Here is a 223,914-nt window from a genome sequence, read left to right on the forward strand (position 1 = left end):
ATGAGTCCCACCAGTTGTTTTGAGATCGCCAGTCCCAGGCCGGTGCCGCCGTGTTTGCGCGTGGTGGAACCGTCGGCTTGTGAGAAGGAATCGAAGATGCGCGCGCGTGCTTCGGCGGAGATGCCGATGCCGGTGTCGTGGACTTCAAACCGCAGTCCCACCGATTGCGCGTCTTCCTGCACCACATGCACTTTGACGGTGATCTGGCCGCTGTCGGTAAATTTGATGGCGTTGCCAAGCAGGTTGAACAGCACCTGGCGCAGACGGTTGGGGTCGCCGCAGATCGCCAGCGGGATGTGGTGGGCGACGTCCAGCTCCAGCCGCAGTCCCTTGGCCTGCGCCTGTGGCGAAAACACATTCTCGATGTCGTCCAGTAGGTCGCGGAAATTGAAATGGATGTATTCCACCGTGAGCTTGCCCGCTTCGATTTTGGAAAAGTCGAGAATGTCGTTGATGATGACCAGCAGATGCTCGCCCGAGCGCTTGACCATGCTGGTGTAGTGGCGCTGCTGTTCCGACAGGCGGGTTGCCAGCAGCAGGTCGGTCATGCCAAGGACGCCGTTCATGGGGGTACGGATTTCGTGGCTCATGGTGGCCAGGAAGGCGCTTTTGGCCTGGCTCGCGGCCTCGGCGGCGTTCTTGGCTTTTTCCAGTTGTTCGGTGCGGACGCTGACCTGGCGCTCCAGCTGGTCGCGATACTGGGCCAGCGCGGCATCGCGGCCTTCGACTTGGGCCAGCATGTCGTTGAAGCTGTCGATCAATGCGCCGAGCTCGTCATTGCGCTGATGGGCGATGCGTGGCGTGGCTGTGCCTTGGCTGACTTGCCGGGCGGCGGCGATGAGCTGGTTGATAGGCTCGCTGAGGCTGTCCTTGAAGCGTGCCCCGTTCAGCCGGGCTAGCATGAAGGACAAGGCGGCGGCAAATGCGGCGACGCCGAGGGTTTTCAGAATCTCCGGCCACATATGGCTTTGCGTGGCCTCCAGCAGCAGGATGCCGTCGCCGTCGCGCAGTGCATGGTAAAGGCGCGTGGTGGCAGCCCAGGGTGGACCGTTGTGTTCGACACGGATGCGGAGGTCATCGATGGCCGCTGGCGCGTCCGGCGCGGCTTGGTCCGGCGACAGCTGTGGCGAACGGTAACGGCTGCGCAGTGTGCCATCGTTGTCGTAGATAACTGCTTGCAGGATGGTGTCATCGGCAGCAAGGACGTTAAGCACAGGCTGGCGCTCGCTGACGAGCATGGCGGCCAGTGTGGTGAGCCGCTGAGCATCTTTCTCGCGATGGCTGACGACAGAGGCTGCCGCAAACAGCACAAATACCAGCAGCAGCGCGCTGCCGGTCGACACCACCGAGATGCGCGTCAGCTTTTGATGCGGACCGGAGCGTTCAATGTTGAACATCGCAAGGCCTCATTCATAAATGCCAATAAGAAAAATATATGCTTCAGGCAAGCTCGACTTTGATCCGGGTTAAGGCGGGCACGTTTGCGCAAGCTCAAACAACCCATGCGTGACAGTTGCAAGCTGTGGGAATGGAACGCAAAAAAATCTTGTTTGTGGCGGAAGCGGTCACACTGGCGCATGTGGGGCGTCCGCTCGCGCTGGCGCAGACGCTGGACCGGCAGCGCTACGAGGTGCACTTTGCCTGCGCGCCGGGTTATGAGATGTTCCTGGCGGGCAGCGACCTCAGCACATGGGTGCTGCACAGCATTTCCGGCGAACGTTTTCTGGCGGCGCTCGCAGCCGGCAAGCCCGTCTACGACAGGGCCACGCTGGCGCAGTACGTCCTGGATGATGTGGCGCTGCTGGAGGCGGTGCGGCCGGATGTGGTGGTGGGCGACTTCCGTTTGTCGCTGTCGGTCAGCGCGCGTGTGGCGCGGGTGCCGTACGTGGCGCTGATCAACGCTTACTGGAGCCCGTACGTCAAACAGCACTACCATGTGCCGGCGCTGCCGATGACGCGCGTGTTGCCGATTGCACTCGCGGAGCGTCTGTTTCGTGGCGTGAGGCCGCTGGCGTTCGCCTTGCATAGCCGTCCGCTCAACCAGGTACGGCGCGCGTATCGCCTGCCATCGCTGGGCTATGACTTGCGGCGCATCTACACTGATGCGGACCACGTGCTGTACCCGGATTTGCCCGAGATGTTTCCACCGCTCGACATGCCAACGACGCACAGTTATCTAGGGCCGGTGATCTGGTCGCCGCCGGTGGCCTTGCCGGCATGGTGGGATACCTTGCCGGCTGGCCGGCGCATCGTTTATGTCACGCTGGGTAGCTCGGGGCAGGCGGCGTTGCTGCCGACCTTGCTGGAGGCCCTGGCGCCGCTGCCGGTCACGGTGCTGGTGGCAACTGCGGGCCATGCGGTGCCGGCGAACGTGCCGTCCAATGCGCGTCTGGCGCCGTACCTGCCGGGCATGCTGGCCGCGCAGCGTGCCAGTCTGGTGATCTGCAATGGCGGCAGTCCGACCAGCCAGCAGGCGCTGGTGGCGGGCGTGCCGGTGCTGGGGATCGCCGGGAATCTGGACCAGTACCTCAACATGCAGGGTGTGCTGCGCATGGGCGCCGGCATCCTGTTGCGTTCGGACCGGGTGCGGGAAAAGCAGCTGCGCGCGGCAACGCTGCAATTGCTGGAACACGCCGGTCCGCGTGCGGCGGCGGCCGGCGTATCCTTGCAGTGCCTGCGCTACGACGCGGGTGTGCGTCTGGCGCAGCTGCTGGCGGCGATTTAAAGCTGGGCGCGCAATTCCAGCGCAATCACGCGCGGCTTGCTGACGTAGACGTACGGTGAACCCACGGCCGAGCCCAGCGTACTGACCGACACATACTGTTTGTTGGTCAGGTTGCTGACCACCAGGCCCACACCCCAGCGGCCGGACGCCGCCGTCCAGCCCACGCGCGCGTCCACGCGTTCACGCGCCTTGCCCGCGCCGACCACGCTGTCCGGCAGGCAGTTACCGGTCGCGCTGGTATCGGCATTGCAGCGCTTCTTGCCCTGATAGCCGTACATCAGGTTGACGTCGGCTTTGCCGTCGGCGACCGGCCACTTGGCGGCCACGCCAGCCGAGGCGCTCAGGTACGGCGCGCCTGCCGGCTGCCCATCCAGGCTGACGCCGGTTGGGGCGACATAATGATCGTAGGTCTGGTCCAGATATTCCAGCGAGCCGTTCAGGCGCCAGATGCGGTTCAGCTTCCATTGGCCTTCCAGATCCACGCCGGTGGCCTTCTGGTCGCTGTTGACGATCTGGTAGACCGGAATGCCGCTGGTGGCGCTGGCCGGCACCAGCGTCAGGCTTTGCAGGTTGGTGTATTTGTAGCGGAACACCGAGGCGCCGTAGCTTAGGCCCAGCGAATTCACGCTGCCTTTCAGGCCGGCCTCCAGATTGGTCACGAGCTCCTTGTCGTACTGGCCGTTGACGCCCACTGCGTCAAAGCCGCCGGACTGGTAGCCCTTGCTCCACGATACATACGCCATGTGGTCCGGCGTCAGGTGATGGTCGAGCACGACACGCGGGCTGAAGTTGTTCCAGCTCTTGTCCGCGCTGAACGGCGCCTTGGCCGAACCTGGATTGGTGAACTGGATATTGCTCGTCGTGACCGCCTTGAGCGTGGCCGCCTGGGTTGCGGTCAACAGCCTGGCGGCGACCAGCGACGGGAAGAAATTGGCCTGGTTGAGCGCGGCCAGCGTGGTGTCCAGTCCGCTTGCGGTACGCGACGGGTTGTACCAGCTGAACGATTTCTGGTCATGCGTGTAGCGGCCGCCCAGCGTCAGGTTGCTGCTGTCGCTGACGTGCCAGATGGCGTCGCCATACACGGCGTAGGCGCGGTACTCGCCCTTGTCGTGCATGTACTCGGACCAGGACTGGCCCAGCAGGTTGACGCCTTGCAGCGCGCCGTTGCCGGTGGCCTTGCCCAAGCCCTGTGCCAACGCCGTCAGCGTGGCATATGGCGACAGGCCGGCCGAGTGATTGATGATGGTGTCCAGCGAGGTGGTGGTGGCCGACACGCTCTGCACCGACGCCGCGCGTTCGCGGTAGGCGCTGACGCCGCTGACCCAGTTGATCTTGCCGGTCTCGCCGCTGAGCTTGAACTCCTGCTGCCAGGTCGCGTTGGATTCAACGATGCCGGTGGACAGCGCCGTGGCCGCGTTGGCGCCCGCATCGTTGTCCTGCCAGTTCTGGGCGTTGTAGTGGCGGTAGGCCGTGGTGCTGGTCAGCGTGGCAAACGACAGCGGGGTTTCGATGCGCAGCGTCACGCCGTCGAAGGTGCGGCCCTGCATGTCCGGTTCGGCGTCATTGTTGAGCTGGGTATTCAGCGGATTGGTCCACGTGGCCGGCCCGCCGTAATTGATCTTGTTGTTGGTGAGCGAGAACACGGGCGGGCCGGAGGCGCGCATCACCTCATGTTCCCAGCTCAGCGTGGCGGCGCTGTCGTCGCCTTGCCAGCGCACGGCCGCGCGCACGCCGCGGTCGCCATCATCGCCCATGCGCTTGCCGTTGTAGGCGTTGCGTGCCCAGCCGTCATCCTGCTGGGTAACGGCGGAAATCCGCAGCGACAGGCTGTCGGTAAGCGGCGTGTTGTACAGGGCTTCCGCGTGGCGCGTGCCATGGCTGCCGATGCGCACCAGGCCGTTGGCTTCGACGCGGTTGACAGGGTCATTGGTGACGATGGAAATGGCGCCCGCCGCAGCGTTGCGGCCAAACAGCGTGCCTTGCGGCCCCTTCAGCACCTCGATGCGCTTGACGTCGTTGAAGTTGAGCAGCGAGCCACCGTTCTTGCCGGTGTAGACGCCATCGGTGTAAATGCCCACGGGCGAATCGGTGCCGATGCCGAAGTCTTGCGTGCCCACACCGCGCAGGTAGACCGATGGCCGCACGGACTGCGAGGTATCGATCGACAGGCCCGGCACAAAGGCATCCACATCGCCGAGGTTGGCAACGCCGATGTCCTTGAGCGCGGCGCCCGACATGGTCTGGACGGCGATCGGGACGTTTTGAATTTGCTGGCTGCGGCTCTGGGCCGTCACCACGACCACTTGTTCCGTCTCTTGTGCAAAGCTGGTGGTCGCGGCCATGCTTGCCAGCGCCACACTGACCGCGCTGGCGCACAAGCGCTGCGGCAGCCGTTGTTGAATCAAACTCACTTTCATCTCCCGTTGAACGTACAATTTTTGACTTCAAAACGCCGGCTGATCGCCTGCTGAAAATGATTCTAAGGTTTGCTTTCTTCTAAAAATAGGAGCAATATCGCCATAATCATGACCAATATCGCCAACCCCATCCCGCATTTCGAGGCACAAGTGCTGTGTTTGCCTGAGGCTATCATGGGAACGGTGTTCAACGCGGCCGACGTGCTGAGGCTGGCTGCAACCGTGCTGAAGTTGCGAAATCCCCACGCTGTCAGCCCCCTGAGCTGGAAAATCGTGACGCCGGCCGGCAGTCCGGCCTTGTTCGATACTTCGGTCGCAGGCGTGTTTGCTTCGACCTCGGAGGTGACGGCGCCGCCGCATCGCCGCTTGCTGATTATTCCAGCGCTGTACGTGTCCAATGCGCTGGAATTGCCGTTGCTGGCCACACGCTATCCGGCCGTGATGACGATGCTGAAGGCGCATGTGGAGCAGGGTGGGATTATCGCAGCCTGTTCGACCGGCCTGATTTTTCCTGCGCTGGCCGGCATGTTGGACGGCTTGACGCTTGATGCACACTGGGCCTTCAAGGCGTTCTTCCGCCGCCGCTTCCCCGCCTGTGATTTCTCCAGCCCGGATGCCATGAGTTTTTATCCGCAGCTGTACACTTGCGTGGCGCCGTCGCAGCAGACCGATTTCCTGATCGAGATATTGACGCGCATGGTAGATGCCGAAGCAGCACAAGGCTGTGCGCGGCTGCTGCAGCTGCAATCGGAACGCCAGGAGCAAGGCAACCAGCTGTCGGAGCGTGACTGGCTGTCGATGACCTCGGACAGTCCCGTGTACCGTGCCAAGCAGTGGCTGGAAGCGAATATCGAACAGCCCTATGATTTGTCGGCACTGGCAGCGGTGGCATCATCCAGCGAGCGCACCTTGCTGCGCCACTTCCAGAGCGTGCTCGGCATGACGCCGCTCGACTATCTGCAGGACCTGCGCGTGCAGCGTGCCAAGGTGATGCTGGAGATTAGTCTGAACAGCCTGCAAACCATCGCCAATGCCTGCGGTTACACCAACGCCAGCACCTTCAGCAAACTGTTCCGCCGGGCGATGGGCATGAGTCCGGGCGAGTATCGCAAGCATCACACCTTCCGTACCAAGCGCGCGCACTGGCGTGTGACGCGTGGATAAAAAAAGCGGATCAGGTGGCTACGCCTGATCCGCTGTCAAGGACCGCTGCAACAGGTCAGGACTGCACCTTGCGGCGCGTGCCCAGCGCGAGTCCCGCAAAGCCGAGGCCAATCAATGCCAGCGTGGCTGGCTCAGGTATCGTCGCAAAGCTTTGCGACGAATCCACTTTCAGGAACGGTACCGTGGTGGGTGTGGAGCCGTCCCACATCATGGTCGGGGTGAAGAACGACGGCACATTGGTGGTGCCGGTGAACTTGTCGATAAAGATGGAGCCGGTGACGGCGTTCAGGTAATTGGTGTCCACATAGTCGATCATGAAGCGCGAATCGAAGGAGCCGGTGCCGACGTTGCCCGAGGCGCTAAAGCTGGCGTCGTTGAACACCAGGTGGCCGGACATAATCAGCACGCCGTCGCCATCACCGCCGCCACCACCGCAACCGGCCGAGGTGACGCCTTCGCCATAGCAGCGCACGGTGTTGCCGTTATTGCCGGGAACGGCCTTGCTGCCGTCAGTGATGTTATCGAGGTAGATGGCAACGTTCTGCACACCGGCATGCGCGGCATCCACATCCATCGCAGCAGACTGCGTAGCGGGCAGGCCGAAGTGTGCGGTGGTGGCGGTCTGTGAATTGACCAGTTCCTGAAAGCGTACCACCTTGCTGATTTCAAACGTGGTGTTCAGACCGGCCGGCGTGACGATGGCGGGAATGTTGCTGTTCGACATAGTACCCACCACCATTTGCGAGCGCAGTTCGGTCAGGTAGGGCGCAGTGGCGCCAGGGCCGACGATGCGGCCGGGAACAAAGCCAGTGGACAGACCGGTGTCGGTGACATTGGTCCACAGGTCGGCGTAGGTGCTGTAGGCGCCAGTACCGGTAGGGTCCAGGCCCAGCGTGGGGCCGGCGCTGGCCGTCAGCGGCGTCGCCAGCGCGGTGGCCAGCATGGCGATGGCCAGCGCAATTGGAGAGGTTTTCATGAATGCTCCTGAAGGTGAGGCCAAGGGAATCGAGGCCGTGAGGAGCTAAGAGCAAAAGCCTTGCCAGCAAAGGCGTGCTTTTGAAATCAATGACTTAGGATTTGCTGGACGAGGCAGTGTAAAAAATTCCGTCACTGCGCAGCTTTGAGCCGGCGTGCCGGCACACCGCCCCAGACTTCGCCCGCGGCAATCTGGGTGTCCTTGGTGACCACCGCGCCGGTCGAGACGATGGCGTTGTCGCCGATCTGCACGCCCGCCATCACCACCGCCTTGGCGCCGATCGTGACGGTGTTGCCGATGTGGACCGCCTTGAGTTCCAGCCGCGCGCCTTCAATCACGTGCGCGAAGATCACGGCATCGTGGCCGATGATGGTGTTGCTGCCGATGTAGGTGAGCGGCGGGTCGAGCAGCACGCCCGCGCTGTAGGTGTTGGCGCCCAGCCTGGCGCCCAGTGCGAGATAGATCAGCCGCTGGAGTGGCACCGGAATGAAGTAGGTGCGTATCAGCGAATTGAACAGCAGCAGATAGAACAGGATGTTGACGTTGGCGACCAGCTCATCGCGTGAATTCTCCGCCACCTCGCCTTCGCGCAGCGGCAGCGCCAGCAGGAACAGGCGGTACACCAGGAACGCGGACAGGTAGATCAGCAGCACGGCCAGCAGCAGCAGCGCCACACCGCGAAAATCGCTGGGTGGCAGTTGGCGGGCGAGCAGCGCGGTACCGCCGATTCCCAGCAGCAGTATCAACATCAGCAGGCTGATGAAGACGGCGATCTGGCCCGGTTTGATGGCGCGCATTACCGTTCTCCCGGCACCACCAGCAGATCGCGCAAGGGGCGGCGCAAGGAACGCGATATGGCCGGCTCGCCCGCACCGATGCGGCCCATGAAGACCGCCGTCGCCCAATCCTGCTGGCCCACCAGCGCTTCGCCGTGGCGCGACAGCTCGGCTGCGCGCGTCAGCATGCCAGGGGTCTCGGAAAATTTGCGGCGCTCGCGCACATAGCGCGAGAAGATGAGCGGCGTCAGCTCCGGCTGCAGTTGCAGTCCTTGCGCGGTGGCGGTCAGCCAGAAGCGCTGCATGGCGCGGCCGGCGGCAAGATAGTCATCGATGCGCTGCGGCGGCTGGTCGGCCACCAGCACGAAATGCGCGGCGCAAGCGAGGCTGGGGATCAGGTCCATCTGCACGCGCGGCGCCAGCGTACCGGCCAGCCACGTATTGAAGAACTGCACGCGCTTCCAGTCCTGCATCACCCAGCGCATCAGCCTGGTGGTCATGGCATCCGCGCCGAGCGCCTGATCGGGGATGCGGTCTTCGCTGTAGCGGGCATTCCACTCGATGATGGACTTGTGCACCTGATGCGCTTCCGGCATGGTCAGGCGCAGCTTGGCGTTGTTGAACATGAGGCGCGCAGCGGCCAGGCGCTGGGCGCCTTCCAGCCAGTGCACCCGATAGCCTTGCGGCAGGGCGATCGCCAGGGCGGATTTTTCCGCTGCCGTCAGCGCGCGGCGGCTCAGCGCGCGCCGCTGCACGCTGCGTTGCAGGATGGCGCCGGCCAGCGGATCGGCCTCCAGGCCCGGCGCCAGCGTGAAATCGACACTCAGCGTCGGCTGCGTATCGGGCGTGTCAGCGTGGCGCGTACTGCGCATTTCCAGCCCAAACGTGCTGGCGGCGATGGCCATGGTTTCCAGCAGCGCACCGATCGACATTTGGCTGGGGTGGCCATCCAGATCGTAGACACAATGGTCGCGCGTGTCGTGGCCATGGATGACCAGCTGGCGCGGGCCGAGTATCTCAAAGCGCCACGGCTGCGTGTTGTCGCCGCTGGGCGCCCAGCGCGCCAGCTCGAGGATGCGTTCCAGCGTTGCGTCCAGCTGCGGTACCGTCGTGCTCATGTCTGCTCTCCGGGCCGGCGGCGTCTGGCCAGCATCATCGCCAGCCGTTGCAGCGGATGGCGGTTGCCGCCGGGGCGCCAGGTACGCACCAGCTTGTTGCGGTAGGCGTCGAACTGGTAGCCGCGCGGGGCCGCCAGCACCTCGCCCCGCTGTAATAAAATTTTCAGGGCCTCGGTGGCAGCGGCGCCGGCGCACAGCTCGCAGCCCATGATGGTGGACGGGCCACGCTGCTCCTTGAGGTTGATGCTTGACGGATCGACCAGGTAGCCGCCATGCAGGCCGGCCGGCGCCAGCCCGACCAGGAAGCGCAGCGCTTTTTCGAGATCCGGCTTGTCGCCCCAATCAAAGTATTCTTCAAACGTCATATGTCCCGGCAGGAAGTTGAGTACCGCAGTGCCCATGCCCAATGGCGCGGCAGTGATGGCGGGAATATTCAGCCGTGCGCAGGCGGCGAAGGTGGTCTGCCGCGCGCCAAAGGCAAAGAAGTCGAGGCCATCCACGTATAAGTCTACACCCTCAAAGAAGCTGGCCAGATTGTCCTCGTTGACGCCGTTGGGAAAACGCACCAGCTGCAGCCCGGGGTTGATGTCCAGCGCCATGGCCGCCAGCACATTCACCTTGGGTTGGCCCAGCGTCGAGACGTTGGCGCCAACCTGGCGGTTGAAGTTGGCAAGGTCGAAGGTATCGAAGTCGGCAATGTGGAAGGCGCCGATGCCCAGCCGCGCCAGCGTCAGCAAATGGACACCGCCAACCCCGCCCATGCCGGCAATCGCGATGCGCTTGCCGCGCAAGATGGCCTGCTCATCCGGCGTGACCCAGCCGATGTTGCGCGCAAAAGCCTGTTGGTAAATATAAGGTGCCATCTGCGTTAGATGGCGTCGCCCGCCGAGAAGTTCCGCCGTCGACGAAAAAAAACCGGCTCACTGGGAGCCGGTCTGTCTCAGCAACAACCGCCGCGCTTGCCTGCGCCGCCGTAGCGCGCCTCCTGACGTTCGCGGAAAAATTCCTCGTACGTCATGTAGGGCTCGCCGGGATGGGTGGTTTCCCGGTGCGTCACATACGCATCGTAGTCCGGCAAGCCCATCATCAGGCGCATGCTCTGCCCGAGATAGCGGCCGGCCTTGGCGATCTCGCCCAGCATCACTGCACCTTGGCGGTGGTCAGTACCATCGGGCTTTCGTTGGCGGTCGGCTTGCTGGCGGCACGTGCGGCCTGCACGGTGCGGGCGCCAAAGATCAGCACGCTCAGCACAACGATCACGAAGAAGCCAGCCAGCGAGGCATCCAGATAATCGTTGAAGATCACCTGCTGCATCTGGGCGATGGACTTGGCGGGGGCCAGGATCTTGCCCTCATCCAGCGCGGCCTGGTACTTGGCGGCGTGGGCCAGGAAACCGACTTTCGGGTTGGCGTCGAAAATCTTCTGCCAGCCTGCCGTCAGCGTGCACAGCAGCAGCCACACGGTCGGCACGATGGTGACCCAGGCGTACTGGCCACGCTTCATCTTGAACAGCACGCAGGTGCCGAGGATCAGCGCGATCGCCGCCAGCATCTGGTTGGCGATACCGAACAGCGGCCACAGCGTATTGATGCCGCCCAGCGGATCGACCACGCCCTGGTACAGGAAGTAGCCCCAGGCCGCCACGCACAGGCCGGTCGCGATCAGGTTGGCCACCGTGTTTTCAGTCTTCTTCATGGTCGGGATAAACGCGCCCAGCAAATCCTGCAGCATGAAGCGGCCGGCGCGGGTACCCGCATCCACCGCGGTCAGGATGAACAGTGCCTCAAACAGAATCGCAAAGTGGTACCAGAACGCCATCATCTCACGGCCGCCCAGCACGCCGGACAGGATGTGCGCCATGCCCACCGCCAGCGTCGGCGCGCCACCCGCGCGCGAGATGATGCTGTGCTCGCCAACATCCTTGGCGGTCTGCGTCAGCATTTCCGGCGTAATGAAGAAGCCCATCTGCGACACCGCGTGCGCGGCAGATTCCGCCGTCGTGCCCAGCAGCGCCGCTGGCGAGTTCATCGCGAAGTACACGCCAGGATCGATGGTCGAGGCCGCCACCAGCGCCATGATCGCCACAAACGACTCCATCAGCATCGCGCCATAGCCGATGAAGCGCGCATGGGTTTCGTTCTCGATCATCTTCGGCGTAGTGCCCGACGAGATCAGCGCGTGGAAGCCGGACACGGCGCCGCAAGCGATGGTGATAAACAGGAACGGGAACAGCGAACCAGCCCAGACCGGACCGGTGCCGTCAATGAACTTGGTCAGCGCCGGCATTTGCAGATGCGGCGCCACAATCAGGATGCCCAGCGCCAGGCCGACAATGGTGCCGATTTTGAGGAAGGTCGACAGATAATCGCGCGGCGCCAGCAGCAGCCACACCGGCAGCACCGACGCGACAAAGCCGTAGCCAATCAGCATCCAGGTCAGTTCGGTGCCGGTGAAGGTAAACATCGGCGCCAGCGCAGGATTTTCCTGCACCCACTGGCCGCCGAAGATCGCGCCCATCAGCAGCACAAAGCCGATGATCGACACCTCGCCAATGCGGCCGACGCGGATGAAGCGCGAATACACGCCCATGAACAGCGCGATCGGAATAGTGGCCATCACCGTAAAGCTGCCCCAAGGCGAGCCGGTCAGCGCCTTCACCACGATCAGCGCCAGCACCGCGAGGATGATGACCATAATCATGAAGGTTCCCAGCAGCGCGATATTGCCCGGAATCGCGCCCAGTTCCGACTTGATCAGATCGCCCAGCGAGCGGCCATCACGGCGCATCGAAATGAACAGCACGATGAAATCCTGCACCGCGCCGGCAAACACCACGCCGGCCAGTATCCACAGCATGCCCGGCAGATAGCCCATCTGCGCGGCCAGCACCGGACCGACCAGCGGGCCGGCGCCGGCGATGGCGGCAAAGTGGTGGCCGAACAGCACATACTTATTGGTCGGCACGTGATCGAGGCCATCGTTGAGCTTGTTGGCAGGCGTCATGCGGCGCCCATCCAGGCCCAGCACTTTATCGGCAATGTACAGGCTGTAATAGCGGTAAGCGATCAGATACACGCAGACCGCAGCAATCACGATCCAGATTGCGCTGATCGATTCACCGCGGTGCAGCGCCACGACGCCCAGCGCCGAGGCGCCCAGCACCGCCAGCACCGCCCAGCCCAGCTTGCTGACCAGGGTATTCGGTAGAGTACTCATACATCCTCCAAGGTTGTCTTTAACTCCGGGGTCAGGTCCGTCATTTCTACACAACCTCTGCCGTAGTCTTCGCTACGGTTGGGGTCGTGTAGAAATGACGGACCTGACCCCGGATTTACTTATGAGGAGTATTCACCAAGCTGATAACGGGGGCAAGCGCAGCATTACGCAAGCCTGGTGCGTACAACTACGTAGGACTGGCGCGGCGCACAGGCGTAGAATCCGGGGCTACGGGAATGGAGGGGGCGGCGTCATGAAGTTGCGGCAAAAGGTGATTTTTCTGGCCATTACGCCGCTGATACTGGCGCTGTGCGCGATCGCGCTGGCGGTCCGGCATCAGTCGGTGCTGCTGGCCCAGCAGCAGCGCGAGACGATTCAGCAGGCTTATCTCAGCAGCAAGGAGGCGGAGCTCAAGCATTATGTCGCGCTGGCGTCGCATTCGATTGCCCATCTGTACGACTCGGGCCGCAATGATGAGGCGACGCGCCAGGAAGCCATGCGTATCCTAGGTTCGCTGAGCTATGGCGACGATGGTTATTTCTTCCTGTATGACATGCAGGGCAATACGCTGATGCATCCGCGCCAGCCGGAGCTGGTCGGCCAGAATCTGTTCGGCCTGCGCGATGAGCACGGCCAGCCGACCATCCAGAATCTGCTGCAGCGCGCCAGGGCGGGCGGCGGGCTGGAACGCTATATGTGGGTCAAGCCGTCGACGCAGAAGCCGGTCGCCAAGCTGGGCTATGTGATCGCCATGCCGAAGTGGGGCTGGATGATGGGCACTGGCATTTATCTGGACGATGTCGACCAGGCCCTGGCCAAGGTGGATGTCCAGCAGTCGCGCAATATTCACAGTACCATGTTGTGGATCGCCGGGATTGCGATTGCCGCTGCGGTGGCAGTGGCCAGCTCGGGCCTGGCGCTCAATATCAGCGAGCTGCGCGTGGCCGACGCCAAGCTCAAGGTGCTGGCCCAGCGCGTGGTGGAGTCGCAGGAGGAGGAGCGGGCGCGGCTGTCGCGCGATCTGCATGATGGCATCAGTCAGTGGCTGGTGTCGATCAAGCTGCAGATCGAGGCCGGCATCATCCGCCTGACCAGCGGCCTGTCGTCGGGCAAGCCGGAACAGCAGCAGGCGGCGCAGGCGGTGTTTGAACATGCTGCCGACCAGCTCAGCAATGTGATGGCCGAGGTGCGCCGCATTTCGCATAACCTGCGTCCGGCCATCCTGGATGACCTAGGACTGGCGGCAGCCTTGCACCATCTGGCCAAGGAGTACACCCTGAGTAGCGGAACCCCGGTAAACTTCGAGGCATCGGGCCGCACGGATGAATTGCCGGACGTGGCCAATACCGTGCTGTTCCGCCTGGCGCAGGAGGCGCTCACGAATATCGAGCGCCATGCGGGCGCCAGCAGCATCGGCATCACGCTGAGCGGCGAGGCAGAGGGCGTCACGCTGCGCATCCGCGATGACGGCCGTGGTTTTGATGCCGAGGGCATCGCGCTGCATCCCCAGCGCGGCATCGGTTTGCGCAATATGATGGAGCGTATGGATGCGATCGGCGGCCGTTTCGAGATTCTGTCCTCGACCGGCGGCACCATCGTGACGGCCTACGCCGCTAACAACAGTTAAAACGATATGACGAATACGATCAAAATTCTGCTGGTGGATGACCACCCCCTGGTGCGCGATGGCCTGCGCGCGCGGCTGGAGGCCATGCCGCAATTTGAAGTGGTGGCCGAGGCCGGCGGCGCAGCGGAGGCGCTGGAGCAGGCCGCCCGCCATCCCGTCGACCTGGTGCTGATGGACATTAATATGCGCGGCACCAACGGCATCGAGGCGACCGCGCTGTTCAGGCAGGCATTCCCGCGCATTGCGGTGCTGATCCTGTCGATGCACGACAAGGTGGAATACGTGTCGCAAGCGATCCAGGCCGGCGCGCGCGGCTATGTGCTCAAGGATGCGCCTGGCAAGGATATCGTGGTGGCCATCGAGACGGTGATGTCCGGCGGCATCTATTACAGCGCCGCGCTGGCCCGCCAGCTGGCGCAGCCGCAGACCCAGGACAACCAGCTGACCACGCGCGAGCATGAGGTGCTGCGCCATATTGCCAATGGCGAGTCCAACAAGCAGATCGCCCGTGCGCTGGACCTGAGCGTGCGGACCGTGGAAACCCACCGTCTCAACATCAAGCGCAAGCTGGGCATTGAAGGGCAGGCTGAGCTGATCCGCTTCGCCGTGCAAAACGCCCAATGAAACCGCTACCAAGGTGACAAGTGTGGCAGAAATCCCGACGGCCGCTTCTAATACTGTTAAGCAAGTTCTAACAGACCGTGTTTGTACGGCAATATCTGCTATATTCCTGCTCCGACTGCAGATTATTGCAATAGTGCAAAATAACCGTTCCGCGCCCTGAAAATTGGTCTTATACTGGTAGCATTGCTAATTACACTATTATTTGTATGGTATTTGATTGCCTTAAGTCAATGGTTGGTCTAAGATGGCGCGGATAACCTCGATGAGATATTGATGTCTGCGCCTGAAATCAGCCCGTTTCCACTGGTGGAATTACATGCAGTATCCAACGCTCACAATGAGTGGGTGGCACTGGCATTTGCGCTATCGCCCGATGCCGGCGATGCCTTCCAGGCGACGTTGACCCTGTTGAAAACGCCCGACGTGTTTGCCGCGTTGGCGCCGATGGATTGCATCCTTCCCGTCCCGAATCCGCAGTTGCTGGAGCTGTCCCATCTGGAGACGCTGCCGAGCAACCGCGTCATCCTGCGCGTGCCGGCTGCCGCCTGCGCCGACGTCGCCGTGCAGCGCAAACTGTCCAGCTATGCCGATGCCGGCTACCGCATCATGATCGACGGCGTGACCGAGGGATCGACCGCCACCATGTGCGGCGCCCGCTCGCTCATGACGGACGCCTCGATGAGCCTGCCGCCAGTGCTGGCATTGGTGGCGCAGCCGGGCCCGCATCTGGCCATGGGCATGCGCAGCGAAGAACGCATCGCCGAATGCGCCAAGGCCGGCTTCAGCTGGTTTGCCGGCGACTTCGCCAACCATCCCGCTCAGGACGGCAACGCCGGCGACGGCACCTCGCGCAAACGCCTGCTGGCGCTGCTGGGCTTGCTGGCACGCGATGCCGATTCGCGCGAGCTGGAAGTGCTGCTCAAGCAGGATCCTGCGCTGGCCTACCATTTACTCAAACTCGTGAACTCGGCCGCCTTTGCGCTGAGCTCGCCGATCCACAGCTTCGGCCAGGCCATCAATGTCCTGGGCCGCCGCCAGCTGCAACGCTGGCTGCAACTGCTGCTGTACGCGCGTCAGCAGGATGACGGCCTGGCCAATCCGCTGCTGCCGCTGGCGGCCGTGCGCGCCTCCATGATGGAAGGTCTGGCCAAGGCGCTGGACTGGGACCGCGACCAGCAGGACATGGCCTTCGTGGCCGGCGTGTTCTCGTTGCTGGACGTGCTGCTGGCCATGCCGATGACCGAAATCGTCGCCGCGCTGAGCCTGGATCTGGACGTGGTGATGGCGCTGCTGGACCGCGCCGGTCCGCTGGGCGATCTGCTCAAGCTGGTCGAGCAACACGATAGCGCCAGCCTGGAACAGGCCGGCATCTCCCACGAAGCCTATTGGGAAGCGCAGCTGCAGGCTTACCACTGGGCGATTCAGGTGAGCAGGAATATTTAAGCCATGCTCGCGCAACCCGTCACCGACTTCCTGACCAGCAGCGCGGCTTTGTGCGACGCGGTGCTGCGTTTGCGCGGCCATGCGCTGACGGAGGAGTTGGGGCGCATCGTCCGTGCCGTGCTCAACAGCCCGCTCGGCGAATACATCCCGGCCGACTCCGCCTCGATGCTGCTGACGCCGCCGATGGACGCGGCAGTTGCAGCCAACGATGACGCGGTGCCCAGCCTGAGCCAGGACGTCTGCTTTGACGACCATTATTTCGGCCGCTTCGTGGTGTCCGGCGGCGCCCATTACAGCGAGCTGGACCGTCAGCACCTGGCCAGCCTGGCCAGTCTGCTGGGCAGCGTGCTGCAAGTGCATTCGGTGGCGCAGCGCACCACCCACGCCTATGTGCAGGTGGAAGCCAAGCTGCAGCACCAGTCGCAAATCCTCGACCACATCCATGAGTCGGTGCTGACCATGGACATGAGCGGTTTCATCATCAGCTGGAACAAGGGCGCCGAGCGCCTGTTTGGCTACACCGCAGTGGAAGCGGTGGGGCGCAACATCCTGTTCCTTTACGATGAGGAAGACATCGGCTTCCACGACGCCTTCCTGGAGCAGGGCGGCCGGCTCATGGAAGTGCGGCGCAAAAAGAAAAATGGTGAAGTGTTCTGGGCCAGTCTGTCGCTGTCGCCGCTGTGCGACATCAATGACCGCTCGATCGGCCTGATCGCCTACCTGACCGACATCACCGAACGCAAGATGGCCGAGGAACGCATCCACCATCTGGCCTACTACGACGCGCTGACCAGCCTGCCGAACCGCACGCTGCTGACCAAGCTCGTTGACCAGGCCCTGATGGTGGCGCAGCGTAACAAGGCGCACGGCTGCGTGCTGTTCATCGACCTCAACCGCTTCAAGCTCATCAACGACACGCTGGGCCGCAAGATCGGCGACCAGCTGCTGGTGGAAGTGGCGCGGCGCTTCCGCACCGTGCTGCGCGACCAGGACCTGGTGGCGCGGCTGGGCGGCGACGAATTCGCCGTCGGCCTGTTCGATATCGGCCAGCACTTCGAAGCCAGCATGGTGGCGCAAAAACTGCTCGCCACCTTGAATGCACCGATCCTGATAGACGGCCACGACCTGCGCGTCGGCGGCAGCATCGGCATCAGCGTCTATCCGCAGGATGGGCACGATGCGGAAACCCTGCTGCGTCTGGCCGACATCGCCATGTACCGCGCCAAGCAAGAGGGCGGGGCGGATGGCGACCATGTCGCCTTCTACAGCCAGGACATGAACCAGGGCATGCAGGAACGCATGCGCATCGAAACCGGCCTGCGCAATGCGCTGGGCAACGGCGAACTGCTGCTGCACTACCAGCCCAAATACTCCATCCCGGACGGCAAGATCATCGGCGCCGAAGCGCTGGTGCGCTGGCGCCATCCCGTGCGCGGACTGGTGCCGCCGTCGGAATTCATCCCGCTGGCCGAGGCGACCGGGCTCGTGGTGCAAGTCGGCGAATGGGTGCTAGAGACCGCCTGCGCGCAGGCACAGGCATGGAAAGACGCCGGCCTGCCGCCGATCCGTCTGGCCGTGAACGTCTCGGCCCGCGAATTCACCGCCACCTTGCCGGGACGCGTGAGCGATACCTTGAAACGCTACGGCCTGGAGCCATCGTGGCTGGAACTGGAAATCACCGAAAGCACGCTGATGCACAACATCGACCGCGTGATCGGCATTATGGACCGGATCACCGCCCTGGGCGTGACCTTGTCGCTGGATGACTTCGGCACTGGCTACTCATCGCTGTCCTACCTCAAGCGCTTCCCGATCGATACGCTGAAGATCGACCGCTCGTTCACCATCGGCATTCCGGGCGACCCGAACGATTGCGCCATTGCCAACACCATCATCTCGATCGCCCAGCAGCTCAAGCACAAAGTGATAGCGGAAGGCGTGGAGACTGTAGAACAGCTGGCGTTCCTGAAAAATTCCGGCTGTGACGAGGTGCAGGGCTACCTGTTCTCGCAGCCGCTGGAGGCCGAAGCGTTTGAACGGGCACTGAGGGAGAATTGGCGCCCAGGAAGATCTTCCCGGGCAGCGTAAGAAATCTGTATAATGTTGCACACTTAGGAAGCGTGGCCGAGTGGTTGAAGGCAACAGTCTTGAAAACTGTCGACGGTTTACGCCGTTCGTGAGTTCGAATCTCACCGCTTCCGCCAAGAAATAAATAAACCGCCGAAAGGCGGTTTTTTATTTTGTGGCGGAAGCGCGCAAGGCCCCTGCGGGCCTTGCGCGTGAGATTCGAAGGGCATGGCCCTACAGGGCCATCCCGCTCCGAATCGCCCATCTGCTGGCGCAAGGCGCCAGTCCCGCGCGCCGAGGGCGCGCGTTCCACACCTAATTCTCCATCTAAGCTCAGCCCTTGTAGCAATGAAGTATCGGCTTTTTTGATATCAATTCCGTGTGTGTATTAATCTGTTAGCTCAAAGATAAAGGCAGGGATTTTTTCTAATCCGAGACTTAAGGCACAGATTGCTCGATGATGGCCATCAAATCTAAACATTTGGTAAGGTAAATCAAATTGCTCGACATTTGCTAAAAGAATTGGCTTACGTACACCATCTTTCTTAATACTCTTCGCCAGTTCTTGAAATTTTCTAGCTTTTGCTAATGCAATAGTTGCATTTTGACCATGGCTGCGAATTTGTATTTCTTGAACGTAGGCGCTTTTTTCTAAATCATTTTCCTTAGTGCGGAGAACTTGCAAGTAAATATCGGTTTCATCACTATTTTTTCGCAGCGCAGATTCAACAGAAATGGATTTTGCTCGAACGCTAATAATTTTTGGCACAGGAAGTTCTTTGGGGTATCTTTTTGTTGTTGAGACCCAATTTTTTCTAAATGCTAGATGCGTACCGGGCCAAACGAGATGACTCAAGGCGTGTACTTGCGTGAGGGGAGAAAGACTTTCCAATTCAGTGAACTTCGATTGGCCGATATTCATTTTAATTTTCTTATTTAATAAATTATTAATTTTTATTGAGTTGTAAGCTTTTAAAAATGAAGTAATACGGAATGGGAAAATATTGGCGTGCTAAATGCTGTTATTTTCTATGAAATTTAAAATTTAATTAAGAAAAAATTGCATTTTGTATAAACGGCGTTGTATCAGAACATCATAATTTTGCTAAAAAATCTATATTTCAAGACGAAATTATGGCAATCGAACAACCACCAGACGTGCCTACTTTATGTGGGAGAACTATTGATGCACCTACCGATAGAGGCTTGAAAACTGTCGACGGTTTACGCCGTTCATGAGTTCGAATCTTATCGCTTCCGCTAGCTAAGTCACGATATCGCCATTTGGTGTGAGTACACCTGACAACTAGGCGCGTCGCGTCTGCGAAATGAGACGACAGCACTCAGTTGGCTGGCGGAATGCAATCAGTCACAGCGGAACTGGCGCACTAACTCGACTCGGTGGTTCTCGATGGGCATTGGCGCTTGAGTGGCAAGCATGGCCTGCATGCCGCGTGTCGATTCGCCTTGGGTTCGGGCATCCCGGTTTACTCGGTCGGCACGTCGACGTTCGCTAATGCGACAGAACCTGTCCGCCGCCCTGAGCCCGCGAAACGTACCTACGACACAGTTCAAACGCAACTGAGGTCGTCTCATAAGTCCCAGCGCCTGGCCAGGATTGTTACCGAAATAAGTGAAGTCAATGCATGTCATGTCATCAACATTTCATCATTGTTACGTAAGTTGTCGCCTGCATGACTTCAGTTTTCATGTTTCCCTGACAATCGACTTGGATCAATCAAATGCATATTTTCAAATTCGCGCTCGCCCTCACGCAGGTGCAGGCATGAGCCGTCGTGACTTCCTTCGCAAAATGGGCAAGTCGGCCGGCGCCAGTGCCGTGCTTGCGACCTTTCCACCGTCCATCCAAAAGGCGCTGGCCCTCCCGGCCAACCAGCGCACTCGCAGCCTGCAGGATGTTGAGCATATCGTTGTGCTGACGCAGGAGAACCGCAGTTTCGACCATTACTTTGGCACCCTGGAAGGGGTGAGGGGATTCGGTGATCCCTTTCCGATTCCGGTGATGGACCGGCAAAATCTCTTCAATCGCAAATCGGTCTTCGTGCAGCGCTCTGTCGGCGGGGCGCCGGTGCCTGGCCGGCCCAACTGGCCGCAGGGCAGCGCCATCGCGCCGTTCCGGCTCAACACGGTGCAGGACTTTCCAGTCATGCGCGTGGCCGGGACGCCGCATGCCTGGCTCGACGCCCAGCTGGCGTGGGACCAGGGTCGGATGAATGACTGGTGCACGGTCAAGCAGAACCGCGCGATGGGCTATTACGCTGATGCCGACATTCCCTTCCAGTTCGCGCTCGCGCGTGCCTTTACCATCTGCGACCACTATCACTGCGCAACCCAGACCGGTACCAACACCAACCGGCTGTTTCTGTTCAGCGGCCACAACGATCCGCTGGCCGCTGCCGGCGGCCCATCGACTGATAACAGCCGCGACGACTTCAACCCGGACATGTCCACCGACTACTTGTGGACCACCTATCCGGAGCGGCTTGAAGCGGCAGGTGTCAGCTGGCAGGTTTACCAGAACATGGCGGACAACTTCACCGATAACTCGCTGGCGGGATTCCGCTCTTTCCGCAACGCGTGGTATCGCCGGCCGGGCTATTCGCAATCCCTGCGCGATCGCGGCACCACGACGCGTGACCTCGATCTGCTCAAGGCCGACGTGCTGGCCAACCGCCTGCCGCAGGTCAGCTGGGTCGTCGCGACCGCCGAAGGCTCCGAACACCCGGGTCCCTCCAGTCCGGCGTCGGGCGCCGACTACATCGCGCGCGTGCTGGACGCCCTGACCGCCAATCCTGATAGCTGGAGCAAGACGGTCCTGATCATCAACTTCGATGAGAATGACGGCTTCTTCGACCACATGCCACCGCCAGCGGTGCCTGCGTACACGAGTTACAGCAGCAATCCGGCGCAGTCGCAGCTGGCCGGTGCGTCGACCGTCGATACGACCGGCGAGTACCATCACGTACTCAACGGCGCCGATGCCCGTACACACCATCGCCCCTACGGGCTCGGGCCGCGCGTTCCGATGTATGTGATCTCGCCGTGGACCAAGGGCGGCTGGGTGAATTCGCAGGTGTTCGACCACACATCGGTGGTGCGTTTCATCGAGGCGCGTTTCGGCGTGCGCGAGCCGCTGATCAGCCCATGGCGCCGTGCGGTGAGCGGCAACCTGCTGTCCTGTTTCGACTTCGCCAACCCGAACGACAACGGCTTCACGCAACTGCTGCCGGAAACCGCTGCGCGGCGTTCGATGGCGATGAGTCTGCCAAACACCAAGATCCCCGCAACGCCGACCACGCTGACGGCGCCGGTTCAGGCTGCCGGTGTGCGTCCGGCGCGCGCTCTGCCCTACGAACTCCAGGTGCAGGCACAGGTGCCGGTCGGCGGCGGCCTGGTGGAGCTCAGCTTCGACAACCTGGGCGAAGCCGGCGCGGTGTTTCATGTGTACGACCGCCTGGCGTTGGAACAGGTCCCGCGCCGCTATACGGTCGAACCTGGCAAACAGCTCAAAGGCCGCTGGAACACTGTATCTGCCTACGATCTCTGGGTACTGGGACCGAACGGCTTTCACCGCCACATCGTCGGCGACGTGCGTGGCGACGGCAACGCTGCATGGCCGGAAATCAGCCTGCGCGCCGAACGCAGCGCCGGCGAGCTGCTGATTGACCTGGTCAACAACGGCGCCCAGCCGTGCACCTTCGAACTCACCGCCAACAAGTATTACGCGAACAAGCCGTTGCAAGTGCGCGTCGTCGCCCGCTCGAGAAGCACCGTCCGGCTTCCCTTGGTATCGAGTTCCAACTGGTACGACTACAGCCTGCGTGTGGTTGGTATGCCGGGCTGGTTGCGCCGCTTCGCCGGCCATCTGGAAAACGGTTTGCCGTCCATCAGTGACCCGGCGATGAACGGGGCAGCGCAACTTGACCAGTACCGCGTCATTTGACTTTTATAAGGAGCTTTTCATGAAGTACAGATTTTTTGTTGCCGCGGCCTTGTTCGCCCTGGCGTGCAGTGCCAAGGCTGACGTCATTTACGGTCAGAACCTCGTTGTCAACGGTGATGCCGAAGCCGGTGTGAGCGGCTGGACCGCCTACCCGGGTTACAGCATGGTGCAGTCGGTGGACTATGGCAGCAACTGGGTGCTGCCCACCCAGCCTGGTCCGGTCAATCGCGGCACGAAGATGTTCGCCGGCCTCGGGCAGTATGCTGTGGGCTATCAGACCCTGGACTTCGGCGTGGCGACGGCCAAGAGCAGTTCCTATTACCTGAGCGGATGGCTCGGCGGCTGGGCCAGCCAGGGTGATAACGCACTGTTCTTTGTGCAGTTTCTCGATGCGGAAAACAATGCGATAGGCAGCGCCGCGATCGGTCCTGTCACCCCGCAGGATCGCGGCAACCAGACAGGCCTGTACTACCGCGAGTCCGTGGGAATCATGCCTGCTGGTACCAGCAAGCTGTCGTTCTGGCTGTCGATGGAGCGTCTCGCTTCGAACGACAACGATGGCTACGCAGATAACCTGTCCTTCATCGCGCGGGAGATTACCAGCCCGGTACCGGAACCGGGCATGGCGTCGATGTTCTTACTGGGCTTGGGCACGTTGGTCGGGGTGCTCCGCCGCAACACGCGCGCGCAGATGTCGTAACTGGGGCCAGACGACATCAATCAGCAGCGCGAACGCCGTTGCTGTTGAGGTGTACGGCATGGCGGAACGCACCTCCTGTCCACCATGCGGCACGGAGGCACTGGTAATTCCGGAGGAATGCAAGCTTTTGCAAGCTTTCCTCCGGCCTTGCATTCTGTACAATGCGGGCGCGACGGTGGGTGTCGCGGTTTCCGGAGTGTTGTAATGGCTGTACCGATGCTGTTCCGCGGCTATGCCGCGCTGTTGTTGCTGGTGGGCGTACTGCTCGCGCCATGTCGTGCGGTGGCCGATGCGGATATGAGTCTGCCGTTGCAAGGTGCCAATGCGGCGTGGCTGCGTGACCCGTCCGGTCAGCTCGTGGTGGCGGATGTCGTGGCGCGTGCCGCTGCATTCCAGGCGATGCAGGATGGCAGCCTGAGCAAAGGCTACACGCGCGATGTCTACTGGCTGCGGCTGATACTGCCTGCCGACCTGGAAGGCAGGCACTGGCTGGAAGTGCCACCCGCCGTGCTGGACGATGTCCGTGTTTATTTGCCACGTCATGGCGGCGGCTGGGAGGAGCGGCGCAGCGGCGACCGTTTGCCGTTCAGCAGCCACGAAGCGCCTTACCGTAGCGCGGCATTTCATCTCGACGCCGCCCACGCCGGCCAGATCCTCTATCTACGCATTCAAACCACCAGCATGATGGCGGCTGTGCCGCGCCTGTGGCATGACCACGCGCTGCGCGCCGAGGCGGATGCGGAGTTGCTGGGCTTTGGCCTGTATCTGGGCCTGATGATTACGGTGGCGCTGTTCAATCTGGTCGGCTGGTTCATGATGCGGCGCCCGTTATATGGCGTGTTCTCGCTGTTCGTCATCTGCGATGTGCTGCGCTGGATGGCGCTGGATGGCACCGCCAATCAGTTTTTCTTTCCGCATCATCCGGCGATTGTGGCGACCTTGGTCACGCCTTTGCTGGGGGCCTTGGGCATCACCGGTGCGCTCTGCCAGATTAGCCTGTTGCAGCTGGACCGCCAGCAACCCTTCCTGCTGCGCTACTACTACGTCGTCATCGTGCTGGGCGTGCTGATTATGCTGACGCCGCTGATTGGCAATGTCGGCCTGCTGTCGACCGTGTTTTTCTACATGCTGCTGTTTGCACCGCTGTTGATGCTGCGCGCCTATCTGCGTTTGTGGCGCAGTGGCAGTCTGGCGAGCCGTCTGGTAGCGGTGGCGATGCCGGTGCATTTCCTGCTGATGTTGCCCAGTAATCTGAGCGTGCTGGCGCTGCTGCCTTACGATCCGGCGACGATGCGTCTGGCGCATTTCACGGACGTGCCGCTGGTGCTGCTACTGCACGCCAGTATCATGCTGCGGGGACGCGAGGCCAAGCGTGAGCGCAACGCCGCCCTGGCCGCCAGCCAGCGTGAACGTGAGGCGCGTGAAGAGCAGGGCCAGTTCCTGGCGATGATTACGCATGAAGTCCGCACGCCGATCGCGGTGATCGACGCTGCCGCCTACAGCCTGCGTCTGCTCGATCAGGCGGGCGCCGATGCCAGCCCGCGCACCGCGCGTTACGCCAATATCGACCTGGCTGTGCGCCGCATGAAGACGCTGATGGAGCTGGCCGAAACCCATGGCCGTCTGGCACCGGGCGAGACAGCAGTGGAAGCCGCTCCGCTGGATCTGGCACAGCTCACGCGCGAGACGCTGGCGGCACTGGAGCCAGCTGCGTCAGCCAGGGTGGCCTTGAGCGTGGCGCCGGACGACACGCTGCCGCCTTTGCGCGGCGATGCCCGGCTGCTGTACTTCGCGTTGCTCAATCTGCTCGATAACAGCCTCAAGTACGCCAGGCCGGACAGCCGCATAGACGTCGCCATCGCGCCACGCACACGCGGCGTGGTCTGGCAGATCCGCGACTTCGGCTGCGGTGTGCCGCCTGCAATGGCTGAAGCGATTTTCGAGAAATATCACCGGCTGGATGAAACCGCCGACCAGCCCGGACTGGGACTGGGCTTGCCGCTAGCGCGCCAGATCACTGAACGCCATGGCGGCCATCTGCGGCTGGATCAGGGCTGGCGTGCGGGCGCCAGTTTTGAGCTGTGGCTGCCGGAGGCGGCATGAGCGGCGCGCCTATCGCACTGGTCGAAGACAACGCCAGCCTGCGCGCCGAACTGGCGTTTTACCTGGAGCATGCCGGCTACCACGTGACCGGCTTGCGCGACGGTGTCGAGCTCGACGTTCATCTGGCCAGGCAGCCTTGCCGCCTGGTGGTGCTGGACCTCGGCCTGCCCGGCGAAGATGGCTTGGCCATCAGCACGCGCTTGCGCCGCAGCCATCCGCATCTGGGGCTGGTGATGCTGACTGCACGCGGGATGGCGCGTGACCGGCTGGCCGGCTTGCAGACCGGCGCGGACTACTACCTCGTCAAGCCTGCACCACCGGAGGAACTGCTGGCCATCATCGGCAACCTGCTGTTGCGCCTGGCGCCAGCGCAGCCCGTGCAGGCGCCAAGCGCCAGTTGGCAACTGCGTCTGCGCAGCCGTACCCTGGCCGCGCCGGACGGGGTGCAAGTCGATCTGACGCATATGGAAAGTGTCCTGCTGCAGACTTTGCAGGCCAGTGCACCAGCGCCTGCCAGCCGGCGTCAGCTGGTCGAGGCGCTGGGTGGCAATTATCTGCAATTCGAGGAGCGGCGTCTGGAGGTGGCCATCAGCCGCCTGCGCAGCAAATTGGCCCAGGTCTGGCCGGACACGGAAGCGCTGCGTGCCGCACGTGGCATCGGCTATCTGCTGACCTTGCCCTGCGAGCGCAGCGAGGACTGATATCAAACTTTAACATTCGTTTCTAATTTGAAAGCATTTGCAAGCTTAAGCGTGCATCAATTTCCTATCCTTGCGTCTTCGCCGGTTCGGCGCTCATTCAATTTGCAAGGAGTGGTTCATGGGTACTTATACGCAGCAGCTGCAGCAGCTTTACATCGCCTATTTCAAACGTCCGGCGGATGTGGCCGGACTGGCAATGTGGGAGCAGGTGGCAACGACCAAGGGCATGGATGCCGTGCACGCTGCGTTCACTCACTCGCAGGAATACCGTGATTTGTACGCCAGCCTGAACAACGAACAGGCCGTGAACACGCTGTACCAGAATCTGTTTGGCCGTGATGGCGAACCGGAAGGCCTGGCGTTCTGGCGCCAGCAGCTGGACAGCGGCAAACTGACGCTGGAGACGCTGGCGTCCGCGATGATCGCCACCACTGCCGCCGACGATGTGGCAGCGCTGGCGCACAAAACCGCGGCCGCAACGGCTTTCACCGCTGCCCTCAACAACACCGCCAAGGCCGACGGTTACACCGGTGCTGCTGCCAATGACATTGCACGCGCTTGGCTGGCCACGGTCACTGGCAGCAATGATTCTGCCACCACAGCGACAGCCGCCATGGCGTCGGCCGTGAGCCGCGCGGTGGATGCCGGCCATGGCATCGTCCATGGCAAGCTGGTGGATGGCTATATCTCCGGCGCCACCATCTTTGCCGACGCCAATGGCAACGGCCGGTGGGATCTCGGTGAAGCCAGGGCTGCCACCGACGCGCATGGCAACTTCACACTGCACAATCCGAAAGGTACGCTGATTGCTACGGGCGGCACCGACCTGGGCACCAAGCTGCCGTTCACTGGCATTCTGACGGCACCGGAAGGCGCCACGGTGGTCAACCCGCTGACCACGTTGCAGCAAGCGCTGATCCGCCAGGGGCAGAGTGTCGATCACGCGCAAGCCACGATTGCCAAAGCGTTTGGACTGAGCGTGGCAACCCTGGACTTTGACCAGCGCGATCCGCTGGCCGCAGCCTTCAATGCAGACGCCAGCGTCGCCGATCAGCGCCTGGCCGTGCAGATGCAGGCGGCTGCCGCCAAAATCCAGAATCTGCTGGTCGCCACCAGCCAGACGCTGACCGGCGCCGTCGCTGGCCTGTCGGCAAGCGCTGCTGCTGCGGCGGCAAGCAAGGCGCTGGCCGAGGTGATCGGCCATGACGCGGATGGCGTCGTCAGTCTGGCTGACACGGCCGTGCTGAGCGCAGTGCTGACCGGCGCCGCCGCCCAGGCCGGCGCCAGTCCGCAGCAAACGGCGGCTGTCGCTGCGCTGGCTTCGGGCTTTAGCAGCATCATGGCGGGCACGGCGCAGCATATCGACCGCATCGTGGCCGACAATGCGAGTGGCAGCATGGGCGCCGATCTGGCGCAGGCGCGCATCCTGCAGGTGGAGACCGCTGCCCAGGGCAAGGTGGCTGGCGCCATTCATGATGCGGCTGTCAGCGGCAACATCACGCAAGCGGTGTCGCAACTGACGGGTGAGCAGTTGAATATCGTCGTCATCAGCACCAAGATTGGCGACGTCGTACCCGCCAACGGTAGTGATGGCAGCGCCATCGACATCGTCAATGGCCGTCCCGAGCCGGAACCAGTCACGGTACCGGTCGACAGACAGGCGCCGACCAATCTGAAAGTGAACGACCTGGTGGATTACAGCAGCAGCTACCTGGGCGCGAAGTACGGCGCAATGGTGGTGGCGGGGCACAATCTGGTGCAGACAAGCGGGCAGGGCTTTGGCACGCTGCTGGGCGCGCTGGACACGGACGACAATAGCATCGGCATTGATGTCAGCGGCGCTTTTGCGAACGGTCTCAAACTCGGCGCGACCACCTACAATGCCTTGAGCCAGGTGTTCGTCGGCGTCAATGGCTATCTGACTTTTGGCCAGGGTAGCAGGGTGTATGCGGCCAGCGGCATTGCCGGTTACAAAACGAGCCCGATGATTGCGGCCCAGTTCGACGACATCTTTGCTGGTCCTGGAAGGCCTATCGGCCAGAGCGCAGGCGGCAATTCCACTGGCAGCAATCACATCTACTACGACGTCGACACCGTCAATCATATTGTCACGGTGACCTGGGATGACGTGGCGGCGCTCAGGCCGTCTTATACCAATATCGCAGGCAACGATTACACGCATGGCAATGCCTTCCAAATCCGTCTGCACTGGTTACAGAACAGCGATTTCCTCATCGAATTACGCTATGAGAATATGTCCTGGATCGGCGGTAACCGGGGCTTGCCAACGGCCGGCTGGACTGCCGGGGATGGCGTCAACTATGGCGAGATTCAGGGTTCTGGTACCGAAGCCATGCTGAATCTGGCCAAGCAATCCAACGTCGGCCAGAACGGAGTCTACGTGTGGGAAGTCAAGAACGGCGTGGTGAGCCAGCACCTCATGGATGTGAATGATGCGGCGGGCAAGACCGTGTTCAGCCTGAATGCGACCGATACGACTGCCGGTGAGGTACTGAGCTACGCATTGGATCAAGGCGCGGACAGCCGTTTCACCATCGTCAACGGCAACCAGATCGCAGTTGCCGCGAATGCCCATTTCGACCTTACGCATGAATCCACGGTGACGCTGCCGGTGGTCGTGACGGACAAGGCTGGCAACGCGCTGCACCAGAACATGGTGATCACACTGTTTGCTACGCCGGACACCACGGCGCCAACGCTGTCCGCGTCCAGTCCGTCCAGTGGCGAAGCCAGCATGGCAGTGGATGGCAATATCGTGCTGACCTTCAGCGAGGCGGTGCAGGCCGGTACGGGAAGCATCACGCTGGTGCCGGATGGGAATGGCAGCAGTATTGCGATTGCGGTTGACAGCAGCCAGGTGGTGTTCAATGGTCATACCGTCACCATCAATCCGACGGCCGACCTGCAGGCTGGCGTCACCTACCACGTTGAAATTGGCCATGGCGTGATCGAGGATCTGGCGCACAATGCCTACGCTGGTCTGTCAGGCAGCACGGCGTTGAGCTTTACCACTGCCACCGATACCATCGCGCCGACGCTGGCATCCGCCAATCCGCTGGATGACGCCACGGGCGTCGCGGTGGATAGCAACCTCGTGCTGACGTTCAGCGAAGCGGTGCACGCTGGCGCAGGTTCTATCAAGCTGGTGCAGGATGGCGGCGCTGCCATCGACATCGCGGCAGCCAGCGGCCAGGTGGTCTTCAGCGGCAACACCGTCACCATCAATCCAGCGGCGGATCTCGTCGCGGGCGCGAACTACCATGTCGAGGTCGGTGGCGACGCGATTCTGGATGCGGCCAATAACGCGTTTGCTGGCATCGCCAATGCCACCACGCTGAACTTCAGCACTGCGGCAGCAGTCGACACCACCCCGCCGTCCATGATGGCCGCAATATCGTCGATCGACAGGACCAATGCCGTACCGACCGCCAATGTGAAGGTGTACTTCGATGAGGATGTGAAGGCCGGCAGCGGCAATATCGAGTTCTACTACGACACCGGCTCAGGCCTGCATCTGGAGGCCACGGTGGCTGTCAACAGCAGCGCAGTCAGCTTCGACGGCCACACCATGAAGATCGACCTCGCCAATGAGCTGCACTGGACGCCAGGGCAGAACTATCAGGTGGTGGCCCACATGGCGTCCGGTGTCGTGATTGACCTCGTCGGCAACGCCTATGCGGGCTTCCAGGATCAGACTACGCTGCACTTTTCCCTTAGCTGACTTTCTATTGCATGAACCAGCCATGACTGACCACGATTGACTGGCCGGTCAGTGCATTGGATGGGAAGGCCGCCAGGAATAGCGCGGTTTGGGCGACATCGTCGACGGTGGTGAATTCGCCGTCGACGGTTTCTTTCAGCATCACTTTCTTGATGACGTCATCTTCGCTGATGCCCAGTTCCTTGGCCTGCTCGGGAATCTGCTTTTCCACCAGCGGCGTGCGGACGAAGCCGGGGCAGATGACGTTGGCGCGCACGCCGTGGGCGGCGCCTTCCTTGGCCACGGTTTTGCACAGGCCAACCAGGCCGTGCTTGGCGGTGACGTACGGCGCTTTCAGCACCGAGGCTTCTTTCGAGTGCACCGAGCCCATGTAGATCACACTGCCGCCGCGCTTCTGCGCATACATGCGCTTGAGGCAGGCGCGCGTGGTCAGGAAGGCGCCGTCGAGGTGGATCGCCAGCATTTTCTTCCAGTCGGCAAACGCGAAAGTATCAACCGGTGCGACGATCTGGATGCCGGCATTGGACACCAGAATGTCGATGCCGCCCAGCTTGTCTGCAGCAGCGGCGATGCCGGTATCGACCTGTTCTTCATTGGTGACGTCCATCGCCACGGCAATCGCGCGCTGGCCCGAGGGATCGAGCTCGGTGGCGACGGCCTGCGCCGATTCCAGGTTGAGGTCGGCAATGACGACTTTGGCGCCGTTCTGGAAATACACGGTGGCGATCTGTTTGCCGATGCCGCTGGCGGCGCCGGTGACGACAGCTACTTTGTCTTGAAGGTTCATCTTGTTCTCTTTAAGTAGGTTGAGCCGGCTTCGTCAGGAAGTCGAAGACGGCCGGGTTGTTATCGATACATGGGAGTTTGAGAATTTCTTCATGCGCGAGCGTGGTGTCGGCGTCGGTATAGCCGGCCTGCCAGTGCTCGGTCATGGTCCTGCGCGAGAATTCCACATCCTTGTACTGGCCCTCGTACGTCGCCGAGCGATACACCAGTTCGACGATGTTGTAGAGCGCGGGATCAGCCGCTGCCGCCAGTAGCTGGGCCTGCGGCGAGGCTGCAATCTCGGCAGGAATCAGGGCCAGCAGTTCGCTCAGCGTGGCGCGTAATTTCTTCACCTTGCGCAGGGAGTCGGTGGCGTTGCGCGTGCGGCTCGAATACTGGATTTCTTTCATGCGCGTGGCCACGCTGGCCAGGTCGCTCGGCAACTCGCCGTGCGCGCTCCACAAGTCCACTTGCCACACCAGCGTGTCGAGGCCCGAGCCGTTGGACAGCACCCAGTCCAGCGGCGTGTTCGACACCATGCCGCCATCCCAGTATTTTTCACCATCGATTTCCACCGCATCGAAGCCCGGTGGCAAAGCGCCACTGGCCATGATGTGCTCGGGCCGGATCTGGTCTTTGATGTTGTCGAAATAGGCGAAATTGCCGGTGCGGACGTTGACGGCGCCCACGCTGAGCCGCGTTTCCTTGGCGTTGATACGGTCGAAGTCCACCAGCCGCTCCAGCGTGGCGCGCAGTGGCGTCGTGTCGTAATAGCTGGTGGCGCCGCCGCCATTCCACAGCAGATAGGGCGGCGGCATGCGCGGTGCGAAGAAGCCATTCACACCCTGCATGAAGGCGCGCGCTGCCGCAAGCTGGTTGACACAGGAATGAACGCTGTCGACCAGCGGCACGCCGGTCCAGTAGGGATCGGAGACTCCGCTGTAATTGCCGCTGACCAGTTCCCAGAATTCCCGCAGCCGGGCCACGCGGTTTTCCCTGGCGTTGCCGGCGATGATGGCGCTGTTGATGGCGCCAATCGAGATGCCGGCAATCCAGGTCGGTTCGATGCCGCCTTCCAGCAGGCGCTCGTAGACGCCGGCCTGATAGGCGCCCAGCGCGCCGCCGCCCTGCAGCACCAGCGCGACCGCGCCGAACTCGGAGGCGCTTTTGCTGGCTGGCGTGATACGGGCGTCGTGGGACGCCGTGGGGTCGCGTTTATTCACGTTCCGGTACCGGCACGTTGTAGCCGTTCAGCGTGGTCGAGACCAGTGCGTACAGGCCGACCAGGTAGATCAGTTCGTTGGTGCCATGCTGGCCGAAGGTCTTGACCGCCAGCCGGTACAGCGGTTCCGGCAGCGTGCCGCCGCGGCTCAGCGCATAGGCAAAGTCGAAGGCGACGTTTTCGTCTTTGGACAAATCAGTGGGTTTCAGGTCGGCGACCAGCGCGGCCAGGCGTTCTTCGGACATGCCTTCTTTTTCCGCGACCGCGACGTGGGCGTATAGCTCATACGCCGCGTTGTAGCGGGCGCCAACCACCAGAATCGCGATCTGTCGTACGTTGTCGGGCAGGGTGGCGTTGGCGGTCATGGCCAGCGTCAGGTCCCAGATGGCTTTGCCGATGCCGGGCTCGTGCAGCCATGGGTTCCATGGCCCCATCAGCGCGCCATCTTCGCGTTCGACCTTGAAGGCGTTGAAGTTGCTGGCGATGCCTTTGCGCATGCTGTCGTAAAGGCCTTTTTGTTCAGCGGTGAGTTCGTTCGGAGGGATGAGTGGAAGTCGCAATGTAGCCTCGCATGGTTGGGTTAAGGGCGAGGAAACAGGTGGGGTGCTGAGACCTTGTATGTTGCCTCAGCCTTATTCTGGCAGTTTGGCGCTAGATCCGGCGTCCGATTGCGCTGGGAAAACCAGCGGAGACGTTTTGAGCTTGCGCAACCCTTCGTTCGTCGAAGCATGAGCTTGTTTTTGTTTAAGATACGATCAGTTTCCCACGGGTAAATTAAGGACATGCAACCATTTTTAGGGAGACTAGACATGTCCTATGTTTATCAAAAGGCCGCCGAATTAAAGGGTAGGCCCGTTGTGGGGAGTCGGCAATGCGTCGCGCTCGTACAAAAATATGCCGGCGCCCCTACAGCATCCAATTGGCGTCAAGGGGAGGTGGTTTTCGGCAATGCCATGCTCAAAGCTGGCACGGCAATCGCGACGTTTGTGAAGGGCCGTTATCCAAACCAAAATCACGGCAACCACGCGACGTTGTATGTCAGTCAGGCGATTGGTGGTATTTACATCGCTGATCAATGGAAAGCTAAAGGCAAAACGATGATCTTGGTACGACTGATTCGTTCTTTAGGCAAGGACAAGAAGGGCAACTATGTCCATGCCAGTGACAACGCGGATGCATTTTTTGTCATTGAGTGAGAGAGATCATGAATCCATCGAAACAGAAAACCAAGCGGGAGACAAAACAAGTGAAAGCAAGGTGGCAGCCTGTTTGGTTCGTGGTTTTGGCGGGGAGCAGTGCTGCTGCATCGGCGCTGGAATGTCCTCCATTCATTCCCGCAAGCTCCGTGCAAGTTAGTGATGTACCGAAAGGCTGGCATGCCTTTATTGGCTCTCCGCTTTATCTACACGAAGCTGCGCCCATGAGTGGGCCTCCAGAACAGATGGGAGAGCTGTCCGACTTCAAGCAAACCAACGCAAAAGATACCTGGACGAATACGTACAAATTGGATGGTAAATTCGCTGAGGGAAAATGGCTGGCTTGCAGGTATGGGGAGTCGGGGCAGGTAACGTTGAGCAAACGACTGGAGGATAATATCCAGCACTGCGTGTTCACTTATCGAAAAGGTGAACACGTTGGTCAAACCGGGATAACTATTATCTGTAGATAGCACTGATTGAGCCGGCTTCCCGACAACAGTAGTGTTAGTTTATCGGTTCGCTATGGCCAGGAATGCTTTGGCGTTCAGCGAGGCGCCGCCGATCAGGACACCATCGATATCTGGCATGACCAGCAGCGGCGCGGCGTTGTCGGGTTTGACGCTGCCGCCGTAGAGGATGCTGCATGGCGCGTTCAGCTGGCGGCGGATTGTTGCGTGGGCTTGCTGCGCCGTTTCGGCTGATGCGCTGCGGCCCGTGCCGATGGCCCAGACAGGTTCGTAGGCCATGACGATTTGTGCCAGTTGGCTGGAAGAGAGCGCCGTGGTCAGTGCCAGAACTTGCTGCGACAATACTGCTTCGGTTTGTCCGCGCTCGCGTTCGTGCAGTGTTTCTCCCACGCAGACGACGGGTATCAGGCCGGCCTCGAGTGCGCGCAGGGTTTTGCGGGCGACGACAGCGTCGTTCTCGTGGTGATACGTGCGCCATTCCGAGTGGCCGATCAGCACATAATGACAGCCGAACTCGCGCAGCATGGATGCTGATACTTCGCCCGTGTAAGCACCAGCCTCATGCGCGGAGAGATCTTGTGCCCCCAGCCGGATGGTACTGCCGGACAGGATGTGCGCGCACATGGCCAGATAAGGGGAGGGCGCGCAGACAACGACTTCGCAGCCCGGCGCCACTTCAGCAGCGACGATCTCGGCCAGCAGCGCTTTGATGCTGGCGCGGTTTCCGTTCATTTTCCAGTTTCCGATGATGAGCTTGTTGGTCAATGCAGTCTCCTATACAGTCGCCCAGGCTGACGAGCGTGACACGGCATCGTGCCAGCGTGTGAGCGCCCAGGTACGGCGGTCGTTGCAGATGGCGGGTTCAAAGCAGCGTTCTACCTGCCAGTGGTGCTTCAATGCCGCGATATCGCTCCACAGGCCCACACCGAGGCCGGCCAACTGTGCCGCGCCGAGTGCGGTAGTCTCGATGTTGAGCGGACGTAGCACCGGAATACCCAAGGCATCGGCCATCAATTGCAGCAGCAGGTCGCTCTGGGCGCCGCCGCCGTCCACACGCAGTTCGCGCAGCGGCACGCCGGAGTCGGCTTCGATGGCGCGCAGCACATCGACGGTCTGGTACGCAATGCCATCCAGCGCCGCGCGGGCGATATGCTGCCGCGTCGAGCCGCGATGCAGCCCCAGTATGGTTCCCCGCGCGTACGGATCCCAGTGCGGTGCGCCCAGGCCGGAGAACGCCGGCACCAGCACCACGCCATCCGCATCGGCCACGGTGCCGGCCAGTTGTTCGATCTGGCTCACCTCATTGACGATGCCCAGCCCGTCGCGCAGCCATTGCAGCGTGGCGCCTGCCATGAAGACGCTGCCTTCAATCAGATGTGTCGTGCGGCCGCCCAGGCGCCAGCCGACCGTACTCAGCAACTGGTTGGCGGAGGCCACCGGCGCCTCGCCTACATTCATCAGCAGGAAGCTGCCGGTACCGATGGTGTTCTTGGCGCTGCCTGGTTGAAAACAGGCCTGGCCGAATGTGGCGGCCTGCTGGTCGCCCGCAATGCCGGTAATGGGAATTGCATGGCCCAGCAGATCGGCCGACGCGGTGGCGATATGGCCGCTGCTGTCAACGATGGCGGGCAGTACGGCAGCCGGGATGTCAAACAGCGCAAGCAGTTCATCATCCCAGCGTCCCGTATGAATATTGAACAGCATCGTGCGCGATGCGTTGCTGGCATCGGTCACGTGCGCGCCGCTGAGTTTGTAGACCAGCCAGCTATCGACCGTGCCAAACGCCAGCTCCCCGCGCGTGGCGCGTTGCCGCGCGCCCGGTAACTGGTCCAGCATCCATTTCAGTTTGGAGGCCGAGAAGTAGGCGTCCAGCACTAGGCCGGTTTTTTCACCGATCATGGCGCCGTAGCCATCGCGGCGCAGGTTGTCGCAACAGGCGGCGGTGCGGCGGTCCTGCCAGACAATGGCGTTCATCAGCGGCTGCCCGGTGGCGCGGTCCCACAGGATGGTGGTTTCGCGCTGGTTGGCCAGGCCGATGGCGCGCACGGCAGACGCAGGCACGCCGCACTGCTGCAATACCTCGCGTGCTGCGGTCAGCTGGGAATGCCACAACTCAGCAGGATTGTGTTCCACCCAGCCGGGCTGGGGGAATATCTGGCGGATGGCGTGCTGGGCGCTGCCAGCCACCTTGCCGTCCGCATCAAACAGCACGGCGCGCGAGCTGGTGGTGCCTTGATCAAGCGCGAGGATGTAATCAGGCATGCCGTCCTCCCGCCGCAGAAACTGGCGTCTGCCGCAGATGGCGCTGCATCCATGCATCGATCAAGCGTGCTGCGCTGGCTGGCGCCTGCAAGCCAAGCTTGCTGCGGCGCCACAGCACATCGTGCGCGCTGCGTGCCCATTCGTTGTCCATCAGGTAGTGCAGCTCGCCTTCGTGCAGGCCTGGCGCCAGGGCCACGCCGAGATCGGCCAGACTGTGGCAGCCCGTCAGCAGCTTGTGCACGCGGGTGCCGTAGGCGCGTGCGTAGCGCTGCGTCAGCGGGGCAGGCAGCCAAGGATATTGTCGTTGCAGGCGCTGGATGAAATCGCCAAACTGCAACACCGAGGCGTTGGCTGGCGCGGCGCCCAGTATGCCGCCGCCCGGCAGACAGGCGGCGCTGGTCCATGCCACACCGGGCACGTCGATGAGTTGGGCGATACGGTCCAGCGCTTCTTCGGCCAGCTTGCGATAGGTGGTGACTTTGCCGCCAAATACGGACAGCAACGGCGCTGCCGCAGTATCGGTGTGGAGTTCGTAGTCGCGGGTAACCGCCTGGGCATTGCCAGCACCGTCGTCCAGCAGTGGACGGATGCCGGCGTAACTCCACACCACATCTGCCGGACTGATTTGCTTGCGGAAGTAGCGGTTGCTGATGTTGCACAGATAGGTCGTCTCTTCCGCGCTGATGGACACGCGGCGCGGGTCTTCCGTGAACTCCACATCGGTGGTGCCGATCAGCGTGTAGTGCTGTTCAAACGGCAGCGCAAAAACAATGCGGCCGTCGTCGTTCTGGAACAGATAGGCCTCGTCGTGCTGGAACAGGCGCGGCACGACGATATGGCTGCCTTTCACCATGCGCAGCTGGCGCTGGCTGGGGACTTGCGCCTGCTTCAACAGGTCCAGCGCCCAGGCGCCTGAGGCATTCACCACGCAACGCGCTTCCACCATGGTGGCCCTGCCGTCTTCGCTGCGCAGCGTCGCATGCCACAGGTTGTCGCTGGCGTACATCGAGACGCAGCGCGTGCGTGGCAGGATGATGGCGCCACGTTCGTGGGCGTCCAGCGCGTTCAGGACCACCAGGCGGGCGTCATCGACTGCGGCATCTGAGTACACGAAGCCGCTGTCGATGCCGTTGGCGAGCGGCAGGCCGGCTGCATGGGTGCGCAGATTGATATGGGATGAGCCGGGCAGCAGTTCGCGCCGCGCCAGATGGTCGTACAGGAACAGTCCGCAGCGCAGCATCCACGCCGGCCGCAAGCCTGGCAACTGCGGCAACACGAAACGCAGTGGCCGGATCAGATGCGGCGCCGAGCGCATCAGCACCTCACGCTCGCGCAGCGCCTTGCGCACCAGGCCCAGCTCGCCGTATTGCAGGTAGCGCAGGCCGCCGTGTATCAGCTTGGAGGAGGCGGACGAGGTATGCGCCGCCAGGTCATCCTGCTCGCACAGCACCACCGACAAGCCACGTCCGGCGGCATCGCGGGCGATGCCTGCGCCATTGATGCCGCCGCCGACCACCAGCAGGTCGCAGCGCAGCGCGGAAACGTGACCCATCATGCGGCCGCCGCATGCGCCAGCGAATCGCTGAGCATGGCGCCGAACTCCAGGCTGCCGACGGCGGTCTGGCCGCCATCGATCGGCAGCACCGCGCCGTTGATGTAGTCGGCCGCGCCGCTGGCCAGGAACAGCGCAAAAGCGGCGACCTCGTCGCGGCTGGCGGCGCGGCCCGACGGGATGCCGCGCAGCAGCCGGTCCCAGCTGTGCTGGCCGTCCGGGGCCAGGCGGCGCATGCCTTCGGTATCACCAACGGGGCCCGGGGCGATGCCGAGGCAGCGTATGCCTACCGCGCCCCATTCAATTGCCAGTGTGCGGATCAGCATGTCAACACCAGCCTTGGCCGCGCACACGTGGCTTTGCGTGGCCATCGGCAGGCGCGACTGGCTGGCAGAAATCGCCAGCAGCATGCCGCCGGGCTTGGTCAGAAATTCGTAGGCGGCATGGGCGGTGTTGAAGGTGCCAACCAGATCAATGTCGATCACGGTGCGGAAGCCGCGCGATGACATGTCGATGGCGTTGGCAACAAAATTGCCCGCTGCACCGGCCACGACGATGTCGAGCCGGCCGAATTCCTGGTGCGCGCGGAACATGGCGGCGTAGATCTGGTCATGGTCACGCACGTCGGCAGACAGTCCGATGGCGCGGCCACCGGCTGCGCGTATGGCTTCGGCCGCACGTTCCGCCTTGTCCTGATTGCGGCCGACGATGGCCACGGCCGCACCAGCAGCTGCATAGGTTTCCGCGATGCGCTGGTTGATGCCGCTGCCACCGCCTGTAATCAGGGCCACTTTGCCGTTCAACAGGCCATCGACGAATATCTGGGTCATTGCAATTCCTTTGCTTAGGGATGTACGGCACCGCCAGCGGCGCTGGTGGCGCCGCTGTCCGGTACTGTGCGGGAGAAGAAGAGGGCTAGAGCGAGGCTGTCACCCGGTCGCACCATGCGACCAGATTCGTAATGACTTCGGCGCGGTTGGTTTCGTTCAGCACCTCATGGCGGGCGCCGCCGTAGACGTGGGTTGACAGGTCTTGCACGCCCGCCTCGCGCAGGCGGCGCACCAATGGATCGAACCAGGCCAGCATGCCGTTCACCGGATCATGGTCGCCGGTGAACAGCAGCAACGGCAAGTCCTTGCGCATGCGCGCCAGTTGCTGCGGATCGGCCGTGCTGTTGCCAACGTCGAAGATGGAGAACAACGATGGCAAGGTCAGCGCAAAGCCGCACAGCGGGTCGGCCACATAGGCGGCCGGCACCTGCGGATCGCGGCTCAGCCAGTCTACCGGCGTTTGCGCGTCGGGCACGGTGGCGTTGGCGCTGTCCACGGTCCAGCCGGAAACACGCGGATCGAGCAGTTCCAGCGCGGTGGTGCCGGACAGCGCGCAACCATCCAGCAGCGCGCCGTGCTCCAGCAGATAGATCTGCGCCGCCATCGAGCCCATGCTGTGCGCCAGCATCAGCACGGGCACGCCGAAATGGCTGGCGCGCGCATGGCGGGTAACGACGGCCATGTCGTCCACCAGTCCCTGGAAACCGCGCGGGCCGAAATCACCGAGCGAGCCGTCATCCAGCGCGGCCTGGCCGTGGCCACGGTGTTCGCTGGCCATCACGCGGTAGCCGGCTGCCACCAGCGCGGCGGCCACATGCTCGTAGCGCGCCGAGTGCTCCGCCATGCCGTGGACAATCTGCACCACGCCTTTGACGCCGGGGCCGGTCCAGGAAATGACGTGGATCGGCTGACCGTCATTGGCGCCCAGCGTGTAGCGTTCCATTTTGATGCTCATGCGGCTCTCCATTAGTAACGGAAGGTGACATCGACACCATAGCGGCGTGGATACGGCACGGTGGTGAACCTGGTCTGCGAGGTCGCATCCAGCACGATGCCGGTCGGATTGCGGTTGTCACTGAGGTTTTTACCATAAACGGCGACCTCGACCTTTTTCGACGGCGACAGCAGGGCGATGCGCGCCGACACATCCCTGGTGGCGCCAACGCGCGATTTCGGATCGTTATTGGCCAGGAAGTACTGGTCGCCGTTGAAGCTGGCGTCGCCATGCAGCGTCAGCAGGTAGGCGTTGATGGGCATGCTGTAGTCGGCGCCGATATTGCTGGTGTAGCGCGGCGCTTCAATCATGCGGTTGCCCGACAGGTCGACGCCGTTCAATACCAGCGAGCGGTACTTGCCATTCAGCAGGCCCAGGCTGGCGCTCAGGCGCAATTCCTTGTTGACCTGCAGGAAGCTCTCCACCTCCATGCCGGTAATGCGCGACTGGCCGGCGTTGACCAGTTGCTGGTTGCCGATGCCGACCACGTTGAGGAACTGCTGGTTGCGGAAGTCGTAGCGGAAGGCCGACACGTTCAAGGTCAGCTTGTTATCCCACAGTTGCGATTTGACGCCGCCTTCGTAGGAATTCAGGTATTCCGGCCGGGCGACATTCAGGTCGGCGGCGTTGGTCAGCGCGCCGCCATTGAAGGCGCTGCTGCGGTAGCCGCGCGCATAGTGGGCATACAGCATGAGGCTGCGGTTCAGCTTGGCGTCCACGCCGAGGCGGCCGGTAGGCTTGCGGTCGTCGTAGCTGAGTTCCGGCTGCACCGGGATCACGGGCGTGACGCGGAAGTCCAGCAGGCGGCCTTCATCGCGCGTGTAGCGTACGCCGCCATAGATGCTCCAGACCTTGTCGATATCGTAGGTGCCGTCGATGTACACGGCAGTCGAGCGGCGCTCCTGCAGATATTGCTGGTTCAGGATGGGGAGCACGGGCGGGCCGCCAAAGATGGTGTAGGTGGTACCGATATCGACATTGTCGCGCTGATGATACAGGCCGGCGATGAACTGGAACGGGCCGTCAAACGCGGTAGTGAAGCGCAGGTCCTGGCTGAATTCATGCGTGCGTGTGCGGAAGTCGATATGCAGCAGCGGGTCCATGGTGCCGTCAGCATCGACCAGGTTCTGGAAGCGGCCGTTGAGGAAGGAAGTGATCGAAGTAATGCTGCCCAGGTCGGTGCTCTTGTTCAAGGTCAGGTAGCCGCCGCTGCCGCGCACCGCAATTTCGCCGGAGCGGTCGAATGCCACCTCGTTGTCGCCCAGGCGCTGGCCGTTAAACGGATTGATGCGCGGGTCTTTGCCATTGGCGTTCAGGCCATTGGCCGCCAGGCCGGTGTTGACCACGCCGATCGCATTGGGATTGTTGTTGACGTCGAACAGGCGCAGCGTGCCGGTCAGGCCGTCGCCGTCCTTGTAGCCCAGCGTCAGACGCGCCGCCTTGCGGTCGACGTTGGACAGGTCATGGCCGTTGGGATTGACGTTGTGGATGTAGCCATCCGAATGGGCTGCCGTGAAGGCGAGGCGGGCGGTCAACCGGTCTTCGATGAGCGGCACTTCAACCACGCCCTTGGTTTCCTTGTAGCCGTAATTGCCCGCGCCGACGGTGATTTCCGCTTCCTCCTTGAAGCGCGGCCGCTTGGAGATGAAGTTGACCGCACCTGCCGTGGTGTTCTTGCCGAACAGCGTGCCTTGCGGGCCGCGCAGCACTTCCACGCGTTCGATATCAAAGATCTGCGCGCCGCCCAGGTATTGGGCGCCGACATAGACCTCGTCAAAGAAAGCGCCGGTTGGCGAAATGGCGTTCAGGTTGAATTCCGAGGATGAGATGCCGCGCAGCGAAAACTTGGGCTGCGATTCATCGCCCAGGTTGGACACGCGCAGGTTGGGCACCAGGCGGGCTATCTCGGTACCGGTGTCGATCTTGGCGTTGGCCAGCGATTGCGCATTCATCACGCTGACCGATACCGGCACGTCCTGCAGGCGCTGCTCGCGCTTTTGCGCGGTGACGACTACGGTGTTGGCGTCTTCCACTGGTTGCGGCGTGGCGTCCGGTACAGCTTGCTGGGCTTGCGCCGACATCGCCAAACCTAAGGCCGCGACGGTGCCCAACATTTCTTTGGTGCTGATCATGCTTGTCTCCTTGTTGTTATTACTGTCGTTGTGGTGAAGCTTTATAGTTGTTGGTTGCGCAGGTGCTGGCGGAACTGCTCGCGCACGCGGTGCTTGAGAATTTTTCCGGTGGGGCCGAGTGGCAGGGTGTCGACAAACACCACGTCGTCAGGTATCCACCATTTCGCGACCTTGCCGTCGTAGAGTGCGAGCAGGTCGGCGGGCTGGACATCGGCGCCGGATTTACGCACCACCACCAGCAGCGGACGCTCGTCCCATTTGTCGTGCGCTACGCCGACGCAGGCGGCCAGTTGCACCTGCGGATGCGCCATGGCGATGTTTTCCAGGTCGATGGAACCGATCCATTCGCCGCCGGACTTGATCAGGTCCTTGCTACGGTCGGTGATCTGGATATAGCCATCGCTGCTGATGTTGGCGACGTCGCCGGTGGCAAACCAGCCGTCAGTCACGGCGCTGCCGGGCGGGTGGCCGTAGTAGGCGTCCACCACCCATTGGCCGCGTACTTGCAAATGGCCGCAGGTGGCGCCGTCCCATGGCAGCTCGGTATTGTCGTCGTCAGCGATGCGTGCGTCCATGCCATACAGCACATGGCCCTGTTTCTGCAGCAGCGCGCGCATGGCCTCCGGCGGCAGTGACGTGTGCTGCGCCTGCGGCGTGCAGACCGTGGCCAGCGGAGACAGCTCGGTCATGCCGAAGGCGTGGATCACTTGCAGGCCATAGTGGTCGCGCAGGCTGTCCATCAAAGCCGGCGGGCAGGCCGAGCCGCCGATGACGACGCGGCGGAAGGTGGAGAAACGCAGATGGTGTTCACGTACGAAATTCAGCAGGCCCAGCCAGATGGTCGGTACGCCGGCGGAGAAGGTCACGCCTTCCTGCTCGCACATGGCGTGCAGGGCGGCGCCGCCCAGCGACGGTCCTGGCAGCACCAGCTTGGCGCCCACCAGCGCGGCCGAATACGGCAAGCCCCAGGCGTTGACGTGGAACATCGGCACTACCGGCAGGATGCAGTCGCTGGCGGACAGGTTGAAGGCATCCGGCGCCACTTGGGCGTAGGCGTGCAACACGGTGGAGCGGTGCGAGTACAGCACGCCTTTGGGATTGCCCGTGGTACCGGAGGTGTAGCACAGGCCGGACGCGGCATCTTCATCGAACACCGGCCAGCTCCAGCCATCGGCATCGGGCGCCAGCAGCGCCTCGTAGCTGATCAGGTTGGGGATGCCGTCGATGCCGTGCAAGGCATCGTCATCGCCCAGCAGCACGTAGTGTCTGATGGCCGGGCAGTGCGCCGCGATCTCGCGCACCTGCGGCGCAAACGAACGTTCAAAGAACAGGTACTGGCTGGCCGCGTCATTCAGGATGTAGGCCAGCTGCTCGGCGTACAGGCGTGGATTGAGCGTATGGATCACGGCGCCCATGCCGGAAATGCCGTAGTACAGCTCCAGGTGGCGATAGCCATTCCACGCCAGCGTGGTGATGCGGTCGCCCATGCGGACATTGCGCTGCTCCAGCGCCCGCGCCAGCCGTTGCGTGCGCGTGTGGCAGTCGCGGTAGGTGTAGCGGTGCAGGCTGCCGTCGTCGCCGTACGAGACGATGTCACGGTCGCCGAAGTAGCGGTCGGCGTGGCGCAGCAGGGAGGAGATCAGCAAAGGCCGGCGCATCATCTGGCCCGGCAATGGACTGCGGTTTGTTTCAGGCATGCGTGTCTCCCGGCACGCGCGTCTGCAAGAATGTCCGATTCTTCCGCACCGCGCGGCGCGTTTTCGATTAGTATTTATTTAGGTACAGACTTGTTGCCCGTCCGTTGAGCATGACTGTAGAGGCGTAAGTGCGGGCCGTCTTGCTCTTGAGAGCCAAGTTTTTGACCGACAAAGACAACCTTGCAAAAGCAGGGGAAAAGACGAATTGGGAGACGAAGTGTATGGAACAACCCACCACGGCCGGGTCCTGGCTGCTTGGTATCTGGGACATGCTGCTGACGATAGGCCTCGATCCGCAGCCGATTTTTGCACGGGCCGGCCTGGAAGATGAGAGCTTGCGCAGTCCGCATCACCGCATTGCCAGCGATGCGCTGAGCCATCTGTGGAATGTGATTACCGAAGTCTCCGGCGATGAGGCGGTGTCGTTGGCGGCGTCGGAAAATCCGCGTCCCGCCACGTTGGATCTGCTGACCTATACGATGATCACCGCGCCGACCATGGAAGTGGCGCTGCAACGTTTTATCCGCTACATCCGCATCATCAGCGATGCGGCGATTTTCTCGCTGGAGCCGGATGCACAAGGCGCGCAATGGCTGCGCCTGACCATCAATGGCGGCGAGCTGCCCGTGCCGCGCCAGCGCAGCGAGTTTGTGATGATCACGATTCTTAACATCTGCCGCTGGATCGCGAGCAAGCACATCAATCCCTTGGCCATCGAGCTGGCGCATGTGGAGCCGGGCAGCACGCAAATGCATGCGCGCGTGTTTGGCGGGCCGGTGCGCTTTGGCGTCGCGCGCAATGGCCTGTTGCTGGCGGCCGAGGATTTGAATGCGCCTTTGCCGGCATCGAACGCAGTGCTGTCGGAGATGCATGAGCGCTTTGCGGTGGAGTTCCTCGACAAGATGGACCAGGCGCGCTTTGCACCGCGCGTGCGCGAGGTCATCGTGCGCTGCCTGCCGGATGGGTCGCCGCCGCGCAGCGTGGCAGCGGCGGCGCTGTGCATCAGCGAGCGCACCTTGCAGCGCCGGCTGGAAGACGAGGGCACGTCGTACAACGATCTGCTCGACGAAACGCGACGCGACCTGGCGCGCGAGTATCTGGCGAAAGAACAGATGGCGCTGGGGCAGGTGGCGTTTCTGGTGGGCTTTGCCGATCAAAGCACTTTCTGCCGCGCGTGCCAACGCTGGTTCGGCAGCTCGCCCAAGCAATTCCGCAAGCAAAATATCCGGAATCAGGAGCGTTAAGTTTTTGACATATAATTTAATTCCCTGATCCGCCATTGCTGAATCCATGGATGCCGCCATCGATACCCCGGAAGTCCTGAAAGACTGGTTCCACCGCAGTGGCGTGCATGATCCCTTGCGCACTTGCATCGGTCCGCTGCCGAATTCCAAAGCTTCCATCGTGCGCTGGACCAGCGATCATCCGGACGCGATGATCCAGACCGTCAGCCCGCACCTGAACGATTACCGTATTGCGATCATGATGGAGCCGGTGGATGCCCGTATCTGGCAGCAGGGCCGGCCGGTGTGGGGTGGCGTGATTGCGGCGGAGCGTTTCCGCATCTGCCCACCGAGTTCCGCCAGCCAGTGGAGCCGCCTGAGCAGCTGCGATATCGTCAACCTGTTCGTGCCGGCCTCGCTGGTGGACAGCCTCAGCGACCTGCGCCAGACCGGCGTGCCGCTGGCACTGGGCGCCAATCAATTTACTTCTGATCGCTATGTGATGGAAACCGTCAGGCGCATGCTGAATGCGGACGTCATGGCGGGGCCGCTGCAATCCCAGTATTGCGATGGCCTGATGGTGGCGCTGCTCAGCTATCTGCTGGAGCACTACAGCCGTCCGCAGGACGCCGCGCAAGCCAGCACGCTGGGCGGCGCCCGCTTGCGGCGCGTACTCAGCTACATGGAGCAGCATTTGTCAGAGGACGTCACCAACCAGCAACTGGCCGGACTGTGCGCCATGAGCCCGGCGCACTTCTCGCGCGAGTTCCATGCAGCGCTGGGCTTGCCGCCGCACCGCTACCTGATGAAGATGCGGCTGGAGAAGGCGCGCGCCATGCTGGCTGCCGGTGGCCACGCCATGGCGGATATCGCCGACACCTGCGGTTTCCATGACGCCAGCCATTTGTCGCGCACCTTTACGCGCCACTTCGGTTCGCCGCCAGCGCGTTTCCGCCAGCAGCGTGGCGTCTAGCATACAGCTAGCCAGTTGGCGTAACGAAGCCAGCAGTTTTGTACAAAAACAGCATTTCCATCCGTGACCTGACTTCTCAGACAAAACACACTCCAGACAGTTACTTTCATTTCATAAAACTGTCATAAAAACGGAGACTGCATGTTTGAGATTCGTCCCATCGTCCGCGCCGTTGCGCTGCTGTGCGCTGGCGCCGCGCCGCTGTATGCGCAAGCCCAGGAACACAGCGAGCCGCCGCCCCGCGTAGAAATTACCGGTTCCCGCATCAAGCGTGTCGATGCGGAGACGGCCTCCGCAGTGCAGGTCATTACCGCCGAAGACATCGCCCGTTCCGGCGCCACCACCGTCACCGATGTGCTGCGCAATCTGCCCGCCGGGAATACCGGCGGCTATGTGACGGAAGGTACGCCGTCGCAGGCATTCGGCTCGGCTGGCGTGTCGCTGCGCGGGCTGGGCGCGGGTTCGACGCTGACGCTGATTAATGGCCGCCGCGTGGCGCCGTTCGGCTTTGGTTCAGCCTCGTTTGTCGATACCAACGCGATTCCGGTCAACGCGATTGAACGTGTGGAGGTGCTGCTGGATGGCGCCTCGGCGATCTATGGCGCGGATGCGATTGGCGGTGTCATCAACATTATCCTGCGCAAGAATTATGAGGGCTTGTCGGCCACAGTGAGCGGCGGTACGTCGGCCTACCACGACGGCAATATGGGCAACGCCAGTATCACCTATGGCCAGGGCAAGCTGGAACAGGATGGCTACAACTGGCTGCTCAGCCTGTCGCACAGCGATATCAGCCCGGTGCTGGTCAACGCGCGCGAGCGCACCAGGGATGGCGACTTCCGCCGCGTTGGCCTGGCCGACCGCCGCTCGACGTTCTCCAGCAACGCCTACACGGCGTCCGGCACCACGGGCGGCACTTTCCTTGGCATCGTCGGCAACTGCGCACCGCTCAACGATCCCGCCAGCCCGACACTGAATGGCCGCTGCATCGCCGACAGTACCAATTCCGTCACGCTGCAGTCGAAGGCGCAGCGCGATAACGTCTACAGTGCGCTGACCTACGCGCTGTCCGGCGGCTGGGAGCTGTTTGGCGATGCCTCGCTGAGCCGCAGCCGTCAGGCATCGACCATGTACAGCTATGCCACCAATTCCTACGGCGCCTACACCAACGATCTGGTGGACAAGTACGGCCTGTACGGCAATGCGCCCGGCACCACCATCAGCTACCTGCTGCTGCCCGCCAGCCATCCGCAGAACCGCTGGGGCAAGACGGTGGCCGTGCGCTACCTGTTCAACGATATTCCAACCACCATCGCCAGCGAAAGCCGCAATATGCGCTACACCTTTGGTGCGCGCGGCACGCTGGGCAAGTGGGACGTGGAAGCAGCGGGCATGTTCTCGCGCTCGCTGACGGACACGCGTTATCGCGGCTATCTGCAGGACAGCGTGCTGATGAACGATGTGCTGGATGCCGATGGCCTGGTGCGCAACAGCTTCACGCTGAGCAATCCAGGCGCCAATGATCCGGCCTTGATGGCGCGGCTGTACCCGCAACTGAATAACCGCGCGGATACCAGCACCAGCAGCATCGACCTGCATGGCAACCGCGAGCTGTTCACGCTGCCGGGCGGTCCGCTGGCGATCTCGCTGGGCGCGGAATTCCGCCGCGAGAAGTTTGACGCGGTGCCGGATACGCTGTTCACGGACGGCTCGATCCAGCTGATCGGCATGACGGGCTCGAATGGCTCGCGCAGTGTCTCGGCCGCCTATGGCGAACTGAATGCGCCGGTGCTGAAAACGGTGGAGCTGAGCCTGGCCGCGCGGAGCGACCATTACAGTGATTTCGGCTCTGCCTTTACGCCGAAGGCGGGAGTGAAGTGGAGTCCGCTGCCGCAGCTGGCGTTCCGTGGCACGTATGCGGAAGGCTTCCGCGCACCGTCGTTGCCGGAGCTGCATGCGGGGAATACCAACGGCTATATCAAGGTGCTCGATCCCAAGCTGTGCCCGGTCTACGATGCGGCCAATGCCAACTGCGATATCTATGTCGCTTACACCACCGGCGCCAATCCGGACATCAAGGCCGAGAAATCGAAGAGCTTCACGGTGGGCGTTGTGGTGGAGCCGATCCCGCGCTGGTCGCTGTCTGTCGATGTGTACAACATCAAGCGCCGCAACGAGCTGTCCACCATCAACGCCAGCTACCTGCTGGAGAACGAATCGAAATTTACCGACCGCATCGTACGCAATCCGGTCAGCGGCAAGCTCGATCACATCAGCCTGATTACGGCCAACCTGTCGGAAACGCAGACGCGCGGGGTGGACGTGGATGCGCGCGGCGTGACGCCGCTGGGCAACTGGGGCCGGCTGACCATGACCGCCAGCTACAACCGGATGAACAGTTACAAGAGCTCGAATACGCCGGATGATCCGCTGGCGGAATACGCGGGCTACTACGAGCTGCCCAAGAACCGCGCCCGCTTCGGCCTGGCCTGGGACCGTGGTCCGTGGGACGCCAGCGTCAACTGGAACTATGTGGGCGGCTACCTGCTGAAGACCTCGCCGGATTCGGTGTGCTCGTTCCAGGCGGCGACGCCGTGGTACTGCGATGTGCACTCGTCGCTGACGGCCGACGCGTATGTGAGTTACAAGGGCTTCCGCAACCTGGAGCTGTCGCTGTCGGTGCGCAACCTCGCCAACAAGGAAGCGCCGTTTGACGCGAGCAAGATCGCTTATCTGCAGGGCTACTCGCCGACTTACCATAGCCAGCTCGGCCGCTACTTCCAACTGTCCGCTACCTATAAATTCAAATGACCATGCTGCAACGTATTTTGATTTGCCTGGGCGCCGCCGCGCTGTCTGCCTGTAGCACGGTGGCGCCGATCGATCACAACAACGACGCACTGCGGCTGGAGTGCCACTGGGACTTGCAGTACCCGGCCGTTGCGCCAGCCGATGCCAGCGTGGAGGTGCTCCGCGCGGTGGCGGCACGGCGTCTGGCGGCGCTGCAGCTGAATGCTGTGTGGACGCTGGAGCAGGAGGGCGTCAGCGGCGAGGCATTCACGGACAGCCCGGAAGACCGGGCACGTCTGCAGCGTTTGCTGAGTGTGGTGTTGCCAGGGCTGGAGCGCTATCCATCGGCGTTCTTTGCAAATGTGCGCTTGAAAAATATCGTGCTGGTCAAGGAACTGGCGGTCGGTGGGCAGCGCCGTCTGGCCATGCCGATGGCGGAGTCGGACGGCGTGGCGTATGCCGACAACAATGCCGGCACCTTGTGTTCGGCCGGGATGGAGATGCGGGTGCATCACGAGTTCTATCACTTCATCGATCATCGCGAGTTTGATGACTACTATCATCTGGACCCGTCGTGGCTGGCGCTGAATCCGGACGGCCTGCAATACGGCAAGGGCGGCGCCACTTTCTATGGCAAGAACCTGCAGGATCTGGGCCACGTGAGGGATGGGCTGGTAAGCGCGTATTCCAGCTATGGCCAGGAGGAGGACAAGGCCGAAACCTTCGGCTGGATGATGACGCCGGACTACGCCGCGCGGCTGGATCTGTATGTGATGACGGACCCGCATCTGGCCGCCAAAGTGAAGTATATGCGCGAGCAACTGCGCAAATACAGCCAGCCCAACTGAGTTTTAAAATTGTGCTATCATGAATTCATTAGGACTCCTATTCTATGGTGAATCATGAACTGCATCGCGCTGTATCACGTTGGGTTTGAGGATCTGGGGGAATTTGCCGGGCCGTTGCAGGCAGCCGGCTACAGCATCACGTACCAGCATGCGGGAACGCCGCTGTCGGAAGTGCAGTGGCGCGATACAGAGCTGATTGTGGTGCTGGGCGGGCCGATCGGCGTCAACGATACGGCGCTGTATCCCTGGCTGGCCGATGAGATTGCAGGCATACGGTTGCGCTTGCAGTTGCAGCGGCCGCTGCTGGGCATTTGTCTGGGCGCGCAGCTGATGGCGGTTGCGCTGGGTGGCGAGGTGCGTGGCCGCGAAGCGGGCAAGGAAATCGGCTGGTCGCCGGTGGAGGTCGCAGCGGATGCCGGACCGCTTGCGCATCTGCGCGGGGTGCCGGTGCTGCACTGGCATGGCGATAATATCCATGTGCCTGCGGAGGTGGCGGTGACGGCCTCGACGCCGGGGACGCCATGCCAGGCGTTTCAGGTGGGCCGCCATGCGCTGGGCATCCAGTTCCATGTCGAGTTTGAGCCGGCGGCGCTGGAGCATTGGCTGACCGGACATGCGGTGGAGTTGTCGCACGCGGGTGTGGACCTGGCGCAGTTGCGGGCGGATACCCAGCGCTACGGCGCCGGACTCACGCAAGCGGGGCCGGCGCTGATGCGGGAATGGCTGGCTGGACTGGAGCGCTGAGATGAGCGTGCTGGCATCGTTGTTTGTCGGCCGCGCACGTCCGCTGGCAAGGGCTGGGCATCCGGATGTGCCCAGCGGGATCGTCAAGCTGCCGCAGTCCGGCGCGCTGCGCCTGACAGTCCACGGACTGGAGGGCGATGAGCAGGGCGACCGGGTGTTCCACGGCGGACCGGAAAAGGCCGTGCATCACTATGCGGCGGAGCATTACGCTTTCTGGCGCGGGCAGTATCCGCACAGTCCGGTGCAGATGCTGCCCGGCGCGTTTGGAGAAAATTTTTCTACCTTGGGCATGACCGAGTCCACGGTCTGCATTGGCGATGTGTACGCCGTTGGCGCGGCCTTGCTGCAAGTCTCGCAAGGACGCCAGCCGTGCTGGAAGCTGAACCGCCTGCTGCAACGCGAAGATGCCGCCAGCAATATGCAACGCTCGGGGGCGACAGGCTGGTACTACCGCGTGCTGCGCGAAGGCCTGGTGGCGCCGGGCGACCAGCTGTTGCTGGTGGAACGGCCCAATCCGGCCTGGCCGATGCAGCGCCTGATTCAGGCGTTGTTCCCCGAGAGCGCTGTGACGCCGTCGCTGGTGGCGGAATGGCGGCAGGCGGCGGAGCTCAAACAGCTCACCGTCAACTGGCAAAACACCTTCACCCGCCGCGTCCAGCAACTGCAACTGGAAGATTGGTCACGCCGGCTGACTGAATGAAGGCCGTTAAACCACAGCGGCGCTGAATGGCTCCGGCCGCCGCGCAAGCAGGTGAGACAGCCGTTGCAGTCCCGCCTGCAAGCGTCCGCGGTCCCGGATGCTCCCCAGGGAGATGCGAATGGCGTTCACGGATACGCTGCCGGTGGCGAATGCCTCCGCCGGCGTGACGGCGATGCCCTCGCTGTCGGCTGCACGTGCAAGCTGCGAGGGCGTCCAGTACGCCGGCAACTCGAGCCATACATGCAGGCCGTCTCCGGCGCCGCTGTAACGCCCCGCCAGAATATCGCGCGCCATCCGGTGGCGCAGGCGCGCCTCGTTGCGTACGCCCGCTATCAAGCCGTCAGCGGAACCGTCGAGTATCCACTGGGTGGCCAGGGCGGCCGTCAGCGGCGTGGCCATCAGCGCAAATGATCTAAGCGCGGCCAGGAAACGTGCGCGTTCGTGCGGGTCGCGGATCAGCACGAAGGCGACCCGCAAGCCGGGCGTCAGGCATTTCGACAGGGTGGAGATGTAGTACACCTGTTCCGGCGCCAGCGTGGCAATCGGTGGTGGCGGGGCATCGGCAAGCAGCCAGTAGGGGTCGTCTTCGACGATGCGGACATGGCAGCGCGTGGCGATGCTGGCGAGTTCCTTGCGCCGACGCTCCGGCATGGTGATGGCGGTCGGGTTCTGCAACGTCGGATTGAGGAAGACCAGCCCAGGCTTGTGCTGGCGGCACGCGTCCTCCAGCTTTTCCGGCACCATGCCGTGCAGGTCCGCTTCCACGGCAATGATCTGCCGGCCGAATTGGGCTGCGGCGGCACGCAAGCCGGGATAACTCATGGGCTCTGCCAGGATCACCTCGCCAGGCTCCGTCAGCGTAAGCATCAGTGCGGCAATCGCCGCTTGCGCACCGGGGCAGACCACAATCTGCCGGGAGTCCAGCGGTCCAAACATCGGTGCGAGCCATTGGGCGCCCGCCTTGCGGTCGGAGTCGCTGCCCCCGGCCAGGTGGTAAGTCATGAGCAAGGCATTATCTGCCCTCATCAGGACTTGAGATAAACCTTGTTTCAGCATGTCGTCGAAGTCCACACCGTCCGGCGGTGGCGGGGTATTCATGCTGAGGTCCAGGATCGAGGTCAATTCGACTTTTGGCGCCGCGACATACGTGCCCCGTGCGCCGCGGCCTTCCAGCAGATTGCGGCGTCTGGCTTCGTCGTAGGCGCGCGTGATGGTCGTCAGGTCGACGTCCAGCTGGGCTGCCAGCTGGCGCTGCGGGGGCAGGCGGTCACCCGGTTTCAGCGATCCATCGGTTACCGCCGCCTGCAGCGCATCCGCAATCTGCAAGAAACGTGGCCCGCCGTGCGCGGCCAAGCGTGGCGACCAGCGTGGCCAATGTTCATCTTGTATGGTTTTTGACTGGGACATTTTGTCTCAATGTATGGAAATTGCTTTTGGGTAGTATGCCTCAGAGCGTGCGGCAATACCATCCTTGCATGGCGGTGCCGCTCACGATAGATCGTGTCAAGTAATAGCCTGGAATACTCAAAATGATGGATTGGATACCTGTAGTCTTCGTGACGTTCAAGTTTCTCGTGCTTGGCACGGGCATGTTCTTTGCCATTAAATGGCATTACGACCAAGGCAAAAAGCAGAAGCTGGAGGAGCGGCGCGCGGTGCTGCGCGCGGGCGGCAAGGTGGCCGCACTCTTCATGTTGTCGCTGCTGGGCGTGGGGCTGCTGACCTTCGTCCTGATCCGCATGCTCGGGATGGACTTGTCCATGCCTTGATGGCCAGTAATGCGCGGAGGTTGTGCCGGTTTAATTCTCCCCTTGCTGATGGGTTGTAAATACATTACGATCCTTTCCGAGAAGGCTTAGGACGGGCTTCCTTCTACCCTCCGATTCAGTTCGTCCGTTTCCCTTCTCCCCGAATTTCATGACGTTCACTGCCTCCCACACGATCTTGTTGCGCAGGCAGGGCTTGCTGTTTGTTGAGGCAGGTACTGCGGCGCTCCCCAGCAATTTCATTGAAGCGTTCGAGATCAATCTCGCGAAGCTGGGGTACGCGGTGTCCACGCGTCTGCGTCAACGCCTGCAGACCATTTCCACCGAAGCGCTCACCCTGCTGCAAGCGCAAGTCTGGAGCGTTCTCGCGGAAAACCTGGGCGGCCACCGCACTCACGTGCCGCTGTACCGCAAGTTTCCGGACGATGTGCCAGCCGATACGTCTGGCTTGTGGCGACGGCGCGTGCTGTCCCATTTCATGCAGGCGGAAGGCCAGCCGTGCCTGCATTGCGGGCAGACGGGGACCACGCATGTGCTGAATCCCTGCATGCACGTGGTATGCGACCAGTGTTTTGACGGTAGCAATTACTCGGCATGCCCCATCTGCGAACGGCAGGTTGATCGCCAGTCCGCATTCTTCCAGCGTGAACCGGCGAAGGGCATGTCTACGGAAAACGTCAGACTCAAATTGCTGGACCTGGGCGTGTCCGCCGCGCAGGCTGCGCGTGCGCTATTCGGCAGTTTTTGCGAACGCACGCAGGCCATGTCGCCGGTGGATGTGGCGGACCTTTCAGCCATCGTCACCGAATACGGCGCTGAGGTTCTGCCGTGGTTGCCCACCACCATTCCGGTGCGTGAGAATATTGCGCATGTTTTCGGCACGCTGCTGCGTCAATGCGGTCCTGCCGTGGCCATGCCGGCCGCAGCGCCGTATATGAACACCGCGACGGATGTCTTGCGTTTGGTTGCCAGCTATTCCGGCGCAGATCCTGGCCTGCTGCCGCAAACCGTGGTGCGTGAATTCACCCTCGCGGAGGCGAGAAAGAAGAAGCCATATCGGCAGCTGTTTGCGCATAGCTACTACGATAGATACACGTCGCTCAAGCTGCCGGTGGAAATCAACCGTTTCAAGATGGCGAAGCTTGGTCGTCCGCTCAGGCGTGCCTTGATGGCGTTCATGGAAAGCCTGCCGGCGGAGTCCATGACGGAGGACATGCTGCGTCATCGTTCGTACTGGATCTGGCTCGGTGAATTCCTGCATCCGGCCGAATACCGGCTGCGCTTTCCCAAGGTGGCGCTGGCCTTCGAGATCGTGCGGGGCAAGGCGCCGGATGGCAGTCCCGCACCGGCCTGGCTGACGTATTACGGCAAGCTGGAAGCGGCAATCAATCTCAGTGACGCCGGCAGCATGACGGCTTTGCTGTTGCAGCGGCCGGGTGAACTGGCGCGGCGGTTTGACCATGCGCTGCGGATTGCCGGTGACGACCAGGCTGCAGTCGAAGGACTGCTGGCAGGCCTGGAACGCTGCGCGCCCCAGTTTTCCACGCCGGTATTGCTGACGCTGCACGCCTTGTTGCCAACGCGCGGCACGCAGGCCAGGTCGCGCGTGTACTGGCCCAAAGGATCTGTCGTCAACGGCGTGTTCGCACGGGACACGCGGGCAGTCCTGGCGCCGGCCGCGATTGCGCGCAGCGTGGCGATCGTCGAGCGGGAATTGCTCGCGCGCCTGGCCGGCAAGCCAGGTGTGGGCGATTTCATCATCGATACCAGGCTGAAAACCATCATGGTTCCGTTCAATGAACGCACTGCCTCGCCGGCAGCAATCCAGCTGCCGCGTGGATCGACCATCGGCATCGCGCCCGACAAGACCATACGGCTGTTCCTGCACTGGTGCGAACCGGAGCGGGCGCACTGCAATACCGACCTGGACCTGTCCGTCGGCTTCTATGACGCGCAATGGCAGCATGTCGGCACCTGCTCCTATTACCAGCGCGAGCTGCAGGGCGAGTTTGGACGGATCGCAGTCAGCGCCGGTGACTTAACCAGTGCTCCTTATCCCGATGGCGCTTCGGAATTCATCGACCTGGATTGCGTGGTGGCCGAAAAACATGGCATCCGCTATGCCGTCGCGGTGGTGAACAATTATTCCGGCCAGGCTTTCGAAGAGCTGGAACACGCTTTTGTCGGCTTGATGCTGCGCGGCGATACTGGTGGTGACCATTTCGACCCGCGCACGGTTGAAATGAAATTCAATCTGCAGGGCGGTGACGGCATCTTCATGCCGATGGTGCTGGATCTGGAAAAGAAATCGCTGCATTGGCTGGATGTCTACTCGCGCGGGAACCTGGAATTCAACAACGTGGCCAGTTCCAATACTGCGATTACCAGTATCTGCCCAACCATGATTGACTACTTTGCCAGCGGTGTCCGGGCGAATATGTTTGACCTCGCACTGCTGCACGCTGCTGCCAGAGCGCAGCGCGTTCTGCTGCGCGGGGAGCACAATATCGTTATCGAACGCATTGCTGGCGAGTCTGCCAGTCAGTTCCTGCAACGCTTGCGTGGCGGCGAAGGCGCAGAGGTGGCAGCTTTCGATCTGCGCCATGACCAGCAAACCATGGCTGCGCTGCTGGATGGGGATATGGTGCTGCCACAAGCAACCCTGGCTTACATCCTGAAGCCCGGCGCCATGGCTGGCGCCCTGTCCGCGAGCGATTACCTCGCTTGAGGCTGCCGACGACATGGTCAACAGTGTTTAACCTGAAGTCATAATCCTCTTACCATAGGCCTACCTAACAGGCGGAGGTGCGGGGATATGAACGATCTGAGCGATATCAGTTTTTCTCGTCGTAACTTGTTGATTGCGGGCGCGTTGTCGGCGACATCAACGGCGATTCCATTAACGGCAGAGGCGCAGAGCGCCGCACCACCACCGCCACCGGCGCCCTCGCCACCGTCGATCGCCAAATTCACCTTCCAGGTCAATGGCCAGCAGCACACGCTGGAGGTGGACACTCGCACCACGCTACTTGATGCCCTGCGTGAACATCTGCATCTCACCGGCACTAAAAAAGGCTGCGATCATGGCCAGTGCGGCGCCTGCACCGTGATCGTCGATGGCCGCCGCATCAACTCCTGCCTGACGCTGGCCGTGATGCAGGACGGCGCCAAGATCACCACTATCGAAGGGCTGGGCACGCCGGACAAGCTGCATCCGATGCAGGCCGCCTTCGTGAAGCATGATGGCTACCAGTGCGGCTACTGTACCCCGGGGCAGATTTGCTCCGCGGTCGCCGTGCTGGATGAAATCAAACAAGGTATCCCGAGCCATGTCACGGCCGATCTGAACACCCGGCCGCTGCTCAACGAATCCGAGCTGCGCGAGCGCATGAGCGGCAACATCTGCCGATGTGGCGCCTACTCCAATATCATCGACGCCATCACCGAGGTGTCGGGGAGGACGGCATGAGAGCGTTCACTTACCAGCGCGCGCAGTCGCCAGCGGAAGCTGCCGCGATTGCCGCCCGCACACCCGGCGCCAAGTTCATCGCCGGCGGCACCAATCTGCTGGACCTGATGAAGCTGGAAATCGAAACGCCCCAGCACCTGATCGACGTGAACGGCCTTGCCCTCGACAAGATCGAGCCCACGCCAGGCGGTGGCCTGCGCATCGGTGCGCTGGTGCGCAATACCGATCTGGCATCCGATCAGCGTGTGCGCCGCGATTACGCCGTGCTGTCACGCGCCTTGCTGGCGGGCGCATCGGCGCAATTGCGCAACCGCGCGACCACGGCCGGCAATCTGTTGCAACGCACGCGCTGTCCCTACTTCTACGACACCAACCAGCCGTGCAACAAACGCCAGCCAGGCAGCGGCTGCGCAGCGATTGGCGGATACAGCCGCAACCACGCCATTCTCGGCGCCAGCGAAGCGTGTATCGCCACCCATCCTAGCGACATGGCGGTTGCCATGCAGCTGCTGGAGGCTACCGTCGAGACGGTCAAGCCGGACGGCGCCACGCGTGTCATTCCCATCGCCGACTTCCATCGTCTGCCCGGCGCCACGCCGCACGTGGAAAACGCCTTGCTGCCGGGCGAGCTGATTACCAGCGTCACCTTGCCCAAGCCGCTGGGCGGCACGCATGTGTACCGCAAGGTGCGCGACCGCGCCTCGTACGCGTTTGCGCTGGTGTCGGTGGCGGCGGTGCTCCTGCCGGACGGCAACGGCCGCGTCGCGCTCGGCGGTGTGGCGCACAAGCCATGGCGCGTGCCGGATGCCGACGCCAGCATGCCGCGCGGCCCGCAAGCGGTGGCTGAGCGCTTGCTGTCCGGCGCCAGGCCCAGCGCGGAAAGCGCGTTCAAACTGCCATTGGTACAGCGTACGCTGGCCTCTGTATTTGCCGATACCAGGAAAGGGTGATGACATGAAATTTGATACGCCTGCCACCACCAATCCCATCGATCAGCTGAAGGTCATCGGCCGCGCCACCGACCGTATCGATGGTCCGTATAAAACCACTGGTACTGCCACTTACGCCTACGAGCACCACCGCGAAGCGCCCAACGCCGCCTATGGCTATGTGCTTGGTGCGGCCATCGCCAAGGGCCGTATCAGCGCCATGGATGTCAGCGTGGCGCAGCGCGCGCCTGGCGTGCTGGCCATCGTGACGGCCGAGAATGCGGGCAAGCTGGGCAAGGGTAATTTCAATACGGCCAAGCTGCTGGGCGGGCCGGAGATCCAGCACTACCATCAGGCGATTGCGCTGGTGGTTGCCCAGACGTTCGAACAGGCGCGCGCTGCTGCGGCGCTGATACGCGTCGAGTACAGCAAGCAGCAGGGCAGCTATGATCTGGCCAAGGCCAGGGACAGCGCCAAGATGCCGAACGATAAAGATGCCAAGGACAAGCAGGTCGGCAACTTCGAATCCGCGTTTCCGGCGGCGCCGGTACGGCTGGACGCCACTTACACCACGCCCGATCAATCGCATTGCATGATGGAGCCGCATGCCTCCATCGCTGCGTGGAACGGCGACAAGCTCACGGTCTGGACGGCCAACCAGATGATTAACTGGAGCAAGGGCGACATGGCCAAGACGCTCGGTATCCCGAAAGAGAATGTGCGCCTGGTTTCGCCCTATATCGGCGGCGGCTTTGGCGGCAAGCTGTTCTTGCGGTCCGAGATCTTGCTGGCGGCGCTGGGCGCCCGCATGGCCAGTCGCCCGGTCAAGGTCGCCTTGCAGCGGCCGCTGATGATTAACAACACCACGCACCGCCCGGCAACCATCCAGCGCATCCGCATAGGCTGCAGCCGCGAAGGCAAGATCACCGCCATTGGTCACGAAAGCTGGTCCGGCGATCTGCCGGACGGCAAACCGGAAACCGCCGTGCAGCAAACCCAGCTGCTGTATGCCGGTCCCAACCGCATGACCAAGATGCGCCTGGCTGTGCTGGACCTCCCGGAGGGCAACGCCATGCGCGCGCCCGGTGAGGCGCCGGGTTTGATGGCGCTGGAAATCGCCATCGATGAAATGGCGGAAAAGCTCAAGATGGATCCAATCACCTTCCGCATCATCAATGACACCACGGTCGATCCCGCCAAGCGTGAGCGCAAGTTCTCGACGCGCCGCTTTGTCGATTGCCTGCGCACGGGTGCGCAGCGTTTTGGCTGGGACAAACGCAATCCCACGCCAGGCAAGACGCGCGATGGCCGCTGGCTGGTGGGCATCGGTGTGGCGTCCGCGTTCCGCAACAATATGGTGCAGAAGTCGGGCGCCCGTGTGCGGCTGGATGGCAAGGGTATCGTAACGGTGGAAACCGACATGACCGACATCGGCACCGGCAGTTACACCATCATCGCGCAGACTGCGGCGGAGATGATGGGCGTGCCGCTGAACCAGGTGGTGGTCAAGCTCGGCGATTCGGATTTTCCGGTATCCGCCGGCTCCGGCGGGCAGTGGGGCGGTAATAGCTCGACCGCCGGCGTGTACGCGGCATGCGTCAAGCTGCGCGAGCTGGCGGCGCAGAAGCTGGGGCTGGATCCGACCGAGGCCGAGTTTGCCAATGGCGCGGTGCGCGCCCACGGCCGCAGCTTCGCGCTGACGCAGGCCGCCGCCGACGGCGAACTGGTGGGCGAGGATACGATGGAGTACGGCGACCTCGACAAGAAATTCCAGCAATCGACGTTTGGCGCGCATTTTGTCGAAGTTGCGGTCGATGCGTACACGGGCGAGCCGCGCATACGGCGCATGCTGGCGGTGTGCGCTGCGGGCCGCATCCTCAATCCCAAAGCGGCGCGCAGCCAGGTGATCGGCGCGATGACCATGGGCGCGGGCGCGGCTTTGATGGAAGGGCTGGTGATCGACCAGCGGGGCGGCTTCTTCGTCAACCACGACCTGGCCTCGTACGAGGTGCCGGTACATGCCGACATCCCGCACCAGGAAGTGATCTTCCTGGATGAAACCGACCCCATCTCTTCACCCATGAAAGCCAAGGGTGTGGGCGAGCTGGGTATCTGCGGCGTGGGCGCGGCGGTGGCCAACGCCATTTACAACGCCACCGGCGTGCGGGTGCGCGAGTATCCCATCACGCTGGACAAACTCATCGCCAAAATGCCGGCCGTCTGAGTTAGTGCTATGCTGGGTGCCTACGCTTAGTGAGGAGGACATCATGCCTGCTACTCATGACACCTACACCCGCCGCCAGGGGTTGAAAAAGACTTACGATGTGGAATATACCGCGTTGCACTATCGGATATCCCTCGGCAACAAAGTGCTGAAGGATATCCATCTGGACTTGCACTCGTCGCCGGTGCTGGATACGGAAGTCACGTGGCGCCACGCGATTGCCGATATCGAAAACCTGCGCGGCATGACCGAGCAGTAGCTTAACGCCGGGGCTGCGCCGCAAACCACGGTTGCAGGCGGCGGATGGCTTCGGCGATTTCCGCCGTGGAGACGGCAAAGCTGAAGCGGATAAAGTGGCGGCCATCAACCGGGTCGAAATCGATGCCGGGCGCGCTGGCGATGCCGGTGTCTTCCAGCAGGCGCTGGCAGAAGGCCAGGCTGTCGTCGGTCAGGTGGGCGATGCTGGCATAGATGTAGAACGCGCCATCCGGCGGCGCCACCGTGGTCAGGCCCAGGCCGGGCAGGGCGGCCAGCAGCAGGCGGCGGTTTTCGCGGTAGACATCGATGTGGCCTTCCAGCTCATCCAGCGCATCGAAGGCGGCCAGGCCCGCGTGCTGGCTCAGCGATGGGGCAGTCAGGAACAGATTGCCGCAATACGCCTGCGCGCGTTCGACGTGATCGGGCGGCGCCAACAGCCAGCCCAGCCGCCATCCCGCCATGCTGAAATACTTGGAGAAGCTGCTCACCACCAGCGCCTGCGGTGCGTAGGCCAGGATGGTCTGGGCTGGCTCGACATAGCTCAGACCGTGATAGATCTCGTCCGAGATGATGCGGATGCCGCGCGCGCGGCACACCGCCACGATGGCCTGTAGTTCGTCGGCCTGGATCAGCGTGCCGGTCGGATTGGCCGGGCTGGCGATGATGACGCCCTGTGGCGCCGGCTCGACGGCAGCCAGCGCGGCAGCGGTCAGCTGGAAGCGGACTTCCGCGCCGCAGGCAATCTCGACCGGTTCCATATGCAGCGCCTTGAGCGTATTGCGATACGCCACGTAGCCCGGCCGCGCCATGGCGATGCGGTCGCCCGGCGCAAACATCGAACTCAGCGCCAGTACCAGCGCCGGCGAAGCGCCGCAGGTCAGCACGAACTGGTCGGCCGACACCGTCACGCCGTAGCGCTCGTCATAGAACTGCGCCAGCCGTTGCTTGAGCGGCGCGCTTTCCCAATAGCCCATGCTTTCAGCGTCCAGCACCGCGTGCGCCCTGGCGATGGCGGCCTTGGGCGCGCCGGTGGACGGCTGGCCAAACTCCATGTGAATGATCGAACGGCCCTGGGCTTTCAGGGCGTGCGCCTGTTTGCTGATGGCGATGGTGTGGAAGGGTTCAAGTTGGGCATTCATGGGTTCGATTATACTGTTGCCTGTAACATAAAAAAAGCAAAGGTTGGCTGGGTATGACGATACGATGGAAGCGATGGGCAATAGGCGCGGCAAGCGCGGTTGGTGTGTATGCGGTGACAGGCTTCTGGCTGGTTCCGGGCATCATCCAGAGCCAGTTTCCGAAGTATGCCGAGACCGAACTGGAGCGTAAGGCCAGCATTGGGCAGCTGCATTTCAACCCGTTCACGCTGCGACTGGAAGCACAGGATATCCGCCTGACCGAAGCGGACGGCGCACCGTTGTTTGCGGTGGGCGGGCTGACGGTGGAGATGCAGTGGCGTTCGCTGTTCCGCCGTGCCTGGAGCTTTGCCGAGATCCGCGTCACGGCGCCCGCCGTGCAACTGGCGATCGCCAAGGATGGCACGTTCAATATCGCGGCATTCCTGGCCACGCTCGACAAGCACAAGAAGGACGACAAGGACACGGGCATGCCGCGCCTCATCATCAGCCATTTCGCGCTGGAGGACGGCAAGGTGGCGATGCACGACAAACATGCGGGTTACGAGGATACGTTCACGCCGATTTCGTTCGCGCTGAATAACCTGAGCACGCTGCCGGATGAAAATGGCGATTACACGCTGAGCGCGGATGCGGGCCTGGGCGGCAAGCTGCGCTGGAAAGGCGTGGCTGCCGTGAATCCGGTCAGTGGCAGCGGCGCGCTGACGCTGGAAAATGTGGTGCTGCCCGGCCTGGCCGCCTACCTCAAGTCGTTCTCGCGCATTGTGGTGGTGGATGGCAAGCTGTCGGCCCGTTTGCCCTACAAGTTTGCCTACCAGGATGGCAAGCTGGATGCCCACCTGGAAGGCGCTGGCCTGACGCTGAATCAGCTCGCGCTCAAGCGTGGCGACGCGGCGGCATCCTTCGTTCAGCTGAAACAGCTGGCGGTGACGGAGGTTGGCGTGGATCTGCTCAAGCGGTCAGTGCAGATCGGCGGTTTGCAGCTGAACGGCGGCGCGCTGGCGGTGCGCCGCGATGCCCGTGGAGATATTGATGTGGCAGGGTTGATGCTGCCCGCGCCGGTGACCAAACCGGCGCCCGCGCCCGTCAAGCCAGCCGGGCAGGAGAAGGAGAGCAATTGGAAGCTGCACTTCAAGCAGATCGGCCTGGATGCGGTGGCGTTGAGCTATATCGATGAAACCGTGTCGCCTGCGCTGAAAGTCAGCAGCGACAACGCCAGACTCAAACTGGGCCTGCTGCTGGATGGCGGCAAGCTGAACATCGATGATGCGGCGTTCTCGATGGAGAACGTGGCCATGAACGCGGGCACCGTGGCGCCGCTCAAGCTGTCGCGCATCGGCTTTGAGGAGGCCGCGCTCGATCTGGCCGCGCATAAGGCCAGCGTGGGCCGTTTATATGCGGACGGCGGCCAGCTCGACTTGTCGCGTGATGCGAAAGGCCAGTTCCTGCTCATGGGCGCGTTGCCGAAAGCGGGTAGTGCGGCGCCGGCCTCGGCTGCTGCACCAGCCGAGGCCGGGCCGGCGTGGACTGCCAACGTCAAGTCGGTCGAGCTGAACAAGTTTGGCGCGCGCTATGACGACGCCAGCACCGGCATCAAAGTGAATCTGCAGGACTTCAACATGAAGCTGCGCGATGCCGGTACAGAGCTGAAAAAACCACTGGCATTTGAAGGCGGTGTGGCCTTGCGCGAGGGCGGGCAACTGACGGCCAAAGGCAAGGTCGTGCCGGCCACCGGTGCGGTGGACACGGACCTGAAACTGAGCAAGCTGGCCCTGGCGCCGGTGCAGCCCTTGCTGGGCAAATACGTCAAACTGAAGATTGCCGACGGCGCCATCAATGCGGCAGGCCGTTTGCGTACCGGCGCTGGCGGCAGCAAGGCTGATCCCGCCTTGCGTTATGACGGTTCGTTTGAGGTGGCCGAGCTGTCGCTGAATGAACAGGACAATGACCGCTTCGCCCACTGGAAGTCGGTACGCGCCGAGAAGGTGGCCCTGAGCCTGAAACCGGACTTGCTGGACGTGGCCGAGTTGCGCGTCGTCGAGCCGAATGCGATTCTGATGATTGAGAACGACCGCAGTTTCAACGCGCAGCGTTTGCTGGTGCAGCAGCCTGCCGCGCCTGCGGCAACAGCGGCACCGGCGCCGGCCGCTGAACCGTTCCCGGTGCGCATGCGCCGCGTGCGCTTCCAGAACGCCAAGCTGGACTTCACTGACCTGAGTCTGCGGCCGCAATTCGGCGCCAGGATTTACGAATTGAATGGCGTGATTACCGGGCTGTCGTCCAAACGCGATGCACGTGCGCAGATCGAGCTGGACGGCCGCGTGGACGACTACGGCCTGGCGCGTGTGCGTGGTCAGCTGAATCCGTTTGTGCCGGCGGATAACACGGACATGAACGTGGTGTTCAAGAACGTGGACATGGTGTCGGCCTCGCCGTACAGCATGAAGTTCGCGGGCTACAAGATCGCTGAGGGCAAGATTTCGCTGGACTTGCAGTACAAGGTCCGCAATGGCCAGCTGGAAGGCAACAACCAGGTGGTGCTGGACAAGCTGACGCTGGGCGAGCGCATCGACAGTCCGGATGCGTTGAAGCTGCCACTGGAGCTGGCGCTGGCCATCCTCAAGGACAGCAATGGCCGGATCGACCTCGGCATACCGGTGTCGGGCAATATGAATGACCCGAGCTTCAGCTACGGCGCCGTGGTGTGGAAGGCATTGGGCAATATCATGACCAAGGTGGTGACGGCGCCGTTCCGCGCGCTGGGCAATCTGTTTGGCGTGAGCGGCGACAAGCTGGAAGCGGTGGAGTTCGATGCCGGTAGCGCAGTCGTGCTGCCGCCGGAGCGCGAGAAGTTGCAGCAGGTCGCCAGGATTCTGGTGCAGAAGCCGGAGTTGAAGCTGTCCGTGCCTGGCCTGTACAACGAAGACAATGACGGCGCGGCTTTGCGCGCGCAGGCATTGCGCCGCGTCGTGCTGGCCAAGGCGGACATCAAGCTGGCCGCAGATGAACAGCCCGGTCCGCTGGACATCGGCCAGCGCAAGGTGCGTAGCGCGCTGCGCGATTTGTATGCCGAACGGTTCGGTGCGCCCGAACTCGACAAGCAGAAGAAGGCGGCGGAAAGCGCGGCAGGCACGGGCGACGAGGCGGCGAAGAAGCTGCCGGTCCTGCAACGCCTGGGCAAGCTGGTGCAAGGCGAACCGCAGGTGGCGGATGCCACGGCTTTTTATGACGGCCTGCAGGCGCGCCTGGAAAAAAATCAGGCGCTGCCCAAGGATGCCTTGCCGCAGCTGGGCGCCATGCGCGCGGCGGCGGTCATCGCCGTATTGAAGCAGTCCGGCGTAAACCCGGCAACTGCGAGCGCTAGTGCACCGGTCACAACCGAGAGCCGCGCCGGGCAGCCGATTGCAGTGAAACTGGAGCTGTCGGCGAAATGACACAAGAAGAAAAAGTACTGCCGGCCGCCAGTCCCTGGCTGGCCGGCATGGCGCTGCTGTGCAGCCAGCTGTCCCTGAATATCGGCGCGGCGGTGGCCAAGCATCTGTTCCCGCGCATCGGCGTCGAAGGCGTGACCGCTTACCGTGTCGGCATTGCGGCGGCGCTGATGCTGCTGGTGTTCCGTCCGTGGCGTACGCCGCTGACGCGCAAGCAGGCGCTGAATCTGGCCATCTACGGCTCGGTGATCGGTTTGATGAACTTGCTGATTTACCGCGCGTTCGCGCATATTCCGCTCGGGATTGCGGTGGCAATTGAAGTGGCCGGGCCGTTGACGGTGGCCGTGCTGTCGTCGCACCGGCCGCGCGATTTTGTCGCGGTGTGCCTGGCGGTGGCGGGGCTGTATTACCTGCTGCCGATCCATGGGCATGTGGATCAGCTCGACCCGGTGGGCGTGGCGTATGCGGCCGGCGCTGCCGTGTGCTGGGCCTTGTACATCGTGTTTGGCAAGCGTGTGTCGTTGATGCCGGGTGGTCAGACGGTGGCGTGGGCGATGCTGGCGGCGTCGCTGTTTATCGTGCCGATTGGCGTATGGCATGCGGGCGAGGTCTTGCTGACGCCGTCATATCTGCTGATCGGCCTGGCGATTGCGGTGATGTCCAGCGCCTTGCCGTACACGCTGGAGATGTTCTCGATGCGTACGCTGTCCTCGCGCACCTTCAGCATGTTCAGCAGTGCGGCGCCGGCGCTGAGTGCGCTGGCGGGGATGGCGGTGCTGGGCGAGCATCTGAGCCTGGCGCAATGGCTGGCGATCAGCGCCATCGTTGCCGCCTCCGCGCTGACCTCGTTGCGGTAAATTACCGGGCGCTCCGCGTTTGAATAGCTTGTTGCTTTTGCAATCGGTTCGTGGCAGCATACTTGCTTCTTTGAGGAGATGCCATGCAAGTCGCTCGTGCCCAACAGCCTATCGCCGCCGCCGCAGTCACGCTGGTGCTGTGGATATTCGGTGTGGCTTCCTTCCTGCCGCCGCTGTTTCAAAAATACACCAGCCAGTCGGTGCTGCTGATCATCGCCGCCGGCATCGGCATTTTTGTTTGCCTGGTGCTGCACCTGATTTTTATCGGCATCGCTGCCCAGCGCCTGGGCCGTTCGCCGGTGTTGTGGGTGCTGGTTTCGCTGCTGTTCCTGCCGCTCGCTTCCATCATCGGCCTGATTCTGTTCGAGTGGTTCAGCGAAGAGCAAAAGCAGGCCGCCGCTTAAAGCCCTTGCCAGACATGAACGGGATCGTCTAGTATCGATCCCGATGCTCTCTGCATCGACGTCGCTCGGACGGTTCCGGGCGCTTACGTGGACAATTCATGACTGACACCCAAAATCCGCGCAGCTTTGCGCGCATCGATCGCTTACCCCCTTACGTTTTCAATGTCACCGCCGAGCTGAAGCTAGCGGCACGCCGCCGTGGCGAGGACATCATCGATATGTCGATGGGCAATCCGGACGGCGCCACGCCACCGCACATCGTCAGCAAGCTGGTGGACACGGTACAACGGCCGGACACCCACGGCTACTCGGCTTCCAAAGGCATTCCGCGCCTGCGCCGCGCCATCTCCAAATGGTACAAGAGCCGTTACGATGTCGAGTTCGATCCGGATTCGGAAGCCATCGTCACCATCGGCTCCAAGGAAGGCCTGGCGCACCTGATGCTGGCGACGCTGGACCAGGGCGATACCGTGCTGGTGCCCAATCCTAGCTATCCCATCCACATCTGGGGCGCGGTGATTGCTGGCGCGAATATCCGCTCGGTGCGTATGACGCCCGGCGTGGACTTCTTCGACGAGCTGGAGCGCGCGGTTCGTGAGAGCTATCCGAAGCCGAAGATGATGATACTGGGCTTCCCATCGAACCCGACTGCGCAGTGCGTGGAGCTGGAGTTCTTTGAGCGCGTGGTGGCGCTGGCAAAGCAGCACAATATCCTGGTGGTACACGACCTGGCCTATGCCGACATCGTGTTCGATGGCTGGAAAGCGCCGTCCATCATGCAGGTGCCGGGCGCACGCGAGGTGGCGGTGGAGTTCTTTACGCTGTCCAAGAGCTACAACATGGCGGGCTGGCGCGTAGGCTTCATGGTCGGCAACAAGGAGCTGGTGGCGGCGCTGGCGCGCATCAAGAGCTACCATGACTACGGCAGTTTCACGCCGGTGCAGGTGGCGGCGATTGCGGCGCTGGAAGGCGACCAGCAATGCGTGAGCGAGATCTGCGCGCAATACCAGAGCCGCCGCGATGTGCTGCACAAAGGTCTGTGCGAAGCCGGCTGGCTGGTGGACAAGCCGAAAGCGTCAATGTACATCTGGGCGCGCATCCCCGAGGCCTATCGTCATCTGGGCTCGCTGGAATTTGCCAAGCTGCTGCTGGCCGAGGCCAAGGTCTGTGTTTCGCCAGGGATCGGCTTTGGCGAGTACGGCGATGAGTATGTGCGGTTTGCGTTGATTGAGAACGAAGCGCGCATCCGCCAGGGACTGCGTGGTATTAAAGCCATGCTGCGCAAGACCAGCGCATAGATTTCCGCCAAAGTTTAAGCCGCATCAAACTATCCGTTTGATGCGGCAGCTAATGTAGTTCCCTGGACCCTCAGCGGAGCTGCCATCATGCCCCATCTTCCCATCGGTACCAGCGCGCGGCGCCTGGTCGAATCTGTCCAAAAACTTGAACGTACCTTGTCCGGCGCAGGGCTGCCGCATTTCGTCTCGCGCATGCCCGTGTGGTGGCTATGCTGGCAGTATTGCCGCATGCTGGACCAGAAGATCGCGCGCATGAAGCGGATTGCGCACAAGTTTGAACGCTGGGGACCGGCCATCCGCCGCATCTCGCCGACGGCGCAGGAGAAAATGGAAATGCTGGATCTGGACCACAGCATGCGCGCGGATATTGAATTCACCAAAACCACCATGCTGGAACTGCGCGACTACTGTGAAGACATCGGCCGCATGTTCGCGCAACTGGGTTATGAGTCGGCAGGACTCAAGCGGCGCCAGACGGCGTTCATCGAAGTGCTGGAGACTTCCTGCGCGTTGGCAAGCTATATGCAGGAAGCCCTGACCAGGCATGACGAGACCGTGCTGGCGCTGCTGCGCGCCGAGGCGGATGCCACCTCGGCAGCGGCCGCCCGTGCTTAGAAACCTTCCAGTACGATCTTGCCTTTGGCGCGGTTGCTCTCGATCAGGGCGTGGGCGCGCTTGAGGTTTTCCGCATTGATTTTGCCGTAGCGTTCCGCCAGCGTGGTTTTCACCGCGCCGGTTTCCACCAGCTTGGCCACATCGTTGAGCAGCTTGTGCTGTTCCTGCATGTCGGCGGTCTGGAACATCGAGCGCGTGTACATGAATTCCCAGTGCAGCGACACGCTCTTGCGCTTCAAGGTGCGTACGTCCAGCGCGGCCGGGTCGTCGATGAGCGCGATCTTGCCTTGCGGCGCGACCAGTTCGCTGATGGCGGCCCAGTGGTGGTCGGTCTGGTTCAGGCTGGCGACGTAAGTCACGGGCGGCAGGCCGAGGCGGGTGATTTCTTCGTTCAGCGGCTTGCTGTGGTCGATGACGTGATGTGCGCCCAGCTGCTTGATCCACTCGCCGGTTTCCGGACGCGAAGCGGTGCCGATGATGGTCAGGCCGGTCAGCTGGCGGGCCAGTTGCACCAGGATGGAACCGACGCCGCCCGCCGCGCCGATCACCAGCAGCGATTTGCCCTGCGTGGCGCCCGCGTCGCGGCTGACTTCCAGGCGGTCAAACAGCAGTTCCCATGCGGTGATGGTGGTCAGCGGCAGCGCGGCGGCCTGGGCGAAATCGATATTCTTCGGCTTGTGGCCGACGATGCGTTCGTCCACCAGATGCAGTTCGCTGTTGGTGCCGGCGCGTGTCAGGTCGCCGGCGTACCAGACTTCATCACCGGGCTGGAACAGGGTGACGTCCGGGCCGACAGCCTTGACCACGCCTGCGGCATCCCAGCCGATGACCTTGGCCTGGCCTTCGGTGGGAGCGACATTGCGGCGGATCTTGGTATCCACCGGATTGACGGAAATGGCGCGCACTTCCACCAGCAGATCACGGCCGCTGGCTTGCGGGGCTGGCAGTTCGATATCGATCAGCGATTCGGCGTGCTCGATTGGCAGGGACTGGCGGTAGGCGATGGCTTTCATGAATTTTTTCTCCGAAAATGTTTGATGGGCGTATCATGATTTATTTCTGAACGCCGAAAAAGAGGCGTTTTCCAGAAACACTTTCAAAGGAATCATGAAAATTGCTGCGCCTCGATGATTTAACCGTGTTTGTCCGCACCGCCGACCGTGGCAGCTTGTCGGCTGCGGCACGCGAGCTGGAGATTTCACCGGCGTTGGCCAGCGCTGCCGTGAAGCGGCTGGAAGGTGAGTTGAAGCTGCGGTTGTTTGCCCGCACCACACGGTCACTGCGGTTGACGGAGGAGGGCGAGCATTACCTGCGTCACGCGCGGGAAGCCTTGCGCCTGCTCAAAGAGGGGCACGATACCTTGATGCAGGGGCAGGAAACCCTGGGCGGCACGCTCAAGATCTCCATGCCGTCCGACCTCGGCCGCAACATGGTGGTGGGCTGGCTGGATGAATTCCAGGCGCAATATCCCAAAATCAGCTTCCAGCTCAGTATTGGCGACCGCGTCTCGGATATGTACCGGCAACCGGTGGACATCGCCATCCGCTACGGTGCGCAGGAAGACTCCAGCCTGATCGCCTTGCCGCTGGCGCCGGAAAACCGCCGCGTGCTGGTGGCGTCGCCGGAATACATCAAACAGCATGGCAAGCTGAACTCGCTCGATGACCTGGCGCGCCACAACTGCCTGCGCTTTGTGCTGGATGATGTCATCCACGACCGCTGGAGCTTCTACCGCGATGCGCAGTCCGGGCCGGAAGTCGTCCACGTCAACGGCAACCGCAGCGTGGACGATGCGGACGTGGTGCGGCGCTGGGCCGTGGCGGGACTGGGCATTGCCTACAAGTCGCGGCTGGATCTGAGTGCAGACATTCGCGCCGGCCGCTTGCAGATTCTGCTACCGGATGTGCTGGGCGAGCGTACTGCGCTGCATATGATTTTCATGCACCGCTCGCAGATCACGCCCACCGTGCTGCAGCTGCGCGACTTCCTGCGCGCGCAGTGTGAGAAAGCTTAAGGCCACCTGAAACCGGCGTCGCGTTTGGTTGCATTGCGTCAAAATGCGCTTAACATAGCGCCAACAATAATGATCGGGAGAGAGCAATGACCGAAACCCAGCGCGACATCCTCAGCGCCGGCTTTTCGCTGACGCTGATAGTGTTGGCCGCCTTCGTGATGCAGCGATTCTTCCTGCCGCTGATCTGGGCTGGAATTTTATGCGTGGCCACCTGGCCGCTCTATCAGCGCATCCGCATGCGCTTCGGCCGGCATCACATCATCGCGGCTGCCGTGCTGACGCTGCTCATGGCGGCGGTGTTTATCGTGCCCGTGCTTCTGGGCGTGACACAGGCGGCAAGGCAAGCGCCCGTGCTGGCCAACTACATCGTCAATGCCAATACGGATGGCATTGCCGTGCCGGAGTTTGTCCAGCACCTGCCTGTGATAGGTGATGCCATCACCAACTGGTGGCAGGCGACCTTGAGCCAGCCGCATGGTCTGGCGCATCTGTTCTCCGACCGCGAAATCAACGGCTTCCACTCGGCCAGTGACCTGATCAAAGTGGTGGGCGTGGGCGTGATGCACCGCCTGGTGGATTTTGGCCTGGCGTTTCTGTGCCTGTTCTTCTTCTATAAGGACGGCGAAGTTCTCAATCGCCAGATCAATGCGCTGGGCAGCCACTGGTTCAGCGAACTGCGCTGGCAGCACTATTCGGCAAAAATCCCGACTGCGATCCGCGCCACTGTCAATGGCCTGGTGCTGGTGGGCTTGGCGGAAGGCATATTGATCGGCATTGGTTATGCGTTCGCCGGCCTGTCATCGCCCGCACTGTGGGCGGCGGCAACCGGTGTTCTGGCGATTATTCCTTTTGGCGCACCACTGGCGTTCGTCAGCGCGGCCGGTGTGCTGGCCTTCAACGGCGCCATTCCGGCGGCGATTGCTGTAGCCGCGTGGGGCGGTGTCGTGCTCTTCGTTGCCGATCACTTTGTACGGCCAGGTATTATCGGCAACGCCACGCGTTTGCCCTTCCTGGCCGTACTGTTCGGTATTTTAGGCGGGGTAGAAACCCTGGGCCTGGTAGGACTGTTTATCGGTCCAGTCGTGATGGTGCTGTTTGTAACGCTGTGGCACGAGGCGAATCCAGCGACTGCGACGGATGTCGGTTCGCCAGTTGCCAAACCCAGGTGAGGAGCGCAAGCGAGGTCGCGGCATCCGCCGGCCGGTCTTGTGCATGGGCTGGGCAACTGGCTCCGGCAACCATTAATGTGCTTTCGACTTCGACAGGATCAGCAGCCAGCGGCGGAACAGCAGCACTTCCAGATGGCCAGCCTGTACACCGGTATCGCATTCCATGATCGGGTTCACAGCGTAAAAACGCTTGCGGAAGTCGCGGCACACCATCATTTCGCGTTTGCCCATGCGAACCATGAAAGAGGTAGGCAGGTATTCCAGGCCGAAGCGGGAGCCAAAGCTGCTGTTCAGAGTGCTCATGACGTTTCCTTTTGGGTTGGTGTGTTTAACGAGGAGTTCAGAATAGCATAACTACTGTATGAATAAACAGGTACTGTGCAAATAAACAGTAAATTCGCTATTTCGTGGTTTTTACGCCAACTTCATCGGCAGTCAAGCAGGGAGGACCAAATTTTTAGTAAATTGCTCAATTTCGTGGAGGCAAGACTGTCTCCTGGCGGTGAGTTCGGTTTGCATTTGACCGTGGGCATGGCATTGCTGCTAGTGTCCGGCTATGTGTTTCACGAACTGGCAGAGGCCGTGATGGGGCAGCAAGCCATCACCCTCCTGGATGTGCAGGTGGCGCACTGGTTCAATGCCCATGCCACCGAGCCCTATACCAGCCTGATGCTGGGCGTGTCGGCCATGCATTCGGTGGTGGGCATGGTAGTGCTGTTCTGCCTGCTGGCGCTGTATTTATGGCGGGCGCAGGCACGCTACTGGCTGCTGGCGCTGGTCGTCAGCGTGCCGGGTGGGATGGTGCTGAATGTGATGCTGAAACATCTGTTCCAGCGCACGCGGCCGGTGTTTGACGAGCCGCTGGTGACGCTGGCAACGTACAGCTTCCCCAGTGGACACACCACGGCCGCGACGTGTTTTTATGGTTTGCTGGTGAGCTATCTGGTGATTGCCCGGCCGGCGTGGAGTGTGCGCTTGGGAACGGTGGCGCTATGCCTGACAATGGTATTGTTGGTGGCATTCAGCCGGGTCTATCTGGGCGCGCATTATGTCAGCGATGTGCTGGCGGCCATGGCTGAGAGCGTGGCCTGGCTGGCGGTGTGCATCACCGCGATCTCCACGCTGCGCCGTCGCCGTGAGGCTAAAACTATATAAATCATATGAACAAATTCGTCGTCATCGTGAATGCAAGTGCAGGCTTGGGATATTGCGGCGGCTGGGCTGAAGCGCTGCTGGAGAAATTCCGCAGCCATGGCGCCGAAGCCGACATCACGCTGGCCAAGAGCGGTGAAGAGATGATCGAACGCGCCCAGCGCGCCGTGGCTGATGGCGCACCGACCGTGGTGGCGGGCGGCGGCGACGGCACCATCAACGCCGTGGCGTCGGTGCTGGCCGGCACCGAGACCTGGCTTGGCGTGCTGCCGCTGGGGACGCTGAATCACTTTGCCAAAGACCTCAAGCTGCCGCTGGACCTGGATGAGGCCGTCGCCTACATCGTGCGCAACAAGGCGCGCAAGGTCGATGTGGGCGAGGTCAATGGCCGCATCTTTCTCAACAACTCCAGCCTGGGCATTTATCCCGACATCGTGCGCGACCGTGAACAGCAGCAGCGCCATCTGGGACGCGGCAAGTGGCCGGCGTTTGGCCGCGCGATGTTTGCCGCACTGCGGCGCTTTCCCTTTCTGAGTGTCCGTCTGAAGATCAATGGCGAAGAGCATCTGCGCCGCACGCCGTTTGTCTTCATCGGCAATAACGAATACCTGCAAGGCCTGACCATGGGCGCACGTGAGCGTCTGGATACGGGCAAGCTGTGCCTGTACGTGGCGCAGAAGCCAACCCGGCTGGGCTTGCTGCGCTATGCGGTGCACGCTTTGTTTGGCAAGCTGCAGGCAGCGCGCGATTTTGATGTGCTGTCGGCGTCGTCGCTGGAAATCGAAACGCGCCATCATCATCTGCGCGTGGCCACCGATGGCGAGGTAACGCTGATGAAGCCGCCACTGTGCTATCGTTCAAGAGCCTCGGCGCTGCATGTGATTGCGCCGGCCGCCTAGGAGGAGAGCATGCGCACCATCGTCCATTTATCCGATCTGCATTTCGGCCGCGTCGATCAGGACCTGCTGCGGCCGCTGCAGGAGCTGGTGACCCGGCTGGCGCCGGATGTGGTGGTGGTGTCCGGCGACCTGACCCAGCGCGCCAAGACCGAGGAGTTCAAGGCCGCGCGCGCCTGGCTCGATACCTTGCCCGGGCCGCAGATCGTGGTACCTGGCAATCACGACATCCCGCTGTACAACGTCGCCAGCCGCTTCCTGACACCGCTGCGCAAATACACGCGCTACGTCACACTGGACCTGGCGCCGGAATATGTGGATGACGAAATTGCCGTGCTCGGCATCAACACGGCGCGCTCGCTGACCTTTAAAGATGGCCGCATCAACCACGAGCAAATTGCGCAGATGAAGCAGCGTATGAGCGCGGTGGGACCGGACCATACGCGCATCATCGTCACCCACCATCCGTTTGATTTGCCGGACACCTTCGACAAGGACGACCTGGTCGACCGCGCGCCCATGGCGATGCAGGCGTTTTCGGAATGCGGCGTCGATGTGCTGCTGGCCGGCCATCTGCATTCTAGCCATGCGGGCAATAGCGCGCAGCGCTACAAGATCAGCGGCTATGCGGCGCTGGTGGTGCAGGCCGGTACCGCCACCTCCACGCGCGGGCGCGGCGAATCCAACTCCTTCAACGTGCTGCGGGTGGCGCCGGATGATGTGCAGGTCGAGCGCTACAGCTGGATCGAAGGCACGGCCAGTTTCGAGCCAGTCCACACCGAATGCTTCCGCCGCAGCGGCGACACCTGGTCGCTCGACGCCGAAGCTTAAAGCCAGTAGTTCATGAAGCGGGCCGCCCATTCTTTCATGCGGTGGGCCCAGGGGCGGTGGCGCCAGGCTTCCAGTGTGATGAGGTTGGAGTCGCGCATGTCTTCCTGGAAGGCGCGCTCCATTTCGGTGCCAAAGGCGTCGCCCATGACAATGACGTTGAGCTCGCTGTTGTGCAGGAAGCTGCGGGTGTCGATATTGGTCGAGCCGACCGTGGACCATTGGCCGTCGATCACGGCGGTCTTGGCATGCAGTACCGCGAGCTTGAGCTGGTAGATCTTGACGCCTGCTTCCAGCAAATCATCATAAAATGCATGGCCGGCATAGAACACCAGGCCGCTATCGGAAACGCCCGGCAGCACGATCTTGACGTCGACGCCGCGCCGGGCGGCCGCGATCAGGGCGTCCACGGTTTGCCGGTCCGGCACAAAATAGGCGGAGGTGATGTGGATGGATTTCCGGGACTCCTGGATCGCCAGCGCATACGCCTTGTAGATTTCAAACTGGCCGCCCGGATCGCTGCCCAGTACCCGCACCACCTTGTCGCCCGCGATGACGGGTTTGGGGAAGTAGTCGGCTTCCGGCAGGTCGTCCTTGTCCTGCGAGGCCCACTGGCGCACGAACAGCCACTGGAACGCCTGCACGGCCGGGCCTTCCACCTTGATGTGGGTGTCGCGCCAACCAACCTGTGATTTGTCGGTGGGCTTGGAGGCCGAGCGGAACAGCGAACTCTTGGCATAGGTGGCGCTGATGTTGATGCCGCCTGTGAAGGCGACCTTGCCGTCGACGATCAGCACCTTGCGGTGGTCGCGGTTGTTGAGCTTCCAGCTGTCGCCGCTGACCTTGGCCGGGTTGACTGGATTAAATTCGATGAGCCGGATGCCGGCATTGCGCATGCGCTTGAAGAATTCGGCCGGCACGCCGATGGTGCCGACGCTGTCATACAGGATGTTGACGGTCACGCCTTGCTGCTGCTTTTCAATGAGCGCATCGGCAAATTTCAGGCCCAGTTCGTCCTGGTCGAAGATATAGGTTTCCAGGTTGATATTGTTGCGCGCGGTGGTGATGGCCTTGAGCATTTCCGCCATGGTCTGCGGACCGTCAAACAGCAAGGTAGTCTTGTTGCCGGCGATGAGCGGGACGCCGGTGGCCGCTTCTTCCAATGCGGCCTGTTCCTGCAGGTTCAGCGTGCCCTTGGTCCAGCGCTTGGCCAGTAGCGCCTTGGCGCGCGCGTCGCTCAGTTCGCCATTGGGGCCTTTGACGGTGGGTGTGGGCGCGGGTTCGAGCTTGTCGCCGAGTTGCGTCACATTGGGCAGCGATGCGCATGCGCCCAGCAAGCCCCAGCTCATCAGGAGCACTGGTAGCCAGAAATGCATGCGCAGGGTTTTCATCTGTGAGCCTTTTCAGTGGTGGTTGATTCGTCAGGCAGCAGCGCTGGTTCTTCTGCCTTGGAGCCGAAGAAGAATGACATCGGGCTGGTGCGGAACCGGCGGCCCAGTGCTTTGGTCAGCTGCCAGCCGTGCTTGAAGCGCACCTGGCGCGAGCGCAGCGCAACCCACAGCGCCAGGCCAAAGCTGACCAGCAGATTGACTGTCCCGATGGAAAGGAAACCTGCCACCGAGGTCACAACCAGTTCCCAGCTGACATTGTGATCGAGTCCAACAATTGCTGTCGCAAAGTTGGCCGACGAGAAGGTCACGTGCCGGATATCAAGCGGCATGCCCAGCACGAAGCCGATGAACGGCATCACGCCGAGCAGGATGCCGAAGAAGAAATTCCCCATCAGCCCGCCCAGGTTGTTTTCCATGTAGACGCCCAGCCGGTCCAGGCGTTCCTGACCCAGCAGCCAGCGCAGGCCGCGCAGCTGCGAGATGCGCTGCGCCCAGCGCGTGTACAGCGCCTTGTTGTCGTAGTAGCCCGAGATCAGGCCCGCCACGAACAGGCAGACGCCGGCAATCGCCGCGTAAATCAGCGTTGGCGCGTGGATGGGATCGATGTCGTGCAGCAGGTGCATGGCCTTATCGGGCGACACCAGGTGGTGGCCGGTCATGTAGGGCCAGGCCATGGCGATCAGCCAGGCGGTGGGAATTGCCACCGCCAGGTTGCCCAGCACAGCCATGTTCTGGGTGCGGATCACCTTGGCGCATAGCTCGGCCATGCTGTCGATGTCGATATTGCGGCCGTCCTTGCTGTGCAGGCCGGCGGCGATGCGCGACGCGGTCATGGCCGGCTGCTTGGTCGCCACCGTGAAGTGCAGCAGGTGGATGAACATGAAGCCCAGCGAGTAGTTCATGCTGAACAGGAAGGCTTCCACCAGCGGCGCCGCGCGCAGGTAGGACATGAGGATCTTGAACAGCGCCATGAAGCCGATCACCAGGCCGGCGCCGGCAGAGGACACGAACATGCTGCGCAGTTCCTTGCGGCTGTCGGCCACGTAGTGTTCGCCCGTGTGGCTGGCGTTCTCGGTGACGTTGCGCGCCAGCAGGTCGACATTGTCGCGCAGCAGGTCGCTGACCATGTATTTGTTGTTGTGCGCCTCAGTCAGTTCCAGCGCCAGCGCGACGGCGGCGTCGCGGCGGGCGTGCTGGTCTTCGGCGTGGACGTCGACCAGGAACAGCAGCTTGCGCATGCGCGCCAGGCTTTGCGTCAGCGACACCAGCAGATAGGTGAGGGCGATGCTGGTGCCTTGGTTCAGCGCTTTCTTGCGGATCTTGGCGATGACGGCGTCGCACTGGTCCAGCATCACCAGCAGGTGGCGGACGTCTTCGATATCGACTTCTTCACCGGCCAGCTTGCGCTGGTAGGCGTCGAGATAGGCGTTGACCTCGAAGTTCTGCACCATGAAGGGCGATTCGTAGGTTTCCATCTCGGTGTGGAAATTGGTCAGGCGCGGCTCCAGGCCGATTGCGCACACGCGGTAGGACAGCGTGCGGATCGCGTCCAGCAGCCCCGGCAGCATGATGTTGCCGACGCGCGGCGCGCACGAGCGCTGCTCGGCGTAGCAGATGACGTCGAACAGGGCGATCCAGTCGTCGGCCGGCACGGCGCCCATCCACAGGTAGTCGGTGCGCTTGTAGACGATCTGGTCCAGCGCCTCGCTCAGGTAGTCGTTGCCGAGCGCGGGCGGCAGGATGCGGTAGGCGATGCGCGTGCGCAGTTCGGAGAAGAAGCCGTCATTCGACAGCACGCCGATTTCGGTGTACAGGCTGGCGTGGCGGCGGGCCGCGATGATGTTGCGCGCATAGTTGCGCAGGGCTAGCGCGTGCGCCGGGCTGCCTTTCAACAGCTGGGTCAGGGTACGGACGTTGGCGGTGGCACGGGCGCCATCGCTGGCGCGCTTGGGGCGCAGGGTGTCAAACAGCGCGACCATCAGGCCGATATCGCTGCTCTCTGCGTTGATTTGTTCAAGGATTTCTAGCATGGGCCGAGTATACCCGCCCCACCTGGCGCTGTATGTACGTTGGCGTACATATGTTTCCATTGCGAAAGATGCATGCTGCGTGATTGCCCGCACAGAGAGCGCGGCCGGGGCGGCCTACACTGGCTTCAACACGCAACCTGTTACCTTACGCATCCGGCTCATCATGAAATCCGCTCTCATCTCAATGGCTTTGATTGCACCGCTGACCGCAGCGGCCCAAGCACCGTCAGCGGTGGAAGTATACGGTGTGCTGGATGCCGGTGTGGTGGCCGAACGCGGTTGCCAGGGCGACTGCACCCGCACGCGGCTCGACAGCGGTGTGTCGACTGGCTCACGGCTGGGCGTGCGCGGGCGCGAAGACCTTGGCAACGGCACGGCGGCCGTCTACACGCTGGAAGCCGGCCTGCTCGGCGACACCGGCCGGTCGGACCAGAACGGCCGCCTGTTCGGCCGCCAGGCCTTCGTCGGGCTCGACAGCCCGCTCGGGCTGGTGACGCTGGGCCGCCAGTACAACCTGGTGTACGAAGCGCTCACCGATGTGGCCGATCCCTTCCATGGCGGCATGGCGGGCAGCGCGGCCAACCTGGTTGGCTATACCACCAAGCGCTATGACAACACCATCAAATACAAATCGCCGCGCTCGCGTAGCGGCCTGCTGGGTTCGGTGATTTACAGCTTTGGCGAATCGCCCTACAACAACAAGGTCAACCGCGCGTATGGCGCCACGCTGGGCTATGAAAAAGGCCCGGTGAATCTCACGCTCACCCATCAGCGCAAGGAAAACCTGCTGGATGCGACTGGCACCACGCCGCCGGTCGACCAGTCGGCCAGCAATTCGCTGGTGGCCGCCAATGTCGATTTCGGCCGCTTCGTGGGCTATGCGGCATATGGCCACAGCAAGGGCGATGGCAGCATGCAGTGGGACGAGTCCAACCCATATGGCGCGGTCGCGCAGCGCGACTTCTCGACCAACAGCCGTGACGTGCTGGTGGGTGTGGCGGTGCCGATGGGCGCAACCACTTTCCTGGCGTCCTACATCCACAAGGATGACCGTGGCCTGGCGGACCGCGACGCCAACCAGCTTGCGGTCGGCGCCAGCTATGCGTTCTCCAAGCGCACCAATGTGTATGCGTCGTTCGCCAAAATCCAGAACCGCAACGGCGCCGGCTACACGGTGGGCAATGCCACCAGCCGCGGCAGCGGTGACCGCGCCATCAACGTCGGCCTCAAGCATTCCTTCTAAACATGCTAAATTGCTGGTTTTGACACCAGGATTGAGCATGTACCTCACTTACTTCAACGGCAACTGGGCCGAAGGCAATGCGCCGCTGTTTGGCGCCATGGACCACAGCGTCTGGCTCGGTTCGTCCGTGTTTGACGGCGCCCGTTCCATCCGTGGCCACATGGCCGACCTGCGTTTGCACCTGCAGCGCGTGATTACCTCGGCCGACCGACTGGGCTTGTCGTGCCCGCTGACGGTCGACCAGATGGAACAGCTGGTGCGCGAAGGCGTGGCCAAGTTTCCGGCGGATGCCGAGCTGTACATCCGTCCGCTCGTATTTGGTACCGATGGCCTGCTGATTCCCGTGCCCGAGAAAAGCGCGTTCGCGCTGACCCTGTTTGATGCGCCGGTGCCGCCATTTACCGGCTTCTCGGCCTGCCTGTCGCAGCTGCGCCGTCCTGACGCCAATATGGCGCCGACCGATGCCAAGGCATCATCGCTGTATGCCAATACCTCCAAGGCATTGCGTGAAGCGCGCGACCGCGGCTTTGACAATGCCGTGGTGTGCGACAGCGCCGGCAACGTGGCGGAGTTTGCGTCGGCCAACCTGTTCTTTGTCACGCCAGCTGGCAAGGTGGTGACGCCGGTGGCCAATGGCACTTTCCTGTCCGGCATTACGCGTGCGCGCGTGATCGACCTGCTGGCCAAGGAAGGTGTCGTGGTGGAAGAGCGCAGCGTGCGCCCGGAAGAACTGGAAACCGCCGTTGAAATCTTCAACACCGGCAATTACGGCAAGGTTACGCCCTGCGTGCGCTACGAAGCGCGCACCTTGCCGGTAGGACCGGTCGCAACGCTGGCGCGCGACCGCTACTTCGCGTTCTCCGACACCCAGTAATTACTGCGGCCTGGCCGGGCAGGCGGCGCTGAGCCAACGCCCGGTCGACTCCACCGTCGCTTGCTGCGGACCGGTGCCGCTGTTGTTGGTGACGTTCATGGTCATGGTGTAGGCGCTGTCGCCCTGGAAGCGCAGCTGGCCATTGCCGCTGGACGCGGGATCGGTACAGGTGAACGCGATGTTCAAGCCGCCGGGCACCTGATCCTGCTGCGACGTGCACTTGCCTTTCTGATTCAGCGGTATCTCCTTGCGCGACGCCATTTCTGGCGTAACGCAGGCGGTCATGGTGATGCCGCCATTGGCGCCCGCCTTGGGCATGGAGACGCCGTTTTTGGCCATCATTGCCTCCATCTGCGCGCGCTGTTCCGGCGGCAGGGCGGCCAGCTGCGACAGGGCCGCGCTCATGGCCTGGTCGGTCTGGGCATTGCCGGTCTTGACCTTGCTATTGGTTTCCCATAGGCCCGGCTTGATGGTTTGTGCGGAAGCGGAAACTGCGGCCAGCATCGCCAGCGAGATCAATAGACGTTTCATGGTGTCTCCTTCCAAAAACAATGAGCATAAATGAAAACGGCGCCGATGGCGCCGTTTCAACCGATAGCGGAGAAGGCTACACGCCGCGTCCGCTAATCAGGCGCAGCAGAACCATGATGATGGCCACTACCAGCAGGATGTGAATGAAGCCGCCGATAGTGTACGAAGTCACCAGGCCCAGCAGCCACAGAATAAGCAGAACTACAGCGATGGTATATAGCATGATTCTCTCCTCGGGTTGTGTTGAATTCATTATCAGCAAAACCGGGCGCCGATTCTGTACGCTGCCGTACCTAGCGCCTTAGTCCATCGAACGCAGCTGGCCGTTCACCACGCGCACGGCGTCGCCCGAGCGCCAGTTTGGCTGCGCCGATTGATGGAAGGTGCGCTTGGTGCCATTGTCCATGCGGACCACGATATTCCAGCTATACGAGGTTTTCATATTGCCTTCGATCTGGTTGCCCGCCACCGCGCCGCCGACCGCGCCGGCCACCGTCGCCAGCTGACGGCCGTGGCCGCTGCCAACCTGGTTGCCTAGCAGGCCGCCCAGCACCGCGCCACCAACCGCGCCGACGCCGCTGCCTTGCGGACGGTGTTCTACCGAGCGTACCGATTCCACCGTGCCGCAGCTGGTGCATGGCGCCTGACGCGCTTCCTGTTCCTGCACCTGGCCCGGGCCTTGCTGTACGGCCGCTGCCGTAGCCGGCGCCGCACTGTTATAGGCCATCTGCTGCGATGCTGCAGGCGCGGGCGGCATGCCGCTCACAGCGGCGGGGACCGAGGCGTTCGAGGTGGGCAGCCAGCCCAGTATCGCGGCGCTGCCGACGCCGCAGAACAGCACCACCGCGACAGCGGCGATGACCATGACAGGATGCGTGCCTGGTTTGTTGTTTGGGGTGTCCATGAGGTGTCCTTTTTATTGGTTGAGATGGTGCATTGCGCCGCATATTTTCCTTCAGGACATGTATTTCTTCCGTGCGTCACCGTACATACAGAGCAATTCATTGCCCTTACTCTTGGTCACATGCACACCTCGATCTCACCATTCACCGACGACGACCGCGCCCAGCCCCGGCTGGCGAACAACCGCCTGCTGGCCTGCCTGCCGGACGATGAACAGCTGCAGCTCGCCGAGAAATGCGAGACGGTGCGGGTGGAAAATGGCCAGGTGCTGTGCGAGCCGGGGCAGGCGGTGCGCTACGTCTACTTCCCGATCGACTGCCTGCTGTCGCTGCTGGCGGTGGCGGAAGGGCGCATGACGCTCGAGGTCGGCGCTGTCGGGCGCGAAGGCATGATCGGCGCGTCCTCCGTGCTGGGGCACGAACTGGCGCAGATCCGCGCCGTGGTGCAACGCTCCGGGCGTGCGTATCGCATGGTGGTGGAAGACTTCGTCACCGAATTCCACCGGCTCGATTCCCTGCAGCGGCTGCTGCATCGCTACACCGACACCTTGCTGGCGCAGGCGCAGCAGATCGCCGTGTGCAGCCGCTTCCACGTACTGGAAGCGCGGCTGGCGCGTTCGCTGCTGATTACGCGTGACCGTCTGCAATCGGAAAAATTCCACCTGACGCACGAATTCCTCGCCCATGCGCTGGGCGTACGGCGCGTCGGCGTCACCAAGGCAGCCAGCGCGCTGCAGCAGCAAAAACTCATCAGCTACAGCCGCGGCAACATCGAAATCCTCGACTCCGCCGGCCTGGAATCCGTCTCCTGCCACTGCTACACCATGTTCAAAGACAAATAAGGGTCAGGTCCGTCATTTCTACACGAACCCGGCAGTAGCCGCGCCTACTGCCGGGTTCGTGTAGAAATGACGGACCTGACCCCGGAATGAAAAACGGACCCGCAGGTCCGTTGTTCGTTGAGGCGGTGGGGATTAACGTGGTGGCTTTTGTACCTGGTTGCCGATCACGCCGCCGACGGCTGCGCCGCCGACGGTGCCGACTGCGCTACCGCCGGTCAGGACCGAGCCGGCGACGGCGCCAACGCCAGCGCCTACTGCGGTGTTGCGGTCCTGATTCGACATGCCTGCGCAGGCGCTCAGGCCCAGGGTGGCCGCCAGCACGGCGGCAGTTGCTGCAATACGCTTGATGTTGTTCATGATGTTCTCCTCTGGCAGGTGGGGCGCGGTATTGCGCTCACCGATGGGGTCAGATTACGCAAGCAGGGCGCGCGCTTCTGTTCGGCACATCACATAGCCGGGATTTACTTGCCCGGCGCGGGCGCGACTGGTTTGGCGGCAACTTGTGCCATCAGGGCCTGGCAGCCGGCCGTCTCGCCTGGGCCGGTGCTGACCAGCGGTACGATGGCGGCCACCGGCGCCACCACGGCCAGCGCCAGCGCGCCGCCCGCGCGCAGGGCCAGTGTGCCTTTGTCGACGCTGACCTCGGGCGCCTTGAAGGTGCCGCGCACGTAGATCGGCGCGCGCAGCGAGATCACGCGCACGCTCTTGGCGTCGGGCTTGAGTGTGAGGTCGAGCTTTTCGTTGTCCAGGTTGACGGTGCCGCCGATGTCGATTTTGGCTTCGGAGGTGTCCACCACGAACAGCCGCGATTTCATCACGCCGTGGGTCACGGCGAAGTCGGTCACCATGCAGTTGAGCTTGACCTGTTTGTCGCCGGCCAGGCGCGTCAGCACCACGCTGCCAAGGTTGAGGCCCATTTCTTCGAGCAGCAGCTTGCTCACGCTGCCCTGGTTGATGACGCCCTTGAGCTCGCCATTGGATGAGCCCAGCAGCCCGGCCACCGAGTTGCCGGTGGCGGACAGCGAGACGTCGGCATTGACTTCGCCCACCGTGGCCTGCATGCCTTCGATGCCGGGGAACAGCTGTTTGAGTTGCAGGTGCTGGGCGCCGGCCTTGAGTTCGGCACGGATCGCCTGTGGATTGATCTTGCCGCTGCCGTCCAGCATGACGATGGAGTTGAAGCGGCCGCCGGCGATGTCGAAGTTCAACGGTTTCAGCGACAGCACGCCGTCCTTGAGGTGGATCTGCGTTTCCAGCTGATGGATCGGCAGGTTTTTGTCGCGGGTGATTTGCGCGGCCTTGTAGTTGACGTCGGCATCGATCGCGGTCCAGCGCTCGGTGCGGAAGGTTTCTACCGGCAGTACCTTGTTGCCAGGCTGGACCGTATCGGCGCCGCGCGCCTCCTTGCTGGCGTTGGAGTCGGCGCCGATCAGCGGCCCCAGGTCAGACACTTGCAGCAGCCGCGATTGCACGGCGCCGCTCAGCAGCGGCCGCGGCGCCCCGGTTTTGAAGTCGAGCTTGCCGCCGATGTCGCTCTGGCCGACCTTGCCCGTGAACTGGTCGTACACCCAATGGCTGGCGTTGGCGCCGAGGTTGCCGCTGAGGTGACCTTCGGTGACGAATGGCGGCGTCTCGGGCAGCAGCACGCCGGTCAGGCCATACAGGCGCGCCATGCTGGGGCCGGACAGCTTGAGGCGCATGTCGAGCGCGGCCAGCGCAGCAGGCTTGGTCAGCGTGCCTTCAACGCTGATGCGGGTGCCGCCCACCTCCAGGTTGGCCGCCAGCGGGTAGGGCGTGGTCTGTTCTTGCAGCGACAGCACGGCGCCGGCCTTGCCGCTGCCGCTCACGTCCTGCTGGTTCCACTTGCCGTGCAACTGCCAGGCGACGCCGTAGCGGGCGTCGTTGATGGTGTCGACCTGGGCGCTGGCGTCAACATGGGTCATGGCGTCGATGTAGCGTATCGCGCCTTTCGAGAACACCACGCGCTGCACGTCCAGCGACCAGGCGGAACGCTTGTCTTCGCGCTGGAAGGTCCAGTTGTTGTGGCCGTCGGCGTCGCGCTGCAGCAGCAGGTTGGGATGGTCGAAGCGCAGCACCGGGATCTGGATGCGCTGGCGCAGCAGGGGCAGGGGCTCGATGGCAAATGCGAACTGGCCGACGCTGGCCATCTCGGCCGGCGCCTGCATGCCGCGCGGATTGCCGACGTGGACGTCGCTGGCCAGCAGGTGCGGCAGCGGCAGGTAGTCGCGCCAGGTGCGGTCCTGGCCGTTGTTGCCCTGCTGCTGCCAGGTCAGGGATACCGCGCCGCGGATCTCGAATGGCCGGTCGATGGCGGCGCTGATTTTTTCGTTGAGCCAGGGCCGTGCGCGGTTCCAGTCGTAACTGGCCAGCACGGCGGCGGCAATCACGGGCACCGCCAGCACAACGCTGCTGACAGCCAGGGCAATACGGGTTCGGCTGGACACGGGGGACATGGGGGACATGGACATGGGAGACAAGCTGAATTTTTATAGTTGCCTCATTTTACACACTCGGCGTTTTTGTGCGGCACCGTACTGATGCCAAAGCGGCATGCGCTTATAACATCAACTGTACCGTTCATTTTTTTGAGGAGAACAATAATGCTGAAGCTGAATACTCAATGGCAAATGATGTGCGGCATCGCCCTGGTAGCCGGCCTGACCGCCTGCGCCAGCGATAAAACGCCCGCCACCGCTGACGTCGCGGTGTCGCGCGAAGCCGTTGCCGCTGCCACCAGTGCCGGTGCTGCCGATTTGGCGCCAGCGGAAATGCAGTCCGCCCGCGACAAGCTGATGCGCGCCAATCAGGCGCTGGCGGCCAAGGATTACAAGACTGCGCAAGACCTGGCAACGCAAGCGTCGGCTGACGCCCAGCTGGCCCAGAGCAAAGCCAATTCGGCCAAGGCCACCACGGCTGCCGATGAGCTGCAAAAAAATATCCGTCTGCTGCGTGAAGAAGTGGCCCGCGCCAACGCCACCAGCCAACAATAAATCATCCCGGAGCCCATCATGAAAAAAATCACTCTGCTGCCTGTTGCCTTTGCCATGTCCGTGATGTTTGCTGCTTGCAGCAGCACGCCGACCACCACCTCGCAGCTGGAACAGGCGCGCAGCGACTTCTCGGCAGCGCAGGGCAATCCATCGGTGGCATCGAATGCGCCGCTGGAATTCAAGGCCGCCTCGGATGCGCTGGACCGCGCCAATGCGGCAGCCGCGAAGAAGGACAGCCTGGATGAGATCGACAAGCTGGCCTACATCGCCAAGCAGAAGATCGCTACCGCACAGGAAGCCGCCAAGGCCAAGCAGGCGGAAAGCGATGTGGCCAATGCCGCCCGTCAGCGCGATGAAATCCGTCTGGAAGCCCGCACCGCGGAAGCCAACCAGGCCCGCGCCAGCGCCGACCGCGCCCGTACCCAGGCTGAGCAGGCCAAGGCCGATGCCGACGCCGCCCGCATGCAAGCCGATGCGGCTGCCAATTCGGCGCGCGACGAGCAATCCAAGAACGCCGCGCTGCAACAGCAGCTGGCCGACCTGCAAGCCAAGCAGACTGACCGCGGCATTGTGATCACCCTCAACGACGTGCTGTTCAATGTCGACCGCGCTGAACTGAGCGCCGAAGGCATGCGCACCGCGCAGAAAGTCGCTGACGTGCTGATGCAGGAACCACAAAGCGTGGTGCTGGTCGAAGGCTTTACCGACAGCACCGGCACCTCGTCGCACAATCTGGAACTGTCGCAGCGCCGTGCCGAATCGGTGCGTGCCGCGCTGTCCGGCCTGGGTGTCCCACCCGGCAAGATCGCTACCCGTGGCTACGGCGAAGCCTATCCCGTCGCCAGCAATGCTGATGCTGGCAGCCGCCAGCTGAATCGTCGTGTGGAAATCGTGCTGTCGCAAAACGGCGCACCGATTGCCAACCGCCGCTAATTTCTTACACTAGGAAGGACTATCATGGCTGAATCCAATCCCACCCATCCGGCAGGCATCGACATCGAAGCCATCCGCGCCGCCGCCCGCAATCTCGAGGACGGCGCTGTCACCGCAGGCTATCGCGGCGACCGCGAGGCAGTGATCGCGATGCTCAACGGCGCACTCGCAACCGAACTGGTCTGCATCATGCGCTACAAACGCCACTATTACACGGTGAAGGGGCGTGAGAATGCCGGCATCAAGGCCGAGTTCCTGGAGCATGCGAACCAGGAGCAGGAGCACGCCGACTGGCTGGCGGAACGCATCGTCCAGCTCAACGGTGAACCTGATTTCAACCCGGCAACATTGCTCGCACGCAGCCATGCCGAGTATGATGCGTCAGAAGACGTACAATCGATGGTCCGCGCCAACCTGATTGCCGAGCGCGTGGCGATTGAATCGTACCGGCAGATGATTCAGCAAATCGGCGATTCCGACCCGACCACACGCCTGTTATTGATCAAGATCATGGCGGTCGAAGAAGAACACGCTGACGATATGCGTGATTTGCTTGACGAACACGGATAAAGACACTGCAGCTTCATTTGCTGTACAGTTTTCACATCAACAACCACAACAGGAGCTTCATCATGCTGGAACAAAACATCAGTACCGTGAATAACGACGTGAAAACTCTGGTTAAAGATGCCCAGGCATTGTTCACCGCCGCTACCGCGCTGACTGGCGAAAAGGCCGAAGAACTGCGCGGCCGCGGCATGCGCGCACTGGACACCGCACTGGCCAAGGCGCATGAGGCGCAGGTCAGCGCAGTGGCTGCCACCAAGGAAGCCGCCAAGCAGGCCGACGAATACGTCAAGGAAAATCCATGGCGTTCGATTGCCGTGGCAGCTGGCGTCGGCCTGCTGATCGGCGTCATCATCGGCCGTAAGTAAGCCATCGTGTCGCAAGACGAAGGAAATCGTCCGCCGGGTTTGATCGCGTCGCTGGGTCTGGTGACCCGCAACGCGATCGGCCTGCTGCTCAACCGGCTGGAGCTGGCCGCGCTGGAGTTGGCGGAGGTGCGCAATCACCTCCTCAAGCTGGTGCTGGTCTTTGCGCTGGCGGTGGTGGCGGGCTGCTTTGCGCTGGCCTATGCCACCGTCACCATTGCCTATCTGGCCTGGCAGTCGCTGGGCTGGACCATCTTGCCGATCATCACCGGCGTGTTCCTGCTGATCGCCATTGGCCTGATCGTGTACGCGCGCACCATGATCGCGAGCGGCAAGCTGTCGTTGCCGGCCACCATGGCAGAACTCAAATCCGACCGCGATATGCTGGTCTAAGGAGAGGCGATGAGCCATCAAGAAGAGGCCGCCGTGGCGGCGGAAAAACAAAGACTGATACGCGAAGGCGAGCTGTATCGCATCAAGGTGGTGCACGCCAAGGCGCTGGTGACCCAGGCGCTGCAGCCGGACGCGTTGATGCATGGCGCCGTCGAGCATGCGGTCGGCATGGCCCAGGCGCGCCTGGGCGGGCTGCTGCAACCGGGTGGTTTGAGCGGCTTGAATTTCCGCTCGCTCAAGTCGTTGATGCCGTATGCGCTGACGGTCGGTTCGTTCATTGCGCGCAAGCGTTTGATCAAGCCGGCGCTGGCGTTAGCGGTGGTGGCCGGGGCCGGGGTGGCCTGGCTGCTGCGGCACAAGCGTACGCAGGAATGAAACAAGGGCCGCAGATGCGGCCCTTGTTTTTTATTGCTTGTTTTCTGCCAGGATCTGCGGCACCTTGGCCATGTCATCCTTGTAGGTTTGCTGGGCGTCCTTGAGGCAGCTGCTGCGTTCGCTGGCAGCGCCTTTCTGGCACGCCTGCCTGGCTTCGGCCAGGGCGGCGCCGATTTCCTTGCGCAGCGTGTGTTCCTGTGCGGCCTTGGTGGTGTCGGCCTGCTTCCAGCGCATGGGTTCGCCTTTGGCGATTTCCTGGTGCTGCAACTGGACGTTTTGCGGTGGCGTGGTGTCCTGTGCGTGCGCGGCCCAGACCGCGCACGCCATCATCACGCCGGTGATGATGTGTCGAGCCATGATGTTCTCCTGAGTTTATAGCCTGCCGGTCAGCAGCATAATCAGCAGTATAACGACGATCAGGCCGGTGATGCCGCTGGGCGCATAGCCCCAGTCGCGGCTGTGCGGCCAGGTCGGCAGTGCGCCGATCAAGGCCAGGACCAGAATAATCAGAATGATGGTACCCATAAAATTCTCCTTGTTTTAAGCAGTGGACTGGTCCCGGCAATGGGGTCAGTAGCGGTACAGGCGGCCGTCGATCAGACGCACGCGGTTACCCACGCGCAGATCGTAGACGCTGTCCTGGTTGATGATGCGGGTGTCGCCATTGTCCATGCGGACGTTGATCTGGTATTCCTGCTTGCCGGCATTGCGGTTGTTCTCGACATTGTTGCCGACCACGGCGCCACCGACGGCGCCGGCCACGGTCGCGGCGGTACGGCCGCCGCCGGAGCCGACCTGGTTACCCAGCAGACCGCCGATCAGGCCGCCGGTGACGGCGCCCACGCCGGAGCCGCCCGAACGGGCCTGGACCACGGTGATGGCGTCAATCGTGCCGTAGGTGGAAGAGTCGTTGCTGATGTAGCCGATCTGTTGCGGCTGCTGGTTGTTGCTGGCGCAGCCGCTCAGTACGGCAGCGCCGGCCAAGATGGCGGCGGCAAACGTGGTTGAGCGTTTCATATTGTCCTCCTGGAAAAGTGTGAGTCCAGCATAGACAGCACAACAGGGCGGGTCTGTGCGCTTACGCACCCTGTTGAGTCGTGCGGGTTTTTTGTACGGTAGCGTACAGAGGTCCGGCAGGAAGGCGCGTAAAACGTCTACATCGGTAGCAGAGACGTGGCAACGTCCCGCTGGCTGACAAACTCAAATGTTCTTAATTACTCCAAGGAGAATCGCCATGAAAATCGCACATAAAATCGCTACTGCCCTGTTCACTGTATCGCTGCTGGGTGCCATGACCGGCTGCGCATCGACCTCCACCAAAGAAGGCACCGGCGAGTATGTCGACGATTCCGTCATCACCACCAAAGTCAAAGCCAGCATCTTCAACGAGCCTAGCCTGAAATCGACTGAAATCAATGTCGAAACCTTCAAAGGCACTGTGCAGCTGAGCGGCTTCGTGGCCCAGCCAGGCGACATCGCCAAGGCTGCTGAAATCGCCCGTGGCGTCAAAGGCGTGACTGCAGTGAAGAACGACATCCACGTCAAGTAATTCCACCCCGGCCAGCGCGCCCCTCGCGCTGGCCTCTCTCTATTCATCATGAACCAGCCTGCCGACCTCCCATCCACAACTACCTCGGCGGTTGGCGCCGAAGGTGTTTCCCCCCGTCTTCCCTTGCACGTCAACGCGCGCGGCCTTGCACTGGGCGTGATTGCCACGGTGGTGTTTATCTATGCACTGCAGTGGTCGCGTGATTTTCTGGTGCCGGTGCTGCTGGGCATCCTGATTACCTTTATGTTCAGTCCGCTGGTGTGCTGGCTCGAACGCATCCGGATTCCGCGCCTGATCGGTACCACGCTGATTATTGCGGTCATCGTGGGCAGCTCGGTGCTGGTGGTGGACAAGGTGCAGGGCGAGTTCCAGTCCATCATGGATGAGCTGCCGACTGCCGGGCATAAGTTGTCACGCCTGTTGTCTGACCGCCTGCATAGCGGCGGCCCCAGCGCACTGCAGCGCATCCAGGATGTGGCCACCGAACTGCAGCAGGCTACTGCGGGCGCACAGGAACGCCGCGCCGCGCGCCGCGCCACCGCCACTGCCGCTGCACCGGACAGCATTCCGGTGATGAACTGGATCTGGGCCGGCTCGATGGGCGTGATGGGCTTCCTGAGCCAGGCCACCATGGTGATTTTCCTGGTGTTTTTTCTGCTGCTGTCCGGCGACACTTTCAAGCGCAAGCTCGTCAAGCTGACCGGACCGTCGCTGACCAAGAAAAAGATCACCGTGCACATCCTGGAAGACATCAACAGCTCGATCCAGAAATACATGCTGATGCTGCTGGTGACCAACTCTGCGCTGGCCTTGCTGATGTGGATTGCCTTGCGCTGGATCGGCCTGGAAAATGCGGGCGCCTGGGCCATCGTGGCCGGCTTGCTGCACCTGATGCCTTATTTCGGCCCGCTGCTCATCATGCTGGCCACCGGCGTGGTCGCCTTCCTGCAGTTCGAGTCGCTGCAAATGAGTTTGCTGGTGATGGGCGCTTCGCTGGCGATCGCCACGCTGATCGGCACCGTGGTCGCCACCTGGATGACGGGCCGCTTTGCACGCATGAACGCGGCAGCGGTGTTTGTCAGCCTGCTGTTCTGGGGCTGGCTGTGGGGTGTGTGGGGCTTGCTGCTCGGCGTGCCCATCATTGTGATCGTCAAGGTGGTCGCCGAGCGCATCGAAGGCATGGAAGTGGTGGCGGAACTACTGGGGGAGTGAGCGGTTGCGCAAGCTCCCCAGTTGCAGCGCATACTGCCGCGCAAACTCGGCGCCGAGGAAGAAGATCTGCGCCGAGTAATACACCCACAGCAGCAAGGCAATCAGTGAACCGGCCGCGCCATAACTGCTGGCCACGCCGCTATTGCCGATGTACGCACCAATCGCATATTTCCCCAGCGTGAACAAGGCCGCCGTGCCGATGGCGCCGATGGTCACGTCGTGCCACGATAGCTTCACGCGCGGCAGCATCTTGAAGATCACGCCAAACAGCGCGGCGATCACCAGGAAGCTGATGGCCATATTCACCCCGGTCAGCGCCACTCCGGCTTCCGCCCAGTAATTGCCCCAGAATTTTTCCAGCAGGGTCAGCGCTGCGCTGACCACCAGCGACACCATGAGCAGGAACGCCAGCACCAGCACCATGCCAAACGACAGCAGGCGCGTGCGGATGGTGTCCCACAGCGTGCCTTTGGTGAGCGGCGGGACTTGCCAGATGGCGTCCAGGCTAGCCTTGAGTTCGGCAAACACGGTGGTGGCGCCAAACAGCAGCAGGGCGCTGGCGATCAGCGTGGCCATGCGGCCTTCCTCCTTGTTCTTTGCTCCCGCCAGCACGGCCTGGATGGCTTCCGCGCCCTGGCTGCCGACCAGCCCGCGTAGTTGCGCGAACAGCTCGCCCTGCGCCGCCTGCGGCCCGTAGAACCAGCCGGCGATCGCCAGCACCAGTACCAGGATCGGCGCCAGCGAGAACAGCGTATAAAACGCCAGCGCCGCGCCCATGCTGCCGCCGCGGTGTTCAAACCATTCCGAGATGGTGCACTTCAGCACCGAGAGGATATTTTTTGTCTGCATAAATGAAAAAAGCCCCGCAACCAAAGTTGCGGGGCTGAGGTGACGAGATTACGGGACGCGGCGTTCGATGGTGATTTGTTCCACTTCAACGCGGCGGTTAGGTTCCAGGCAGGCGATCAGGTCAGCACGTTTCTTGTTGTTGCACTGGACCACAGGATTGGCCTTGCCTTTGCCTTCTGCCACCAGACGGTTGGCAGCGATGCCTTTGCTGACCAGATAGTCCTTGACCGAATTGGCGCGGCGCTCGGACAGTTTCTGGTTGTACTTGTCGCTGCCCAGACGGTCGGTGTAGCCGGTGATGACGACGTTGTCGACGCTTGGATTGGCGTTGAGGGCGGCGGCAATTTCATCCAGTTTCGGGGTGTCGGCGGTCAGCTTGGCGCTGTCAAATTCAAACATCTTGGTGGCCGACATGGTCACTTTTTCAAAACGTGCCGGCGCTGGTGGTGGCGGTGGCAGCGGTGCTGGTGGCGGTGGTGGCGGTTCCGCCACGACTGGCGCTGGCGGTGGTGCCGGTGGTGCCGGGCGCGGTGGCGCGTCAAACGCGATGTTCAAACCTACCGTCAGGTAATAGTTGTTGCTCTTGCTGTTGGGGAAGTTGTCGCCACGAATGAAACCGTGGACGTCACGCAAGTCGGCCTGGAAGGTCACGCGGTCGCTCATGTCGGCCTGGAAGCCCAGGCCGGCGCTCAGGTAAGGCGAGGTTTTTTTGCGTTCGCCAAACGCGTTCAGGTTGGCCTTGTCGCGTTCCGCACCCACGCCGACCAGGATGAATGGACGGAACGATTTGCGCGAGAACAGGTACAGGCCGTCAACGCCCAGCGTGTCTTGCTGGTAGCGCTGGCCATTTTCACGGGAGCGGGCATAGGTGTAGCCCATCTGCACATCCCAGTTTTCATTGACGGCTTTACCGAATTTCAGGCCGGCGCCGTAGCCGCGCTTGTCCACGCCAAAGTCCGAATCAGGCTTGATGCCGTTCACGCTAGGCTGGATGTACCAGGAAGGATTGATGACCGCGTCCTGGGCCATGACGGAGAACGACGCACACAGGGCGGCTGCGGCGAGGGCGATTTTTTTTGATTTGTTCACAGGGTAGCTCCCGATCTTGTTTAAGAAGTTTCATTGCCAGCAATGTTGTTGCATCGCTGTTGGACCGAAGATTAGGCAGTTTGTTGCAGTGCTTCCGTACGCTACCGCACCTAAATTTGTGCTGTATCAAATCCGACACATCTGCTGAAACTTAAGCTGCGCACGATTGTCCTAACTTAAATGAACTAACGACCAATAATGTTCGTTGCCGCACAGACTACAACTGCACAAACGGGCATTCTTGCAACAAACGCCACACCCAAATGTTCAAAGGAGCGCTCTCATGCACGCAGTCAGCAAACAACAAACCATGGTCCAGAACGAGATGAAAGCCTCGCCGGAAATGCAATCCACCACGGCGCGCCTGACTGCCTTGATGGACCGCTCGACGCCGGCGCCCCTGGACCGCAAGCCAGCCCTGTCGATGGCGTCGATCGAGCGCGTGCGTTCGACTTCGGCCACGCTGCGCCGCATTGAAAACATGCAAAAGCTGATCGGCGAACTGTCCAACCACGAAATGCTGGCCGACGAAATCGCCTGGTTCCTGAAATTCTCGCCGTCCGGCGCCCGCAAATACATCCGCGACCTGCGCGAAGCCGGCGTGATCGAGCTGGCCCGCTATGTCGAAGGCACCGCCACCTACCTGGGCAAAGCCGTGTACCAGCTTACCCCGGACCCGGAGCGCATCGCCGCCTTCCTGGCTGCCATCGCCCAGCCGAAGCGCGAAGGCGCGCCACCACGCAAGGAGCGTCCAGGCCTGCGCGAGCAAGCCATGGCTGGCAATGGCCGCCACTTCCACATTCTGGCCGACGACACCCACTACGCGATCCGCGTCAACCGTGGTCCTGTGATGCGCGATCCACTGGTGGCCGCGCTGTTTGGCAGCGCACCGTCCCAGCAAAAAGCCGAATAAGTTCCCGCCGCAGGGGTATCATCGAACAGCCGGCGCAGTGCAGACTGCGCCGGCTGTTTTGCATGTATTGAAATGTAAACAAGCAACCCCAACTAGCCGTCAAGACAACCTACGGACCCTGCGGCATATGGAAGCTTTGATCTGGATCGGCCTGACGGCGCTGGCGATCGCGCTGCCCTTTATCTATCCACGCTGGCGCTTGCAGCGCGTGCTGGCCCAGCCCTTGCCGCCCGAGGCGGAAGCGGTTTTGCAGCGCAATATCCCCGTGTATCGCCGCATGAGCCCGGACTTGCAGCAGCAGTTGCGGCGCATGGTGGTGCAGTTCCTGCACCAAAAGAAGTTCATCGGTTGCGAAGGGCTGGACGTCACCGATGAAATGGCGGTCACGATTGCTGGCCAGGCTTGCCTGCTGCTGCTGAACCGCCCCAGCAAGGTGTATCCGGCCTTGCACACCATCCTCGTGTATCCGAGCGAATTCGTGGCGCAGCGCGCCGAAGTGGGGCCGGGCGGCGTGATTACGCCGGGCCACCAGAGCATGCTGGGCGAATCGTGGGACGATGGCCGCGTGGTGCTGTCCTGGGATAATGTGCGGCGCGGCGCCGCCGACTGGACCGACGGCCACAACGTGGTGTTGCACGAGTTTGCGCACCAGCTCGATAGTGAATCCGGCCGCGCCAACGGGGCGCCGTATCTGGGCAACCCGGCCAGCTACCGCGAATGGTCGGAAGTGCTGTCGCGCGATTATCAGAATCTGCGCTTGCATGCGATGTACCGCCAGCATACGGTGATGGACCATTATGGCGCCACCAATCCGGCGGAGTTCTTCGCAGTGGCGACCGAAACCTTCTATGAAAAGCCTTACCAGATGGCCGAACATCACCCCGAGCTGTTCAAGGAATTCCTGAAATACTACCGGGTCGATCCGCGCGAGTGGATGTCGCCGCCGCCGCCCCCGCCGCCGGTGGAGCCGTCTTCCTACGCCGTGGCCGGCTGGTAGCTACAGGATGATGGAGCCGTCGTCGCTGCGCTTCACGCGCAGCAGGCCCGGCTCTTCGTCTTCCAGCCGCTGCGCTTCGGTTTCCTGCGGCGTGGGCGCCTTGCCCGCTTCGGCCAGCAGGCGCTGACGTTCTTCCAGTCCTTGCAGGATATTCTGCTCCAGCTCGGCCTGCTGCCACGGCTTGGGAATGAAGCGGAACACATGGGCGTCGTTGATGGCCGCCATCGCCGTCCTGAAATCGGTGGAGGCGCTGAGCATGATACGGACCGTGGTGGGCGCCACGTCCTTGAGCGCCTGCAGGAATTCGCCGCCGCTCATTTCCGGCATCATGAAGTCGGACACCACCAGATCGAACTCGCACACGCAGATGCGGTTCAGCGCCTCGAACGGATTCGTGAAGGTTTCAATCTGCGCGCCGGCCAGCGCCTTGCTTTGCCGTAGCGCGCGTTGCAGCGCGCTCAGCATATTCGGTTCATCGTCCACCAGCAGTATGCGGCTCATGATTGTTCCTCCGTATGGCGGACCGGCAGCAGCACGCGAAAGCAGCTGCCGCGTCCCAGTTCGGTATCGACTTCGATGCGGCCGCCGTGTTTTTGCACGATGCCGTAGGCCAGCGACAGCCCCAGCCCCGTGCCCTTGCCGACCGCCTTGGTGGTGAAGAAGGGATCGAAGATGCGTGACAGCGCGTCGGGCGCGATGCCGTGGCCGGTGTCTTCCACTTCCAGCCTGACGGTCTGGCCGTCGGCCATGCCGGTGCGCAGCGTGATGGTGCCGCGCTCCGGTCCCATGGCCTGGGCCGCGTTGATGACCAGGTTCAGCACCACCTGGTTGATTTGCAGCGGCAGGCATTCGATCTCGGGAATATCGCCGTAGGCCTTGACCACGTCGGCGCGGTATTTGACCTCGTTGGCGACGATGTTGAGCGTGGAGTCGATGCCCAGGTGCAGATTGGCGCGGCTCCATTCCTGGCTGGCGTCGGCGCGTGAAAAATCCTTGAGGTCTTCCACGATGTGGCGCACCCGCACGATGCCTTCGCGCGACTCGCGCATCAGCGCCGGGATGTCCTGGCGCAGGAAGTCGAGGTCGATGCGCTCGCGCATGGCGCGCAGGCGAGCCGTCACGGCGGGCTGGGCGATGCTGGTTTCCGCTTCCTGGTAGGCGCCCAGCATCTCGAACAGCTGCTCCAGATAGTTTTGCAAGGTGCCGACATTGGAGAAGATGTAGCCGATCGGGTTGTTGATTTCATGCGCCACGCCCGCCGCCAGCTGGCCGATGGAGGCCATCTTTTCCGCCTGCACCAGCTGCTGCTGCGCGGTGGACAGCAGATCGTTGAGTTCGGTGAGCTGGCGGATATCGTCTTCCAGCTTGTCGTTGGCGTGCGCCAGCTGGGCGGTGCGTTTCTCGACGATGTGCTCGAGGCCGTCCTTGGCCTTGCGCAGCGCATTTTCGGCCACGCGGCGTTCGGTGACGTCGCGCAGGGTTTCGATGGCGCCTACCACATTGCCCTCCGCATCGCGCAGCGGCGCGGCGGTGAAGTGCAGCCAGTGGCCGCTGGCGCCGATGTTGGGGAAGAAGTCTTCCGACTCGTAGGCGCCGGGAATCAAGGTGGAGCGCTTGCTGTGGCCGGGGTAATGGTGGTCGATATTGTCATCGCCATCGATAATCAGGTCCGACAGCAGCGGCCGTTCCTTGGCGTAGAAGGGCTGCCACTGGTTGCGCGTGCCGACCATGCAGGCGCGCGTCCAGCCCAGCAGCTGTTCGCAAGCCTTGTTCCAGTGCGTGATGACATGGTGGCGGTTGATGGCAAACGTGGCGACCGGGTGGCCGTCGAAGAATTCGGAGAGGGCGACTTCTGCCTGTGAAGGAAGTTTCATCGTCGTGCGTCCTTAACTTTAACTGACCAGGATCTGACACAGGTCGCTGACCAGCAGCGGACACTGTTGCGTAAGCTGCTGGCGCTGGGCGTCATCGAACGCCAGCGTGCTCCAGGCCTGTTCGCGCTGCGCCGGGCTGGCGTCGGACGGCTCGGCCAGGCGATGGGCCAGCCCGACCGCCTGCGCCAGCCCGGTGGCGTCGGCGCGGTGCTGATGGCTGATGGCGTCCTGTATCGCCTGCGGGAATCGCCAGTGGGCGGCCAGCGCGCTGCCGGTGTGCGCGTGATCGACGCCAAACACTGCCAGTTCGGCATCCGCCACACTGGCATCGGCATGTGCCTGGCGCCATGCTGGCACTGCCGCGTACTCCTGCGGGAAGCGCGTGGCCAGCACCAGCGTGCCCAGGTTGTGCAGCAGCCCCGCAGTGAAGGCCGTGTCCGGGCTCTGGCGCAGATGGCGGGCCAGCGCGCGCGCCCATACGGCCGTGGCAATCGCCTGGCGCCAGAACAGGTCGAAATCGAGTGCGCTGCCGGCGGCCGGCGGCACGGCGCTGATGACGCCGCAAGCCATGACCAATGTCCGCACGCTGTGCAGCCCCAGCACCGACATCGCCTGCTGGATGCTGTTGACCTTGGACGGCATGCCGTAAAACGAGGAATTGGCCAGCCTGAGCGTCTTGGCGGTGAGCGCCTGGTCGAGCGCGATGCGGCCCGACAGGTAGTGCAGATCGACGTCCTCCTGCGCCATGCTGCTCAGCAACTCGGCCACAACGGCCGGCAGCGACGGCAGGTCGTGGATGCGGCGTATCACCTCGTCCAGGGCGATGTGGCTCATGGTGCGTTCTCGCAGTGGCTCAGCGTGATGAGGCTGCCGCGCGAGGCGGAGTGCTGTCCCATCGGGTAGGCCTGCACGGCGTAATGCAGGCCGTCGATATGGGCCAGATGGCCGGGAGGCGGGAGGGCGCCGCCTGGGAACAGCGCCGGCAGCACCGCGCTGGCCGCATTGCCGAGCAGGGCGCCGCTGCGCTGAAACAGGCGGCCGGCGGCGCCGTTGACGAACGCGATCATGCCGCCGTCGTCCATGCCGATCACGGGCAGCGGCAACTGCTGCAGGATATCGTGCGCGATGTTGAGGCTGATCTCATCGCGGTCGATCTGGCGCTGCATCTGGTGCAGCAACTGTTCCATGCGGCGGTTGGCGCTGGCCAGTTCGTGGTTGGCGTTGCGCACCTCCATGGTCAGGCGCAGATTGTCGTCGGCGATTTCCTTGAGGCGGAAGGCGTCGCGCAGGTGCGCGCGCAGGTGGTCATCGTTCCATGGCTTGGTGAGAAATTTGTAGATCGCGCCCTCGTTGACGGCATCGGTGACCGATTGCAGCTCGGTGTAGCCGGACAGCATGATGCGGATGGTATCGGGCCGCAGGATGCGCGCCTGGCGCAGGAAGTCGGCGCCGCTCAGGCCCGGCATGCGCTGGTCGGAAATGATGACATCGACCGGCTGCCGGGCCAGCAGCTCCAGGCCCTGTTCGCCGCAGCCGGCGCTCAGGATCTCGTAGCCGTCCGGGCGCAGCAGGCGCCGCAGCGCAGACAGGATGTTGGCCTCGTCATCGACCAGCAGCAGGCAGCGCCGCCTGGCCTGCACGCGCAGCAGATGCGGCGGCAGGCGGCGGTCTTCGCGCAACAGCGCGCCCACCTCGGCCGGCGTCAGCGGCGGCGCGTAAAACGGCCCCTGTATCAGGTCGCACAGATTGTTGCGCAGGAAGGCGCACTGGGCTTCGGTGTGCACGCCGTCGGCGGCCACGCGGATGCCGAGATAGTGGGCCATGGCGATCAGCGCCTGGCACATGGCGGCCGCGCCTTCATCGTCCGCCACGTGCGTCACGCAGGCGGCGTCGAGCTTGATGTAATCGAAGGGATAGCGTTTCAGATTGCGCAGGCAGGCCGGGCCTGAGCCGAACTGGTCCAGCGTGAGGCAGGCGCCCAGCTGTTTGAAGAACGCCAGTGCGCTGTCGCTGGCGGTGGGATTCTTGGTCAGCGTGGCTTCGCTGAGTTCCAGCGTCAGCGCCGCCGGCTGGATCGCGTACTGGTCCAGCAGCGCCGCCACGGCGGGACCGAAGTGAGGGTCATGCAGCTGCGCCGGCGCGACGTTGATGGCCACCTGGAGATCGCCGCCATCGAGCACGCCGCCTTGCCAGTGCTGCCGGTCCTGGCACGACCGCCGCAGCGCGGGCAGGCTGTCCGCACCGGTGTGCAGTGCCTCCAGGCTGGCGACGGCGCCGTTGCGCAGATCGACCAGCGGCTGGTACAGCGGCGGCGTTGGGTCGTCGAACTCCATCAGGCGTTCCTATCGAAATGGAAGCTGGCTGCTCGAAAATACTATCAATCGATTATACGGCGAAATAGTGCGCAAGCGAACGGACGCCTGTGGCCATGCGGGCGACACTGCCTCCAACGCTGAATCAGGAGAATGTTATGAGCACGATTATTGCGGGCCATTTCCAGTTGCAGGATGAAATTGCCGATGCGCGCCTGGCGCTGCTGGACGCCGGTTTTGCCGCAACGCGCATCAGTTCCTTTTACGTTAATCCGCCGGGTCAGCACGATGTGTACGCGCTGGGCGGCGACCATGACAAATCGCCAGGCGCCAAGGAAAGCGACGAAGGCGTGCTCAAGGGCGGCGCCACTGGCGCGGTTGCAGGCGCAGTCGCCGGTGCGGCCACCATTCCCCTCACGGGGCCGGTGGGACCGGTAGTGGGGGCCCTGGTCGGCGCCCACGTGGGTTCGCTGTACAGCCTGCACAAGATGAAGGAAGCGGGCGAACCGGACAAGGACGGCAGCAACCAGCTGGCGCCGCGCAAGTCCGGCATGATGATCGCCGTGGCGGTGGACGATGCCGCGCATGAGCAGCGCGCGCTGGAAGTGCTGCGCCGCTTAGGCGCACGCGATATCGAGCGCGCCGAGGGCGCAATCAGCGGCGGCGACTGGCGCGACTTCAATCCCAATTCACTGCCCGAACTGGTCTGAGCCTGGCAACAATGTCGGCTTGCTATCGCCGCCAGCAAGCCCGCTGTTGCTGATTGTTGCTTACTGTTGCTTATGCGAGACGATGCCTGCGCACGGGGCGATTTTCGGTATGATAGCCGCTAGATACCCAACCGAAGAGCGGGAGGCGGCAATGACTCAGGCATGGCTAGTGCTCACTCGTGCGGACGGACGCGATGTGACCGCGCCGTCCGAAGCCCAGATGGCGTCGGCACTGGCTGACGTCTACAACGGCAAGACCGCCCATCCCGATGGCGGCCCCGGCAGCGCCGTACTGCGCTTTGGTTACGACGACGGTCTCATGTACGAAATGGAAGTCTCGAGCGGCGGCGCGGTGCGCTTTGCCGAATGGTCCGACCGCGACTGCGAGATTGCGCTGGCATCGCCGCGCACCATGCACGCACTGGCGCAAGCCGATGCGCTGCAACTGTGGCGCCTGATGGCGCAGCGCCAGGTCGCCAAGATCCGCAACCACCCCTGGCTCAGCGACGACTGAGGCTTAGCGGCGCGGCTGCTCCAGCCGCGTCTGGCACGCAATGCACAGGCGCGCTTCCGGCCGTGCGTTGAGCCGCGAGTAGCCGATCACCTCGCCGCAGCGCTCACACAAGCCGTAGTGCTGGTCGCCGAATTTGTTCAGCGCGTGACGCACGATGTCCAGCTGCTGCGAGGTCAGCGTGGCTGCCTCGTGCACTGCCGCGTGCAGCGCGCGCTGGCTGGCGTTGTCGGCGGGCGAGGCTTCCACCACATGCGGCAGCGGCAGGCGCAAGTCGGTGCTGCGATCGATGTCATCCGCCAGCTGACTGAGTAGCGCACTGCGGGCACGTTCGAGCCGCGCCTGCAGGGCTTGCCATTGTTGCTCGTCCAGTCCATTCATGCCGCGCGCTCCTTACGGCATTGGACCGGCGCCGGCGCGATTTGTTCTACAGCGTTGCGAGGTGCTGCTTGAGTTTTTCAACCGGCGCCAGGATATGATCCGGCTTGCCGGTGGCGATGGCGGCGCCCAGTGACAGCAGATCGGCGCTCAGATCGAGCAGATCCTTGAGCTTGTCGATGCGTGCAATGGTGGCCTGGGCGCGCTGCGTGACGTCGCGTAACTGCAGCTGGCCGGCGTCGAGGCCGGCGGCGGCCAGGTGGGCGGCGTCGAGGTAGAGACTGTCGGCCTGGGTGCGCAGCGCAATCTCATTGGCAAACAGCGCTTGCGCCTCCTCGCGCGGCGCACCGGCGCGGATCGCGCGCATCAGCTGCAGGTGCAAGGCATTGGCGCTGGCGGACAGCGAGTCGGCCAGCGCTTCGATATCGTGGGCCTGGGGCATGGCGTCTCCGGATCAGGGTTGCTGGGGAATTTGCGCGACCAGTGCGCGGTGCTGCTGCTCGATCATGTCCAGATTCTTGCGGGCCAGCGTGTAGCGCAGGCCGACGAGACGGTATTCCGTTTGTTTCTCCTGCTGGCGCGAGCGGGCCAGCGCCAGTAGCAGACGGTCGCGCTGTGGATCGAGATAGGGGATTTCGGTTTCCAGCATGCCAAGCACGGTGCGGGCCTCGTTCTCGCTGGTCTTGTCGTACAGGCGCAGTAGTGTCCGCATGGCGTCCAGTATCTCCTGCACTGGCTGCTGGCCCTCGCGCATCACATCGTTGACGGCACGTTCCTGCAGCGGGCGGGTGATGGCGCGGCTCAGTAGACGCGCCAGGCCGGCGTAGGCATTCACGTGGCGGTCCTCCAGTCCCGAATCAGGCCAGGCCTTGATGCCGGTGCCGAGGTTCTTGATGCCATCTTCCAGGTCATACTGGCCGTCACCGGCCAGCTTGCCCATTGTCTGCATATAGATTTGCAGGCCGTCGTGCAGCTTGACGAAATCATCGCAGGCCTGCTGGCGGCGCGCATCCAGCGAGCGCTCGCTAGCGTCGGCGGCGGGCGCGAGGAAAGGCTGCTCGCGCTGGTAGGTGCTGCGGTAACGCTCCGTGAGTTCGTGGTAGGCGTTCAGCTTGGGCGACTCCGCCGCAAAGGCACGGACATCGGCCATGCGCGGCGTGCTGCTGGCGCAGCCGCTGAGGACGGCCAGCAAGCCGAGGATGTACAACAGGCGGGACAGTTTCATGGGCACTCCACAGTGGGTGGGACGATTGTTGCCGGTGGTGAATATCTCCGTGTTGCGCCAACGCAGATCAAGTGGTCAGCGTCTGTCGCCAGGCGAGGCCGGCGCTGGTATCGCCGGCGGGAATGTACTCGCAGCCGAGCCAGCCATCGTAGCCGAGCTGGTCGATGAAGGCGAACAGGTGGCGGTAATTGATTTCGCCGGTGCCGGGTTCGTGGCGGCCCGGCGTATCGGCAATCTGCATGTGCTTGATGAGCTTGAGATTGGCCTGGATGGTATTGGACAGCTCGCCCTCCATGCGCTGCATGTGGTAGATGTCGTACTGCAGGAACAGGTTGGGGCAGGCGGCCTCGGCGATGATATCCAGCGCCTGGCTGCTGCGGTTGAGGAAATAGCCGGGCATATCGTAATGGTTGATCGGCTCGATCAACAGATCGACGCCAGCCGCGTGCGCGTGCTGTGCGGCGTAGCGCAGGTTATCGAGGTAGGTGGCGCGTGCAAGCGCCGGCGTCAGGCCCGGCGGCAGCTTGCCGGCCATGCAGTGCAGCTGCGTGACGCCAAGCGCCTGTGCGTATGCGAGCGCCTGGGCGACGCCGCGGCGAAACTCCTCGACGCGCGCCGGCTGACAGGCCATGCCGCGATCGCCGCCATGCCAATCGCCCGCCGGCAGATTGAACAGCACCAGCTTCAGCTGATGGCGCTGCAAGTGCTCGGCGATCTGTGCAGCGGGATAAGCGTAAGGGAAAAGAAACTCGACCGCATCAAAGCCGGCCGCGCGGGCGAGGGCGAAGCGGTCGAGGAACGGCGCGTCGGCAAACAGCATCGACAGATTGGCGGCGAATTTAGGCATGGCGCAAAGAGCAGTGACTGAAGCGCTATCCTAATCCAAATCCGGGGTCAGGTCCGCCAATTGAACACGGCCTGGTCTGTAGCAAGCCGCTACAGACCAGGCCGTGTAGAAATGACGGACCTGACCCCGGAGTGTTAGCGGCCGCGGCCGCCGGAGCGGTGCTGGGCGGCGCTGCGGGGGCCGTTGCTGTTGCCGCTTGGACGTGGACCGCCGCCGTTGCCGCGTGGTGCGCTGCCGTTGTTGTTGCCGCTGGCGGCGCGTGGCTTGTTGGCGTTGCCGCTATTGGTGTTGGTGCTGGCGTGGCCTGGCTTGCGCGCGGCGGCGCCGTTGCGGTTGCCGCCATTGCGGTGACCCGGACCGCCGCTGCGCAGCTGGATCGGCTGCGGACGTGCGCTTGGATCCGGTTCGAAACCTGGGATCACGTCGCGCGGCAGGGTCTGCTTGATGAGCTTTTCGATGTCTTTCAGCATGTCGTGCTCGTCCACGCACACCAGCGATACGGCTTCGCCGGTCGCGCCGGCACGGCCGGTGCGGCCAATCCGGTGCACATAGTCTTCCGGCACGTTCGGCAGGTCGTAGTTGACCACGTGCGGCAGCTGGTCGATGTCGATGCCGCGCGCGGCGATGTCGGTGGCGACCAGCACTTGCAGGCTGCCATCCTTGAATTCGCTGAGCGCGCGGGTGCGGGCCGACTGGCTCTTGTTGCCGTGGATCGCCATGCCGCCGATGCCGTCTTTTTCCAGCTGTTCGACCAGTTTGTTGGCGCCGTGCTTGGTGCGGGTGAAGACCAGCACCTGGGTCCATTTGTTGGTCTTGATCAGGTGGGCCAGCAGCGGATGCTTCTTGTCGCGGTCGACCGGGTGGATTTTCTGGGCAATGATTTCCACCGTCGAATTACGGCGTGCCACTTCGATCGTGGCCGGCTTGTCCAGCAGGCCGTCGGCCAGCGCCTTGATTTCGTCCGAGAAGGTGGCCGAGAACAGCAGGTTCTGGCGCTTCGGCGGCAGCTTGGCCAGCACTTTGCGGATGTCGCGGATGAAGCCCATGTCGAGCATGCGGTCGGCTTCGTCGAGCACCAGGATTTCAATTTTGGTCAGGTCGACCGTGCCTTGTTCCATGTGGTCGAGCAGGCGGCCCGGCGTGGCGACCAGGATGTCGACGCCGTGCTTGAGTTGCTTGATCTGCGGGTTGATGCCGACGCCGCCAAAGATCACGGCGGAGTTGAGCTGAGTGTATTTGCCGTACACGCGCACGCTTTCCTCGACCTGAGCCGCCAGTTCGCGGGTCGGGGTCAGGATCAGTGCACGGATCGCGCGTGGCGATTTGTTGCTGGTCAGTTTGACGCCGACGGCGTCAGTCGATAAACGATGCAGCAGCGGCAGGGTGAAGCCGGCCGTTTTGCCGGTACCGGTTTGCGCGCCTGCCAGCAGGTCGCCGCCATTCAGGACGGCCGGGATGGCCTGCTGCTGAATTGGCGTGGGCGAGGTGTAGCCGGTCTCGCTAACAGCGCGGATCAGGGCGTCGGACAAACCGAGTGAGGAAAAAGACATATTAACTTTATGTAAAAATCAGGGGGTGTTCTGTGATTGCGATGAGGGATCGCTGCTTTCAGTATAGCATCTAGTTTCAACTGGGAAATACTTCGCCAGTAAAAAAGGGAGCGATCGCTCCCTTTATTTTGTAACAGCGGGGGCTTGGGCAGCTTATGCGTAGGGCGTCAGCAAACCGATCATTTGTCCGAAGACTTTGGGGCTGGCGGCAATGATGTCGCCTTTGTACAGATAGTCCGATTCGCCGTTGAATTCGGCGATGATGCCGCCGGCTTCGCTGACCATCAGGGCGCCTGCGGCGATGTCCCATGGCTTCAGGCCTTTTTCGTAGAAGCCGTCCAGGCGGCCGCAGGCGACGTAGGCCAGGTCCAGCGCGGCGCTGCCGGCGCGGCGGATGCCCTGGCTGCGCTCGGCCATGACGCCGTACATTTCCAGGTATTCCTTGAGCGCTTGCGGGTTGCCGGTCTGGTAGCCGGTGCCAAGCAGGGCGTTGGCGATGCGGTCCAGCTTGCCGACGCGGATACGTTTTTCGTTGAGGTAGGCGCCGGCGCCCTTGGTGGCGGTGAACAGGTCGTTGTGGACCGGGTCGTAGATGACGCCCTGAGTGATCACGCCACGCTGCGACAGCGCGATCGAGATGCAGTACTGCGGGAAGCCGTGCATGAAGTTGGTGGTGCCATCGATCGGGTCGATGATCCAGGTGTATTCTGCCTCGTCGTGGGCATTCGCGGAAGCGCCGGATTCTTCACCCAGGAACGCGTGGTCCGGGTAGGCTTTCGACAGCACTTCGATGATGGCTTGTTCGGCGGCCTGGTCAACGTCGGTGACGAAGTCCTTGTGGTTCTTTTCGGTCACGATCACGCGATCGAGGTCGAACGAGGCGCGGTTGATGACGGCGGCAGCGCGGCGGGCGGCCTTCACGGCCGTATTGATCATTGGATGCATGGGCTTTTCCGTAAAAAAATGCTAACGCCCACCGGGGGAATTCCAGCCCGGCGGCACGACAGGAGACAAAATGACAAAGAGCGGGGCGGTGACGACAGGGTAGAATTCGGTCTGAATGCCTGTTCCGAAACCGCGCGAATCCTCTATTTTAAATGAACCTGCCCGAAATCAACACGAATCTTTTTAAACATCTGCGATTTATTCTGGTCGAAACCAGCCGCGCAGGCAATATCGGGGCGGTGGCGCGGGCCATGAAAACCATGGGTTACAGCGAGCTGGTGCTGGTCAATCCGCGCTTTGACGATGCCGTGCACGACCCCGAAGCGGTGGCGTTTGCCAGTGGCGCCCAGGATATCCTGGCCAATACGCGCGTGGTCGGCAGCATGGCGGAGGCGCTCGACGGCGTCAACTACGCGGCCGCCGTGTCGGCGCGCCTGCGCGAGTTTTCGCCGCCGGTGCTGTCGCCGCGCCAGTTTGCCGGCCAGCTGGTGGCGCAGCCGGACCTGCGCGCGGCGCTGATTTTTGGCAATGAGCGCTTTGGCCTGCCCAATGAGCTGGTGGAACAGTGTAATGTTTTAATCAATATTCCCGCCAATCCCGCATATTCCTCGCTGAATTTGTCGCAGGCGGCGCAGGTGCTGGCCTACGAGTGCCGCATGGCGGTGCTGGACGGCAGCGGCGTGGTGCATACGCCGCGCCTGCCGGTGGGCGACGCCAGCGAGGTCGGCTTCCAGGGCGAAGCGGCCAGCCTGGCGCAGATCGAGGGCATGTATGCCCATCTGGAGCAGGGCCTGGTCGCGATTGGTTTCCTGGACGCCGACAATCCGCGCAAGCTGATGCCGCGCCTGAAGCGCCTGTTTGCGCGCACGCAGCTGGAAACAGAAGAGGTCAACATCCTGCGCGGCATCGCCCGCAGGATGGCTGGGGCTGGGGCTGGCCGCAAGGAGGAACCATGAACTGGGACCATCCGCAGCCGTTCATTCTGACGCTGGCGCCGGCCGCCGGCGATATCGATGGGCTCGACCATACCAACAATGCGGTCTACGTGCAGTGGTGCGAGAAGGCCGGCTGGGCGCACTCGGAAGCGTTGGGCCTGGATCTGGCGGACTACCGCCGGCTGGACCGCGCCATGGCGATCCGCCGCGCCGAATATGATTACATCCTGCCGACCACGGCCGGTGAAGCGCTGCTGCTGGGCACCTGGCTGTACGCCACCGATGGCAAGCTCAACATGGAGCGCCGTTTCCAGCTGTTGCGCGCCAGCGATGGCGTGACGGTGATGCGCGGCCGCTGGGAGCTGATCTGCATAGACATCAGCAGTGGCCGCGCGCGCCGCATGCCGCCGGAATTCTGCGCACACTATTTGCCGGCGGTGGTGGCCTGACTAGACGCCACCCTCTATTTTTGCCTGGAGGCAGTGTTGCGCTTTCGCTTACACTAGCCCAAACCATAAAAATGGACGGAGACAATGCAGACATCCCGCAGATCTTTTCTGAAGATCGGCGTGGCCGGCGCGTTTACACTCGCTGCCGGCGGCGCCCTCTATCGCCTGGCCCATCCGCCGGGTAGCCCCAACCGCTTCGCGCTCGAAGGTCCGGCGCAAACCGTGCTCAACGCCGTGATTCCCGTCATGCTGGGGCCAGTGCTGCCGGCTGAACCAGCCGCGCGCGCGGCGGCGCTGACCGCGGCCAGCCAGCGCGTGCGTGACGCCGTGCTGGGCTTGCCGCTGGCGACGCAAAAGGAAGTGCAGGATCTGTTCGGCCTGCTGGCGCTGGGGCCGGCGCGTCGTCTGCTGGCTGGCGTGGCGGGCGGCTGGGAGCAGGCCGATGCGCGCCAGGTCACGGCTTTCCTGCAGAGCTGGCGCACGCACAGTCTGCAGACGCTGCAGGTGGCGTACCACGCGCTGCATGACCTGATTATCGGCGCCTGGTATGCCGATCCGTCCACCTGGGACAGCATCGGCTATCCGGGACCGCTCAAGGAGTTGCTGGCATGAGTGTGATACCGGATCCGATTCAGGCCGGCCTGGCGGCGGGCTGGAAAGTTACCGACGGCGCCCAGTTGCAGGCCGACCAGACGCTGGAGGCGGACGTGGTCATCGTCGGCAGCGGCGCGGGCGGCGGCGTGACGGCGGAAATCCTGGCGCTGTCGGGCCTCAAGGTGCTGATCGTGGAGGAGGGCGCGCTCAAGTCGTCCAAAGACTTCAAAATGCGCGAGGCCGAGGCCTATCCGGCGCTGTACCAGGAGTCCGCCGCGCGCAAGACCAAGGACAAAGGCATCAACATCCTGCAGGGCCGCACCGTGGGCGGCACCACCACGGTCAACTGGACCAGCAGTTTCCGCACGCCGGACATCACGCTGCGCTATTGGAATAAACAGTTTGGCTTGAAAGACTACACGCCGGAAGCGCTGGCGCCGTGGTTTGGCATGATGGAGCAGCGTCTCAACATCGTTGACTGGCAGGCGCCCCCCAACGAAAACAATGATTTGCTGCGGCGCGGCGCCAGCAAGCTCAACATCCCGACCGGCCTGATACGCCGCAACGTCAATGGCTGCTGGAACCTCGGTTACTGTGGCATGGGCTGTCCGACCAACGCCAAGCAGTCGATGCTGGTGACGACGATACCGTCAGCCTTGCAGCATGGCGCCAGCCTGCTCACGCGCGTGCGCGCTGACAAACTCGTGATCAAGGGCGACCACGTCACGGCGCTGGAATGCGTGGCCCTGACTGCCGATGGCCTGTCAGTCAATGGCCGCCGGGTGACCTTGCGGGCCAAGCATTTTGTGCTGTCCGGCGGCGCCATCAACACGCCGGCCTTGCTGCTGCGCTCGATGGCGCCGGATCCGCACGGCCTGCTGGGCAAGCGCACCTTCCTGCACCCGACGATTATCTCGGCCGGCATTTTCGCGCAGCGCGTGGATGGCTATGCGGGCGCGCCGCAGACCGTGTATTCGGACCACTTCCTGCACACCGAACCCATCGACGGTCCGATCGGCTACAAGCTGGAGGCGCCGCCGCTGCATCCGCTGCTGCTGTCGAGCACCATGTCCGGCTTTGGCGCCGAACATGCGGCCGTGATGCAGCAGTTCCCGCATGTGCACGCCTTGCTGGCGCTGCTGCGCGACGGCTTCCATCCGGATGCGCCTGGCGGCAGCGTGGGGCTGCAGGGCGATGGCGCACCGCTGCTGGACTACCCGATCAGCGACTTCCTGTGGGACGGTGCGCGGCGCGCCATGCTGACCATGGCCGAGATCCAGTTTGCCGCGGGCGCCAAAACGGTCACGCCCACGCATGAGCAGGCGCTGGCCTACAGCAGTTGGGCGCAGGCCCAGGCCGGCATCAAGGTATTGCCCATGAAGCTGCTGCAAACGCGCGTGGTGTCGGCGCACGTGATGGGCGGTTGCGGCATGTCGGACGATGAACGGCTGGGCGTCACCAGCGCGCATGGCCGCTACCACGGCCTGGCCAATGTGTCGGTGCATGACGGTTCGCTGTTCCCGACCTCGATCGGCGCCAATCCGCAGCTGTCGATTTTCGGCATCACGGCGCGGCTGGCCAGCGGCCTGGCGCAGGAGCTGACCGGGCAACCGGCAGCGCGCCCGGTGCGCAGCTGAAACACGGTATCATGCAGTCATGATTAAACGACTGCTGATACTGCTGCTGGTGCTGCAAGCCGTCTTCATGGGCTTGCTGGCGACCGGACTCTATTCCTGGTGGCGGCCCGCCTGGCGGGCCGAGTTGAGCACGTCCGCAACGGCCGCGTTCTACCTCGCCTGCGGCGTGCTGGCGGTGCTGCTGGTGCGCCTGGCGATTTCGGCCAACAATTTTTATCTGAGCTGGCGCGCGGGCAGCGTCACGCCGCCCGACCACACGCTGAACCTGTTCAGTGCGGCCAGCCTGTTCTGGCACGAATTCAGTTCGTCGATGCTGACGTCTTCGTACTACATGCTGCGGCCCATCGGCCTGCAGCTGCAGCCGGATGCACGCGGCTTGCCGGTGCTGCTGATCCACGGCTATGCCTGCAACAGCGGCTACTGGCTACCGATGAGCAAGCTGCTGGCGCAGGCGCGCATCAGCCACTACGGCATCGACCTCGAGCCGCCGGGCGCCTCCATCGATGACTACGCGCCGCAGGTGCAGGCTGCCGTTGCGCGGCTCTGCGCCGAGACTGGCAGCGCGCAAGTCATCATCCTCGGCCACAGCATGGGTGGGCTGGTGGCGCGGGCCTATCTGCGGCGCTACGGCGATGCGCAGATTGCGCGCGTGATCACGCTGGGCACGCCGCATCACGGCACGGCGCTGGCCCATTTCGGACCGGGCAGCAATGCCGAACAGATGCGCCGCGACAGCGCCTGGCTGGATGCACTGGCTGCATCTGAGGCAAATACGCAACGCATGTTGATTAGTTCCATCTACTCTGTCCATGACAACATCATCGCGCCGCAAGACTCCAGCGACCTGCCCGGCGCGCGCAATCTGGTGTTCGGCGCCATAGGCCACGTTGCGCTGGGACGCCACCCCGACATCATGCAGTGTGCCCTGACTGAAATACAAAGCGCGGCACACGCGTGATTTTGTGTGATGATCTTCGTGCCGCCTTGCTGTATGGTGAGTCTATAGGCGCAGCAAAAAGGCGAGGCGATGGCGATAGACTTCGGCACCCTGATCCTGAACGAAACTCCTGACGCGGTCGTGCTGACCAGGCCCGATGGCGTGGTGGTCTGCTGGACCAATGGCGCACGCGCCGTGTTCGGGTATAGCGAAGAAGAAGCGGTGGGCCAGCGCCTGGACGAGCTCATCGTGCCGCCGGCGCTGCGCCACGACGGCGCCGACGTGATGCGCCAGACCATCGACTACGGTGTCGCAAGCTATGAATCCATGCGCCGCGCCAAGGATGGTTCGCTGGTCTACATCGACAGTTCCTGCAAGCTGCTGCGCGGCCACGAGGGCCAGCCCGAATACATCTTATGGAGCAAAAAAGACGTCACCAGCCTCAAGGTGCTGCGCGACGCCAAGCTGGTGGAGGCGCGCTACAACGGCATCCTCGACTCGCTGCCCGATGCAATCATCATGGCCAACGCGGCCGGCCGCGTGGTGCTGGCCAATCGTCAGGCCGAGCAGCTGTTCGCGTATCCGCATGGCGCCTTGCGCGGCATGGTGCTGGAACGGCTGATGCCCGAGCGCTTCCGCCAGGCGCACATCGACTACCGCAGCATCTACACGGCACAGCCCGAGGTGCGTACCATGGGCCGCGGGCGCGAGCTGTACGGCCTGCGCAGCGATGGCCTGGAATTCCCCGTCGAGATCAGCCTGAGCCCGGTTGAAACGGAAGAGGGCATGCTGGTGATGGGCGCGATCCGCGACATCAGCGAACGCAAGCGCTTTGAACTGACGCTGCAGGAAAAGAATGTCGAACTTGCAAAAGCCGTGGCGGCCAAGGACAGCTTCCTGGCCGGCATGTCGCACGAATTACGCACGCCGTTGAACGCGATCATCGGTTTTACAGGTACTATGCTCATGAAGTTGCCTGGACCCATCAACGATGAGCAAAGCAAACAGCTGCGCATGGTGCAAAGCAGTGCCCGTCACCTGCTGTCGCTGATTAACGATCTGCTGGATTTAACGCGCATCGAATCGGGCAAAGTCGAATTGGAAGTGGAACCCTTGCCGTGCCGGCAGTTGATCGATGAAGTGCTGACCTCGTTCAAACCACAGGCACGCAGCAAGGGGCTGGCGTTGGAATTCGAGTCCTCGCCGGAAGACCTGACGGTGTCCAGTGACCGCCGCGCCGTGCAACAGATACTGATGAACCTGGTACATAACGCGATCAAGTTCACCAATAACGGCACGGTGCTGGTGCGGCTGGCGAAATCGGTGGTGGGCGCACGGCGCTGCGCCACCATCAGCGTCAGCGATACCGGCATCGGCATCGGTACGGAGCAGCGCGATACGCTGTTCCAGGCGTTCTCGCAACTGGATGCGAGCGCACTGCGCCAGTTCGAAGGCACGGGCCTGGGCTTGCATCTGAGCCGCAAGCTGGCCTCCTTGCTGCACGGTGAGATTTTGTTTGATAGCGAGTACGGCGTGGGCAGCGTGTTCACGCTGGCTTTGCCATTGGAAGAATAAGGAAGGGGGATAGCACGTGTCAGCACGTATCCTGATCATAGAAGACAACGCCACCAATATGGAGTTGATGGTGTATTTGCTGCGCGCCTTTGGCTACCAGCCGCTGTCGGCCAGTGATGGCGAGGCGGGCGTGGCAGCCGCGCAGCGCGAGCTGCCGGACCTGATCATCTGCGATGTGCACCTGCCCAAGCTGGACGGCTACGGCGTGGTGACGGCGCTCAAGGCCGATCCCGCCGTGCGCCACATTCCGGCGCTGGCGGTGACGGCGCTGGCGATGGTGGGCGACCGTGAAAAGCTGCTGGAGGCGGGCTTTGATGGCTACATCGGCAAGCCGATCGAACCGGACACCTTTGTCGCCCAGATCGAGTCTTTTTTACAAGGGGCGGTGTCGACCCCGGCTAAAAACGATACCGCCACGATCCTGATCGTGGACGATCACGTGCTCAACCGTGAATTCCTGATGACGCTGCTGAGTTACGGCGGCCATCGCCTGCTGGAGGCCGCGAACGGCGCCGAAGGCTTGAAAATGGTGCTGGCCGAAAAGCCGGACCTGGTGATTTCGGACATCCTGATGCCGAATATGGATGGCTACGAATTCGTCACGCGCCTGCATGAAAATGCCGACACGGCCGATGTGCCCGTCATCTTCTACACCGCCACCTACCGCGAGCGCGAAGCCATGGCGGTGGCGCAGTCCTGCGGCGTGCGCTGGGTGCTGCCCAAGCCGTCCGATCCGGAAGTGATACTGCAAACCGTGCAGGAAGCGCTGGGGCTGGCCGAGACCTTGCCCACGGCCGATTCGCTGCCGGCGTTTGCGCCGGAGCCGCCGCAAGAGGGCCGCTTCCATGATATCGACCACCAGGTGGCCGAGTATCTGGACGAGCTGGAATCCAGCAGCCAGCTCATCACGCGGATTGCCAGCGATACCGAGGAGGCCTCGCCGGAAAACCTGTCGCACATGACGCAGCGCCTGTCGCAGTCGCTGTCCAGCCTGCAAGCGGTGAGCCTGCGGCTGACCGCGCTGATCGAACTGGGCATCGAGCTTGGCGCCGAGCGCGATCCGGGTGCGCTGGTGGAAATCGGCTGCCGCGTGGCGCAGAACATCTGCGTGTCCAAGTATGCGTGCATCGGCGTGCTGGAGCCCGGCGCGACCGAACTCAGCTACTTTGCCAGCTGCGGCGCCGGCATGCCGGTGCGGCAGATCGCCCAGACCCCGCGCGCCGGTGTGCTGCGCGGCCTGCTGGACCAGCGCCTGCCGTGCCGCATTAACGACCTCAACGGCGACCCCGCCACCATCGGCCTGCCGCCCACCCATCCACCCGTGCACTCCTTCCTGGGCGTGCCGATCACCTCGCGCGAGCGTACCCACGGCTGGCTGTACCTGGTTGACAAGCTGGGCGCCGACGGCTTTTCGGAAGTGGACGAGCGCGTGGCCGGCACCGTCGCGGCGCAGGTGGCGGTGGCGTTTGAAAACCTGCTGCTGTACGAGGAAATCAAGCGCCACCACGCGCAGCTGACGCTGGACATGAACGCGCGCATCCGCCTTGATGAAGACCTGCGCCGTTTCCGCCTGGCGATGGATGCGACGGCCGATGCGATTTTCCTGGTGGACCGCGCCGGCATGTGCTTTGTCGACGTCAACGCCACCGCCTGCCGCATGCTGGGCTTTGAGCGCGAGGACTTCCTCCAGGTCGGGCCGAACCGCTCGCTCGAGGGCGACCTGCACAAGCTGGAAGAACTGTACGACAAGCTGCTGGCGGGCGACCAGAGCGGCGGCGCCATGACCGAGCTGCAGCTGCACTGCAAAGACGGTTCCACGCTGGCCGTGGAGGTGCAGCGCCGTACCCTGCGTTCCGGCGCCAGCTGGATTCTGGTAGCGGTAGCGCGCGACATCACCGAGCGCAAGGAGGCCGAGCAGCGCCTGCTCAAGCTGGCCCACTTCGACACGCTGACCGGTCTGCCGAACCGCAGCCAGTTCTACGATTCGCTGGTGCACTCGCTGCGCCAGGCGGAAGAGCACAAATGGTCGCTGGCGGTGCTGTTCCTGGATGTGGACCGCTTCAAGAACGTCAACGACACGCTGGGCCACACCATCGGCGACGAGCTGCTGCGCCAGTTCTCCAGCCGGCTGGTGGACTGCCTGCGCGTGCGTGACACCATCGGCCGCTTTGGCGGCGACGAGTTTGCCGCCATCCTGATGCTGCCGGAAGGCGCGCAAAATGCGATTGCGGTGGTTGACAAGATCCGCGAAGCGCTGCGTCGTCCGTTTGACTTGAAAGGCCATGAAGCCACCGCCACCGCCAGTATCGGCATTGCGGTCTACCCGGACGATGGCGCCGATCCTGACACGCTGATCCAGTACGCCGACACCGCCATGTACCGCGCCAAGGAAGCCGGGCGCGACGCATTCCGCTTCTTCACCGCCGAAATGAACGCGCAGTCGCTGGCGCGGCTGGACCTGGAAAACGCGCTGCGCCGCGCGATTGAGAATGAGGAATTCGTGCTGCACTTCCAGCCCAAGGTGCACATCGACAGCGGCCGCATCAGCGGCGCCGAGGTGCTGATCCGCTGGCAGCGGCCCGGCCACGGCATGGTGTCGCCGGCGCTGTTCATTCCGATTCTGGAAGAGACTGGCCTGATCGTCCGGGTCGGCACCTGGGTGATCCATGAAGCCTGCCGCAAGATCGCGCACTGGCACAAGACCAATGTGGGCTCGGTGCACTTGTCGGTCAACGTGTCCGGCATCCAGTTCTTTGTGGGCGGCCTGGAAGAGGAAGTGCTCAAGGCCATCCGCGAACACGATATCGCGCCCGAGCTGCTGGAGCTCGAGCTCACGGAAAGCTCGCTGATGTCCAACGCTGAAGAAACCATCAATGTGCTGAGCAACCTGAAAGCGCTGGGCATCCAGATTTCCATTGATGACTTTGGTACGGGCTATTCTTCGCTGGCCTACCTCAAGCGCTTCCCGATCGACAAGCTGAAAATCGACATCGCCTTCGTGCGCGAGGTGACCAGCAATCCCGACGACGCCGCGATTGTGCTGGCCATCATCAACATGGCGCACAGCCTGAAGCTGAACGTGATTGCCGAAGGGGTGGAGCGCGACGCCCAGCTGTCCTACCTGCGGCGCCATGGCTGCGACGAGATGCAGGGCTATTATTTCAGCCGTCCGCTGCCGGAAGACGAGTTTGAAGCCATGCTGCGCGAAGGGCGCCGCATGCAGGCGCCGATGGACGAGGAAATGGCCGAGCAGCAGACCCTGCTGATCGTGGATGACGATGCCTTCATGCTTGATGTGCTGACCGATTTTCTGTCGCAGGACGGCTACCGCATCCTGACCGCGCAGACGGCCGCCGAGGGCTTCGACATCCTGGCGCGGCACCGGGTGCAGGTGATCCTGTGCGACCAATGCATGCCGCTCATGAGCGGCACCGAGTTCATGGAGCGGGTTAAGAACCTGTGCCCGGACACCTTCCGCATCATGCTGTCGGCCTATGCCGACCTGACGCCGATCATGGCCGCGATCAACCACGGCGCCATCGACCGCTTCTACACCAAGCCGTGGAAGGGCGCGGTGCTGCGCGAAAATATCCGCGAAGGTTTCCGCCTGCAGGCGCTGGCGCGCGGCATGCAACCGCAGCAGCCGCAGTCCAGCGATGAGGTTGTGAAGCAATCCGCATAAGAATCTGCGAAAGTATTCGTTCACGCCGCCTGGCGTTGCCGTTACGCTCACGCCAAAGGAGAATGGCATGAGCAACGAAGATCAGGAATGGGCCGATTTGCTGTCGCCGCGGCGGCGCGGCCTGCTGCGCAGCGGTGGCGGACTGGTGGCGGCGTTTGCCGCCTCGGGTGTGGCGGCGGCCACCACGGCGGGCAAGAGTCCGTGGGGCTACGAGACGTACAAGGAAGCGACCATTCAGCCGCACAGCGTGCGTCCCGGCGAGCAGACTTTGCCGAGCAAGCCGCGCGCGTACACCGATATCAAGAGCTACCACGCGCACATCTATTTTGACGAGGACAGCTTCCACAAGGCGGCGCTGCTGCACAAGTGGGCCGCCGAGCGTTTTGAGGTCGAGCTGGGCAACTGGAACCTGGAGCCGCGCGGGCCGCATGTGACGCCGTCGTTCTACTTTGGTTTCAGCAATGCGCAACTGCAGGTGATCGTGCCATGGTTGCAACTGAACAGCCTGGGCCTGACCATTTTGACCCATCCCAACACCGATGACCCGCGCGCCGACCATCTGTATTACACGCTGTGGGTCAACCGCTCGCAGCCGGTAAATGCCTACGGCATGAAGAAACCGGGGCCAGACGAGCCGCCCGTGGAGCAGATTTATCCGAACACCCGGCCCTCGGTCAGACTGGAAACTTGGCGTTATTGCATTAGTAACCATTCTCTAGATTTGCTGACTAGAATAAAATACCGTCAAACAGCAATCACAGGATGGAAATGGCTAAGAAGTTGAAGAAGCACGACGATCAGCAGCTGGACGCAGTCCGCATGTCGTCGCAAGAGATCTGGCAAGCCGGCCTGGCTGCCTTTGCCAAGGCGCAGGAAGACGAGGGCAAGTTCTTCTCGATGCAGCTGTTTGAGGAACGTGTGCTGCGCGCGTTGAGCTCGATCGGGGTGCCGAACCGCCAGGAGATCGATGCGCTGAACCAGCGTATCGATGAACTGACCCGGCAGGTCGCGGCGCTGTCGGGCAAGCCGGCGCCAGCCGCTACCAAAAAGGCAACGCCGGCCGAGGTCAAACCGGCCAAGCCCGCGCTCAAGAAGCCGGCCGCCAAGAAAACTGCGGCGAAAAAGCCGGCAGCCAAGAAGGCCAAATAGGCTAAAAGGCGGCATCTGGGTGCTATATGCGCCTAAAAGCGTGCACGGGTGTTCCTCTGTGGTGTGCATCGGTGTTATGCTTGCACGAGAATAAACAGAGGTCCCCTTGCTATGCTACAAAAAGCACCCCGTCGTACCCGCGAACGCATTCTTGAGCTGTCGCTGCGCTTGTTTAATGAATTCGGCGAACCCAATATCACCACCACCGTGATCGCCGAAGAGATGAATATCTCGCCGGGGAATCTGTACTACCATTTCCGTAACAAGGACGACATCGTCAACTCGATCTTCGTCCAGTTTGAAGCCGAGATCGAGCGCATCCTGACCGTGCCCAACGGCCGCCGCTCCAACATCGAAGACGTGTGGCTGTACCTGCACCTGATGTTTGAACTGATCTGGCGCTACCGTTTCTTCTACCGCGACCTCAATGATCTGCTGTCGCGCAACCGCAAGCTGGAGCTGCACTTCAAGCAGATCCTGGCGCACAAGATCAAGGTCGCCAAGCAGCTGTGCGAGGACCTGCGCAGCGAGAAGTCGCTGGAAGCTTCCGATACCGCCATCGACGCCATGGCCACCAATATGGTGGTGGTGGCGACGTACTGGCTGTCGTACGAATATGTGCGCAATCCGCGCAAGTACAGCGAGCAGCAGTCGATGGCCGATGCGCTGGCGCGCGGCTGCTACCAGGTGCTGTCGCAGATCGGACCGTATCTGCGCAACGAAACCAGCCTGCTGTTCCAGAAACTGTCCGAAGAATATCTCAAGAAATTGAAGTAACCCAGACGGAGGCTTCATGGCGTGGACCCCTTTCCCGTATCCCGATCCAGCTTTCCGCTACACGCCGGAAAGCCTGCAGCAGGCATGGCCGCTGCTGCATGGCGGGGATCGCGAAACCTTCCCCACACAGCCGGCGCTGGTGCAGGCGTGGATCGCCTTCCATGCCGGCGAGTTCGAACGCGCCGCGCGGCTTGGCCTGGATGTGGGCGTGAACGGTTATGCGGTGGCGCACAAGGCCATCTGCATGTACACCAATTATCTGGAGCCCAACGACAAGAAGCGGCTGGCCACGTTTGAATGCGTGGCCGAGCGCTGTGAACGGCAGCAGCTGGAGCAGCCCGGCAATCCGGCCGGCTACTACTGGCATGCGTATGCGCTGGGCCAGTATTCGCAGGGCATCTCGGTGGTGAAGGCGCTGGCGCAGGGCCTCGGCGCCAAGGTCAAGCGCAGCCTCGACATGGTCATCAAGCTGGCGCCGCAGCGCGCCGATGCCCATATCGCCATGGGCGTGTACCATGCTGAAATTCTCGACAAGGTCGGCGCCGTGCTGGCCGGCCTGACTTATGGCGTCAAGAAGGAAGAAGCCTATCGCCAGTTTGAACAGGCGCTCAAGCTGAATCCCGATTCGGCCATCGTCCGCATCCAGTACGCGCGTGCCTTGCTGATGCTGGACGGTAAAAAGAAAGTGGCGCAAGCCATGGATTTATACCAGCAGGCCGCCTGCTGTAACGTACGCGACGCCACCGAGCGGCTGGACCAGGAAGCGGCGCAAAAAGAACTGGAAGAGGAAAAACTGAGTGGCTAAGGCAATTTGTGTGTACTGCGGCGCTAACGCCGGTGTGTCGCCGCGCTATGCGGAAGCCGCGCGGGAACTGGGCCGTGCGCTGGTGGCGCGCAATCTGTCGCTGGTCTACGGCGGCGGGAAGGTGGGCCTGATGGGCATCATCGCCGACGAAGTACTGCGCGCCGGCGGCGAGGTGACCGGCGTGATTCCGACCGCGCTGGTCGAACGCGAAGTGGGCCATACCGGCCTGACGCGCCAGTTCATCGTCAAGGACATGCACGAACGCAAAGCCATGATGGCGCAACTGGCGGACGGCTTCATCGCCATGCCGGGCGGCATGGGCACGCTGGAAGAACTGTTTGAAATGCTGACCTGGTCGCAGCTGGGCATCCACGCCAAGCCGATCGGCCTGCTCAATGTCGATGGTTTCTACGACAGCCTGGCCGGCTTCATCCAGCACGCCAGTGCACAAGGCTTTGTGCGGCCCCAGCACGCAGCGCTGATGATGGTGGAAAGCGACGCCGAAGCGCTGCTGCAACGCATCGTCTGAGGCCTAGTTCGGGCTCCACAATTTGCGGCCTTCGGTGTCCAGTTGCGTGAGGTAGAGCCGCAGGTCGAATTCGTACTGGTGGTAATTGGGCTCCATATAGGTGCACAGCTTGTAGAACGCCTTGTCGTGCTGCTTTTCCTTGATGTGCGCAAGCTCGTGCACGGCAATCATGCGCAGGAATTCCAGCGGCACTTCCTTGAAGACCGTGGCGACCCGGATCTCATGCTTGGCCTTGAGCTTGCCGCCCTGTACTCGCGAGATTGACGTGTGCAGTCCCAGTGCATGGTTGATGACGTGGATCTTGCTGTCGTACTCAACCTTGTTGATGGGATCGGCGTTGCGCAAAAATTCAGATTTCAAATCCTGCACGTACTGGTACAGCGCACGGTCGGTGCGCAGCTCGTGCGGCTTGCTATAGCGCTTGAGCAGGACCTCGCCCAGCTTGTTCTGGGCGATGAGCTGCGACACTTGCTGCTGCGTTTGTTCGGAATAGGCGCTGAGGTACTTCAGGGAAGACATGGTGGACGGCGAGAAGAATGCGAGGCGAGAATGTACCACATCCCGCCCCGGCAAGCGCGTTGCCGCCGCACTTAATCTGTGACGGCCATCTCGCGGAAGGCGCTGCCGTCGGCGTAAATAATGCCGCAGCTCGCCTCGCCGAAGCACACGCTGATTGCCTCGCTGTCAATGTGGCGCGGCGCGCAGTCGCCGCCGTTGTGGCAGACCGGCTGGTAGTTGCCGGGTTTGATCAGTGACAGTTGCGGTGGGTTTGGCGCGATGGCGCGGAAGGTCTTGACGATGCGCGCTGTTGCGCCGCTGGCTGGTTCGGCTGCGACGGCGACGCCGTAGGTGTGTTGCTGCGGGTTTTGCACCAGCATGGCCGTGCCCCGCTGGCCGTGCTCCAGAAAGCTGCCGGACAGCGTAGGCAGCGGCAATGGCTGCCAGCCTTCCGGCAGGGGCGTGGCGTGACAGGGCAAGGCCAGCAGGCCGATGATGGTAAAGCCGAGCAGCTTGAAAGTCAGGTGGCGCATAGTGTCCTCGCTAGGGTAGGGGTCGATGAACTCCAGCCATACTAGGCGTTTTGCATCGACTTGCCTATTCACACACCGTTACGATTTGGTAACGCGCGTGAGGATCACTGACACACACCCTCCAGGCGCCCTTGCCGTGGCACAGCGGCATAGCGCCAAACATTGATCACGAAGCACACCACGGCCAGCGCAATCACGACCGATGAGATACCCAGCAGTGGCGTCACCGCCGGGTGGCCGGTGATGAACAGGGCCAGCGCCACCATCTGCAGCGGCAGTGCCACGGTATAGCCCCAGAATTGCACCCGTGCCACCTTGGTGGCGGCGGCGTGCGGATACACGGTATAAAACACGCCAAACAAGGCCAGGCTGACCCAGCCCAGCAGATTGATGTGAGCATGGACTGGACGCAGCGTAAAGTCTTCGCTGGCGGCCATGACGATGCCCATGATGACCCCCAGCAGCAGATAGAGGGCGGCGATACGGAAATAGGATTTGTTCATGGTTAAGCCTGTTGCTGGGTTGCGGCGAATGCGCGGAAGTTGGCGGGCGTGGCAAAGCTGCGGTATTGCGTCTGCATGTCTTCGGTGAGGATCTCGATCATGGTGGTGTTCTCGACCCAGAATTCGATCACGTCAAAGAAGTTGTCGCCGCGCGTGCAGCGCAGCGTACGCCAGCCTTCGCGGGCGCCGATAGCCAGTACCTGTTCGGTGGTCAAAGGCGTGCCCACGGCCATATGAAAGGCGCTGTAATGGCTGCTGTCCTGCGCATCGCCGGGCATAAAGCTGTCGCTGCCGGCGCCCGGCGTAATCACCCGGTCGCAAGGATAGGTTTCGATAATGGTGCCGCGTTCGTCGCCGGCAACCGCCATCCAGGAATCCGGGAAGGACGGGAAGGGGGCGGCAAAACCGCCCCAGATTTCCGCGAGAACGCGGGCGACATGCGCAGGATGCCTGCTGGGCATTGATGCGTGGAAAATCATAACGACCTCTTGTTGTATCGCAGGAAAACGTCCTGCACGTTGGACGCAGCGTCCTTAATCCTGCGGGGCGCGCAGCGTGCGGCGCGCATGGTCCAGCAAGCCGGCGATGGCGGCGCTGGCGGCTTTGCCGGCCTCGGCGCCATCCATATTCCAATAATCCTTGAAGGTGGCCCAGGTGGTTGCCGAGTACAGCAGTTGAATCGCGGCGCACAGGCGGTCGCGGTCGGGATCGGGCACGTCGCCTACTTCATTGGCGACCAGTTGGCGAAACGCCTGCTGGCGCGCGGCAGCGGTGTGCATACGGGCGCTGCGCCCTTGCGGCGAGGCCAGCATGCCGCGGATCAGCGGCTCGCGCTGGTCGAAGCGAACGAAGTCGGCGCTGAGCCGGCTTTCCAGTTCGTGAAAATTTTGCGGATAGCTGTCACGCTGGATGGCTTGCGGCGCCCAGTCCCAGAAGGCTTCCAGCAGCACTTCTTTGTTTGGGTAATAGCGGTAGACGGTGCTTTCACCGATATCAGCCTCGCGGGCGATTTCGGTAAAGCTGAGTTGGGCCAGGCCATCGTTTTCCAGACGGCGCGCCACGGCAGCCATGATGGCTTCGCGGGTCTTGGTTTTATTGCGGTCCCGAAGCGGGACGGCAGATGTCGTTGAAATATTCATGACAGCGATACTCTCATTTGAGAGTGTCGCTGTCAAGTGGAGGTTATACATTCATTTTTTAATTGCACTTTCAAAACTGGCCTGCGTGGTTTCCTCGTCGCGCTGGCCGAATGCATAGTTTGCTTCCAGCCACATGACGTTGATGATGGCGGCGGCGAGGGCAAAGCCCACGCCCAGTATCCAGGCGAAATACCACATGGTTGATGCTCCTTAGTAAGCGGTGTGTTCGTTGTCGCGGATGTGCTGTTCAGTCACCTTGCCGCTGACCACGCGGTAGACCCAGCCGGTATAGGCGACCACGATGGGCAGCATGATGACCACCACCCAGAACATCACGGCCAGGCTCTTGTGGCTGGCGACGGCGTCCCATGCGGTCAGGCTGCTGCCGGGCGCCAGCGAGGATGGCATCACGAACGGGAACATGGCGGCGCCAGCGGTGAGGATGACCGCCGCGACCGTCAGTCCGCTGGACAGGAAAGCCAATAGCGGCTGGCGGCGTGCGCTGAACAGCATCACCAGCAGGCTGCCGGCGAAGACGGTGGCGGGGAAGGCCAGCGTCAGCGGCCAGCGCTCATAATTGTCCAGCCAGGCGCCGCTGGCGCGCTGCACGGTTTTGGCGATGGGCATGAAGCTGCTGCTGGCGTCCGGCATGGCGACAATGCGGTAGCCATCGATGCCGCTGGCGACCCAGATGCCCGCTGCGGCAAACAGCAGTGCGGTGATGAGGGCGGCGCCAAACGCCACCTTGCGTGCGCGGTGGGCAATCACGTCTTCCGTCTTTTGGTGCAGATAGGTGGCGCCGTGCATGGCCAGCATGCTGACGCTGAGCGCTCCCGCCAGCAGCGCAAACGGATTCAGCAGATCCAGGAAGCTGCCGGTGTATTCCAGCCGCATGCTGTCGTCATAGCGGAAGGGCACGCCTTGCAGCAGGTTGCCGAAGGCGATGCCGAAGATCAGCGGTGGCACAAAGCCGCCGATGAACAGGCACCAGTCCCAGGTGCTGCGCCAGCGCGGATCGGCAATCTTGCTGCGGTAGTCGAAGCCTACCGGCCGGAAGAACAGCGCAAACAGACACAGCATCAAGGCCAGGTAAAAACCGGAGAACGCTGCGGCATACACCAGCGGCCACGCCGCAAACAGGCAGCCGCCCGCCGCGATAAACCAGGTCTGGTTGCCTTCCCACGTGGGGCCGATGGTGTTGATGATGACGCGGCGCTCGGTGTCGTTCTTGCCGAGGAAGGGCAGTGCCATGCCGATGCCAAAGTCGAAGCCGTCCGTGAGCGCAAAGCCGATCAGCAGCACGCCGACAAAGCCCCACCAGATGATTTTGTATGTTTCGTAGTCGAATAACATGATGCTTCCTTATTCCCAATGGTACTTACCGGTGTGCAGACTGCTGGGACCTTGCTTGGCGTACTTGATCATCAAGCCCAGTTCGACGATCAGCAGCAGCGTGTAAAAGCCGAGGAAGCCCGCCAGGCTGAAATACAAGCTGCCCGGGCTGACGCTGGAGGCCGACAGATGCGTCGGCAGCACGCCGGCGATGGTCCACGGCTGACGGCCGTATTCGGCCACCACCCAACCCAGTTCCGCCGCCACCCACGGCAGCGGAATGGCGCACACCGCCAGCCGGAGCAGCCAGCGCTGGCGCGCCAGGCGCTTGCGCACCAGGAACCAGAACGCGGCGCTGAAAATGAACAGGAACAGCATGCCCAGCCCAACCATGATGCGGAACGACCAGAACACGGGCGCGACTTTGGGCACCGTGTCGTTGGCGGCTTTGCGGATCTGTTCTTCGGTGGCATCCACCACGTTGGGGGTGTACTTCTTCAGCAGCAGGCCGTAGCCCAGGTCTTGTTCCACCGCCTTGAACGCCGCGCGCGCCTCCGGCGATTTGTCGCCCGACTTCAGGCGTGTCAAGGCGGCATAGGCGGTCATGCCGTTGCGGATGCGTTCCTCGTTGCTCTGCTTGAGTTCCTTGATGCCGGTGACTTCCTTGTCGGTGGAGCGCGTGGCGATCAGCCCCAGCATGTAGGGAATCTTGACGGCGTAGTCGGTGGTCTGGGTTTCCTCGTTGGGCAGGCCAAACACGGTGATGCCTGCTGGCGCTGGCTGGGTTTCCCATTCCGCTTCGATGGCGGCCAGCTTGGTCTTGTTGACTTCGCCCGTGGTATAGCCCGATTCGTCGCCCAGCACGATCACGGACAGCGTGGACGCCAGGCCAAACGCCGCCGCCACCGCAAACGAGCGCAGCGCAAATTGCACGTCGCGCGCCTTGAGCAGGTAAAAGGAGGAGATGCCTAGCACGAACATGGACGCCGTCACATAGCCGGCCGCCACGGTGTGGACGAACTTCACCTGCGCGACCGGGTTGAAGATCACATCGGTAATGCTGGTGAGCTCCATGCGCATGGTTTCAAAGTTGAATTCCGCGCCGACCGGATGGTTCATCCAGCCATTGGCAATCAGGATCCACAGTGCGGACAGGCTGGAACCCAGCGCGACCAAAAAGGTCACCATCAGGTGCTGCACTTTGGACAGCCGTTGCCAGCCAAAGAAGAACAGGCCGACAAAGGTGGATTCGAGGAAGAAGGCCATCATGCCTTCAATCGCCAGCGGCGTGCCGAAGATGTCGCCGACGTAGTGCGAGTAGTAGGCCCAGTTGGTGCCGAACTGGAATTCCAGCGTGATGCCGGTGGTAACGCCCATGGCAAAGTTAATGCCGAACAGCTTGCCCCAGAAGCGGGTCATGTCTTTGTAAATCTCTTTGCCGGTCATCACGTAGACAGATTCCATGATAACCAGTATCCATGAGAGGCCCAGTGTCAGCGGCACAAACAGGAAGTGGTACAGCGCGGTCGCGGCAAACTGCAGGCGCGACAAATTCACGACTTCGTCGAGCGGACTCATTTTTTACTTTCGGGTGGGGGATGGGGAGCAAGCAGATGCTGTTCGACGGTGGCGGTCGGCATCCGCATGTGTTTGGTTTGCGGCGCGGAAAAGAACGCCTTCCACAAGCCAAACAGGATCAGGGCTTTCACAATCAGCGCCAGGGTGATGGCCAGTGCCAGCGAGGAGCCATGAAGCTGGCGCAATTTCATCATTTGTCCTTGTCGGTCGCGGTGTCCTCAACGTTACGCCCGAACCGGAATGTGTCGCGCACGGTTTCGCCGACGTCGATGAGTTTTTTCACGGTGGAGCCCATCTTCATCAGCGAGGCCAGGGTCTCCGGCGACAGGCGCTGCACATCGTCAAACCAGGAGCTGGACAGCTCGATCAGGTTGTACATTTCGCGCATGCGTTCCTGGGCAATCACGTCGGTTTCGTTGGAGGGCGTTTCCAGCAGCGCATCGCGCAGCATGGACAGGGTCGGTTCCACTTCGCGGCGGCGGCGCTCTTCCAGCAGTGCCTTGAAGATGTCCCAGATGTCCTTGGGTGGCTCGAAGTATTCGCGGCGGTCGTTGGGCTTGTGCAGCAGCTTGACCAGGCGCCACGATTGCAGCTCCTTGAGGCCCATGGACACGTTGGAGCGCGAGAAGGACAGCGACTCGGCAATTTCGTCGGCGTTGAGCGGCTTGGCGCTCACATACAGCAGCGCGTAAATCTGGCCAACCGTGCGGTTGATGCCCCAGCGGCTGCCCATTTCGCCGAAGTGCAGGATGAAGCGCTGGGCCAGCGGTGTGAGCGGGGCGACGTTGACGGGAGTGACGGGACTCATGATTTCCTTAATTTTCTGAATTTTCAAGAATTTCTGAAATTATAGAAGATTTCTCAAAATTATGCCTAGTCACTTTGGAGAATACGAAGATTGCCCCAGCGCTATATAATCGGGTTTATTGCGAGTTCACTATCAGAGGAGTGCTACATGTTGAAAGCAAGTTTGGCGATTGTGCTGGCGGCCTGGGGTGTGTCGGCGGCGGCAGCGGACATCACTGTATCGGCGGCGGCCAGCCTGACCAATGCGTTTAAAGAAATCGGCGTGGCCTTCGAGAAGGAGCATGCGGGCGACAAGGTGCAGTTCAACTTTGCCGCGTCCGATCCGCTGGTACAGCAGATCGCCAAGGGCGCGCCGGTGGACGTGTTTGCCTCCGCCGACCAGGATGCGATGGACAAGGCCGATACGCTGAAGCTGCTGGCGCCGGGCACGCGCAAAAACTTCGCCAGCAACAGCCTGGTGCTGATCGCGCCGCAGGGCGGCAAGGTGCCGGTCAAGAGCCTGGCCGATGTGGCGCAGGCCGGCGTGTCGCGCGTCACCATCGGCAATCCGGCCAGCGTGCCGGTCGGCCGCTACACCAAGGCCGCGCTGGAAAACGCCAAGCTGTGGGCCGTGGTGGAACCGAAGCTGATCCTGGGCACCTCGGTGCGCCAGTGCCTGGACTATGTGGCGCGCGGTGAAGTGGATGCCGGCTTTGTCTACGCCACCGATGCGGCCATCGTCAAAGACAAGGTCACAGTGGTGGCCACGGTGCCAACCGAAACGCCGGTGACCTATCCGATTGCCGTGATTGCTGCCGGTCCGCAAGCAGCGGCGGGCCGCAAGTTTGCTGACTACGTGCAGTCGCCGGCTGGCCAGGCGATTCTGGCCAAGTACGGTTTCGGCCGCCCGTAAGGCATGGAGTCTGTCGAGCCAGCCTGGGTAGCATTACGGCTGTCGCTGAAGGTGGCCTGCTGGGCCACCGTGATTGATCTGGTGTTGGGCGTGGCGCTGGGCTATCTGCTGGCGCGCAAGCGTTTTCCGGGCCGCGAACTGCTGGACGCGGTGCTGACCTTGCCGATGGTGATGCCGCCCACCGTGCTGGGCTACTATATGCTGGTCATCATCGGCCGCAATGGCGTGGTAGGCGCGTGGTTGCAGCAGCACTTCGGCATCAACCTGATTTTTACCTGGCAGGCGGCAGTGATTGCCGCCGCCGTGGTGGCGTTCCCGCTCGTGCTCAAGGGCGCGCGCGCGGCGTTTGAAAGCATCGATACGCAATTCGAGCAGGCTGCGCGCGTGCTGGGCGTATCGTCGTTTGGCGTGTTCCTGCGCGTGACCTTGCCGCTGGCCTGGCGCGGCGTGCTGGGCGGCACCTTGCTGGCGTTTGCCCGTTCGATGGGCGAGTTCGGCGCCACGCTGATGGTGGCGGGCAGCATTCCCGGCAAGACGCAGACGCTGTCGATTGCCGTGTACGAAGCCGTGCAGGCGGGGCAGGACGACCATGCCAACCTGCTGGTGGTCATCACCTCTGTGGTGTGTGTGGCGGTGCTCATCACGGCAAACAAACTGACGCCTAACCGTAATCCCCAAGCATGAGTACGCAATTTAAAGTCGATATCCACAAAACCTTGCGCTCGGCGGACCGCGAGTTCAAGCTGCATGCGCGCTTTGAATCGGGCAGCCAGCGCGTGGTGGTGTACGGCTCATCGGGCGCGGGCAAGAGCCAGATGATGAAGGCCGTGGCCGGACTGATAACGCCGGACAGCGGCCGCATCGAGCTGGCCGGACGCTGCCTGTTCGATAGCGCCATGGGCGTCAACGTGCCGGTGCAGCAGCGCAAGGTGGCGTATCTGTTCCAGGACTATGCGCTGTTCCCGCATTTGAACGTGCGCCAGAATATTGGCTTTGGCTTGCAGCGCGGCTGGCGCAATCCGCTGTCGCGCGCCGACAGCGAGGCGATACGCTACTGGATCGATGCGTTTGAACTGGGGCATGTGGCGCACCAGTATCCGCATGAGCTGTCGGGCGGTCAGCGGCAGCGCGTGGCCCTGGCGCGCGCGCTGGCGCCGCAGCCGGATGCGCTGCTGCTGGACGAACCATTTGCCGCGCTCGATCCCGGCCTGCGCGAGCGCATGCGCGAGGAACTCGGCGCCTTGCAGCGCCGGCTGGCCATCCCGATGCTGATGATTACCCATGATCCCGAGGATGTGCGCGCTTTCGGCGAACATGTGCTGCGCATGGAAAATGGTAGCATCTTCCATGTGGAGGAGAGTGCGGCATGACGATGGAATTACGAGGCAATGTGTGGCTGACCATAGACGGGCAGAAGCTGGGCGGGCAAGACCGCGTGGCGCTGCTGGCGGCGGTGGCGGCCGAAGGTTCGATCACGGCGGCGGCCAAGGCGGTTGGCATGAGCTACAAGGGCGCATGGGACGCGATCGAGGCGATGAACAATCTGGCCGGCGAGCCGCTGGTCGAACGCGCGGCGGGCGGCAAGGGCGGTGGCGGCACACGGCTGACGCAGCGGGGTAGTCAACTGGTCGAAAATTTCCGTAAAATTGATGAGGAACACCAGCGCTTCGTGGCACACCTGAGTGCCCAGTCGCACGCGCTGGCGGACGATTTCTTACTCATACAAAGGATGAAAATGAAGACCAGCGCACGTAATCAGTTCAGCGGCAAGGTAGTGGCATTGAAGCATGGCGCAGTCAATGACGAGGTGGTGCTGGAGATTGTCGGTGGCCAGAAGCTCGTCGCGACCATCACCCGTGACAGCAGCGAAGGGCTGGGGCTGGATGTGGGCGTCGAGGCGTTTGCACTGATCAAGGCCTCGTCGGTGATCGTGGCAACTGAACTGGGTGACGTGAAGCTGTCGGCGCGCAACCGGCTGACGGGCAAGGTCAGCCGCGTGCTGCCGGGCGCGGTGAATACCGAGGTGACCATTGAACTGCCGGGGGGCGGCACCATTGCCGCCATTGTCACCAAGGACAGTGGCGAGTCGCTGGGCCTGGAAGTGGGCACGGAAGCCAGCGCCATCTTCAAGGCCTCCAGCGTGATTATCGGGACACCAGCTTAAGCCTAACGCGGGCGGCACAACCTTGCATGGTTTACCTGAATTTCCATCCCGATCCAGTCCTTGAGCTGCCAGTCCGGGTGCTGTGCCGCCAATAATGGCGTTGCTTCCTGCTGCAAGTCGCCGAGCGTCTTGCCGGCGGCGCAGCCGGACGCCACAGCCTCGCGCGCCTGCTCGATGTGCTGGGCGGCAGCATCCAGATCGGCACGGCTGCCGATGCGTCCATGACCGGGAATCACGATCTGCGGCTGCGTGGCGGCGACCTGGCGCAGGATGTCGCGCCAGTTGAGCGGATCGACGTCGGTATCTCCCAGCTCGGGGAACCACGGCATGATGGGAAACGACCCGGTTTCCAGCAGGTCACCCATGATGACCACACCCTGATCCGGTAGCGAAACCACTTGGTCGCCCAGGGTGTGCGCGGGCTTGTAGTAGTTGAGCTTGACCACGCGCCCGCCCAGGTCGATCGATGCGGCATCTTCGTAGACCACATCGGGAGCCACAAGCCGCACATCGCGCATGGCGTTCGCCACCCCCAGCCTGGTGGCAAACAACGACTGGTAGCCAGGCCCTTTCTGCAGCATCTCGTCGCGCTGGGCACGGTTGTAGATGATGGTCGCCTGTCCTTTGAACACCTGGGCGCCAAAGCCATGTTCGGGATGGAAATGGGTCACGGTCAGATACAGTTTGCGCCGGCCCGCGAGTTTCTTTGCGGCCTTCAGCACCCGCTGCGCGCTTTCCGTGCCGAGGCCGGTGTCAACCACCAGCACCGCATCCCTGCCCACGATGATGGTGATGTTGGGCACCAGCATAATGTGCTGGCGGTCTTCGATGACATAAACGCCTTCGCTGACCCTGGTCATGTTTTCCAGCCGGATGGTTTTCTCGGCAGAGAGATCCTTTGCGGCGCCCTGCGCGCCGGCCATCAGGCAGATGCTGAGTGCGGTGGCGATGAGCTTTTTCATAGCCCACCTTTGCGGCGCGCGTAGGCATAGCGATGCGCCAGCCATTTGGTGCCGCTGCCATCGGCAAGGATGAAATACTGGTCTTTGGTTTCCGTGTCGGGGCCGGTCTGTTCGATGATCTCTTCCATGCGCAGCAACTGGCCACTGACCGTGGCACCGGCGCCTGGGAAGGCAAACGGCTCGAACTGGATGCGAATGCGGCGGACGTCGTCGTGCTCGTAGCTCCAGGCCGGCATCAGGCCTGCGGCGACACGCGTGTCCATCGACAGATACTCCCAGCGTCCCGTGACGCGGTTGTAGCCGAGGTAGTCCATTCGATACAGGGCCGCATCGCTGCGCTGTGCGGAGGCATACAACATCTCCTGCAGATACAGGCCGACCATTTGCCGGTGCGCGACCTGGCCATGGATCACCGCTGGCTCCGCGCCCGGACGCGCCCAGACGGTTTCGCTGACATCCCACCATCCTGCACGCGCAGCCAGCGCCGCAGCGTCGGCGCCCGGCAGGTTCATGCTGTCCACCGTGACGGTGGTGTTTGCCACGCCCTGGGCATGCAGCAGTGCGCAGGGATTCAAGGCAAACATGCCCGCCAGGCACAGTCCCGTGATGCCGATTTTCGCCATACCATTTCCTTATCTGATGTGCCCGAAGGCGAGTTCAGTGATAGTATTTTGTTTCGAATCGGGCATAAATTCCGATGTGGGCACGTGTATCACAACTGGGAGTGTGGAATGGATCGTCTGGCCAGCATGGCGGCCTTTGTCAAAACAGTGGAAGTGGGTTCGTTTGCGGCCGCCGCAAGTGCGCTGGCGATGTCGCCGCAAATGATTGCCAGGCACATCAGCTGGCTGGAAAGTCGGCTGGGCGCACGCCTGATTAACCGCACCACGCGCCGCCAGAGCCTGACCGAAATGGGCAAGGCCTATTACGAGCGCTGCAAGGTGGTGCTGGCCGATGCCGACTGGGCCGATTCGCTGGCCGACCAGGCGTATGAAGCGCCGCGTGGCCGTTTGCGTGTCAATGCACCTGTCAGTTTCGGCACGCATACGCTGATGCCGGTGGTGGCGCGCTATCTGAAGCGCTACCCGGAAGTGGAGATGGAGCTGGTGCTGAACGACCGCTATGTCGATCCGGTGGAGGAAGAGTTTGAGGCGGTGTTCAGGATCGGCACGCTCAAGGATTCCAGTTTCATGGCGCGCGCGCTCAAGCCGTTCAATCTGGTCGCCTGCGCTTCTCCCGGTTATCTGAAGGAACGCGGCGTGCCGAAGACGCCGACGGAACTGGAACAGCATGAATGCCTGGCCTATGCGTCCGCAACAGGACCGGCCACCAGCGACTGGCGTTTCATGCGTGACGAGGAAAATTTTACGATCAACGTCAAGACGCGATTGCGGCTGAACGATGCCAAGGCGCTGCTGAACGCGGCGTTGCATGACCTGGGCATCGTGTTTGTCGCTGAAGATCTGGCGCGCGAGAGCCTGAATTCGGGGCGGCTGGTGAAAGTGCTGGCGGAATATGAAACCCCGTCACGCCCCATCCACCTGATTTACCACCCCGACCGCCGTCAGACGCCGAAACTGAAGAGCTTTATCAGCGCCGTAGTCAGCGAGCTTGCGTTGTGATGCCGCGCGGCGCGCAATGCCGTCTTACATCGGGTCAGAGGAGTAGGTGAGCGCGGCGATGTACCAGCCGTCGCTGTCCTTGACCAGTTGCCAGGTTTCGCTGCCACGATTGGTTGGCTTACCGTCGATCATGAAGACAAAGTCGAAGTAGACCGAAGCGATCGTGCCATCGCTGCTGATCTGCTGCCGGGTATGCGTGGGATTGAAACTGGCTTTGGAGGTGGACACCAGTTTGGCAAAGCTGGCATAGCTGCCCACCCTGATCTTGGGCGCGTCCGCCGACTTTTCCCTGGCCGCCGCATAGGCCTGGTCGGATAGCACGTTCAGCCAGATGCTGGTGGGCAGGAACAGGGCGGCCAGCCGGTCGCCATCGTGACTGAGGACGGCTTCATGGTAGGCATCCATGACATGCTGGACGTCGAGCCGGTCACTGCGGGTATCGGCGTACGCCAGGTTCGCCAGGCTGGCGGCAAGCACAAATGCAAGGGAGCGCAGTTTCATCGGGATAGTTCGCTTTCTGTTAGTGGACATAGCGCTTGCTGAGCCAGCGGCGCACCGGGATGTCATAGAAGGTCAGGCAGAGATAGGCGGTTGTGACGCAGGCCAGGAACGTGGCGATGGTCATGGGCAGCGCGTCTGCCAGCGGAATCTTGCGCTGGTTGACCCAGGCAATATAGGTGTACACGAACGGGTAGTGGATGATGTAGATGGGATAGGAGATCGCGCCGAGAAAGCCGCAGATCCTGGCGCCCATGCGCGTGTTCACGCTGCCGCTGGCGCCGATGTAGACCACCAGTGGAAACACCAGCACAATGCACAGCGCGTCATACAGGCCGTTCTTCCACAGATCGGCGGGACCGCCCATACGCGGCCAGGCGAGCGCAGCGATGATGATGACACTGCTCAGCAGGAATGCGTGCCGGATGCGGCCGACAGTCACGATGCGCGACAGCAGCAGGCCGGCAAAGAAGGGATACAGCAAGCGGGTCAGGCCAATCCGCATCTGCACCGGTTCCAGCGACCAGCCGCCGATGACGTCACCATTCGGGCCGGTGAGGCAATAGTGCACCAGCACGCAGCCGGTCACGAGCACGAAGCACGCCAGCACGGTTTTCGAGAATTTGCGCACGAATAGCGCGTAGAGGATGTTGGCAACGTATTCGTAGAACAGCGACCAGGATGGGCCATTCAGCGGATGCATTTCGCTCCAGCCACGGATGTCGAGCGCCGCGCCCACCGGGATCAGCGTCATGCCGATCACCATGACCGTCAGCATCAGCCACGGTGGTGTGGCCTGGATATTGGGGAAGGCCGCACTGGCCTGGACGTAAAACAGCGCAGCGCCAATCAGCATTGCCACCACGATCATCGGGTGCAGGCGGATCAGGCGGCGCTTGAAAAACTCCATGGTGGACATGGTGCGCCAGCGGTCATCATAGGCATAGCCGATCACGAAACCGGACAGCACGAAAAAGAAATCGACCGCAAGGTAGCCATGGTTGATGATCTGCTCGAAGCGGCTGGCCGCATGGGCTTCGAACAGGTGAAAGGCGACCACCATGAGCGCTGCCACGCCCCGTAGTCCGTCCAGGATGGCGTAATGCTGCTTGGTGTCAGTAAAGCCGACCGGCGCTGCGTTGTTTGTCACTGAGTCTCCTTTGGTTATTTTAAGTGTGGTGCTACCGTGCCTTGATGATGTCCGCCAGCCGGTCCGGCATGCCGGGGATGGCCTCCAGGGCCGGATAGCGCTCACCACCATCATGGATAACGCTGATTGGCGTGCCATCCTGCAAGGATAATTGAATCGCGCCGTGCGCGCTGCGGATCGCTTGTTGCAGCACGGCGGTACTGTACGGCTGTCCTTGTACTGTGGCGATCACGGCGCCTGGCACCAGGCCGGCCTGGCTGGCGGCGCTGTCGAACAGCACATCGGTGATCTCGCCGCGCCGGTTGACATTGAGCCCGAGCGAATACTCAAAGCCGTTTTTGCCATTGAAGGCCGACCATGCACTCGGCTGGTCGCGGTACACCAGGCGATAGCCCGCGCCCTGTATCCCGCTCAGGGTGGGATTGGGCTGCAAGGATTGCACGCGCTCCCGCAGGAAGCTGGCCCAGTCCAGCGGCACCACCTGATTCAGGGCGGCGATCACGTCGTCCATCTGGTAGGGACGGGCGATGGGGCCGGTGTCGGCGCCGCCACCGTAAAACAGCGCAACGAAGTCGTCGAGCGATTTTTTCCCCGCGCTGGCGTTACGCAGCGCCACATCGACATCGAGCCAGACCATGGCGCCTTCACGGTAGAAATCGAAGCCGTTGCGGCGCCAGTTGTCATAGGCCTGATCCTGATTGGCCCAGAGCGCCATGGCCATGCGGCCGTTGTCTTCCAGGTCGCGCCATGTGCGGCCCTGGCGATGCTCTATCGCTGCGGCGTTATCGGCGAGCACGCCGCGGAACTGTTCCAGGTCCCACATGCCGGCGCGCGCGGCAAGTACGGTGCCCAGGTAGTCGCTCAGGCCTTCGACGATCCACAGCTCGCTGCCATCCGGCGGCGACTGGAAATTCGGTGCGCTGAGGCCGGCGGGGCGGCGGTATTTGCCGTTCCAGCTATGCACCAGGTCATGGGGAATGAAGTTGGCATAGCGCGTCAGCATGGTGTCGTCGGTCAGAAACTTGGCGGGACGGCGGTTGTCCAGCGACTGGTGGTGATCGACGGCGCGGCCGGAAATATGGTCGGACAGTGTGACCAGGAAGCTGAAGGTATCGTAGTGGCGGTAGCCAAACAGCTTGCCGCTCTGGCGCACCAGCCTGGATAGCTGTTCGATGCGGGCGGCGGGGATATCGAGGTCCGCCGGCGTGTCGGCCACCATGTCCAGATAGTGTGCGGGCGTGACATCGGGCGCCAAGCGGATTTCGCGGAAATAGCGGCCGGCGATGAGCGGCGAATCCACCAGGCGCTCAAGCGAGGTGGTGCGGAATGTGATGCTGCCGTCTGCCTCCTGGCGTGCGTTTTCCAATGCGCTGGCGTGGCGCCATTGCGGGGGCAGGGTGACGGCAGGCTGCACCTGAATGTCGCTGACCTTGGCGCCAGCGTCAGCATAGGGGTAGAGCACCACCGCGTTCCAGCTCAAGACGGCGACCTTGTCGCTGGTCGATCCGCCGCCTTCGGCTGGCGGATCGCTGGCGATGAAGTCGCTGCGGATCTCGATGCTGTGCACGTCCGCCGGGACGTCCAGATGATAGAGGAACACGTCGTACGCATCGCGTCTCCAGCGGATGGGACGGCCGTTGCCGGTGATGAACAGGCCGGTATGCTGCTGCACCGGCCCCAGGTCGTGCTCGGCGGGTAGCCATTTCGGATACGCCAGGCGCAGCGGCCCTGGCTCGACCGGGATGGTTTCGACCGCATGGATCAGCTTGCGTGGTGCGTCCCGCAAATCGACCTGCAATGTGATCGGCGCTGCGCTGGCACAGGATGCCAGCAGCGCCAGTGCAATCAGCCATCCTGCTCGCATGTGCCTGCTCCCTTGAAAGTGGGCAAGCATAGCGATAGTCAAGGTGATTGAGTAACGAAACTTTTTAATACCCGGCATTAGGGCTGCTAATGTCGGGACATTACCTCAAACGATGGAGGAGTGAAATCCGTAGTTTCCGTCTGGTACACGGATGGGCAAGTGGGGTAAGGTTGCGTATTGGCTCAGTTGAGTTGCCCAGTCACCCCTATCGATACAGTGTGCCGCATGAAACGAAATCTGGACCTTGGCCTGTTGCGTACCTTGATCTGCATAAGCGAAACAGGCTCGATGAGCGGCGCGGCGCAGCGGCTATACGTGACGCAGGGCGCGGTCAGCCACCAGGTCAAGCGCCTGGAGCAATTGCTGGACCAGCGTTTGCTGGAACGCGGCAACGATGGCGTCCGGCTGTCCGATGCCGGGCTGCGGCTGGTGAGCGAGGGCCGCGAGTTGCTGCGCATGCATGATGAACTGCTGGCTTCCTTCACGGTCGCCAGCGTGACGGGGCGAGTGCGGCTCGGTGTGCCGTATGACCTGCTGGCGCGGCAGCTGCCGCCGATGCTGCAGGCGTTTATCGCCCGCTATCCGCAAGTGGAAGTGGTGGTAACGGCGGGTACGTCGCCGGGCTTGCGCAGGCAATACGAGGCCGGCGAGCTGGACCTGGTGATCCTGGAGGAGATGCATGGCAGCTCCAGTGGCCGCGTCCTCAGGCTTGATAATCCGGTGTGGGTTGGCAAAATCGAAGGGGCGGCATGGACGCGCCAGCCGCTGCCCGTTTCACTGGCGGCGCCCGACTGTGTCTTCCGGCCCCTGATCCAGTCAGTGCTGGGCGCGGCGGGGCGCGACTGGTACACGGTGGTGGATTATCCCAGCATCGAGGCGACCATCTTCACCGTGCTGAGCGACGATGCGGTGAGCGTGCTGCTGGCATCGACAGTGCCTTCGGCTTTGCAGGTTCTGGATGACAGCTCGGGCTTGCCCAGGCTGCCGCAGTTCGCCATCACCTTGCAGGGGTTTGATGCCGGGGATTCCCCTGCCGCTGCTGCGCTGGCGGATGCCATCGTTGAAGGCTATGTGCAGCTCAATGCTGCGATGTCTTAGCCGTCGGTTGACCGGGTAAGTGCTTCCCAGGCGCTGATGTCCTGTTCCATCTGCGCGAGCTTGCTGCGTACCAGTCCGAGCGCATCGCTGCCGAGCAGCAGGTGCGCAGGTGGTGCGGCCGATTCCACTAGCGTCAGGATTGCCTGCGCGGCTTTGGCCGGATCGCCGGGCTGCTTGCCGCTGCGGGCTGCGCGCGCGGTGCGGATCGGATCGAACAGGGCGTCGTAGTCGGCGATGCTGCGTTCGGCGCGCACCATGGAGCGTCCGGCCCAGTCGGTCCGGAAGGAGCCTGGCGCGACTGCGGTGACGTGCACGCCGAACTGGTGCAGCTCTTTGCCCAGCGCTTCCGAAATTCCTTCCAGCGCGAACTTGCTGCCCGCGTAGTAGGCAATGCCGGGCATGGTGATGAAGCCGCCCATCGACGTGATGTTGATGATGTGGCCGCGCCAGCGTTGACGGAACAGTGGTACAAACGCTTTCATCACCGCCACCGCGCCGAACACGTTGACGTCGAACTGGTGACGCATGTCGTCCAGCGAGGATTCTTCCAGGATGCCTTCGTGGCCGTAGCCGGCATTATTGACCAGCACATCAACCGGACCTGCCGCCGCTTCCGCCTGCGCGACCACGTCCGGGATGGCGTCGAAATCGGTCACATCCAGCACATGGGCATGGGCGCGTTCGGCATGCAGGCCGATAAAGGCCGCGCGCGCCTGCGCGTTGCGCACGGTGCCAATCACGGTGTGGCCTGCTGCCAGCGCCGCCTCCGCCAGCGCGCGGCCAAAGCCGCTGCTGACGCCGGTAATGAAAAATGTCTTGGGCATGGTAAGTCCTTTCTTGAGGACGTCCATGGTAGCGATGCGGTGGCCATCCGGCCATACCGGAAACTATTGATCGCTTGCCTGATACTCTACAATGAGGTCAGGCGGCAAAGCGGGCCGGGGTGGTGCCCAGGATGCGGCGGAACAGGGCGATAAAACTGCTGACGCTGTCGTAACCCAGGCTGAGCGCGACCGTGGTCACGGATGCGCCGCCGTTCAACAATTCCATGCCTTTTTGCAGACGCGCGACCTGGCGCCATTCCACCACCGACATGCCTGTTTCGCTGCGGAAGTGACGGGTCAGGCTGCGGCGCGACCAGCCCAGCTGATCGGCCCAGGCGTCGAGGTCGGTCTCATCGGCCGGGTCTTCGGCGATGGCGGCGGCCATGGCCAGCAGGCGAGGGTGGCGCGGCATGGTCAGGTGCAGCGGGTCGGCCTGGGCCACGCGCATTTCATCGAGGAAGACATTCATCATGCGCAGGCCTGCGGCATCGGACGGCATGCCACTGGGCCACAAGCACATGCGCTCCAGCAGCGACACCGCCAGCGGCGACATGCGCAGCGCCAGCGACTCCTCCGGGAAGCCAGCACAGAGCGAGGGCGTCAGATGGATGGTGTAGCCTGCCAGGCCCGGTTTCAGGCTGCTGCCATGGGCGCTGGCCGAATGCGGCATGTACGGCGGTATCCAGCCCAGCCGTCCTGGCGGCAGGACCTGGCGGTTGGCGCCGGCCTCGACCAGGATCACACCCTGCATGGGAATGTACATCTGGCCTTCCGGATGGTGATGGGTGAATTTGCCCTTGCCGGGACCGCCATCGGTGTGCTGGGCGGCGACGTAGATGGGCATGTCGTCAGTCAGGCGTTTGTCGCCGTAGTAGTTGCTCATGTGCTGGCCCGATTGCGTTATCAGTTGTCCTTTTTCAGTTAGCTGCGTTTCCATTCTACAGGCAATCTATGGCTTTCATTGATCGCAAGGAAAAAACCATGACTGCAATCGACACCGAGGGGGTACTGGAGCTGATGCGCGACGTTGGCGCCGGCCTGTGCGAGACCTTCTGGCAGAGTGAGCCCGTGGTGGAGGTGGATGAGATGTGGGCCGCGTTCCACCGCGTTGATGGCGCCGCCAGCGATCTGCTGCGCCAGGGGCTGGCCGCGCGCTATCCGGGCATTGCCTGGGCTGACGGTGAACTCAGCGAAGCCCATGCCAAGAGCGGCGAGTACTGGATCTGCGACGCCATCGATGGCGCGCTGCAGTTCCTGCGTACGATTCCCAACTGGTGCATGTCGCTGACGCTGATGCGTGAAGGCGTGGCGGTGTTCACCGCCATCTACGACGCCATGCATGACGAGATGTTTCACGCGCTGTGGGGCCATGGCGCCTTCTACAACGGCAAAGCCATCCGCGTCAGCAAGCGCCAGGACCATTACATGGGCATCGTCGCCAGTAGCCAGCCGCCCTTTGCCACGCGCCATGGTAGCGCGACGCAGAAGGCGGGCGAATCGCTGAGCGCCATGCTGCGCGACGTGGCGGCAGCGCGCAATCTGGGACCGACCTCGCTGCAACTGGCTTACGTCGCCTGCGGCCGGCTGGATGCGTTCTGGCAGTACGGTGAAGATGGCTACAATTGTATCGGCGGCTCGTTGCTGATCCGCGAGGCGGGTGGCGTGACCACCCAGGCCGATGGCCAGCCGTATCATCTGACCTCGGCCAGCATCGCCGCGGCGCCGCCCGGCGTGCATGCTTCCATGCTGCAGCGCTTGCAAGGCGTGGCGGCGGCATAGGGCGCCTATGGCGGGTTGCCGCCTTTGGCTGATTGTTCGGAACTGGCGGCGTTTTCCCGTGCCGCATTGGCACGGGCGGCGGACTGGCGGCTCTCGCCACCTTTGCGGCCGATGGCGGCCATGTGTTCGCGGTCGCGGCTGACCGCCTCGCCCCCTTTTTGCCCTGCGCGGCGCGCTTCTTCCGAATCGAATTCGTGCGCCGTGCCTTTCTGGTGGGCGGCTTGTCCGCCTTTGCTGGCGATGGCGCGCTGTGTGGCTTCATCCATGGCGGCAAAGCCGCGCTTGGACGTGCCCTTGGGTTTGTCGTTTGCTGTGTTGACCATATAAACCTCCGTTAAGATAAACAGGAACAGCCGGTGCGCTGTTCTGTATGTTTAGAGGTATGGATGGGACGGAAGTTCCATGCGCAGCATGGAAGAAGGCCATTGCGGCAGCTGGCGGTACAGCTCGAGATTGAGCTTGTTCATCGCCCACATGGCTTCCAGCGCGCGGACGCCGACGTCGGTATAGAAGTCGAGTACGACGTCGATGTGGGATTTGAGCAGTGGCGGGAAGAGTGGAAACATGATGAGCCCTCGGCTGGTTGGCGATGTCTGTGAGACCGCCGAGGGCGATAAAAAGTTCCGCGCTAGACCGGTGCGACCTGCAGTACCAGCTTGCCGAAGTTCTTCCCTTCAAACAGCATGTTGAGCGCTTGCGGGAATTGTTCCAGGCCTTGCACCACATCTTCCTTGCTTTTGACTTTACCTTCCTTCATCCACTGGCCCAGCTGGGCCACGCCCAGGTGGTAGCGGTCGGCGTAGTCGAAGACGACGATGCCTTCCATGCGCGCGCGGTTGACCAGCAGCGACAGGTAGTTGGACGGGCCTTTCACCGGCGTGGTGTTGTTGTACTGCGAGATGGCGCCGCAGATGACGATGCGCGCCTTCAGGTTGATGCGGGTGAGCACCAGGTCGAGGATCTCGCCGCCGACGTTGTCGAAGTAGACGTCCACGCCTTGCGGGCAGTGCTGCTTGAGGCCGTCCTTGACCGAGTCGTTCTTGTAGTCGATGCAGGCGTCAAAGCCCAGCTGGTTGACGACGAAATCGCATTTGTCCTTGCCGCCGGCGATGCCGACCACGCGGCAGCCCAGCTGCTTGGCGACCTGGCCCACGGTCTGGCCGACGGCGCCGGCCGCGCCGGACACCACCACGGTCTCGCCAGCCTTGGGCTGGCCCGATTCGAGCAGGCCGAAGTAGGCCGTCATGCCGGGCATGCCCAGCGTGTTCAGATAGGTGGTCAGTGGCGCCAGCTTGGGATCGATTTTGTAGAAGGCGCCGCTCTTGTCATCGGCTGCGCCGGTCCAGTAGCGCTGCACGCCGGTGCCGCCGGACACGTGGTCGCCCACGGCAAACTTGGCCGACTGCGATTCCACCACGACGCCGACGCCGCCAGCGCGCATCACTTCGCCGATGGCGACCGGGCGGATATAGGATTTGCCTTCGTTCATCCAGCCGCGCATGGCCGGATCAAGCGACAGGTACAGCACTTTGATGCGGACTTCGCCATCGGCCAGTTCGTGCAGCGGCTCGTCCACCTGTTGCCAGTCGCTGTCCTTGACCATGCCGACCGGACGGGCGGCCAGGCGGAATTGCAGATTTGTCTCCATGGATTTTCTCCTTATGTGGGGTTCGAATGACTATATCTCAAATTGCACGATCGTGCTATTTTTGTCTGAAAAGGCAAGGCGTGCGACAATAGATCTCTTTTGTCCAACTTCCTTACGGCAGTCATGAGCAATCCCGAATACATTTTGACACTCTCTTGCCTGGATCAGCGCGGAATCGTTCATCGCGTGTCGGGTTTCCTGGCGGAGCACGGCTGCAACATCATCGACTCGGCGCAGTTTGGCGACAGCGAGTCCAGGCTGTTCTTCATGCGCGTGCATTTTGCGCGCGAAGACCACAACGTCAACGATGATCTGCTGCGTGCCGACTTCAGCCTGCTGGCGGCCGAGATGAAGCTGGACTGGGAGATGCGCGACGCGCACTACAAGCCGCGCGTGATGCTGATGGTGTCGAAGATCGGCCACTGCCTGAACGACCTGCTGTTCCGCTACAAGAGTGGCCTGCTGCCGGTGGAAATTCCGGCGATTGTGTCCAACCACATGGACTTCTACCAGCTGGCCGCCAGCTACAACATTCCGTTCCACCACCTGCCGCTGGCGACCGGTGCGCCGCAGGAAGCCAAGCTGGCGCAGGAAGCCAGGATCATCGAACTGATGGACACCCACAAGATCGACCTGGTGGTGCTGGCGCGCTACATGCAGATTCTGTCGCCTGGCTTGTGCACGGCGCTGAAGGGCAAAGCGATCAATATTCACCACTCCTTCCTGCCCAGCTTCAAGGGCGCCAAGCCGTACGCACAGGCGCACCACCGCGGCGTCAAGCTGATTGGCGCCACTGCCCACTTTGTCACCGGCGACCTGGACGAAGGTCCGATCATCGAACAGGACGTGGAGCGCGTTGACCATTCGATGGATGCCGATACCTTGTCCGCCATCGGCCGCGACGTCGAGTGCGTGGTGCTGGCGCGCGCCGTGAAGTGGTTCGTTGAACACCGCATTTTGCAAAACGGCGATAAAACCGTCGTATTTAAGTAAGAGAAATTTTAGATGGCCCTCAAAGCAACAATTTATAAAGCAGAACTGTCGATTGCGGACATGGACCGCAATTACTACGAAACCCACCAGCTGACGATGGCCCGCCATCCGTCCGAAACCGACGAGCGCATGATGGTGCGCCTAGTCGCGTTTGCGATTCACGCCAATGACGCACTGACCTTTACCAAGGGCCTGTTCGATGTCGAGGAGCCGGATCTGTGGCACAAGGACCTGACCGGCGCTATCGAGCTGTCGATTGAAGTCGGCCAGCCCGACGAGAAGGTGATTCTGAAAGCCTGCGGCCGCTCGGAGCATGTCTACGTCTACAGCTATTCGGCCACCAGCCATATCTGGTGGAAGGGCCTGGCCAACAAGGTGGAGCGTTGCAAGAACCTGACCGTGGTCGATCTGCCTGCCGACGCTACCGAACAGCTGGGCAAGATGGCGCAACGCACCATGCAGCTGCAGTGCACGATCCAGGACGGCCAGATCTGGCTGACCGATGGCACCACCACGGTGGAAATCGCGCGCGAAGTTCTGAAGTCCGAACGCTGATCTATAATGGCAGGATGAAAAATCTCCTGCTCTCCCTGATGCTGGCGACGGCCAGCGCTGCTGCTTGCGCCCAGGTGGATGTCAGTGGTGCGTGGATACGCGCCACGGTGCCCTCAGCCAAATCGAGCGGCTTGTTCATGCAGATCAAGTCAACGCGCGAGGCGCAGCTGGTGGAAGTGCGCTCGCCGGTTGCTGGCACGGTCGAAATCCATCAGATGCAGATGGATGGGCAGACCATGCGCATGCATGCCGTGCCGTTTGTCGCGCTGCCTGCCGGGCAGACCGTCAATATGGTTTCTGGCGGCTATCACGTGATGCTGATGGATCTGAAGCGCCAGTTGAAAGAGGGCGAGACGGTGCCGGTCACGCTGCTCATCCGCAAGCAGAGCAAGGGCACGGAAACGATGTCGCTCGATGTCATGGTCAAACCGCTGAACTATAGCGGACACTAAGGAGGCTGCGATGAACAAGATCTTGCTGGCGCTGCTGGGCTTTACTGCCGTTGCAGCCCACGCTCACGTCACGCTGGGCGAGACTAGCGGCTATGCCGGCACGTATCAGAAGCTGTCATTCCGCGTTGGCCATGGTTGCGATGGCAAGGCCACGACCGGCCTGACGGTCACGCTGCCCGAAGGCGCCACCCACGCCAAGCCCATGCCCAAGGCCGGCTGGAAAATCGATATCGTCAGCAGCGGTGCGCTCAACGAAATCACGTGGAAGGGCGGTTCGCTGCCGGACGCGTATTTCGATGAGTTTGTATTGCAGGCCAAGTTGCCTGCGGAGCCCGGCAAGCTGTACTTCCGCATCGTGCAGCAGTGCGGCAAAGTCAGCGTAGCGTGGGATGAAATCGCTGGCGAAGGCATGAGCAAAGGCGTGAAAGCGCCTGCGCCGGTGCTGGAAGTCCTGCCTGCATCGGTGGGTACGCAGGTTCATGTGCACTAAGCACGCGCACTGACTTCACGACGCCCCGCCTTTCATGACCCGCTGGATCTGCTCCAGCGCCTTCTCCCTTTTGATTGCGTGCAGATTGAGGCGCGCCAAACCAGGCTCGCAGCCTGGCGTACTCGTCAATGAGGGCGAAGGCTAGGATATTTTTCATGAGCCAGCGTAGCGACAAGCTGTACAAGCAACTGTTCGCACATCCCGAAATCGTGCGCGATCTGCTGTCCGGTTTTCTGACGGCTGATTGGGCACAGGCATTGAACATCCATGCATTCGAACGCGTCAACGCCAGCTATATCAGTGACGGCGGCAAGGCACGTCACGACGACATGGTGTGGCGTGTGCGGATAGGCGGGGATTGGGTGTATGTTTATATCCTGCTGGAGTTCCAGACGCGCCCGGACAAGTGGATGGCGTTGCGAATGCAGGTCTACATAGGCTTGCTGTATCAGGACCTGGTAGCCCAGCACAAGCTGAGCAAGCATGGAAAATTACCGCCAGTGTTGCCCATTGTGCTGTATCACGGCCGGCAACCATGGAACGCCGCCACCGAATTGACCGAGTTGATGCTGCCACCCCCGCAGGGGCTGGAGAGTTACCAGGCGCGCCAACACTATCTGCTGATTGATCAGCACCATGGCGTGCACGGCAATATCGTTGGATTGCTATTTCGTTTGCTCCAAGCCCGTAGCCAACTTGAGCTGGATGCTGCAGTACTGGCATTGACGCAATGGTTGCGGCAACCTGATCTGCACCAGGTCACCGTCACTCTGAGACGATGGCTACAGTTCACCTTGCAAGACGATTTTGATGACACTAAGATGGATCAGGAGGAGGGCGAAACAATGCGATCCGGAAGAAATTTCAAATTGGCCGATGTGTTTACCGACGAGTTCTTTGACAGGCTCTTTCAGCCGCTCGAAGAAGCCAAGCAGGAAGGCGTGCAACAAGGTGAGCGGCAGGCCTTGCAGGGTGTGCTCAGTGACTTGATTGAGGCAGGCGATACACCGGCTGACGCAGCGAACAGAATTGCGGAGGCGGATAGCGATCAGCTTCGCCTCTGGATCAAGTCCCTCGCACGTGGCACCAGCCCCCGGCAATTGTTTGCCGAGGGCTGATCCTGCTTAAACGCCCAGCAGCGAGACCGACTTGGTATTCAGGTAGGCTTCCAGCGCTTCCGGACCACCTTCCGAACCGTAGCCCGAATCCTTGATGCCGCCGAATGGCATTTCGGCACTTGGCGTCGCTGGCTGGTTCAGCCACAGCATACCCACTTCCACGTTGTGCATGAGCTGATGCGCATTTTTGATCGAACGCGTGAACGCATAGCCCGCCAGACCGAACGGCAAACGGTTTGCTTCCGCGATCGCCTCATCCAGCACATCAAAGCCGCGGATTGCCGCGACCGGGCCAAACGGCTCATCATTGAACACGCTCGCATTCAGTGGCACGTCAGCCAGAATGGTTGGCGCGAAGAAGTTGCCGTCGGTGCCGATGCGCTCGCCACCAGTTGCCACCTTGGCGCCTTTGGCGCGCGCATCTTCCACAAACTGGCTCATTGCCGCCACGCGGCGTGGATTGGCCAATGGCCCCAGCGTCGTGCCTTCCACCAGGCCGTTGCCCAGTTGCAGACGCTCTGCATGCGCCACCATCGCGCGCGTGAATTCTTCCTTGATGCTGTTGTGCACCAGGAAGCGGGTCGGCGAGATGCATACCTGGCCGGCATTGCGGAACTTGGCGCCGCCAGTCGCTTCCACCGCCAGCGCCACGTCGGCATCTTCCGCCACGATCACGGGCGCATGGCCGCCCAGCTCCATGGTCACGCGCTTCATGTGCAAGCCTGCCAGCGCCGCCAGCTGCTTGCCGACCGGCGTCGAACCGGTAAACGTCACTTTGCGGATCACGGGATGCGGGATCAGGTAATTGGAAATTTCAGCCGGATCGCCGAACACCAGGCCAACCACACCGGCCGGCACGCCAGCATCCACGAAGCACTGGAACAGAGCTGCCGGCGAAGCCGGGGTTTCTTCCGGCGCCTTGCACAGGAAGGAGCAACCGGTGGTCAGCGCCGCCGCCAGCTTGCGCACCACCTGATTGATCGGGAAGTTCCACGGCGTGAACGCGGCCACCGGACCAACCGGTTCTTTGAGTACCAGCTGCTGCGCTGCCGGATTACGCGATGGCACGATACGGCCATACACGCGCATGCCTTCGGCTGCAAACCAGTCGATGATGTCGGCGCCAGCCAAGGCTTCAGCTTTTGCCTGGGCCAGCGGTTTGCCCTGTTCCTGGGTCAGCAGCACGGCGATGTCGCCGGCGCGTTCGCGCAGCAGGCTGGCGGCGCGGCGCAGGATGGCGGTGCGGTCGAACGCCGGCACCTTGCGCCAGGCTTCAAAACCGCGCTGTGCTGCAGCCAGCGCGCGGTCCAGGTCAGCCGTGCTCGCATGCGCCACCGTACCGATGGCCTTGCCCGTGGCTGGATTCAGTACCGGAATGGTTTTGCCGCCGGTGGCGTCGCTCCATTCATTGCCGATCAGGAGGCGGACGTCTGGGTAGGAAATAGTAGTCATTGTGGATTCTCCAGTCATATCAATCGTGGTGCGGCGGCCCACAGGTCGCACGAGCAAACCGCTACTTTGCCAGAAAATGACCAACCCTGTGCGGGAGCTACAAATTCCTCATTGGTAATGATAAACTTGAAGTTGTTAAATACTTAATAAAATAAAATGGTGAAAATCGGCCTCTCATCAAAACACACCGCTCTCTGTCGCGCCGTACTTGCCTTGTTTGCCATGTCGATGGGGGTGGCGGCGGGTGCTCTGGCGCAGAGCCTGCCTCCGGTAGAAGATTTTTTCGAGAACAATGCTTTTGGCGGCGCGCAGCTATCGCCAAGTGGCCATTATCTCGCCATGCGGATTGGACTGAAAGATCGGCGTGACGGCCTGGCCGTGTTTGATCTGGATAAAAATACCGCAGACGTGGTTGCTTTATATACGGATGCCGATATCGGCCGTTTTCAGTGGGTGAACGATCATCGCCTGGCCTACGATTTGCGGGATGCCACCAAAGCTGCGGGAGATCAGGACGTCGGCGCGGGCATGTACGCGGTTGATCGCGACGGCAGCAATCGGGCCCGCCTGGTCAGGCGCGCGGGCATGTCCGCGCCGCAACCATGGAACACCTTCCTGCTCAATCAGCGCGGTAGCGAGGATTCGGACTGGATTTATGTCGCGCGTCCCATGTATGACGATGATGACAAATACTTTGGAACTCGGCTGCGCCGTCTCAACACAGTCACCGGGGTGGCCGAGGTTCCCTCTGAACCGGAAGTGGAGGTCAGCAGCTTCATGCTCGACTTTTGGGGAGAGCCGCGCCTGGCGCAATCCGTTACGGATCTTCAAACCACGATCCTTTACCGCGACCCTGCCACCAGCAAGTGGCGTCAAATCGCTGCCTATTCTACTTATGGCGGTGCCAAAGACGCCATCCAGCCCTTGGGTTTCGATGAGCAAGGGGCTTTGTACGTGGTGGCCTACGCCGGGGAAAACACCTCGTCCCTGCGGACCTTCGACTTTGCTACGGGCAAGGTGAACAAGGAGGTGCTGGTTGCCGTCTCGGGCTACGACTTCGATGGCAATCTGGTTGGTGGGCGTACCGTGCAGGGCGTTCGTCTGACGGCTGATGCCGAGATGAACGTCTGGTTCGACCCGGAGATGCAGGCCATCCAGCAAGCGGTCGACCGGGCCTTGCCTACCACCAGAAACCTGATTTCTGTGGCGTCAAAGTCCGAGGTGCCCTGGGTGCTGGTGGAGTCTTTTTCAGATGTACAGCCAGTGCAGTATCGCTTGTTTGAAATGCAGACCGGGCGCATCACTGTCGTCGGCAAAACCTATCCGAAAATCCGTAGCGCCGACATGGGCCGGCAGCAGGTGGTGCGCTACAAGGCGCGCGATGGTCTCGAGATTCCCGGCCTGCTGACCTTTCCGCAAGGCGCGGTGCGCAAGGGTTTGCCGATGGTTGTGCTGGTGCATGGTGGCCCTTGGGTACGTGGCGCCAGCTGGCGCTGGAGTCCCGAGTCGCAATTTCTGGCGTCGCGTGGCTATGCGGTGCTGGAAGTGGAGTTTCGCGGCAGTCGGGGCTTTGGGCTGGCCCACTTTGAAGCCGGTTTCAAGCAATGGGGATTGGCCATGCAAAATGATATTGCCGATGGTACGCGCTGGGCAATCGCACAGGGCTATGCTGACCCGGCGCGCATCTGCATCGCAGGCGCCAGCTATGGCGGATATGCGGCGCTGATGGGACTGGTCAATGACCCCGATCTTTATCGTTGCGGCATTGAGTGGCTGGGTGTGACCGATATTGAACTGATGTACACCGGCACATGGTTTTCCAAATCGGATGCCTCGGAAGGGTATATGCGCTATGGCATGCCCGTCATGATTGGCGACCGCGTTAAAGATGCCGCGCAGTTGAAGGCCACGTCACCGATCCAGCAGGCTGAAAGGATTCGGCAGCCGCTGTTGCTGGCCTACGGCAGCGAAGACAAGCGGGTACCGATTTATCATGGCAAGAAATTCCGTTCCGCCGTCACCAGCAGCAATAAGCAGGTGGAGTGGGTTGTTTATGACGGCGAAGCGCACGGCTGGTCGTTGCCGAAAAATCGCATTGATTTCTGGACGCGTGTGGAAAAATTTCTGGGCAGGCATCTGGGCCAGCCAGTAGCCAGCCAGCCTGCCCAGCCGGAGAACCGATAGCCTGCTTACTGCGGCGAGCCGCCCAGGCGTTTGATGGTGCCCGAGCCCATGATGCTCTTGCTGATTTGCGGATCGCCGTAGTAGTTGATGTCGCCCGAACCGGCTACGCTCAGGTTCAGCGATTTTTGTGCCCAGACGGTGGCCTGGCCGGAGCCGCCGATGCTGACCACCGCATCGCGCGCCTGCAGCTGGCCGACCTGCACACGGCCCGAGCCGCCGATCGATACCTGCAGGCGCTCGGTGATGCCGCCGGCTTTCAGGCTGCCGCTGCCGCCCAGCGCAATCGCTACCGATTCGCTTTCCATCTGGCCGATGTTGATGGCGCCGGAGCCGCCGACGTCAATCGTCAGCTTTTCGCCGCGCAGCTTGTCGGCGCTGACGGTGCCCGAGCCGCCGATCGACAGCTTGTCGAGGTTGCGTGCGGTGACCACGATTTTCATGGTGCGGGTGTCGAGCTTCAGATTGTTCTTGGCCGCGCGGATGCGCAACGTGCCGTTCTCGACCACGGTTTCAATGGCTTGCTGGATGTTGTCATCGGTTTCGATGGTCAGGCCTTCGGTGCTGCCCAGGCGGATTTCGACGTCGCCGCTCACGCCAACCGACAGCGCGTTGAAGTGGCTCACTTCGCGGTTCTGCTTGACGATCTTGCCGCTGCCCTGGATGCGTTCGCCACCGGTCAGCCAGCTCATCGGGCCGGCTTGGGCGGTGAGGATGGGGGCGGCGGCGGCCAGGACGCCAGCGGACAGGAACAGGGCGGAAACGATGCGGCGGATGGTCATGATGCTCTCCTGATTAGTGATCTTGAGTCTGCATCCTACGGATTCCACCGCCCAGCCGACAGCGCACTGCGACAGACTGCACGCTGGGCGGCGCAGAATGCGCTCCGCCGGGAATAGTCGGCGCATGAGGTATCATGCTGCCTATGCTTACTATTACCATTAAACAGGGCAAGGAAAAACGCCTGCTGGCCGGCGATATCCTGATCTACGCCACCGCCATCGAGCGTGTCGACGGACGCCCGCAAGAAAAGAACAAACTGGGCGCCACTGCGATTGTGCAGACCTCGTCGCACCAGTTCCTGGCCCGCGCGGCCTGGAATCCCAAATCCGACGTGCGCGCGCGCGTCTGGAGCTACAAGGAAGACGAGCCAGTCGACCACGCCATGATGAAGCGCCGCGTGCGCGCTGCTATCGCCAAGCGCGCCGCTGCTGTGCGTGCTGCTGCGCCGACCGACCTGGTGCCGGTGATCCGCGGCGACGAAGACGGCCTGCCTGGCTTGCTGGTCGATAGCTGGGGCGGTACGGCCGGTTATCTGATCTGCCAGTTCCAGTCGGCCGGCGTCGATGCGTGGAAAGTGCCGATCGTGCAAGCCTTGTTGGCCGATACCGGCTGCCCCAACGTGTTTGAGCGTTGCGACGAGCTGGTGCGTAAATCGGAAGGTCTGCCGGTGTTTTATCGCCCGCTGGCCGGCGAGGAACCGCCCGATCACGTGCTGGTCACGGAAAAGGGCAGCCGCTTCAGTATGGATTTGCGCACAGGCTTCAAATATCCCAAAGTGCGCAGCTGAAAAAGTTTCGACGTTGCAAGTTTTTCTCTTATAATCTTCCGGACCCACCGGAGATCTGAACAGAGATGGAACACTACCAGTCGTCGCAAATCCGCACCCTGAGCTATATCGAGAACGAAGACCACCCGGTCTTCGGCACCCTCGTCGAGCAGATCCTGCACCTGCTGAATTCCAAGCTGATTTTCAGCGACATCCTCATCCATCAAAACAGTCCGTTGATGCTGCGCCAGCCGAAAGGGCTGGTGGCCGTCACCGATTCGCCAATCACGCGCGAAGAGCTGCAAGAGTTCTTTGAGGTGGTCGAGCCGAATTGGGCCGAGCGCATCCAGGACCGCGCCTTTGACCGCGCGGTCGACCTGCATACCGCCCGCATCCGCGCCAACTGCTTCAGCTTCCAGGGCCGCAAGCGCCTCGGCTGCGTGATCCGCCGCTTCCCCAAGGAGCCGATGCAGCTCGGCAAGCTGGGTCTGGGCGTGCACGAACAGAATTTCGCCAAGCTCACCAGCGGCCTGGTGTTGATTATTGGCGACACCTGCCAGGGCAAGTCGACCACGATTGCATCGATGCTGGACGAGATCAACAAGCACCGCTCCGGCCACATCATCACGATTGAAGATCCGGTGGAGACGCTGATCCCGCAGCGCCAGTGTGTGATCACCCAGCGCGAAGTGGGCTTTGACGGCGACGTCGAGAGTTTCTACCTGGGTGCACTGGATGCGCTGCGCGAACGTCCGGATGTCATCTGCATCGGCGAGATCCGCGATGCGCAGACGGCGCAGGAAGCGCTGGCGCTGGCGGAAGCCGGCCCGCTGGTGCTGGCCTCGCTGCATGCGCGTTCCACCGAGCTGGGCCTGCAAAAGATGCTGCGTCTGCTGGGCAACACCGAGCCGCAGGCACAGGCCCTGGCGCACGCGCTGCGTGGCGTGCTGTGCCAAGCGCTGCTGCCGGCCGTGAAAGGCGAACGCTACTATCTCGCCACCGAGTGCCTGACCAACAATCCAGAGGTGACCGAGATGATCGCCAACGGCCAGATCTCCAATCTGCGCATCTGGATGGAAGACAAGCCGGGCGAGGGCTGCCACACCATGAACACCTCGCTGCGCGCGCTGCTGGACGAAGGCAAGATCGCCATCAACGACGCGCGCAACGCCACCACCGACCGCATCGGCTTCGTCGCCTAGGCTAATCCAGCGGAATCGCGCGGTAACGGTTCACATCGTTGCCATTGACGGGCGGTGCATTATTGCCCCATTCGCTGCGCAGGTAGGACACCACCTGCGCCACTTCCGTATCGCTCAGCAAGTGGCCGAACGGCGGCATGCTGTACGGCCGCGGATTGCCGGCGGTGCCCGGTGCAAAGCCGCCATTGAGCACGATGCGGATTGGATTGACGGCACTTTCCATGGTCAGCGCGCGGTTGCCCGCGAGCGGCGGATACGCGGCCGGCTGGCCCGCGCCACTGGCGCCGTGGCAGTCCACGCAATGCTTCTCATATAGCTTCGCGCCTGCTTGCAGGAAGGCCACCGCTTCCGGTGCACCATCGCGTTCAAACGCTGGCGCCGCGCCGTCGGCAGGCAGCGCTTTCAGATACACGGCAATGGCGTTGATGTCGCTATCGTTCAGATGCTGCAGACTTTCTTTCACCACTTCCGCCATCGGACCAAACACGGTGGCGCGCGGCGACACGCCGGTCTTCAGCAGCGCGGTGATGTGCTCCTGCTGCCAGTCGCCACGTGCATTCAGCGATGGCGCATACCAGCCCAGTGCTGGAATCAGGCCGCCCGACAGGCCTTCGCCGGCGGAGCCGCCCAGCGGATTGCGTGCGCTATGGCAGGCGCTGCAATGGCCTAGTCCTTGCACCAGATAGGCGCCGCGGTTCCAGTCCACGGACTGGCCTGTCTCCGGGCGGAATACCTCCGGCTTGAAATACAGCGCGCGCCACGCCGCCAGCGAGACTTGCAGCTTGTACGGAAAGCGCAGCTGATGCGGCTGGTTCGTCTGTGTGACGGCCGGTACGGTTTGCAGGTAGGCGTACAGCGCGTCGGCGTCGTCGCGCGTCACGCGGGTGTAGTTGGTATAAGGGAAGGCAGGGTAGAGCAGGCGCCCATCCCGGGACTTGCCGTTGTGCAGGGCGTGCCAGAAGTCGTCTGCGCTCCAGGCGCCGATGCCGGTGGCGCGGTCGGCGGTGATGTTGGGCGAGATGACGTTGCCGAATGGCGTCTGCAAGGCGCGTCCGCCGGCGTAAGCGGCGCCACCGCGTGTGGTGTGGCAGGCCATGCAGTCGCCCGCCTTGGCCAGGTAGGCGCCACGGGCGATGCGGTCGGCCGGCGACAGCGCGGCGGTAGCGGCCGATGGTGGCGTGTTGTCACTGGACCAGAATTGCTGCGCCAGCAGGCCGGCTGCCACGGCCACGGCGGCCAGCGCAATGCCGATAATGGTATAAACGATTTTCCTCATTGCGCCCCTCCTTGCGCCGCAGCGGGCGAGGCGGGGAAGCTGCCGCAGGCCAAAGGCAGCGGTTGCGGGATGCTGGCGGCGGGGCGCGCGGCGGCGTCGGGCGTCTGCTTGCTGAGCCAGGCGGACAGGGCGGCAACATCAGCCTCGCTGAGCCGCGCGGCAATCTCGCCCATGCAGTCCGGCGCGGCAGCGCGGCGCGTCTTGTTCTTCCAGTTGCCGAACTGGGCGTTGATGTAGTCGCTGGGCAGGCCGAGCAGGCCGGGGATTGACGGTTCAACGCCGGTCAACGCCGTGCCGTGGCAGGCCACGCAGGCCGGGATTTTTTTTGAGGCATCGCCTTGGCGGATTAACGCTTCGCCGCGCGCGAGCTGGGCGGCGCTGGCGTTGGCACCGCTGCCGGCCACTGCGGGCGGATAGGGCGGATGCTGGGCTGCAAAGTAATCGGCAATCTCGCGCAGATAAGCGTCGGGCAGGTGGCCAACCATATAGGTCATCATCGGATAGTGCCGATGGCCGTTCTGAAAATTGCGCAGCTGGTTGTACAGATAGCCGGCCGGCTTGCCGGCGATGCGCGGGAAATAAGCGTCGCTGCGCTCTTTGACGCTGTGGCAGGACAGGCAGGCAGCGATGCGCTGTTCCAGTGTGTCCGGCGCCGCCATCGGGGCGGCGGTCAGCGCGGCGGCGGTGATACTCAACGCGGAAAGAATCGGCATACCACTCCTCGTGCAAGCGGCCATGCCGGCCGCATGACTAGGATATACCGGTTTTGGCTGGCTTCGGCAGTTTCACCGCTTTTATTGGCGGCAATTTATTGCCCAGGCCTATCCAGTGGCGATACACGCGCAGCGCCACCTGCGCATCGTCCGCCGCATACAGGATCTGTTTTTCGTTCAGACGCGGCATGGCCCAGTTGGTGGTCGAGATCTTCTTGGATTTTTGCAGCTTGAGGCCAAAGAATTTGGCGACTGCCGTTTTGGCGCCCAGGTCATTGCGCTGGCCGGGTGTGCGCAGCGTTACCGACAGGTCCACCACGCCAGCGGCGCGGATGTTGAGCTTGGCGTGCAGGCGCTTGACGTCGTCCGACAGGCCGAAGCCGATCTTCAGCGGCGCCGGGCTTTCCAGGATGGCTTGCAGCACGGACAGCGTGTGCGCGTCAGTACTGGCGCCGATCTGGAACAGATACGCCTTGGCATCGGTGGAGAACTGGATCAGGTGGGGGCCGGTAGAGGTCTCGCCGCGCGTAAAGGTCGGCTTGGATTCCGTATCAAAGCCGATCGCGTCGCCAGCGAGCAAAGCGTCGCGTGCGGCGACGGCCTGTTCCGGGGTGGCCACCAGGTGGACATCACGAATGCTGATGCCGGTGTAGGGCGGCAGATCCTGTTCTGCCGCCACATCCTGCATGGACGTGCGGTCCAACTCAGCCCTTTTTGGAGAACTTTGCTGCCAGCTGGTTCAGCTTGTCCACGCGCACGCGGGCAGCTTCTTCCGCCGCCTTGGCTTCGCGTTCGGCTTTTTTGCGGTCCGCTTCCTTCTTGTAGCGTTCTTGCAGTACCTGGGTGGCGTGGGCGCGGTGGGTGTCAGTGACTTCGGCGCCGGGTTTGCCGTCGAGGTCGTAACGGACCTTGGCTTTTTCCATGACTTTCAGGTAGCGCAGCGAGCCGGTGTGAATGCCCAGTGCGGTCCGCATGGTTTTGCGGTCCAGGTCAGGCAGGACGGCCAGCAGCTGTTTGTCGATACCGATCGACAGCGGCAGGAAATCGCGGAATGCCGGGAATTGGGTTTGCAATTGCTTCAGCAAGCTGCGCGGGGATGGTGCAGCAGGCGCCGGAGCGGACGCAGCGGTCACTGGTTCGGCAACCGGTGGCTGTGGGGTAAGACTAGTGTTCATCGACTTCATAGGTTAAGCAACAGCCGTCAGCATATCATGTGGACCACGGTAATGCAGTGTATTTTAGGCTACTGTGTCAATTCGCTCATGCTTAGAATACGCTTAGGATGGCACGCGGGTGTGCTTTTGTGGCCCGAAACGTGTATAATAGCCGACGCACTAATGCAGGACGGTGTGAATTCAGTTTGGTACAGGATGCGATTCGGATGGTTTGACACAGGGCGGCACAGCCCTTCTCATTTGCCCTTCTCATTCTTCCCTGAAAAGAGAAACAAGCCCGTGGCTGGAAGCGGGCTTTTTTTATTCCGCAGATAATCGTCAGCTAAATTACAACATTTCACTCATGCGCACTGCTTGGCGGTCGGCGCGGGGCGAGCTTTTTTGTAATTTCTGGCGAGTACGCTTGAGAGATTTTTAATGACAAAACCGAAAACTTTAACGTTGTCCGTCAAGAAGCCTGCCCGTGCTAGCGCCGCTCCGCTGGTGGTGCCAAAGACGACTCTATCTTATGTGATCGATAATGAAGAGGCAGCGAGCAAAGTAACGGTAGTCAAAAAGAAAACCCGCCTGAGCACTGCCACCGAGGCCGCGCAAGCTGACGTTCCGGTGGCCGACGCGGCGGACGTGGCGGAAGCGCCGGTCAAGGTGGTCAAGGTGGCGCGCAAGACCCTTGCGGCAGAAGCGGATGCACCGGCCGTGGTGGTCAAGGCTGCGCCGAAGTCCAAGCTGGTCAAGGCCAAGGTAGAACCGGCGCCGGTGAGTGTCACCTCGGGTGCGCCATCCGTGAACCAGGTCACCGATGCCGCCACGCTGGCCTCGATCGACACCTCCGGTTATCAGCTGCCCGGCGTGAAAGTGCCAGGCCGCCGTGGCCGCAAGCCGTCCGAATTCACCCCCGAGAACGACGAAATCGCCGCGCTGAACGCGGTGGAGCGCGCCGAACTGAAGGCAGTCTCCAAGGCACGCGAGCGCAAGGCCAAGGGCGGTGCTGAGCTGCTGGGCATGGATCCAAAAGCCTCGGCCGAGGAACTGGAAAAACGCCGCACCCAGATCAAGAACCTGATCAACAAGGGCCGCGAGCGCGGCTTCCTGACCTACGCCGAGATCAACGACCAGCTGCCGGAAAACATCATCGATCCGGAAGCGATCGAAGGCATCATCGCGACCTTCAACGACATGGGCATCGCCATCTACGAGCGCGCGCCCGATGCGGAAGCGCTGCTGCTGAGCGATAACGTGGCGACCGTGACCTCGGACGACGAAGTGGAAGCGGCTGCCGCGACCGCGCTGTCGACTGTGGATTCGGACTTCGGCCGTACCACCGACCCGGTGCGTATGTATATGCGTGAGATGGGCGCCGTGGCGCTGCTGACGCGCGAAGGCGAAATCGAGATTGCCAAGCGCATCGAAGAAGGCCTGAAGGACATGATCCAGGCGATTTCCGCCTGCCCGACCACCATCGCGGAAATCCTGACGCTGGCCGGCAAGATCGAAACCGACGAAATGAAGGTTGACGACGTGGTCGACGGCTTTGTCGATCCGAACGAAAGCGCACCGGCACCGGCCGTGGTGGCCAATTCGGACGACGACGATGATGAAGAGGAAGAAGAAGTTGAGGAAGAAGATGGCGACGCCAGTGGCGGCGCAGCAGGCTACTCGACCGAACAGCTGGCGCAGCTGAAAATCGCCGCGCTGGACAAATTCGCCTTCATCTCGAACCAGTTTGAAAAAATGCGCAAGGCCAGCGGCGGCTATGGCTCGAAAGCCTACGTCGCGGCACAGGAAGCCATTTCGGCTCAACTGCTGGGCATCCGCTTCACCGCCAAGGTGGTTGAAAAACTGTGCGACACGCTGCGTGGCCAGATGGAAGAAGTGCGCCAGATCGAGCGCGCCGTGCTGGACCTGTGCGTGAACCGCTGCGGCATGCCGCGCGCCCACTTCATCAAAGTGTTCCCGGGCAGCGAAACGGATCTGGACTGGGTCGATGGCGAAGTGGATGCCGGCTACCCCTACAGCACCGTGCTGGGCCGTAACGTGCCAGCCGTGAAAGAGCTGCAACGCAAGATGATCGACCTGCAGTCGCGCGTGGCGCTGCCGCTGGCCGACCTGCGCAAGATTAACAAGCAGATGGCAGCGGGCGAAAAACGCGCACGCCAGGCTAAACGTGAAATGACGGTCGCCAACTTGCGTCTGGTGATTTCGATTGCGAAGAAATACATCAACCGTGGCCTGCAGTTCCTGGACCTGATCCAGGAAGGCAATATCGGTCTGCTCAAAGCGGTGGACAAGTTCGAATACCGCCGTGGCTACAAGTTCTCGACCTACGCCACCTGGTGGATCCGTCAGGCCATCACGCGTTCGATCGCCGACATGGCGCGCACCATCCGCGTGCCGGTGCACATGATCGAGACCATCAACAAGATGAACCGCATCTCGCGCCAGATCATGCAGGAAACCGGCAGCGAGCCGGATCTGGCCACGCTGGCCTTGAAGATGGAAATGCCGGAAAACAAAGTCCGCGAAATCATGAAGATCGCCAAAGAGCCGATCTCCATGGAAACGCCGATGGGCGAGGACGGCGATTCGCAGCTGGGCGACTTCATCGAAGACAACACCACGCTGGCGCCGCTGGATGCTGCGCTGCACGCGTCGATGCGCAACGTCATCAAGGAAGTGCTGGATTCGCTGACCCCGCGCGAAGCCAAGGTACTGCGCATGCGCTACGGCGTGGAAATGTCGAACGACCACACGCTGGAAGAAGTGGGCAAACAGTTCGACGTGACGCGTGAGCGTATCCGCCAGATTGAAGCCAAGGCCATGAGCAAGCTGCGCCAGCCATCGCGCTCGGACAAGCTGAAAACGTTCCTGACGCAAAACTAAGCAGTATCAAAAAAGGGAGGCCGATGCCTCCCTTTTTTATTGCCTTGGCATGGGGCTAGTACGATAGCTTCGGATACCAGTCGCTGCCGCGGCCGGCGGGTGTCAGGTCGAGGATGTTCCACAGTGGTGTCGGGTCGGGGGCGCCGCGCGGGTCCTGGCCGGGATCTTGTGTGCCGCCGAGTTCGCTGGCCCAGAAGTGGTGGACTTTGCCTTCCGGGCGGGTCCAGACGTCAAGCGCGGGCCATTCGCTGCCGTCCGGCGCCAGGCCGCGGTAGTCGCGCGGGAAGGCGTCGCCGACGCATTGGTAGAACTGCAGGTTGCGCCAGCCGCGTTCGCGCGCAAACGCGAGCTGGCGCGCGACTGGCGAGCGGCCGATGACGGCAACCGCAATGCGCTGCATCAGGTCGTGCGACGGGATGTCGAGCGCGCCGAGGAAGGCGGTGCACATGGGGCAGGGGCGTTCGCGCTGCGGGCCGTACATCCAGAAATAGGTCACTAGCGTAGCGTGCTGGCCGAACAGATCGGCCAGTTTGATGGTCTTGCCGTTTGCGTCGATGAAATCATAGTCCGGCGCTGCACCGCCGGGCGGCAGGGCGCGGCGCTGTTCGGCGACGCGTTCGATGTGGCGCCGTAGTTCGATCTCTTCGGCCAGCAGGGCGGTGCGGGCCTGGCGGTATTCGGCGCTGTCGTTGGGATAGGGATGGCTGTTTTTTGCGGCCAGATCGGCCGCTGGTGTCAGCGTGGTCATGGCGTCCTCGCACAGAGGATGAGTGTGCGATTACAGCACCGTACTGTCAGACCGTCCATGCGCCAGCGTACACAGTGGAAGTGACAAACCACGCATTTTTGCCGCCCCGCTTGCATTAAACTAGCGAAATGAAAAAACTGCTTTTCTCCCTGTGCTTGCTGTTGCTGTCATTCTCCGCGCAAGCCGGTATGACGTGGACTGCAGTGGCCGTGCCGTACGAGCAGCTGCCCTATCTGCGTGGCAGCGAGGAATTGCTGACAGAAACGCTCAGTAGCGAAGACGGCCTGTATCTCGATAAAGCCTGGGGCGGTCTGCACTATCTGCTGAAAGCCAATCCCCGCAACGCCACACTGGCCAGGCTGCTGTTCTTAGGCGGCGAGAACATCGGCCCAGACCAGGGCGCTGGTCCGGCACGGGTGCTGACGCTGGCGCAGGTCCGGCAAATCGCCGCGATGCTGGAACGCGAAACGCCCGCAGCCCTGGCCGCCAGATATGCACCGCAAGCCATGGAGACCGAGCATGTTTATCCGGAAGGCATATGGGAGCAAGAAGGGCAGGGCGCTCTGCTTTATCTTCTGAATTTTTATGAACAACTGCTTGTGTTCGTCAAACAGGCCGACATGAAAGGACAAGCAATGGTGGTGGTGCTATGGTAAAAATATTTCCGGTCGCCGACGGCAGGAAAGACGGTGTGACCAGCTGTGAAGACGCCATGGCGCCAGCCAGGGAGACGCAACAATGAGCGATCCAGGATACCTGCACGGCAGTTGCCTGTGTGGCGGCATCACCTACCGCGCTGCGCTGCCTGTCTCGCACGCCAGCCATTGCTACTGCCGCATGTGCCAGAAACAGCATGGCGCGGCAGCGGGTTCGTACGCAAATGTCGCCAGCGCCGGTCTGGTGATCGAACAGGGGGCGGACCTGATCGCGGAATATGCCTCGTCCGATCACGGCCGTCGCGATTTCTGCCGGGTGTGCGGCTCGACCTTGTTCTGGCGCAGCACGCAATCGCCGGACCGCATCGCCATCACGCTGGGCACGATGGAACCGGAATACGCCGGCCAGGTGACGCGCGAGTGGTTTGTCGAGAATAAGCCAGCCTGGCTGCCGCAAGCATGAGCAAGTATTGGTTTGCGCTCGCGCTTGCCGCCCAGGCGAGTGCCCACGCTGCGGATACGTGCGGCGACTTCCCGCGACTCGATGTGGCCACGCCGCCCGGCTTTTGTGCGGCGGTGCTGGCCGACGGCTTCAAGTTCCCGCGTGGCATACAGCCTTTACCGAACGGCGATCTGATCGTGGTGGATATGCGTAACTGGGAGCCCAACCGTGGCAGCATCTGGTTGCTGAAGCAGGCCGGCAACAAGTACCAGCAGGTGCGCCTGTTCGGCGGACTGGACCGGCCGAACGGCATCACGCTCGGGCCAGACGGTTTGGTGTACGTGGGCCTGGTTCATCGCATCATCCGCTTCAATCCGGATAGCGCTGCCACCAGCGTCGAGGACGTGATCGGCGGGAAGTCCGGCGTGGCGCCGTTGCCAGGACTTGGCCGCCATTTGCTGACGACGATGCGGTTTGATGCCCAGGGCAATCTGTATGTGAACGTGGGTTCTGCCAGCGATCATTGTGAAGATCAGAACGGCAAAGCGCCGTCGCCGGCACAACGCTGTGCAGAGGCGGAAGGATCGGAAGCGCTGGGCGTGATCCGTCAATACCAGATGCGCTGGCCGCAAGGCAAGGCCGGTGCCTGGGAAAATTACGCCAGCGGCTTGCGCAATTCGATGGCGCTGGCTTTTCATCCGGTCAGCGGCGCCTTGTGGGAAGCGGACAATGGCCGCGATGCGATCCAGGCGGCAATGCCGACACTGGCCAACGACAACGAGCTGCCGCACGATGAACTCAACCTCATACGGCGCGGCGCCAACTATGGCTGGCCCTACTGTTATGAAGATAACCGCGCCAGTCCCGAGTATCCCTCGGCAGTCTGTTCACGCTACACGTCGCCGGCGCGGCTGCTGCCGGCGCATGCCGCGCCGCTGGGCATGACGTTCTACACCGGATCGCGCTATCCGGCCCCGTACAAAAACAGTCTGATTATTGGCTTCCATGGCTATCGCGAACACGGCCATCGCCTGGTCGCACTGCTGGCGAATGGCAAGGGCGAGCCGCTCGGCAAAATGGTGGAACTGATCGGCAACTGGGGACATAAGAAGCAGCAGGGCATGGGCGCGCCGGTCGACGTCAAGCAAGGGCCGGATGGAAACATCTATCTGGTGGAAGACCGGACCGGCCGTATCGTGCGTCTGCAATACGACGGCCCCGCGTCACGCTGACACCGTCATGGTCAGCGTGGTGCCGTTGGATTGTGTGACGGCCAGGGCGCCGCCCAGTCCTGCCAGCCGTTCGCGCATGGCGTTGAGCGTGGGCGTATTGGCCGCTGGTGCGCCGTCGCCGCTGATGGTGATGGTCACCAGGTCGCGCTGCAGATTCAGTGTCAGCTGCAAGGCGCTCGCCTGCGCGCTCAGATAGTCGATGGCGGCATTGGTGAGGTGGAACAGGGCCATGGTCTGCTGCGAAGTGAGCGCGGCGCTGTCGTCGAGTACCCGCAAGCTGCAGGGCACGCCCTGGTGCTGCTGCAGCTGCCATTCAAGCGCGGCCGCCAGCCCCAGTTCCAGCGTGGCCGGATGCAGTTCGTTGATGACCTCGCGCACGGCGGCGATGCTGCTGCTGAGCGTCGTCAGCGCCTGCTCGGCGCGCGCATGCAGCAGTGGCTGGTGCGTGGCGGTGCGGCCGTGCAGCAGGGTGATGTCCAGTTTCAGCGCAAGCAGGCTCTGTGCGAGGTCGCCCTGCATGCCCAGTGCAATCCGGCGGTGCTGGCTTTCGGTGGCGTCCAGCTGCTGCAACGCCAGCTGCTGCCATTGCCGCAGCGTCTCCTCCAGCGCAGCTTCTTTTTGCTTGCGCCCGGTGATGTCGATGCAGCTGGCAATCAGCAGGTGCGGCTGGCCCAGGTGGTCGTAGGTCGGACGCTTATGGACCAGCAGCCAGCGCATTTCGCGCTGGCTCACATTCCAGACCAGCACTTCGTCGGTACGGGTCTGGCCGCTGGCGAAGGCTTGCCGGTCATGTTCGCGGAATTGCAGTACCTGTTCCGGTGGCAGCTTGCCACTGCCATCGGTGCCAGCGGCATCGGCAAAGCGCACGCCCCAGAGCGCTTCGCATGCCGGATTCATCATGACAATCTGCGAGTCGGCGTTCTTGATGAAGAGCGGATGGGGCATCAGCGCAATGATGCTGCGCAGCTCGGTTTCGCTGGTGATGCGGGACTCGCCCGTTTCGGTTCGCAACCAGTCCATGACCTGACTGATCTCGGCATAAGGAGGGAAGGAAAACGGGTTCGACATGGTTCCGCAGTGAACTGATAATACTGTCAGATTGTAATGTAATTTTGATACTTTTTACATTTTTCAAAATAAAACGCCCCGGCGTCCTTGCGAAGGCCGGGGCGTGTGACGCTGACGCTACAACTTAGCCGGTATTGCGCAGGCCGGCCGCGACACCATTGATCGACAGGTGGATGCCGCGGTGCACGCGCTCGTCGGCCTTGCTTTCACTCGACAGCGCGCGGTGGCGCTTGATGAGTTCCACCTGCAGGTGGTTCAGCGGGTCCAGGTAAGCGAAACGGTTCTGGATCGAGCGCGCCAGCAGCGGGTTGCCAGCCAGGCGTTCGTGGGCGCCGGTGATGCTTTCCAGCAGGCTGATGGTGTCCGCATGCTCTTCGGTGATGCGCTTGAAGATGCGGTCACGCAGTTCCTTGTCCTGCACCAGCTCGGCGTAGCGCGAGGCGATCGCCAGGTCGGTCTTGGCCAGCACCATGTCCATATTCGACAGCAGCGTGGCAAACAGCGGCCAGTGCTGGAACATGGCTTGCAGCTGGCCCACGCGCTCGGCCTTGTCGCCATCCGCGATCCAGCCACCGATGGCGCTGGCGAAACCGTACCAGCCCGGCAGCAGCAGGCGGCACTGGCCCCACGAGAAGCCCCATGGAATCGCACGCAGGTCTTCAATGCGCTTGGTCGATTTGCGCGAGGCCGGGCGCGAACCCAGGTTCAGCTCGGCGATTTCAGCAATCGGCGTGGCGGTGAAGAAGTAGTCGGTGAAGCCTGGGGTTTCATAGACCAGGTTGCGGTAGGCCTTGTAGGCGCGGTCCGAAATCTCGGCCATGATGGCTTCGAACTGGCGCAGCTGCTGCTGTTCCTGGCTGTCTTCCGACTGCGGCATCAGGCTGGCTTCCAGCGTTGCCGCCACCAGCAGCTCCAGATTGCGGCGGCCGATGTCCTTGTTGGAGAACTTGGACGCGATGATCTCGCCCTGTTCGGTCAGGCGGATCTGGCCGTTCACGGTGCCGTGCGGCTGTGCCAGGATGGCGTCATACGATGGACCACCGCCACGGCCAACGGTGCCGCCCCGGCCGTGGAACAGGCGCAGCTTGACGCTGGCTTTTTCAAACACCTTGACCAGGTTGGTTTCGGCCTTGTACAGCTCCCAGTTGGAGGTCAGGAAGCCGCCGTCCTTGTTGGAGTCCGAGTAGCCCAGCATGACTTCCTGGATCTGGCCCTGCTTGGCGATCAGCTCTTTCACCAGCGGGATGGCCATGACGGCTTCCATGATGCCGGACGCGCGCTGCAGGTCGGGGATGGTTTCAAACAGCGGAATCACCATCAGGTCCAGCTCTTTTTCGGCGATGCGCAGCAGGCCCAGCTCTTTTTGCAGCAGCAGCACTTCCAGCAGGTCGGACACGGTTTCCGTGTGCGAGATGATGTAGTTGCGGATCGCACGCGCGCCGTAGCGGGCGCGGATTTCGCGCGCCGCGCGCAGTACGCCGAGTTCGGACACGGTCTCGGCCGAGTAGCTCACGTACGGCGAATTCAGCAGGCGCGGCTGGTCCAGTTCGCTCAGCAGCAGCTTGACCTTGGCCTCTTCGTCCAAGGCCGAATAGTCGGCCTGCACGCCGGACTTGGCAAACAGCTCGCCCAGCACGCGCTCGTGGATGTCGGACGACTGGCGCATGTCGAGCGAGGCCAGGTGAAAACCGAAGATGTCGGCTGCGCGTTTCAGCGTGGCCAGGCGCGGCTGCACCAGCACGCCGCCATGGTTGGCGTTGAGCGAGTCGATCAGCACTTGCAGGTCGGCCGCGAAGGCGGCGGCATCGGCATACGGCTCGGCGTGGCCGACTTCCTTGCGCAGGATGTTGGTGGCGCCCAGTGCGCGCGCGGTCGAGGCCAGGCGCGCGTAAATGCCGATCAGGGCGCGGCGGTAGGGTTCGTCGGCGCGGTGGTCGGAGGTGTCGGTCGACTGCTCGGCCAGCGCCTGCAGTGCCGGCGTGCAGGCTACCATCAGCGTGGAGATCGACAGTTCGGCGCCCAGCGTGTGCGCTTCTTCCAGGTAGAAGTCGAGGATGGTGGTGGCCTGGCGCGTCAGCGCGTGCGACATGGTGGTGCCGTTGACATTCGGGTTGCCGTCGCGGTCGCCACCGATCCAGCTGCCCATCTGCACATACGGTGCAGTGATCTGGGTGGCCTCGCCGTAGTGGTGGGCGATGTCCTGCTCAATGTCGTCGTACAACCCTGGCAGTTCGCGCAGGAAGGTGATGCGGTAGTAGGACAGGGCGTTTTCAATCTCGTCAGCCACGGTCAGCTTGGAGTAGCGCAGCATGCGGGTCTGCCACAGCGTGGCGATGCGCGCGCGCAGCAGATGCAGGTTGGCGGCGCGTTCCTTTGGCGTCAGCGGCAGGTCGCGCTCGGCCAGCAGGCGGGCGATATCGTGCTCGGCGTCGAGGATGGATTTGCGCTGCACTTCGGTCGGGTGGGCGGTCAGGACCGGCGAAATCAGCGCATCCTGGAAGAAGGTGGCCACGGTGCCCTGCTGGACGCCGGCTTCCTTGAGCTTGCACAGTGCGTAGTTGACGCTGCCTTGCTGCGGCTTCGAGCCGGCCAGCAGATGGGCGCGGCGGCGGCGAATGTGGTGCTGGTCTTCCGCAATATTGGCCAGGTGCGAAAAGTAGGAAAATGCGCGCACCACGGAAATCGTCTGTTCCTTGGTGAGGATTTTCAGCATGCCGTCGAGTTCCTTGGCGGCGCCGGCATCGGCCTCGCGGCGGAAGCGCACGGCGGTTTGCCGGATGGTTTCGACCACGGCGTAGACTTCTTCGCCTTCCTGGTCGCGCAATACGTCGCCGAGCAGGCGACCTAATAAGCGAATGTCTTCTTTCAGAGGCGCGTCCTTGTCTACGCCCGGTTGTTCAGCAGTGAGATGCGTTGCACTAGATTGGTTTGCCATGTGTTAAGCCACAAAGAGAGAAATGTAGTTGCATGGGCTCGTGACCCGGTTCTGCAAGAAGGTGAGCGTGCTAAAATTTGTGATCTTAAACACGCGCGTGTTACTGGCTTGCGCCGGTTAGCGTCAGCTACAGCGAAAGAACTGGTTTTGAAAACATCCGAATTGGGTTTGCCACAACCTCAGAATCCCCCGTCCAGATTAGTGATCGCATCCCGTGAGAGCCGTCTTGCCATGTGGCAGGCCGAGCACGTACGCGAACGCTTGACAATATTATATCCGCAGTGCGATGTCAAAATTGTCGGCATGACGACGCGCGGCGACCAGATTCTGGACCGCACCCTGTCCAAGGTCGGCGGCAAGGGTCTGTTTGTTAAAGAACTTGAAGTGGCGATGGCCGAAGGCCGCGCCGACCTGGCCGTGCACTGCCTCAAGGACATGCCGATGGAGCTGCCGGAAGGCTTCCTGATGGCAGCCGTGCTGGAGCGCGAAGATGCGCGCGACGCCTTTGTCTCCAATGATTACGCGTCGCTGGACGCGCTGCCGGCCGGCGCGATTGTCGGCACCAGCAGCCTGCGCCGCCAGGCGCTGATCGCCGCGCGCTACCCGCAACTGGTGATCAAACCGCTGCGTGGCAACCTCGATACCCGTCTGGGCAAGCTGGACCGTGGCGAGTATGCCGCGATCATCCTGGCGGCAGCCGGCCTCAAGCGCCTGGGCCTGGCGGCGCGCATCCGCTCGCTGCTGGATGCGGACGTCAGCCTGCCGGCGCCTGGCCAGGGCACGCTGGCGCTGGAAGTGCCGCTGCGTGACGACGGCCTGGACCTGGTGTCGATCCTGGCGCCGCTGCACCACACGCCAAGCGCGCTGGTGTCGATTGCCGAGCGCAAGGTGTCGCAAGTGTTTGGCGGCAGCTGCCAGGTGCCGCTGGCTTCGTATGCGACCATCACCGGCGACCAGATGCATCTGCGCGCCATGGTGGCCACGCCGGATGGCCAGCGCATGATCAGCGCCGAAGCGCGTGGTCCGGCCGAGAGCGCGGAAGCACTGGGCCTGCAGGTGGCCGAACTGCTGCGCGCGCAGGATGCGGTTGGGATTCTGTCGGCCTGCCTCAGCGAAGCGGCGCAGGCGGACGACGATGCCCGCTCCGCCGAGCTGGCAGCCGATGCGGCCAAGCCGCCTGGCAACGCCTGATGTGCGGATGACCGGCGCCGTCGTCATCACCCGTCCCCTGGCGCAAGCCGCGCCGCTGGCGGCCCGCGTGAGCGCGCTGGGCCGTACGGTGGAGGTGCTGCCGTTGCTGGAAATTGCACCGCTGCCTGACCAGACCGCGCTGCAGGCGGCGCTGGCGCGGCTGCATGACTATGCGCTGGTGGCGTTTGTGTCGCCCAATGCGGTGGATGCGGCGTTTGCGCATATCCGGCACTGGCCGGCCGGCGTGACCGCAGCCGTGGTGGGCGAGGGCAGCCGCGCGGCACTGGCAGCGCACGGCGTCGCCGACATCGTCAGCCCGGCCGACAGCGCCCACAGCGATTCTGAACATTTGCTGCAGACGCTGGACCTGGCCGCGCTGCAAGGCAAACCCGTGCTCATCATCCGTGGCGAAAGCGGCCGCGAGCTCATGGGCGATGGCCTGCGCCAGGCCGGCGCGCTGGTGGAGGTGGTGCCCGCCTACCGCCGTTCGGTGCCAGTATTGACGCCTGGCCTGGCGGCCACGCTGCGCCGTTTGCTGGCGCAGCAAAACGACTGGATCATCACCAGTTCCGAGGCCTTGCGCGGTCTGGTCGGTCTCCTGCAGCAAATGGACTTGCAACACCCTGACGCAATGCAGCACAATAGCGTTGTAGCGATGCAACATCAGCACCTGATTGTGCCACATACCCGTATTGCCGAAACGGCAAATAATTTAGGATTTTCCAAGCTGACGCTCACCGGATCAGGCGACGAACGCCTGCTGGCCGCGTTACAATCATGCCTATGAACGATTTGCCTACCTTACCTGATCCAGCGGTCTCGACCGCCAAAGCCGCCGAGACTCCGCCGCCTGCGCCGCCATCGGCCCAGCCAGAACCGAGTCTGCTCGACACCCTGCAACAGCCGCAAATGCTGCTGGTGGGGATCGTGGTGCTTACCATTCTGCTGGCTGGCCAGACCTGGTCGTCGCACGCGCGCGTCAACAAGCTGCGTGAAGAAATGGCCCTGCGCCTGCAAAAAGGCGACGCCTCCAACGCCGATACCGGCAACCTGGTGCGCAATGTGCAGGAAAGTACCAAGGAGCTGCAAGGCAAGGTCGCCCTGCTGGAAAGCAAGCAGCTGGAAGCGCAGAGCCAGCAACTGGCGCTGGAACAGCTGTATCAGGACCTGTCCAAAAACCGTGACGAATGGGCGCTGACCGAGATCGAGCAAGTGCTGTCGACTGCGTCGCAGCAGCTGCAGCTGGCCGGCAACGTGCCGGGCGCGCTGATCGCGCTGCAGAATGCGGACCGCAGCCTGTCGCGTTCGGACAAGCCGCAATTCATCACCATCCGCCGTGCGATTGCGCGCGATACCGACAAGCTCAAGGCGCTGCCGAGCGTGGATTCGGTGGGCGTGGCGCTGCGTCTGGATAACGCGATTGCCCAAATCGATACGCTGCCGATGCTGTCGGACGAGAAGCCGACGCTGCCGGCGCCGCCTGAGAAAAAGGTCAAGACCAAGATCGTGCACGGCAAGGATGGCAAGCCGGTCAAGGTGGAAGAGACCACCAGCCCGTGGCTGCAAGCGCTGCAGGATGGCTGGAATGGCTGGAGCAGCGAGATGTGGACCGATGTGCGCCAGCTGATCCGCGTGCGCAATGTGGAAACGCCGGATGCGCTGATGCTGTCGCCGACCCAGGCCTACTTCCTGCGCGAGAATCTGAAGCTGCGTCTGCTGAATGCACGCATGGCGCTGCTGTCGCGTAATGAAGGCGCTTTCCGTGCCGACCTGATCGCGGCGCAGGAAGCGTTGACCAAGTACTTCGACACGCGCGCCCGTTCCACCCAGACCGTGCAGGGACTGCTGCGCCAGGTACAAAGCAGCAATCTCGCGATCGAGATGCCGACCCTGTCGGACAGCCTGAACGCGGTGCGTAACTACAAAGCGAAGCCATAACCATGCGTTTATTCCTCTGGCTCGTCGCCATGATGGCCGCCGCCATCGGCATTGCCGTGACGGCGCGTTTTAATCCGGGCAACGTGGTGCTGTTTTATCCGCCGCACCGTATCGACCTGTCGCTGAACTTCTTCGTGGTGCTGGAAGTGGCCGCGTTTGCCGTGCTCTACATCCTGATCCGCGCCTTCCGCGCGACGGTCAAGATGCCGGGCAAGGTGGCCGCCTACCGCCAGCAAAAGCGCGAGCGCGACGGCAACAAGGGCTTGCGCGAAGCGCTCAAGGCGCTGTTTGAAGGCCGCTTCGGCCATGCCGAGAAGGCCGCGCTGCGGGCTTCCGAACTGCCGGAAAATGCGGGCGTGGCAGCGCTGATCGGCGCCCGTGCGGCGCACCGCATGCGCCAGTCGGCCCGCCGTGACAACTGGCTCAACAAGCTGGTCGACGACAATACGCTCAAGACCGCGCGCCTGATGACCATGACGGAACTGCTGGTCGACGACCATCAGCCGGAACTGGCGCTGGAAGCGGTGCGTGAATTGAACGCCAGCGGCACGCGCCATATTCATGCGCTGCAGATGTCGCTGAAGGCGCAGCAGCAGGCCAAAAACTGGCCGGAAGTGCTGCGTCTGGTACGTTCGCTGGACAAGCACCGTGCGCTGCATCCGGCGCTGTCGTCGCGCCTGCGCGAGCTGGCGTATGACGATCTGCTGGCCGATGCCAGCCATGATGCGGAATCGCTGATGCGCGTATGGTCGACGGTGCCGAATGCCGACCGCATCAAGCCGTATGTGGCTTGCCGTGCCGCCAGCGCGCTCAACGCGCGTGGCCTGCATGACGAGGCGCGCCTGGTAGCGGAAGAATCGCTGGCGGCGGACTGGGATGATCGCGTGATCCGCGCCTACCGTGAAGCGGCCGCGCCAGCCGGTTCGGCGGCGTTGCTGATGCAGATTGAGCATTGCGAGAACTGGGCGCATGCGCGTCCGACCGATGCCGAGCTGGCGTTGACGCTGGGTTCGCTGTGCCTGAAGCAGAAACTGTGGGGCAAGGCCCAGCGCCATCTGGAGCAGGCCTTGTCGGACGCTTCCGATCCCCGCATGGTGCGTGAGTCCCACCTCAAACTGGCGCAGATGCATGAAGCGCTGGGGCAGGAAGAAGAAGCTGCCAACCACTACCGCCAGTGCGCACTGGCGACGATCCTCTAAACGAATGGCCGGTCTCTACCGGCCATTTTTCTTGTCCGGGTACTTTTTCTGTGTATCCAGGTGTATCCATAATGCTGCCCCTAAGCCGATGAGCATGCCAACTGCAGTGATAATTAAAACAAAAATATCCAGGGGTTTCATTGCAAACTCCGGTTTGCGTATCGTTGGAACAGCACCAAGCCAAGCGTTGTGGAGGTAATACAAAAACCTAGGCTTCCATATAAGACGTAAGTTATGTTAATTAGTTCCCGATGATGCTCACCCAATGCAGAGACGGCGTAAAGCGTGCCATATAAAGTAATGAATAGCATCGAGAGGCCATTCAGTAGCGCTTTGAATGCTGGCTCCGAGACGAGCACGTGCTCCATCTCATTAATTATGGAAATGTGAACAATTAGCCCAAGTGTAATAAAGTCGGCAGCTGCGAGGGGATCAACATTACTCGATGCAGTAGCCCACGTCAGTAGCCTGGTTAGCACGGGAATGAGGCCGACAAGCAGTGTGTGAATCAGCCATTTGTTGTTTGAGGTAATCATGAGCGGGCCTCGGTGCGGGCGCGAAACCTCCAGTCTAGGGAGGTCTGCGCGCCGCGCTGTTGAGGCGGCTCAGGCGGGGTCGGATTCGACCGGGTAGCCTTCGATTTTCCAGCGCAGCATGCCGCCGGCCAGGTTGGCGACTTTGCCGAAGCCGGCCTTGGTCAGCAGCACGCTCGCCTGAGCGGAACGGACGCCGGAACGGCACACGGCCACAATCGGACGCTCGCGGTCGAGCTCGGCCATGCGCTCCGTCAGCTGCGACAGCGGCACCAGCGTGGCGCCGTGCAGATGGCCCAGGCGGTCGATAAACTCGGGCGCTTCGCGCACATCGACGATCTGCACATTTTTCTGCTGCTCCAGCAAGCCCATCGGCTCGATTTCCCACACGCCGCTAAAGCGCAGGGTCAGCGGCGCCCAGTCTGGCGTATCGGTCGGCGCGTCGCCCTCCGGCTTGCCGCAGCGCAGATTGGCCGGCACGGCCACCGCCATCTGTTTGGGATGCGGCAGGTTGAGGTTGTTCATATGGCCGGTGAAGTCGCCGACATCCACATCGCCGCCAAGGCGCGGATTGTAGCGGCGCTCTTCGGCCACACTGGTGACGGTGATGCCGCGGTAGTCGTGGGCCGGATACAGCAAACATGAGGGCGGCAGCGTCAGGATCTGTTCATGCACCGATGCGAACAGCTGCTGCGGACTGCCTTGCTGGAAATCGGTACGGCCGCAGCCGCGGATCAGCAGGCTGTCGCCGGTGAACGCCATGCTGTCGTCATCCAGCACATAGGTCAGGCAGCCGCTGGTATGGCCCGGCGTGGCGCGCACAGCCAGATAGCGCTGGCCAAAGTGGATACGGTCGCCATGGCGCAGCGGTTTATCGACCTCGGCCGCACCCGCCGCTTCGGACAGGGCAATCGCACTGCCGCAGCGCTGGCGCAGGCGCCAGGCGCCCGTAACGTGGTCGGCGTGGACGTGGGTGTCCAAGCTGGACACCAGCTTGAGTCCCAGCTCCTGCAACAGCGCCAGATCGCGCGGCACTTGCTCGTAGACCGGGTCGATCAGCACGGCTTCGCCGCTGTCACCCAGCAGGTAGGTATAGGTGGAGGAGCTTGGATCGAACAGTTGGCGGAAAATCATCATTCACATTCCGAATAAGAACAGGCTCCATCATAACAAATGTTCAATGGTGTTGCGCCGCACAAGCGGCCCTGACTTCGCTATAATATTGCGGTTAAACACAGCCGTCATATAAGGAAATCCCATGAGCTTGAACAAAGTGTCCTCCGGCAAAGATCTGCCGAACGATTTCAACGTCATCATCGAAATCCCGATGAACGCCGATCCGATCAAGTATGAAGTAGACAAGGAATCCGGCGCGATCTTCGTCGACCGTTTCATGGGTACCGCGATGCATTACCCATGCAACTACGGCTACGTGCCGAACACCCTGTCGCTGGACGGTGATCCGGTTGACGTGCTGGTCATTACCCCATTCCCGCTGATCCCAGGCGTGGTGGTGCGCTGCCGTCCAATCGGCGTGCTGAAAATGACCGATGAATCCGGTGAAGACGCCAAAGTGCTGGCCGTGCCAGTCGACAAAGTACTGTCGATCTACAGCCACTGGCAGAAGCCGGAAGACCTGAACGAACTGCGCCTGCGCCAGATCCAGCACTTCTTCGAGCACTATAAAGATCTGGAAAAAGGCAAATGGGTCAAGATCGACGGCTGGTACGGTCCTGAAGAAGCCAAGCAGGAAATCCTGGCTGGCGTCGCCAACTACGAAAAAGACGTCGCCAAGTAAGAAAAAAGCCCTGTGGCCATGCCGCGCTCTTAAGCGCTGCGGCCCACAGGGCTGGTTTTATGCCCGCCGCGCTTCGCCCGCCGTCGCCTCTGCTTCGGCCTCACGGCGCAGGCGCGACATGTACTGCGGCGTAATGCCCAGGTACGAAGCAATCGCGCGCTGCGAAATGCGCGCTTCCAGACCCGGATACTCTTCACGGAAGGCTGCCAGCCTTTCCTGCGCCGACGTTTCGCCGCAGTTGTAGGCGCGTTGCGCCAGCGACTGCAAGCCTGCCATGGCGATGTTCAGGTGGTAGTGCTGCATCACCTCATGCTGCGCGCGCAGCTCGCACGCCAGTTTCCAGTCCAGGGTAAAGCCGTGGATAGGCGTCTCGGCAATCAGGAACTGCACGGCCGCCTGGCCGGTTTCACCGTTGATCAGATCGGTCAGGGTCGTGGCTGACTCGCCCTCGCGGTAGAAGCGCAGGGTCATTTCCACGCCATCGCGGTTGAAGAAGCCGCTGCGGGCCACGCCGCTGGCCAGCCAATGCACTTGCGTGGCCGGCACGCCGGCGCGCTGCAGGTATTCCCCCTTGCGTACATGGAATGGTTTGGCGATGGTTGCCAGGATGTTGGTCACGTTGGTGTACGACTCGTCGCTGACATCGATCCGCTTCATGGTGGCGGATTTAAAGCGGTTACGCTGTTTTATAAAATCTGCATTCATACTGTTTTTGCCACACTCCCCGAAAACTAATAGTAGGCTTACGGCCTCTATTGTAACCTCGTACGGGTTTCCCTGATGAAGTTTATCCGGCTTTGAAAGGAATGTGGTCAGACAACTCGTCGATATACTCGTCCATGGCGGCGGTTTCCTGGGCCAGGAAGTTGCCGATGGCCTCGGCAAAACGGTCGTCGGCTACCCAGTGGGCGGACCAGGTCGGCGTCGGCACCAGCCCGCGCGACATTTTGTGCACGCCTTGCGCACCGCCTTCAAAGCGGGCGATGCCGTGCTGGATGCAGTATTCAATCGACTGCACGTAGCAGGTTTCAAAATGCAGGCCGGAGATGAAGGCCTGCGTGCCCCAGTAGCGGCCGTACATCACGTTGCCGCCCACCAGATTCAGCGCCACCGCCACCGGTTCGTCGCCGCGCCGGGCCAGCACGATCATCAGGCTGTCCGGCGCTTGCGCCAGCAGGCGCTGGAAGAACGCCAGCGACAGGTAAGGGTGGGAATAGTGCGCTTCGTAGGTCGAGACGTAGCACTGGTAGAAGAAACGTAGCACCTCGTCCGTAATCGCGCTGCCGGCCAGATGCTCGAAGTGGATGCCGGCGTCCTGCACGCGGCGGCGGTCCTGGCGGATCTTCTTGCGCTTCTCCATCTTCATGCTGGCGAGGAAAGTGTCGAAATCCGCGTAGCCCTGATTCTCCCAATGGAACTGTACGCCTTCGCGCAGCATATAGCCGACATCTTCCAGCGCCTGCTTGTCTTGCTCGTCGGGGAACAGGATGTGTAGCGAGGACGTCTCCAGCTGCTGCGCTACCTGCACCGCCGCGCGCGCCAGCAATGCGCGGTCTTCGGCGCTGCGCGCCAGCAGGCGGCTGCCGGTCACCGGGGTGAACGGCACGGCCGACAGCAGTTTCGGATAGTAGGGCACGCCGTGGCGATGGAAGGCGTCGGCCCAGGCGTGGTCAAACACATATTCGCCGCGGCTGTGGTCCTTGAGGTAGAGCGGCATGGCCGCACACAGTACACCGTCGCGGTGCAGGACCAGGTAGCGTGGCGACCAGCCGGTGCGCGGCGCCGCGCATGCAGTCTCGTGCAGGGCGTGCAGGAAGGTGTAGCTGAGCGTGGGATTGTCGCCCGCCAGCGCCTGCCACTGTGCCGGTTCGATCTCCGCCAATGAGTCGATCACTGAAAACTCTGCCTCTGCCACACTGCCTCCCTGCTGAATGATGTGCCAGTCTAGCGCATGCGGCCAAGCTTTGCCCGTGCGATAATTTGATTTTGCCTACGCCGAAAGACCTGACATGGCTTCCAACTTCTTCAATCTGTACACGCACGATTTCGCCCGCGTTGCCATTGCCGCGCCCGTGTGCCGTATTGCCGATCCAGCCTACAACGCCGAACAGACCATCCAGCTGGCCCAGCAGGCCGCTGCGCAAGGCGCGGCGCTGGTGGCGTTTCCCGAACTGGGCCTGTCGGCCTATACCTGCGATGACCTGTTCCATCAGCGCGCCTTGCTGGATGGCGTGCTCGATGGCCTGGCGGCGATTCTGGATGCCTCGACGGAATGGAAGATGGCGGTGGTGGTGGGTGCGCCGCTGCGCGTTGAACACCAGCTGTACAACTGCGCGGTGGTGATTGCCAATGGCCAGATCCAGGGCGTGGTGCCGAAGAGCTATTTGCCCAACTATGGCGAGTTCTATGATGTGCGCCAGTTCAGCAGCGGCGATTATGCGGTCGCCACCGAAATCGATCTGCTTGGTGAGCGCGTGCAGTTCGGCTCCGGCCTGCTGTTTGAAGTGGCCGATATGCCGCTGTTCAAATTCCATGTCGAAATTTGCGAAGACGTGTGGGTGCCGATTCCGCCATCGTCGTTTGCCGCCTTGGCGGGCGCGACCGTGCTGGTCAACCTGTCGGCCTCGAATGCGCTGGTCGGCAAGGCCGGCTACCGCAACCAGCTGGTGTCGCAGCAATCAGCGCGCTGCCTGGCCGCGTATCTGTACACCTCGGCCGGCGGCGGCGAATCGACCACCGACCTGGCGTGGGATGGGCAGGGCGTCATCTGCGAAAACGGCGAGCTGCTGGCCGAAGCCAAACGCTTCAGCGACGAGCCGACGCTGACCTTTGCCGACATCGACCTCGAGCGCCTGTCGCGCGAGCGCATGCGCATGAATACCTTTGCGCAATCGGTGCAGCGCCACGCGGCGGAAGTGGGCAAGTTCCGCACTGTGTTCTTCCATCTGGAGATTGAACGCGAGCAGCCGCTGGCGCTGAAGCGCTGCGTCGAACGCTTCCCTTACGTGCCGGCCGATGCGCGCCGCCGCGATGAGCGCTGCAACGAGGTCTACAACATCCAGGTGCAGGCGCTGGCGCAGCGCCTGACCACGAGTGGCTTGAAAAAGGTGGTGATCGGCGTCTCCGGTGGCCTGGACTCGACGCACGCGCTGCTGGTGTGTGCGCGCGTGATGGACAAGCTCAAACTGCCGCGCACCAATATCCTCGCTTACACCATGCCGGGTTTTGCCACCAGCGAGCGCACGCTGAAGCAGGCGCACGCGCTCATGAAACTGGTCGGCTGCACCTCGCAGGAAATCGACATCCGCCCAAGCTGCGTCCAGATGCTCAAGGATCTGGGTCATCCGTACTCGGAAGGCAAGGAGCAGTACGACATCACGTTTGAAAACGTGCAGGCCGGCGAGCGCACCAACCACCTGTTCCGCCTGGCGAACCACAACGCCGCGCTGGTCATCGGCACGGGCGACCTGAGCGAGCTGGCGCTGGGCTGGTGCACTTACGGCGTGGGCGATCATATGTCGCACTACAACGTCAATGCCAGCGTGCCGAAGACGCTGATCTCGCACCTGGTGCGCTGGGTGGCCGAGTCCGGCGTCATCGGCCGCAGCGACGCGCAGGTGCTGCTGGATATCCTCGGCACCGAGATCAGCCCGGAGCTGGTGCCCGGTACCGCGGACGGCCAGCCGGAGCAGCGCACCGAAAGCACCATCGGTCCTTACGAGCTGCAGGACTTCAATCTGTACTACGTGCTGCGCTTTGGTTTCAACCCATCCAAGGTCGCCTTCCTGTCGCATACCGCATGGCAGGACAAGGAGCAGGGCCGCTGGCCGGACGGCGATCACGTCACGCGCAACCAGTATGACCTGTCCGCGATCAAGAAGAACCTGGGCATTTTCCTGGACCGCTTCTTCCGCACCAGCCAGTTCAAGCGCAGCTGCGTGCCGAACGCACCGAAGGTGGGCAGCGGTGGTTCGCTGTCGCCGCGTGGTGACTGGCGTGCACCAAGTGATGCCCAAAGCGTTGTATGGATGGAGGAACTGCGCGCCATTCCGGTGCAGTAGTAAAGAATACGAGTATGTGAATGGACAGCGCGCGCCTGTCGATTACAATAGAAGCAAAGTATACGCTGCACATAGATTTTCGATTTAAATATAAGGAGAAGTCATGAAACAGATTACCGCTGTGATCAAGCCGTTCAAACTGGACGAGGTGCGCGAGGCGCTGGCAGAGGTCAACGTGACCGGTCTGACCGTCACCGAGGTAAAAGGCTTCGGCCGCCAGAAGGGCCATACTGAACTGTATCGCGGCGCTGAATACGTCGTTGACTTCCTGCCGAAAGTAAAAGTCGAAGTGGTGGTGGATGACGGCGTGGCCGAGCAGGTGGTGGACGCCATCATCAAGGCCGCGCGCACCGGCAAGATCGGCGACGGCAAAATCTTTGTGCAGAACGTTGAGCAGGTGATCCGTATCCGTACCGGCGAGACCGGCGCCGACGCGGTGTAAGCAGTTCCCGTCTTATTCGGAATGCCGGCTTAGCCGGCATTTTTTTTAGCCCGCACCGTTTAAGGTATTTTTTGTATATCGTTGATTGGTTATATTAGTTCGGGATTTCTAGGGTGATTAGTAATATAGACACACTGTCCACCCCTGAGAGCCATGTGTCATGACCAACCATACCTATAAAATCGTCGCACTGTCCCTGCTGTCTGTTGCGGCCAATCTGGGCGCTGCGCCCAGCGTGTATCCCACCGGCGTGACCCGCTACGATACGGCCACCGCCTACAACAGCTACGTGATCTTCAGCGGGCAGGACAAGAAAACCCATCTCATCGACATGAACGGCAACGAGGTGCACAGCTGGAATGCGGAAGGCTTCCCGCCGGTGCTGCTCGATCCGGCGCTGACCGGCGGCCAGCGCGGCAATGTGCTGGTGCAGCTGGCCAGCGCGCCCGGCACGGCCAACGAAGGCAATGGTTTGCGCAATCAGGCGATTGGTGAACTGGACTGGAATAGCAATGTGGTGTGGCAGTGGGGCGCGGCGGCCAGTGCGCAAGATGCGTATGCGGCGCCAGTGGAGGGCAAGAGCAATGCGCAAGTGCCCGGCGGCAGCGCCAAGCAGCATCATGACTGGCGCCGCCTGAAGAACGGTAATACGCTGGTGCTGGCCAATCTGGTGCAGCCGGTGGCCGGCTTCAAGGCGCCGCAGGTGCTCGATGATGTGATCTATGAGGTCAACAAGCAGGGCGATGTGGTGTGGAAATGGACTGCCTCGGAGCACCTGGCGGAATTCGGTTTCTCGGCAGCGTCGCTGAAGCTGGTCAAGGATGGCCTGTCGCCGCGCGGCCCAGGTGCGCCGTTTGACTACCTGCACATCAATAACATGTCGGTGTTGGGACCGAACAAGTGGTACGACGCCGGCGACCAGCGCTTCCATCCGGATAATATCCTGATCGATTCGCGCGAGGCCAATTTCATCGTCATCATCGACAAGCACACTGGCAAGGTGGTGTGGAATCTGGGGCCGGACTATCCGGCGCAGGTGCGCGGCCCGCGCGTGCTGCCACGCCCGGTGGACCAGATCGTCGGCCAGCACGATGCCCATTTGATCGAGCCGGGCCTGCCGGGCGCGGGTCATATCCTGGTGTTCGATAACCAGGGCGAGGCCGGCTATCCGCGCGTCAGCGTGGGCGTGCAGCCGCGTTCGCGCGTGCTGGAGATCGATCCCATCAAGAAGCAGATCGTCTGGGAATATACGGGCGGTGATTCGAATGGGCCGGAGTGGAGTTTCTACAGCTCCTTCATCAGCAGCGCGCGCCGTCTGCCGAATGGCAATACGCTTATCGATGAAGGCATGAATGGCCGCATCTTCCAGGTGACGTCGAAAGGCGACATCGCCTGGGAATACATCAGCCCTTACTTTGCGCCGACACCCGTGGCGGGTGCGGGCAAGCCAGTGCTGAGCAATTGGCTGTACCGCGCCCAACCGGTGCCGTACAACTGGGTGCCGGAAGGCACGCCACGCTCTGAAAAGGCGGTGACCCCGCCGGAGCCAGGCAAGTTCCGCGTCGCGTCCCACTAAACCTCACTACTTCCTATAATGACAACGCGCCGGCAGCCTGCCGGCGTGCGGGGCTGTTCACGCCCGTTTTTTGCAGAAAGCTCGAACATGCAACAGAAAAAACTCGCCGTCGCCATTGCCGCGGCTTATGGATTTGTGTTCACCTATGCGCCGGAAGCGCAGGCCCAGGCGGCTGCGCTGGCTGTTGCCGCCATTTCCGATACGGCGGCCAATGCCGTTGAGGCCGGCGCTGCCGCCGATGGCACGGCTGCGGCCGGGGCGGATGTCTCGCAGGTGATTGCCAGCGTGACCGTGTCCACGCGTCGCCGCAACGAAACCTCGCAAAGCGTACCCACCACCATGAGCGTGCTGGACAGCAAAGCGCTGGAAGACAACCGCGTCTACCGCGTGCAGGATCTGCAACAGCTGCTGCCGAGTACCACAGTCAACTATGTGCATGCGCGCCAGATCAGCTTTGCCGTGCGCGGCTTGGGGAACAACCCGGCCAGCGACGGCCTGGAAGGTAGTGTCGGCCTGTATCTTGATAACGTCTATCTGGCCCGTCCCGGCATGGCCGCGTTTGATGCGCTGGACATCCAGCAGCTGGAGCTGCTGCGTGGTCCGCAGGGCACGCTGTTCGGCAAGAACACCACGGCCGGCGTACTCAACATCACGACCAAGCAGCCAACCTTCCGCAGCGAAAACAGCGCTTCGCTATCGGTTGGACAGGAAGGCTATGTTCAGGGCAAGGCCGTGGTGTCGGGCGCGTTCTCCGACACCGCTGCTGGCCGCCTGTCGGCCTACAAGACGCATGAAGACGGCTACATCACCAACCTCTACAACGGCAGCAAGGTGCAGGGCGGCGACCGCTCGGGCGTGCGCGGCCAGGTGCTGCTGGAACCGGACAACAAACTCAGCGCACGCCTGATTGCCGACTACAACGTCGAGGATTCCAACAACGGCACGCTGGTGTTTTTCAACGCAGGCCCGAGCGGCAAGTTCCTGACGCAGGCGGCCGCGGTCGGCGCGCATCCCGTTACCGATCCGACGTTGCGCCAGGTGAATCTGGATTCCGGCTCGCATGTGGACGTGCACCAGGGCGGCGTGTCGGGCGAGGTCAACTGGAAACTGGATAACGACTACAAGTTCACCTCGATCAGCGCCTACCGTTTCTGGAACTTCACGCCGCACAACGATGATGGCCTGGACGTGCCCATCCTGCTGAATGTCGGCGCTTCCGCGCGCCACCGCCAGTTCACACAAGAGCTGCGCCTGGCGACGCCGCTGGGCCGCGACGTTGAGTCGGTCTACGGCGCGTACTACTACTATCAGAACCTGGACAACATCAACTTCTTCGTGAACGGCCCGCTGGCGGACAAATTTAACGCGACGCCGATTGGCGCCTGGAACAATGTCGTCAGTAATACTTACGGCCACTTGCGCGTCAACAGCTATGCCTTGTTCGCCCAGACCATCTGGCACATCGATCCGAAGTGGGACCTGACCGGCGGCCTGCGCGCCACTTACGAAGACAAGCTCGCAACCGTGCGGCGTGATGCACCGGTCGGCCCGGCGGTGACTGGCGCCGCGCTCGCGGTGCGTACCGCGCGCTACGGTGCGTTTGATTCCGGCGAAGTCCACCTGAGCAATCTCAGCCCATCCGCCTTGCTGACGCTGGCGTACAAGGTCGATAGCGACGTGCTGGCGTTCGGCAGCATTTCGCACGGCGAAAAATCGGGCGGCATCAACCTGTCGGTGCCTGGCGCGGCCGGTGTCTCTTCGCTCAAGGTCAATAACGAGAAGGCCAACAACTTTGAGCTCGGCATCAAGAGCAATCTGCTGGAGCGCCGCGCGCAGGTCAATGCCAGCCTGTTCTGGAATGACGTGAAAGGCTATCAGAGCAATGCCTTCGACCGTGTCAGCAGCACGCAGTATTTGACCAATGCCGGCACGGTGCGCAGCCGTGGCGTTGAGCTGGATGCCAGCCTGGTGGTGGCGCGCGGCTTCACGCTGGGCGCGAACGGCTCCTTCAATGACGTCAAGTACAAGGAGTACAAAAACGCACCATGCCCGGTGGAGATCAATGCCACTTACTGCGACCTGTCGGGCCGTGCGGCGCTGGTCAACGCGCCGCGCTGGATTGGCAATCTGAATGCCGCCTATGCACACGCCGTGGCCGATAACGCCGAAGCCTATGGCAATATCAACTATGCCTACCGCAGCAGCACTTACGGTACGCTGGACGCCTCCGAGTACGCACGCATTCCGGCCTACAGCCTGACCAATCTGTCGGCAGGCGTGAAGATCAAGCGTGGCTCAACCAAGTGGGATCTGTCGCTGTGGGCCAAGAATGTGTTTGACAAGCATTACTACACCAGCCTGTGGAATACCTCGCCGGCTGCGTATAACAGCGTGATCGGCACGCCGCGCCAGCTGGGCGTGACCGCGCGCGCCGATTTCTAAACTGGAGACTCAGAGCATGACCAATATCACCCGCCGCCGCGTCCTCAAATCACTGCCCGCGCTGGCGCTGGCAAGCCAGCTGCCATCCGCGCTGGCGGCCGGCAAGGATCAGCCCAACATCATCTTCATTCTGGCCGATGACCTGGGTCACGCCGACCTCGGCGTCTACGGCCAGACCGACTTCAGGACGCCCAACCTGGACAAGCTGGCCGCGCAAGGCGTGCGCTTCACGCAGGCGTATGCCAACTCGGCCGTGTGTTCGGCCACGCGCTTTGCGCTGATTACCGGCCGCTATCAGTACCGGCTGCGCGGCGGCCTGGAAGAGCCGATTGCAGGCGCGTCCGACACCATCGGTCTGCCGCCGTCGCATCCGACCCTGCCGTCGCTGCTGAAAAAGCAGGGCTACGGCACGGCGCTGATCGGCAAGTGGCACCTGGGCTACTTGCCGACCTTTGGCCCGCTGAAAAGCGGCTATGACAGCTTCTTCGGCAACTACGGCGGCGCCATCGACTACTTCACGCACAAGCCGGGCGTCGGGCCGCAAGTGAAGGAAGATTTGTACGAAGGCGAAGTGCCGGTGCATCAGATCGGCTACTACACGGACTTGCTGGGGGCGCGCGCGGTCGATTTCGTCAACAAGCAGCAGAGCGGCAAACCGTTCCTGCTGTCGCTGCATTACACGGCGCCGCACTGGCCGTGGGAAGGCCCGGGCGATGAGGCGATTTCACGCGACATCGACAACATCTTCCACTACGACGGCGGCGACCTGGCCACCTACGGCCGCATGGTGGAATCGCTGGACGCGTCGATCGGCCGCGTACTGCAAGCGCTGGAGCAGAAGGGGCTGGCCGACAACACCATCGTCATCTTCACCAGCGATAACGGCGGCGAGCGCTTCTCGAAAACCTGGCCGCTGACGGGGCAGAAGACCGAGCTGCTGGAAGGCGGCATCCGCGTGCCTGCCATCCTGCGCTGGCCGGCGAAAGTCAAAGCGGGGCAGGTCAGCGAGCAGGTGGCGATCAGCATGGACTGGCTGCCGACCCTGCTGGCGGCGGCGGGCGGCGCACCCGATCCGGCGTACCCCGCAGATGGCCAGAACCTGCTGCCGGTACTGCTGGGCCAGTCGCAGAACAATGAACGCACGCTGCTGTGGCGCTACAAGGCCAATGCGCAGCGCGCGATCCGCTCGGGCAACTGGAAGTACCTCAAGATCGGCAAGAACGAGTTCCTGTTCGATGTCGTCAAGGACCAGCGCGAGCGGGCCAACCTGGCCAAACGCCATCCGGACGTGTTTGCCCAGCTCAAGTCGCAGTGGGAAGCCTGGAACAAGGACATGCTGCCGATTACTGCCGATGTCCGTACGCACGGCGTCAGCGGCCCGGTGCAGGCCGACCGCTACGGCGTGCCGGCCAACGGCAGCGTGCCGGACTGAAAACGAGAAGAGCAACAATTTGGTTGCTCTTTTCTGTTTTTGGGCCTAAGATGATCTCGCAACCATTTGGTTGCTCTTAACCGTGAGGAGATCATCATGCAGCATTTCCAGCATTCCATTCTGATCGACGCCACGCCCGCCGCAGTCTATGCCGCGCTGACCACGCTGCATGGCCTGCGCGGCTGGTGGAGCGAGGACTGCGACAGCGACGGCGACACCATCCACATGCGCTTCGGCCAGGTCCACAAGGACTTCTGCGTTACGTCCGCGCAGCCGGAGCGCGAGGTGCGCTGGCTGTGCTCGTCCACGCCCGGCGAGGCGCGTTGCACGGATGAGTGGGTGGGCACCGAACCGGTTTTCCAGCTGCAGCGCGCAGGGCAGGGCACGCGTCTCGATTTCGAACACCTGGGCCTGACGCCGGCACTGTCCTGCTATGCCATGTGCGAACAAGGTTGGCACCAATATCTGGAAAGCCTGCGACAATATGCCGTCACGGGCCGCGGCGCGCCCTATCCACTTGCCACTGCGGAGGCATCAGCATGAATCAGGCATCCAATACCGACCAGATCGAGCGCAGCATCCTCATCAACGCATCGGCCGAGCGCGTCTGGCGTGCGCTATCGACGCCGCAAGAGTTCGGCGCCTGGTTTGGCGTCAAGCTGGAGGGCGAGCAGTTCTCGCCTGGCCATCATGCGCGCGGGCCGATCACCATTGCTGGCTTTGAGCACGTCATCTTCAACGCCTGGGTAGAACGCATGGAGGCGCCATCGCTCCTGTCCTACCGCTGGCATCCCTACGCGATTGACGCCGAAGTGGATTACTCGGGCGAGGAATGCACGCTGGTGACGTTTACGCTGCAGCCCAGCGGTGATGGCGCCACCTTGCTGACGGTGGTTGAATCCGGCTTTGACAAAGTACCAGCGCATCGCCGTGCCGATGCGTTCCACATGAACAGCAAGGGCTGGGAAGGCCAGTTGCGGAATATCGAGCGCTATGTCACCCAATAAAAATCTGGTTCCTGAAAAGCTGGCGACCGTGTTTGCCGCGCTGGGCGATCCGACGCGGCTGAAGCTGGTTGCCGTGCTGTGCGCGGGCGGGGCGTTTTCCATTGCCCAGCTCACAGCCGGCACCGACATCAGCCGGCAGGCCGTCACCAAGCATCTGCAGGTGCTGGCCGATGCGGGTGTGGTGGGTGACCTCAAGCAGGGGCGCGAACGCCTGTGGCAGCTGGAGCCGGATGCCATCGCCGAAGCACAGCACGCGCTGGCGCGCATCGGCCAGGAGTGGGAACGCCGCCTGGGCCGGTTGAAAGCGTTGGTGGAGAATTCGCCCGATTAAGCCTGCTTGAGCAATCGGGTGGCCATGTCGTCGATTTCTTCCCGCATCGCGAGTGGCGCCAGCCAGCTTGGCGGGATTGCCTCGATGCCGTAGTACGCGCCAGCAAGCTGGCCGGCAATTGCAGCAGTGGTATCAGCGTCTTCGCCCAGATTGGCGGCGCGCAGTACCGCCGCCTCAAAACTGCCGGTGGTGAAGAAGCACCACAGTGCGGCTTCCAGGGACTGTACGCAATACCCCGTGCCGCGGATGTGTTGTTCGGTTTTGGCCAGGAAGGCGCCACTCGCGAGTTCTGTCACTTTGGGTTCGGACGGCGTGTACCGGACGCGCTCCAGTAACTGTTCTTTGGGCGACCCCGCCAGTATGTGGTGCAGCAGGGCGGCAAGCAACTGGCAGCTTTCCACGGCCTCCGGCGCGCCGTGGGTGGTGCGCGAGCTGTCGGCGGCGTAGCGCAGCGTGGCATCGACATCAGGGTAGGCAAACAGCACGACTGGCGCCAAGCGCATCAATGAGCCATTGCCGGCAGTGGCCGGTGCGGTTGAGCCGCTATAGGGCTGGCCGGTCGCCAGAAAATTCTCAAGCGCGATGCGTACGGTTCCGCCGATGTCAAAGCAGTCGCCCGTCGAGCTGAGATAGCCCCATTGCCACCAGTTTGCATAACGGACCATCTGATCCGCCGGATCGAAGGCATTGTGGGTCAGCAGGCTTTCTGCCAGGCAGAGCGCCATCGAGGTGTCGTCGGTCCACTGTCCGGGCTTCAACCCGAAGGGGCCGCCACCAGCCATGCCGGTGACAGGGGCGAAGCTGCCGCGAGGGGAAAACTCTACCGTGGTGCCAACGGCATCACCGCAAGCCAGGCCGAGCAAGGCTCCCCGGTAGCGGCCCAATAAATCCGGCTGGTTCATGGCTGCTTGTGATAGTGGATGTGCATGTCGAATTTCCAGGTCAGCAGCCGCAGCAGCGTGATGGAGGTGGCGCTGGTCCAGAGGGCGAAGTCGTCGGAGACGTCGGTATATTGCAGGCCAATGTACATCCACGCGCCAAAGAAGGCGCAGATGGCGTAGGGTTTGCCATCGCGGAACACCATCGGCACTTCGTTGCACACGATGTCGCGCAGTACGCCGCCAAAGATGCCGGTAATCACGCCCATCATGGAGGCGATGAAGATCGGCATATTGGCCGCCAGCGCCTGCGAGGCGCCGGCCACGGCAAACAGGCCGAGGCCGATGGCGTCGGCCACCACAATCACGCGTTCGGAAATGATCTGCTTCACGGTCCGCATCAGCGGCGTGGCCAGCAGGGCCAGCACGAAGATCAGGATCGCATATTCCTGGTGCATCACCCAGAACAGCGGGCGCTTGTCGAGCAGGATGTCGCGCAGCGTGCCGCCGCCAAACGCGGCAATGAAGGCCACCGTGAACACCCCCACAATGTCCATGCGTTTGCGGCGCGCTTCCACGAAGCCCGATAGCGCGCCCACCAGTATCGCCACGATTTCAATGACGGTGATCAGGGAGACGTGTACCGGAACGTGCTTCATCTAAGCTTATGGACAAGGTTGCAATGAGCATAGGTTAACATGGCGACCCTCAAGTCCGGTAGGGGTGTTGCATCATATTAACGTATTACTGGTCTTAAACAGCAGTTCGCGCACCCAGTGGTGGGCCGGATCGTGTTCGCTGCGCGCGTGCCAGGCGGCGATTTTGGTGAAGCCGGGGATGGCCAGCGGTGGTTCGAGGATCGCCAGCCCCTGGGTGGTGGCCGCCAGCTTGCGCGGCACCACGGCGATCAGGTCGCTCACGCGCAGGAAATCCTGCAGGATCAGGAAGCTGGCCACGGACAGCGCAACATGGCGTTCGCGGCCGATCGCGGCCAGCGCCTTGTCGGTGACGCCGGCAAACGGGCTGCCGCTGTAGGACACCAACGCATGTTCAAGCGCGCAAAAGCGGTCTAGCGACAGCGGGCCGGCCGCATCGGGGTGGTCGGCGCGCAGCACGCAGACGAAGTCTTCTTCAAACAGCACGCGGGTATGCAGGTCCGGCGTCGCGCTGGCGGGCGTAATCAGGGCGAGGTCGATATCGCCGCGCTCCAGTTGCGCGTGCAGGCTGGCTTCCGCCGGCGTGACCACGATGCGGATGCCTGGCGCCTGCCGCCGTATCGCGGACAGCAAGGGCACCATCACCACGCGCAGGGCGTAGTCGATGGCGGCGATGGTCAGCGTCATGCTGGCGGTGGCCGGATCGAAGCCTTGCGGCTGCAGCATGGATTCCACTTCCGCCAGCAACTGCTTGACCGGTCCGGCCAGCGTGGCGGCGCGCGGCGTCGGCACCATGCCGCGCTGGGCACGGACGAAGAGCGGATCATCGAAGTGTTCGCGCAAGCGGGTCAAGATGCCGCTGACCGCTGGCTGGGTCAAAGACAATCGGCTGGCGGCGCCCGTGACGCTGCGCTCGTCCAGCAGGGCATCCAGCGCCTTGAGCAGGTTGAAGTCGAAGGTTCTGATATCAGCTGGCATGATGGCTCGGATAAAAAAGATCGATTGGATTTATTTTAGTCCAGACCGCATCATGGTGTTCATCGAAAGGAGCCATTATGAGCAATCTATTTACACCATTTACCCTGAAAAGCATCACCCTGCGTAACCGGATCGCCGTGCCGCCGATGTGCCAGTACAGCGCTGTCGATGGCCTGACGAACGATTGGCACCAGGCCCATTACGCCAGCATCGCGCGCGGCGGTCCTGGCCTGGTGATTGTGGAGGCCACCGCCGTCGCGCCGGAAGGCCGCATCAGCCCGGGATGCCTGGGCTTGTGGAATGATGCGCAGGCCGCAGGCTTGGCGCGTATCGCGGCGTCGATCAAGGCTGGCGGCGCGGTGGCGGGCATCCAGCTCGCGCATGCGGGCCGCAAGGCCAGCGCCAACAAGCCGTGGGAGGGCGATGACCATATTCCCGCTGGCGATGTGCGCGGCTGGGACATCATCGCGCCATCGGCGCTCGCTTACGGCAAGCACCTGCCGAAGGTGCCGCAGGCGATGTCGCTGGAGGATATCGCGCGCGTCAAGGCGGATTTTGCGGCCGCTGCGCAGCGCGCGCTGGACGCCGGCTTTGAATGGCTGGAGCTGCACTTCGCGCACGGTTATCTGGCGCAGAGCTTCTTTTCGGCAGCGGCGAACCAGCGTAGCGACGCCTATGGTGGCAATCTGCAAAACCGTAGCCGGTTTATTCTGGAGACGCTGGCGGCGGTGCGTGCGGTCTGGCCGGAACATCTGCCACTGACGGCACGCTTTGGCGTGGTGGAGTTCGACGGCCGCGACGAGCAGACGCTCAAGGAAGCCATCACGCTGACAAAGGCCATGCGGGAAGGTGGACTGGATCTGCTGAATGTGAGCGTCGGTTTTTCAACGCCGGACGCGAATATTCCATGGGGATCGGCGTTCCTGGCGCCGTATGCCGAGCGCGTGCGCTGCGAGGCTGGCTTGCCGGTGGCGTCGTCGTGGGGCATCGACGATCCGCATGTGGCCGAACGTGTGGTGGCGGATGGGCAGATGGATCTGGTGATGGTGGGCCGCGCTTTCCTGGCGAATCCGCATTATGCCTATCACGCGGCGCTGGCACTGAAGAAAGAGCGGCCGTCGTGGACGCTGCCAGCGCCGTACGCGCACTGGCTGGAGCGCTACCAGCGTTGAACCCCACCACCGTAAGAGGGGTCTGACCCCGTACGGGGTCAGACCCCGCGACTGATCGCCGTGCGGGTTTAGCGCGTAGGCTGGAGGGCGGCGCGCAGCAAAACGATCAAAGCGCCTTCGCCCCCTTCATTGTTGCGCGCCTGGCAGAAGGCGACCACGCCTTTTTGCACCAGCCAGCTGTGCACCATGGATTTCAGCACCGGCTCCTGGCCGCGCGAACCAAAGCCGCGGCCATGGATCACGCACACGCAGCGGTGGTTGCGCTGCTGCGCTTTGGTCAGGAAGTCACCCAGCGCATCGCGCGCCTGATCGCGGTTCATGCCGTGCAGGTCCAGCTCGTCCTGCACCGGCCAGTGGCCCTTGCGCATTTTCTTCATGACATCCGGACCCACGCCCGGCGCCGAGTAGTTCAGCGCCGGATCGTCTTCCAGATAATGATCGACTTCAAACAGGTCAGACAGCGACTCGCGCATGACGGCGGCGTCATCCTCGGCCTGCGTCAGCTTGCGGGCTGGCGCGGTGGCGGCGGGGGCGGCCGACTTGGCCGTGGTTTGCGGCACATAGCGGTCCGACACCGGCATGCGCTTCACGCCGCCCAGCGCGGTCTGGAAGATATTGGCTTCCACCACCTGCTTTTTCTCCTGTTTGACGCGCTCCTTCTCGGCGATGGCGCGCGTCTCAGCCTGCTCCTTGAGCTGCTTGCCCAACGATTTCAGGTCTGCGAAGTCTTTCATTGCAATTACTCCTGACCTTCGAGGTAGCGCTGGGCGTCCAGTGCGGCCATGCAGCCGGTGCCGGCGCTGGTGATCGCCTGACGGTAGATGTGGTCCTGCACGTCGCCGGCCGCAAACACGCCCGGTACGCTGGTGGCGGTGGCCATGCCTTCGGTGCCGGTTTTGGTCTTGATGTAGCCGTTGTGCATGTCCAGCTGGCCTTCGAAGATGCCGGTGTTGGGCTTGTGGCCAATCGCCACGAACAGGCCGTGCACAGAGACGTCGGTGATGGCGCCGCTTTCGGTCGACTGGATCTTCACGCCGGTGACGCCGCCGTCATCGCCCACTACTTCGTGCAGGGTGTGGTTGTACTTGATCTCGATCTTGCCTTCGGCGACCTTGGCGTTCAGGCGGTCGATCAGGATGGCTTCGGCGCGGAACTTGTCGCGGCGGTGGATCAGCGTGACCTTGGTGGCGATGTTGGACAGGTACAGCGCTTCTTCCACGGCGGTGTTGCCGCCGCCGACCACGGCCACTTGCTGGCCACGGTAGAAGAAACCGTCGCAGGTGGCGCAGGCAGATACGCCCTTGCCCATGAACGCGGTTTCCGACGGCAGGCCCAGGTACTGCGCCGAGGCGCCGGTGGCGATAATCAGCGTATCGCAGGTGTACTCGTGGCTGTCGCCGATCAGGCGGATCGGTTTTTCCTGCAACTTCACCGTATGGATGTGGTCAAACACGATGTCGGTGTTGAAACGCTCGGCGTGCTGCAGGAAACGCTGCATCAGGTCCGGGCCTTGCACGCCCATCGGGTCGGCTGGCCAGTTTTCGACGTCGGTGGTGGTCATCAGCTGGCCGCCTTGCTCGACACCCGTTACCAGCATGGGCTTCAGATTGGCGCGGGCAGCGTAGATGGCGGCGCTGTAGCCGGCAGGGCCGGAACCGAGGATCAATACGCGGGCGTGTTTAGGAGTGGTCATGGCAGGCTTCTTAATATGTTGGATTAATCCGAATGTGGGGGCGCACGCAAGGGCAGCAAGGGGATGCCGCTATTGCAATTGCGCAAGCAATACAAGATTATAGAGCAAGCAGGGAATCAGGACGAATCGTGGGGCCGGATGTTGCCCTTATGCCTTAGAATACCGGTATAGGAATATTTCCTGACCGCTAACATTGCAACACCTTGATACCTATGAGCAGTAAAAAAGTTCAGGAACGTGCGCCGCGATCCAACGCGGCCGGCGCTTCCTCCTCATCTGGCTACACCCGCACGCCGACCGAGCGCCAACCTTTGCCTAACCGGCTGGTAAGGCTGCTGTCGGAAGCGCGCTGGCTGGCGCTGGCCGTGCTGGGCGTGTACTTTGTCCTGATCCTGGCCAGTTACAGCAAGATGGATCCGGGCTGGTCGCATGAAACGCTGGTGCCGCAGGTGCATAACCTGGGCGGCCGCGCGGGCGCCTGGCTGTCCGATCTGCTGTTGTATATTTTTGGCATCTCCGCCTGGTGGTGGGCGTTCTGCCTGCTGCGCGTGGTGTGGAAGGGCTACCGCGGCCTGACCCATAAATATGTGCTGTCGACCGAGCCGGAGCCCGAGCATGCCCAGGAAGGGCTGATCCGTGCGATCGGCTTTGTGCTGCTGTTCATTGGCAGCGTGGGGCTGGAGTTCCTGCGCCTGCGCACCTTGACCAGCCATGCCCAGCTGCCGCGCAGCTCGGGCGGCGTGCTGGGCGAGCTGATCGGCCATTCGACCCACGTTGCGTTTGGCTTTACCGGCGCCACGTTGCTGCTGTTGCTGCTGTTTGGCCTGGGCTTCAGCCTGTTCTTCCATGTGTCGTGGATGGCGGTGGCCGAGCGTATTGGCGGCGGTGTCGAGAACGCGATTGACTGGTTTGTGCAGCGTTATCAGTACCGTGAGGACCGTCGCCAGGGTGAGGTGGCTGCCGTCAAGCGCGAGGAAGTGGTGGTGCATGAGCGCGCCAAGCACGTGGAGAAGCATCCGGTGGCCGCGCCGACCATCAAGGTCGAACCGCAGGTGGTCACCGTGGTCAAGTCCGAGCGTGTGGAGAAAGAGCGCCAGGCCAACCTGTTCCAGGACTTGCCGGCTGGCGATGGTCACCTGCCGGCGCTGTCGCTGCTGGATGAAGCCGCCGAGACGCAGGAAACCATCCCGATCGAAACGCTGGAATTCACCAGCCGCCTGATCGAGAAGAAGCTGTCCGACTTTGGCGTGGAGGCCAAGGTGGTGGCGGCTTATCCCGGCCCGGTGGTGACGCGCTACGAGATTGAACCGGCGACCGGCGTCAAGGGCAGCCAGATCGTCAATCTGGCGCGCGACCTGGCGCGTTCGCTGTCGCTGACCTCGATCCGCGTGGTGGAGACTATCCCGGGCAAGAACTACATGGCGCTGGAGCTGCCAAATCCGAAGCGCCAGATCGTGCGCCTGAGCGAGATCGTCGGCTCCAAGGTCTACAACGACAACGCTTCGCCGCTGACCGTAGCGCTGGGCAAGGACATCGCCGGCAAGCCGGTGGTGGCCGACCTGGCCAAGATGCCGCACTTGCTGGTGGCAGGTACCACCGGTTCCGGTAAGTCGGTGGGGATTAACGCGACCATCCTGTCGCTGCTGTACAAGTCCGACCCGCGCGATGTCCGCATGATCCTGATTGACCCGAAAATGCTGGAGATGTCGGTGTATGAAGGCATTCCGCACTTGCTGGCGCCGGTGGTCACCGATATGCGCCAGGCCGGCCATGCGCTGAACTGGGCGGTCAACGAGATGGAGCGCCGCTACAAGCTGATGTCCAAGCTCGGCGTGCGTAACCTGGCCGGCTACAACGCCAAGATCGCTGAAGCCAAGAAGAAGGAAGAACACATCCCGAATCCGTTCAGCCTGACGCCGGATTCGCCGGAGCCGCTGGAAAAACTGCCGACCATCGTCATCATCATCGACGAGCTGGCCGACCTGATGATGGTGGTCGGCAAGAAGGTGGAAGAACTGATCGCCCGTATCGCGCAGAAAGCCCGTGCGGCCGGCCTGCACTTGATTCTGGCAACGCAGCGCCCATCTGTGGATGTGATTACCGGCCTGATCAAGGCGAACATCCCGACCCGTATCGCGTTCCAGGTCTCGTCGAAGATTGACTCGCGTACGATTCTGGACCAGATGGGCGCGGAAGCGCTACTGGGCATGGGTGACATGCTGTACATGCCGCCGGGCACCGGTCTGCCAGTGCGGGTGCACGGTGCATTCGTGTCTGATGACGAGGTGCACCGCGTGGTCAAGCATTTGAAAACCACGGGTGAACCGGATTACATCGACGGCATACTGGAAGGCGGTACGCTGGAAGGTGAGGGCGGCGGCGCTGACGGTGCGCCAGCCGGCGAAGGTGGCGGCGAGGCCGATCCGATGTACGATCAGGCCGTGCAGGTAGTGCTGAAAAACCGCCGCGCCTCGATCTCGCTGGTGCAGCGTCATCTGCGCATCGGCTACAACCGCGCGGCGCGCCTGCTGGAACAAATGGAAAATAGCGGCGTGGTTTCACCCATGCAGTCGAACGGTAACCGTGAGATTCTCGCTCCGGTCGCCAGTGCAGAATAAAAGGATAAACTGTATGACTCGTTTTAAATCGTTGAGCGTGCTGACCGCGGGCCTGCTGCTGGCAGGCGTTGCGCATGCGAGCGCGCTGGAGCAGTTCAAGTCCTTCGTCTCGTCCACCAAGGCAGCCAAGGGCGAATTCACCCAGCGCCAGGTGAAGAGCACCAATGGCGAGACGCCGAAAATCTCGAACGCGGCCAGTGGCTCGTTCGTGTTTGCGCGCCCAGGCAAGTTCATCTGGACTTACTCGAAGCCCTACGAGCAGGTGCTGCAAGCCGATGGCGACCAGCTGTTCATCTTCGACAAGGACCTGAACCAGGTCACCGTGAAGAAGCTGGGCGATGCGCTGGGCTCGTCGCCAGCGGCGATCCTGTTCGGCAGCAATGACCTGGAAAAGAACTTCACGCTGTCCGAAGGCGGCACGCGCGATGGCATGGAGTGGCTGAAAGCCGTGCCGAAAGCCAAGGACACCAGCTTCGAACAGATCAACATTGGCCTGCGCAACGGCTTGCCGGAAGCAATGGAACTCAAGGATTCCTTCGGCCAGACCTCGGTGCTCAAGCTCAGCAAGATCGAGAAAAATCCAGCGCTGAGTGCCACGAGTTTTAAATTCGTCATCCCCAAGGGCGCGGACGTATTCAATAATTGACCCGTTAATCACGGGGTATGACGCCGCAGCCGTGTGCGCTGCGGCGTTTTCCATTCAAGAACATGGCAGATTTATTTTCCACCGAACCGCGCCAGCCGCTGGCGGAAGCGCTGCGGCCCAAGACGCTCGACGAGGTTGTCGGCCAGCGCCATCTGCTGGGGCCGGGCAAGCCCTTGCGCCTGGCGTTTGAGTCGGGCCAGCCGCACTCGATGATTTTGTGGGGGCCGCCGGGTGTCGGCAAGACCACGCTGGCGCGGCTGACCGCCAAAGCCTATGACTGCGAGTTCATCGCCTTGTCCGCCGTGTTTTCGGGTGTGAAGGATATCCGCGCCGCGATGGAGCAGGCGCAGCACAATCTGGACATGGGCAAGCACACCATCCTGTTTGTCGACGAGATCCACCGTTTCAACAAGTCGCAGCAGGATGCGCTGTTGCCGTATGCCGAGTCCGGCCTGGTCACGCTGATCGGCGCCACCACCGAAAACCCGTCGTTTGAGGTGAACTCGGCACTGCTGTCGCGCGCGCAGGTGTATGTGCTGAAGTCATTTGATGAGAGCGAGCTGCGCCAGATGGTCGACCGCGCGCGCGCCAAGGTGCTGACGCAGCTGGAATTCGATGACGCCGCGATCGATACCCTGATCGGTTACGCCGACGGCGATGGCCGCCGCCTGCTGAACCTGCTGGAAGTCACCGGTACGGCTGCCAACGCGGCCAAGACCAACAAGATCACTGCCGAGTTCATCCAGAACGCGCTGACCTTGAACGCGCGCCGTTTCGACAAGGGCGGCGATAACTTCTACGACCAGATCTCGGCGCTGCACAAATCCGTGCGCGGCTCGAATCCGGACGCCGCGCTGTACTGGCTGTGCCGCATGCTGGACGGCGGCGCCGACGCGCGCTACCTGTCGCGCCGCATCGTCCGCATGGCGTGGGAAGACATCGGCCTGGCCGACCCACGTGCCATGCAGATCGCCAACGATGCCGCCACCACCTACGAACGCCTCGGTTCACCGGAAGGCGAGCTGGCGCTGGGCCAGGCCGTGGTCTACCTGGCCATCGCCGCCAAGAGCAACGCCGGCTACAACGCCTTCAACGAAGCCATGGCCTTCGTGCGCAAAGACAAGTCGCGTGAAGTGCCGGTTCACCTGCGCAACGCGCCGACCAAGCTCATGAAGGAACTCGGCTACGGTCACGAGTACCGCTACGCCCACGACGAGCCGCATGCCTATGCCGCCGGCGAAACCTACTTCCCCGACGATATGCGCGAACCCGGCTGGTACCAGCCCGTGCCGCGCGGCCTGGAATCCAAAATCGCCGATAAAATGGCCTTCCTGCGCAAACTGGATGAAGACGCCGGCAAGTCGTAATGTTGTAAGATAAGACATTCGATAGTCCGCGTATTCAGAGGAGCAGCATGCAGCCGGCAAAGGTGGTCGACGGGGTCGATATTTACATAGAAGGTGAGGGCGCCGAGACGATCATCATGATCCACGGATGGCCGGATACCTACCGCGTGTGGGATGCGCAGGTGGCGGAGCTGAAACAGCGCTACCGCTGCGTACGCTTCACGCTGCCAGGCTTCGATATCACCAAGCCGCGCCGTTCGTATTCGCTCAATGCCATGCTGCGCGTGCTGCTGCACATCATCAACAGCGTGAGCCAAAAGCAGAAGGTGATCCTGATGCTGCATGACTGGGGCTGCGTGTTTGGCTACGAGTTCTATATGCGCAACAAGGCGCTGGTATCGGCCATCATCGGCGTGGACATTGGCGATGCACAGTCGAAAGCCACCGCGCGCTCGCGCTCGGTCGGGCAAAAGATGATGGTCAGCGGCTATCAGAGCACGCTGGCGCTGGCCTGGGCGATCGGCGGGCCGGTGGGCAACCTGATGACGCGGGGCATGGTGAGTGCGCTGGGTGCACCCTCGCCCAAGGAATACATCAGCTCGGGTATGAACTTCCCGTATTACATCCTGACTGCCGGGGCGTCCGGCTCGTACAACTCACTGGTACCGTTCGTGCCGAAAGTGCCGATGCTGTTCATTTATGGCACCAACAAGCCGTTCATGTTCCATTCGCCGCAGTGGACGGAAAACCTGGCGGCCAAGGAAGGCTGCAAGGTGGTGGCGCTGGAAACCGACCACTGGCCGATGCTGCGCCAGCCAGAGCGTTTCAACGATATTGTTATTAGCTGGCTGGACAAACCCGCTGAAAATGATGAAACCGCTGAGGAGGACGCTGCATGAAACGCATCATAACCCCCATCGCTTGCATGATCGTGGCCGGCAGTGCTGTGGCCTTCCACGCCTTCGGGCCAAGCAATCCGGCCAGCCTGGTGCAGGGATGTATGCCGCTGGCTTATCCAGCCGAGTCGCTGAGCCTGCATGAAGATGGCAAGGTGAGCATGGCTTTGCTGATCGGCGCCCATGGTGAAGTCATGGACCGCAAGCTGACCCGGTCCAGCGGCCACCGCCGCCTGGACAATGCGGCGCTGGCTGGTATGGCGCAATGCCATTTCGAACCAGCCAAGGCCGACGGTGTCGCGCAAGAGAGCTGGCTTATGCTGGACTACGTCTGGAAACTGCCGGAGTAAGACCGGACTGAACTATCAGCGCAGGCGGATCGGCTTCTGGTACGGTGCAAACGGCGGTGGCGGCAGTTGGGCCGACGCATAAGCCTGGCGGAAGCATTCCGCTTTCTTGCCTTCGACGTCGGTCGTGGTGCGGGTGACTTTACCGGCCGCATCCAGCGTCAGCACGATCACCACCGGGTGCCGGGCGATGTCGTGGCAGTTGCCGCGCTCATCAAGCTTTTGCGCGTTATTGAAATTCAGCGAGACTTCCTCGTACTTGCTGGCTTTCTCATTCGGGAACTGGGCGTTGAACTTGTTCATCTCGACCGCAAAGTTCGGATTCTGCGGTGGCGTTGGTTCATCCTTTTGCCACGACGAACCGCCCATGGTCGAGCAGCCCGTTGCAATCATCATCACGGCAGCCGATGCGGCAATCTTCAGGGTATGGGTTTTCATTTTTTCTTCTCCTCGAAATTCGTACTGTTGAGTGCATCGTACAAATTTCGACGCGTTCGTGGCGCACGATTAGTTGCGTAGGAGAAATCCTACAGCGTGACGCATACCGGAACATGGGCCGCTTCCGGCGCCGGTTTTTTGCATTTCAGACCTTGTTTTGAGCGCTTCGTCGCATCCTTGACGCAGGTCAGAACGCCTTTAGGTACAGTACAACCATACCGCAGCACTCATCCAAACCGACACCTGAAGGAGTACATCATGAACATCGCTAAAAACATGGAAATCATCTTCGTTGCCGCCACCATCCTGGCCGGCGCCACCACCTTCGCCACGGCCGCCGACGACCGCGTTGACGTCGTGATGCCAGCCGACAAAGCTGCCGTCATCGCCAAAGCCGACGTCAGCATGCCAAGCGTGACGGTCAGCGCCAAACGCCTGACCGCCGCCGAAAAAGCCGCGCTGTAATCGTTACAGCCGGCGGGCTGCTCAAAACTCGCAAGGAAGTGGCTTCATCTTGGTACAATTGACGTTTTCGATACACCAACGGCTTTGTTCCCATGATTGATATCCAACTTCTCCGTAAAGATATAGCTAATGTCGCCGCGCGCCTGGCGACCCGCAAGTTCCAGCTCGATGTGGAGGCGTTCAACGCTCTCGAGTCGGAACGCAAAGCGATCCAGACGCGTACCGAAGAACTGCAAGGCAAACGCAACTCGCAGTCCAAGCTGATCGGCATGATGAAGGGCAAGGGCGAAGACACCACCGCTTTGATGGCGGAAGTGGCTGGTCTCGGCGACGAGCTCAAGGCCAATGAAGTGAAACTGGGCGAGCTGCAGGCCAAGCTCGGCGATTTCCTGCAAACCATCCCGAACCTGCCGCATGAATCGGTGCCCGCAGGTACCGACGAGAGCGGCAACGTGGAAGTCCGCAAAGTTGGCACGCCGCGCAGCTTTGATTTCGAGATCAAGGACCACGTTGACGTGGGCAGCCCGCTGGGTCTGGATTTCGACACCGCGACCAAGCTGACCGGCTCGCGCTTCTCGGTCATGAAAGGCGGCATCGCCCGTCTGCACCGCGCACTGGCGCAGTTCATGCTGAACACCCACACCGACGAGCACGGCTATACCGAGTGCTACACCCCGTACCTGGTCAACGCCGATTCGTTGCGCGGCACCGGCCAGCTGCCGAAGTTTGAAGCCGATCTGTTCTCGGTGAAAAAAGGCGGCGCGGAAGGCGAGGGCGAGCACTTCTACCTGATCCCGACTTCGGAAGTCTCGCTGACCAATATCGTGCGGGATGAAATCATTGCCGCAGAAGCCCTGCCGCTGAAGATGACCGCCCATACCCCATGCTTCCGTTCGGAAGCGGGCAGCTATGGCCGCGACACGCGCGGTATGATCCGCCAGCACCAGTTCGACAAGGTGGAAATGGTGCAGGTGGTGCATCCAGACCATTCCTACACCGCACTGGAAGAAATGGTGGGCCACGCAGAAACCATTCTGCAGCGTCTGGGCCTGCCATACCGCGTGATGTCGCTGTGCACCGGCGACATGGGCTTTGGCGCCACCAAGACCTACGATCTGGAAGTCTGGCTGCCGGCGCAGAACACCTACCGTGAAATTTCCTCGCTGTCGAACTGCGAAGCCTTCCAGGCGCGCCGCATGCAGGCACGCTTCCGCAATGCCCAGGGCAAGCCGGAACTGCTGCATACGCTGAATGGCTCGGGCCTGGCCGTGGGCCGTACGCTGGTCGCCGTGTTGGAAAACTACCAGCAGGCAGATGGCTCGGTGGAGATCCCGGCGGTACTGCGTCCGTACATGGGCGGACAAACGCATTTGAAAATGTAATTTTGCCCTTCCATTTTCTCAAGCACCTGCTATAATCTTGCCTTCTCGCAGCAGCAGGTGGGAAAACGGAGAGGTGGCAGAGTGGTCGATTGTACTTGACTCGAAATCAAGCGATGGGTCAAACCATCCGTGGGTTCGAATCCCACCCTCTCCGCCATTAGGCGGTTGTAAGAAAATTAGCGTCACCAGGAGAGGTGGCAGAGTGGTCGATTGTACTTGACTCGAAATCAAGCGATGGGTCAAACCATCCGTGGGTTCGAATCCCACCCTCTCCGCCAGTATTCAGCGAAAAAGCTCCCAAAAGGGAGCTTTTTTGTTTTCGGCCTAGAAACCCGTAGTTCTCACCGGAACTGCGGGTTTTTTATTTTTCGGGCTAGAATGCAGAAAAATTAACCTGGGAGATCTTATGAAGTTTGTCGCCGCATTTCTGACCTCTGCGCTGCTGGCTGGTGCTGTACACGCCGCCACGGCGAACCCTGACGCCACCCAGATCAAGGCGGCGCACGATCTGATGGCCGCCATGCAAGCCGAGAAAATGATGCGGATGACGGCCGGCATGAGCAAATATGCGTCGCCGGACCAGCGCAAGCAGGTCATGGACAAGGTCATCAAGCTGCAGCCGGAATTTGTCTACAGCAAACTGGCCATGCCAGTGGCCAAACTGCTGAGCACGGAGACCTCGCTGGAAATGACCAGGTTCTACCAGTCCAGCTACGGCCAGCGCGTGCTGCACGATACTTACAACAGCAGCGCCCAGCTGTATCCGACCCAGCCCAAGCCGACGCCGGCGGAACAGGCCGAACTCAAGAAGCCGGCCTATCTGAAAGCAGAGAAGGAATTCAAGGCCAATGAGCAAGCCATCAACCACGAAACCTTCGTGCTGCTGAAAGAAGTCATCAATGGTAAATAAGGGTTTGTGATCATCCGCCAGCTGGTCGCGGCGCTGCCCAAGACCTTCCAGCGGGCCGAGGTAAGGGCCTATTTCAAACACAATATGGGCAGTGATCCAGTGGCGTAGTCCTGGCCCCGAGATTAAAAGCGGCGCTGGAGGTTTAAGCGCCGCAGCATTTCTTGTACTTCTGGCCGCTGCCGCAAGGGCAGGGATCGTTACGGCCGGCCTTCGCCGCCTTCGGTTGCGGCGCATGGAAGAAGGCGTTGATCTGGATGACCGACGGCGTGACCTTGGCGGCATTCACTGGCGGCTGGAACGGCAGCAGCAAAGCTGGCTGCTGCGCACGCAGCGGCGCCCAGGCGTCGGTCGCCAGTTGCACCCCGGCCAGGAAGCCGGCGCTCCACGCGTCGGCAGTCCAGCTGCCGCCGCATTCGTAAATCGGCTCGAAGCTGGCGGGATCTTTCTGCATCCACTCGCGCATGTAGGCGTGATGACGCAGCACCAGTGCGGCTGCCTGTGGGCTGTCCTCGGCGCCACCCCAAACGTGGGGCAGCCATGTATCCTGCGCCAATTCGGCAGGCCCGACCACCAGCGCCGTCAGAAAGCCTTCCAGTCTGGCGACATCCATGGACTGCGGCCCGATGGCCGCCAGCAGGTCGTCTAGTTGATCGTATTCGTCGTCGTTGAGTGGGGTCGTGCTCATGGCAATGTGGCTGGCTAAAAGCCGCCATTGTACCGGCTTCACCTGGGGGCGTTCCGGTTTGGCCGGCAGCGTGTTGTTGAAACCGGGATTTTTATTTTTGCAAGTAGAAAAAAATGTCTACATTGTGAATAATGCGCTTTCCTTCATTACGGAATCACACCATGCTGAACAAGCTTGCTTTGACGGTGGCCTTGCTGCCGTTTGCTGTCCACGCGTCCAACCTGCCGGACTATCCCTTCATCCATACTGCCGGCGAAGGCTTTGTGATGGTCGCGCCCGACATGGGGGAGATTGATTTCGACATCACGGCCTTCAATGCCGATCCCGCCGTGGCGTCGGCCACGGTGGCCGAGCGCGTCGGCCAGGTGCAGGCGCTGATGGTCGAGGGCGTAGCCAGCGCGGCAACGCGCGACGCGCGCAAGGAAATGCGCAGCGCCGAGGCGGATTATTCAGTGCGCAGTTCGGTCCATATCGTCGTCCGCGACATCAGCAAATGGCGGCCCATCATGCAGGCCTTGCTGGCCATGCCCAACATCGATCACATGTCGACCTCGTTTGGCCGCAGCGACCGCGAAAAAGCCGAACAGGAACTGACCGTGGCCGCGATCCGGGATGCCCAGCGCCGCGCCGAAGCGATGGCGTCCGGCTTCGGCAAAAAGGTGGGGGCGGTGAGCGCCGTCTCGTCCGGCCAGCTGCGCAATCTGACCAATGCCGTCGGCCTGATGCCGGGCGACCTGTACTTGCGCAACCGTAGCGTGGATGCGCCGTCGGCCGACAAGGATTTCCTGGCAACGGAAGTGCTGCGCTGGTCGCAAACCGTGGATGTGATCTTCCGCATCAAATAAGCCGGTACTGGTCTGCGTGTGCTGGCGCACGCAGGCCGCCAATTGCGCCTTGTATCTGGCTCTGCATCCCCAACACTGAAAGCAAGTTCACCAGAAAGGGAGCGCAGCATGCACATCAATCACCCGCGCTACGCGCACATCACGCCAGACCCGGAAACCCCACCGCCGCCACCGGAGAAAGATCCGCCGCCCGACAACAGCCCGCTGCCGGAACAGGCGCCGATTGAAGAGCCCGTCCCGCCCAAGCCACCGATGAAAGCCTGACGCTAAATGCCGCCATGTGTGCGCTGGCGTACCGTCCGTTGCGTGGAACGGACGGTATTCTGGTTCCACGCTCTGAATTGCCGTGAGAAAGTGTGAGAGTCGTTGCTCGGCGGATACATTTTATCCAATTTGTGTCGACCGTCACACAGGGGTCATGAAAGAGTTTCTATAATTTAGTCATGTCGTCGGTCTTCAGTCACGGAGAGCATCATGGGCAACTCTTTACACAATAAAATCTACCTCGGCCGCCGCAGCGTTGCCCTGAGCACCAAGCGTGTACAAGCCATGGTTTGTGTAGCGGCCTTCGCCAGCATCGGCCTGGTCTGGTTGCTGATCCGAGCGCTCCAGTAAGCGCTGTCTTTGCCATTGCACGGTGGCGCCCTGGCTTGCCGCCGGGCCGCCGTACGCGTACCATGAGGGCCGCAAGCAGTCTCTTATGGAAAAAATGGCAATGAAGAACGAAAAATTCACGCAAGACGAATACGACGCCCTCAACGAAGTCAAACGCGGCATCAAGGGCGATCGCGTCAGTGCCTGCGTCGGCCGCAACAGCAAACGCCTGTCCGGCCTTAAACTCATCAGTATCGCCCGCAATGGCCACATCTCGCTGACCGACAAGGGCGAGCAGACGCTTTTCCTGCGCCGCTGCGTGCTGGCGCTGCAGGCCTTGGCGGCGCAACCGGGCAGCGCAATCGACGCCGACGTCGCGCTGTTCCTCGGCAAGAAATCCCACATCAGCGAGCGCACCGAAGGCGGCTTCGACATCAGCGACAAAGGCCGGGAGTCGCTCGCGGACATCATCAGCCAGGGCTTCTGATCAAAAACGCTCCTACGGAGCGTTTTTTTTCTGTAATGTAGCGTTTATCCATAGCAAAAAAACACTCTGCGCCCGCCATGAGATTCAAGACGCTGCAAAAGTTCCGCAAACTGTTCCGTGTGCTGGTGGCGGCCGTGGTGGTGGGACTGCTGGTGATGACGATTTTTGTGGGGCATGTGCTCAACAAGAGCCGCATGCGCTATTACGCAGCGGCCGAAGAAACCTCCCACAACCTCGCCATCGCGCTGGAGAATTTCCTCCATTCGCATTTTCAGGAAGCCGACCTGGCGATGCGCCGGGCCGACCTTGAATTCCGCACCATGCACGAGCAGCATCGCTTTGACGATGCCCAGTTCAGCGCCTATCTGCGCGGCCTCAAGGAACGCCTGCCGCACGCGCAGGCGGTGCGCGGGTCCAATGCGAAAGGCCTGGTGGTGTATGGCGAAAACGTCGATCCGGGCCATCCGCAAGACCTGACCATCCGCGAGTTCTACAACCGTGTGCAGACCGAGCACCAGCTGATCTTCGGCATCCCGGTCAAGTCGCGCATCAGCGGCGAGTGGGTGCTGCCGCTGGTGTATCCGCTGACCTTGCCGAACGGTGAATTTGGCGGCACCTCCTATGTGCTCATGAACAGTTCGCGCATCACGGAAGCGTTTTCCGCGCTGAACGTGGGGCCGCATGGCTCCATCGTGCTGCTGGACGAGCGCAAGCGCGTGCTGCACCGCTATCCGGAACTGGCCGATATGGCGTTTGGCAGCACGGTCAGGGTCAACGCCGTTACCCAGGCGCTGCTGGACGGCAAGCAGCAACGCGCCAGCTACACCGTGGTCAGCCCGCGTGACGGCCAGGAACGCACGCTGAGCGTGGAAAAAGTGGGCGCCTATCCGGTCTACGTTTTCGTCGGCCTGGCCAGCACCGATTTTCTGGCGCCGTGGTACCGCGAAGTGCGCAACGCGTCGATCTTTCTGGTGGTGCTGATCGGCCTCGGCGTGGCCTTGATTATGGGGGTGCGTTACGGCTTGCAGAAACAGTTCCAGATCCTCATGGCGCTCGGTGACGCCGACCGCGCCCTGCAAAATTCGCTGACCCAGCTGACCGCATCGGAATCGCGCTGGCGCTCGCTGACCGAAGGCCTGCCGCAAATGGTGTGGACCGCCACGCCGGAGCCGCGCATCGATTTCATGAGCCATCACTGGCAAGAGTTCAGCGGCATCCCCGCCGACCAGCTCATGGAATCAGGCGACTGGTCGCGCGTGATCCACCCGGATGACCGCGCCGCCGTGGCCGCCGCCTGGCAGCGCGCGCTGGCCGATGGCAGCCAGTTCCGCTGCGACTGCCGCCTGCGCCGCCACGACGGTGTCTGGCGCATCTTCGACAACCACGCGCTGCCGCAGCGCGACGCCGACGGCGCCATCGTCAGCTGGGTGGGCAGCAGCACTGACAGCACCGAGATGCGCGCCGCCCACGATGCGCTGTTGCAGGCCAAGGAGGCGGCCGACAAGGCCGGCCGCGCCAAGTCGGACTTCGTCGCCAATATGAGCCACGAAATCCGCTCGCCCATGAACGCGGTGCTGGGCATGCTGCAGCTGCTGCGCCAGACCCAGATGAGCGGGCGCCAGCAAGACTATGTCGATAAAGCCCATTCCGCCGCCAGCGCCTTGCTGGGGCTGCTCAACGACATCCTGGATTTCTCCAAGGTCGAGGCGGGCAAGCTGGCGCTGGACCCGCACCCGTTCCGGCTCGACAAGCTGTGGCGCGATCTGGCCGTGATCCTGTCGGCCAATGTGGGCAGCAAGAATATCGAGGTGCTGTTCCGTATCGATCCGGCGCTGCCGTCGCTGGTGGTGGGCGATGCCTTGCGTCTGCAGCAGATTTTGCTGAACCTGGCCGGCAACGCCATCAAATTTACCGAGCGCGGTGAAGTGGTGGTGTCGGCGCAGCAGGTGGCGCATAGCGAGCATAGTTTATCGATTGCGTTTGCCATCCGCGATACCGGCATCGGCATTGCGACCGACCAGTGCGAGCGCATCTTTGACGGCTTCTCGCAGGCCGAAGCGTCCACTGCGCGCCGCTTCGGCGGCACCGGTCTGGGACTGGCGATCAGCCAGCGCCTGGTGCGTCTGATGGGCGGCACGCTGCGCGTGGTGAGCCAGCTGGGGCAGGGCAGTGTGTTCGATTTTACGGTGGAGTTCGGCATTGCCGCGCAGCCGCCGGAATTCGTGCCGGTCACCGCCATGCCGCCACAGGATGCGCTGATGCGCGGCCTGTCCTGCCTGGTGGTGGACGACAACCCGGTGGCGCGCACGGTGCTGCGCGAGATGGCGAATTCCTTCGGCTGGCGCGTGGATGTGGCCGCGAGCGGCTATGAAGCGCTGGATGCGATCTCGGCGCAGATCGCGCGGCGCAAGGCTTACGACGTGGTCTTCATCGACTGGCGCATGCCGTCGCTGGACGGCTGGGAAACCAGCTGCCGCATCCGCGCGCTGGCGCCGGAAGGCAACACGCCGCTGATCGTGATGGTGACCGCGCACGACCGCGAGCTGCTGGCGCAGCGGCATCGCGAAATGGAACCGGTGCTGGATGGCTTTGTGGTCAAGCCGGTCACCGCGTCCATGCTGTTTGACGCGGTCGCCGATGCGCGCCTCGATCACCGCAAGCCGCTGCTGTCGGCGCTGGCGCCGTCACAGCGGCGGCTGGCGGGGCTGCGCCTGCTGCTGGTGGATGACAACCTGGCCAACCAGCAGGTCGCGGGCGAATTGCTCAGCAACGAAGGGGCGCAGATGGAAGTGGCCGGCTCGGGGCCGATGGCGCTGGCGGTCGTGACACGCCCTGGCCCGCTGCCGGACCTGATCCTGATGGACATTCAGATGCCGGAAATGGACGGCTACCAGACAACCAGCGCGATCCAGGCCAGGCTGGGCAAGGCGACGCCGCCCATCGTGGCGATGACCGCCAATGTGATGGCGTCGGACCGGCTGGCGGCGCTGGAAGCGGGCATGGCCGACCATGTCGGCAAGCCCTTCGATCTGGAACAGTTGATCGCAGTGATATTGAAGCACGCGCGGCATGGCGTATTGGCGGCGCAGGCGCAAGCGCCCGTGGCTGACAGTGTGCCGGCGCCAACCGCCATGGACGATGGCGCGGACGGCGCGTTGCCGGCGTCCGGCCTGAACAGCGCGGCAGCACTGAAACGTCTGGGCGGACTGGAATCGGTCTACATGATCGCGCTACGCAGCTTTGTCGCCGAAGCGGAGAAGCTGGCGCAGCAGTTGCAGACCGCGCGTAGCGAGCAGAACACCGAGGCGGCACTGCCCGCGCTGCATACGCTCAAAGGCCTGGCGGGCACGGTTGGCGCCGATCGGCTGGCGACGCTGACGCAGCTGGCCGAACGTGCCCTCAAGCAAGACGCCACGGCCTGGGCGCCGCTGGAAGAAGTCCTCGACGCCTGTCCCGCAGTCGCCGAGGATATCGAACACCTGCTTACCGGAAGCCGTCGGCGGTAATCTCCAGCTCCGTGACTTCGCCATAGGTCTTGGCGATGTCGCGGATGGCTTCCGCCTTACCAATCAGCACCGTCTGCAGGCTGGTGCGCGGGAAGTGCTTGTCGATGAGCGCCTTGGCTTTCTCCGGCGTCAGGCCGTCCACATCCTTGGTGAAGTTATCGATCTGCGCACGGCCCACCTGGTTGGCATACATGTCGCCAAGCAGGCCGGCCAGCTGCTCGCTGGTTTCGTAGCGCGGCGGGAACTGGCCCTTGACGTAAGCCTTGGCTGATTCCAGCGTAGCCTTGTCGATGCCCTTGTCCCACAGGCGCTGATAGGTCTTGTTGGCCAAGGCCAGCGCCGCTTCCGTCTTCGGCAGGGCGGTGAAGCTGCTGATGGCAAAGGTGCCGGTTTGCGACAGCGTTGCGAACTGGCTGCCGGCGCCGTAGGTCAGGCCGGAATTGACGCGCAGCTCGTCATTGAGCCAGGACGTGAAGCGGCCGCCCAGCACCGTGTTGACCACTTGCAGCGGCACGTAGTCCGGATCGTTGCGGGCAATGCCGGCGCCGCCGATCAGGAAGGTGGTTTCAATCGCATCTGCCTTGTTGACCAGCAGCACCCGCGCCTTGTCGGCCTTGACCTTGCCATTGTCTTGCGCGGCAGGCGCCGGACCGCTGGCTTGCCAGGCGCCGAACAGCGACTCGATCTGCTTGCGCATCTCGGCTTTCTGGAAATCGCCCACCACGATGATGGCGGCGTTGTCCGGGCGATAGTAGTGCTGGTAGTAGCCCTGCACATCGGCCTGCTTGAGCGCGCTCACACTGTTGACCGTGCCGCTGGCCGGAATGGCATACGGGCTGTCGCCAAACAGCATGGCGCGGTAGTAGGTTTGCGCGACATTGCGCGGCGATTCCTTGGCTTGCTTGAGACCGTTGACCTTGCGGTCGCGCAGCTTGCCCAGCTCCGTGTCGTCAAAGCTGGGCTGCTGGACGATTTCGGCAAACAGCGGCAGCAGGGCAGGCGCATCGGCCTTGGCGAAGTTGGCTTGCACCGTGCTCGACTCGGCGCCAGCGCCACCGGCGATGCGCGCGCCGCGATAATCGAACGCCTGGTCGATGGCGGTTTTGTTATGGGCTTTGCTGCCCAGCAGCAGGGCGTCGCCGGTCAGGTTGGACAGGCCCGGCTGGGCGCCGTCGTTGACCGCGCCGGCCTTGACCACGGCGCGCACCGAGATCAGCGGTACTTCGTGGCGCTCCATCAGGTAGACGGTGAGGCCGTTCTGCAAGGTGACGGTATCGAATTCGGGCAGGCGGAATTCCGCTGCGCCGGCCGTGGCAGCGCTGGCGGCCAGCGCCATGGCAATGATGGTCTTGTTCATATAATCAGTCCTCCTTCGCAGCCAGCACGCCAACCGTGCGCTGCGACTTCTTCAGGTATTTGGCGGCGACGGCCTGGATATCGGCCGGCGTCAGTTTCTCGTAGGCGGCCGATGCGCCGAACATCTTCTGGTAGTCGCCAAAGATGACTTCGTAGGTGCCCAGCTGCTGCGCCTTGCCGCTGATGGTTTCCTGTTCGCGGTACAGGTTGACGAGCTTCTGGTTCTTCACCTTTTGCAGCTCTTCCACCGTGACGCCGTCTTTGACCAGGCGATCCACCTCGGCCAGCAGCGCCTGCTCCAGCTGCGCCGGCGTGACCTTGGCAGTGGCCACCGCCGACAGGTACAGCAGGCCAGGATCGAAGCCGTCCATGCTCTCGGCGCTGACCTGGGTGGCCAGCTGCTTGTCGACCAGCGCCTGGTACAGGCGCGAAGTCTTGCCGCCGGCCAGCACGCCTTGCAGAACTTCCAGCGCGTAGTAGTCAGTGCTATTGGCGGCCGGGATCTTGTAGGCGATGCTCAGATTGGCCGAGGTGGCCGATTCCTTGGTCACGAACACGCGGCGCTCACCGGTCTGCGGCGGCTCCACGGTCCGCACCGCCGGCGGCAAGGGGCGCTTCGGTATGCCGCCAAAGTATTTGGTGGCCAGCTGCTTCACCTGATCCGTTTTGACGTCGCCGACAATTACCGCGACCGCGTTGTTGGGCGCGTAGTAGGTGCGGAAGTAGCGCTCCAGATCCTGCTGGGTCCAGGCCTTGATGTCGGACTCGTGGCCGATCACCGACCAGGAATAGGGATGGGCCAGGAAGGCCACGCTGTTCAGTTCCTCATGCAGCGCCCGCATATTGGAGTTTTCCAGGCCCGTGCTGCGTTCGGACAGTACCACCCCGCGCTCGCTGGCCACCATTTTCGGATCGATGGTCAGGTTGGCCATGCGGTCGCTTTCCAGCGTAAAGATGGTTTCCAGTGAGGAGGCCGGGAACCAGTCCTGGTACACGGTCAGGTCGTTGCTGGTGTAGGCGTTGTTGGCGCCGCCCTTGGCTTCCATGGTGCGGTCAAACATTTTTGGTCCGAATTTCTTCGAGCCGTTGAACATCATGTGTTCAAAGAAGTGCGACAGGCCGGTGATGCCAGGCGCCTCGTTGCGCGAACCGACTTTCCAGAAGGTGTACATGGTCGCGTTGGGAATGTCGTGCGATTCCAGTACCAGGAACTTCATGCCGTTGGACAGCGTGAACGTCTGTACCTGATCGGCGGTCAGCGCGGCTTGCGCAGTGGCGGCCATGCCCAGCATGATGCTGGCGGCCAGGGCTTTCCATTTCATGAGCACTCCTTCAAAAGTAAGAGCGCAGCATACACTTTTTGATAACTATTTGCGAATGGCAAGTTTAGCGGCTAGCATGTGATGAAACTAACAGGAGCCAGGCAATGGAAAAACCGATGAGCTGGGTGGCGCATGAACTTAGCATGACTGTGCTGATGACGCCCGATATGGCCAATTTCTCAGGCAACGTCCACGGCGGCACGATCTTGAAATACCTCGATAGCGTGGCCTATGCCTGCGCCAGCCGCTACTCGGGCAGCTATGTGGTGACGCTGTCGGTGGACCAGGTGATGTTCCTGCAACCGATCCACGTGGGCGAGCTGGTGACCTTCCTGGCGTCGATCAACTACACCGGCAATACGTCGATGGAAGTGGGGATCCGCGTGGTGACGGAAAACATCCAGCAGCGTCTGGTGCGCCATGCCAACAGCTGCTACTTCACCATGGTGGCGGTGGACTCGGAACGCAAGCCCGTCAAGGTGCCCGCGCTGGTGCCGGAAACCGAAGAACAGAAACAGCGCTGGGAGCAGGCCGTGCTGCGCAAGCAGGCACGCCAGATGGTGCACGGCAGCCGCAAGAAATGAAGCGCCTGATGGTGATGGCCGCCTGTGTCGCGGCAATGGCCGGCGCGCTGGCGGCGCAGCCGACCGGCAAGGAGATCATTGGCGATGTGAGCCGCATCGTCGCGCCCAACGGTGTGCAGGAAAACTTCAAGCTGCACATTGGCGGCATCGACCAGTGGATCTACACGCGCGGACAGGACCGCAAGAACCCGGTGCTGCTGTTTGTACATGGCGGACCGGCGTCGCCGAGTGCGCCCACCATGTGGATGTACCAGCGTCCGCTGGAAGAATACTTCACGGTGGTGAACTACGATCAGCGCGGCGCCGGCCGCACTTATCTGGACAACGACGTGGACGCCGTGCGGCCGACGCTGCGCATAGCCCAGTTCGTCGATGATGCGGTGGAAATTGCCCAAGCCATCTCCAAACGCTACGGCAAGCGCAAGGTGATCCTGGCCGGCCACAGCTGGGGCACGGTGGTGGCGATGCGCGCCGCGCTGGCCCATCCCGAACTGTTCCATGCCTATGTGGGCATCGGCCAGGTCATCAGCATGCTGGACAACGAAAAGGTCAGCTTCGACTTTGCCATGGCGCAGGCGCGCAAGGAGAACAACACCCAGGCGATCCAGGAGCTGGAGTCGATTGCGCCGTATCCGGGCAATACGCCGATCACGCGCGAGCGCATCGTTACCGAGCGCACCTGGGCGCAGCACTACGGCGGCCTGGCGGCTTACCGCAGCGACTTTGGCTACTACTTCAACGCGCCGCTGCTGTCGCCCGAGTATGACGACAAGGCAGAGCAGGCCATCGACAAGGGCAGCCTGCTGACGCTGGAACGCGTGCTCAACGAATGGCTGGAGGTGGACTTCAAGCCGGTCAGCAAATTCCCGGTGCCAGTGGTGATGTTCATGGGCCGCCACGACTACACCACGCCGTCCGGACCGACGGCAGCCTGGCTGTCGAAAGTGAAAGCCCCGTACAAGCGCGCGGTCTGGTTTGAACATTCCTCGCACCTGGTGCAGTTCGAGGAACCGGGCAAGACGCTGGTCAGCCTGCTGGAATACGTGCGTCCGCTGGCGAAGGACTGAACGCGGGATGGTCGGCAGCCTTTGCCGTGGGGGCTCAAAAGCCGGATAATAGCGGCTACATCATTTTGAGCACTATTTTGGAACACTCCCATGGAAATTAAGGTCAACTTTCTCGATAAGCTGCGACTTGAGGCTAAATTCGATGACTTCACGGTAATTGCCGACCAGCCCATCCGCTACAAAGGCGATGGCTCCGCGCCTGGTCCTTTCGATTACTTCCTGGCGTCGTCGGCCTTGTGCGCTGCTTATTTCGTAAAGTTGTACTGCAATACACGAAATATCCCGACCGAGAATATCCGCCTGTCGCAGAACAACATCGTCGATCCAGAAAACCGCTACAAGCAGATTTTCAAGATCCAGGTCGAACTGCCGGAAGATATTTCGGAAAAAGACCGCCAGGGCATCCTGCGCTCGATCGACCGCTGCACCGTGAAGAAAGTGGTGCAGGAAGGCCCGGACTTCATCATTGAAGAAGTGGCGAACCTGGATGCCGACGCCCAGGCGCTGCTGACGGTGACGTCGGACGCCGGCGCCAGCACCTACATCCAGGGCAAAGACTTGCCGCTGGAGCAGACCATCGCCAATATGTCGGCGCTGCTGGCCAGCCTCGGCATCAAGATTGAAATTGCCTCGTGGCGCAACATCGTGCCCAATGTGTGGTCGCTGCACATCCGCGACGCGCACTCGCCGATGTGCTTCACCAACGGCAAAGGTTCGACCAAGGAAAGCGCGCTGGCCTCGGCGCTGGGCGAATACATTGAACGCATCAGCAATAACCACTTCTACGCTGGCGCGTTCTGGGGCGAAGACATCGCCAACGCCGAGTTCGTGCATTACCCGAACGAGCGCTGGTTCAAACCGGGCCGCAAGGACAAGCTGCCGGAAGATATCCTCGATGAGTACACGCTGGAAATCTACAACCCGGATGGCGAGCTGCGCGGCACGCACCTGATCGACACCAATTCCGGCAATGTGGCGCGCGGCATCTGCTCGCTGCCGTTTGTACGCCGTTCGGATGACGAGGTGGTCTACTTCCCGTCCAACCTGATTGAAAACCTCTACGCCAGCAATGGCATGAGCGCCGGCAATACGCTGGCGGAAGCGCAGGTGCAGTGCCTGTCGGAGATTTTTGAACGCGCGGTCAAGCGCGAAATCCTCGAAGGCGAAATCGCCTTGCCGGACGTGCCGCAGGAAGTGCTGGCGAAATATCCCGGCATCGTGGCCGGCATCAAGGGTCTGGAAGAGCAGGGCTTCCCGGTGCTGGTCAAGGATGCGTCGCTGGGCGGCGTGTATCCGGTCATGTGCGTGACCTTGATGAACCCGCGCACCGGCGGCGTGTTTGCCTCGTTTGGCGCACACCCGAGCCTGGAAGTCGCGCTGGAGCGTAGCCTGACCGAACTGATGCAGGGCCGCAGCTTTGAGGGCCTCAACGATTTGCCACGCCCGACCTTTGCCAGCGAAGCCGTCACCGAGCCGTACAACTTTGTCGAGCACTTCATTGACTCGAGCGGTGTGGTGTCGTGGCGCTTCTTCAGCGCCAAAGCGGATTATGACTTCGTCGAATGGGACTTCTCGGGCCATGGTGAAAACTCCAATGCCGAAGAAGCCGCCACCTTGCTGGCCATCCTCGACGAGATGGGCAAAGAAGTCTACACGGCCGTGTACGACCAGCTGGGTGCGACCGCCTGCCGCATCCTGGTGCCGGGCTATTCGGAAGTCTATCCGGTGGAAGACCTGGTGTGGGACAACACCAACAAATCGCTGCTGTTCCGCGCCGACATCCTGAACCTGCATCGCCTCAACGACGAACAGCTCGAAGCGCTGCTGGACCGCCTGGAAAACAACGAGCTGGACGAGTACGGCGACATCGCCACGCTGATCGGCGTCGAGTTTGACGAAAACACGGAATGGGGCCAGCTGACCGTGCTGGAACTGCGCCTGCTGATTAACCTCGCCTTGCAGCAGTTTGAAGAAGCGCACGAACTGGTCGGCGCCTTCCTGCAGTACAACGACAACACCGTGGACCGCGGCCTGTTCTATCAGGCCTTGAATGCGGTGCTGGAAGTGACGCTGGATGACGACATGACGCTGGACGACTATGAAGTCAATTTCCGCCGCATGTTTGGCCATCCGCGCATGGATGCGGTGCTGGGTTCGGTCGATGGCAGCGTACGCTTCTACGGCCTGACACCAACCAGCATGCAGCTGGAAGGTCTGGACCGCCACCAGCGTCTGCTGGACAGCTATAAAAAGCTGCACGCAGCGCGCGCCAAGGCGGCAGCCAAATAAAGTCCGTCATCTAGGCGCTAGGCGGATTCAGCCGTGAGCATGGACTGAAACTCTGCGATGGTTTCTGGCGCGAGGCCAACCGCAGCAAACACGGCGCACGTAAAGCTGAGCGGCGCAGTGCCGGCTGCGGTGATGATGCCCTCGCTGGCCACAGCGCGCGGACTGGCCTGGTAAAGCGCGCCGCCGTGATAGCCCGCGGCATTGTCTTGCAAGAACTCGGCGCCGTTGGAGGTATGGGCAACGGTGTCGAGCAGGCCGGCGCGCGCCAGCGCCAAAGTGCCGCCACAAATGCCCGCGATGCCTGCGCCATTCGCGCGCGCAGTGCGCAGGAAGCTGTTCAGGTCCGGGGCATCCCGCTGTTCCCACAACGTGCCGCCGATGACGGCCACCACATCCGGCCGCCAGTCCAGGCATTGCTGCAGGCCGTCCTCCACCGTGACAGCCAGGCCGCCCATTGAACGAAACTGCCCTTGCCCCTGCATCGGCGTGAAAAACCGGGTCTCAATCCCGTAGTATGGCGCCGCCGTTCCGGCGATGAACGCATATTCCCAATCGGCGAAACCGGGCGTCAATATCAATCCAATGCTGGGCATTGCTGGCTTCCTTTCAATTGAACTGCATGGTTGTATAAAAAACACCATTATATTGGTGTTCGCTACCAATTTCTGTCAGGAGAGGTGCGCAGATGTCTCTTGCATGCTATCGACTGCGCGCGGCGATGGCGCTACTATCTGAGAACGGGACAAAAAGGAGGCCAGCATGGAGATGAAACGCATTAATGCGGGAAAACTGCGGGCCATCGGCTACGACGCGCGTGACAAAATGCTGCGTGTGGAGTTTGAAGACGGTACGGCCATGGACTATTCCGGCGTCGGCAACGAGGTGTGGCGCAAGCTGTCTACCTCCGGTTCAGCCTGGAGCTACTACCGTGACAATATCGAAGAAGAGTACACCGGCCGGCGCGGCGTGGTGCGCAAGCCCACCACGCGCGCCGACCTGGAAGACTTGTTCAAGCCGCCTGCCGACTAAGTCCGCGCTCCAGTGTTGACAGCAGCACGGCAGTGGTCATCAGCACCATGCCCGCGATCAGCGGCAGACGGGCGTCCTGCCCGATCAGCATGCCGGCCACGGCGGTGCCGGCGGAGCTGGAGGTGATCTTCATGGCCGCCACCCACAGGAAGATCTGGCCGCGCGCCATGGGCGGCGCATACTCGGTGCGTGCGGCCAGCGTGGCGGCAAAGAAAAAGGCGTTCACCGTGCCGGATAGCCAGAACAGGCCGACAGCCACCATCCAGTCCGGGCTCATCATGATGGCAAACAGGCCGCAGGCCGCGCCGAGCGCCAGCATCGTCATGAGCTTGTCCGGGCTGCCGCGCAGCGGCCGCAGCATCAGGCCCACCGATCCCGTCAGGTTGCCGATCCCGTAAGCGGCCGTCATGGCCGCCGCGCTGGCCAGCGGAATCCCTAGCATGCGCGTCATCTGCACTGCAGTGATCGGCAGCGCGGCCATGCTGAACGCCACCAGGCAAGTCATGTACAGCGTGCGCCGCAAGCGACCATCCTGCACGATCACGCCGATGGTGCGCCAGGCACCCGGCACCGCTTGCGGATTGCCGCCATGTTCAGGCGCGCTGTAAGGCAGCAGCATGACCAGGCCGGCCGCCAGCAGGGTGGCAAACGCCAGGCTCAGGCCGGCGTAGGTAGGCGAGGTCCAGGCCGAGACGGCGGCAACGGTGGATGCGCCCAGTGTGTTGCCGATGCCGTAAGTGGCAATGTCCCATCCCTGCGCGCGCCGCAGCGTACGTTGCTCTCGGCCGGCGATGGCGGGCAGGCGGGTGCTGATGCCGCCCGTGAGCAGCGGGCCGCACAGGCCGGCCGTCGCCAGCAGCAGCGCTGTAAGCACGACCGGAATCTGGCCGTAGCTGGCCACCGCGACGGCCAGGGCGATGGCATACAGCACACAGGCCGTGGCGATCACCTTGCGGCCATCGTCGGCGAGGTCGATGCGGCGCGCCACAAACGGCCCCAGCATATGTGGAGCGGTGAGGCAGGCGCCCAGCAAGCCGGCCAGGCTGCCGCCGTCGCCGTGCAGGGTGACCAGCAGCACGATCGCCACCACCGCGCCACCATCCGCCATGCGCGCCAGTGCGGCTGCGGCGACGTAGCGCGCCAGTGAGGTCCACGGTGGCGCGCTGGTGTTCATGCCAGCTCCAGCGTCTCGATCAGTTTGGCAAGCTCGGCGCGGTCGGCATCGACCAGGGCGGTGAGCGGCAAGGGCAGGCAAGGGTGCTGCACCAGACCCAGTATCTCGAGTGCGGTAGCGGTAATGCTCAGGCTGCCGCCGTGGCGGGCGATCAGGTCCCAGTACGGCCGCAGACGTTCAGACAGCTGCGTCGCAGCGTCCGCATGGCCGGCTTGCGCGGCGCGCGCGATGGCCAGCGTGGTGCGCGGGAACAGGCCGCCGATGACGGAGTACCACGCTTCGCAGCCCGCGTTCATGCCGGCCGCGCCAAACCAGTCGCCGCTGACGCCCAGCGTGACGCTGGCCGGGATCAGGGCGCGCAGGCGGGCCACGCGCTCTGCGGCTGCGGCGGGATCGGCCGGCACGCCGGGAATCTTGATCGAGCCGATATTCGGCAACTGGGCAATGCGGCCATGCAGCTCGTCGCTGAAGTTGAAGCGGGTGGTGCCGGGATTGTCGTACACGCACAGCGGGATCGACAGGTTGCGCGTGACGTTTTCGTACAGGCCATAGACTTCCTCCGCCTGCAGACTGTGGTACGAGACAGGCGCCAGCAGCACCGCGCTGGCGCCCGCCTTTTGCGCATCCTCGGCCAGCTCCAGCACATCGCGGGTGCGTAAGGCGCCGATGCCGACCATCACCGGCACGCCGTCCGCATATTCCACCGCCAGTTGCGCGGCGCGCGCGCGTTCGGCGCGTGTCAGGTAGGGATAGCAGCCGGTGGAGCCCAGCGCGCCGATCGAATCGACGCCAGCCGCGGCCAGGCGCCGCACCAGCCGGCCAAAGGCGGCTTCGTCCACGCCGGTTTCGTTCATCGGGGTGATGGGGAATGCGCTAAGACCGGAAAACATGGGCGAGGCTCCTGATAGGGTAGAATGTCTGATACATAATAACATTATGTCCTAGGACAATGTCAAAGATCTCTGGAACCACTGCAATTGAAATTGCCGACTGCATCCGTGCGCTAGTGCAAAGCGGCTACTATGCCCCTGGCGCCGCGCTGCCGCCGGTCCGTGAGCTGGCGGAGACGCTGGGCGTCAACCGCAACACCGTGGCTGCGGCCTACCAGCGGCTGACCAAGGCTGGCCTGGCCATCGCGCAGGGCCGCCTGGGCACGTCGATTGCCGCGCCGCCCGGCGCCGGCGAACAGGAAGGCATGAGCACCGACTCGCCGCTGATCGACCTGGCCCACGGTAATCCGAACCGCGACTGGCTGCCGGATGCGTCCACGCTGCTGGCGGGGCGTCCGCTCAAGTCGGCGCTGTATGGCGAGGCGGCGATCCTGCCGGAGTTGCGCGAATGTGGCCGCAACTGGTTTGCGCCAGACTGTCCGCCCGGCTGGGAGCTGGAACTGACGCACGGCGCGGTGGACGGCATCGAGCGCCTGGCGGTGGCCCATCTGGTGGCCGGCGACAAGGTGGCGGTTGAAGATCCGTGTTTCCTTGGCAGCATCAACGCGCTGCGCCTGGGCGGCATGCGCGCAGTGGGGGTACCGATTGACGAGGAAGGCATGCAGCCGCAGGCGCTGGCGCGTGCGCTGGAAGACGGCGTGCGCGCGGTGCTGCTGACGCCGCGCGCGGGCAATCCCACCGGCCACAGCCTGTCGTCGCGCCGCGCCGACGAGCTCAGGCGCGTGTTGTCCGCCTATCCGAATGTACTGGTGATCGTGGATGACCATTTCGCCTTGCTCACGGAATCGCCGTATTACTCGGTGATTCCCGCCAGCACCGCGCGCTGGGCCGTGCTGCGTTCCGTCTGCAAGGGGCTGGGGCCGGACATGCGCCTCGCCTTCGTGGCGTGCGATGCGGAAACTGCCACCCGCTTGCGCACCCGGCTGGCGCCGGGCATGACCTGGGTCAGCCGGCTGCTGCAAACCATCGTCGGCGCGTGTCTCGGCTCGGCCGAGGTGCGGGCGCAGATCGACGCCGCACGCGCAGCGTATGCAGCGCGGCGCACGGAAATGTGCGCGGCGCTGCAGGCGCAAGGCATCGCCGTGTTCCAGCCCAGCGGCGGCCTGAATGTGTGGATTCCAGTGGCGCGGGATGCCAGGGATGTCGCTTACGCGCTGGCCAGGAAAGGCTGGCTGGTGCGGCTGGGCAGCGCCTACGATGTGCAGGGCCAGTCGCAGGCGATCCGCGTCACGGTGTCCACGCTGGGGGACGGTCAGGCGCAGCAGTTTGCAAAAGACCTGGCGCACGCCTTGCGATCTGATTGAATCATCTGGGTGGCTGTGGTTTAATCAAAAGATCGTTGATCTCAGTGATTACCATGCACAGCGCCAGCCATCCAGACCCACAGCAACAGCAAGCCCTTCCTGCATACCGCGTCGAACGTTCCAGCGTACACGGCAACGGCGTATTCGCCCAGCGCGATATTGAGCCGGGAGAACGCGTGATTGAATATGCCGGCCGCGAGATCGGCTGGGACGAAGCGCAAGCGCGCGCGGACGCCCAGGGCGGCCCGCACAACCACACGTTCTTCTTCAGTCTGGCCAACGGCAATGTGATTGACGGCGGCGACCATGGCAACGAGGCGCGCTTCATCAACCATTCCTGCGAGCCCAACTGCGAGGCCATCGAGGAAGAGGATGGCCGCATCTTCATCTACGCGCTGTACGAGATCAAAAAGGATGAGGAACTCAATTATTCCTATCCGCTCATCTACGAAGGCCGCCACACGCCCGCCATCAAGCGCGCGTTTGCCTGCCGTTGCGGTGCGCTCAATTGCAGCGGCACCATGCTGGCGCCCAAGCCGCGCAAGCGCAAACCCAGGGTCAAGCCAGTGCCGCTTGCAGAGCTCGTCCCTGTTGCAGCAGTAGTTCAAAGTCCGCAACCGGTAGCGCTGGGCTGAAGTAGTAGCCCTGGATTTCGTCGCAGCCGCTGCGGCGCAGATAGTCCAGCTGGCTTTCGGTCTCCACGCCTTCCGCAATCACGCGCAGCTTGAGGTTGTGCGCCAGCGCGATGATGGAGACCACAATGGCCGCCTCGTCGCCGTCGATGATGTCACTGATGAAGGAACGGTCGATCTTGAGCACATCGATCGGGAATTTGCGCAGGTAGGAAAAACTGGAATAGCCGGTGCCGAAGTCATCGATGGACAAGGCGACGCCGAGCGCCTTGAGCTTGTGCAGCAGCTCCACCGCCTGCGCCACATCGCTCATGAACAGGCCCTCGGTGAGTTCGATGTCCAGGCAGGCCGGCGGCAGGCCGGTTTCCTGCAGCACGTCCGCAATCGAGGCCACCAGATGCGGCTCGCTGAACTGGCGCGGCGACAGGTTGACGGCCACGCGCAGCATGCCGTGGCCCGCATCCATCCACGCTTTCGCTTGCGCGGCGGCGGTGCGCAGCACCCAGGCGCCGATATCGACAATAAGGCCGGTCTCTTCCGCCAGGCCGATGAAGCGGCATGGCGCCACCATGCCCAGTTCGGGATGCTGCCAGCGTAGCAGCGCTTCCATGCCCACCACGCGGCCGGTCTGCAAATCCACCTGCGGCTGGTAGTGCAGCACCAATTCCTGCCGCTCCAGCGCATTGCGCAGCGCGCTTTCGATGCGCAGCCGCTCGCGCGCCTCTTCGTTCATGGCCGGCTCGTAGAACTGGGTATTGTTGCGGCCCAGCTTTTTGGCGCGGTACATGGCAATGTCGGCATGCTCGATGAGGCGCTGGGCCGGTGTGCCGTCGGCGCCGTAGATGGCCACGCCAATCGAGCACGTGACAAAAAACTCTTTGCCCTCAAGCATGACTGGCCGCGTAACGGCATGCATGATGCGCTGGGCAGCGTCGTGCGACAGCGCTTCCTCGGGATATTCGGCCAGGATGGCGACGAATTCATCGCCCGACAGGCGCGCCACGGTGTCGCTGTCGCGCACGCTTTCCTGCAGGCGCTGGGCGACGGTCTTGAGCAACTGGTCGCCGGCCTTGTGGCCGAGGCTGTCGTTGACGAATTTGAAGCGGTCGAGGTCGATCAGCATGACCCACAACGGTTTGCCGCTGCGGTTGGCAAACGCCACTGCCTGCGTCAGCCGGTCCTGCAGCAGGATGCGGTTGGGCAGGCCGGTCAGCACGTCGTGGTGGGCAATGTGCTGGATGCGCTGTTCGGCCAGCTTGCGCTCGCTGATTTCGGTGCCGGTGCCACGGTAGCCGCGGAACTTGCCGTCGCGGTCAAACACCGGCTCGCCGCTGGTGCTGAACCAGTGCACCTGGCCATCGGTGCCGGGCAGCGAGTACTCCAGATTGGTGAAGGGCAGGTGGGATTCCAGCGTGGTGCGGTGGTCGCGGCCCCAGCGGTTGTCCCACATCTCCGGATGCAGTTCCCAGCGCGTGCGGCCGAGGAAGCGTTTGGGGTCCTGTTTGCCTTTGTCGAAGAAGCCGCCTGTGATATTGATGAAGCGGAAGTTTTCATCCTGTTCCCAGTACCAGTCCGAAGACAGCGCCAGCAGGCGGCGGAAGCGGTGCTCGCTTTCCTGCAAGGCTTCCTCGGTGCGCTTGCGCGCGGCCACGTCTTCGGCCAGCTTGTCGTTGCTGAGCTTGAGTGCATGGGTACGTTCGTCCACCAGTTTCTGCACGCGCCTGGAACGTTGCGCCAGCGAGTTGACGAACGCCGTCGTGAGCAGCGTGAACAGCAGGCCGCCGATCAGCGTCGAGATGGAGCCCAGGTGCTGCGGCAGGAACGGGCGTGGCAGCGGCGTCACCAGCACGTGCCAGGATTTGCCGGCGGCGTGGAAGCTGCGGGTGTAAGGCTCGCGATAATCCACCGCCAGCCAGCGCTGCACCGCGTTGGGCGCTGGCAGCAGGCCGACTGGTTCGCCGCGGCTATAGATCAGGTTGGCGGCACTGAGGTCATCGCCTATGTAGACTTGCAGCATGAGCTCGCGGTCGTCGAGCAAGTCATTGGCCAGCAGGATTTTGTGGATCAGGTCGGCGGAGCGGATGACGGCGCTGGTGTTGCCGACCCAGGCCGCGCGGCGCCGTTCGATGGTGTTCAATTCCACACCCTGGCGGTAGACCGGCAGCATCATCACAAAGCCTTTTTGGGTGCCGCGTTCCTGCTGCAGCCGCATCAGCGGCGTGGTGCGGGCCTGGGCGCTGTCCACGGCCTCATTCATGACCCGCAACATCGGCGCGATCGAGGCCACATCCAGGCCGAAGGCGGGCTCGTTGCCTTCCAGCGGTTCCAGGTAGTCCACGATCACGTGCTGGGGGCGCGCATCCATGGGGCGGTTGCCAGTGTCATGCAGGCGGTAGCCGGGCGACTGTTTCTGCATCTCCGCTTCCAGCCGGCGCGCGCCCGCTTCGTCCAGCACGCGGTGGAAATTGAAAGCTTGTACAAATGGATAACGTTCCAGCAGCGGCTGGGTAAAGCTGGCGAATTGCTCGCGGCTGACAGTACCCATCGACCTGAACAGGCCATTAAGGATGGTGACCAGTTCCAGCGTATCGTCCATGCCACGCCGGATGGCGGCCGCGCGTGCCTGGCCGCGCTGCTGGAAGCTCAGTTCCATCTTGCTGTATTCCAGTGCGTTGACGGCAATGAACAACAAGGCGGTGACGGCCAGCCCGGTCAGCAAGGTCAGCATGGCCGCCACGGATACTCTGGAGGACTTGCGGGAAGACGGCATGACGCGCTTTCCAGAGGCAAGAGTGGCTGGACACGGGCAGAAGCTGGGGCCGCAGGGTTGATTCTAGTGTGTCACAAAAAATGTCCCGCCGACAGACGCATGTGTCAAATAACCACGGTCTAGGCGCGGCGCAATTTCAGCACCACCCAGTGCGCCAGCAGACGGTTGAGCAGCGGCAGCGCCAGGCCGCCGGTGCGCGCCACCTTGCGCTGCATGGCCATGGCGGGCGAGTGGCCGCCGCCCTTGACGGCAAACAGGATGCGGTTGTTGCCGGCAATGCCGGGAAACCAGCAGATGTGACCGTGGAAGGTCTGGCGCAGGCGCCGCAGCATGGTGGTGTAGAGCGGATCGTAGCTGAAGATATTGGTCACCATCACGCCGCCGGGGCGCAGGGCGCGGCGGCAGTCGGCGTAAAAGCTGGCGCTGCCCAGCGCGGGCGGCAGGCCGTCGGCGTCAAAACCGTCCACCAGCAGCACGTCGGCACTGTTGTCCAGTTGTGACATGTAGGTCACGGCATCGGCCTGGATCACCTGGAAACGGGCGTTGTCGCGCGGGATGGCGAACTGCTCGCGCAGCGCGATCACGTCCGGGTTCAGTTCCAGCACCGTGATGCGGGCTTGCGGCAGGTAGCGGTAGCAAAACTTGGCCAGCGAGCCGCCGCCCAGGCCCACCATGACGATGTGGCCGGGCTGGGGGTGAAACAGCACGAAGCACATCATGGCGCGCACATAGCTGAGCACCAGATCGTCCGGGCGCGACAGGCGCATCTCGCTTTGCACCATGCCGGGCTGGAATTCCAGCAGGCGTTTGTCGCCGTGCGTGCGGACTTGGGGGCGGTGGATGGGAGGCGTCAAGTTTTGTTGTATGGTGGATTTACCCAGGGAATTTATAGTAGCATGGCGTTAGCACAGGCCCGCCCCTCTGGCGGCCAACTTGGAGAGAGATACGATGTTTTTAGACCACCCAACGCTTACCGCCACCAACAGCTTTACCGAGCCGGACCGCCTGGAGCGCCTGAGCCGCGTCTACGGCTACGTGGCGGCCCTGGCTGACCTGGCCGGCAAGCAGAGCTTTATCGAAAAAGTCAGCCAGCTGCACGACCACAAAGGCACGCTGATCGTGTTCTGGCACGATGCGCCGACCGAAGACGAAAAAGCCTACTTCACCCAAGCCTGGGCCAGCAAGATGGGCGATGGCAGCAGCAACGTCGAGCACGAGGTCTGACCCCGGCTGCGGTCATGGATACAAAAACCTTGCTGTTGGCGCTGGCACTGGGCAATCTGAGCCTGTGCGCAGCGCTGTTCTTTTTTGCGCTCGAAGCACGCCGCAGCGGTCAGGCGGCGCGTGTCCATGCCACCTGGGCCTGGGCCAAGCAATGCCAGGCCGTGGCCTGGGGACTGTTGTATTTCCGCGGCGTTCTGCCGGATTTTCTGACCATCCCGTTTGCCAATGCCGTGCTGTTTGCCGGGTTTGCGCTGGATGCGTCCGCGCTGTGGGAGCAGGCCGGCCGCCGCGTGTGGCGGCAATACCTGCTGCCGGCGCTGGGCGCGGCCATCGGCGTGTACGTCGGCGCCTGGCTGCTGCAGCTGCCCGCCGGCGGGCGGATTGCGATTGCCTCGGTGGCGGCGGGCTTTTTCTTCCTGGCTGGTACCGCCGCGCTGGGACGGGGCTGGAGCAGCGGCACCCTGTTGCGCCGTTATCTGGTGGTGTCCATGCTGGTGTTGACCGCTGCGGTGGTGGCGCGCGGCCTGTGGTCCCTGTTGCCGGAGGGCGTCAGCTGGCTGAATCCCTCGGTGGTGCAGGGCGCGGGACTGGGCGCGCTGTACCTGATGATGCTGGGGAACGCCTTCGGCTACCTGCTGCTGGCGCGCGAGCAGGCGCAGGGCGAGCTGGCGCGGCTGGAATCGGTGGATGCGCTGACCGATGTGCCTAACCGCCGCGGCTTCTACCAGGTGCTGACGCCGTGGATTGCGCTGGCGCGCCGTCCCGGCACGCCGACCGCGCTGATTATCCTGAACCTGGACCAGTTCAAGCGCGTCAACGACAGCTATGGCCATCCGGCCGGCGACATGGTGCTCAAGGCCATGGTCGACGTATGCAAAAAACAACTGCGCGACTCCGACCAGATGGGCCGCCTGGGCGGCGCCGAATTTGCCATCCTGCTGCCGCGCACCGCGCTGGAAGATGCCAGTATGGTGGCCGAGCGTATCCGCAACGCCGTGGCGGCGCTGCCGGTCAAGGCGGAAAAGGCCATCATCAGCATGACCGCCAGCCTTGGCGTGACGGTTATCCGTGCCGAAGACAGCACTGTAAGCCTGTTCAAGCGCGCCGACGAGGCGCTGCAGGCGGCCAAGCAGGCGGGCCGCAACCGTGTGGTAGAAGCGCAAAACAGCGGTACCATGGAAGCCTGGTCATGAAGCTGTCACAAAGACGGCTTATCGTGCTTATAATGGTGTAAATCGTTTAGTCAGATTTTTAGCGCGGAGCCTTCCTTTCATATGTATGCAGCAGTAGACCTGGGTTCCAACAGTTTTCGCCTCCACATCGGCAAGCATGATGGCGAGGCCATACGCGTCCTGAAAAGCGTGCGCGAGCCGATACGTCTGGCCGCTGGGCTGGACAAGGACGGTAACCTGACGCCGGCCGCCATGCAGTCGGCGCTCAACTGCCTCAAAAATTTCCGCATCGTGCTGGCCGCCTACAAGCTGGACGCCGTGCGCGTGGTGGCGACGTCCGCGATGCGCGTGGCGCGCAACTCCGCCGCCTTTTTGCCGGAGGCCGAACTGGCCATCGGCTACCCGATCGAGATTATCTCCGGCGAGGAAGAGGGGCGCCTGATCTACATGGGCGTGGCCCATGCGGTAGCTCTGCCGGGCGAACGCCGCCTGGTCATCGACATCGGCGGCGGCTCCACCGAGCTGATACTGGGCCGTGGCCAGGAAATTGAACGGGTCGAGTCGTTCAGCGTGGGCACCGTCAAGCAAAGCCTGTCGTTCTTCATCGGCGGCCGTGTGGACGCGCCCTCGTTTGAAGCGGCCATCCTGTCGGCGCGCAGCCATTTCGAGGATGCGGCGCCGCCGTATCATCCGCAGTTCTGGAAGCAGTGCTACGGCTCGTCCGGCACGGCGCGCACGATCGCCGACATCATCATCAAGAACGGCCTGGGACGTGAAGTGAATGCGGACTCGCTGGAGGCGCTGAAACAGCACTTCATCACCTGTGGCCACATCAGCAAAATCGATATGGCGGGCCTCAAGCCGGACCGCGCGTCCACCATCATCGGCGGCCTGGCGATCCTGATTGCGCTGGTGAGCGAGCTAGATATCCCGGTCGTGATACCGATTGAAGCCGGCCTGCGCATGGGCGTTATGTGGGACTTGCACCTGCGTTCCACCAAGCGTGACCGCCGCGAACAATCGGTGCAAGGCTGTATGCAGCGCTTCCACGTCGATGAGCGCCGCGCCCACCGTGTGGCCAACGATGCGCTGGCACTGTATGCGCAGACCAAGCCGGCCTCTGAGCAGTACGGCCGCCATCTGTACTGGAGCGCACTGCTGCACGAAATGGGCATGGTGGTGTCGCACACGGGCTATCACAAGCATGCCGCTTACATTATCGAGAATGCCGACCTGCCGGGCTTCACGGCGCGCGAACAGCGCACCATGAGCCGCCTGATCGTCGGCCACAAGGGCAACCTGCGCAAGGTGGCCGAGGTGCTGACCGATCCCGATTTCGCCAAGGCGATCGTGGCGCTGCGCCTGTCGGTGCTGTTCATGCACTCGCGTATCGATATCGACTTCACGCAGATCAAGCTGCGCTTCAAGAGCCGTATCGAGCTGGAGATCCGCCGCGAATGGGTGGCGGAGCATCCGACCCTGTCCTATTGGCTGGAGAAGGAACAGGAGCAGTGGGACGAGGTGGGTGTAGACTTCAGCATCCGAACCAGCGGCTAACCAGGAGGCCCTATGAGCGGCAGGATTACTTGCTATTGCGCTTGCATCTTGCTAGTCCTGTCCTTGCCTTTGCCTGCTGCGGCAAGGGAAACCATCAAGCTGTGTTTTGAAGCGCAGGACGTGAAGCCGTGGCGTACGGAGCAGGGCGGCGGCCTCAATTTCGACCTGCTCAAGCTGGTCGAGCAGCGGCTCGACATCCAGTTCGATTTTCAAAGCATTCCGTGGAAGCGCTGCCTGGCGCAGCTCAAGGCCAATGCGGTCGATGGCGCGTTTGCCGTCAGCTATAAACCGGACCGGCGCGAGCTGGGGGAATATCCGGGCGGCGAAAACATCGACGCCGGCAAACGCATGCACACCGATACCTATGTAGTCCTGCGCCGCAAAGGCAGCAAGGTGGAATGGGACGGCAAGCATTTCACCAATCTGGATGGCGCCATCGGCTTCCAGCTGGGCTACTCGGTGGGCGATGTGCTGCGCGCGCAGAATCTGGAAGTGGACGAGGGCAGCCAGCGGGCCGACGAACTGGCGCGCAAGCTGCTGGCCGGCCGCCTGGCTGCGGCAGCGGTTGGCGGCAGCGATGCGGCGGGCCTGATGCGCGGGCCACTGGCATCGAAGCTGGAACAACTGCCTATCCCCATCATCGAAAAACCGTATTTCCTGATCCTGTCGCATGCGCTGGTGGCCTCCCGGCCGGAGCTGGCGGCAAGTATCTGGAACGCGATTGAACAGGCGCGCAACAGCCCGGGCTACAAAAAGCTGGCGCAAGCCCAAGGAGTTCGCCATTGACCCGCTGGACAAGGTATTGAACGATGGCGGCGGTCCGCTGTCGCAGCTACGTCTGGCATGGCGCCGCAATATCCTGCTGCGGCTGGGGTTCGGGATCTTCCTCGCGGTGGCGATTTCCACCGCCATTTACACCACGTACGTGATGCAGTCGCTGCGCCGCGAGGCGGAGCAGAACCTGGGTGAACGCGCCGAACGGCTGGCGGCGGTGCTGTCGCAGGCACTGGCGCGGCCGCTGTTCGACATCAATAGCGCGGCGGTATCCAGCGTGGTGGACGCTTCCGGCGCCACGCCGGAAGTGCTGGTGCTGCGCGTACTGGGGCCGAATGGCGTGGAGCTGGCCAGCTATGTGTCGCCGATGAAGGAGCCGGTGGCGGCGATCCATGTGCGGCGCCAGATCAGCTTTAGCGATGCGCGCCGCAGCTATCCGGTCGGCTCCATCGACCTGGCGTATTCGCGCCAGCAGATGGATAACGATTTGCAGCGGCAGATCGTCAATACGGTGGCCGCCAACCTGCTGCTGGCGCTGGCGATCGTGCTGTCCATCTTTATTGTCGGGCGCCGTGCGGCGCGGCCGTTTGCCGACATCCGCACCGGCCTGGAAAAGCTGACGCGCGGCGAGACGGACATCAAGCTGTCCGGCATCGGCCGCGTCGACCAGGTGGGGCGCCTGTCGGACGCCGTACTGCGTTTTCGCGATACGCTGACGCGCCTGCGCGATGCCGAGCGTGAGTTGCGCGACCTGAACGCGGAGCTGGAACAGCGCATCGCCACGCGCACGGCGGAACTGACGCGCACCACGCAAATCGCCCACGACAGCCAGGCCAAGCTGCAAACCATCGTCGATACGGCGCTGGATGCGGTGGTACGCATGGATCTGGACGGGCGTATCGTCGGCTGGAACCGTCAGGCGGAGGTGATCTTTGGCTGGCAGCGCGAGGAGGCGCTGGGACTGGACCTGGACAAGACCATCATTCCGCCGCGCTTCCGTTACGACCACCGGCGCGGCATGCAGCGTTATCTGACCGGCGGTACCAGCGGCGTGCTTGATACGCGCATCGAGGTGTATGCCTTGCGCCGCAATGGCGAGGAATTCCCCATCGAGCTGGCGATTACGCGCGTGAAGACCGAGGAGCATGACAGTTTTGAATTCTGCGCCTTTATCCGCGACATCAGCGAACGCCGCGAGCGCGAGCAGAAGCTGGTCACCGCCAATGTGATGGCGGAAGCGGCCAATATCGCCAAGTCGGAATTCCTGGCCAATATGAGCCACGAGATCCGCACGCCGATGAGCGCCGTGATCGGCATGGCCTACCTGGCGCTGCGCACCGAACTGACGCCGCGTCAGCACGATTACATCAGCAAGATTCACCGTGCGGCCCTAACGCTGCTGGGCATCATCAACGACATCCTGGACTTTTCCAAGATCGAGGCGGGGCGGCTGGAAGTGGAGGCGATTCCGTTCTCGCTGGAGGATGTGCTGGTCAACGTCAACAGCGTGACCGCGCAGCGTGCGGCCGACAAGCGGTTGACCTATGTGATTAACGTGGCGCCGGAAGTGCCGCGCTATCTGGTCGGCGATCCGCTGCGCCTGGGGCAGGTGCTGATTAATCTGGTCAATAACGCCGTGAAGTTTACGCTGGAAGGAAAGCTGGAGCTGCGGTGCGAGCTGCGCGGCGAGCGTGACGGCAAGGTGCTACTGCGCTTCACGGTCCAGGACACCGGCATCGGCATGACGCCGCAGCAGAAGTCGCGCCTGTTCCGCGCTTTCAGCCAGGCCAATGGTTCGACCACGCGCCAGTTTGGCGGCACCGGCCTGGGGCTGTCGATTTCGCAGCAGCTGGTGCGGCTGATGGGCGGGAATATCGATGTCGAGAGCGAAGTCGATCGCGGCTCGACCTTCTGCTTTGACCTGCCGTTCACTGAATCTGACGCGGCGGCGCTGGCGGTGCAGGACGCGCTGCATCACGGGCCGGCCGGCGAGTTGAAGCTGGATGCCTCGCCACGCCGCACCGCGCGCGTGCTGCTGGCGGAGGACAGCGAGGATAACCAGGACGTCACGCGCGAGCTGCTGCAGCTGCAAGGGCTGGATGTGGAGGTGGTCGCCAACGGCAAGGAAGCGGTGGAGCGCTTAATGGCCGCCGGTCCGCTGGCTTATGATCTGGTGCTGATGGACCTGGGCATGCCGGTGATGGATGGCCACCAGGCCACGCGCCTGCTGCGCATGGACAGCCGCTTCAGCGCGCTGCCGATCATCGCCGTCACCTCGAATGCGCTGGCTGGCATACGGGCACGCTGCCTGGAGGAGGGCATGCAGGACTACCTCACCAAGCCGATCGATCCGCAGCGTCTGTACACGGTGCTGTCACGCTGGCTGGGCATGTCAATGAAGGTGATTCCACCAGTGCCGCCGGCGCAGGAGATGGCCAGCGGAGATGCTTGCGCCACGCTAGCCGATGCGCGCCATGCCTTGCGCGAGCTGGCGGCGCTGGTGGGAGAGTTCAGCGGCGAGAGCGTGGACTATTTCGAGCGCACGCAGGCCTGCCTGGCGACCGTCCTGTCTTCGCAGGAGCTGGCGCGGCTGAATCATCTTATGGAGCAGTACGAGTTTGCGGCGGCAGGAAAACTGCTGGCCGACGCGATCAGGAACCAGGAGACACCATGAATGCCCAGAACAACCGCCGCACAGTGCTGATCGTTGACGATACGCCGGACAACATCACCTTGCTGTCCAATCTGCTCAAGGACAAGTACAACACCAAGGTCGCCACCAGCGGCGCGACGGCCTTGCAGATCGTGGCATCGTCCAAGGTGGACCTGATCCTGCTGGACATCATGATGCCGGACATGGATGGCATAGAGACCTGCCGCCGCCTCAAGGCCGATCCGGGCAGCAGCGCGATACCGGTGGTTTTCCTGACGGCGAAAAGCCAGCAGGAGGACGAATCGCTGGGGCGCAGCGCCGGTGCGGTGGACTTCCTGCGCAAACCGGTGAATCCCGACTTGTTATTCGCCCGCGTTGCTGCGCACCTGAAATGATATATACTATTTATATTGTTGATTAAAATGGAGTAGAAATGGTTACCAAAGCAGCCCCAAAAACCGCCGCCACCAAGACCACCACCGCCAAACCAGCGGTGAAACCCGCCGCCCGGCCAGCCCCAAAAGCGGCTGCGCCCAAGGTAGCACCGAAAGCGGTTGCCAAGCCGGCGCCGAAAGCTGTACCGAAGGCCGCTGTCAAACCGGCGCCCAAGGCTGTGCCGAAAGCCGCTCCCAAGGCTGCGCCAAAAGCCGCGCCGAAAGCCGTCGCCAAGCCGAAAGCCGCACCCAAGGCCGCCGTCAAGCCAGCTACTCCTGAAGTGAAAGTCAAAGTTCAGAAAGAAAAACTGGTACGTGACAGCTTCACCATGCCGGAAGCCGAATATGCGGTGCTGGGCCAGGTGAAGAAAGCCGCGCTGAAAGCCGGTTTTGAAGTCAAAAAGAGCGAACTGCTGCGCGTGGGCGTGGCGCTGATCTCGCAAATCGACCTGGCGACGCTGAAAAACGTGCTGGCTGGCCTGCCGCAGCTGAAGACCGGCCGCCCTAAAAAGAGCTGATTAAAAAACAACATGTCATGAAAATGACATTCCTTTGTCATTTTCTTGAAAAATTCGATGGTTACGCTTGCTTCGTCTTCCACAGAAAGGATGAAGCATGCAAACCTCGATCATACAAGCGGACGCCCGAGCAACGTCCGGCAAGCTGGTACTCAGTATGGCAAGCACGCCGGAAGAACTGCGCGAAGTTCAACGCCTGCGCTACAAGGTGTTTATTGAATCCATGGGCTTGAGCGCACTGCAACGTGCCGATGGCCTGGATAGCGACGAATTCGACGAGCACTGCGATCACCTGATCGTGCGTGACTCCGACACCCTGATGGTGGTCGGCACCTACCGTCTGCTGAGCGCCAACCGCGCCCGCAAGCTGGGCCGCCTGTACTCCGAAGGCGAGTTCGATCTGGGCCGCCTGAACAACATCCGCAACCGCATCGTGGAAGCCGGCCGCGCCTGCATCCACCCGGATTACCGCGGCGGCAGCGTCATCATGCTGCTGTGGTCCGGCCTGGCCGAATACATGCGCCGCGAGAACGCCGAGTTCCTGGTCGGCTGCGCCAGCATTTCGCTGGCTGATGGCGGCCACAATGCCGTCGCCGTGTACCAGCAACTGATCGCGAAAAACCTGGCGCCGATCGAATACCGCGTGACCCCGCATCTGCCGTTCCCGTTCTCCAAGCTGGAAGCTGCGCAGAAACCGCAAGTGCCAGCGCTGCTGAAAGGCTATATGCGTTCGGGCGCATGGATCTGCGGCGAACCGGCCTGGGATCCTGATTTCGAAAGCGCCGACCTGTTCCTGCTGATGCCGCTGGCGAATCTGGATTCGCGCTACGCCCGCCACTACGGCGTAAGCGAACTGCAGGCCGCCTGACGCGCGCATCCGGCCCCGTGTAGAATAAGCCGTTGTGCTTATTCTGCGGGGCTGTGATGAAGTTGGATCTGGATAGTGATAAAGCGGGCTTTCAAGAGCGCCCGATAACGCGCCATCAAGGCGCGCAGGCCCGCAGCCTGGTCGATGCCGTGGTTGAGGAAGTGCCCGTGGCACTGGTCTTCAATGGCCTCTCGCATGCCGTCATGATGGTCACGCCGCGTGACCTGCAGCCGTTTGCCATGGGCTTTGCCCTGACCGAAGGGCTGGTCGCCAAAGCGTCCGATATTTTCGATATTGAAGTGCGCGAGCATGCGCGCAGCTTTGAGCTGGACATCACCATCGCCACCGGGGATTTCGTCCAGCTCAAGCAGCAGCGCCGTTCAATGGCGGGCCGCAGTGGCTGCGGCGTGTGCGGCATCGAAAGCCTGGCGTTGCTGGATTTGCAGCCTGAACGCATTGTCGCCGCGCCCTTGCATGCGGACGGCGGCATGCAGCCGGCCATCGCGATCGCCGTGTCGCAACTGGGGCAGTATCAGGACCTGATGCGCGCCACCGGCGGTGTGCATGCCGCCGCATGGTGCGACGCCAGCGGCAACGTGCTGCGCGTATGCGAGGATGTGGGCCGTCACAATGCCCTGGACAAGCTGATTGGCCATCTGGCGCTTGACGGCGTGGACATGCAGCGCGGCTTCGTCTTCATGTCCAGCCGCGCCAGTTATGAGCTGGTGCGCAAAGCGGCGCGCATGCATATTCCCATGCTGGCCACCATCTCCGCCCCGAGCACGCTGGCGATCGACATTGCCATCGAAGCGGGCATCAAGCTGGTGAGCTTCTGCCGCCAGGACGGCTGCGTCGAATACACCTGAATTCAATCACGGGCGGCGGAAAAAAATCAGCTCGGGGTCGCCGTCGTCGAGATTGTCGATCTGCCCACTCGGCTCGAACCCCAGTTTCTCAAACATGCTCCGCATCGCGGCGTTGGAGGCGTTGGTGGAGCTGAATAGCTTCGAGGACGGGACTTGGGATTGAATATGGCGGATGATCGCAGCGCCCAGTCCCAGGCGACGGAAGGCGGCACCCACCATGACCATCTCGATAAACGGCTGTCCAAAGAATTGCGTGGTCAGTACGCCATACGCGGCAACCGTGCCACTGATCTCGGCCACATGGCAGTCGGCGGATGCCAGCCAGTGACGGATCTGATCGCAACGCTCCGGCGCCTCTGCCGCCACAGTGTCGATCGCGCACAGCGCTGTGTGGTCTTCAATTGTCGCCGGCCGAATCTTCATATCCGTGGTCGTACTCCGATGCTTATTTTTTCGCGCGTGTAGACAACGCCACGATGGCAGCACCTGCGGCCAGGACCAGCGCGTCTTCGATCAAGCCGCTGCGGGTCTGGCCGATGCGCGCCATGGCCTGCTTGCGGCCCGCCAGCGTCATGTAGGCCAATGGCACTGCAGTGGCGACGGCAACTGCGGCGCCGGCTTTTTCGCGGCCTTGTGGCGCCAGCGCTGCCCCGGCGATGCCCGCGCTCATCACGCGTGCCAACAGGCCGAGGAAGACGGTGCGGTCAGGTGCAGTCTTCATTTTGTCGCCAAACAGCTCTCCGACACCCATGGCCAGCGCGCCAAATTTAAACAAAGGCCGGTCCAGCAGGAACAGTTCGCCGGTGGTGTCACGGTCGGCCAGGCGGGCGGCCGAAATGGTGGCCATCGGCGTCATGGAACGCGCACTGGCAACGGCGCCGATCAGGGCGGAGGAGAGCAGGCTAGGGTTCTTCATCTTGATTGACTCCCAAAGTAGTTTTTCGCATCACTCTACCTTAGGAGCTATTTCAGATTCCATCTGTTAGATGAACCACGCAACCTGGCCGAGGTCAGGCAAAAAAGCGCGACCGCTGCACATTGGAACCCATGTCGCAGTTGATGCAAGAAATGACGCGGGCTTTTTCATGGCTGGCCTCACAGTTTGACGTACTCGGCCTCTGCCACGTTATAGACCATCACGATGCCCGTTGAATTGACTTGATAGCGGTCGCGCACA

Annotated in this window: 218 protein-coding genes and 3 tRNA genes (2 of these 221 cut by a window edge); 126 read left to right on the forward strand and 95 right to left on the reverse strand. The window is 62.3% G+C overall.

The features are described 5' to 3' along the window. A protein-coding gene (locus GTP58_RS25270) for a response regulator (protein ID WP_161079819.1) crosses the window boundary here: on the reverse strand, positions 1–1,397 show its 5' portion. It extends 1,345 nt beyond the left edge of the window; only the first 1,397 of its 2,742 coding nucleotides appear in the window; it begins with the start codon at positions 1,395–1,397; its stop codon lies off the left edge, out of view. 131 nt (positions 1,398–1,528) lie between these two features. On the opposite strand from GTP58_RS25270, the gene GTP58_RS25275 reads away from it, so the two are divergent. Further along, complete coding sequence (locus GTP58_RS25275; RefSeq protein ID WP_161079820.1) at positions 1,529–2,725, forward strand: glycosyltransferase; 1,197 nt, start codon at positions 1,529–1,531, stop codon at positions 2,723–2,725. Here GTP58_RS25275 and GTP58_RS25280 read toward each other — a convergent pair. Further along, the gene (locus GTP58_RS25280) at positions 2,722–5,136 is read right to left on the reverse strand and encodes a TonB-dependent receptor (RefSeq protein ID WP_161079821.1); all 2,415 of its coding nucleotides are present in this window, start codon (positions 5,134–5,136) and stop codon (positions 2,722–2,724) included. The genes GTP58_RS25275 and GTP58_RS25280 overlap by 4 nt on opposite strands. Positions 5,137–5,250: 114 nt before the next feature. Here GTP58_RS25280 and GTP58_RS25285 point away from each other — a divergent pair, with 114 nt between their 5' ends. Further along, positions 5,251–6,306 carry a GlxA family transcriptional regulator gene (locus GTP58_RS25285; protein WP_072786245.1) on the forward strand — a complete coding sequence of 352 codons (1,056 nt, stop codon included), beginning with the start codon at positions 5,251–5,253 and terminating at the stop codon, positions 6,304–6,306. A gap of 55 nt (positions 6,307–6,361) precedes the next feature. Here GTP58_RS25285 and GTP58_RS25290 read toward each other — a convergent pair whose 3' ends face one another. From GTP58_RS25290 to GTP58_RS25315, 6 genes are all read right to left on the reverse strand, one after another. Further along, positions 6,362–7,282, reverse strand: a complete 921-nt coding sequence (locus GTP58_RS25290; protein WP_161079822.1) for a PEP-CTERM sorting domain-containing protein — start codon at positions 7,280–7,282, stop codon at positions 6,362–6,364. A 131-nt stretch (positions 7,283–7,413) separates the two neighbouring features. After that, positions 7,414–8,079: a DapH/DapD/GlmU-related protein gene (locus GTP58_RS25295; RefSeq protein WP_161079823.1), complete on the reverse strand. Its 666-nt coding sequence runs from the start codon at positions 8,077–8,079 to the stop codon at positions 7,414–7,416. Beyond that, positions 8,079–9,176, reverse strand: coding sequence for a nitroreductase family protein (locus GTP58_RS25300; RefSeq protein ID WP_161079824.1), 1,098 nt, complete (start codon positions 9,174–9,176; stop codon positions 8,079–8,081). Before GTP58_RS25300 ends, GTP58_RS25295 begins: the two co-directional genes overlap by 1 nt. Then, a complete protein-coding gene (locus tag GTP58_RS25305) occupies positions 9,173–10,039 on the reverse strand; it encodes a ThiF family adenylyltransferase (protein ID WP_161079825.1) in 867 nt (288 codons plus the stop codon). Before GTP58_RS25305 ends, GTP58_RS25300 begins: the two co-directional genes overlap by 4 nt. Positions 10,040–10,116: 77 nt before the next feature. After that, positions 10,117–10,317 carry a YbdD/YjiX family protein gene (locus tag GTP58_RS25310; RefSeq protein WP_072786250.1) on the reverse strand — a complete coding sequence of 67 codons (201 nt, stop codon included), beginning with the start codon at positions 10,315–10,317 and terminating at the stop codon, positions 10,117–10,119. Continuing rightward, positions 10,317–12,392 carry a carbon starvation CstA family protein gene (locus GTP58_RS25315; RefSeq protein ID WP_161079826.1) on the reverse strand — a complete coding sequence of 692 codons (2,076 nt, stop codon included), beginning with the start codon at positions 12,390–12,392 and terminating at the stop codon, positions 10,317–10,319. The genes GTP58_RS25310 and GTP58_RS25315 overlap by 1 nt, the downstream gene beginning before the upstream one ends. Before the next feature lie 253 nt (positions 12,393–12,645). On the opposite strand from GTP58_RS25315, the gene GTP58_RS25320 reads away from it, so the two are divergent. From GTP58_RS25320 to GTP58_RS25340, 5 genes are all read left to right on the forward strand, one after another. Continuing rightward, the gene (locus tag GTP58_RS25320) at positions 12,646–14,019 is read left to right on the forward strand and encodes a cache domain-containing protein (RefSeq protein WP_161079827.1); all 1,374 of its coding nucleotides are present in this window, start codon (positions 12,646–12,648) and stop codon (positions 14,017–14,019) included. Positions 14,020–14,025: 6 nt separating this feature from the next. Beyond that, positions 14,026–14,643: a response regulator transcription factor gene (locus GTP58_RS25325; protein WP_072786253.1), complete on the forward strand. Its 618-nt coding sequence runs from the start codon at positions 14,026–14,028 to the stop codon at positions 14,641–14,643. 273 nt (positions 14,644–14,916) lie between these two features. Beyond that, positions 14,917–16,086, forward strand: coding sequence for an EAL and HDOD domain-containing protein (locus GTP58_RS25330; RefSeq protein WP_161079828.1), 1,170 nt, complete (start codon positions 14,917–14,919; stop codon positions 16,084–16,086). Positions 16,087–16,089: 3 nt separating this feature from the next. Then, positions 16,090–18,174 (forward strand): bifunctional diguanylate cyclase/phosphodiesterase, encoded by a 2,085-nt coding sequence (locus tag GTP58_RS25335; RefSeq protein ID WP_161079829.1) that lies wholly within the window; start codon positions 16,090–16,092, stop codon positions 18,172–18,174. Between the two features lie 26 nt (positions 18,175–18,200). Beyond that, a tRNA-Ser gene (locus GTP58_RS25340) sits at positions 18,201–18,290 on the forward strand. Positions 18,291–18,541: 251 nt separating this feature from the next. Here the strand turns inward: GTP58_RS25340 and GTP58_RS25345 are convergent. After that, positions 18,542–19,075, reverse strand: a complete 534-nt coding sequence (locus GTP58_RS25345; protein WP_161079830.1) for a ParB/RepB/Spo0J family partition protein — start codon at positions 19,073–19,075, stop codon at positions 18,542–18,544. An 864-nt stretch (positions 19,076–19,939) separates the two neighbouring features. On the opposite strand from GTP58_RS25345, the gene GTP58_RS25350 reads away from it, so the two are divergent. From GTP58_RS25350 to GTP58_RS25370, 5 genes are all read left to right on the forward strand, one after another. After that, complete coding sequence (locus tag GTP58_RS25350) at positions 19,940–22,117, forward strand: phosphocholine-specific phospholipase C (RefSeq protein WP_161079831.1); 2,178 nt, start codon at positions 19,940–19,942, stop codon at positions 22,115–22,117. Positions 22,118–22,136: 19 nt separating this feature from the next. Continuing rightward, positions 22,137–22,817, forward strand: a complete 681-nt coding sequence (locus GTP58_RS25355; RefSeq protein ID WP_161079832.1) for a PEP-CTERM sorting domain-containing protein — start codon at positions 22,137–22,139, stop codon at positions 22,815–22,817. Positions 22,818–23,021: 204 nt separating this feature from the next. Further along, positions 23,022–24,920 (forward strand): sensor histidine kinase, encoded by a 1,899-nt coding sequence (locus GTP58_RS25360; protein ID WP_161079833.1) that lies wholly within the window; start codon positions 23,022–23,024, stop codon positions 24,918–24,920. Then, positions 24,917–25,621: a response regulator transcription factor gene (locus GTP58_RS25365; protein ID WP_161079834.1), complete on the forward strand. Its 705-nt coding sequence runs from the start codon at positions 24,917–24,919 to the stop codon at positions 25,619–25,621. The genes GTP58_RS25360 and GTP58_RS25365 overlap by 4 nt, the downstream gene beginning before the upstream one ends. A gap of 118 nt (positions 25,622–25,739) precedes the next feature. Next, positions 25,740–29,363 (forward strand): Ig-like domain-containing protein, encoded by a 3,624-nt coding sequence (locus tag GTP58_RS25370; RefSeq protein ID WP_161079835.1) that lies wholly within the window; start codon positions 25,740–25,742, stop codon positions 29,361–29,363. A gap of 4 nt (positions 29,364–29,367) precedes the next feature. Here the strand turns inward: GTP58_RS25370 and GTP58_RS25375 are convergent, their stop codons facing one another. From GTP58_RS25375 to GTP58_RS25385, 3 genes are read right to left on the reverse strand one after another with little or no spacing between them, the layout of a single operon-like run. Then, positions 29,368–30,150 (reverse strand): 3-hydroxybutyrate dehydrogenase, encoded by a 783-nt coding sequence (locus GTP58_RS25375; protein WP_161079836.1) that lies wholly within the window; start codon positions 30,148–30,150, stop codon positions 29,368–29,370. Between the two features lie 10 nt (positions 30,151–30,160). Further along, positions 30,161–31,312, reverse strand: coding sequence for a patatin-like phospholipase family protein (locus GTP58_RS25380; RefSeq protein WP_161080078.1), 1,152 nt, complete (start codon positions 31,310–31,312; stop codon positions 30,161–30,163). 31 nt (positions 31,313–31,343) lie between these two features. Continuing rightward, complete coding sequence (locus GTP58_RS25385) at positions 31,344–31,910, reverse strand: carboxymuconolactone decarboxylase family protein (protein ID WP_161079837.1); 567 nt, start codon at positions 31,908–31,910, stop codon at positions 31,344–31,346. A 249-nt stretch (positions 31,911–32,159) separates the two neighbouring features. On the opposite strand from GTP58_RS25385, the gene GTP58_RS25390 reads away from it, so the two are divergent. After that, complete coding sequence (locus GTP58_RS25390) at positions 32,160–32,546, forward strand: BPSL0067 family protein (protein WP_161079838.1); 387 nt, start codon at positions 32,160–32,162, stop codon at positions 32,544–32,546. Between the two features lie 8 nt (positions 32,547–32,554). Next, the gene (locus tag GTP58_RS25395; protein ID WP_161079839.1) at positions 32,555–33,019 is read left to right on the forward strand and encodes an STY0301 family protein; all 465 of its coding nucleotides are present in this window, start codon (positions 32,555–32,557) and stop codon (positions 33,017–33,019) included. 39 nt (positions 33,020–33,058) lie between these two features. On the opposite strand, the gene tpiA is transcribed toward GTP58_RS25395, so the two are convergent. The 7 genes from tpiA to GTP58_RS25430 all read right to left on the reverse strand — a co-directional run bounded on the left by tpiA (position 33,059) and on the right by GTP58_RS25430 (position 42,483). Further along, on the reverse strand, positions 33,059–33,781 hold the full coding sequence (gene tpiA / locus GTP58_RS25400; RefSeq protein WP_161079840.1) for a triose-phosphate isomerase: 723 nt from the start codon (positions 33,779–33,781) through the stop codon (positions 33,059–33,061). A gap of 9 nt (positions 33,782–33,790) precedes the next feature. Then, positions 33,791–35,278, reverse strand: coding sequence for a glycerol kinase GlpK (gene glpK, locus GTP58_RS25405; protein ID WP_161079841.1), 1,488 nt, complete (start codon positions 35,276–35,278; stop codon positions 33,791–33,793). Beyond that, positions 35,271–36,833: a glycerol-3-phosphate dehydrogenase gene (glpD, locus tag GTP58_RS25410; protein WP_229215748.1), complete on the reverse strand. Its 1,563-nt coding sequence runs from the start codon at positions 36,831–36,833 to the stop codon at positions 35,271–35,273. Before glpD ends, glpK begins: the two co-directional genes overlap by 8 nt. Next, positions 36,830–37,660, reverse strand: a complete 831-nt coding sequence (locus tag GTP58_RS25415) for an SDR family oxidoreductase (RefSeq protein ID WP_161079842.1) — start codon at positions 37,658–37,660, stop codon at positions 36,830–36,832. Before GTP58_RS25415 ends, glpD begins: the two co-directional genes overlap by 4 nt. An 85-nt stretch (positions 37,661–37,745) precedes the next feature. Further along, positions 37,746–38,615: an alpha/beta fold hydrolase gene (locus GTP58_RS25420; RefSeq protein WP_161079843.1), complete on the reverse strand. Its 870-nt coding sequence runs from the start codon at positions 38,613–38,615 to the stop codon at positions 37,746–37,748. Between the two features lie 11 nt (positions 38,616–38,626). Continuing rightward, the gene (locus GTP58_RS25425) at positions 38,627–40,786 is read right to left on the reverse strand and encodes a TonB-dependent receptor (protein ID WP_161079844.1); all 2,160 of its coding nucleotides are present in this window, start codon (positions 40,784–40,786) and stop codon (positions 38,627–38,629) included. Between the two features lie 41 nt (positions 40,787–40,827). Beyond that, positions 40,828–42,483 carry a 3-(methylthio)propionyl-CoA ligase gene (locus GTP58_RS25430; protein ID WP_161079845.1) on the reverse strand — a complete coding sequence of 552 codons (1,656 nt, stop codon included), beginning with the start codon at positions 42,481–42,483 and terminating at the stop codon, positions 40,828–40,830. A gap of 221 nt (positions 42,484–42,704) precedes the next feature. Here GTP58_RS25430 and GTP58_RS25435 point away from each other — a divergent pair, with 221 nt between their 5' ends. The 6 genes from GTP58_RS25435 (at position 42,705) to GTP58_RS25460 (ending at position 49,761) form a co-directional block, all read left to right on the forward strand. Next, positions 42,705–43,727, forward strand: a complete 1,023-nt coding sequence (locus GTP58_RS25435) for an AraC family transcriptional regulator (RefSeq protein WP_161079846.1) — start codon at positions 42,705–42,707, stop codon at positions 43,725–43,727. Between the two features lie 46 nt (positions 43,728–43,773). Further along, positions 43,774–44,679: a helix-turn-helix domain-containing protein gene (locus GTP58_RS25440; RefSeq protein WP_161079847.1), complete on the forward strand. Its 906-nt coding sequence runs from the start codon at positions 43,774–43,776 to the stop codon at positions 44,677–44,679. A gap of 141 nt (positions 44,680–44,820) precedes the next feature. Further along, positions 44,821–47,490: a TonB-dependent siderophore receptor gene (locus tag GTP58_RS25445; RefSeq protein WP_161079848.1), complete on the forward strand. Its 2,670-nt coding sequence runs from the start codon at positions 44,821–44,823 to the stop codon at positions 47,488–47,490. Between the two features lie 2 nt (positions 47,491–47,492). Beyond that, positions 47,493–48,317, forward strand: a complete 825-nt coding sequence (locus GTP58_RS25450; protein ID WP_161079849.1) for a hypothetical protein — start codon at positions 47,493–47,495, stop codon at positions 48,315–48,317. A gap of 54 nt (positions 48,318–48,371) precedes the next feature. After that, on the forward strand, positions 48,372–49,061 hold the full coding sequence (locus GTP58_RS25455; RefSeq protein WP_202413859.1) for a glutamine amidotransferase: 690 nt from the start codon (positions 48,372–48,374) through the stop codon (positions 49,059–49,061). 1 nt (position 49,062) lies between these two features. Next, positions 49,063–49,761, forward strand: a complete 699-nt coding sequence (locus GTP58_RS25460) for an MOSC domain-containing protein (RefSeq protein WP_161079850.1) — start codon at positions 49,063–49,065, stop codon at positions 49,759–49,761. Between the two features lie 6 nt (positions 49,762–49,767). Here GTP58_RS25460 and GTP58_RS25465 read toward each other — a convergent pair whose 3' ends face one another. After that, positions 49,768–51,168, reverse strand: a complete 1,401-nt coding sequence (locus tag GTP58_RS25465) for a PLP-dependent aminotransferase family protein (RefSeq protein WP_202413860.1) — start codon at positions 51,166–51,168, stop codon at positions 49,768–49,770. Positions 51,169–51,290: 122 nt separating this feature from the next. Between GTP58_RS25465 and GTP58_RS25470 the strand changes: the two genes are divergently transcribed. From GTP58_RS25470 to GTP58_RS25495, 6 genes are all read left to right on the forward strand, one after another. Then, a complete protein-coding gene (locus GTP58_RS25470) occupies positions 51,291–51,530 on the forward strand; it encodes a hypothetical protein (RefSeq protein ID WP_161079851.1) in 240 nt (79 codons plus the stop codon). A gap of 148 nt (positions 51,531–51,678) precedes the next feature. After that, positions 51,679–54,255, forward strand: a complete 2,577-nt coding sequence (locus tag GTP58_RS25475; RefSeq protein WP_161079852.1) for an MXAN_6230/SCO0854 family RING domain-containing protein — start codon at positions 51,679–51,681, stop codon at positions 54,253–54,255. A gap of 87 nt (positions 54,256–54,342) precedes the next feature. Then, positions 54,343–54,996 (forward strand): aldehyde dehydrogenase iron-sulfur subunit PaoA, encoded by a 654-nt coding sequence (gene paoA / locus GTP58_RS25480; RefSeq protein ID WP_161079853.1) that lies wholly within the window; start codon positions 54,343–54,345, stop codon positions 54,994–54,996. After that, entirely contained in the window at positions 54,993–55,946 is a 954-nt protein-coding gene (locus GTP58_RS25485) for a xanthine dehydrogenase family protein subunit M (protein ID WP_161079854.1), read from the forward strand. The genes paoA and GTP58_RS25485 overlap by 4 nt, the downstream gene beginning before the upstream one ends. Before the next feature lie 4 nt (positions 55,947–55,950). After that, positions 55,951–58,149, forward strand: a complete 2,199-nt coding sequence (gene paoC, locus GTP58_RS25490; protein WP_161079855.1) for an aldehyde oxidoreductase molybdenum-binding subunit PaoC — start codon at positions 55,951–55,953, stop codon at positions 58,147–58,149. 43 nt (positions 58,150–58,192) lie between these two features. Continuing rightward, on the forward strand, positions 58,193–58,408 hold the full coding sequence (locus tag GTP58_RS25495; protein WP_072786295.1) for a hypothetical protein: 216 nt from the start codon (positions 58,193–58,195) through the stop codon (positions 58,406–58,408). 1 nt (position 58,409) lies between these two features. Here the strand turns inward: GTP58_RS25495 and GTP58_RS25500 are convergent, their stop codons facing one another. Then, positions 58,410–59,546 carry an aminotransferase class I/II-fold pyridoxal phosphate-dependent enzyme gene (locus GTP58_RS25500; protein WP_161079856.1) on the reverse strand — a complete coding sequence of 379 codons (1,137 nt, stop codon included), beginning with the start codon at positions 59,544–59,546 and terminating at the stop codon, positions 58,410–58,412. Positions 59,547–59,599: 53 nt separating this feature from the next. Between GTP58_RS25500 and GTP58_RS25505 the strand changes: the two genes are divergently transcribed. The 5 genes from GTP58_RS25505 (at position 59,600) to GTP58_RS25525 (ending at position 66,148) form a co-directional block, all read left to right on the forward strand. Further along, complete coding sequence (locus tag GTP58_RS25505; protein ID WP_161079857.1) at positions 59,600–62,977, forward strand: DUF748 domain-containing protein; 3,378 nt, start codon at positions 59,600–59,602, stop codon at positions 62,975–62,977. Further along, positions 62,974–63,831, forward strand: coding sequence for a DMT family transporter (locus GTP58_RS25510; RefSeq protein ID WP_161079858.1), 858 nt, complete (start codon positions 62,974–62,976; stop codon positions 63,829–63,831). Before GTP58_RS25505 ends, GTP58_RS25510 begins: the two co-directional genes overlap by 4 nt. 83 nt (positions 63,832–63,914) lie before the next feature. Further along, positions 63,915–64,235, forward strand: coding sequence for a hypothetical protein (locus GTP58_RS25515; RefSeq protein WP_161079859.1), 321 nt, complete (start codon positions 63,915–63,917; stop codon positions 64,233–64,235). Positions 64,236–64,333: 98 nt separating this feature from the next. Next, positions 64,334–65,533 carry an alanine transaminase gene (gene alaC, locus GTP58_RS25520; RefSeq protein ID WP_072786305.1) on the forward strand — a complete coding sequence of 400 codons (1,200 nt, stop codon included), beginning with the start codon at positions 64,334–64,336 and terminating at the stop codon, positions 65,531–65,533. Between the two features lie 87 nt (positions 65,534–65,620). Continuing rightward, complete coding sequence (locus GTP58_RS25525) at positions 65,621–66,148, forward strand: hypothetical protein (RefSeq protein ID WP_161079860.1); 528 nt, start codon at positions 65,621–65,623, stop codon at positions 66,146–66,148. Here GTP58_RS25525 and GTP58_RS25530 read toward each other — a convergent pair. Beyond that, positions 66,145–67,161 carry a zinc-binding alcohol dehydrogenase family protein gene (locus GTP58_RS25530; protein WP_161079861.1) on the reverse strand — a complete coding sequence of 339 codons (1,017 nt, stop codon included), beginning with the start codon at positions 67,159–67,161 and terminating at the stop codon, positions 66,145–66,147. The two genes, GTP58_RS25525 and GTP58_RS25530, sit on opposite strands and share 4 nt — an antisense overlap. A 101-nt stretch (positions 67,162–67,262) precedes the next feature. On the opposite strand from GTP58_RS25530, the gene GTP58_RS25535 reads away from it, so the two are divergent. Together GTP58_RS25535 and GTP58_RS25540 are read left to right on the forward strand one after the other, a co-directional pair. Then, positions 67,263–68,162, forward strand: coding sequence for a LysR family transcriptional regulator (locus GTP58_RS25535; RefSeq protein ID WP_161079862.1), 900 nt, complete (start codon positions 67,263–67,265; stop codon positions 68,160–68,162). An 86-nt stretch (positions 68,163–68,248) separates the two neighbouring features. After that, positions 68,249–69,331 (forward strand): AI-2E family transporter, encoded by a 1,083-nt coding sequence (locus GTP58_RS25540; protein ID WP_161079863.1) that lies wholly within the window; start codon positions 68,249–68,251, stop codon positions 69,329–69,331. A 72-nt stretch (positions 69,332–69,403) separates the two neighbouring features. Here GTP58_RS25540 and GTP58_RS25545 read toward each other — a convergent pair whose 3' ends face one another. Then, complete coding sequence (locus GTP58_RS25545; RefSeq protein WP_072786315.1) at positions 69,404–69,634, reverse strand: hypothetical protein; 231 nt, start codon at positions 69,632–69,634, stop codon at positions 69,404–69,406. Positions 69,635–69,862: 228 nt separating this feature from the next. On the opposite strand from GTP58_RS25545, the gene GTP58_RS25550 reads away from it, so the two are divergent. From GTP58_RS25550 to GTP58_RS25560, 3 genes are read left to right on the forward strand one after another with little or no spacing between them, the layout of a single operon-like run. Further along, positions 69,863–70,486: a phosphatase PAP2 family protein gene (locus GTP58_RS25550; protein WP_161079864.1), complete on the forward strand. Its 624-nt coding sequence runs from the start codon at positions 69,863–69,865 to the stop codon at positions 70,484–70,486. A gap of 5 nt (positions 70,487–70,491) precedes the next feature. Next, positions 70,492–71,382, forward strand: coding sequence for a diacylglycerol kinase family protein (locus GTP58_RS25555; protein WP_161079865.1), 891 nt, complete (start codon positions 70,492–70,494; stop codon positions 71,380–71,382). A 9-nt stretch (positions 71,383–71,391) separates the two neighbouring features. Further along, positions 71,392–72,210, forward strand: a complete 819-nt coding sequence (locus tag GTP58_RS25560; RefSeq protein ID WP_161079866.1) for a metallophosphoesterase — start codon at positions 71,392–71,394, stop codon at positions 72,208–72,210. Here the strand turns inward: GTP58_RS25560 and cls are convergent. After that, positions 72,207–73,598 (reverse strand): cardiolipin synthase, encoded by a 1,392-nt coding sequence (gene cls, locus GTP58_RS25565; RefSeq protein ID WP_161079867.1) that lies wholly within the window; start codon positions 73,596–73,598, stop codon positions 72,207–72,209. The genes GTP58_RS25560 and cls overlap by 4 nt on opposite strands. Next, entirely contained in the window at positions 73,595–75,628 is a 2,034-nt protein-coding gene (locus GTP58_RS25570; protein WP_161079868.1) for a site-specific recombinase, read from the reverse strand. Before GTP58_RS25570 ends, cls begins: the two co-directional genes overlap by 4 nt. Before the next feature lie 184 nt (positions 75,629–75,812). Here GTP58_RS25570 and GTP58_RS25575 point away from each other — a divergent pair, with 184 nt between their 5' ends. Together GTP58_RS25575 and GTP58_RS25580 are read left to right on the forward strand one after the other, a co-directional pair. Further along, positions 75,813–76,871 (forward strand): porin, encoded by a 1,059-nt coding sequence (locus tag GTP58_RS25575; RefSeq protein WP_229215749.1) that lies wholly within the window; start codon positions 75,813–75,815, stop codon positions 76,869–76,871. A gap of 37 nt (positions 76,872–76,908) precedes the next feature. Continuing rightward, a complete protein-coding gene (locus GTP58_RS25580; RefSeq protein WP_161079870.1) occupies positions 76,909–77,745 on the forward strand; it encodes a branched-chain amino acid aminotransferase in 837 nt (278 codons plus the stop codon). Here GTP58_RS25580 and GTP58_RS25585 read toward each other — a convergent pair whose 3' ends face one another. The 3 genes from GTP58_RS25585 to GTP58_RS25595 all read right to left on the reverse strand — a co-directional run bounded on the left by GTP58_RS25585 (position 77,746) and on the right by GTP58_RS25595 (position 79,180). Further along, positions 77,746–78,276: a DUF3617 domain-containing protein gene (locus GTP58_RS25585; protein WP_161079871.1), complete on the reverse strand. Its 531-nt coding sequence runs from the start codon at positions 78,274–78,276 to the stop codon at positions 77,746–77,748. A gap of 76 nt (positions 78,277–78,352) precedes the next feature. Continuing rightward, positions 78,353–78,499, reverse strand: a complete 147-nt coding sequence (locus GTP58_RS25590; protein WP_008446864.1) for a lmo0937 family membrane protein — start codon at positions 78,497–78,499, stop codon at positions 78,353–78,355. Positions 78,500–78,577: 78 nt separating this feature from the next. Next, positions 78,578–79,180: a glycine zipper 2TM domain-containing protein gene (locus GTP58_RS25595; RefSeq protein ID WP_072786329.1), complete on the reverse strand. Its 603-nt coding sequence runs from the start codon at positions 79,178–79,180 to the stop codon at positions 78,578–78,580. A 120-nt stretch (positions 79,181–79,300) separates the two neighbouring features. On the opposite strand from GTP58_RS25595, the gene GTP58_RS25600 reads away from it, so the two are divergent. Beyond that, positions 79,301–80,020: a Crp/Fnr family transcriptional regulator gene (locus GTP58_RS25600; protein ID WP_161079872.1), complete on the forward strand. Its 720-nt coding sequence runs from the start codon at positions 79,301–79,303 to the stop codon at positions 80,018–80,020. A gap of 132 nt (positions 80,021–80,152) precedes the next feature. Here GTP58_RS25600 and GTP58_RS25605 read toward each other — a convergent pair whose 3' ends face one another. Together GTP58_RS25605 and GTP58_RS25610 are read right to left on the reverse strand one after the other, a co-directional pair. Further along, complete coding sequence (locus GTP58_RS25605; protein WP_072786332.1) at positions 80,153–80,377, reverse strand: glycine zipper 2TM domain-containing protein; 225 nt, start codon at positions 80,375–80,377, stop codon at positions 80,153–80,155. Positions 80,378–80,481: 104 nt separating this feature from the next. Beyond that, positions 80,482–82,494 carry an AsmA family protein gene (locus GTP58_RS25610; protein ID WP_229215764.1) on the reverse strand — a complete coding sequence of 671 codons (2,013 nt, stop codon included), beginning with the start codon at positions 82,492–82,494 and terminating at the stop codon, positions 80,482–80,484. Between the two features lie 147 nt (positions 82,495–82,641). Here GTP58_RS25610 and GTP58_RS25615 point away from each other — a divergent pair, with 147 nt between their 5' ends. The 6 genes from GTP58_RS25615 (at position 82,642) to GTP58_RS25640 (ending at position 85,664) form a co-directional block, all read left to right on the forward strand. Further along, complete coding sequence (locus tag GTP58_RS25615) at positions 82,642–83,031, forward strand: DUF4398 domain-containing protein (protein ID WP_161079873.1); 390 nt, start codon at positions 82,642–82,644, stop codon at positions 83,029–83,031. Positions 83,032–83,049: 18 nt separating this feature from the next. Then, a complete protein-coding gene (locus GTP58_RS25620) occupies positions 83,050–83,964 on the forward strand; it encodes an OmpA family protein (protein ID WP_229215750.1) in 915 nt (304 codons plus the stop codon). A gap of 24 nt (positions 83,965–83,988) precedes the next feature. Beyond that, positions 83,989–84,534 carry a bacterioferritin gene (locus GTP58_RS25625; protein WP_161079874.1) on the forward strand — a complete coding sequence of 182 codons (546 nt, stop codon included), beginning with the start codon at positions 83,989–83,991 and terminating at the stop codon, positions 84,532–84,534. A gap of 62 nt (positions 84,535–84,596) precedes the next feature. Beyond that, the gene (locus GTP58_RS25630) at positions 84,597–84,899 is read left to right on the forward strand and encodes a YqjD family protein (protein WP_072786777.1); all 303 of its coding nucleotides are present in this window, start codon (positions 84,597–84,599) and stop codon (positions 84,897–84,899) included. Between the two features lie 6 nt (positions 84,900–84,905). Next, a complete protein-coding gene (locus GTP58_RS25635; protein ID WP_373924779.1) occupies positions 84,906–85,289 on the forward strand; it encodes a phage holin family protein in 384 nt (127 codons plus the stop codon). A gap of 9 nt (positions 85,290–85,298) precedes the next feature. Further along, complete coding sequence (locus GTP58_RS25640; protein WP_161079875.1) at positions 85,299–85,664, forward strand: hypothetical protein; 366 nt, start codon at positions 85,299–85,301, stop codon at positions 85,662–85,664. A 30-nt stretch (positions 85,665–85,694) separates the two neighbouring features. Here GTP58_RS25640 and GTP58_RS25645 read toward each other — a convergent pair whose 3' ends face one another. Genes GTP58_RS25645 through GTP58_RS25655 form a run of 3 tightly spaced genes read right to left on the reverse strand, consistent with a single transcriptional unit; the run spans position 85,695 to position 86,681 of the window. After that, entirely contained in the window at positions 85,695–86,021 is a 327-nt protein-coding gene (locus GTP58_RS25645; protein ID WP_161079876.1) for a hypothetical protein, read from the reverse strand. Positions 86,022–86,036: 15 nt separating this feature from the next. Beyond that, positions 86,037–86,189, reverse strand: a complete 153-nt coding sequence (locus GTP58_RS25650) for a DUF3309 domain-containing protein (protein WP_072786345.1) — start codon at positions 86,187–86,189, stop codon at positions 86,037–86,039. A 45-nt stretch (positions 86,190–86,234) separates the two neighbouring features. Then, positions 86,235–86,681 (reverse strand): glycine zipper 2TM domain-containing protein, encoded by a 447-nt coding sequence (locus tag GTP58_RS25655; RefSeq protein WP_161079877.1) that lies wholly within the window; start codon positions 86,679–86,681, stop codon positions 86,235–86,237. A gap of 217 nt (positions 86,682–86,898) precedes the next feature. On the opposite strand from GTP58_RS25655, the gene GTP58_RS25660 reads away from it, so the two are divergent. Together GTP58_RS25660 and GTP58_RS25665 are read left to right on the forward strand one after the other, a co-directional pair. After that, positions 86,899–87,213, forward strand: coding sequence for a BON domain-containing protein (locus tag GTP58_RS25660; RefSeq protein ID WP_072786348.1), 315 nt, complete (start codon positions 86,899–86,901; stop codon positions 87,211–87,213). 48 nt (positions 87,214–87,261) lie between these two features. Continuing rightward, positions 87,262–88,425, forward strand: coding sequence for an AI-2E family transporter (locus GTP58_RS25665; protein WP_161079878.1), 1,164 nt, complete (start codon positions 87,262–87,264; stop codon positions 88,423–88,425). Here the strand turns inward: GTP58_RS25665 and GTP58_RS25670 are convergent. Both GTP58_RS25670 and GTP58_RS25675 read right to left on the reverse strand, forming a co-directional pair. After that, the gene (locus tag GTP58_RS25670) at positions 88,411–89,274 is read right to left on the reverse strand and encodes a YihY/virulence factor BrkB family protein (protein ID WP_072786352.1); all 864 of its coding nucleotides are present in this window, start codon (positions 89,272–89,274) and stop codon (positions 88,411–88,413) included. The genes GTP58_RS25665 and GTP58_RS25670 overlap by 15 nt on opposite strands. Positions 89,275–89,322: 48 nt before the next feature. After that, entirely contained in the window at positions 89,323–90,363 is a 1,041-nt protein-coding gene (locus tag GTP58_RS25675) for an OmpA family protein (protein ID WP_161079879.1), read from the reverse strand. A gap of 283 nt (positions 90,364–90,646) precedes the next feature. Here GTP58_RS25675 and GTP58_RS25680 point away from each other — a divergent pair, with 283 nt between their 5' ends. Together GTP58_RS25680 and GTP58_RS25685 are read left to right on the forward strand one after the other, a co-directional pair. After that, the gene (locus GTP58_RS25680; RefSeq protein ID WP_373924780.1) at positions 90,647–91,276 is read left to right on the forward strand and encodes a winged helix-turn-helix domain-containing protein; all 630 of its coding nucleotides are present in this window, start codon (positions 90,647–90,649) and stop codon (positions 91,274–91,276) included. A gap of 127 nt (positions 91,277–91,403) precedes the next feature. Beyond that, positions 91,404–92,273: a zinc-dependent peptidase gene (locus GTP58_RS25685; RefSeq protein WP_161079880.1), complete on the forward strand. Its 870-nt coding sequence runs from the start codon at positions 91,404–91,406 to the stop codon at positions 92,271–92,273. Here GTP58_RS25685 and GTP58_RS25690 read toward each other — a convergent pair whose 3' ends face one another. From GTP58_RS25690 to GTP58_RS25705, 4 genes are read right to left on the reverse strand one after another with little or no spacing between them, the layout of a single operon-like run. Continuing rightward, positions 92,274–92,774, reverse strand: coding sequence for a response regulator (locus GTP58_RS25690; protein WP_072786359.1), 501 nt, complete (start codon positions 92,772–92,774; stop codon positions 92,274–92,276). It abuts the gene before it with no gap. Beyond that, positions 92,771–94,147 (reverse strand): ATP-binding protein, encoded by a 1,377-nt coding sequence (locus tag GTP58_RS25695; RefSeq protein ID WP_161079881.1) that lies wholly within the window; start codon positions 94,145–94,147, stop codon positions 92,771–92,773. Before GTP58_RS25695 ends, GTP58_RS25690 begins: the two co-directional genes overlap by 4 nt. A gap of 18 nt (positions 94,148–94,165) precedes the next feature. Further along, positions 94,166–94,981, reverse strand: a complete 816-nt coding sequence (locus GTP58_RS25700) for an HDOD domain-containing protein (RefSeq protein WP_161079882.1) — start codon at positions 94,979–94,981, stop codon at positions 94,166–94,168. Then, the gene (locus GTP58_RS25705; RefSeq protein WP_161079883.1) at positions 94,978–96,480 is read right to left on the reverse strand and encodes an EAL domain-containing protein; all 1,503 of its coding nucleotides are present in this window, start codon (positions 96,478–96,480) and stop codon (positions 94,978–94,980) included. The genes GTP58_RS25700 and GTP58_RS25705 overlap by 4 nt, the downstream gene beginning before the upstream one ends. 137 nt (positions 96,481–96,617) lie before the next feature. Between GTP58_RS25705 and GTP58_RS25710 the strand changes: the two genes are divergently transcribed. Next, positions 96,618–97,169, forward strand: a complete 552-nt coding sequence (locus GTP58_RS25710; RefSeq protein WP_161079884.1) for a glycine zipper domain-containing protein — start codon at positions 96,618–96,620, stop codon at positions 97,167–97,169. A 151-nt stretch (positions 97,170–97,320) separates the two neighbouring features. Next, the gene (locus GTP58_RS25715) at positions 97,321–97,683 is read left to right on the forward strand and encodes a hypothetical protein (RefSeq protein ID WP_072786367.1); all 363 of its coding nucleotides are present in this window, start codon (positions 97,321–97,323) and stop codon (positions 97,681–97,683) included. A 3-nt stretch (positions 97,684–97,686) separates the two neighbouring features. Here GTP58_RS25715 and GTP58_RS25720 read toward each other — a convergent pair whose 3' ends face one another. The 6 genes from GTP58_RS25720 to GTP58_RS25745 all read right to left on the reverse strand — a co-directional run bounded on the left by GTP58_RS25720 (position 97,687) and on the right by GTP58_RS25745 (position 102,616). After that, positions 97,687–98,061 carry a TraR/DksA C4-type zinc finger protein gene (locus GTP58_RS25720; protein WP_161079885.1) on the reverse strand — a complete coding sequence of 125 codons (375 nt, stop codon included), beginning with the start codon at positions 98,059–98,061 and terminating at the stop codon, positions 97,687–97,689. A gap of 46 nt (positions 98,062–98,107) precedes the next feature. Continuing rightward, the gene (locus GTP58_RS25725; RefSeq protein WP_161079886.1) at positions 98,108–98,500 is read right to left on the reverse strand and encodes a hypothetical protein; all 393 of its coding nucleotides are present in this window, start codon (positions 98,498–98,500) and stop codon (positions 98,108–98,110) included. A 12-nt stretch (positions 98,501–98,512) separates the two neighbouring features. Continuing rightward, positions 98,513–99,283 carry a hypothetical protein gene (locus tag GTP58_RS25730; protein ID WP_161079887.1) on the reverse strand — a complete coding sequence of 257 codons (771 nt, stop codon included), beginning with the start codon at positions 99,281–99,283 and terminating at the stop codon, positions 98,513–98,515. A gap of 67 nt (positions 99,284–99,350) precedes the next feature. Then, positions 99,351–100,130, reverse strand: a complete 780-nt coding sequence (gene hyi, locus GTP58_RS25735; protein ID WP_161079888.1) for a hydroxypyruvate isomerase — start codon at positions 100,128–100,130, stop codon at positions 99,351–99,353. Between the two features lie 134 nt (positions 100,131–100,264). Continuing rightward, on the reverse strand, positions 100,265–101,680 hold the full coding sequence (locus GTP58_RS25740) for a DEAD/DEAH box helicase (protein ID WP_161079889.1): 1,416 nt from the start codon (positions 101,678–101,680) through the stop codon (positions 100,265–100,267). Positions 101,681–101,833: 153 nt separating this feature from the next. Beyond that, the gene (locus tag GTP58_RS25745) at positions 101,834–102,616 is read right to left on the reverse strand and encodes an inositol monophosphatase family protein (protein ID WP_161080085.1); all 783 of its coding nucleotides are present in this window, start codon (positions 102,614–102,616) and stop codon (positions 101,834–101,836) included. Between the two features lie 161 nt (positions 102,617–102,777). Here GTP58_RS25745 and GTP58_RS25750 point away from each other — a divergent pair, with 161 nt between their 5' ends. The 12 genes from GTP58_RS25750 to GTP58_RS25805 all read left to right on the forward strand — a co-directional run bounded on the left by GTP58_RS25750 (position 102,778) and on the right by GTP58_RS25805 (position 115,694). Continuing rightward, positions 102,778–103,581 carry an RNA methyltransferase gene (locus GTP58_RS25750; protein ID WP_161079890.1) on the forward strand — a complete coding sequence of 268 codons (804 nt, stop codon included), beginning with the start codon at positions 102,778–102,780 and terminating at the stop codon, positions 103,579–103,581. Beyond that, positions 103,578–104,009, forward strand: coding sequence for a thioesterase family protein (locus GTP58_RS25755; protein WP_161079891.1), 432 nt, complete (start codon positions 103,578–103,580; stop codon positions 104,007–104,009). Before GTP58_RS25750 ends, GTP58_RS25755 begins: the two co-directional genes overlap by 4 nt. Positions 104,010–104,093: 84 nt before the next feature. Continuing rightward, positions 104,094–104,621: a hypothetical protein gene (locus GTP58_RS25760; RefSeq protein ID WP_161079892.1), complete on the forward strand. Its 528-nt coding sequence runs from the start codon at positions 104,094–104,096 to the stop codon at positions 104,619–104,621. Beyond that, the gene (locus GTP58_RS25765; protein ID WP_161079893.1) at positions 104,618–106,240 is read left to right on the forward strand and encodes a GMC family oxidoreductase; all 1,623 of its coding nucleotides are present in this window, start codon (positions 104,618–104,620) and stop codon (positions 106,238–106,240) included. The genes GTP58_RS25760 and GTP58_RS25765 overlap by 4 nt, the downstream gene beginning before the upstream one ends. Positions 106,241–106,259: 19 nt before the next feature. Next, positions 106,260–107,198 carry a triacylglycerol lipase gene (locus tag GTP58_RS25770; protein WP_161079894.1) on the forward strand — a complete coding sequence of 313 codons (939 nt, stop codon included), beginning with the start codon at positions 106,260–106,262 and terminating at the stop codon, positions 107,196–107,198. A gap of 69 nt (positions 107,199–107,267) precedes the next feature. Beyond that, complete coding sequence (locus GTP58_RS25775; RefSeq protein ID WP_161079895.1) at positions 107,268–108,752, forward strand: PAS domain S-box protein; 1,485 nt, start codon at positions 107,268–107,270, stop codon at positions 108,750–108,752. 16 nt (positions 108,753–108,768) lie between these two features. Further along, the gene (locus GTP58_RS25780; protein WP_373924781.1) at positions 108,769–112,434 is read left to right on the forward strand and encodes an EAL domain-containing protein; all 3,666 of its coding nucleotides are present in this window, start codon (positions 108,769–108,771) and stop codon (positions 112,432–112,434) included. Between the two features lie 67 nt (positions 112,435–112,501). Beyond that, positions 112,502–113,218: a DOPA 4,5-dioxygenase family protein gene (locus GTP58_RS25785; protein ID WP_161079896.1), complete on the forward strand. Its 717-nt coding sequence runs from the start codon at positions 112,502–112,504 to the stop codon at positions 113,216–113,218. Continuing rightward, on the forward strand, positions 113,203–113,583 hold the full coding sequence (locus tag GTP58_RS25790; protein ID WP_161079897.1) for a phasin family protein: 381 nt from the start codon (positions 113,203–113,205) through the stop codon (positions 113,581–113,583). The genes GTP58_RS25785 and GTP58_RS25790 overlap by 16 nt, the downstream gene beginning before the upstream one ends. Before the next feature lie 111 nt (positions 113,584–113,694). Further along, entirely contained in the window at positions 113,695–114,360 is a 666-nt protein-coding gene (locus GTP58_RS25795) for a TetR/AcrR family transcriptional regulator (protein WP_008446927.1), read from the forward strand. A gap of 16 nt (positions 114,361–114,376) precedes the next feature. Next, positions 114,377–115,165, forward strand: a complete 789-nt coding sequence (locus GTP58_RS25800) for a hypothetical protein (RefSeq protein ID WP_161079898.1) — start codon at positions 114,377–114,379, stop codon at positions 115,163–115,165. Further along, complete coding sequence (locus GTP58_RS25805; protein WP_161079899.1) at positions 115,158–115,694, forward strand: TIGR00730 family Rossman fold protein; 537 nt, start codon at positions 115,158–115,160, stop codon at positions 115,692–115,694. Before GTP58_RS25800 ends, GTP58_RS25805 begins: the two co-directional genes overlap by 8 nt. A 3-nt stretch (positions 115,695–115,697) precedes the next feature. Here the strand turns inward: GTP58_RS25805 and GTP58_RS25810 are convergent, their stop codons facing one another. The 10 genes from GTP58_RS25810 to GTP58_RS25855 form a co-directional block, all read right to left on the reverse strand. Next, positions 115,698–116,213, reverse strand: a complete 516-nt coding sequence (locus tag GTP58_RS25810) for a M48 family metallopeptidase (protein ID WP_072786399.1) — start codon at positions 116,211–116,213, stop codon at positions 115,698–115,700. Between the two features lie 71 nt (positions 116,214–116,284). Further along, positions 116,285–116,725 (reverse strand): hypothetical protein, encoded by a 441-nt coding sequence (locus GTP58_RS25815; RefSeq protein WP_161079900.1) that lies wholly within the window; start codon positions 116,723–116,725, stop codon positions 116,285–116,287. Between the two features lie 104 nt (positions 116,726–116,829). After that, a complete protein-coding gene (locus tag GTP58_RS25820) occupies positions 116,830–117,228 on the reverse strand; it encodes a cytochrome-c oxidase (RefSeq protein WP_161079901.1) in 399 nt (132 codons plus the stop codon). A 2-nt stretch (positions 117,229–117,230) separates the two neighbouring features. Beyond that, the gene (locus GTP58_RS25825) at positions 117,231–117,707 is read right to left on the reverse strand and encodes a hypothetical protein (protein WP_161079902.1); all 477 of its coding nucleotides are present in this window, start codon (positions 117,705–117,707) and stop codon (positions 117,231–117,233) included. A gap of 54 nt (positions 117,708–117,761) precedes the next feature. Beyond that, entirely contained in the window at positions 117,762–118,367 is a 606-nt protein-coding gene (locus GTP58_RS25830; RefSeq protein WP_161079903.1) for a TetR/AcrR family transcriptional regulator, read from the reverse strand. A 51-nt stretch (positions 118,368–118,418) separates the two neighbouring features. After that, the gene (cydX, locus tag GTP58_RS25835) at positions 118,419–118,565 is read right to left on the reverse strand and encodes a cytochrome bd-I oxidase subunit CydX (RefSeq protein ID WP_161079904.1); all 147 of its coding nucleotides are present in this window, start codon (positions 118,563–118,565) and stop codon (positions 118,419–118,421) included. 12 nt (positions 118,566–118,577) lie between these two features. After that, a complete protein-coding gene (gene cydB, locus GTP58_RS25840) occupies positions 118,578–119,720 on the reverse strand; it encodes a cytochrome d ubiquinol oxidase subunit II (protein WP_161079905.1) in 1,143 nt (380 codons plus the stop codon). A gap of 9 nt (positions 119,721–119,729) precedes the next feature. Beyond that, entirely contained in the window at positions 119,730–121,277 is a 1,548-nt protein-coding gene (locus tag GTP58_RS25845) for a cytochrome ubiquinol oxidase subunit I (protein ID WP_072786413.1), read from the reverse strand. Next, positions 121,274–121,468, reverse strand: coding sequence for a cytochrome oxidase putative small subunit CydP (gene cydP, locus GTP58_RS25850; protein ID WP_084560208.1), 195 nt, complete (start codon positions 121,466–121,468; stop codon positions 121,274–121,276). The genes GTP58_RS25845 and cydP overlap by 4 nt, the downstream gene beginning before the upstream one ends. Continuing rightward, the gene (locus GTP58_RS25855) at positions 121,468–122,085 is read right to left on the reverse strand and encodes a GbsR/MarR family transcriptional regulator (protein WP_161079906.1); all 618 of its coding nucleotides are present in this window, start codon (positions 122,083–122,085) and stop codon (positions 121,468–121,470) included. Before GTP58_RS25855 ends, cydP begins: the two co-directional genes overlap by 1 nt. A 147-nt stretch (positions 122,086–122,232) precedes the next feature. On the opposite strand from GTP58_RS25855, the gene modA reads away from it, so the two are divergent. Genes modA through GTP58_RS25875 form a run of 4 tightly spaced genes read left to right on the forward strand, consistent with a single transcriptional unit; the run spans position 122,233 to position 125,140 of the window. Beyond that, on the forward strand, positions 122,233–122,976 hold the full coding sequence (gene modA, locus GTP58_RS25860) for a molybdate ABC transporter substrate-binding protein (RefSeq protein WP_161079907.1): 744 nt from the start codon (positions 122,233–122,235) through the stop codon (positions 122,974–122,976). A gap of 3 nt (positions 122,977–122,979) precedes the next feature. After that, positions 122,980–123,660 (forward strand): molybdate ABC transporter permease subunit, encoded by a 681-nt coding sequence (gene modB / locus GTP58_RS25865; protein ID WP_072786419.1) that lies wholly within the window; start codon positions 122,980–122,982, stop codon positions 123,658–123,660. Beyond that, positions 123,657–124,346 (forward strand): ATP-binding cassette domain-containing protein, encoded by a 690-nt coding sequence (locus GTP58_RS25870; RefSeq protein ID WP_161079908.1) that lies wholly within the window; start codon positions 123,657–123,659, stop codon positions 124,344–124,346. Before modB ends, GTP58_RS25870 begins: the two co-directional genes overlap by 4 nt. A 2-nt stretch (positions 124,347–124,348) precedes the next feature. Further along, positions 124,349–125,140 carry a TOBE domain-containing protein gene (locus tag GTP58_RS25875; protein WP_161080086.1) on the forward strand — a complete coding sequence of 264 codons (792 nt, stop codon included), beginning with the start codon at positions 124,349–124,351 and terminating at the stop codon, positions 125,138–125,140. 2 nt (positions 125,141–125,142) lie between these two features. Here GTP58_RS25875 and GTP58_RS25880 read toward each other — a convergent pair whose 3' ends face one another. Both GTP58_RS25880 and GTP58_RS25885 read right to left on the reverse strand, forming a co-directional pair. Then, positions 125,143–126,102: an MBL fold metallo-hydrolase gene (locus tag GTP58_RS25880; RefSeq protein WP_161079909.1), complete on the reverse strand. Its 960-nt coding sequence runs from the start codon at positions 126,100–126,102 to the stop codon at positions 125,143–125,145. Then, a complete protein-coding gene (locus GTP58_RS25885) occupies positions 126,099–126,725 on the reverse strand; it encodes a DUF1579 family protein (RefSeq protein WP_161079910.1) in 627 nt (208 codons plus the stop codon). The genes GTP58_RS25880 and GTP58_RS25885 overlap by 4 nt, the downstream gene beginning before the upstream one ends. Positions 126,726–126,833: 108 nt before the next feature. Between GTP58_RS25885 and GTP58_RS25890 the strand changes: the two genes are divergently transcribed. Continuing rightward, the gene (locus tag GTP58_RS25890) at positions 126,834–127,724 is read left to right on the forward strand and encodes a LysR family transcriptional regulator (RefSeq protein ID WP_161079911.1); all 891 of its coding nucleotides are present in this window, start codon (positions 126,834–126,836) and stop codon (positions 127,722–127,724) included. A 24-nt stretch (positions 127,725–127,748) separates the two neighbouring features. On the opposite strand, the gene GTP58_RS25895 is transcribed toward GTP58_RS25890, so the two are convergent. Genes GTP58_RS25895 through GTP58_RS25905 form a run of 3 tightly spaced genes read right to left on the reverse strand, consistent with a single transcriptional unit; the run spans position 127,749 to position 131,236 of the window. Continuing rightward, positions 127,749–128,225: a nuclear transport factor 2 family protein gene (locus GTP58_RS25895; protein ID WP_202413861.1), complete on the reverse strand. Its 477-nt coding sequence runs from the start codon at positions 128,223–128,225 to the stop codon at positions 127,749–127,751. Positions 128,226–128,244: 19 nt separating this feature from the next. Further along, positions 128,245–129,372: an acyltransferase family protein gene (locus GTP58_RS25900; protein ID WP_373924782.1), complete on the reverse strand. Its 1,128-nt coding sequence runs from the start codon at positions 129,370–129,372 to the stop codon at positions 128,245–128,247. 31 nt (positions 129,373–129,403) lie between these two features. Beyond that, complete coding sequence (locus GTP58_RS25905; RefSeq protein WP_161079913.1) at positions 129,404–131,236, reverse strand: M61 family metallopeptidase; 1,833 nt, start codon at positions 131,234–131,236, stop codon at positions 129,404–129,406. A gap of 225 nt (positions 131,237–131,461) precedes the next feature. Between GTP58_RS25905 and GTP58_RS25910 the strand changes: the two genes are divergently transcribed. Continuing rightward, complete coding sequence (locus tag GTP58_RS25910; RefSeq protein ID WP_161079914.1) at positions 131,462–132,334, forward strand: LysR family transcriptional regulator; 873 nt, start codon at positions 131,462–131,464, stop codon at positions 132,332–132,334. Here GTP58_RS25910 and GTP58_RS25915 read toward each other — a convergent pair. Then, the gene (locus tag GTP58_RS25915; protein WP_161079915.1) at positions 132,331–133,158 is read right to left on the reverse strand and encodes an oxidoreductase; all 828 of its coding nucleotides are present in this window, start codon (positions 133,156–133,158) and stop codon (positions 132,331–132,333) included. The genes GTP58_RS25910 and GTP58_RS25915 overlap by 4 nt on opposite strands. 97 nt (positions 133,159–133,255) lie before the next feature. Further along, positions 133,256–134,041, reverse strand: a complete 786-nt coding sequence (locus tag GTP58_RS25920; protein ID WP_161079916.1) for an AraC family transcriptional regulator — start codon at positions 134,039–134,041, stop codon at positions 133,256–133,258. 98 nt (positions 134,042–134,139) lie between these two features. Here GTP58_RS25920 and GTP58_RS25925 point away from each other — a divergent pair, with 98 nt between their 5' ends. After that, entirely contained in the window at positions 134,140–134,937 is a 798-nt protein-coding gene (locus tag GTP58_RS25925; RefSeq protein WP_161079917.1) for an inositol monophosphatase family protein, read from the forward strand. A 5-nt stretch (positions 134,938–134,942) separates the two neighbouring features. On the opposite strand, the gene GTP58_RS25930 is transcribed toward GTP58_RS25925, so the two are convergent. From GTP58_RS25930 to GTP58_RS25940, 3 genes are all read right to left on the reverse strand, one after another. Continuing rightward, entirely contained in the window at positions 134,943–135,260 is a 318-nt protein-coding gene (locus GTP58_RS25930) for a KGG domain-containing protein (RefSeq protein WP_072786436.1), read from the reverse strand. Positions 135,261–135,311: 51 nt separating this feature from the next. Next, positions 135,312–135,503 carry a hypothetical protein gene (locus GTP58_RS25935; RefSeq protein ID WP_161079918.1) on the reverse strand — a complete coding sequence of 64 codons (192 nt, stop codon included), beginning with the start codon at positions 135,501–135,503 and terminating at the stop codon, positions 135,312–135,314. Positions 135,504–135,565: 62 nt separating this feature from the next. Then, positions 135,566–136,585, reverse strand: coding sequence for an NADP-dependent oxidoreductase (locus GTP58_RS25940; protein ID WP_161079919.1), 1,020 nt, complete (start codon positions 136,583–136,585; stop codon positions 135,566–135,568). 123 nt (positions 136,586–136,708) lie between these two features. Here GTP58_RS25940 and purU point away from each other — a divergent pair, with 123 nt between their 5' ends. The 5 genes from purU to GTP58_RS25965 all read left to right on the forward strand — a co-directional run bounded on the left by purU (position 136,709) and on the right by GTP58_RS25965 (position 140,193). After that, a complete protein-coding gene (gene purU, locus GTP58_RS25945) occupies positions 136,709–137,578 on the forward strand; it encodes a formyltetrahydrofolate deformylase (RefSeq protein WP_161079920.1) in 870 nt (289 codons plus the stop codon). 12 nt (positions 137,579–137,590) lie between these two features. Next, positions 137,591–138,133: a YaeQ family protein gene (locus tag GTP58_RS25950; RefSeq protein WP_161079921.1), complete on the forward strand. Its 543-nt coding sequence runs from the start codon at positions 137,591–137,593 to the stop codon at positions 138,131–138,133. A 14-nt stretch (positions 138,134–138,147) separates the two neighbouring features. Further along, the gene (locus tag GTP58_RS25955; RefSeq protein WP_161079922.1) at positions 138,148–138,585 is read left to right on the forward strand and encodes a copper chaperone PCu(A)C; all 438 of its coding nucleotides are present in this window, start codon (positions 138,148–138,150) and stop codon (positions 138,583–138,585) included. Positions 138,586–138,595: 10 nt separating this feature from the next. Then, on the forward strand, positions 138,596–139,075 hold the full coding sequence (locus tag GTP58_RS25960; protein ID WP_161079923.1) for a YcnI family protein: 480 nt from the start codon (positions 138,596–138,598) through the stop codon (positions 139,073–139,075). A 155-nt stretch (positions 139,076–139,230) separates the two neighbouring features. Then, a complete protein-coding gene (locus GTP58_RS25965; RefSeq protein ID WP_161079924.1) occupies positions 139,231–140,193 on the forward strand; it encodes an Rpn family recombination-promoting nuclease/putative transposase in 963 nt (320 codons plus the stop codon). 6 nt (positions 140,194–140,199) lie between these two features. On the opposite strand, the gene GTP58_RS25970 is transcribed toward GTP58_RS25965, so the two are convergent. Next, a complete protein-coding gene (locus tag GTP58_RS25970; protein ID WP_161079925.1) occupies positions 140,200–141,645 on the reverse strand; it encodes an NAD-dependent succinate-semialdehyde dehydrogenase in 1,446 nt (481 codons plus the stop codon). Between the two features lie 156 nt (positions 141,646–141,801). Between GTP58_RS25970 and GTP58_RS25975 the strand changes: the two genes are divergently transcribed. Further along, positions 141,802–143,829: a S9 family peptidase gene (locus GTP58_RS25975; RefSeq protein WP_229215751.1), complete on the forward strand. Its 2,028-nt coding sequence runs from the start codon at positions 141,802–141,804 to the stop codon at positions 143,827–143,829. A 5-nt stretch (positions 143,830–143,834) separates the two neighbouring features. Here GTP58_RS25975 and GTP58_RS25980 read toward each other — a convergent pair whose 3' ends face one another. Then, positions 143,835–144,608: a head GIN domain-containing protein gene (locus GTP58_RS25980; RefSeq protein ID WP_229215752.1), complete on the reverse strand. Its 774-nt coding sequence runs from the start codon at positions 144,606–144,608 to the stop codon at positions 143,835–143,837. A gap of 143 nt (positions 144,609–144,751) precedes the next feature. On the opposite strand from GTP58_RS25980, the gene GTP58_RS25985 reads away from it, so the two are divergent. Beyond that, a complete protein-coding gene (locus GTP58_RS25985; RefSeq protein WP_072786783.1) occupies positions 144,752–145,396 on the forward strand; it encodes an SAM-dependent methyltransferase in 645 nt (214 codons plus the stop codon). Between the two features lie 65 nt (positions 145,397–145,461). Then, entirely contained in the window at positions 145,462–146,577 is a 1,116-nt protein-coding gene (locus tag GTP58_RS25990; protein ID WP_072786458.1) for a type IV pilus twitching motility protein PilT, read from the forward strand. A gap of 1 nt (position 146,578) precedes the next feature. Here GTP58_RS25990 and GTP58_RS25995 read toward each other — a convergent pair whose 3' ends face one another. Genes GTP58_RS25995 through GTP58_RS26010 form a run of 4 tightly spaced genes read right to left on the reverse strand, consistent with a single transcriptional unit; the run spans position 146,579 to position 149,750 of the window. Next, on the reverse strand, positions 146,579–147,853 hold the full coding sequence (locus GTP58_RS25995) for a cytochrome c (protein WP_161079927.1): 1,275 nt from the start codon (positions 147,851–147,853) through the stop codon (positions 146,579–146,581). Further along, entirely contained in the window at positions 147,850–148,566 is a 717-nt protein-coding gene (locus GTP58_RS26000; protein ID WP_161079928.1) for a c-type cytochrome, read from the reverse strand. The genes GTP58_RS25995 and GTP58_RS26000 overlap by 4 nt, the downstream gene beginning before the upstream one ends. Before the next feature lie 37 nt (positions 148,567–148,603). Next, on the reverse strand, positions 148,604–149,254 hold the full coding sequence (locus GTP58_RS26005; RefSeq protein WP_161080089.1) for a 3'-5' exonuclease: 651 nt from the start codon (positions 149,252–149,254) through the stop codon (positions 148,604–148,606). Between the two features lie 16 nt (positions 149,255–149,270). Further along, complete coding sequence (locus tag GTP58_RS26010; RefSeq protein WP_161079929.1) at positions 149,271–149,750, reverse strand: ProQ/FINO family protein; 480 nt, start codon at positions 149,748–149,750, stop codon at positions 149,271–149,273. A gap of 408 nt (positions 149,751–150,158) precedes the next feature. Here GTP58_RS26010 and rpoD point away from each other — a divergent pair, with 408 nt between their 5' ends. Continuing rightward, entirely contained in the window at positions 150,159–152,621 is a 2,463-nt protein-coding gene (rpoD, locus tag GTP58_RS26015; RefSeq protein WP_161079930.1) for an RNA polymerase sigma factor RpoD, read from the forward strand. Positions 152,622–152,676: 55 nt separating this feature from the next. Here the strand turns inward: rpoD and GTP58_RS26020 are convergent, their stop codons facing one another. Then, positions 152,677–153,369 (reverse strand): DUF899 family protein, encoded by a 693-nt coding sequence (locus GTP58_RS26020; protein ID WP_161079931.1) that lies wholly within the window; start codon positions 153,367–153,369, stop codon positions 152,677–152,679. Positions 153,370–153,497: 128 nt separating this feature from the next. Between GTP58_RS26020 and GTP58_RS26025 the strand changes: the two genes are divergently transcribed. The 3 genes from GTP58_RS26025 (at position 153,498) to GTP58_RS26035 (ending at position 155,699) form a co-directional block, all read left to right on the forward strand. After that, positions 153,498–154,025, forward strand: coding sequence for a DUF1877 family protein (locus GTP58_RS26025; RefSeq protein ID WP_161079932.1), 528 nt, complete (start codon positions 153,498–153,500; stop codon positions 154,023–154,025). 82 nt (positions 154,026–154,107) lie between these two features. Then, positions 154,108–154,488 (forward strand): GFA family protein, encoded by a 381-nt coding sequence (locus GTP58_RS26030; RefSeq protein WP_161079933.1) that lies wholly within the window; start codon positions 154,108–154,110, stop codon positions 154,486–154,488. After that, positions 154,485–155,699 carry a sorbosone dehydrogenase family protein gene (locus GTP58_RS26035; protein ID WP_161079934.1) on the forward strand — a complete coding sequence of 405 codons (1,215 nt, stop codon included), beginning with the start codon at positions 154,485–154,487 and terminating at the stop codon, positions 155,697–155,699. The genes GTP58_RS26030 and GTP58_RS26035 overlap by 4 nt, the downstream gene beginning before the upstream one ends. Here GTP58_RS26035 and GTP58_RS26040 read toward each other — a convergent pair. Both GTP58_RS26040 and ppc read right to left on the reverse strand, forming a co-directional pair. Beyond that, positions 155,691–156,719: a PAS domain-containing protein gene (locus GTP58_RS26040; protein ID WP_161079935.1), complete on the reverse strand. Its 1,029-nt coding sequence runs from the start codon at positions 156,717–156,719 to the stop codon at positions 155,691–155,693. The genes GTP58_RS26035 and GTP58_RS26040 overlap by 9 nt on opposite strands. 172 nt (positions 156,720–156,891) lie before the next feature. Further along, positions 156,892–159,702 carry a phosphoenolpyruvate carboxylase gene (gene ppc, locus GTP58_RS26045; RefSeq protein ID WP_161079936.1) on the reverse strand — a complete coding sequence of 937 codons (2,811 nt, stop codon included), beginning with the start codon at positions 159,700–159,702 and terminating at the stop codon, positions 156,892–156,894. A gap of 147 nt (positions 159,703–159,849) precedes the next feature. Here ppc and hemC point away from each other — a divergent pair, with 147 nt between their 5' ends. From hemC to GTP58_RS26065, 4 genes are read left to right on the forward strand one after another with little or no spacing between them, the layout of a single operon-like run. Next, a complete protein-coding gene (gene hemC, locus GTP58_RS26050) occupies positions 159,850–160,893 on the forward strand; it encodes a hydroxymethylbilane synthase (protein ID WP_255490752.1) in 1,044 nt (347 codons plus the stop codon). A gap of 7 nt (positions 160,894–160,900) precedes the next feature. Further along, positions 160,901–161,680: a uroporphyrinogen-III synthase gene (locus GTP58_RS26055; RefSeq protein ID WP_161080090.1), complete on the forward strand. Its 780-nt coding sequence runs from the start codon at positions 160,901–160,903 to the stop codon at positions 161,678–161,680. Beyond that, positions 161,677–162,831, forward strand: a complete 1,155-nt coding sequence (locus GTP58_RS26060; protein WP_161079937.1) for a uroporphyrinogen-III C-methyltransferase — start codon at positions 161,677–161,679, stop codon at positions 162,829–162,831. The genes GTP58_RS26055 and GTP58_RS26060 overlap by 4 nt, the downstream gene beginning before the upstream one ends. A 2-nt stretch (positions 162,832–162,833) precedes the next feature. Continuing rightward, the gene (locus GTP58_RS26065) at positions 162,834–164,030 is read left to right on the forward strand and encodes a heme biosynthesis protein HemY (RefSeq protein ID WP_161079938.1); all 1,197 of its coding nucleotides are present in this window, start codon (positions 162,834–162,836) and stop codon (positions 164,028–164,030) included. A gap of 15 nt (positions 164,031–164,045) precedes the next feature. On the opposite strand, the gene GTP58_RS31655 is transcribed toward GTP58_RS26065, so the two are convergent. After that, positions 164,046–164,171, reverse strand: a complete 126-nt coding sequence (locus GTP58_RS31655; protein WP_255490753.1) for a hypothetical protein — start codon at positions 164,169–164,171, stop codon at positions 164,046–164,048. Positions 164,172–164,635: 464 nt separating this feature from the next. Next, positions 164,636–165,697 (reverse strand): MBL fold metallo-hydrolase, encoded by a 1,062-nt coding sequence (locus GTP58_RS26070; protein ID WP_161080091.1) that lies wholly within the window; start codon positions 165,695–165,697, stop codon positions 164,636–164,638. A 124-nt stretch (positions 165,698–165,821) separates the two neighbouring features. On the opposite strand from GTP58_RS26070, the gene ppa reads away from it, so the two are divergent. Beyond that, on the forward strand, positions 165,822–166,361 hold the full coding sequence (ppa, locus tag GTP58_RS26075; protein WP_072786485.1) for an inorganic diphosphatase: 540 nt from the start codon (positions 165,822–165,824) through the stop codon (positions 166,359–166,361). A gap of 57 nt (positions 166,362–166,418) precedes the next feature. Here the strand turns inward: ppa and GTP58_RS26080 are convergent, their stop codons facing one another. After that, positions 166,419–167,018 carry a Crp/Fnr family transcriptional regulator gene (locus GTP58_RS26080; RefSeq protein WP_161079939.1) on the reverse strand — a complete coding sequence of 200 codons (600 nt, stop codon included), beginning with the start codon at positions 167,016–167,018 and terminating at the stop codon, positions 166,419–166,421. 130 nt (positions 167,019–167,148) lie between these two features. Next, entirely contained in the window at positions 167,149–168,276 is a 1,128-nt protein-coding gene (locus tag GTP58_RS26085; protein WP_161079940.1) for a GNAT family N-acetyltransferase, read from the reverse strand. Positions 168,277–168,370: 94 nt separating this feature from the next. Between GTP58_RS26085 and GTP58_RS26090 the strand changes: the two genes are divergently transcribed. From GTP58_RS26090 to GTP58_RS26125, 8 genes are all read left to right on the forward strand, one after another. Continuing rightward, the gene (locus tag GTP58_RS26090; protein WP_161079941.1) at positions 168,371–170,422 is read left to right on the forward strand and encodes an NAD(+) synthase; all 2,052 of its coding nucleotides are present in this window, start codon (positions 168,371–168,373) and stop codon (positions 170,420–170,422) included. A gap of 103 nt (positions 170,423–170,525) precedes the next feature. Continuing rightward, positions 170,526–170,864, forward strand: coding sequence for a P-II family nitrogen regulator (locus GTP58_RS26095; protein WP_008447011.1), 339 nt, complete (start codon positions 170,526–170,528; stop codon positions 170,862–170,864). 160 nt (positions 170,865–171,024) lie between these two features. Next, the gene (locus GTP58_RS26100) at positions 171,025–172,440 is read left to right on the forward strand and encodes an aryl-sulfate sulfotransferase (RefSeq protein WP_161079942.1); all 1,416 of its coding nucleotides are present in this window, start codon (positions 171,025–171,027) and stop codon (positions 172,438–172,440) included. Between the two features lie 87 nt (positions 172,441–172,527). Beyond that, entirely contained in the window at positions 172,528–174,882 is a 2,355-nt protein-coding gene (locus GTP58_RS26105) for a TonB-dependent receptor (RefSeq protein ID WP_161079943.1), read from the forward strand. A 16-nt stretch (positions 174,883–174,898) separates the two neighbouring features. Further along, complete coding sequence (locus tag GTP58_RS26110) at positions 174,899–176,314, forward strand: sulfatase (RefSeq protein ID WP_229215753.1); 1,416 nt, start codon at positions 174,899–174,901, stop codon at positions 176,312–176,314. 96 nt (positions 176,315–176,410) lie between these two features. After that, entirely contained in the window at positions 176,411–176,857 is a 447-nt protein-coding gene (locus GTP58_RS26115) for an SRPBCC domain-containing protein (RefSeq protein ID WP_161079944.1), read from the forward strand. After that, complete coding sequence (locus tag GTP58_RS26120) at positions 176,854–177,321, forward strand: SRPBCC family protein (protein WP_161079945.1); 468 nt, start codon at positions 176,854–176,856, stop codon at positions 177,319–177,321. Before GTP58_RS26115 ends, GTP58_RS26120 begins: the two co-directional genes overlap by 4 nt. Then, entirely contained in the window at positions 177,308–177,652 is a 345-nt protein-coding gene (locus tag GTP58_RS26125) for a helix-turn-helix transcriptional regulator (RefSeq protein ID WP_161079946.1), read from the forward strand. The genes GTP58_RS26120 and GTP58_RS26125 overlap by 14 nt, the downstream gene beginning before the upstream one ends. On the opposite strand, the gene GTP58_RS26130 is transcribed toward GTP58_RS26125, so the two are convergent. The 3 genes from GTP58_RS26130 to GTP58_RS26140 all read right to left on the reverse strand — a co-directional run bounded on the left by GTP58_RS26130 (position 177,649) and on the right by GTP58_RS26140 (position 180,164). Then, positions 177,649–178,554, reverse strand: coding sequence for an ADP-ribosylglycohydrolase family protein (locus GTP58_RS26130; protein WP_161079947.1), 906 nt, complete (start codon positions 178,552–178,554; stop codon positions 177,649–177,651). The two genes, GTP58_RS26125 and GTP58_RS26130, sit on opposite strands and share 4 nt — an antisense overlap. Continuing rightward, positions 178,551–179,189, reverse strand: a complete 639-nt coding sequence (locus GTP58_RS26135) for a trimeric intracellular cation channel family protein (protein WP_072786499.1) — start codon at positions 179,187–179,189, stop codon at positions 178,551–178,553. Before GTP58_RS26135 ends, GTP58_RS26130 begins: the two co-directional genes overlap by 4 nt. Before the next feature lie 72 nt (positions 179,190–179,261). Then, entirely contained in the window at positions 179,262–180,164 is a 903-nt protein-coding gene (locus GTP58_RS26140; RefSeq protein ID WP_161079948.1) for a LysR family transcriptional regulator, read from the reverse strand. A 77-nt stretch (positions 180,165–180,241) separates the two neighbouring features. Here GTP58_RS26140 and GTP58_RS26145 point away from each other — a divergent pair, with 77 nt between their 5' ends. Continuing rightward, the gene (locus GTP58_RS26145) at positions 180,242–181,336 is read left to right on the forward strand and encodes an NADH:flavin oxidoreductase/NADH oxidase (RefSeq protein ID WP_161079949.1); all 1,095 of its coding nucleotides are present in this window, start codon (positions 180,242–180,244) and stop codon (positions 181,334–181,336) included. Between the two features lie 68 nt (positions 181,337–181,404). Here GTP58_RS26145 and GTP58_RS26150 read toward each other — a convergent pair whose 3' ends face one another. Beyond that, the gene (locus GTP58_RS26150; protein WP_161079950.1) at positions 181,405–182,070 is read right to left on the reverse strand and encodes a Smr/MutS family protein; all 666 of its coding nucleotides are present in this window, start codon (positions 182,068–182,070) and stop codon (positions 181,405–181,407) included. 5 nt (positions 182,071–182,075) lie between these two features. Further along, positions 182,076–183,029: a thioredoxin-disulfide reductase gene (trxB, locus tag GTP58_RS26155; protein ID WP_072786507.1), complete on the reverse strand. Its 954-nt coding sequence runs from the start codon at positions 183,027–183,029 to the stop codon at positions 182,076–182,078. 212 nt (positions 183,030–183,241) lie between these two features. Between trxB and GTP58_RS26160 the strand changes: the two genes are divergently transcribed. The 5 genes from GTP58_RS26160 (at position 183,242) to GTP58_RS26180 (ending at position 188,885) form a co-directional block, all read left to right on the forward strand. Continuing rightward, positions 183,242–185,647, forward strand: a complete 2,406-nt coding sequence (locus GTP58_RS26160; RefSeq protein WP_161079951.1) for a DNA translocase FtsK — start codon at positions 183,242–183,244, stop codon at positions 185,645–185,647. A 13-nt stretch (positions 185,648–185,660) separates the two neighbouring features. After that, a complete protein-coding gene (gene lolA / locus GTP58_RS26165; protein ID WP_161079952.1) occupies positions 185,661–186,293 on the forward strand; it encodes an outer membrane lipoprotein chaperone LolA in 633 nt (210 codons plus the stop codon). A gap of 62 nt (positions 186,294–186,355) precedes the next feature. Further along, complete coding sequence (locus GTP58_RS26170) at positions 186,356–187,660, forward strand: replication-associated recombination protein A (RefSeq protein ID WP_161079953.1); 1,305 nt, start codon at positions 186,356–186,358, stop codon at positions 187,658–187,660. 47 nt (positions 187,661–187,707) lie between these two features. After that, a complete protein-coding gene (locus GTP58_RS26175) occupies positions 187,708–188,538 on the forward strand; it encodes an alpha/beta fold hydrolase (RefSeq protein WP_161079954.1) in 831 nt (276 codons plus the stop codon). Next, positions 188,535–188,885: an energy transducer TonB gene (locus GTP58_RS26180; RefSeq protein WP_161079955.1), complete on the forward strand. Its 351-nt coding sequence runs from the start codon at positions 188,535–188,537 to the stop codon at positions 188,883–188,885. The genes GTP58_RS26175 and GTP58_RS26180 overlap by 4 nt, the downstream gene beginning before the upstream one ends. 15 nt (positions 188,886–188,900) lie before the next feature. On the opposite strand, the gene GTP58_RS26185 is transcribed toward GTP58_RS26180, so the two are convergent. Next, a complete protein-coding gene (locus GTP58_RS26185) occupies positions 188,901–189,320 on the reverse strand; it encodes a hypothetical protein (protein WP_161079956.1) in 420 nt (139 codons plus the stop codon). Between the two features lie 258 nt (positions 189,321–189,578). Here GTP58_RS26185 and GTP58_RS26190 point away from each other — a divergent pair, with 258 nt between their 5' ends. The 5 genes from GTP58_RS26190 to GTP58_RS26210 all read left to right on the forward strand — a co-directional run bounded on the left by GTP58_RS26190 (position 189,579) and on the right by GTP58_RS26210 (position 192,077). After that, positions 189,579–189,785 (forward strand): hypothetical protein, encoded by a 207-nt coding sequence (locus GTP58_RS26190; RefSeq protein WP_161079957.1) that lies wholly within the window; start codon positions 189,579–189,581, stop codon positions 189,783–189,785. Between the two features lie 92 nt (positions 189,786–189,877). Beyond that, positions 189,878–191,167: a serine--tRNA ligase gene (gene serS / locus GTP58_RS26195; protein ID WP_161079958.1), complete on the forward strand. Its 1,290-nt coding sequence runs from the start codon at positions 189,878–189,880 to the stop codon at positions 191,165–191,167. 67 nt (positions 191,168–191,234) lie between these two features. After that, positions 191,235–191,324, forward strand: a tRNA-Ser gene (locus GTP58_RS26200). 31 nt (positions 191,325–191,355) lie between these two features. Further along, a tRNA-Ser gene (locus GTP58_RS26205) sits at positions 191,356–191,445 on the forward strand. A 128-nt stretch (positions 191,446–191,573) separates the two neighbouring features. Further along, complete coding sequence (locus GTP58_RS26210) at positions 191,574–192,077, forward strand: hypothetical protein (protein ID WP_161079959.1); 504 nt, start codon at positions 191,574–191,576, stop codon at positions 192,075–192,077. A 142-nt stretch (positions 192,078–192,219) separates the two neighbouring features. Here the strand turns inward: GTP58_RS26210 and GTP58_RS26215 are convergent, their stop codons facing one another. Beyond that, on the reverse strand, positions 192,220–192,762 hold the full coding sequence (locus tag GTP58_RS26215; RefSeq protein ID WP_161079960.1) for a UPF0149 family protein: 543 nt from the start codon (positions 192,760–192,762) through the stop codon (positions 192,220–192,222). Between the two features lie 161 nt (positions 192,763–192,923). Here GTP58_RS26215 and GTP58_RS26220 point away from each other — a divergent pair, with 161 nt between their 5' ends. The 5 genes from GTP58_RS26220 (at position 192,924) to GTP58_RS26230 (ending at position 198,194) form a co-directional block, all read left to right on the forward strand. Further along, entirely contained in the window at positions 192,924–193,607 is a 684-nt protein-coding gene (locus tag GTP58_RS26220; RefSeq protein WP_072786525.1) for an SIMPL domain-containing protein, read from the forward strand. Positions 193,608–193,715: 108 nt separating this feature from the next. Further along, complete coding sequence (locus tag GTP58_RS31145; protein ID WP_167544310.1) at positions 193,716–193,871, forward strand: hypothetical protein; 156 nt, start codon at positions 193,716–193,718, stop codon at positions 193,869–193,871. Between the two features lie 210 nt (positions 193,872–194,081). Then, on the forward strand, positions 194,082–194,222 hold the full coding sequence (locus GTP58_RS31150) for a hypothetical protein (protein WP_167544311.1): 141 nt from the start codon (positions 194,082–194,084) through the stop codon (positions 194,220–194,222). Between the two features lie 100 nt (positions 194,223–194,322). After that, positions 194,323–194,688 (forward strand): hypothetical protein, encoded by a 366-nt coding sequence (locus tag GTP58_RS26225; protein WP_161079961.1) that lies wholly within the window; start codon positions 194,323–194,325, stop codon positions 194,686–194,688. Between the two features lie 77 nt (positions 194,689–194,765). Further along, on the forward strand, positions 194,766–198,194 hold the full coding sequence (locus GTP58_RS26230; RefSeq protein WP_161079962.1) for a response regulator: 3,429 nt from the start codon (positions 194,766–194,768) through the stop codon (positions 198,192–198,194). Here GTP58_RS26230 and GTP58_RS26235 read toward each other — a convergent pair. Beyond that, positions 198,172–199,551, reverse strand: a complete 1,380-nt coding sequence (locus tag GTP58_RS26235) for a pitrilysin family protein (RefSeq protein WP_161079963.1) — start codon at positions 199,549–199,551, stop codon at positions 198,172–198,174. The two genes, GTP58_RS26230 and GTP58_RS26235, sit on opposite strands and share 23 nt — an antisense overlap. A gap of 4 nt (positions 199,552–199,555) precedes the next feature. Beyond that, positions 199,556–200,872 carry a pitrilysin family protein gene (locus GTP58_RS26240; RefSeq protein WP_161079964.1) on the reverse strand — a complete coding sequence of 439 codons (1,317 nt, stop codon included), beginning with the start codon at positions 200,870–200,872 and terminating at the stop codon, positions 199,556–199,558. 104 nt (positions 200,873–200,976) lie between these two features. Between GTP58_RS26240 and GTP58_RS26245 the strand changes: the two genes are divergently transcribed. The 3 genes from GTP58_RS26245 (at position 200,977) to GTP58_RS26255 (ending at position 204,812) form a co-directional block, all read left to right on the forward strand. After that, complete coding sequence (locus GTP58_RS26245; protein ID WP_139260621.1) at positions 200,977–201,456, forward strand: acyl-CoA thioesterase; 480 nt, start codon at positions 200,977–200,979, stop codon at positions 201,454–201,456. Next, positions 201,453–202,523, forward strand: a complete 1,071-nt coding sequence (locus GTP58_RS26250; RefSeq protein WP_161079965.1) for an alpha/beta hydrolase — start codon at positions 201,453–201,455, stop codon at positions 202,521–202,523. The genes GTP58_RS26245 and GTP58_RS26250 overlap by 4 nt, the downstream gene beginning before the upstream one ends. 90 nt (positions 202,524–202,613) lie before the next feature. Then, complete coding sequence (locus GTP58_RS26255; RefSeq protein ID WP_161079966.1) at positions 202,614–204,812, forward strand: OsmC domain/YcaO domain-containing protein; 2,199 nt, start codon at positions 202,614–202,616, stop codon at positions 204,810–204,812. 17 nt (positions 204,813–204,829) lie between these two features. Here GTP58_RS26255 and GTP58_RS26260 read toward each other — a convergent pair whose 3' ends face one another. Beyond that, positions 204,830–205,405 (reverse strand): DJ-1/PfpI family protein, encoded by a 576-nt coding sequence (locus GTP58_RS26260; RefSeq protein ID WP_161079967.1) that lies wholly within the window; start codon positions 205,403–205,405, stop codon positions 204,830–204,832. A 166-nt stretch (positions 205,406–205,571) separates the two neighbouring features. On the opposite strand from GTP58_RS26260, the gene GTP58_RS26265 reads away from it, so the two are divergent. Further along, positions 205,572–205,841 (forward strand): KTSC domain-containing protein, encoded by a 270-nt coding sequence (locus GTP58_RS26265; RefSeq protein ID WP_072786539.1) that lies wholly within the window; start codon positions 205,572–205,574, stop codon positions 205,839–205,841. Here GTP58_RS26265 and GTP58_RS26270 read toward each other — a convergent pair. Further along, complete coding sequence (locus GTP58_RS26270; RefSeq protein WP_161079968.1) at positions 205,822–207,015, reverse strand: MFS transporter; 1,194 nt, start codon at positions 207,013–207,015, stop codon at positions 205,822–205,824. The two genes, GTP58_RS26265 and GTP58_RS26270, sit on opposite strands and share 20 nt — an antisense overlap. Further along, entirely contained in the window at positions 207,012–207,905 is an 894-nt protein-coding gene (locus GTP58_RS26275; RefSeq protein ID WP_161079969.1) for a dihydrodipicolinate synthase family protein, read from the reverse strand. Before GTP58_RS26275 ends, GTP58_RS26270 begins: the two co-directional genes overlap by 4 nt. Before the next feature lie 59 nt (positions 207,906–207,964). Between GTP58_RS26275 and ptsJ the strand changes: the two genes are divergently transcribed. Both ptsJ and GTP58_RS26285 read left to right on the forward strand, forming a co-directional pair. Next, the gene (gene ptsJ / locus GTP58_RS26280; protein ID WP_161079970.1) at positions 207,965–209,269 is read left to right on the forward strand and encodes a transcriptional regulator PtsJ; all 1,305 of its coding nucleotides are present in this window, start codon (positions 207,965–207,967) and stop codon (positions 209,267–209,269) included. Positions 209,270–209,322: 53 nt separating this feature from the next. Beyond that, positions 209,323–209,904: an SET domain-containing protein gene (locus tag GTP58_RS26285; RefSeq protein ID WP_161079971.1), complete on the forward strand. Its 582-nt coding sequence runs from the start codon at positions 209,323–209,325 to the stop codon at positions 209,902–209,904. Here the strand turns inward: GTP58_RS26285 and GTP58_RS26290 are convergent. Together GTP58_RS26290 and GTP58_RS26295 are read right to left on the reverse strand one after the other, a co-directional pair. Further along, positions 209,828–212,671: an EAL domain-containing protein gene (locus GTP58_RS26290; protein WP_161079972.1), complete on the reverse strand. Its 2,844-nt coding sequence runs from the start codon at positions 212,669–212,671 to the stop codon at positions 209,828–209,830. The genes GTP58_RS26285 and GTP58_RS26290 overlap by 77 nt on opposite strands. Before the next feature lie 119 nt (positions 212,672–212,790). Further along, entirely contained in the window at positions 212,791–213,525 is a 735-nt protein-coding gene (locus GTP58_RS26295) for a methyltransferase domain-containing protein (RefSeq protein WP_229215754.1), read from the reverse strand. 94 nt (positions 213,526–213,619) lie between these two features. Between GTP58_RS26295 and GTP58_RS26300 the strand changes: the two genes are divergently transcribed. The 9 genes from GTP58_RS26300 (at position 213,620) to fdhD (ending at position 222,737) form a co-directional block, all read left to right on the forward strand. Next, positions 213,620–213,895 (forward strand): hypothetical protein, encoded by a 276-nt coding sequence (locus GTP58_RS26300; protein ID WP_161079973.1) that lies wholly within the window; start codon positions 213,620–213,622, stop codon positions 213,893–213,895. A 14-nt stretch (positions 213,896–213,909) separates the two neighbouring features. After that, positions 213,910–215,088 (forward strand): GGDEF domain-containing protein, encoded by a 1,179-nt coding sequence (locus GTP58_RS26305; protein WP_161079974.1) that lies wholly within the window; start codon positions 213,910–213,912, stop codon positions 215,086–215,088. 81 nt (positions 215,089–215,169) lie between these two features. Continuing rightward, complete coding sequence (locus GTP58_RS26310; protein ID WP_072786554.1) at positions 215,170–216,624, forward strand: Ppx/GppA phosphatase family protein; 1,455 nt, start codon at positions 215,170–215,172, stop codon at positions 216,622–216,624. Between the two features lie 48 nt (positions 216,625–216,672). Beyond that, a complete protein-coding gene (locus GTP58_RS26315; protein WP_229215755.1) occupies positions 216,673–217,410 on the forward strand; it encodes an ABC transporter substrate-binding protein in 738 nt (245 codons plus the stop codon). Continuing rightward, positions 217,346–220,072 (forward strand): ATP-binding protein, encoded by a 2,727-nt coding sequence (locus tag GTP58_RS26320; protein ID WP_229215756.1) that lies wholly within the window; start codon positions 217,346–217,348, stop codon positions 220,070–220,072. Before GTP58_RS26315 ends, GTP58_RS26320 begins: the two co-directional genes overlap by 65 nt. Further along, on the forward strand, positions 220,069–220,446 hold the full coding sequence (locus GTP58_RS26325) for a response regulator (RefSeq protein ID WP_161079977.1): 378 nt from the start codon (positions 220,069–220,071) through the stop codon (positions 220,444–220,446). The genes GTP58_RS26320 and GTP58_RS26325 overlap by 4 nt, the downstream gene beginning before the upstream one ends. 38 nt (positions 220,447–220,484) lie before the next feature. Further along, positions 220,485–221,003 (forward strand): hypothetical protein, encoded by a 519-nt coding sequence (locus GTP58_RS26330; protein ID WP_161079978.1) that lies wholly within the window; start codon positions 220,485–220,487, stop codon positions 221,001–221,003. Between the two features lie 97 nt (positions 221,004–221,100). After that, positions 221,101–221,871, forward strand: coding sequence for a GNAT family N-acetyltransferase (locus GTP58_RS26335; protein ID WP_072786561.1), 771 nt, complete (start codon positions 221,101–221,103; stop codon positions 221,869–221,871). Between the two features lie 56 nt (positions 221,872–221,927). Next, positions 221,928–222,737, forward strand: coding sequence for a formate dehydrogenase accessory sulfurtransferase FdhD (fdhD, locus tag GTP58_RS26340; RefSeq protein WP_161079979.1), 810 nt, complete (start codon positions 221,928–221,930; stop codon positions 222,735–222,737). A gap of 6 nt (positions 222,738–222,743) precedes the next feature. Here the strand turns inward: fdhD and GTP58_RS26345 are convergent, their stop codons facing one another. The 3 genes from GTP58_RS26345 to GTP58_RS26355 all read right to left on the reverse strand — a co-directional run. Further along, the gene (locus tag GTP58_RS26345) at positions 222,744–223,160 is read right to left on the reverse strand and encodes a GNAT family N-acetyltransferase (RefSeq protein WP_161079980.1); all 417 of its coding nucleotides are present in this window, start codon (positions 223,158–223,160) and stop codon (positions 222,744–222,746) included. A 22-nt stretch (positions 223,161–223,182) separates the two neighbouring features. Then, positions 223,183–223,653, reverse strand: coding sequence for a hypothetical protein (locus GTP58_RS26350; RefSeq protein ID WP_072786566.1), 471 nt, complete (start codon positions 223,651–223,653; stop codon positions 223,183–223,185). A gap of 179 nt (positions 223,654–223,832) precedes the next feature. Further along, on the reverse strand, positions 223,833–223,914 hold the final stretch of the coding sequence (locus GTP58_RS26355; protein WP_161079981.1) for a hypothetical protein. The gene runs 338 nt beyond the window's last position; 82 of the gene's 420 nt are visible here — the last part of the coding sequence; its start codon lies off the right edge, out of view — the gene reads right to left on this strand; it ends in the stop codon at positions 223,833–223,835.

The organism is Duganella sp. CY15W (assembly GCF_009857555.1).
Classification (GTDB): Bacteria; Pseudomonadota; Gammaproteobacteria; order Burkholderiales; family Burkholderiaceae_D; genus Rugamonas; species Rugamonas sacchari.

What these genes read in the sequence shown, in the direction of transcription:
- GTP58_RS25275 (WP_161079820.1), top strand. Translation starts at nt 1,529, where the DNA reads ATGGAACGCAAAAAAATCTTGTTTGTGGCGGAAGCGGTCACACTGGCG.
- GTP58_RS25285 (WP_072786245.1), top strand. Translation starts at nt 5,251, where the DNA reads ATGACCAATATCGCCAACCCCATCCCGCATTTCGAGGCACAAGTGCTG.
- GTP58_RS25290 (WP_161079822.1), bottom strand. Translation starts at nt 7,282, where the DNA reads ATGAAAACCTCTCCAATTGCGCTGGCCATCGCCATGCTGGCCACCGCG.
- GTP58_RS25295 (WP_161079823.1), bottom strand. Translation starts at nt 8,079, where the DNA reads ATGCGCGCCATCAAACCGGGCCAGATCGCCGTCTTCATCAGCCTGCTG.
- GTP58_RS25300 (WP_161079824.1), bottom strand. Translation starts at nt 9,176, where the DNA reads ATGAGCACGACGGTACCGCAGCTGGACGCAACGCTGGAACGCATCCTC.
- GTP58_RS25305 (WP_161079825.1), bottom strand. Translation starts at nt 10,039, where the DNA reads ATGGCACCTTATATTTACCAACAGGCTTTTGCGCGCAACATCGGCTGG.
- GTP58_RS25310 (WP_072786250.1), bottom strand. Translation starts at nt 10,317, where the DNA reads ATGCTGGGCGAGATCGCCAAGGCCGGCCGCTATCTCGGGCAGAGCATG.
- GTP58_RS25315 (WP_161079826.1), bottom strand. Translation starts at nt 12,392, where the DNA reads ATGAGTACTCTACCGAATACCCTGGTCAGCAAGCTGGGCTGGGCGGTG.
- GTP58_RS25320 (WP_161079827.1), top strand. Translation starts at nt 12,646, where the DNA reads ATGAAGTTGCGGCAAAAGGTGATTTTTCTGGCCATTACGCCGCTGATA.
- GTP58_RS25325 (WP_072786253.1), top strand. Translation starts at nt 14,026, where the DNA reads ATGACGAATACGATCAAAATTCTGCTGGTGGATGACCACCCCCTGGTG.
- GTP58_RS25330 (WP_161079828.1), top strand. Translation starts at nt 14,917, where the DNA reads ATGTCTGCGCCTGAAATCAGCCCGTTTCCACTGGTGGAATTACATGCA.
- GTP58_RS25335 (WP_161079829.1), top strand. Translation starts at nt 16,090, where the DNA reads ATGCTCGCGCAACCCGTCACCGACTTCCTGACCAGCAGCGCGGCTTTG.
- GTP58_RS25345 (WP_161079830.1), bottom strand. Translation starts at nt 19,075, where the DNA reads ATGAATATCGGCCAATCGAAGTTCACTGAATTGGAAAGTCTTTCTCCC.
- GTP58_RS25350 (WP_161079831.1), top strand. Translation starts at nt 19,940, where the DNA reads ATGAGCCGTCGTGACTTCCTTCGCAAAATGGGCAAGTCGGCCGGCGCC.
- GTP58_RS25355 (WP_161079832.1), top strand. Translation starts at nt 22,137, where the DNA reads ATGAAGTACAGATTTTTTGTTGCCGCGGCCTTGTTCGCCCTGGCGTGC.
- GTP58_RS25360 (WP_161079833.1), top strand. Translation starts at nt 23,022, where the DNA reads ATGGCTGTACCGATGCTGTTCCGCGGCTATGCCGCGCTGTTGTTGCTG.
- GTP58_RS25365 (WP_161079834.1), top strand. Translation starts at nt 24,917, where the DNA reads ATGAGCGGCGCGCCTATCGCACTGGTCGAAGACAACGCCAGCCTGCGC.
- GTP58_RS25370 (WP_161079835.1), top strand. Translation starts at nt 25,740, where the DNA reads ATGGGTACTTATACGCAGCAGCTGCAGCAGCTTTACATCGCCTATTTC.
- GTP58_RS25375 (WP_161079836.1), bottom strand. Translation starts at nt 30,150, where the DNA reads ATGAACCTTCAAGACAAAGTAGCTGTCGTCACCGGCGCCGCCAGCGGC.
- GTP58_RS25390 (WP_161079838.1), top strand. Translation starts at nt 32,160, where the DNA reads ATGTCCTATGTTTATCAAAAGGCCGCCGAATTAAAGGGTAGGCCCGTT.
- GTP58_RS25395 (WP_161079839.1), top strand. Translation starts at nt 32,555, where the DNA reads ATGAATCCATCGAAACAGAAAACCAAGCGGGAGACAAAACAAGTGAAA.
- glpK (WP_161079841.1), bottom strand. Translation starts at nt 35,278, where the DNA reads ATGCCTGATTACATCCTCGCGCTTGATCAAGGCACCACCAGCTCGCGC.
- glpD (WP_229215748.1), bottom strand. Translation starts at nt 36,833, where the DNA reads ATGATGGGTCACGTTTCCGCGCTGCGCTGCGACCTGCTGGTGGTCGGC.
- GTP58_RS25415 (WP_161079842.1), bottom strand. Translation starts at nt 37,660, where the DNA reads ATGACCCAGATATTCGTCGATGGCCTGTTGAACGGCAAAGTGGCCCTG.
- GTP58_RS25420 (WP_161079843.1), bottom strand. Translation starts at nt 38,615, where the DNA reads ATGAGCATCAAAATGGAACGCTACACGCTGGGCGCCAATGACGGTCAG.
- GTP58_RS25425 (WP_161079844.1), bottom strand. Translation starts at nt 40,786, where the DNA reads ATGATCAGCACCAAAGAAATGTTGGGCACCGTCGCGGCCTTAGGTTTG.
- GTP58_RS25430 (WP_161079845.1), bottom strand. Translation starts at nt 42,483, where the DNA reads ATGCCTGAAACAAACCGCAGTCCATTGCCGGGCCAGATGATGCGCCGG.
- GTP58_RS25435 (WP_161079846.1), top strand. Translation starts at nt 42,705, where the DNA reads ATGGAACAACCCACCACGGCCGGGTCCTGGCTGCTTGGTATCTGGGAC.
- GTP58_RS25440 (WP_161079847.1), top strand. Translation starts at nt 43,774, where the DNA reads ATGGATGCCGCCATCGATACCCCGGAAGTCCTGAAAGACTGGTTCCAC.
- GTP58_RS25445 (WP_161079848.1), top strand. Translation starts at nt 44,821, where the DNA reads ATGTTTGAGATTCGTCCCATCGTCCGCGCCGTTGCGCTGCTGTGCGCT.
- GTP58_RS25450 (WP_161079849.1), top strand. Translation starts at nt 47,493, where the DNA reads ATGCTGCAACGTATTTTGATTTGCCTGGGCGCCGCCGCGCTGTCTGCC.
- GTP58_RS25455 (WP_202413859.1), top strand. Translation starts at nt 48,372, where the DNA reads ATGAACTGCATCGCGCTGTATCACGTTGGGTTTGAGGATCTGGGGGAA.
- GTP58_RS25460 (WP_161079850.1), top strand. Translation starts at nt 49,063, where the DNA reads ATGAGCGTGCTGGCATCGTTGTTTGTCGGCCGCGCACGTCCGCTGGCA.
- GTP58_RS25465 (WP_202413860.1), bottom strand. Translation starts at nt 51,168, where the DNA reads ATGTCCCAGTCAAAAACCATACAAGATGAACATTGGCCACGCTGGTCG.
- GTP58_RS25470 (WP_161079851.1), top strand. Translation starts at nt 51,291, where the DNA reads ATGATGGATTGGATACCTGTAGTCTTCGTGACGTTCAAGTTTCTCGTG.
- GTP58_RS25475 (WP_161079852.1), top strand. Translation starts at nt 51,679, where the DNA reads ATGACGTTCACTGCCTCCCACACGATCTTGTTGCGCAGGCAGGGCTTG.
- paoA (WP_161079853.1), top strand. Translation starts at nt 54,343, where the DNA reads ATGAACGATCTGAGCGATATCAGTTTTTCTCGTCGTAACTTGTTGATT.
- GTP58_RS25485 (WP_161079854.1), top strand. Translation starts at nt 54,993, where the DNA reads ATGAGAGCGTTCACTTACCAGCGCGCGCAGTCGCCAGCGGAAGCTGCC.
- paoC (WP_161079855.1), top strand. Translation starts at nt 55,951, where the DNA reads ATGAAATTTGATACGCCTGCCACCACCAATCCCATCGATCAGCTGAAG.
- GTP58_RS25495 (WP_072786295.1), top strand. Translation starts at nt 58,193, where the DNA reads ATGCCTGCTACTCATGACACCTACACCCGCCGCCAGGGGTTGAAAAAG.
- GTP58_RS25500 (WP_161079856.1), bottom strand. Translation starts at nt 59,546, where the DNA reads ATGAATGCCCAACTTGAACCCTTCCACACCATCGCCATCAGCAAACAG.
- GTP58_RS25505 (WP_161079857.1), top strand. Translation starts at nt 59,600, where the DNA reads ATGACGATACGATGGAAGCGATGGGCAATAGGCGCGGCAAGCGCGGTT.
- GTP58_RS25510 (WP_161079858.1), top strand. Translation starts at nt 62,974, where the DNA reads ATGACACAAGAAGAAAAAGTACTGCCGGCCGCCAGTCCCTGGCTGGCC.
- GTP58_RS25515 (WP_161079859.1), top strand. Translation starts at nt 63,915, where the DNA reads ATGCAAGTCGCTCGTGCCCAACAGCCTATCGCCGCCGCCGCAGTCACG.
- alaC (WP_072786305.1), top strand. Translation starts at nt 64,334, where the DNA reads ATGACTGACACCCAAAATCCGCGCAGCTTTGCGCGCATCGATCGCTTA.
- GTP58_RS25525 (WP_161079860.1), top strand. Translation starts at nt 65,621, where the DNA reads ATGCCCCATCTTCCCATCGGTACCAGCGCGCGGCGCCTGGTCGAATCT.
- GTP58_RS25530 (WP_161079861.1), bottom strand. Translation starts at nt 67,161, where the DNA reads ATGAAAGCCATCGCCTACCGCCAGTCCCTGCCAATCGAGCACGCCGAA.
- GTP58_RS25540 (WP_161079863.1), top strand. Translation starts at nt 68,249, where the DNA reads ATGACCGAAACCCAGCGCGACATCCTCAGCGCCGGCTTTTCGCTGACG.
- GTP58_RS25545 (WP_072786315.1), bottom strand. Translation starts at nt 69,634, where the DNA reads ATGAGCACTCTGAACAGCAGCTTTGGCTCCCGCTTCGGCCTGGAATAC.
- GTP58_RS25550 (WP_161079864.1), top strand. Translation starts at nt 69,863, where the DNA reads ATGGCATTGCTGCTAGTGTCCGGCTATGTGTTTCACGAACTGGCAGAG.
- GTP58_RS25555 (WP_161079865.1), top strand. Translation starts at nt 70,492, where the DNA reads ATGAACAAATTCGTCGTCATCGTGAATGCAAGTGCAGGCTTGGGATAT.
- GTP58_RS25560 (WP_161079866.1), top strand. Translation starts at nt 71,392, where the DNA reads ATGCGCACCATCGTCCATTTATCCGATCTGCATTTCGGCCGCGTCGAT.
- cls (WP_161079867.1), bottom strand. Translation starts at nt 73,598, where the DNA reads ATGAAAACCCTGCGCATGCATTTCTGGCTACCAGTGCTCCTGATGAGC.
- GTP58_RS25570 (WP_161079868.1), bottom strand. Translation starts at nt 75,628, where the DNA reads ATGCTAGAAATCCTTGAACAAATCAACGCAGAGAGCAGCGATATCGGC.
- GTP58_RS25575 (WP_229215749.1), top strand. Translation starts at nt 75,813, where the DNA reads ATGGCTTTGATTGCACCGCTGACCGCAGCGGCCCAAGCACCGTCAGCG.
- GTP58_RS25580 (WP_161079870.1), top strand. Translation starts at nt 76,909, where the DNA reads ATGTACCTCACTTACTTCAACGGCAACTGGGCCGAAGGCAATGCGCCG.
- GTP58_RS25585 (WP_161079871.1), bottom strand. Translation starts at nt 78,276, where the DNA reads ATGAAACGTCTATTGATCTCGCTGGCGATGCTGGCCGCAGTTTCCGCT.
- GTP58_RS25590 (WP_008446864.1), bottom strand. Translation starts at nt 78,499, where the DNA reads ATGCTATATACCATCGCTGTAGTTCTGCTTATTCTGTGGCTGCTGGGC.
- GTP58_RS25595 (WP_072786329.1), bottom strand. Translation starts at nt 79,180, where the DNA reads ATGGACACCCCAAACAACAAACCAGGCACGCATCCTGTCATGGTCATC.
- GTP58_RS25600 (WP_161079872.1), top strand. Translation starts at nt 79,301, where the DNA reads ATGCACACCTCGATCTCACCATTCACCGACGACGACCGCGCCCAGCCC.
- GTP58_RS25605 (WP_072786332.1), bottom strand. Translation starts at nt 80,377, where the DNA reads ATGAACAACATCAAGCGTATTGCAGCAACTGCCGCCGTGCTGGCGGCC.
- GTP58_RS25610 (WP_229215764.1), bottom strand. Translation starts at nt 82,494, where the DNA reads ATGTCCCCCGTGTCCAGCCGAACCCGTATTGCCCTGGCTGTCAGCAGC.
- GTP58_RS25615 (WP_161079873.1), top strand. Translation starts at nt 82,642, where the DNA reads ATGCTGAAGCTGAATACTCAATGGCAAATGATGTGCGGCATCGCCCTG.
- GTP58_RS25620 (WP_229215750.1), top strand. Translation starts at nt 83,050, where the DNA reads ATGAAAAAAATCACTCTGCTGCCTGTTGCCTTTGCCATGTCCGTGATG.
- GTP58_RS25625 (WP_161079874.1), top strand. Translation starts at nt 83,989, where the DNA reads ATGGCTGAATCCAATCCCACCCATCCGGCAGGCATCGACATCGAAGCC.
- GTP58_RS25630 (WP_072786777.1), top strand. Translation starts at nt 84,597, where the DNA reads ATGCTGGAACAAAACATCAGTACCGTGAATAACGACGTGAAAACTCTG.
- GTP58_RS25640 (WP_161079875.1), top strand. Translation starts at nt 85,299, where the DNA reads ATGAGCCATCAAGAAGAGGCCGCCGTGGCGGCGGAAAAACAAAGACTG.
- GTP58_RS25645 (WP_161079876.1), bottom strand. Translation starts at nt 86,021, where the DNA reads ATGGCTCGACACATCATCACCGGCGTGATGATGGCGTGCGCGGTCTGG.
- GTP58_RS25650 (WP_072786345.1), bottom strand. Translation starts at nt 86,189, where the DNA reads ATGGGTACCATCATTCTGATTATTCTGGTCCTGGCCTTGATCGGCGCA.
- GTP58_RS25655 (WP_161079877.1), bottom strand. Translation starts at nt 86,681, where the DNA reads ATGAAACGCTCAACCACGTTTGCCGCCGCCATCTTGGCCGGCGCTGCC.
- GTP58_RS25660 (WP_072786348.1), top strand. Translation starts at nt 86,899, where the DNA reads ATGAAAATCGCACATAAAATCGCTACTGCCCTGTTCACTGTATCGCTG.
- GTP58_RS25665 (WP_161079878.1), top strand. Translation starts at nt 87,262, where the DNA reads ATGAACCAGCCTGCCGACCTCCCATCCACAACTACCTCGGCGGTTGGC.
- GTP58_RS25670 (WP_072786352.1), bottom strand. Translation starts at nt 89,274, where the DNA reads ATGCAGACAAAAAATATCCTCTCGGTGCTGAAGTGCACCATCTCGGAA.
- GTP58_RS25680 (WP_373924780.1), top strand. Translation starts at nt 90,647, where the DNA reads ATGCACGCAGTCAGCAAACAACAAACCATGGTCCAGAACGAGATGAAA.
- GTP58_RS25685 (WP_161079880.1), top strand. Translation starts at nt 91,404, where the DNA reads ATGGAAGCTTTGATCTGGATCGGCCTGACGGCGCTGGCGATCGCGCTG.
- GTP58_RS25690 (WP_072786359.1), bottom strand. Translation starts at nt 92,774, where the DNA reads ATGAGCCGCATACTGCTGGTGGACGATGAACCGAATATGCTGAGCGCG.
- GTP58_RS25695 (WP_161079881.1), bottom strand. Translation starts at nt 94,147, where the DNA reads ATGAAACTTCCTTCACAGGCAGAAGTCGCCCTCTCCGAATTCTTCGAC.
- GTP58_RS25700 (WP_161079882.1), bottom strand. Translation starts at nt 94,981, where the DNA reads ATGAGCCACATCGCCCTGGACGAGGTGATACGCCGCATCCACGACCTG.
- GTP58_RS25705 (WP_161079883.1), bottom strand. Translation starts at nt 96,480, where the DNA reads ATGGAGTTCGACGACCCAACGCCGCCGCTGTACCAGCCGCTGGTCGAT.
- GTP58_RS25710 (WP_161079884.1), top strand. Translation starts at nt 96,618, where the DNA reads ATGAGCACGATTATTGCGGGCCATTTCCAGTTGCAGGATGAAATTGCC.
- GTP58_RS25715 (WP_072786367.1), top strand. Translation starts at nt 97,321, where the DNA reads ATGACTCAGGCATGGCTAGTGCTCACTCGTGCGGACGGACGCGATGTG.
- GTP58_RS25720 (WP_161079885.1), bottom strand. Translation starts at nt 98,061, where the DNA reads ATGAATGGACTGGACGAGCAACAATGGCAAGCCCTGCAGGCGCGGCTC.
- GTP58_RS25725 (WP_161079886.1), bottom strand. Translation starts at nt 98,500, where the DNA reads ATGCCCCAGGCCCACGATATCGAAGCGCTGGCCGACTCGCTGTCCGCC.
- GTP58_RS25730 (WP_161079887.1), bottom strand. Translation starts at nt 99,283, where the DNA reads ATGAAACTGTCCCGCCTGTTGTACATCCTCGGCTTGCTGGCCGTCCTC.
- hyi (WP_161079888.1), bottom strand. Translation starts at nt 100,130, where the DNA reads ATGCCTAAATTCGCCGCCAATCTGTCGATGCTGTTTGCCGACGCGCCG.
- GTP58_RS25740 (WP_161079889.1), bottom strand. Translation starts at nt 101,680, where the DNA reads ATGTCTTTTTCCTCACTCGGTTTGTCCGACGCCCTGATCCGCGCTGTT.
- GTP58_RS25745 (WP_161080085.1), bottom strand. Translation starts at nt 102,616, where the DNA reads ATGATCAATACGGCCGTGAAGGCCGCCCGCCGCGCTGCCGCCGTCATC.
- GTP58_RS25750 (WP_161079890.1), top strand. Translation starts at nt 102,778, where the DNA reads ATGAACCTGCCCGAAATCAACACGAATCTTTTTAAACATCTGCGATTT.
- GTP58_RS25755 (WP_161079891.1), top strand. Translation starts at nt 103,578, where the DNA reads ATGAACTGGGACCATCCGCAGCCGTTCATTCTGACGCTGGCGCCGGCC.
- GTP58_RS25760 (WP_161079892.1), top strand. Translation starts at nt 104,094, where the DNA reads ATGCAGACATCCCGCAGATCTTTTCTGAAGATCGGCGTGGCCGGCGCG.
- GTP58_RS25765 (WP_161079893.1), top strand. Translation starts at nt 104,618, where the DNA reads ATGAGTGTGATACCGGATCCGATTCAGGCCGGCCTGGCGGCGGGCTGG.
- GTP58_RS25770 (WP_161079894.1), top strand. Translation starts at nt 106,260, where the DNA reads ATGATTAAACGACTGCTGATACTGCTGCTGGTGCTGCAAGCCGTCTTC.
- GTP58_RS25775 (WP_161079895.1), top strand. Translation starts at nt 107,268, where the DNA reads ATGGCGATAGACTTCGGCACCCTGATCCTGAACGAAACTCCTGACGCG.
- GTP58_RS25785 (WP_161079896.1), top strand. Translation starts at nt 112,502, where the DNA reads ATGAGCAACGAAGATCAGGAATGGGCCGATTTGCTGTCGCCGCGGCGG.
- GTP58_RS25790 (WP_161079897.1), top strand. Translation starts at nt 113,203, where the DNA reads ATGGCTAAGAAGTTGAAGAAGCACGACGATCAGCAGCTGGACGCAGTC.
- GTP58_RS25795 (WP_008446927.1), top strand. Translation starts at nt 113,695, where the DNA reads ATGCTACAAAAAGCACCCCGTCGTACCCGCGAACGCATTCTTGAGCTG.
- GTP58_RS25800 (WP_161079898.1), top strand. Translation starts at nt 114,377, where the DNA reads ATGGCGTGGACCCCTTTCCCGTATCCCGATCCAGCTTTCCGCTACACG.
- GTP58_RS25810 (WP_072786399.1), bottom strand. Translation starts at nt 116,213, where the DNA reads ATGTCTTCCCTGAAGTACCTCAGCGCCTATTCCGAACAAACGCAGCAG.
- GTP58_RS25815 (WP_161079900.1), bottom strand. Translation starts at nt 116,725, where the DNA reads ATGCGCCACCTGACTTTCAAGCTGCTCGGCTTTACCATCATCGGCCTG.
- GTP58_RS25820 (WP_161079901.1), bottom strand. Translation starts at nt 117,228, where the DNA reads ATGAACAAATCCTATTTCCGTATCGCCGCCCTCTATCTGCTGCTGGGG.
- GTP58_RS25825 (WP_161079902.1), bottom strand. Translation starts at nt 117,707, where the DNA reads ATGATTTTCCACGCATCAATGCCCAGCAGGCATCCTGCGCATGTCGCC.
- GTP58_RS25830 (WP_161079903.1), bottom strand. Translation starts at nt 118,367, where the DNA reads ATGAATATTTCAACGACATCTGCCGTCCCGCTTCGGGACCGCAATAAA.
- cydX (WP_161079904.1), bottom strand. Translation starts at nt 118,565, where the DNA reads ATGTGGTATTTCGCCTGGATACTGGGCGTGGGCTTTGCCCTCGCCGCC.
- cydB (WP_161079905.1), bottom strand. Translation starts at nt 119,720, where the DNA reads ATGTTATTCGACTACGAAACATACAAAATCATCTGGTGGGGCTTTGTC.
- GTP58_RS25845 (WP_072786413.1), bottom strand. Translation starts at nt 121,277, where the DNA reads ATGAGTCCGCTCGACGAAGTCGTGAATTTGTCGCGCCTGCAGTTTGCC.
- cydP (WP_084560208.1), bottom strand. Translation starts at nt 121,468, where the DNA reads ATGAAATTGCGCCAGCTTCATGGCTCCTCGCTGGCACTGGCCATCACC.
- GTP58_RS25855 (WP_161079906.1), bottom strand. Translation starts at nt 122,085, where the DNA reads ATGAGTCCCGTCACTCCCGTCAACGTCGCCCCGCTCACACCGCTGGCC.
- modA (WP_161079907.1), top strand. Translation starts at nt 122,233, where the DNA reads ATGTTGAAAGCAAGTTTGGCGATTGTGCTGGCGGCCTGGGGTGTGTCG.
- modB (WP_072786419.1), top strand. Translation starts at nt 122,980, where the DNA reads ATGGAGTCTGTCGAGCCAGCCTGGGTAGCATTACGGCTGTCGCTGAAG.
- GTP58_RS25870 (WP_161079908.1), top strand. Translation starts at nt 123,657, where the DNA reads ATGAGTACGCAATTTAAAGTCGATATCCACAAAACCTTGCGCTCGGCG.
- GTP58_RS25875 (WP_161080086.1), top strand. Translation starts at nt 124,349, where the DNA reads ATGGAATTACGAGGCAATGTGTGGCTGACCATAGACGGGCAGAAGCTG.
- GTP58_RS25880 (WP_161079909.1), bottom strand. Translation starts at nt 126,102, where the DNA reads ATGAAAAAGCTCATCGCCACCGCACTCAGCATCTGCCTGATGGCCGGC.
- GTP58_RS25885 (WP_161079910.1), bottom strand. Translation starts at nt 126,725, where the DNA reads ATGGCGAAAATCGGCATCACGGGACTGTGCCTGGCGGGCATGTTTGCC.
- GTP58_RS25890 (WP_161079911.1), top strand. Translation starts at nt 126,834, where the DNA reads ATGGATCGTCTGGCCAGCATGGCGGCCTTTGTCAAAACAGTGGAAGTG.
- GTP58_RS25895 (WP_202413861.1), bottom strand. Translation starts at nt 128,225, where the DNA reads ATGAAACTGCGCTCCCTTGCATTTGTGCTTGCCGCCAGCCTGGCGAAC.
- GTP58_RS25905 (WP_161079913.1), bottom strand. Translation starts at nt 131,236, where the DNA reads ATGCGAGCAGGATGGCTGATTGCACTGGCGCTGCTGGCATCCTGTGCC.
- GTP58_RS25910 (WP_161079914.1), top strand. Translation starts at nt 131,462, where the DNA reads ATGAAACGAAATCTGGACCTTGGCCTGTTGCGTACCTTGATCTGCATA.
- GTP58_RS25915 (WP_161079915.1), bottom strand. Translation starts at nt 133,158, where the DNA reads ATGCCCAAGACATTTTTCATTACCGGCGTCAGCAGCGGCTTTGGCCGC.
- GTP58_RS25920 (WP_161079916.1), bottom strand. Translation starts at nt 134,041, where the DNA reads ATGAGCAACTACTACGGCGACAAACGCCTGACTGACGACATGCCCATC.
- GTP58_RS25925 (WP_161079917.1), top strand. Translation starts at nt 134,140, where the DNA reads ATGACTGCAATCGACACCGAGGGGGTACTGGAGCTGATGCGCGACGTT.
- GTP58_RS25930 (WP_072786436.1), bottom strand. Translation starts at nt 135,260, where the DNA reads ATGGTCAACACAGCAAACGACAAACCCAAGGGCACGTCCAAGCGCGGC.
- GTP58_RS25935 (WP_161079918.1), bottom strand. Translation starts at nt 135,503, where the DNA reads ATGTTTCCACTCTTCCCGCCACTGCTCAAATCCCACATCGACGTCGTA.
- GTP58_RS25940 (WP_161079919.1), bottom strand. Translation starts at nt 136,585, where the DNA reads ATGGAGACAAATCTGCAATTCCGCCTGGCCGCCCGTCCGGTCGGCATG.
- purU (WP_161079920.1), top strand. Translation starts at nt 136,709, where the DNA reads ATGAGCAATCCCGAATACATTTTGACACTCTCTTGCCTGGATCAGCGC.
- GTP58_RS25950 (WP_161079921.1), top strand. Translation starts at nt 137,591, where the DNA reads ATGGCCCTCAAAGCAACAATTTATAAAGCAGAACTGTCGATTGCGGAC.
- GTP58_RS25955 (WP_161079922.1), top strand. Translation starts at nt 138,148, where the DNA reads ATGAAAAATCTCCTGCTCTCCCTGATGCTGGCGACGGCCAGCGCTGCT.
- GTP58_RS25960 (WP_161079923.1), top strand. Translation starts at nt 138,596, where the DNA reads ATGAACAAGATCTTGCTGGCGCTGCTGGGCTTTACTGCCGTTGCAGCC.
- GTP58_RS25965 (WP_161079924.1), top strand. Translation starts at nt 139,231, where the DNA reads ATGAGCCAGCGTAGCGACAAGCTGTACAAGCAACTGTTCGCACATCCC.
- GTP58_RS25970 (WP_161079925.1), bottom strand. Translation starts at nt 141,645, where the DNA reads ATGACTACTATTTCCTACCCAGACGTCCGCCTCCTGATCGGCAATGAA.
- GTP58_RS25975 (WP_229215751.1), top strand. Translation starts at nt 141,802, where the DNA reads ATGGTGAAAATCGGCCTCTCATCAAAACACACCGCTCTCTGTCGCGCC.
- GTP58_RS25980 (WP_229215752.1), bottom strand. Translation starts at nt 144,608, where the DNA reads ATGACCATCCGCCGCATCGTTTCCGCCCTGTTCCTGTCCGCTGGCGTC.
- GTP58_RS25985 (WP_072786783.1), top strand. Translation starts at nt 144,752, where the DNA reads ATGCTTACTATTACCATTAAACAGGGCAAGGAAAAACGCCTGCTGGCC.
- GTP58_RS25990 (WP_072786458.1), top strand. Translation starts at nt 145,462, where the DNA reads ATGGAACACTACCAGTCGTCGCAAATCCGCACCCTGAGCTATATCGAG.
- GTP58_RS25995 (WP_161079927.1), bottom strand. Translation starts at nt 147,853, where the DNA reads ATGAGGAAAATCGTTTATACCATTATCGGCATTGCGCTGGCCGCCGTG.
- GTP58_RS26000 (WP_161079928.1), bottom strand. Translation starts at nt 148,566, where the DNA reads ATGCCGATTCTTTCCGCGTTGAGTATCACCGCCGCCGCGCTGACCGCC.
- GTP58_RS26005 (WP_161080089.1), bottom strand. Translation starts at nt 149,254, where the DNA reads ATGCAGGATGTGGCGGCAGAACAGGATCTGCCGCCCTACACCGGCATC.
- GTP58_RS26010 (WP_161079929.1), bottom strand. Translation starts at nt 149,750, where the DNA reads ATGAAGTCGATGAACACTAGTCTTACCCCACAGCCACCGGTTGCCGAA.
- rpoD (WP_161079930.1), top strand. Translation starts at nt 150,159, where the DNA reads ATGACAAAACCGAAAACTTTAACGTTGTCCGTCAAGAAGCCTGCCCGT.
- GTP58_RS26020 (WP_161079931.1), bottom strand. Translation starts at nt 153,369, where the DNA reads ATGACCACGCTGACACCAGCGGCCGATCTGGCCGCAAAAAACAGCCAT.
- GTP58_RS26025 (WP_161079932.1), top strand. Translation starts at nt 153,498, where the DNA reads ATGAAAAAACTGCTTTTCTCCCTGTGCTTGCTGTTGCTGTCATTCTCC.
- GTP58_RS26030 (WP_161079933.1), top strand. Translation starts at nt 154,108, where the DNA reads ATGAGCGATCCAGGATACCTGCACGGCAGTTGCCTGTGTGGCGGCATC.
- GTP58_RS26035 (WP_161079934.1), top strand. Translation starts at nt 154,485, where the DNA reads ATGAGCAAGTATTGGTTTGCGCTCGCGCTTGCCGCCCAGGCGAGTGCC.
- GTP58_RS26040 (WP_161079935.1), bottom strand. Translation starts at nt 156,719, where the DNA reads ATGGACTGGTTGCGAACCGAAACGGGCGAGTCCCGCATCACCAGCGAA.
- ppc (WP_161079936.1), bottom strand. Translation starts at nt 159,702, where the DNA reads ATGGCAAACCAATCTAGTGCAACGCATCTCACTGCTGAACAACCGGGC.
- GTP58_RS26055 (WP_161080090.1), top strand. Translation starts at nt 160,901, where the DNA reads ATGACCGGCGCCGTCGTCATCACCCGTCCCCTGGCGCAAGCCGCGCCG.
- GTP58_RS26060 (WP_161079937.1), top strand. Translation starts at nt 161,677, where the DNA reads ATGAACGATTTGCCTACCTTACCTGATCCAGCGGTCTCGACCGCCAAA.
- GTP58_RS26065 (WP_161079938.1), top strand. Translation starts at nt 162,834, where the DNA reads ATGCGTTTATTCCTCTGGCTCGTCGCCATGATGGCCGCCGCCATCGGC.
- GTP58_RS31655 (WP_255490753.1), bottom strand. Translation starts at nt 164,171, where the DNA reads ATGAAACCCCTGGATATTTTTGTTTTAATTATCACTGCAGTTGGCATG.
- GTP58_RS26070 (WP_161080091.1), bottom strand. Translation starts at nt 165,697, where the DNA reads ATGATTTTCCGCCAACTGTTCGATCCAAGCTCCTCCACCTATACCTAC.
- ppa (WP_072786485.1), top strand. Translation starts at nt 165,822, where the DNA reads ATGAGCTTGAACAAAGTGTCCTCCGGCAAAGATCTGCCGAACGATTTC.
- GTP58_RS26080 (WP_161079939.1), bottom strand. Translation starts at nt 167,018, where the DNA reads ATGAAGCGGATCGATGTCAGCGACGAGTCGTACACCAACGTGACCAAC.
- GTP58_RS26090 (WP_161079941.1), top strand. Translation starts at nt 168,371, where the DNA reads ATGGCTTCCAACTTCTTCAATCTGTACACGCACGATTTCGCCCGCGTT.
- GTP58_RS26095 (WP_008447011.1), top strand. Translation starts at nt 170,526, where the DNA reads ATGAAACAGATTACCGCTGTGATCAAGCCGTTCAAACTGGACGAGGTG.
- GTP58_RS26100 (WP_161079942.1), top strand. Translation starts at nt 171,025, where the DNA reads ATGACCAACCATACCTATAAAATCGTCGCACTGTCCCTGCTGTCTGTT.
- GTP58_RS26105 (WP_161079943.1), top strand. Translation starts at nt 172,528, where the DNA reads ATGCAACAGAAAAAACTCGCCGTCGCCATTGCCGCGGCTTATGGATTT.
- GTP58_RS26110 (WP_229215753.1), top strand. Translation starts at nt 174,899, where the DNA reads ATGACCAATATCACCCGCCGCCGCGTCCTCAAATCACTGCCCGCGCTG.
- GTP58_RS26115 (WP_161079944.1), top strand. Translation starts at nt 176,411, where the DNA reads ATGCAGCATTTCCAGCATTCCATTCTGATCGACGCCACGCCCGCCGCA.
- GTP58_RS26120 (WP_161079945.1), top strand. Translation starts at nt 176,854, where the DNA reads ATGAATCAGGCATCCAATACCGACCAGATCGAGCGCAGCATCCTCATC.
- GTP58_RS26125 (WP_161079946.1), top strand. Translation starts at nt 177,308, where the DNA reads ATGTCACCCAATAAAAATCTGGTTCCTGAAAAGCTGGCGACCGTGTTT.
- GTP58_RS26130 (WP_161079947.1), bottom strand. Translation starts at nt 178,554, where the DNA reads ATGAACCAGCCGGATTTATTGGGCCGCTACCGGGGAGCCTTGCTCGGC.
- GTP58_RS26135 (WP_072786499.1), bottom strand. Translation starts at nt 179,189, where the DNA reads ATGAAGCACGTTCCGGTACACGTCTCCCTGATCACCGTCATTGAAATC.
- GTP58_RS26140 (WP_161079948.1), bottom strand. Translation starts at nt 180,164, where the DNA reads ATGCCAGCTGATATCAGAACCTTCGACTTCAACCTGCTCAAGGCGCTG.
- GTP58_RS26145 (WP_161079949.1), top strand. Translation starts at nt 180,242, where the DNA reads ATGAGCAATCTATTTACACCATTTACCCTGAAAAGCATCACCCTGCGT.
- GTP58_RS26150 (WP_161079950.1), bottom strand. Translation starts at nt 182,070, where the DNA reads ATGAAAGACTTCGCAGACCTGAAATCGTTGGGCAAGCAGCTCAAGGAG.
- trxB (WP_072786507.1), bottom strand. Translation starts at nt 183,029, where the DNA reads ATGACCACTCCTAAACACGCCCGCGTATTGATCCTCGGTTCCGGCCCT.
- GTP58_RS26160 (WP_161079951.1), top strand. Translation starts at nt 183,242, where the DNA reads ATGAGCAGTAAAAAAGTTCAGGAACGTGCGCCGCGATCCAACGCGGCC.
- lolA (WP_161079952.1), top strand. Translation starts at nt 185,661, where the DNA reads ATGACTCGTTTTAAATCGTTGAGCGTGCTGACCGCGGGCCTGCTGCTG.
- GTP58_RS26170 (WP_161079953.1), top strand. Translation starts at nt 186,356, where the DNA reads ATGGCAGATTTATTTTCCACCGAACCGCGCCAGCCGCTGGCGGAAGCG.
- GTP58_RS26175 (WP_161079954.1), top strand. Translation starts at nt 187,708, where the DNA reads ATGCAGCCGGCAAAGGTGGTCGACGGGGTCGATATTTACATAGAAGGT.
- GTP58_RS26180 (WP_161079955.1), top strand. Translation starts at nt 188,535, where the DNA reads ATGAAACGCATCATAACCCCCATCGCTTGCATGATCGTGGCCGGCAGT.
- GTP58_RS26185 (WP_161079956.1), bottom strand. Translation starts at nt 189,320, where the DNA reads ATGAAAACCCATACCCTGAAGATTGCCGCATCGGCTGCCGTGATGATG.
- GTP58_RS26190 (WP_161079957.1), top strand. Translation starts at nt 189,579, where the DNA reads ATGAACATCGCTAAAAACATGGAAATCATCTTCGTTGCCGCCACCATC.
- serS (WP_161079958.1), top strand. Translation starts at nt 189,878, where the DNA reads ATGATTGATATCCAACTTCTCCGTAAAGATATAGCTAATGTCGCCGCG.
- GTP58_RS26210 (WP_161079959.1), top strand. Translation starts at nt 191,574, where the DNA reads ATGAAGTTTGTCGCCGCATTTCTGACCTCTGCGCTGCTGGCTGGTGCT.
- GTP58_RS26215 (WP_161079960.1), bottom strand. Translation starts at nt 192,762, where the DNA reads ATGAGCACGACCCCACTCAACGACGACGAATACGATCAACTAGACGAC.
- GTP58_RS26220 (WP_072786525.1), top strand. Translation starts at nt 192,924, where the DNA reads ATGCTGAACAAGCTTGCTTTGACGGTGGCCTTGCTGCCGTTTGCTGTC.
- GTP58_RS31145 (WP_167544310.1), top strand. Translation starts at nt 193,716, where the DNA reads ATGCACATCAATCACCCGCGCTACGCGCACATCACGCCAGACCCGGAA.
- GTP58_RS31150 (WP_167544311.1), top strand. Translation starts at nt 194,082, where the DNA reads ATGGGCAACTCTTTACACAATAAAATCTACCTCGGCCGCCGCAGCGTT.
- GTP58_RS26225 (WP_161079961.1), top strand. Translation starts at nt 194,323, where the DNA reads ATGAAGAACGAAAAATTCACGCAAGACGAATACGACGCCCTCAACGAA.
- GTP58_RS26230 (WP_161079962.1), top strand. Translation starts at nt 194,766, where the DNA reads ATGAGATTCAAGACGCTGCAAAAGTTCCGCAAACTGTTCCGTGTGCTG.
- GTP58_RS26235 (WP_161079963.1), bottom strand. Translation starts at nt 199,551, where the DNA reads ATGAACAAGACCATCATTGCCATGGCGCTGGCCGCCAGCGCTGCCACG.
- GTP58_RS26240 (WP_161079964.1), bottom strand. Translation starts at nt 200,872, where the DNA reads ATGAAATGGAAAGCCCTGGCCGCCAGCATCATGCTGGGCATGGCCGCC.
- GTP58_RS26245 (WP_139260621.1), top strand. Translation starts at nt 200,977, where the DNA reads ATGGAAAAACCGATGAGCTGGGTGGCGCATGAACTTAGCATGACTGTG.
- GTP58_RS26250 (WP_161079965.1), top strand. Translation starts at nt 201,453, where the DNA reads ATGAAGCGCCTGATGGTGATGGCCGCCTGTGTCGCGGCAATGGCCGGC.
- GTP58_RS26255 (WP_161079966.1), top strand. Translation starts at nt 202,614, where the DNA reads ATGGAAATTAAGGTCAACTTTCTCGATAAGCTGCGACTTGAGGCTAAA.
- GTP58_RS26260 (WP_161079967.1), bottom strand. Translation starts at nt 205,405, where the DNA reads ATGCCCAGCATTGGATTGATATTGACGCCCGGTTTCGCCGATTGGGAA.
- GTP58_RS26265 (WP_072786539.1), top strand. Translation starts at nt 205,572, where the DNA reads ATGGAGATGAAACGCATTAATGCGGGAAAACTGCGGGCCATCGGCTAC.
- GTP58_RS26270 (WP_161079968.1), bottom strand. Translation starts at nt 207,015, where the DNA reads ATGAACACCAGCGCGCCACCGTGGACCTCACTGGCGCGCTACGTCGCC.
- GTP58_RS26275 (WP_161079969.1), bottom strand. Translation starts at nt 207,905, where the DNA reads ATGTTTTCCGGTCTTAGCGCATTCCCCATCACCCCGATGAACGAAACC.
- ptsJ (WP_161079970.1), top strand. Translation starts at nt 207,965, where the DNA reads ATGTCAAAGATCTCTGGAACCACTGCAATTGAAATTGCCGACTGCATC.
- GTP58_RS26285 (WP_161079971.1), top strand. Translation starts at nt 209,323, where the DNA reads ATGCACAGCGCCAGCCATCCAGACCCACAGCAACAGCAAGCCCTTCCT.
- GTP58_RS26290 (WP_161079972.1), bottom strand. Translation starts at nt 212,671, where the DNA reads ATGCCGTCTTCCCGCAAGTCCTCCAGAGTATCCGTGGCGGCCATGCTG.
- GTP58_RS26300 (WP_161079973.1), top strand. Translation starts at nt 213,620, where the DNA reads ATGTTTTTAGACCACCCAACGCTTACCGCCACCAACAGCTTTACCGAG.
- GTP58_RS26305 (WP_161079974.1), top strand. Translation starts at nt 213,910, where the DNA reads ATGGATACAAAAACCTTGCTGTTGGCGCTGGCACTGGGCAATCTGAGC.
- GTP58_RS26310 (WP_072786554.1), top strand. Translation starts at nt 215,170, where the DNA reads ATGTATGCAGCAGTAGACCTGGGTTCCAACAGTTTTCGCCTCCACATC.
- GTP58_RS26325 (WP_161079977.1), top strand. Translation starts at nt 220,069, where the DNA reads ATGAATGCCCAGAACAACCGCCGCACAGTGCTGATCGTTGACGATACG.
- GTP58_RS26330 (WP_161079978.1), top strand. Translation starts at nt 220,485, where the DNA reads ATGGTTACCAAAGCAGCCCCAAAAACCGCCGCCACCAAGACCACCACC.
- GTP58_RS26335 (WP_072786561.1), top strand. Translation starts at nt 221,101, where the DNA reads ATGCAAACCTCGATCATACAAGCGGACGCCCGAGCAACGTCCGGCAAG.
- fdhD (WP_161079979.1), top strand. Translation starts at nt 221,928, where the DNA reads ATGAAGTTGGATCTGGATAGTGATAAAGCGGGCTTTCAAGAGCGCCCG.
- GTP58_RS26345 (WP_161079980.1), bottom strand. Translation starts at nt 223,160, where the DNA reads ATGAAGATTCGGCCGGCGACAATTGAAGACCACACAGCGCTGTGCGCG.
- GTP58_RS26350 (WP_072786566.1), bottom strand. Translation starts at nt 223,653, where the DNA reads ATGAAGAACCCTAGCCTGCTCTCCTCCGCCCTGATCGGCGCCGTTGCC.